191 protein-coding genes, 7 tRNA genes and 3 riboswitches (2 of these 201 cut by a window edge) are annotated in these 230,686 nt (G+C 42.6%); of the genes, 137 read left to right on the plus strand and 61 right to left on the minus strand.

The window, feature by feature from the left end; translation table 11 throughout:
• Positions 1 to 660, plus strand: the 3' portion of a protein-coding gene (locus NSQ11_RS01960; protein WP_241511721.1) for an acetylxylan esterase. The gene continues 303 nt to the left of window position 1, outside the view; the window shows 660 of its 963 coding nt (coding positions 304–963); its start codon lies off the left edge, out of view; it ends in the stop codon at positions 658 to 660.
• Between the two features lie 70 nt (positions 661 to 730).
• Here the strand turns inward: NSQ11_RS01960 and NSQ11_RS01965 are convergent, their stop codons facing one another.
• Positions 731 to 1,045 carry a hypothetical protein gene (locus NSQ11_RS01965; RefSeq protein WP_008342068.1) on the minus strand — a complete coding sequence of 105 codons (315 nt, stop codon included), beginning with the start codon at positions 1,043 to 1,045 and terminating at the stop codon, positions 731 to 733.
• Positions 1,046 to 1,105: 60 nt separating this feature from the next.
• Between NSQ11_RS01965 and NSQ11_RS01970 the strand changes: the two genes are divergently transcribed.
• The 5 genes from NSQ11_RS01970 (at position 1,106) to NSQ11_RS01990 (ending at position 7,345) form a co-directional block, all read left to right on the plus strand.
• Entirely contained in the window at positions 1,106 to 1,909 is an 804-nt protein-coding gene (locus tag NSQ11_RS01970; RefSeq protein WP_099496294.1) for a nucleotidyltransferase domain-containing protein, read from the plus strand.
• A gap of 161 nt (positions 1,910 to 2,070) precedes the next feature.
• Positions 2,071 to 2,988, plus strand: coding sequence for a proline dehydrogenase (locus tag NSQ11_RS01975; RefSeq protein WP_007498256.1), 918 nt, complete (start codon positions 2,071 to 2,073; stop codon positions 2,986 to 2,988).
• Positions 2,989 to 3,011: 23 nt separating this feature from the next.
• Positions 3,012 to 4,559: an L-glutamate gamma-semialdehyde dehydrogenase gene (gene pruA, locus NSQ11_RS01980; protein WP_007498254.1), complete on the plus strand. Its 1,548-nt coding sequence runs from the start codon at positions 3,012 to 3,014 to the stop codon at positions 4,557 to 4,559.
• Positions 4,560 to 4,684: 125 nt separating this feature from the next.
• The gene (locus NSQ11_RS01985; RefSeq protein ID WP_008342058.1) at positions 4,685 to 5,917 is read left to right on the plus strand and encodes a helix-turn-helix domain-containing protein; all 1,233 of its coding nucleotides are present in this window, start codon (positions 4,685 to 4,687) and stop codon (positions 5,915 to 5,917) included.
• 129 nt (positions 5,918 to 6,046) lie between these two features.
• Entirely contained in the window at positions 6,047 to 7,345 is a 1,299-nt protein-coding gene (locus NSQ11_RS01990; RefSeq protein WP_008342056.1) for an arsenic transporter, read from the plus strand.
• A gap of 31 nt (positions 7,346 to 7,376) precedes the next feature.
• Here NSQ11_RS01990 and NSQ11_RS01995 read toward each other — a convergent pair whose 3' ends face one another.
• Positions 7,377 to 8,054: an amino acid ABC transporter permease gene (locus NSQ11_RS01995; protein WP_008347854.1), complete on the minus strand. Its 678-nt coding sequence runs from the start codon at positions 8,052 to 8,054 to the stop codon at positions 7,377 to 7,379.
• Between the two features lie 12 nt (positions 8,055 to 8,066).
• Complete coding sequence (locus tag NSQ11_RS02000) at positions 8,067 to 8,939, minus strand: transporter substrate-binding domain-containing protein (protein ID WP_046527173.1); 873 nt, start codon at positions 8,937 to 8,939, stop codon at positions 8,067 to 8,069.
• A gap of 181 nt (positions 8,940 to 9,120) precedes the next feature.
• On the opposite strand from NSQ11_RS02000, the gene NSQ11_RS02005 reads away from it, so the two are divergent.
• Positions 9,121 to 9,450, plus strand: coding sequence for a YckD family protein (locus NSQ11_RS02005; protein ID WP_007498247.1), 330 nt, complete (start codon positions 9,121 to 9,123; stop codon positions 9,448 to 9,450).
• 46 nt (positions 9,451 to 9,496) lie between these two features.
• On the opposite strand, the gene NSQ11_RS02010 is transcribed toward NSQ11_RS02005, so the two are convergent.
• Positions 9,497 to 10,261: an MBL fold metallo-hydrolase gene (locus NSQ11_RS02010; RefSeq protein WP_342501227.1), complete on the minus strand. Its 765-nt coding sequence runs from the start codon at positions 10,259 to 10,261 to the stop codon at positions 9,497 to 9,499.
• Positions 10,262 to 10,376: 115 nt separating this feature from the next.
• Here NSQ11_RS02010 and NSQ11_RS02015 point away from each other — a divergent pair, with 115 nt between their 5' ends.
• Together NSQ11_RS02015 and NSQ11_RS02020 are read left to right on the plus strand one after the other, a co-directional pair.
• On the plus strand, positions 10,377 to 10,796 hold the full coding sequence (locus tag NSQ11_RS02015) for an Lrp/AsnC family transcriptional regulator (RefSeq protein ID WP_008347846.1): 420 nt from the start codon (positions 10,377 to 10,379) through the stop codon (positions 10,794 to 10,796).
• Between the two features lie 24 nt (positions 10,797 to 10,820).
• Positions 10,821 to 11,627 carry an AAC(3) family N-acetyltransferase gene (locus tag NSQ11_RS02020; protein ID WP_156061337.1) on the plus strand — a complete coding sequence of 269 codons (807 nt, stop codon included), beginning with the start codon at positions 10,821 to 10,823 and terminating at the stop codon, positions 11,625 to 11,627.
• 1 nt (position 11,628) lies between these two features.
• On the opposite strand, the gene comJ is transcribed toward NSQ11_RS02020, so the two are convergent.
• The 3 genes from comJ to NSQ11_RS02035 form a co-directional block, all read right to left on the minus strand.
• Entirely contained in the window at positions 11,629 to 12,015 is a 387-nt protein-coding gene (gene comJ, locus NSQ11_RS02025; protein WP_060832066.1) for a competence protein ComJ, read from the minus strand.
• A 136-nt stretch (positions 12,016 to 12,151) separates the two neighbouring features.
• Positions 12,152 to 13,849 (minus strand): methyl-accepting chemotaxis protein, encoded by a 1,698-nt coding sequence (locus tag NSQ11_RS02030; RefSeq protein ID WP_035703163.1) that lies wholly within the window; start codon positions 13,847 to 13,849, stop codon positions 12,152 to 12,154.
• A gap of 126 nt (positions 13,850 to 13,975) precedes the next feature.
• The gene (locus NSQ11_RS02035) at positions 13,976 to 14,404 is read right to left on the minus strand and encodes a NucA/NucB deoxyribonuclease domain-containing protein (protein WP_007498233.1); all 429 of its coding nucleotides are present in this window, start codon (positions 14,402 to 14,404) and stop codon (positions 13,976 to 13,978) included.
• 366 nt (positions 14,405 to 14,770) lie between these two features.
• On the opposite strand from NSQ11_RS02035, the gene NSQ11_RS02040 reads away from it, so the two are divergent.
• From NSQ11_RS02040 to NSQ11_RS02095, 12 genes are all read left to right on the plus strand, one after another.
• Positions 14,771 to 16,840, plus strand: a complete 2,070-nt coding sequence (locus NSQ11_RS02040; protein ID WP_050826929.1) for a hydantoinase/oxoprolinase family protein — start codon at positions 14,771 to 14,773, stop codon at positions 16,838 to 16,840.
• On the plus strand, positions 16,830 to 18,815 hold the full coding sequence (locus NSQ11_RS02045; protein ID WP_335358124.1) for a hydantoinase B/oxoprolinase family protein: 1,986 nt from the start codon (positions 16,830 to 16,832) through the stop codon (positions 18,813 to 18,815). The genes NSQ11_RS02040 and NSQ11_RS02045 overlap by 11 nt, the downstream gene beginning before the upstream one ends.
• Positions 18,812 to 19,897 (plus strand): ABC transporter substrate-binding protein, encoded by a 1,086-nt coding sequence (locus NSQ11_RS02050; protein ID WP_017358546.1) that lies wholly within the window; start codon positions 18,812 to 18,814, stop codon positions 19,895 to 19,897. The genes NSQ11_RS02045 and NSQ11_RS02050 overlap by 4 nt, the downstream gene beginning before the upstream one ends.
• An 8-nt stretch (positions 19,898 to 19,905) precedes the next feature.
• Positions 19,906 to 20,997, plus strand: coding sequence for an ABC transporter ATP-binding protein (locus NSQ11_RS02055; RefSeq protein WP_046342606.1), 1,092 nt, complete (start codon positions 19,906 to 19,908; stop codon positions 20,995 to 20,997).
• The gene (locus NSQ11_RS02060; RefSeq protein ID WP_008347830.1) at positions 20,997 to 21,866 is read left to right on the plus strand and encodes an ABC transporter permease; all 870 of its coding nucleotides are present in this window, start codon (positions 20,997 to 20,999) and stop codon (positions 21,864 to 21,866) included. The genes NSQ11_RS02055 and NSQ11_RS02060 overlap by 1 nt, the downstream gene beginning before the upstream one ends.
• The gene (locus NSQ11_RS02065) at positions 21,859 to 22,662 is read left to right on the plus strand and encodes an ABC transporter permease (protein WP_007498221.1); all 804 of its coding nucleotides are present in this window, start codon (positions 21,859 to 21,861) and stop codon (positions 22,660 to 22,662) included. Before NSQ11_RS02060 ends, NSQ11_RS02065 begins: the two co-directional genes overlap by 8 nt.
• Before the next feature lie 368 nt (positions 22,663 to 23,030).
• A riboswitch (cyclic di-GMP riboswitch) is annotated at positions 23,031 to 23,124 on the plus strand.
• 147 nt (positions 23,125 to 23,271) lie between these two features.
• Complete coding sequence (locus NSQ11_RS02070) at positions 23,272 to 33,987, plus strand: amino acid adenylation domain-containing protein (protein WP_342501228.1); 10,716 nt, start codon at positions 23,272 to 23,274, stop codon at positions 33,985 to 33,987.
• 19 nt (positions 33,988 to 34,006) lie between these two features.
• Positions 34,007 to 44,701 carry an amino acid adenylation domain-containing protein gene (locus tag NSQ11_RS02075; RefSeq protein WP_342501229.1) on the plus strand — a complete coding sequence of 3,565 codons (10,695 nt, stop codon included), beginning with the start codon at positions 34,007 to 34,009 and terminating at the stop codon, positions 44,699 to 44,701.
• A 45-nt stretch (positions 44,702 to 44,746) separates the two neighbouring features.
• Positions 44,747 to 48,580 carry a non-ribosomal peptide synthetase gene (locus NSQ11_RS02080; RefSeq protein WP_181891216.1) on the plus strand — a complete coding sequence of 1,278 codons (3,834 nt, stop codon included), beginning with the start codon at positions 44,747 to 44,749 and terminating at the stop codon, positions 48,578 to 48,580.
• Between the two features lie 62 nt (positions 48,581 to 48,642).
• A complete protein-coding gene (locus NSQ11_RS02085) occupies positions 48,643 to 58,785 on the plus strand; it encodes an amino acid adenylation domain-containing protein (protein ID WP_342501230.1) in 10,143 nt (3,380 codons plus the stop codon).
• A 13-nt stretch (positions 58,786 to 58,798) separates the two neighbouring features.
• A complete protein-coding gene (locus NSQ11_RS02090; RefSeq protein ID WP_342501231.1) occupies positions 58,799 to 66,997 on the plus strand; it encodes an amino acid adenylation domain-containing protein in 8,199 nt (2,732 codons plus the stop codon).
• Between the two features lie 6 nt (positions 66,998 to 67,003).
• Positions 67,004 to 67,744, plus strand: a complete 741-nt coding sequence (locus tag NSQ11_RS02095; protein WP_342501232.1) for an alpha/beta fold hydrolase — start codon at positions 67,004 to 67,006, stop codon at positions 67,742 to 67,744.
• Positions 67,745 to 67,823: 79 nt separating this feature from the next.
• On the opposite strand, the gene NSQ11_RS02100 is transcribed toward NSQ11_RS02095, so the two are convergent.
• The 3 genes from NSQ11_RS02100 to NSQ11_RS02110 form a co-directional block, all read right to left on the minus strand.
• On the minus strand, positions 67,824 to 68,516 hold the full coding sequence (locus tag NSQ11_RS02100) for an ABC transporter ATP-binding protein (RefSeq protein WP_007498206.1): 693 nt from the start codon (positions 68,514 to 68,516) through the stop codon (positions 67,824 to 67,826).
• An 8-nt stretch (positions 68,517 to 68,524) separates the two neighbouring features.
• Positions 68,525 to 69,859 (minus strand): hypothetical protein, encoded by a 1,335-nt coding sequence (locus tag NSQ11_RS02105; RefSeq protein ID WP_234884869.1) that lies wholly within the window; start codon positions 69,857 to 69,859, stop codon positions 68,525 to 68,527.
• A gap of 193 nt (positions 69,860 to 70,052) precedes the next feature.
• Positions 70,053 to 70,979 carry a DMT family transporter gene (locus tag NSQ11_RS02110; RefSeq protein WP_342501233.1) on the minus strand — a complete coding sequence of 309 codons (927 nt, stop codon included), beginning with the start codon at positions 70,977 to 70,979 and terminating at the stop codon, positions 70,053 to 70,055.
• Between the two features lie 130 nt (positions 70,980 to 71,109).
• Here NSQ11_RS02110 and NSQ11_RS02115 point away from each other — a divergent pair, with 130 nt between their 5' ends.
• On the plus strand, positions 71,110 to 72,447 hold the full coding sequence (locus NSQ11_RS02115) for a PLP-dependent aminotransferase family protein (RefSeq protein ID WP_144740471.1): 1,338 nt from the start codon (positions 71,110 to 71,112) through the stop codon (positions 72,445 to 72,447).
• On the opposite strand, the gene NSQ11_RS02120 is transcribed toward NSQ11_RS02115, so the two are convergent.
• Positions 72,434 to 73,135: a 4'-phosphopantetheinyl transferase superfamily protein gene (locus NSQ11_RS02120; RefSeq protein WP_129548088.1), complete on the minus strand. Its 702-nt coding sequence runs from the start codon at positions 73,133 to 73,135 to the stop codon at positions 72,434 to 72,436. The two genes, NSQ11_RS02115 and NSQ11_RS02120, sit on opposite strands and share 14 nt — an antisense overlap.
• Before the next feature lie 143 nt (positions 73,136 to 73,278).
• On the opposite strand from NSQ11_RS02120, the gene NSQ11_RS02125 reads away from it, so the two are divergent.
• Complete coding sequence (locus NSQ11_RS02125) at positions 73,279 to 74,139, plus strand: effector binding domain-containing protein (RefSeq protein ID WP_050826941.1); 861 nt, start codon at positions 73,279 to 73,281, stop codon at positions 74,137 to 74,139.
• A gap of 25 nt (positions 74,140 to 74,164) precedes the next feature.
• Here the strand turns inward: NSQ11_RS02125 and NSQ11_RS02130 are convergent, their stop codons facing one another.
• Together NSQ11_RS02130 and NSQ11_RS02135 are read right to left on the minus strand one after the other, a co-directional pair.
• Positions 74,165 to 74,755: a hypothetical protein gene (locus tag NSQ11_RS02130; RefSeq protein WP_144740468.1), complete on the minus strand. Its 591-nt coding sequence runs from the start codon at positions 74,753 to 74,755 to the stop codon at positions 74,165 to 74,167.
• 85 nt (positions 74,756 to 74,840) lie between these two features.
• Positions 74,841 to 75,485: a YitT family protein gene (locus NSQ11_RS02135; RefSeq protein WP_007498187.1), complete on the minus strand. Its 645-nt coding sequence runs from the start codon at positions 75,483 to 75,485 to the stop codon at positions 74,841 to 74,843.
• Between the two features lie 546 nt (positions 75,486 to 76,031).
• Here NSQ11_RS02135 and NSQ11_RS02140 point away from each other — a divergent pair.
• The 3 genes from NSQ11_RS02140 (at position 76,032) to NSQ11_RS02150 (ending at position 81,035) form a co-directional block, all read left to right on the plus strand.
• Positions 76,032 to 80,078, plus strand: a complete 4,047-nt coding sequence (locus NSQ11_RS02140) for an isopeptide-forming domain-containing fimbrial protein (protein ID WP_342501234.1) — start codon at positions 76,032 to 76,034, stop codon at positions 80,076 to 80,078.
• Positions 80,079 to 80,084: 6 nt separating this feature from the next.
• Entirely contained in the window at positions 80,085 to 80,645 is a 561-nt protein-coding gene (locus NSQ11_RS02145) for a class D sortase (RefSeq protein WP_035390478.1), read from the plus strand.
• A gap of 105 nt (positions 80,646 to 80,750) precedes the next feature.
• Positions 80,751 to 81,035 carry an AbrB/MazE/SpoVT family DNA-binding domain-containing protein gene (locus tag NSQ11_RS02150; RefSeq protein WP_144610440.1) on the plus strand — a complete coding sequence of 95 codons (285 nt, stop codon included), beginning with the start codon at positions 80,751 to 80,753 and terminating at the stop codon, positions 81,033 to 81,035.
• 38 nt (positions 81,036 to 81,073) lie between these two features.
• Here NSQ11_RS02150 and NSQ11_RS02155 read toward each other — a convergent pair whose 3' ends face one another.
• Genes NSQ11_RS02155 through tcyA form a run of 3 tightly spaced genes read right to left on the minus strand, consistent with a single transcriptional unit; the run spans position 81,074 to position 83,324 of the window.
• Complete coding sequence (locus NSQ11_RS02155; protein ID WP_007498183.1) at positions 81,074 to 81,817, minus strand: amino acid ABC transporter ATP-binding protein; 744 nt, start codon at positions 81,815 to 81,817, stop codon at positions 81,074 to 81,076.
• 12 nt (positions 81,818 to 81,829) lie between these two features.
• Positions 81,830 to 82,522, minus strand: a complete 693-nt coding sequence (locus tag NSQ11_RS02160) for an amino acid ABC transporter permease (RefSeq protein WP_008347286.1) — start codon at positions 82,520 to 82,522, stop codon at positions 81,830 to 81,832.
• Positions 82,509 to 83,324, minus strand: coding sequence for a cystine ABC transporter substrate-binding lipoprotein TcyA (gene tcyA / locus NSQ11_RS02165; RefSeq protein WP_007498178.1), 816 nt, complete (start codon positions 83,322 to 83,324; stop codon positions 82,509 to 82,511). Before tcyA ends, NSQ11_RS02160 begins: the two co-directional genes overlap by 14 nt.
• 361 nt (positions 83,325 to 83,685) lie before the next feature.
• Between tcyA and NSQ11_RS02170 the strand changes: the two genes are divergently transcribed.
• Both NSQ11_RS02170 and NSQ11_RS02175 read left to right on the plus strand, forming a co-directional pair.
• Entirely contained in the window at positions 83,686 to 84,306 is a 621-nt protein-coding gene (locus tag NSQ11_RS02170) for a dienelactone hydrolase family protein (RefSeq protein WP_046342642.1), read from the plus strand.
• A 330-nt stretch (positions 84,307 to 84,636) separates the two neighbouring features.
• Positions 84,637 to 86,028: an amino acid permease gene (locus tag NSQ11_RS02175; protein WP_046344933.1), complete on the plus strand. Its 1,392-nt coding sequence runs from the start codon at positions 84,637 to 84,639 to the stop codon at positions 86,026 to 86,028.
• A gap of 44 nt (positions 86,029 to 86,072) precedes the next feature.
• On the opposite strand, the gene NSQ11_RS02180 is transcribed toward NSQ11_RS02175, so the two are convergent.
• A complete protein-coding gene (locus tag NSQ11_RS02180; protein WP_017358530.1) occupies positions 86,073 to 87,566 on the minus strand; it encodes a peptide MFS transporter in 1,494 nt (497 codons plus the stop codon).
• Positions 87,567 to 87,829: 263 nt separating this feature from the next.
• Here NSQ11_RS02180 and NSQ11_RS02185 point away from each other — a divergent pair, with 263 nt between their 5' ends.
• The 10 genes from NSQ11_RS02185 (at position 87,830) to NSQ11_RS02230 (ending at position 98,971) form a co-directional block, all read left to right on the plus strand.
• Positions 87,830 to 89,614 (plus strand): right-handed parallel beta-helix repeat-containing protein, encoded by a 1,785-nt coding sequence (locus NSQ11_RS02185; protein ID WP_342501235.1) that lies wholly within the window; start codon positions 87,830 to 87,832, stop codon positions 89,612 to 89,614.
• A gap of 198 nt (positions 89,615 to 89,812) precedes the next feature.
• The gene (locus NSQ11_RS02190) at positions 89,813 to 91,138 is read left to right on the plus strand and encodes an LLM class flavin-dependent oxidoreductase (protein WP_056703538.1); all 1,326 of its coding nucleotides are present in this window, start codon (positions 89,813 to 89,815) and stop codon (positions 91,136 to 91,138) included.
• A gap of 17 nt (positions 91,139 to 91,155) precedes the next feature.
• Positions 91,156 to 91,659, plus strand: a complete 504-nt coding sequence (locus NSQ11_RS02195; protein ID WP_045035007.1) for a GNAT family N-acetyltransferase — start codon at positions 91,156 to 91,158, stop codon at positions 91,657 to 91,659.
• Between the two features lie 22 nt (positions 91,660 to 91,681).
• On the plus strand, positions 91,682 to 92,476 hold the full coding sequence (locus tag NSQ11_RS02200; protein ID WP_008347268.1) for an amino acid ABC transporter substrate-binding protein: 795 nt from the start codon (positions 91,682 to 91,684) through the stop codon (positions 92,474 to 92,476).
• A gap of 24 nt (positions 92,477 to 92,500) precedes the next feature.
• On the plus strand, positions 92,501 to 93,175 hold the full coding sequence (locus tag NSQ11_RS02205) for an amino acid ABC transporter permease (RefSeq protein ID WP_007498163.1): 675 nt from the start codon (positions 92,501 to 92,503) through the stop codon (positions 93,173 to 93,175).
• Between the two features lie 12 nt (positions 93,176 to 93,187).
• On the plus strand, positions 93,188 to 93,934 hold the full coding sequence (locus NSQ11_RS02210) for an amino acid ABC transporter ATP-binding protein (RefSeq protein ID WP_007498162.1): 747 nt from the start codon (positions 93,188 to 93,190) through the stop codon (positions 93,932 to 93,934).
• Positions 93,935 to 93,967: 33 nt separating this feature from the next.
• On the plus strand, positions 93,968 to 95,125 hold the full coding sequence (locus NSQ11_RS02215) for an amidohydrolase (protein WP_060780763.1): 1,158 nt from the start codon (positions 93,968 to 93,970) through the stop codon (positions 95,123 to 95,125).
• Positions 95,116 to 96,450 carry an MmgE/PrpD family protein gene (locus tag NSQ11_RS02220; protein ID WP_342501236.1) on the plus strand — a complete coding sequence of 445 codons (1,335 nt, stop codon included), beginning with the start codon at positions 95,116 to 95,118 and terminating at the stop codon, positions 96,448 to 96,450. Before NSQ11_RS02215 ends, NSQ11_RS02220 begins: the two co-directional genes overlap by 10 nt.
• 408 nt (positions 96,451 to 96,858) lie before the next feature.
• On the plus strand, positions 96,859 to 97,554 hold the full coding sequence (locus NSQ11_RS02225) for a response regulator transcription factor (RefSeq protein ID WP_017358523.1): 696 nt from the start codon (positions 96,859 to 96,861) through the stop codon (positions 97,552 to 97,554).
• Positions 97,544 to 98,971 (plus strand): HAMP domain-containing sensor histidine kinase, encoded by a 1,428-nt coding sequence (locus NSQ11_RS02230; protein WP_007498154.1) that lies wholly within the window; start codon positions 97,544 to 97,546, stop codon positions 98,969 to 98,971. Before NSQ11_RS02225 ends, NSQ11_RS02230 begins: the two co-directional genes overlap by 11 nt.
• Before the next feature lie 187 nt (positions 98,972 to 99,158).
• On the opposite strand, the gene NSQ11_RS02235 is transcribed toward NSQ11_RS02230, so the two are convergent.
• From NSQ11_RS02235 to NSQ11_RS02255, 5 genes are all read right to left on the minus strand, one after another.
• Positions 99,159 to 100,004 carry a GAF domain-containing protein gene (locus NSQ11_RS02235; protein WP_007498153.1) on the minus strand — a complete coding sequence of 282 codons (846 nt, stop codon included), beginning with the start codon at positions 100,002 to 100,004 and terminating at the stop codon, positions 99,159 to 99,161.
• Positions 100,005 to 100,156: 152 nt separating this feature from the next.
• Entirely contained in the window at positions 100,157 to 101,533 is a 1,377-nt protein-coding gene (locus NSQ11_RS02240; protein WP_212357584.1) for an aspartate kinase, read from the minus strand.
• A 174-nt stretch (positions 101,534 to 101,707) separates the two neighbouring features.
• Positions 101,708 to 103,141 carry an MDR family MFS transporter gene (locus tag NSQ11_RS02245; protein WP_342501237.1) on the minus strand — a complete coding sequence of 478 codons (1,434 nt, stop codon included), beginning with the start codon at positions 103,139 to 103,141 and terminating at the stop codon, positions 101,708 to 101,710.
• A gap of 16 nt (positions 103,142 to 103,157) precedes the next feature.
• A complete protein-coding gene (locus NSQ11_RS02250; RefSeq protein ID WP_224559208.1) occupies positions 103,158 to 104,024 on the minus strand; it encodes a TetR/AcrR family transcriptional regulator in 867 nt (288 codons plus the stop codon).
• Positions 104,025 to 104,162: 138 nt separating this feature from the next.
• On the minus strand, positions 104,163 to 104,537 hold the full coding sequence (locus tag NSQ11_RS02255; protein WP_019743157.1) for a hypothetical protein: 375 nt from the start codon (positions 104,535 to 104,537) through the stop codon (positions 104,163 to 104,165).
• A 123-nt stretch (positions 104,538 to 104,660) separates the two neighbouring features.
• On the opposite strand from NSQ11_RS02255, the gene NSQ11_RS02260 reads away from it, so the two are divergent.
• A complete protein-coding gene (locus NSQ11_RS02260; RefSeq protein ID WP_007498144.1) occupies positions 104,661 to 104,972 on the plus strand; it encodes a metalloregulator ArsR/SmtB family transcription factor in 312 nt (103 codons plus the stop codon).
• Between the two features lie 81 nt (positions 104,973 to 105,053).
• Here the strand turns inward: NSQ11_RS02260 and NSQ11_RS02265 are convergent, their stop codons facing one another.
• Positions 105,054 to 105,605, minus strand: coding sequence for a DUF4865 family protein (locus tag NSQ11_RS02265; RefSeq protein ID WP_050826950.1), 552 nt, complete (start codon positions 105,603 to 105,605; stop codon positions 105,054 to 105,056).
• 99 nt (positions 105,606 to 105,704) lie between these two features.
• Here NSQ11_RS02265 and NSQ11_RS02270 point away from each other — a divergent pair, with 99 nt between their 5' ends.
• Positions 105,705 to 106,436 (plus strand): LysR family transcriptional regulator, encoded by a 732-nt coding sequence (locus tag NSQ11_RS02270; protein ID WP_050826951.1) that lies wholly within the window; start codon positions 105,705 to 105,707, stop codon positions 106,434 to 106,436.
• A gap of 66 nt (positions 106,437 to 106,502) precedes the next feature.
• Here the strand turns inward: NSQ11_RS02270 and NSQ11_RS02275 are convergent, their stop codons facing one another.
• Positions 106,503 to 107,927 carry a PLP-dependent aminotransferase family protein gene (locus NSQ11_RS02275; protein WP_050826952.1) on the minus strand — a complete coding sequence of 475 codons (1,425 nt, stop codon included), beginning with the start codon at positions 107,925 to 107,927 and terminating at the stop codon, positions 106,503 to 106,505.
• A gap of 108 nt (positions 107,928 to 108,035) precedes the next feature.
• Between NSQ11_RS02275 and gabT the strand changes: the two genes are divergently transcribed.
• From gabT to NSQ11_RS02290, 3 genes are read left to right on the plus strand one after another with little or no spacing between them, the layout of a single operon-like run.
• Entirely contained in the window at positions 108,036 to 109,352 is a 1,317-nt protein-coding gene (gabT, locus tag NSQ11_RS02280) for a 4-aminobutyrate--2-oxoglutarate transaminase (protein ID WP_035390451.1), read from the plus strand.
• A gap of 21 nt (positions 109,353 to 109,373) precedes the next feature.
• Positions 109,374 to 110,762: an APC family permease gene (locus tag NSQ11_RS02285; protein WP_017358512.1), complete on the plus strand. Its 1,389-nt coding sequence runs from the start codon at positions 109,374 to 109,376 to the stop codon at positions 110,760 to 110,762.
• Positions 110,737 to 112,131, plus strand: coding sequence for an NAD-dependent succinate-semialdehyde dehydrogenase (locus NSQ11_RS02290; protein WP_007498133.1), 1,395 nt, complete (start codon positions 110,737 to 110,739; stop codon positions 112,129 to 112,131). The genes NSQ11_RS02285 and NSQ11_RS02290 overlap by 26 nt, the downstream gene beginning before the upstream one ends.
• A 248-nt stretch (positions 112,132 to 112,379) precedes the next feature.
• Here NSQ11_RS02290 and NSQ11_RS02295 read toward each other — a convergent pair whose 3' ends face one another.
• The 3 genes from NSQ11_RS02295 to NSQ11_RS02305 form a co-directional block, all read right to left on the minus strand.
• Positions 112,380 to 112,976 (minus strand): NAD(P)H-dependent oxidoreductase, encoded by a 597-nt coding sequence (locus NSQ11_RS02295; protein WP_007498130.1) that lies wholly within the window; start codon positions 112,974 to 112,976, stop codon positions 112,380 to 112,382.
• A 130-nt stretch (positions 112,977 to 113,106) separates the two neighbouring features.
• Positions 113,107 to 113,721, minus strand: a complete 615-nt coding sequence (locus NSQ11_RS02300) for a DUF1775 domain-containing protein (protein WP_342501238.1) — start codon at positions 113,719 to 113,721, stop codon at positions 113,107 to 113,109.
• Between the two features lie 16 nt (positions 113,722 to 113,737).
• Positions 113,738 to 115,372, minus strand: coding sequence for a copper resistance protein CopC (locus NSQ11_RS02305; RefSeq protein ID WP_025206754.1), 1,635 nt, complete (start codon positions 115,370 to 115,372; stop codon positions 113,738 to 113,740).
• Positions 115,373 to 115,877: 505 nt separating this feature from the next.
• Here NSQ11_RS02305 and NSQ11_RS02310 point away from each other — a divergent pair.
• From NSQ11_RS02310 to NSQ11_RS02325, 4 genes are all read left to right on the plus strand, one after another.
• The gene (locus NSQ11_RS02310; protein ID WP_007498124.1) at positions 115,878 to 117,320 is read left to right on the plus strand and encodes a PTS mannitol transporter subunit IICB; all 1,443 of its coding nucleotides are present in this window, start codon (positions 115,878 to 115,880) and stop codon (positions 117,318 to 117,320) included.
• 95 nt (positions 117,321 to 117,415) lie between these two features.
• Entirely contained in the window at positions 117,416 to 117,850 is a 435-nt protein-coding gene (locus NSQ11_RS02315) for a PTS sugar transporter subunit IIA (RefSeq protein ID WP_019743148.1), read from the plus strand.
• Position 117,851: 1 nt separating this feature from the next.
• Complete coding sequence (locus NSQ11_RS02320) at positions 117,852 to 118,973, plus strand: mannitol-1-phosphate 5-dehydrogenase (RefSeq protein WP_342501239.1); 1,122 nt, start codon at positions 117,852 to 117,854, stop codon at positions 118,971 to 118,973.
• Positions 118,974 to 119,070: 97 nt separating this feature from the next.
• A complete protein-coding gene (locus NSQ11_RS02325) occupies positions 119,071 to 120,819 on the plus strand; it encodes a methyl-accepting chemotaxis protein (protein WP_116307430.1) in 1,749 nt (582 codons plus the stop codon).
• A 45-nt stretch (positions 120,820 to 120,864) separates the two neighbouring features.
• On the opposite strand, the gene NSQ11_RS02330 is transcribed toward NSQ11_RS02325, so the two are convergent.
• The 3 genes from NSQ11_RS02330 to NSQ11_RS02340 are packed head-to-tail and all read right to left on the minus strand — an operon-like array spanning position 120,865 to position 123,146.
• Positions 120,865 to 121,731 carry an RnfABCDGE type electron transport complex subunit D gene (locus tag NSQ11_RS02330; protein ID WP_212047404.1) on the minus strand — a complete coding sequence of 289 codons (867 nt, stop codon included), beginning with the start codon at positions 121,729 to 121,731 and terminating at the stop codon, positions 120,865 to 120,867.
• A complete protein-coding gene (locus tag NSQ11_RS02335; RefSeq protein ID WP_342501240.1) occupies positions 121,689 to 122,666 on the minus strand; it encodes an FAD:protein FMN transferase in 978 nt (325 codons plus the stop codon). Before NSQ11_RS02335 ends, NSQ11_RS02330 begins: the two co-directional genes overlap by 43 nt.
• Before the next feature lie 15 nt (positions 122,667 to 122,681).
• Complete coding sequence (locus NSQ11_RS02340) at positions 122,682 to 123,146, minus strand: FMN-binding protein (protein WP_007498114.1); 465 nt, start codon at positions 123,144 to 123,146, stop codon at positions 122,682 to 122,684.
• A 350-nt stretch (positions 123,147 to 123,496) separates the two neighbouring features.
• Between NSQ11_RS02340 and NSQ11_RS02345 the strand changes: the two genes are divergently transcribed.
• Positions 123,497 to 123,889, plus strand: coding sequence for a RidA family protein (locus NSQ11_RS02345; protein WP_007498112.1), 393 nt, complete (start codon positions 123,497 to 123,499; stop codon positions 123,887 to 123,889).
• Between the two features lie 243 nt (positions 123,890 to 124,132).
• On the opposite strand, the gene NSQ11_RS02350 is transcribed toward NSQ11_RS02345, so the two are convergent.
• Genes NSQ11_RS02350 through NSQ11_RS02360 form a run of 3 tightly spaced genes read right to left on the minus strand, consistent with a single transcriptional unit; the run spans position 124,133 to position 125,103 of the window.
• Positions 124,133 to 124,375 carry a DUF2651 family protein gene (locus tag NSQ11_RS02350; protein ID WP_046342672.1) on the minus strand — a complete coding sequence of 81 codons (243 nt, stop codon included), beginning with the start codon at positions 124,373 to 124,375 and terminating at the stop codon, positions 124,133 to 124,135.
• 31 nt (positions 124,376 to 124,406) lie between these two features.
• Entirely contained in the window at positions 124,407 to 124,700 is a 294-nt protein-coding gene (locus NSQ11_RS02355) for a DUF5316 family protein (RefSeq protein WP_046342674.1), read from the minus strand.
• Positions 124,701 to 124,725: 25 nt separating this feature from the next.
• Positions 124,726 to 125,103: a VOC family protein gene (locus NSQ11_RS02360; RefSeq protein ID WP_008347199.1), complete on the minus strand. Its 378-nt coding sequence runs from the start codon at positions 125,101 to 125,103 to the stop codon at positions 124,726 to 124,728.
• Between the two features lie 184 nt (positions 125,104 to 125,287).
• Between NSQ11_RS02360 and NSQ11_RS02365 the strand changes: the two genes are divergently transcribed.
• The 8 genes from NSQ11_RS02365 to NSQ11_RS02400 all read left to right on the plus strand — a co-directional run bounded on the left by NSQ11_RS02365 (position 125,288) and on the right by NSQ11_RS02400 (position 131,962).
• On the plus strand, positions 125,288 to 125,554 hold the full coding sequence (locus tag NSQ11_RS02365) for an excalibur calcium-binding domain-containing protein (RefSeq protein WP_017366629.1): 267 nt from the start codon (positions 125,288 to 125,290) through the stop codon (positions 125,552 to 125,554).
• Between the two features lie 127 nt (positions 125,555 to 125,681).
• On the plus strand, positions 125,682 to 126,437 hold the full coding sequence (locus tag NSQ11_RS02370; protein WP_041508273.1) for a Cof-type HAD-IIB family hydrolase: 756 nt from the start codon (positions 125,682 to 125,684) through the stop codon (positions 126,435 to 126,437).
• A 173-nt stretch (positions 126,438 to 126,610) separates the two neighbouring features.
• Positions 126,611 to 127,369: a 5-oxoprolinase subunit PxpA gene (locus tag NSQ11_RS02375; protein WP_342501241.1), complete on the plus strand. Its 759-nt coding sequence runs from the start codon at positions 126,611 to 126,613 to the stop codon at positions 127,367 to 127,369.
• A 24-nt stretch (positions 127,370 to 127,393) separates the two neighbouring features.
• On the plus strand, positions 127,394 to 128,611 hold the full coding sequence (locus NSQ11_RS02380; protein ID WP_008347191.1) for an NRAMP family divalent metal transporter: 1,218 nt from the start codon (positions 127,394 to 127,396) through the stop codon (positions 128,609 to 128,611).
• A 4-nt stretch (positions 128,612 to 128,615) separates the two neighbouring features.
• On the plus strand, positions 128,616 to 129,407 hold the full coding sequence (locus NSQ11_RS02385) for a putative hydro-lyase (RefSeq protein WP_342501242.1): 792 nt from the start codon (positions 128,616 to 128,618) through the stop codon (positions 129,405 to 129,407).
• 19 nt (positions 129,408 to 129,426) lie between these two features.
• On the plus strand, positions 129,427 to 130,173 hold the full coding sequence (pxpB, locus tag NSQ11_RS02390) for a 5-oxoprolinase subunit PxpB (RefSeq protein ID WP_052320902.1): 747 nt from the start codon (positions 129,427 to 129,429) through the stop codon (positions 130,171 to 130,173).
• Positions 130,170 to 131,174, plus strand: coding sequence for a biotin-dependent carboxyltransferase family protein (locus NSQ11_RS02395; RefSeq protein ID WP_052320901.1), 1,005 nt, complete (start codon positions 130,170 to 130,172; stop codon positions 131,172 to 131,174). Before pxpB ends, NSQ11_RS02395 begins: the two co-directional genes overlap by 4 nt.
• A 14-nt stretch (positions 131,175 to 131,188) precedes the next feature.
• Complete coding sequence (locus NSQ11_RS02400) at positions 131,189 to 131,962, plus strand: IclR family transcriptional regulator (protein ID WP_007498093.1); 774 nt, start codon at positions 131,189 to 131,191, stop codon at positions 131,960 to 131,962.
• Positions 131,963 to 131,996: 34 nt separating this feature from the next.
• Here the strand turns inward: NSQ11_RS02400 and NSQ11_RS02405 are convergent, their stop codons facing one another.
• Positions 131,997 to 132,632 (minus strand): FMN-dependent NADH-azoreductase, encoded by a 636-nt coding sequence (locus NSQ11_RS02405; RefSeq protein ID WP_024720223.1) that lies wholly within the window; start codon positions 132,630 to 132,632, stop codon positions 131,997 to 131,999.
• A 414-nt stretch (positions 132,633 to 133,046) separates the two neighbouring features.
• On the opposite strand from NSQ11_RS02405, the gene NSQ11_RS02410 reads away from it, so the two are divergent.
• From NSQ11_RS02410 to NSQ11_RS02420, 3 genes are all read left to right on the plus strand, one after another.
• Positions 133,047 to 133,679 (plus strand): GDSL-type esterase/lipase family protein, encoded by a 633-nt coding sequence (locus NSQ11_RS02410; protein ID WP_342501243.1) that lies wholly within the window; start codon positions 133,047 to 133,049, stop codon positions 133,677 to 133,679.
• Positions 133,680 to 133,765: 86 nt separating this feature from the next.
• The gene (locus NSQ11_RS02415) at positions 133,766 to 134,848 is read left to right on the plus strand and encodes a C45 family peptidase (protein WP_342501244.1); all 1,083 of its coding nucleotides are present in this window, start codon (positions 133,766 to 133,768) and stop codon (positions 134,846 to 134,848) included.
• 121 nt (positions 134,849 to 134,969) lie between these two features.
• Positions 134,970 to 137,057, plus strand: a complete 2,088-nt coding sequence (locus NSQ11_RS02420) for a BglG family transcription antiterminator (protein ID WP_046342687.1) — start codon at positions 134,970 to 134,972, stop codon at positions 137,055 to 137,057.
• A gap of 16 nt (positions 137,058 to 137,073) precedes the next feature.
• On the opposite strand, the gene NSQ11_RS02425 is transcribed toward NSQ11_RS02420, so the two are convergent.
• Positions 137,074 to 137,685 carry a class I SAM-dependent methyltransferase gene (locus NSQ11_RS02425; protein WP_017358489.1) on the minus strand — a complete coding sequence of 204 codons (612 nt, stop codon included), beginning with the start codon at positions 137,683 to 137,685 and terminating at the stop codon, positions 137,074 to 137,076.
• A 155-nt stretch (positions 137,686 to 137,840) separates the two neighbouring features.
• Between NSQ11_RS02425 and NSQ11_RS02430 the strand changes: the two genes are divergently transcribed.
• Both NSQ11_RS02430 and NSQ11_RS02435 read left to right on the plus strand, forming a co-directional pair.
• Positions 137,841 to 138,710: an SDR family oxidoreductase gene (locus tag NSQ11_RS02430; RefSeq protein ID WP_146271696.1), complete on the plus strand. Its 870-nt coding sequence runs from the start codon at positions 137,841 to 137,843 to the stop codon at positions 138,708 to 138,710.
• 294 nt (positions 138,711 to 139,004) lie between these two features.
• Positions 139,005 to 139,427 carry a pyridoxamine 5'-phosphate oxidase family protein gene (locus tag NSQ11_RS02435; protein WP_008347166.1) on the plus strand — a complete coding sequence of 141 codons (423 nt, stop codon included), beginning with the start codon at positions 139,005 to 139,007 and terminating at the stop codon, positions 139,425 to 139,427.
• 564 nt (positions 139,428 to 139,991) lie between these two features.
• On the opposite strand, the gene NSQ11_RS02440 is transcribed toward NSQ11_RS02435, so the two are convergent.
• Together NSQ11_RS02440 and NSQ11_RS02445 are read right to left on the minus strand one after the other, a co-directional pair.
• Positions 139,992 to 140,174, minus strand: coding sequence for a hypothetical protein (locus tag NSQ11_RS02440; protein ID WP_041091160.1), 183 nt, complete (start codon positions 140,172 to 140,174; stop codon positions 139,992 to 139,994).
• A gap of 13 nt (positions 140,175 to 140,187) precedes the next feature.
• Positions 140,188 to 140,406, minus strand: a complete 219-nt coding sequence (locus NSQ11_RS02445; protein ID WP_024720228.1) for a hypothetical protein — start codon at positions 140,404 to 140,406, stop codon at positions 140,188 to 140,190.
• Between the two features lie 160 nt (positions 140,407 to 140,566).
• Here NSQ11_RS02445 and NSQ11_RS02450 point away from each other — a divergent pair, with 160 nt between their 5' ends.
• Positions 140,567 to 142,816 carry a hypothetical protein gene (locus NSQ11_RS02450; protein ID WP_342501245.1) on the plus strand — a complete coding sequence of 750 codons (2,250 nt, stop codon included), beginning with the start codon at positions 140,567 to 140,569 and terminating at the stop codon, positions 142,814 to 142,816.
• Between the two features lie 58 nt (positions 142,817 to 142,874).
• Here NSQ11_RS02450 and NSQ11_RS02455 read toward each other — a convergent pair whose 3' ends face one another.
• Both NSQ11_RS02455 and NSQ11_RS02460 read right to left on the minus strand, forming a co-directional pair.
• The gene (locus tag NSQ11_RS02455; RefSeq protein ID WP_008347156.1) at positions 142,875 to 143,171 is read right to left on the minus strand and encodes a DUF3817 domain-containing protein; all 297 of its coding nucleotides are present in this window, start codon (positions 143,169 to 143,171) and stop codon (positions 142,875 to 142,877) included.
• Positions 143,172 to 143,306: 135 nt separating this feature from the next.
• Positions 143,307 to 144,005 carry a hypothetical protein gene (locus tag NSQ11_RS02460; RefSeq protein WP_216099594.1) on the minus strand — a complete coding sequence of 233 codons (699 nt, stop codon included), beginning with the start codon at positions 144,003 to 144,005 and terminating at the stop codon, positions 143,307 to 143,309.
• Positions 144,006 to 144,609: 604 nt separating this feature from the next.
• Here NSQ11_RS02460 and NSQ11_RS02465 point away from each other — a divergent pair.
• From NSQ11_RS02465 to NSQ11_RS02515, 11 genes are all read left to right on the plus strand, one after another.
• Entirely contained in the window at positions 144,610 to 146,796 is a 2,187-nt protein-coding gene (locus NSQ11_RS02465; RefSeq protein ID WP_017358419.1) for a DNA topoisomerase III, read from the plus strand.
• Between the two features lie 197 nt (positions 146,797 to 146,993).
• A complete protein-coding gene (locus tag NSQ11_RS02470; protein WP_017358418.1) occupies positions 146,994 to 148,076 on the plus strand; it encodes a glycosyl hydrolase family 8 in 1,083 nt (360 codons plus the stop codon).
• Positions 148,057 to 148,908, plus strand: a complete 852-nt coding sequence (locus tag NSQ11_RS02475; protein WP_017358417.1) for a GGDEF domain-containing protein — start codon at positions 148,057 to 148,059, stop codon at positions 148,906 to 148,908. Before NSQ11_RS02470 ends, NSQ11_RS02475 begins: the two co-directional genes overlap by 20 nt.
• Positions 148,898 to 150,616 (plus strand): DUF2334 domain-containing protein, encoded by a 1,719-nt coding sequence (locus NSQ11_RS02480; RefSeq protein WP_017358416.1) that lies wholly within the window; start codon positions 148,898 to 148,900, stop codon positions 150,614 to 150,616. The genes NSQ11_RS02475 and NSQ11_RS02480 overlap by 11 nt, the downstream gene beginning before the upstream one ends.
• Entirely contained in the window at positions 150,609 to 151,877 is a 1,269-nt protein-coding gene (locus NSQ11_RS02485) for a glycosyltransferase family 2 protein (RefSeq protein WP_048001267.1), read from the plus strand. Before NSQ11_RS02480 ends, NSQ11_RS02485 begins: the two co-directional genes overlap by 8 nt.
• A 4-nt stretch (positions 151,878 to 151,881) precedes the next feature.
• A complete protein-coding gene (locus NSQ11_RS02490; RefSeq protein ID WP_342501246.1) occupies positions 151,882 to 153,963 on the plus strand; it encodes a cellulose biosynthesis cyclic di-GMP-binding regulatory protein BcsB in 2,082 nt (693 codons plus the stop codon).
• A gap of 66 nt (positions 153,964 to 154,029) precedes the next feature.
• Positions 154,030 to 154,177: riboswitch (cyclic di-AMP (ydaO/yuaA leader) on the plus strand.
• 112 nt (positions 154,178 to 154,289) lie between these two features.
• Entirely contained in the window at positions 154,290 to 156,116 is a 1,827-nt protein-coding gene (locus NSQ11_RS02495; RefSeq protein ID WP_048001265.1) for an APC family permease, read from the plus strand.
• 70 nt (positions 156,117 to 156,186) lie between these two features.
• The gene (locus NSQ11_RS02500) at positions 156,187 to 157,908 is read left to right on the plus strand and encodes a pyruvate oxidase (protein ID WP_076822725.1); all 1,722 of its coding nucleotides are present in this window, start codon (positions 156,187 to 156,189) and stop codon (positions 157,906 to 157,908) included.
• Positions 157,909 to 158,103: 195 nt separating this feature from the next.
• The gene (locus NSQ11_RS02505) at positions 158,104 to 159,774 is read left to right on the plus strand and encodes a T7SS effector LXG polymorphic toxin (RefSeq protein ID WP_342501356.1); all 1,671 of its coding nucleotides are present in this window, start codon (positions 158,104 to 158,106) and stop codon (positions 159,772 to 159,774) included.
• 14 nt (positions 159,775 to 159,788) lie between these two features.
• Entirely contained in the window at positions 159,789 to 160,100 is a 312-nt protein-coding gene (locus NSQ11_RS02510; protein WP_072368456.1) for a hypothetical protein, read from the plus strand.
• 71 nt (positions 160,101 to 160,171) lie between these two features.
• Positions 160,172 to 160,393 carry a hypothetical protein gene (locus NSQ11_RS02515; RefSeq protein ID WP_072368455.1) on the plus strand — a complete coding sequence of 74 codons (222 nt, stop codon included), beginning with the start codon at positions 160,172 to 160,174 and terminating at the stop codon, positions 160,391 to 160,393.
• Between the two features lie 39 nt (positions 160,394 to 160,432).
• Here the strand turns inward: NSQ11_RS02515 and NSQ11_RS02520 are convergent, their stop codons facing one another.
• The 4 genes from NSQ11_RS02520 to NSQ11_RS02535 form a co-directional block, all read right to left on the minus strand.
• Positions 160,433 to 160,696: a hypothetical protein gene (locus tag NSQ11_RS02520; protein ID WP_008346966.1), complete on the minus strand. Its 264-nt coding sequence runs from the start codon at positions 160,694 to 160,696 to the stop codon at positions 160,433 to 160,435.
• A gap of 99 nt (positions 160,697 to 160,795) precedes the next feature.
• Entirely contained in the window at positions 160,796 to 161,365 is a 570-nt protein-coding gene (locus tag NSQ11_RS02525; RefSeq protein WP_008346964.1) for a GNAT family protein, read from the minus strand.
• 67 nt (positions 161,366 to 161,432) lie between these two features.
• Positions 161,433 to 162,710, minus strand: coding sequence for an Nramp family divalent metal transporter (locus tag NSQ11_RS02530; RefSeq protein ID WP_072368454.1), 1,278 nt, complete (start codon positions 162,708 to 162,710; stop codon positions 161,433 to 161,435).
• 229 nt (positions 162,711 to 162,939) lie between these two features.
• Complete coding sequence (locus tag NSQ11_RS02535; RefSeq protein WP_003214275.1) at positions 162,940 to 163,200, minus strand: GlsB/YeaQ/YmgE family stress response membrane protein; 261 nt, start codon at positions 163,198 to 163,200, stop codon at positions 162,940 to 162,942.
• Between the two features lie 163 nt (positions 163,201 to 163,363).
• Between NSQ11_RS02535 and NSQ11_RS02540 the strand changes: the two genes are divergently transcribed.
• Positions 163,364 to 164,194, plus strand: a complete 831-nt coding sequence (locus tag NSQ11_RS02540; RefSeq protein ID WP_052320361.1) for an EcsC family protein — start codon at positions 163,364 to 163,366, stop codon at positions 164,192 to 164,194.
• Between the two features lie 26 nt (positions 164,195 to 164,220).
• On the opposite strand, the gene NSQ11_RS02545 is transcribed toward NSQ11_RS02540, so the two are convergent.
• Positions 164,221 to 165,318 (minus strand): TRAP transporter substrate-binding protein, encoded by a 1,098-nt coding sequence (locus NSQ11_RS02545; protein ID WP_048002364.1) that lies wholly within the window; start codon positions 165,316 to 165,318, stop codon positions 164,221 to 164,223.
• Between the two features lie 82 nt (positions 165,319 to 165,400).
• On the opposite strand from NSQ11_RS02545, the gene NSQ11_RS02550 reads away from it, so the two are divergent.
• The 8 genes from NSQ11_RS02550 (at position 165,401) to NSQ11_RS02585 (ending at position 174,077) form a co-directional block, all read left to right on the plus strand.
• A complete protein-coding gene (locus tag NSQ11_RS02550) occupies positions 165,401 to 167,005 on the plus strand; it encodes a sensor histidine kinase (RefSeq protein ID WP_162837050.1) in 1,605 nt (534 codons plus the stop codon).
• Positions 167,002 to 167,685: a response regulator gene (locus NSQ11_RS02555; RefSeq protein WP_017366653.1), complete on the plus strand. Its 684-nt coding sequence runs from the start codon at positions 167,002 to 167,004 to the stop codon at positions 167,683 to 167,685. Before NSQ11_RS02550 ends, NSQ11_RS02555 begins: the two co-directional genes overlap by 4 nt.
• Positions 167,686 to 167,809: 124 nt before the next feature.
• Positions 167,810 to 169,078 carry a C4-dicarboxylate transporter DctP gene (gene dctP / locus NSQ11_RS02560; protein ID WP_007496516.1) on the plus strand — a complete coding sequence of 423 codons (1,269 nt, stop codon included), beginning with the start codon at positions 167,810 to 167,812 and terminating at the stop codon, positions 169,076 to 169,078.
• Positions 169,079 to 169,287: 209 nt separating this feature from the next.
• The gene (locus NSQ11_RS02565) at positions 169,288 to 170,310 is read left to right on the plus strand and encodes an AI-2E family transporter (protein WP_007496515.1); all 1,023 of its coding nucleotides are present in this window, start codon (positions 169,288 to 169,290) and stop codon (positions 170,308 to 170,310) included.
• Positions 170,311 to 170,373: 63 nt separating this feature from the next.
• Positions 170,374 to 170,507, plus strand: a riboswitch (cyclic di-AMP (ydaO/yuaA leader).
• A gap of 77 nt (positions 170,508 to 170,584) precedes the next feature.
• Positions 170,585 to 171,826, plus strand: coding sequence for a dicarboxylate/amino acid:cation symporter (locus tag NSQ11_RS02570; protein WP_164999017.1), 1,242 nt, complete (start codon positions 170,585 to 170,587; stop codon positions 171,824 to 171,826).
• Between the two features lie 126 nt (positions 171,827 to 171,952).
• Positions 171,953 to 172,879 (plus strand): ABC transporter ATP-binding protein, encoded by a 927-nt coding sequence (locus tag NSQ11_RS02575; protein WP_250027022.1) that lies wholly within the window; start codon positions 171,953 to 171,955, stop codon positions 172,877 to 172,879.
• Positions 172,857 to 173,624 carry an ABC transporter permease gene (locus tag NSQ11_RS02580; RefSeq protein WP_342501247.1) on the plus strand — a complete coding sequence of 256 codons (768 nt, stop codon included), beginning with the start codon at positions 172,857 to 172,859 and terminating at the stop codon, positions 173,622 to 173,624. Before NSQ11_RS02575 ends, NSQ11_RS02580 begins: the two co-directional genes overlap by 23 nt.
• Before the next feature lie 117 nt (positions 173,625 to 173,741).
• Positions 173,742 to 174,077: a hypothetical protein gene (locus NSQ11_RS02585; protein ID WP_017366657.1), complete on the plus strand. Its 336-nt coding sequence runs from the start codon at positions 173,742 to 173,744 to the stop codon at positions 174,075 to 174,077.
• Between the two features lie 98 nt (positions 174,078 to 174,175).
• Here the strand turns inward: NSQ11_RS02585 and fbpB are convergent, their stop codons facing one another.
• The gene (gene fbpB / locus NSQ11_RS02590) at positions 174,176 to 174,325 is read right to left on the minus strand and encodes a Fur-regulated basic protein FbpB (RefSeq protein ID WP_017366658.1); all 150 of its coding nucleotides are present in this window, start codon (positions 174,323 to 174,325) and stop codon (positions 174,176 to 174,178) included.
• Between the two features lie 340 nt (positions 174,326 to 174,665).
• Positions 174,666 to 174,986, minus strand: a complete 321-nt coding sequence (locus tag NSQ11_RS02595) for a thioredoxin family protein (RefSeq protein WP_008346934.1) — start codon at positions 174,984 to 174,986, stop codon at positions 174,666 to 174,668.
• Positions 174,987 to 175,179: 193 nt separating this feature from the next.
• Here NSQ11_RS02595 and NSQ11_RS02600 point away from each other — a divergent pair, with 193 nt between their 5' ends.
• The 7 genes from NSQ11_RS02600 to NSQ11_RS02630 all read left to right on the plus strand — a co-directional run bounded on the left by NSQ11_RS02600 (position 175,180) and on the right by NSQ11_RS02630 (position 182,625).
• The gene (locus NSQ11_RS02600) at positions 175,180 to 176,262 is read left to right on the plus strand and encodes a D-alanine--D-alanine ligase (RefSeq protein ID WP_007496503.1); all 1,083 of its coding nucleotides are present in this window, start codon (positions 175,180 to 175,182) and stop codon (positions 176,260 to 176,262) included.
• 81 nt (positions 176,263 to 176,343) lie between these two features.
• Positions 176,344 to 177,708, plus strand: a complete 1,365-nt coding sequence (gene murF / locus NSQ11_RS02605; protein WP_342501248.1) for a UDP-N-acetylmuramoyl-tripeptide--D-alanyl-D-alanine ligase — start codon at positions 176,344 to 176,346, stop codon at positions 177,706 to 177,708.
• Between the two features lie 26 nt (positions 177,709 to 177,734).
• The gene (locus NSQ11_RS02610) at positions 177,735 to 178,433 is read left to right on the plus strand and encodes an alpha/beta fold hydrolase (RefSeq protein WP_017366660.1); all 699 of its coding nucleotides are present in this window, start codon (positions 177,735 to 177,737) and stop codon (positions 178,431 to 178,433) included.
• A 120-nt stretch (positions 178,434 to 178,553) separates the two neighbouring features.
• Positions 178,554 to 178,892 (plus strand): hypothetical protein, encoded by a 339-nt coding sequence (locus NSQ11_RS02615; protein ID WP_017366661.1) that lies wholly within the window; start codon positions 178,554 to 178,556, stop codon positions 178,890 to 178,892.
• A gap of 166 nt (positions 178,893 to 179,058) precedes the next feature.
• Positions 179,059 to 180,549, plus strand: a complete 1,491-nt coding sequence (locus NSQ11_RS02620; RefSeq protein WP_017358400.1) for a DEAD/DEAH box helicase — start codon at positions 179,059 to 179,061, stop codon at positions 180,547 to 180,549.
• Positions 180,550 to 180,659: 110 nt separating this feature from the next.
• Positions 180,660 to 181,139, plus strand: coding sequence for a PH domain-containing protein (locus tag NSQ11_RS02625; RefSeq protein ID WP_008346922.1), 480 nt, complete (start codon positions 180,660 to 180,662; stop codon positions 181,137 to 181,139).
• Positions 181,129 to 182,625 carry a PH domain-containing protein gene (locus NSQ11_RS02630; RefSeq protein WP_342501249.1) on the plus strand — a complete coding sequence of 499 codons (1,497 nt, stop codon included), beginning with the start codon at positions 181,129 to 181,131 and terminating at the stop codon, positions 182,623 to 182,625. Before NSQ11_RS02625 ends, NSQ11_RS02630 begins: the two co-directional genes overlap by 11 nt.
• Before the next feature lie 55 nt (positions 182,626 to 182,680).
• On the opposite strand, the gene NSQ11_RS02635 is transcribed toward NSQ11_RS02630, so the two are convergent.
• Positions 182,681 to 183,286, minus strand: coding sequence for a rhomboid family intramembrane serine protease (locus tag NSQ11_RS02635; protein WP_007496491.1), 606 nt, complete (start codon positions 183,284 to 183,286; stop codon positions 182,681 to 182,683).
• Positions 183,287 to 183,380: 94 nt separating this feature from the next.
• Between NSQ11_RS02635 and acpS the strand changes: the two genes are divergently transcribed.
• From acpS to NSQ11_RS02705, 14 genes are all read left to right on the plus strand, one after another.
• Positions 183,381 to 183,746, plus strand: coding sequence for a holo-ACP synthase (acpS, locus tag NSQ11_RS02640; RefSeq protein WP_017358398.1), 366 nt, complete (start codon positions 183,381 to 183,383; stop codon positions 183,744 to 183,746).
• A gap of 160 nt (positions 183,747 to 183,906) precedes the next feature.
• Positions 183,907 to 184,923, plus strand: coding sequence for an outer membrane lipoprotein-sorting protein (locus NSQ11_RS02645; RefSeq protein ID WP_007496489.1), 1,017 nt, complete (start codon positions 183,907 to 183,909; stop codon positions 184,921 to 184,923).
• A 135-nt stretch (positions 184,924 to 185,058) separates the two neighbouring features.
• Positions 185,059 to 186,240: an alanine racemase gene (gene alr / locus NSQ11_RS02650; RefSeq protein ID WP_342501250.1), complete on the plus strand. Its 1,182-nt coding sequence runs from the start codon at positions 185,059 to 185,061 to the stop codon at positions 186,238 to 186,240.
• Between the two features lie 293 nt (positions 186,241 to 186,533).
• Entirely contained in the window at positions 186,534 to 186,815 is a 282-nt protein-coding gene (locus tag NSQ11_RS02655) for a hypothetical protein (RefSeq protein WP_003214273.1), read from the plus strand.
• A gap of 4 nt (positions 186,816 to 186,819) precedes the next feature.
• Positions 186,820 to 187,170, plus strand: a complete 351-nt coding sequence (gene ndoA, locus NSQ11_RS02660; protein WP_003214169.1) for a type II toxin-antitoxin system endoribonuclease NdoA — start codon at positions 186,820 to 186,822, stop codon at positions 187,168 to 187,170.
• A gap of 114 nt (positions 187,171 to 187,284) precedes the next feature.
• A complete protein-coding gene (locus NSQ11_RS02665; RefSeq protein ID WP_007496484.1) occupies positions 187,285 to 188,115 on the plus strand; it encodes an RsbT co-antagonist protein RsbRA in 831 nt (276 codons plus the stop codon).
• Between the two features lie 4 nt (positions 188,116 to 188,119).
• Positions 188,120 to 188,488, plus strand: a complete 369-nt coding sequence (gene rsbS / locus NSQ11_RS02670) for an RsbT antagonist protein RsbS (RefSeq protein ID WP_003214235.1) — start codon at positions 188,120 to 188,122, stop codon at positions 188,486 to 188,488.
• Between the two features lie 2 nt (positions 188,489 to 188,490).
• Positions 188,491 to 188,892: an anti-sigma regulatory factor gene (locus tag NSQ11_RS02675; protein ID WP_003214085.1), complete on the plus strand. Its 402-nt coding sequence runs from the start codon at positions 188,491 to 188,493 to the stop codon at positions 188,890 to 188,892.
• Between the two features lie 10 nt (positions 188,893 to 188,902).
• Complete coding sequence (locus NSQ11_RS02680; RefSeq protein ID WP_008346904.1) at positions 188,903 to 189,910, plus strand: PP2C family protein-serine/threonine phosphatase; 1,008 nt, start codon at positions 188,903 to 188,905, stop codon at positions 189,908 to 189,910.
• 59 nt (positions 189,911 to 189,969) lie between these two features.
• Positions 189,970 to 190,299, plus strand: a complete 330-nt coding sequence (locus NSQ11_RS02685) for an anti-sigma factor antagonist (RefSeq protein WP_008346902.1) — start codon at positions 189,970 to 189,972, stop codon at positions 190,297 to 190,299.
• Positions 190,296 to 190,784, plus strand: a complete 489-nt coding sequence (gene rsbW / locus NSQ11_RS02690; RefSeq protein WP_007496471.1) for an anti-sigma B factor RsbW — start codon at positions 190,296 to 190,298, stop codon at positions 190,782 to 190,784. Before NSQ11_RS02685 ends, rsbW begins: the two co-directional genes overlap by 4 nt.
• Positions 190,750 to 191,538, plus strand: coding sequence for an RNA polymerase sigma factor SigB (gene sigB, locus NSQ11_RS02695; protein ID WP_025206796.1), 789 nt, complete (start codon positions 190,750 to 190,752; stop codon positions 191,536 to 191,538). The genes rsbW and sigB overlap by 35 nt, the downstream gene beginning before the upstream one ends.
• Positions 191,538 to 192,137, plus strand: coding sequence for a PP2C family serine/threonine-protein phosphatase (locus NSQ11_RS02700; RefSeq protein WP_008346897.1), 600 nt, complete (start codon positions 191,538 to 191,540; stop codon positions 192,135 to 192,137). The genes sigB and NSQ11_RS02700 overlap by 1 nt, the downstream gene beginning before the upstream one ends.
• 76 nt (positions 192,138 to 192,213) lie before the next feature.
• Positions 192,214 to 194,373 (plus strand): Tex family protein, encoded by a 2,160-nt coding sequence (locus tag NSQ11_RS02705; RefSeq protein ID WP_342501251.1) that lies wholly within the window; start codon positions 192,214 to 192,216, stop codon positions 194,371 to 194,373.
• Positions 194,374 to 194,392: 19 nt separating this feature from the next.
• Here the strand turns inward: NSQ11_RS02705 and cmpA are convergent, their stop codons facing one another.
• Entirely contained in the window at positions 194,393 to 194,527 is a 135-nt protein-coding gene (gene cmpA / locus NSQ11_RS02710; protein WP_008346893.1) for a cortex morphogenetic protein CmpA, read from the minus strand.
• 99 nt (positions 194,528 to 194,626) lie between these two features.
• Between cmpA and NSQ11_RS02715 the strand changes: the two genes are divergently transcribed.
• The 15 genes from NSQ11_RS02715 to NSQ11_RS02785 all read left to right on the plus strand — a co-directional run bounded on the left by NSQ11_RS02715 (position 194,627) and on the right by NSQ11_RS02785 (position 204,143).
• Entirely contained in the window at positions 194,627 to 195,100 is a 474-nt protein-coding gene (locus NSQ11_RS02715; RefSeq protein WP_048001249.1) for a SprT family protein, read from the plus strand.
• 193 nt (positions 195,101 to 195,293) lie between these two features.
• The gene (locus tag NSQ11_RS02720; RefSeq protein WP_048001248.1) at positions 195,294 to 196,271 is read left to right on the plus strand and encodes a thiamine pyrophosphate-dependent dehydrogenase E1 component subunit alpha; all 978 of its coding nucleotides are present in this window, start codon (positions 195,294 to 195,296) and stop codon (positions 196,269 to 196,271) included.
• Positions 196,272 to 196,291: 20 nt separating this feature from the next.
• On the plus strand, positions 196,292 to 197,329 hold the full coding sequence (locus NSQ11_RS02725) for an alpha-ketoacid dehydrogenase subunit beta (protein ID WP_048001247.1): 1,038 nt from the start codon (positions 196,292 to 196,294) through the stop codon (positions 197,327 to 197,329).
• Between the two features lie 17 nt (positions 197,330 to 197,346).
• Entirely contained in the window at positions 197,347 to 198,477 is a 1,131-nt protein-coding gene (locus NSQ11_RS02730) for a dihydrolipoamide acetyltransferase family protein (protein WP_048001246.1), read from the plus strand.
• An 18-nt stretch (positions 198,478 to 198,495) separates the two neighbouring features.
• Positions 198,496 to 199,875 (plus strand): dihydrolipoyl dehydrogenase, encoded by a 1,380-nt coding sequence (lpdA, locus tag NSQ11_RS02735; RefSeq protein WP_048001245.1) that lies wholly within the window; start codon positions 198,496 to 198,498, stop codon positions 199,873 to 199,875.
• A gap of 108 nt (positions 199,876 to 199,983) precedes the next feature.
• Positions 199,984 to 201,831 (plus strand): sigma-54-dependent Fis family transcriptional regulator, encoded by a 1,848-nt coding sequence (locus NSQ11_RS02740; RefSeq protein ID WP_048001244.1) that lies wholly within the window; start codon positions 199,984 to 199,986, stop codon positions 201,829 to 201,831.
• A gap of 209 nt (positions 201,832 to 202,040) precedes the next feature.
• A tRNA-Asn gene (locus tag NSQ11_RS02745) sits at positions 202,041 to 202,115 on the plus strand.
• A gap of 4 nt (positions 202,116 to 202,119) precedes the next feature.
• Positions 202,120 to 202,210, plus strand: a tRNA-Ser gene (locus tag NSQ11_RS02750).
• A 9-nt stretch (positions 202,211 to 202,219) separates the two neighbouring features.
• Positions 202,220 to 202,291, plus strand: a tRNA-Glu gene (locus tag NSQ11_RS02755).
• 24 nt (positions 202,292 to 202,315) lie between these two features.
• Positions 202,316 to 202,390, plus strand: a tRNA-Gln gene (locus tag NSQ11_RS02760).
• A 31-nt stretch (positions 202,391 to 202,421) separates the two neighbouring features.
• Positions 202,422 to 202,497, plus strand: a tRNA-Lys gene (locus NSQ11_RS02765).
• Between the two features lie 7 nt (positions 202,498 to 202,504).
• Positions 202,505 to 202,587: transfer RNA gene (locus NSQ11_RS02770), tRNA-Leu, on the plus strand.
• A gap of 48 nt (positions 202,588 to 202,635) precedes the next feature.
• Positions 202,636 to 202,719: transfer RNA gene (locus NSQ11_RS02775), tRNA-Leu, on the plus strand.
• A gap of 157 nt (positions 202,720 to 202,876) precedes the next feature.
• Complete coding sequence (locus NSQ11_RS02780) at positions 202,877 to 203,671, plus strand: alpha/beta hydrolase (RefSeq protein ID WP_048001243.1); 795 nt, start codon at positions 202,877 to 202,879, stop codon at positions 203,669 to 203,671.
• 268 nt (positions 203,672 to 203,939) lie between these two features.
• Positions 203,940 to 204,143 carry a cold-shock protein gene (locus NSQ11_RS02785; protein ID WP_003214229.1) on the plus strand — a complete coding sequence of 68 codons (204 nt, stop codon included), beginning with the start codon at positions 203,940 to 203,942 and terminating at the stop codon, positions 204,141 to 204,143.
• A gap of 258 nt (positions 204,144 to 204,401) precedes the next feature.
• On the opposite strand, the gene NSQ11_RS02790 is transcribed toward NSQ11_RS02785, so the two are convergent.
• Entirely contained in the window at positions 204,402 to 204,863 is a 462-nt protein-coding gene (locus tag NSQ11_RS02790) for a CarD family transcriptional regulator (RefSeq protein WP_048001242.1), read from the minus strand.
• Between the two features lie 250 nt (positions 204,864 to 205,113).
• Positions 205,114 to 206,163: an NAD(P)-dependent alcohol dehydrogenase gene (locus NSQ11_RS02795; RefSeq protein ID WP_048001241.1), complete on the minus strand. Its 1,050-nt coding sequence runs from the start codon at positions 206,161 to 206,163 to the stop codon at positions 205,114 to 205,116.
• 223 nt (positions 206,164 to 206,386) lie between these two features.
• On the opposite strand from NSQ11_RS02795, the gene NSQ11_RS02800 reads away from it, so the two are divergent.
• A complete protein-coding gene (locus NSQ11_RS02800; RefSeq protein ID WP_017358457.1) occupies positions 206,387 to 206,788 on the plus strand; it encodes a MerR family transcriptional regulator in 402 nt (133 codons plus the stop codon).
• Positions 206,789 to 206,830: 42 nt separating this feature from the next.
• On the opposite strand, the gene NSQ11_RS02805 is transcribed toward NSQ11_RS02800, so the two are convergent.
• Both NSQ11_RS02805 and NSQ11_RS02810 read right to left on the minus strand, forming a co-directional pair.
• Positions 206,831 to 207,562: a glycoside hydrolase family 16 protein gene (locus NSQ11_RS02805; RefSeq protein ID WP_017358456.1), complete on the minus strand. Its 732-nt coding sequence runs from the start codon at positions 207,560 to 207,562 to the stop codon at positions 206,831 to 206,833.
• 244 nt (positions 207,563 to 207,806) lie between these two features.
• The gene (locus NSQ11_RS02810) at positions 207,807 to 208,517 is read right to left on the minus strand and encodes an alpha/beta fold hydrolase (RefSeq protein ID WP_017358455.1); all 711 of its coding nucleotides are present in this window, start codon (positions 208,515 to 208,517) and stop codon (positions 207,807 to 207,809) included.
• Positions 208,518 to 208,731: 214 nt separating this feature from the next.
• Between NSQ11_RS02810 and NSQ11_RS02815 the strand changes: the two genes are divergently transcribed.
• From NSQ11_RS02815 to NSQ11_RS02835, 5 genes are all read left to right on the plus strand, one after another.
• Complete coding sequence (locus tag NSQ11_RS02815; protein WP_017358454.1) at positions 208,732 to 209,310, plus strand: TetR/AcrR family transcriptional regulator; 579 nt, start codon at positions 208,732 to 208,734, stop codon at positions 209,308 to 209,310.
• Between the two features lie 72 nt (positions 209,311 to 209,382).
• The gene (locus NSQ11_RS02820) at positions 209,383 to 210,822 is read left to right on the plus strand and encodes a DHA2 family efflux MFS transporter permease subunit (RefSeq protein WP_008346741.1); all 1,440 of its coding nucleotides are present in this window, start codon (positions 209,383 to 209,385) and stop codon (positions 210,820 to 210,822) included.
• 189 nt (positions 210,823 to 211,011) lie between these two features.
• Positions 211,012 to 211,905 (plus strand): alpha/beta hydrolase, encoded by an 894-nt coding sequence (locus tag NSQ11_RS02825; protein ID WP_048001240.1) that lies wholly within the window; start codon positions 211,012 to 211,014, stop codon positions 211,903 to 211,905.
• A 149-nt stretch (positions 211,906 to 212,054) separates the two neighbouring features.
• Entirely contained in the window at positions 212,055 to 212,432 is a 378-nt protein-coding gene (locus NSQ11_RS02830; RefSeq protein ID WP_048001239.1) for an MmcQ/YjbR family DNA-binding protein, read from the plus strand.
• A gap of 111 nt (positions 212,433 to 212,543) precedes the next feature.
• Positions 212,544 to 213,305: an SDR family NAD(P)-dependent oxidoreductase gene (locus tag NSQ11_RS02835; RefSeq protein ID WP_048001238.1), complete on the plus strand. Its 762-nt coding sequence runs from the start codon at positions 212,544 to 212,546 to the stop codon at positions 213,303 to 213,305.
• Between the two features lie 120 nt (positions 213,306 to 213,425).
• Here NSQ11_RS02835 and NSQ11_RS02840 read toward each other — a convergent pair whose 3' ends face one another.
• A complete protein-coding gene (locus tag NSQ11_RS02840) occupies positions 213,426 to 213,998 on the minus strand; it encodes a UPF0715 family protein (RefSeq protein WP_048001237.1) in 573 nt (190 codons plus the stop codon).
• Between the two features lie 25 nt (positions 213,999 to 214,023).
• Here NSQ11_RS02840 and NSQ11_RS02845 point away from each other — a divergent pair, with 25 nt between their 5' ends.
• Positions 214,024 to 215,172 carry a type II asparaginase gene (locus NSQ11_RS02845; protein ID WP_046527098.1) on the plus strand — a complete coding sequence of 383 codons (1,149 nt, stop codon included), beginning with the start codon at positions 214,024 to 214,026 and terminating at the stop codon, positions 215,170 to 215,172.
• A 34-nt stretch (positions 215,173 to 215,206) separates the two neighbouring features.
• Here NSQ11_RS02845 and NSQ11_RS02850 read toward each other — a convergent pair whose 3' ends face one another.
• Both NSQ11_RS02850 and NSQ11_RS02855 read right to left on the minus strand, forming a co-directional pair.
• Complete coding sequence (locus NSQ11_RS02850; protein WP_052320377.1) at positions 215,207 to 216,100, minus strand: alpha/beta hydrolase; 894 nt, start codon at positions 216,098 to 216,100, stop codon at positions 215,207 to 215,209.
• A 56-nt stretch (positions 216,101 to 216,156) separates the two neighbouring features.
• Positions 216,157 to 216,609 carry a MarR family transcriptional regulator gene (locus tag NSQ11_RS02855; protein ID WP_007496431.1) on the minus strand — a complete coding sequence of 151 codons (453 nt, stop codon included), beginning with the start codon at positions 216,607 to 216,609 and terminating at the stop codon, positions 216,157 to 216,159.
• 321 nt (positions 216,610 to 216,930) lie between these two features.
• Here NSQ11_RS02855 and NSQ11_RS02860 point away from each other — a divergent pair, with 321 nt between their 5' ends.
• The 6 genes from NSQ11_RS02860 (at position 216,931) to NSQ11_RS02885 (ending at position 224,206) form a co-directional block, all read left to right on the plus strand.
• Complete coding sequence (locus tag NSQ11_RS02860; RefSeq protein ID WP_017358446.1) at positions 216,931 to 217,536, plus strand: TetR/AcrR family transcriptional regulator; 606 nt, start codon at positions 216,931 to 216,933, stop codon at positions 217,534 to 217,536.
• 31 nt (positions 217,537 to 217,567) lie between these two features.
• Positions 217,568 to 218,764: an MFS transporter gene (locus NSQ11_RS02865; protein WP_017358445.1), complete on the plus strand. Its 1,197-nt coding sequence runs from the start codon at positions 217,568 to 217,570 to the stop codon at positions 218,762 to 218,764.
• Positions 218,765 to 218,904: 140 nt separating this feature from the next.
• Positions 218,905 to 219,936 carry an acyltransferase family protein gene (locus NSQ11_RS02870; protein ID WP_017358444.1) on the plus strand — a complete coding sequence of 344 codons (1,032 nt, stop codon included), beginning with the start codon at positions 218,905 to 218,907 and terminating at the stop codon, positions 219,934 to 219,936.
• Positions 219,937 to 220,085: 149 nt separating this feature from the next.
• Positions 220,086 to 222,263, plus strand: a complete 2,178-nt coding sequence (locus NSQ11_RS02875; protein WP_342501252.1) for an MMPL family transporter — start codon at positions 220,086 to 220,088, stop codon at positions 222,261 to 222,263.
• Positions 222,264 to 222,365: 102 nt separating this feature from the next.
• Positions 222,366 to 223,550 (plus strand): sensor histidine kinase, encoded by a 1,185-nt coding sequence (locus NSQ11_RS02880; protein ID WP_342501253.1) that lies wholly within the window; start codon positions 222,366 to 222,368, stop codon positions 223,548 to 223,550.
• A 5-nt stretch (positions 223,551 to 223,555) separates the two neighbouring features.
• The gene (locus NSQ11_RS02885; RefSeq protein WP_342501254.1) at positions 223,556 to 224,206 is read left to right on the plus strand and encodes a response regulator transcription factor; all 651 of its coding nucleotides are present in this window, start codon (positions 223,556 to 223,558) and stop codon (positions 224,204 to 224,206) included.
• A 59-nt stretch (positions 224,207 to 224,265) separates the two neighbouring features.
• Here NSQ11_RS02885 and NSQ11_RS02890 read toward each other — a convergent pair whose 3' ends face one another.
• Together NSQ11_RS02890 and NSQ11_RS02895 are read right to left on the minus strand one after the other, a co-directional pair.
• Positions 224,266 to 224,682 (minus strand): hypothetical protein, encoded by a 417-nt coding sequence (locus NSQ11_RS02890; RefSeq protein ID WP_035390341.1) that lies wholly within the window; start codon positions 224,680 to 224,682, stop codon positions 224,266 to 224,268.
• Positions 224,679 to 225,119: a LytTR family transcriptional regulator DNA-binding domain-containing protein gene (locus NSQ11_RS02895; RefSeq protein ID WP_144741138.1), complete on the minus strand. Its 441-nt coding sequence runs from the start codon at positions 225,117 to 225,119 to the stop codon at positions 224,679 to 224,681. The genes NSQ11_RS02890 and NSQ11_RS02895 overlap by 4 nt, the downstream gene beginning before the upstream one ends.
• A 161-nt stretch (positions 225,120 to 225,280) precedes the next feature.
• On the opposite strand from NSQ11_RS02895, the gene NSQ11_RS02900 reads away from it, so the two are divergent.
• On the plus strand, positions 225,281 to 226,069 hold the full coding sequence (locus NSQ11_RS02900; protein ID WP_129548115.1) for a GNAT family N-acetyltransferase: 789 nt from the start codon (positions 225,281 to 225,283) through the stop codon (positions 226,067 to 226,069).
• Here the strand turns inward: NSQ11_RS02900 and NSQ11_RS02905 are convergent.
• Positions 226,061 to 226,534, minus strand: a complete 474-nt coding sequence (locus tag NSQ11_RS02905) for a GNAT family N-acetyltransferase (RefSeq protein WP_008346715.1) — start codon at positions 226,532 to 226,534, stop codon at positions 226,061 to 226,063. The two genes, NSQ11_RS02900 and NSQ11_RS02905, sit on opposite strands and share 9 nt — an antisense overlap.
• Before the next feature lie 51 nt (positions 226,535 to 226,585).
• On the opposite strand from NSQ11_RS02905, the gene NSQ11_RS02910 reads away from it, so the two are divergent.
• Positions 226,586 to 226,855 (plus strand): YesK-like family protein, encoded by a 270-nt coding sequence (locus NSQ11_RS02910; RefSeq protein ID WP_017366688.1) that lies wholly within the window; start codon positions 226,586 to 226,588, stop codon positions 226,853 to 226,855.
• A 12-nt stretch (positions 226,856 to 226,867) separates the two neighbouring features.
• On the opposite strand, the gene NSQ11_RS02915 is transcribed toward NSQ11_RS02910, so the two are convergent.
• The 3 genes from NSQ11_RS02915 to NSQ11_RS02925 all read right to left on the minus strand — a co-directional run bounded on the left by NSQ11_RS02915 (position 226,868) and on the right by NSQ11_RS02925 (position 228,476).
• Complete coding sequence (locus NSQ11_RS02915; RefSeq protein WP_008346711.1) at positions 226,868 to 227,392, minus strand: GNAT family protein; 525 nt, start codon at positions 227,390 to 227,392, stop codon at positions 226,868 to 226,870.
• Positions 227,389 to 227,784, minus strand: a complete 396-nt coding sequence (locus NSQ11_RS02920) for a VOC family protein (protein WP_342501255.1) — start codon at positions 227,782 to 227,784, stop codon at positions 227,389 to 227,391. Before NSQ11_RS02920 ends, NSQ11_RS02915 begins: the two co-directional genes overlap by 4 nt.
• A 68-nt stretch (positions 227,785 to 227,852) precedes the next feature.
• Complete coding sequence (locus NSQ11_RS02925; protein WP_048001231.1) at positions 227,853 to 228,476, minus strand: GNAT family N-acetyltransferase; 624 nt, start codon at positions 228,474 to 228,476, stop codon at positions 227,853 to 227,855.
• A gap of 150 nt (positions 228,477 to 228,626) precedes the next feature.
• On the opposite strand from NSQ11_RS02925, the gene NSQ11_RS02930 reads away from it, so the two are divergent.
• The 4 genes from NSQ11_RS02930 to NSQ11_RS02945 all read left to right on the plus strand — a co-directional run.
• Positions 228,627 to 229,178, plus strand: coding sequence for a TetR/AcrR family transcriptional regulator (locus NSQ11_RS02930; protein ID WP_035704289.1), 552 nt, complete (start codon positions 228,627 to 228,629; stop codon positions 229,176 to 229,178).
• A gap of 79 nt (positions 229,179 to 229,257) precedes the next feature.
• Positions 229,258 to 229,797, plus strand: a complete 540-nt coding sequence (locus tag NSQ11_RS02935; RefSeq protein WP_080934014.1) for a dihydrofolate reductase family protein — start codon at positions 229,258 to 229,260, stop codon at positions 229,795 to 229,797.
• A gap of 108 nt (positions 229,798 to 229,905) precedes the next feature.
• Positions 229,906 to 230,379 carry a MarR family transcriptional regulator gene (locus NSQ11_RS02940; protein ID WP_048002344.1) on the plus strand — a complete coding sequence of 158 codons (474 nt, stop codon included), beginning with the start codon at positions 229,906 to 229,908 and terminating at the stop codon, positions 230,377 to 230,379.
• Positions 230,363 to 230,686, plus strand: the 5' portion of a protein-coding gene (locus NSQ11_RS02945) for a nitroreductase family protein (RefSeq protein ID WP_008346699.1). The gene runs 300 nt beyond the window's last position; the window shows 324 of its 624 coding nt (coding positions 1–324); the start codon lies at positions 230,363 to 230,365; its stop codon lies off the right edge, out of view. Before NSQ11_RS02940 ends, NSQ11_RS02945 begins: the two co-directional genes overlap by 17 nt.

The raw sequence follows: 230,686 nt of genomic DNA on the forward strand, positions 1-230,686 counted from the left end.
ATCGTCAACTGGGCGCTGCATGGCTATGCGACGTTTGGAATGCTTGTCCGTGGTCAAGGTGGCAGTGAAGACACATCAGTGACGCCAGGCGGGCATGCATTAGGGTGGATGACAAAAGGCATTTTATCGAAGGATACGTACTATTATCGAGGCGTTTATCTAGATGCTGTTCGTGCACTCGAAGTCATTCAGTCTTTCCCCGAAGTAGATGAACACCGTATCGGCGTGATCGGTGGAAGTCAGGGGGGTGCGTTAGCGATTGCGGCCGCAGCCCTTTCAGATATTCCAAAAGTCGTTGTGGCAGACTATCCTTACTTATCAAATTTTGAGCGTGCGGTTGATGTTGCCTTGGAGCAGCCTTATTTAGAAATCAATTCATACTTTCGCAGAAACAGTGATCCTGAAGCTGAAGAAAAGGGATTTGAGACATTAAGTTACTTTGATTTAATCAATTTAGCCGGCTGGGTGAAACAGCCAACATTGATGGCGATCGGTCTGATTGATCAAGTGACACCGCCATCCACCGTGTTTGCGGCATACAATCATTTAGAAACAGATAAAGAGCTGAAAGTGTACCGATATTTTGGGCACGAGTTTATTCCTGCTTTTCAAACAGAGAAGCTGTCCTTTTTACAAAAGCATTTGCTTCTATCAACATAAGAGCATGACAAAGAGCTAAAATGACATTCATTTTAGCTCTTTGTCTTTTTCAGCTATTGGAGCGATCAGCTTAATAACTGGTGTTCTGTCTTGTTTTTTCATCAGGTACTAATGCTGTAACGATCAGGGCAAGGGCTGTGATGATGTGAAGGATGAATCCGAGAATCGGAATCCATGCAAGGCAGGATGTGACAATTCCAATGATACTTCCGATCATTGGTCCCTGGTCTCGCTTCGATAAGACGAGTGTGATAATATGCAGAATAAGCATGACCATGAGCGGTGAATAGCCATTGCTGATAACGAATAGACCTCCGATCACAGGGATAGCAAGGCAAGCTTCAAAAATCCCAGTGATCCATTTCATAATGCGAGATATAGACATCAGATCCAACTCCTTTTTCATATATGTCTTATTCGTATTTTCCCAAAAGGTGAAGAAGTCATGCAGAATTCTATAGAAAGAGTTGATGGACACTTGAGAGAAAGAATTAAGGAAGAGCTGAAAATCATCGAAGAAACGTATGACGTCAAGATTTGTCTCGCCGTTGAATCGGGCAGCAGGGCATGGGGATTTCCTTCAACTGACAGTGATTATGATGTTCGCTTTTTATACGTTCCCCGGAAAGAATGGTATTGGGCGATGGAAGAGCATCGTGATGTCATTGAACGACCAATTGATGACATGCTTGATATAAGCGGCTGGGAGCTGCGAAAGGCGTTGCGTTTATTCAATAAATCGAATCCATCCATTATGGAATGGCTGTCTTCTGACATCATTTATGCTGAATCCTTCTCTCTAGCCAAGCAGCTAAGAGAATTAAAGGATCGAGCGTTTTACCCTGCGGCTTTGATGTATCATTACCTCAATATGGCGAAGCGGAATGAAAGCCGGCATTTACGAGGAGAGCAGGTGCGAATCAAGAAGTATTTCTATGTGCTTCGTCCGCTGCTTGCCTGCCAGTGGATTGAACGTTACCGGACGGTTCCACCCATGGACTTTCATGAATTACTCAAGGAGCTAGTGGAGGAAGGCCCGCTGTTAGCAGAAATTCACGAACTGCTCAAACGTAAAATGGACGGAGAAGAAATGGATTTAGAGGACCGCCTTGTACATGTCCATCCATTTATCGACAAAGAGCTGGCTCGTTTTGATGAATTGGTGAAAAGCTACAATCAGCCGAAGGACAATCTCACTGAAGAATTAAATAAGCTTTTGCAGTCTACCCTTGATGAGGTGTGGGCGTAAGCGTGAAAGAGCCAGCCGGTTAGCGGCAGGCTCTTTTTTATCTCTTATTGTGATAAAACCACAAAAAAAGTCAGAATTTTTGTCATCTTCAAATATTGTAGCGGACAGCTCATGAGCCTTACAATAAAGACATAGCTTACAAAGAGTGGGAGGTGCCCTTTATGGAGTCGGTCACAAGAAATTTCTTCTTGTTTTTGTCAAAAAGCAGTCTCTTGAACCATATTGCTCGTAATTGGGGAAGTGCTGTTGCATCAAAGAAAATCATCGGTGGGAAGGATTTTGAGAGCGCTATCCCTGTCATCAAACGATTAAACGATCAAGGTATGGCCGTAACGGTTGATCACCTTGGTGAGTTTGTCACAAAGGCAGAGATTGCAAATGAGCGGACGAATGAGTGTATTCAAACCATTCAGCGAATTGCAGAGGCGGGACTCAATTCCCACGTCTCACTTAAAATGACATCGCTTGGCTTAGATATTGACGATGACCTTGTGTATCGCAATATGAAAAGCATTTTAGATACGGCAGAGAAACACCGTATTATGGTGACAATTGATATGGAGGATGAACAGCGCTGTCAAAAAACGCTGGACATTTTTAAAGAAATGAAATCTCAATATGAGTATGTCAGTACGGTTTTGCAGGCGTATTTGTACAGAACAGAACAAGATCTTGATGACCTAAATGAGTTGCAGCCATTTTTAAGACTTGTAAAGGGTGCCTATAAGGAATCCGCCGAAGTGGCGTATCCAAACAAAAAAGACGTCGATCAGAATTACAAAAAGCTGATCGAAAAGCAGTTACTCTCAGGGAATTATACAGCCATTGCGACACATGACGATCAAATGATCGAATTTACGAAACATATTGTGAAAAAACACAATATACAGACAGATCAGTTCGAATTTCAAATGCTGTATGGCATGAGATCAGAAACACAGCAAGCACTCGTGAAGGAAGGTTATCAAATGAGGGTCTACACCCCGTATGGACGAGAGTGGTATGGCTACTACATGAGACGCCTTGCAGAACGACCGGCAAACATTGCATTTGCTTTAAAAGGGATGACGAGAAAATAATTTGAAACGGGAGCGTGACAAAGATGACAACACCTTACAAGCATGAACCATTCACGGATTTTAGCCAGGAAGAAAATCGCCAAGCGTTTGAACAAGCATTAGCCAAAGTAACAGAATCGCTTGGGCAAACCTACCCGCTTGTGATTAATGGAGAAAGAATCGAAACAACAGACAAGATTGTCTCGATCAATCCAGCGAAGAAGGAAGAAGTCGTGGGTACCGTATCAAAAGCTGGGAAAGAAGAGGCAGAGCAAGCGATTCAAGCTGCGGCAAAAGCGTTTGAAACATGGCGCTACACGTCTCCAGAAGAAAGAGCCGGCGTCTTATTCCGCGCTGCGGCAAGCATTCGCCGTAAAAAGCATGAGTATTCAGCCCTTCTCGTAAAAGAAGCAGGGAAGCCTTGGAATGAAGCGGATGCAGATACAGCAGAAGCCATTGACTTCCTAGAGTATTATGCCCGTCAAATGCTAGAGCTTGCGAAAGGCAAACCGGTGAACAGCCGCGAAGGGGAACGCAATCAATATGTGTACACACCAACTGGCGTGACGCTTGTCATTCCACCATGGAACTTCTTGTTTGCGATCATGGCAGGAACAACAGTAGCGCCAATCGTCACTGGGAATACAGTTGTTTTAAAACCAGCAAGTGCGACGCCTGTCATTGCTGCCCGCTTTGTAGAAGAACTGGAGCAAGCAGGTCTTCCGAAAGGTGTTGTCAACTTCGTGCCAGGTAGCGGAGCAGAAGTTGGAGATTACTTAGTAGATCATCCGAAAACAAGCCTTATTACATTCACTGGATCAAGAGAAGTGGGCACACGTATTTTTGAACGTGCGGCAAAAGTACAGCCAGGACAACAGCATTTAAAGCGTGTCATTGCTGAAATGGGCGGTAAAGATACCGTGGTTGTAGATGAGGATGCAGATGTTGAATTAGCGGCTAACGCCATTTTCACATCAGCCTTCGGTTTTTCAGGTCAGAAATGTTCAGCTGGATCTCGTGCTGTCGTCCACGAGAAGCTGTATGACCAAGTCGTTGAGCGAGTGAAAGAAATCACAGAAACGAAAACAACAGCGAATCCGTTATCAGCTGATGTGTACATGGGACCTGTCATTGATCAAGCTTCCTTTGACAAGATCACGGAATATATCGAGATTGGCAAGCAAGAAGGCCGTCTAGTCACTGGCGGAACAAGTGATGATTCAGAAGGGTACTTCATTCATCCAACCGTGTTTGCAGATCTAGAGCCAACATCTCGTTTAATGCAAGAAGAAATCTTTGGACCTGTCCTAGCTTTCTCAAAAGTCTCAAGCTTTGATGAGGCGCTTGAAGTAGCCAACAACACAGAATACGGGTTAACCGGTGCGGTCATTACAAATAATCGTGATCACATCAACCGTGCGAAGCAGGAGTTCCATGTCGGGAACCTTTACTTTAACCGTAACTGTACGGGAGCGATTGTGGGATACCACCCATTTGGCGGCTTTAAAATGTCAGGAACTGATTCAAAAGCAGGCGGTCCAGATTACCTTGCTCTGCACATGCAGGCCAAAACGATCAGCGAAATGTTTTAATATGGAAAAGCATGAACTCGTGCAGGCGAGTTCATGCTTTTTTTACCTGTCTACGACTTGTTTCTATACAAATCTGACTGGAAAGAAGTATGATAAATGTATCACTTAATCAGGGAGCAATCGGGATGGAAGAGATATTAGAAAAGCTTCATACATTTTTTGATGTCGATAAATTAATTGCATTTATTAGTGGTTATTTAAAAAAACCAGTCATTTTAGAAAGTACTGAATGTCAGCTGCTTGCTTATAATTCTTACAGCATCCAGCAGTTCGACCCAGTCAATCAGCAAACCATTTTCTCAAAGGAATGTCCGGGAGCTGTGGTGGATTGGTTAAAAAAAACAGGGGTCATTGAGCAGCTATATACAGATTCAAATCCTTTTTATGTGAATGGTCATGAGGAGCTCGGGTTTAATCGACGAGTAGCTGTGAGCGCCAAGCACAAACAAGAGGTTGTCGGCTTTATTTGGGTGCAGGACATTGAAGATTCTCTCTCTCAAGAGGAGCTGCAATTTTTACACGAGGCATCGTTTCAAGTTGGAAAAGTCATTTATAAAAATAAGAAACAGTTGGAGAAAAAAGAAGGCAAGATTGAAGAGTTCTTCAAAAAGGTCATGGATGATCATTTTTATACAGAAGAAGAGCTGAAATGGGAAGCTGAGAATTTAAGCATACCACTGCCAGCTGTCTTTACTGTGATGGTTGTTCATGCCGCCGATAACAAAAGTGAGACGGCAGAAGATGTGAAGGATATGATTAGAACCTATTTACAGCTAGAAGACAAGGTCAATCATGTCTACTCTGTGCAAGCAGACATCGTCGTGATATTAGGCAGTTTGTCAGATCGCCACTCACCAAAAGCGACCGCTGCGGATGTCGTCGCCCATCTTCAATCGAAAACGCATACACACCCATCTCCTTTATATATTGGGATGGGAAGAGAATATCGAGATGTCATGAAAATGAGCACAAGTCGATTTGAAGCGATAGAAGTCGTGAAAGCAGTGAAGATTGTCGGCGGACAGGAATTGATTCCATACGATTACGAGCATTTGGGGGTCTTCCGGTTCTTAGACTCGATTTACAGCCATCAAAAAAAGAAAAACGACTTTAATCCAGATTTGTTACGCCTAAAGGAAAAAGACCGTGACAGTCAAACATCATTTTTAAAAACCTTAGAGGTCTACTTATTGAATAATTGCAAGCTAAAACCAGCTGCAGAGCAGTTATTTATTCATCAAAATACACTAAACTATCGAATGAAACAAATTTTTGAAATGACGTCTATCGATTTAAGTCATTTTAGCCAGCGATGTGAGTTATTTATTGAATTGATGCTGATGAAAAAAGATCAATAGGCGTGGACTCCGCAGGTGCAAAGGCTGACCTGCGGATTTTCATGCGAGATGATAAAATGGCATACAATTGCCTTATTTCGTTGTATGATAGATAAAGATTTTATAAGGAAAGCGAAAGGAGGGCCACCTTTGGGATCAGTCACCTTGGCCATTTTGATTTTCATCATGACCCTCGTCCTTGTCATTTGGCAGCCAGGACGTTTAACCATTGGATGGTCAGCGTGCGGGGGAGCGATTCTTGCTCTTGCTTTTGGGGTCGTTCATTTGGGCGATGTATGGGAAGTTACCCAAATTGTCTGGAACGCCACCTTTGCATTTATTGGAATTATCATCATTTCATTGATTTTAGATGAGATTGGTTTTTTTGAATGGGCGGCACTTCATATGGCAAAAGCCGCAAGAGGGAACGGGGTCCGCATGTTTATTTATTTAACATTGCTCGGCGCTGTGGTAGCAGCTTTTTTTGCCAACGATGGAGCAGCACTTATCTTAACCCCGATCGTTTTATCTGTGGTCAGAGCGCTGAAGCTGGATGAGCGTATGATCCTGCCATTTGTCATGGCAAGCGGCTTTATTGCAGATACGACCTCTTTGCCATTTGTCATTAGTAACTTGGTCAATATCGTATCAGCCGATTATTTTCATATTGGCTTTCTTGAATATACAGCAAACATGTTCGTCCCAAACCTTGTATCGCTTGGCGCTAGTATGCTTGTGTTGTATGTGTTTTACCGGAAACTCATCCCGAAAACGTACGATGTTTCGCAGGCGAAGGAACCAGCTTCGGCCATTCGTGATCTGCGCATGTTCCGGTTATCTTGGTATGTGTTAGGGTGCTTGCTTGTTGGATATTTTGCTGGCGAATTGGCAGGCATTCCGGTGTCAATCATTGTAGGAGGCATTGCCATTGCTTTCTTATGGCTGGCGAAACGGAGTCCACAAGTGGCGACAAAACGAGTCGTCAAAGAAGCACCGTGGTCGATTGTGTTTTTCTCTATCGGCATGTATGTCGTGGTGTATGGGCTGAAAAATGTCGGCCTGACAGAAATTTTAGCGGCATGGATTGAACAGGGGGCGTCACACGGTTTACTTGCGGGAACGATGTTTATGGGGGTTCTGGCAGCCGTGTTATCCTCTGTCATGAACAACCTCCCAACCGTTTTAATTGATGCGATTGCCATCGGTCACACAGATACAGCAGGTGTGATGAGAGATGCACTGATTTATGCCAACGTCATCGGCTCAAACCTTGGTCCGAAAATGACCCCAATCGGTTCATTGGCGACATTGCTGTGGCTTCATGTCTTGAAGAAAAAAGGTGTGCATATTTCTTGGGGGGCATACATGAAAGCTGGAATCATTCTAACCATACCGACGCTGATCATCACGTTATTGGGGTTGTATGTGTGGTTATGGTTGATACATTAAAAAGCAGATCCACCGGATCTGCTTTTTGTTGTTATAGATATTTTGCATAGCGTTTTTCCAAAAAGTCTTGGAGCAATGAGACCACACTGCATATGCCCCAGTAAATCAAGGCAACCAATATATACATGGTCATATAATCGAATTCTCTTCCGCCCACAATTTTTGCTTGCTGGAAGAGTTCGGGCACAGTAATCATTGCTGCTAGTGAGGAAGCTTTGATTAAATCAAGCATGACGTTGGTCAGGGGCGGCAGTGCAATGCGCACGGATTGAGGCAAAATGACTCCGCGCATCGTTTGCCAATAGCTGAGACCAAGTGATTTGGCGGCTTCCACTTGACCACTAGGAACAGAGGAGAGAGCCGCCCGGTTAATTTCGGCAATGTATGCAGCACTATTGAAGCTGAATCCAATAATAGCAGCAGTGACAGCTGTAAATTCAATGCCGATGTAAGGGAATCCGAAATAAAGGATAAACAAAATGACCAGAATGGGAACCCCACGCATGAATGAAATATACAGCCGTGCAGGCAGCCGAAGGAACCATGTATTTGCCATTCGAGCAAGGGCAATAAAAAAGCCTAGAATCGTACCAAAAAACATGCTCACAAAAGAAATGAGCAGCGTCAGCCAGATGCCTTTCATGACAAATGGAAATGACGCTTTTGCCAGTGCAGGATTAAAGATATATTCTAAATGAATATCTCCCACGGCTGCGGCTCCTTATTTAGAAATGTCGACATCTTCGACATCAACATCAATTTTCTTTGAGACGTCAGCATGATTAAAGAATTTCTCTGAAATCTTTTTCATGGTTCCATCTTTTTTCATCTCTTTTAATACACGATTTAATTCTTTTTGAAGCTCTGTATTGTCTTTTTTCATCACAAACCCTTGTTCATTCGGCATGTATTTTAAGTCTGGATGGATCGTAATATTTAGCTTAGGGAATGCAGCAAGCGCCAGTGTTTGCAAGTAGTAGTCATTTAAAATGACATCTGTACGGCCGTTTGCAACATCCTTTAAATATTGCTCGTTTGTGGCATTATCATAGATGACTTCTTTTGCACCATACTTACGGGCAACATCCATATAAATAGTCGTTGCAGCACCTGCTGCTTTCTTTCCTTTTAAATCCTTTAGCGTTTTAATACCTGACAGATCATCTTTTCTGACGATAGCGGTTCCATATGAGTATTTATAAGGTGTTGAAAAGGCGAACTTATCTTTCCTGTCATCTGTGATGTCGATATCGTTTGCAGCGGCATCCACCTGACCTGAATTAATGGCACTGAGCATACCGTCATAACCCATTTCTTTAAATTCTACTTTTACGTCAAGGCGCTTAAATGCTTCTTTGACGACTTCCACTTCATAGCCAGTCAATTGATCCTTGCCGTTCGATGTATCATGGTAAGACGTAGGATACAAAGTGCCTGAAGTAGCGACCACGATTTTCCCTTTCTTTTGAATCTGATCCCACTTTGATTCTCCAGACTGAGGTGAGCCTGATTGATTGCAAGCAGACATGACAAGCATGAGAGCAGACACAACAAGCAGCACCCATATAGGTTTTCTATGATAAAAACGACTCATTTAAGAATCCTCCTCTATTTTTTATACAAAACAAAACATAGCACGCTTTTTCAGTTAGGACAACGTTTTCAGATGAAAAGCGAAAAAGTAAGAATATTATGTGCAATTTGACGGTGTGAATAATGTATAAAAAAGGAAAGGATGCGCAAATTAAAATCGAATAAAGGAGGGAACGACAGAGATGAAAAAAACAAGTGGTTTGATCATACTAACGATGGTGATATTATTTGGTTTTCAAGTGAATACGGCTCATGGAGAAACACCACAAATGGAAAAGCGCCCCGTCACGCATCAAGTAAAATTAACGACAGAGCAACAAAAACAAATTGAAGTACTTGAACAGCAAATTTTGTCTAAACGAAAAGAAGTGATCGAAAAATACGTTCAGTATGGTGTGTTAACGAAGGAACAAGGTACGCACATCACAAAACGAATGGATGAACATTACAATCACTTAAAAAATAACGGGTTTGTTCCATTACTAAAAAAACCACAGCACCATCGACCATAAGTTCAAGAAAACCGGCAGCAAGGTGCCGGTTTTTATTGTTTATGTGTTAAAAGGTCAGCGTCTCACCATCTTGAGGGACAAAAATGGCCTGATCTGCATGATTCTCTTGAATGTAAGATTTTAATGCGGCTCTTGTTAATAAACAATGATTCACGGCTTCAAGGTGACAGGCGATGATTTGAGCTTGTGGTTGAGTATGGTGAATGTCTACAATCTCTTCCTTTGTCATCGTAATTGGATCTCCCTCTAAAAATTGGGCAGCCCCACTATTGACCACAATAATATCTGGCTGGCATGTATTCACAACCTCTTTCGTCTCATCACACCAAATGGTATCTCCTGCAATATAAAGAGTAGGCTCATCAGGATGAGAGAAAACAAAACCGCTCACTTGTCCCATCCGTTTAGCGGTTTCTCCTGTCCCGTGCTGCCCGCCAGTTCGTTTGATATGAACACCGCAAACATCCATTTCATCTTCAATGCATGTAACATGCTGAAATCCAGCTTCTTTTACTTCCGTGCGATCTTTCTCTGATTGAGTATAGATCGGCAAAGTTTGAGCTATTCTCTTTTTTGCCTCGTCGTCAAAGTGATCTACATGTAAATGAGTGAGCAGGACAGCATCAGGCTGTAATATCTTGTCCAAATCAATGTTTGCAGGCAGCTCAACAATTGGATTGTTTACATGTTGATTGGCAGTATGCGGGAACGGTGGATAGGTTCCTTTTGCTGCTAAAAAGGGATCGATTAAAAATGTTGACGGACCATATTGAAGGTATAAAGTAGCATTACGAATGAGTGTTATTTTCATTAGAAGGCCTCCTTTTTTTCTTATTAAGTTTACAGTATATTAAAAGAGCCTCATGTGACAGAGGATCATTAAAGTCTTTCAGCGGAACGACTTGATTTTTGAAAGAGGTGAGCTAATGCTAGACAAAACAGATATGGATATATTAAAAGAACTCTCAAAGAATAGCCGATTGACGATGAAAGCACTTGGTGAAAAAGTCCATTTAACCGGTCAAGCTGCTAAAAATAGAGTTTTAAAGCTTGAAGAAGAGGGGATTATTGAAGCCTATACCATTTCAATTAACTGGCGGACACAGCAGAACATCCAAACATTTTTGCAGCTCTTTACCCGAAGTTATGATCATGAACCGCTTTTATCGTTTCTCCATCAAAAGGAAGAAATCAAAAACCTGTTTAAAATAAGTGGAGAGGGCTGTTATATGGCTGAAGGACATTTCTCCAGTCATGATGAGCTTGATCAATTTTTAACGGAGCTAACAAAGCATGCAAATTATAAATTGTCTATCGCTGTGAAACGTCTCACTCATCAAGAATAGATGAGGCGCAGGAGGAAATAACCGATGAAAAGATTAATTGAACATCAGGCTGAACCGATCACAAAGGAAAGAATCAAAGCGGATTTGGTTCAACTTGGTGTAAGGAAGGGCATGATCTTATGTGTCCACTCATCCTTGTCATCTATTGGCTGGGTGAATGGAGGAGCTATAGCCGTTATACAAGCTATGATGGATATTTTAACAGATGAAGGAACACTGATTATGCCGGCACAAACATTAGAGCTGTCTGATCCTGCTGATTGGATCAATCCGCCTGTTCCTTATTCTTGGTGGAAACCGATCAAAGACACGATGCCTGCATTTGATCCGGCGTACACAGCTCCAACAGCAATGGGAAAGGTAGCGGAGACCTTTTGGAAATACCCAGGCGTAGAAAGAAGCAATCATCCTCATTTCTCATTCACCGCCTGGGGGAAAAGGAAAGATGAATTGTTGAAACACCATGCGCTTCCTTATGGTTTAGGAGAAAATTCACCTCTTGGACGTATGTACGATCTTGATGCAAAAGTGCTGCTAATTGGCACGTCATTCGAGAGTGTGACAGCTTTTCACTTAGCTGAATATCGAATCTCACAGCAAGACCTCATGACACGAGGGGCCCCCATTTTAGAGAATGGTTGGAGGGTGTGGAAAGAGTATCAAGATATCATCACAAGAGAAGAACTATTTGAACAGATTGGTCGTGACTTTTTACAATCAGAATGTAGTTATAACCACAGTCAAATCGGGCTAGCCAATTCGTATTTATTGCCGATGAGAGAATCAGTCGATTTTGCAGAAAAATGGCTTGAGCAGTACGACCAGGCGTGATCTAAACAGTCTGAAAATCAAAATAATAGAGATCTTGATCAGGGTGCTCAGATATATAGCAGGTGAGTTGATAGTCTCCTTTTGGAATGGAGAAAGACAGTATCTGTGCCATGACGCTTGTCAGATAAACATGATCACTTGAATGAGTAAATGGCACTGTGATGACTCTATCAACGGATGATGGAGGCTCATGGCTGTTTAATGTCACGATAATAGAAGCCTTTCCGTTATTGATGCCTTCAAAAGAAATACCTCGATCCCCAGTTGCGAATCCTTGAAGAATATCGTCATCTGTCCAATCAATCACAGGTGGCGTCGTGCTTCCAGTGTATACGGTGATTTGGTGATAGGAGATAGATAGGGGATACGTTTGATTTAAATCATTCATATAGATAACTCCTTTATTCATAAAATTTGTCCAGCTGGCGATCATGTTGAAAAGTGAATGTTTGAAAGTATGATAATTGAAGAGAATGTTAGGCAGCAAGACGATTGTCGCCGTCTTGCGCTACTGTATGAGGGATCTAGATGTGAAATTGCGAAACCATTTCTTTTAGGTCTCCTGCTAAATGGGCAAGAGCCTCTGATGAAGCTGTTACTTCTTCCATTGCTGCAAATTGTTCTTCTGTTAAACCTGCTACTTGTTGTGAATGTTCACTCGTCAGTTTAACGCCTTCTGTGATAGAGGCAAAGGTCTGCTTCGCATCATTTGTATAAGCTGCGATTTTTTGGGATGCATCCGATAAATGTTGAATGCCATCTGCCATTTCCTTCATTGACTGCTGAATGTCAATAAATGAATCCTCTGTATGAGAAATAAGAACAGCCCCTTGAGCCGCTTCCTCTCGTACTCGTTTAATGGCACTCGTCGAATGATTCATCTCTTTTTGTATTTCGGAAATGAGATGTGAAATCATGTTGGATGAGGTTTGCGATTCTTCTGCGAGCTTCCTCACTTCGTCTGCCACAACGGCAAAACCTTTTCCGTGTTCACCTGCGCGTGCTGCCTCAATGGCCGCATTAAGAGCAAGTAGATTAGTTTGGTTAGCGATATCTGTAATCACTTTGGAAATCTGATCAATCTCGGCTGAACGTGTTTCTAGCGCTTGAATTGCTGTACCGTTCTCTTCAATTGATTTTGCAATAGATGTCATTTGTGAATTGACTTCACCGATATTTTGTACACCTTTTTGGGCCATTTCTTGTGCGGACTGGCTTCTTGTTGCCATTTGTCCCGCATTTTCAGTGATGTTTACTAGCTCGTTAGATACTTGTCTCATCGTGTGCTCACTAGCTGTCATTTGGGCTGATTGCTGTTCAGACGATTGAGCGACTTCTTGAATGGTATGGGTAATCTTCTCTGATGCTGCACTCGTTTCTTCTGCGCTAGCTGACAGCTCCTCAGAAGAGGTGGCTACTAATTCAGATGTTTTGATCACATTTAAAATGGTTTGATTTAATTTCTCACGCATCTTATTAAAGTGACCTGCCAGCTCAGAAAGTTCATCGCCTGTGTGATCTGTCACGTTGATGGTTAAATTTCCTTCGCCTGCACTCTTAATAGCAGATGCCATATGTTTAAGACGTGTCTGAATCCGCTTTGTGAAAATAGAAATAATGATAACAGAAACAATTAAACTTAACAGTAGAACCGTGACAAATTGAATAAAGAAAGACTGAAGCATTTGTGAAATCATGCTTTGATTTGCACCGGTATAGAAAATACCAATCGTTTCCCCTGTATCATTTTTGATGGGCATATAAGCCGTTTGGTAGTCTTTCCCGGCAACATTGGCTGTTCCGTAATAATTCTCGCCTTTATCCAAAACAGCGGCCTTTACTTCAGGTGAGACTTCGGTTCCTACAGCTCGTTTCCCGTTTAACATGACATTTGTGGCAACACGGGTATTTCCTTGGAAAATCGTGATTGTATCACCAGTATATTCGGCTAATTGATCAACCAATGTGTCATGGTTATTGATTTGAGTATTTCCTTTGTAAAGCTTGCCATCTTTTATCTGCCACGAGCCAGCAACCTTTTCAGTTAGGTAAGCGTATCCTAGCTTTAGATCGCCTTTTGCTTTTTCGGTGGCCATTTGCTTAATGTTCTCTGTCATTTCGCGGTTCACTACATAACCAACCACTGCTGAAAATACGATGAGGACACTTAAAAAGATCAGCATTATTTTGGCGCCAAGCCTCAGTTTTCCTTTTTTCTTCATGCTTTTTACTCCTTTAGGTATAAGGTAGGGTATCCCTCCTTAAAGATTATCGGCATGAAAAAAATGTTTGATATACGTGAATGCACTTACACAGAAATTTTTGTTATGAAAAAAGGAAAGATCGTGCTACTCGATAATAAATTGGATTCTTGTGCCATCAGGATCATCTGATAATTGATGACTTACCCAAGAGCCTGCCCCCCTATTATCCGAAGGACGTACATATTTGACAGAAGCCCCTGCTCCACCTTCTTTACACATCGCCATTGGCCATTCATCACGATCATAACCACGCTTTGTTGGAATGCCATGAAGTGATTTGTCTCTTTGCTCATCACTATTTTTTCGATCAATGGTGCAAATGGAAGAATGACCTTCGTCAATAGCTTCTTCTATGTGCTTCGCGGTTTCTGGATATCGATCTGATGGAAAGTGAATGGTTTTGTCATAAGAAGAGTTTGTCGTCTCTTGTTTATGTTGCCCTAGTTGGACATAGCCTGTCGCTATACCAATGACAATCAATAAAAGCAAGAGAATGGTTTTAAGAAGTTTCATAGATGCTAGCTCTCTTTCTCTTTAGCGTATTTTGTAAACAGAAGTATAGCAGAATTACTTACCAATTTCTCCTCGTTTTGAAAAAACGTCTTTTAAAGTTCGAAAAACGTTTTTTACCTGTTTATGCTCTTTTCCTCGTTGTACAAACTCATAAAAATTTAATTTTGCTGCTCAAAAAACATATATGCTGATGCAAAATGGCTTTATGATTGGTTTTTAGGCTAATTTCAAGATTTTAACACACAGAAATTTCAAAAAAATAAAATTGACTAGACCGATATGCTTTAATAATATGGAGTCAAATATCAAAAAATGTCGTAATTTATCAAAATATGATTCCAATTACATTGCAGGAGGGAAGTACAAATGGCGGATGTCTCTTATCGGCTCGGAATAGACATAGGTGGAACATTTACTGATTTATCGCTGATGAATGAAGCGACAGGGGAGCTGACTGAACTCAAGACACCTACAGTGACAGATGACCCAGCTCAAGGAATTATCAATGGGCTGAAACTTCTAAAAGAAAGAGGTGTCGATTTATCCAAAATACAATATCTCGTACACGGGATGACAATCGGTCTTAATACATTATTGCAGAGAAAGGGAGCAGATTTAGCCCTTTTTGTAACGGAAGGTTTTCAAGACATTTTGTCATTACAGCGTTTACGTCTACCCATTCCTTATGACTTCAATTCTCAATTGCCAGAACCATTGATACCACGAAAACATGTATATCCAATCTCTGAAAGGCTCATACACGATGGTTCGATCAAAAAACCTCTCCAACTGCAGCAATTAGATGATGCTGTCCAGCAGGTCATGTCTAAAAAACTAGCAGGCATTGTCATTTCTTTTTTACATAGCTATCAGAATCCAGTTCATGAATTACAGGCAAAAGCCTATATTCATCATCATTACCCACAATTAGAAGTCCTGACGTCTTCTGAATTATGGCCACAAATGAGGGAATATGAGCGGACAGTGATGTCTGTTGTCAATTTGTACATTCAACCAAAGGTCAAACAATATTTACAAACATTGAAAAGCCGCTTGAAAGAAGAAGGTGTACCAATTTCTCCATACATTACCCAATCAAATGGTGGTTTAATGGATGCAGAAAGTGCAGCTACTTCACCCGTTAAAACACTTTTTTCTGGCCCGGCAGCTGGTGTAATTGGTGCAGCAAGAATTGCAACTTCTGCAAATGAACCCAATTTAATTACGTTTGATGTTGGTGGCACAAGTGCAGATATCTCGATCATTCAAAATGGGCAGCCTACAATGGCTCAATCGAATCAGCTTTCAGGATTTCCGATCATTCTTCCATCTGTTGCAATGTATTCGATAGGGGCTGGCGGAGGTTCTGTTGCATGGCTTGATCAAGGCGGGCTTCTTAAAGCAGGACCGGAATCAGTTGGCTCGCAGCCTGGACCTGCTTCGTATGGAAGGGGAAAAAAAGCTGCTTTAACCGATGCATTTCTCATATGCGGTTACCTCAATCAAGAACGGTTTGCCGGAGGACATTTACAATTGCAGCGGTCTGCAGCGGAAATAGCCTTTCAGCCAATTGCTGATCAGCTTCATAAAACGGTCGAACAGGCGGCTGACCAGTTGATTCAAGTGGCTGTTGCCAATATGTACACAGAACTAAGCAATGTCATGGAGCAGCAAGGGTTTGATCCTAGAGATTTTAGTTTGTTGGCATTTGGCGGGGCAGGACCTGTTGTCGCGAATTTCCTTGCGAGAGAAATTCATGCGAAAAATGTGGTCGTCCCTCCAAGTCCAGGAACATTATGTGCGCTAGGTGCACTTACAGCCGATTTTATCCATGATGCTGTGTTGTCTAAGAAAATCTGCTTACAAGACTATACGATGGACGAATTAAAACAAGATTATGAAATGCTTTCACGCAAAGCAACGGATTGGTTCAGCCAGCAAAACATTCAACATATCAAACAAACGTCCATTTTGTTATTAGCAGATGCCCGCTATCAAGGGCAGGCATTTGAGATTGAATTGCCATTATCGGTGGATTGGCTAAAGCAGGAACAAGACGTCTATCACCTGATTGAAGCTTTCCACAACCTGCATGAGCGTCAATATGGCCATAGAGATGATCAGGCGAACATTGAATTTACTCATTTGCGAGTTCGGGTTATAGGTGAAACACCTCCACTGCCTTTCTCTCCTGTTGATGAAAGCAGCGGACAGCCTTTAATACCACAATCATACAGACGAATCTTTATAGAAGAAAAAGAGTACGAAGCATCTGTTTACAATCGGAGTAATTTGTCATTAGGTGCTGTTGTGAAAGGACCTGCCATCATTGAGCAAGATGATACGACAACATTGATTTTGCCAAAATGGGCAGGCAGCATAGACCATTCAGGAAACTTGGTGATTTCAAGGGAGGCGGCTTTACATGGGAACTGATCCAGCAAAGCTTGAGATGATGAGGAGTTATTTTAATGCGATTGCATCAGGCATGGGACATGTCATTGAGCGGACATCCTTTACAACATTCGTAAAAGAATCGGCGGATTTTGCCACAGCATTAGCCACGCCTTCTGGAGATTTCTTTGTTTACCCAAAAACAGTCGGTGTCACGATCTTTTTAGGGCTGAGTCTCAAAAAAGCGATTGAAGAAAGCGGACCGATGCAGCCGGGTGACATTATCATCACAAATGATCCTTATACGACAGACGGTTTAGCGACTCATTTGCCAGATGTTCATATCATCAAACCTATTTTTATAGAAGATGAAATTGTCAGTTATGCCTGGTCTTTTGTTCATGTAAGTGATGTGGGAGGTCTTGTCCCTTCAAGCATTTCTCCAACTGCAACAGATGTTCATCAGGAAGGATTAAGAATTCCGCCAGTGAAAATCTATGAAGGTGGAAAAGAGAATCAGGTTGTTCGTACCTTTTTAAGAGCTAATAGCCGAGCGAGTCATTTAAATGATGGCGATATTAATGCGATGATTGCCGCTGTTAATACAGCAGAAATCAGACTAAAAGAAATGATCGAGAAATTTGGAAAAAACGAAGTGAAGCAAGGAATGATTGATCTGCTGAAGCAAGCAGAGGATCGCGCAGGAAAAGTCATTGAAGCCATCCCTGATGGAACGAGTGAATTCGCTGATTACTTGGATGATGATATGATTTCGGACGTGCCGATCCGATTAAAGATCAAGCTGACGGTCAAAGGGAAACAGCTGACACTGGACTTCTCTGAGTGTGATCCGCAAGTTAAGACAGCTTTTAATCTTGTCACCAATGGTCAAAAGCATTCCTTCTTATATCAAGGATTGATTAATTACATTATTAGTAAAGATCCTTTTATTCCGATTAATGGTGGGATTACGTATCCGATAGACGTGATTTCACCTAAAGGAACGCTTGTCCATCCAGAATATCCGGCTTCTGTCGGTATTCGGCATTCCATTACAATGAGACTGTATAATGTCGTACTAGGTGCTATTGGTAAGCTGTTGCCTGAAGCAGTGCCGGCGGCAGGTGCAGGTCAATCCGCTATCGTCGTTCTCTCTGTTCCTGATGATCATACAGGAGGCAGAAAAATGTCTGTGGTCGAACCGTTAGGCGGAGGCGGCGGTGCTCAAAAAGGGACTGATGGAGTCGATGGAATTGATCATTCGTCAGGCTTTTTAAAAAATACACCTATCGAGAGCTTGGAACAGCATATTGATATTCATGTACACCGATATGAACTGCTACCGAACACAGGTGGAGCAGGGGAACATAGAGGGGGACATGCGATTGGTTTAGAATTTGAAATGATCAAGCCAGAATCGATGGTGACGGCACGAGGAATGGAACGAATGAAGTTTCAACCTTGGGGGTTAATGGGCGGACGTGCAGGAGCAATTGGTGAGGTGAAATTGACCAAACCAAGTGGGGAGACACAAAACCAGCCGAAAATTGATGTCATGCGTCTTGAAAAAGGCGATATTGTTCAATTGGTTTCACCAAGTGGAGGAGGATGGGGGAATCCATTTTCTAGAACGAAAGAAAAAGTCCTTCATGAAGTGGAAGCAGGGCTATTAAGTGAAGAAAGAGCACTTCAGCAATATGGCGTCAAAGTCTATCGAGATCATAACGAATGGAAAATTGATGACGAACAGACGAGCAGGCTTCGTGAAAAGATGAATAATGCTGATGCTGTCGCTTGGGATTTTGGAGAGCAAAGAGCAGCTTATGAGAAAGTGTGGACGGACGAAGCCAGCAGTGAGCTTGCTGTGCAGCTTCGTTCAAACCCAGCAAATGAGCGTACGCACTATAAACATGCGGTTCATTCTCATTTTAGTCATAGACAGGAACCGTTAACAAAGATGGATATTATTCAAGCACTTCGTCAGTTGAATCAACAAAAAGGGGGAAATGAATCATGAAAAGAAGAGTAATCGCCATATTTGCAGGTGTCCTATCCGTCATGTTACTGCTGTCTGCATGCGGTGGAAATGGGCAGGACCAAAGTAAACAGCAGCAGACTGTGATCGTTGGTGTCTACGGAGGGGATTGGGAAAAGAATATTAAGCCAATCCTCGAAAAGTTTGAAAAGGATACAGGCATTAAAGTACAAACGGTCTCTGGGGCAGATTCTGAATGGTTTACAAAATTAAAAGCATCTAATGGTAAAAATCCACCGTATGATTTGCTTATTTTACAGCCTGATACGATTCAAAGAGGTATTGCGGCAAACGTTCTTGCGCCTATTGATGAAGATCAAGCACCGAATGTGAAAAAGCTATATCGTTCTGTTCAAAAGAAACTCACTGTTGATGGAAAACAATATGCAGCAGGCTTTAGTATGGGACAGCTTGGAATTGCTTATAGAAAAGATCTTGTCAAACAGGAGCCAAACAGCTGGACAGATTTATGGAGCGATCAGCTGAAAGGGAAAGTGGCGATTTCTTCCCCAACTTATTCAGCGGGCTTACAATTTTTCTCTGCACTTGTCCATGCTCAAGGAGGGACAGAATCAAATCCTAAGGATATTGATAAAGCATTTAAAAGCCTAGCACAATTAAAAGGGCGTGTAGCTGCTTTTCCTGATAACCCAGGGTCTATTCAAACGCTGTTAGAACGTGGTGACGTGACGGCAGTTCCATATTGGGATGGCCGAGCATTTGCACTTGAAGAAGAAGGGATGGATATTGGATTCTCATATCCGAAAGAAGGCGCTGTGGCAGCAGTTGCGAGCTGGGCGCTAACAAAGGGAAGTCAGCATGAGGAAGCGGCTTATAAGCTATTAAACTACCTTAGCGGGAAAGAAGCTCAAGAAGCCTTCTCAGAAAAATCTTACTATGGCATGTCGAATTCTGATGTGAAATACGGAGACAAAATTAAGGGAAAAGTGAAGGTTGGCGAAAATTATTATAGCAAGCTGACTTGGGTAGATTACGAAACAGCGACTTCAGAGCTCGGTCAATGGACAAATCGATGGAATGAAGTACTAGGCGGAGGAAAATAGGTGATCGCATGAGTGGAATCAATTTAGAACATATCAGCCAGCATTTTGGCGAGCAGATTGCTCTTGATGATGTCAGTCTTACGGTAAAAGAGGGAGAGTTTTTCTCCCTTCTTGGCCCTAGTGGCTGCGGAAAATCAACTTTACTCAATATCATTGGTGGTTTTTTAGAACCGACAAAAGGAGTCGTCTATATTGGTGATCAGGATGTGACGACTTTACCTCCTTATCAAAGGAAAACGGGGATGGTCTTTCAAAGCTATGCACTTTTCCCACATCTCACCGTCTTTGATAATGTTGCATATGGGTTGAAGGTTCAAAAGAAAAAGAAGGCGGAAATCAAGCAAAAGGTGATGGAGAGCTTGTCTCTTGTGCAATTAGAGTCATTTGCCAAACGTATGCCGCACCAATTAAGTGGTGGTCAGCAGCAACGGGTCGCCATTGCACGGGCACTTGCTATCCAGCCTGCCGTTCTTCTTCTGGATGAACCACTCAGTAACCTAGATGCAAAACTAAGAAAAAATATGCAGACGGAGCTGCGAAATATTCAACGGAATGTCGGGATTACGACTATTCTTGTGACGCATGATCAGGAGGAAGCCTTAAGTCTTTCCGACCGAATTGGGATATTAGGTGAGGGGAAAATTCAGCAGATTGGGACACCTTTAGAAGTATATCGTCAGCCAAATAATCGTTTTGTTGCTGAATTTATCGGACAGGTCAATCTATTTGAAGCGGAATATGATGAAGTTACTTCCACATACACTGTTCCACATTTCATTCAATCAAACGGGAAGCAAGTTCAGCTAAAAGTTGCCGCATTTAAAGAGAAGAGCGAGAAGCATTTACTCATGCTGCGTCCTGAGAGAATCAAGTTATCTTCTGGCGGGGAGGAAGTTCAGCCAAATCATGTCACAGGCGTGTTGGCAGATGTCAGTTATATTGGGCACTCTTTACGTTTGGTCGTTGGGCTTAATCAAGGTGAAATCATTGTCCATGCATCAGACGCAGCGTTTCCCGAGCTGCCTCAAGTTGGAGAAACTGTGCATATTCATTGGCAGCCTGAAGATATTGTGTTCTTAGATTCGAAGGTGCATGCGTGATGCGAATCAAAAAAAAGAATCAGCGCTTTCATTGGTTTATGCTGCTGCCAGCTTGTTTGTTTCTAGTTGTATTCCTTCTTGCTCCGCTTGTGATGATGTTTGTCCTCAGTTTTCGTGATGTGGATTCGATGATGAATACGTTACAATCCTATAGTTTGTCTCAATATTTACATGTATTTACGACAGATGCATATGTGAAAGCAATTGGAAGTACTGTGTGGGTGGCCTTACAGACAACGGTGATTTGTTTATTGATGGCATATCCAGCAGCTTATGTGCTAGTGAAAGCACCTCACCCAAGGTTGCGGGCTTTTTTCTATATCTTACTTGTATCGCCGCTTTTGACGAGTGTCGTCATTCGGACATTTGCATGGATCGTGCTTCTTTCGCAAAATGGCTTGATCAATGGCATGCTGATCGATTTACATCTGATTGAGAAACCGCTATCGATGCTGTGGAATATGAATGCGGTCATTATTGCTTATGTTCAAGTGATGCTGCCTTTTGCAGTGCTGCCTATTGCAACGAGCTTAACTGATATGGACCGTCACTTAAGACCGGCTTCTATGAGTCTTGGTGCTGGTCGTATTCGGACATTTTTTCATGTGACCTTGCCGCTTACGATTCCAGGCATGATCACCGGAGCAATTATTGTCTTCTCACTTGCAGCAGGAAGCTATATTACTCCTTTGCTAGTCGGCGGACGGATGCAACCGCTCTTGCCACTGTCCATTTATCAGCAGGTCATGCAGGTGTATAATTTGCCTCTTGCCGCTGCGATGTCCTTTACTTTATTGATTTGTGTGCTAGCGGTCGTCAGTCTATTAAGCTATTTATTGAAGCGTTGGGAGGCGAGGATGCATGCGTAAAAAATCAATAGGTGACCGTTTGCTTTCGGTTCTGATATGGACCGCAGGCTCACTCGTTTATCTCTTTTTAACCGTACCTGTTCTTGTCATTGTTCTTTCTGCTTTTAGTCCGAATGCTTTTCCTGAATTCCCGCCGACTTCGTTTTCTGTTCGCTGGTTTCATGAGGTCGTGTCGAATCCAGAATGGATGGAATCTTTGCGTATCAGCGTGATTCTGTTATTGATTGTGACGCCGCTTACTGTTCTTTTAGGAACGATGGCTTCTTATGCTTTAGCAAGGCTTTCCTTTAAGGGAAAGGAAGCTGTTCAAGCCTTTATTTTGTCACCTCTTATGATTCCTCAGGTGGTATTAGGGATTGCGATGCTGTATTTGTTTACGGCTATGGGTTTTACAGGGTCTTTGTGGGCATTAGTCATTGGGCATGTCATCATTGGTTTTCCTTATGTGGTACGAACCGTGGGTGTCAGTGTTTCAAATCTTGATCCACGTCTTGAGCTAGCTTCCATGAATCTTGGTGCAGGGCCCATACGTACTTTCTTTCGTGTGACACTGCCCTTGATCAAGCCTGGTATTATCGCAGGTGGGGTGTTTTCTGCTGTGACATCATTTGGTGAAATCTCGATTAGTTTGTTCGTTTCTTCACCTCAAACCATTACGATTCCCGTGAGGACGTTTAATTACATTGAGCAAACTTTTGATCCGAGTGTCAATGCGATATCTGTCATATTTATTATCATTTCTATCATTGCGTTGCTCATTATTGAGAAAACGATTGGTCTGTCTAAGGTGATGTAAATATAATGAAGAAACAAGGAGCTGTCATTTGAAATGACAGCTCTTTTTGTATTGTTTTTTATGGTAAAAATATTCAAAGTTTTATGGAATGTAGTTCTTAAGGTTTAAGAAAATGCGAGGCGTGATAGGAGACCTCTCTCCTACATTTTCGGTCATATTTGAAAAATTTAAGGAAAAACATGAAATTTTTGCGGTAATTGGTCATTTATTTTCGGTGGAACGCAACTATTATTAGTTATTTTCGGTAAATATCGTAAATTATGATGTGATCCCTTCGGCATAACGCATGAATCTTTACACCCATTTTTCGGTGAAAAAAACAATAATTTCATATAAAGTGGACGTAAATAGAAAATATCTAAAAGAAAAGAAGAAAAAGGCAAATCTATGGAAACATAGAGACGCAAAGCCATGTCCTAAGGTAAAAGTTTCTTTTTTTACTATGGTCGGCAGGTTACCGAATCAAAATGGGAGTCCCTCCGTTTTATTCGGGGTGGGCTCCTTTTCTGTTATTCCGTCTATTTTAATGAAATAGACTTGGTTCTTTTGATATAGAGGGTGCAGGGTATCACATTTGGTGGAGAAAACATAGAAGAGCGGAGGATAAGAATGAGTACAGTTTATTACCCCTTAACACATGCGCAAAAGCGAGTATTCTACACGGAAAGATTTTATCCAGGCACAAGTATTTCTAATTTGGGTGGGTTTGCCAAGTTAAGATCGGTATCAGGTCTAAATCCTTCTTTGATCGTTGATGTGCTTCAAGCGTACATTCGTGAAACTGATTCTCTTCGTTTAAGGCTGGTGTATCAACATGAGCAGGAGGAGCCCGTTCAATATATCAAGCCATATGAAAAACAGCCGATTCGTTTGGTGAAAGGATGGAGTGAAAAGGAAGTCAGGGCGTGGGCGAACGAGGAGATTCGAGAGCCGATGGAACTGATTGACCGTTCCTTAATCGAATTTACGGTCTTTCAAATCAGTGATCAAGAGTGCTGGCTGTTCTGTAAAGCACATCATATTGTGGCTGATGGTATTTCAATTATCTTGATGGGAAACCGAATCATTGATCTATACCATGACATGCTGCAGGGGGCAGACATCTCCCCAATTGAAGACATTTCCTTCGTTGATCACATCATGAGTGAGCAAACGTATGAATCTTCTAAACGTTTTCAGAAAGACCAAGCTTTTTGGAACGAGCAATTTGCCAATATTCCAGATTTCGCTTCTTTAACACCGCATAAAGGTTACGAGATGAGTTTACATGCGGAGAGATTTTCAGGGGATATTCCAGATGCTTTAAAGGAGAAGCTTCGCGTTTTTTGTGAAGAAGAGAAAGTCAGTATGCTTTCTATGTTTATGTCCGCTGTCTATATTTACTTGCACCGATTTAGCGGCATGGAGGATGTGGTCCTTGGAACCTTTATGGGCAATCGGACAAATGCAAAGGAAAAAAAGATGATTGGGATGTTTGTGTCGACCATTCCGATGCGCGCATCTGTGCAAGGATCCCTCACGTTTCTTGATTTCGTGAAGCAGGTCATGGCGGATCAGATGAAGATCTTGCGTCATCAAAAATATCCTTACAATGTGCTCATGAATGATTTAAGGGAAAGAGATGGATTTACAGGACGCCTGTTTGATATTTCTTTAGAGTATCAGGTCATGCAGTGGCAGAAAAAAGAGAATCTTTCGTTCATTACGGAGCCGATTTTTAGTGGAAGCGGAATGAATGATATATCGATTCATGTGAAAGACCGCTGGGATACAGATACATTGACCATTGATTTGGATTACCGTACAGATCTATTTAGTGAAGACGATATGAGTAAGCTGTTTGATCGATTGATGATTTTGCTGGAGGCGGCAGTCTCTCAGCCAGATCAGCTGATTGGGGCTCTCTCTTTACTGCCAGCAGATGAACAAAAGCAGCTGCTTCAATTATCTAAGGGAGAAGCATTTGATTTACCAGGAGCGAAACCAGTTCACCACTTATTTGATGAGGTAGCTAAAACATATTCAGAACGGGCAGCTGTGGTAGCGGAAAATGGAACGTTCACTTATGGAGAGCTGTATCAAAAAGCGGACAAACTGGCACGGTTTTTACAGATGAAAGGTGTCTCGCGTGATGTACCAGTTGCCGTTTTAATGGAACGGACGGCAGATGCGATTGTTGCCATTTTTGGGATATTAAAAGCTGGCGGTGCATATGTACCGATCGATCCGGCATTACCTGAGGAACGCATTCAATTTATTGTAGAAGATTCTGGTGCTTCTATCGTTTTAACAGAAGAATCGTTTGTTCAGCGATATTCATCCATTGCGGAAAAAATGGTTGTCCAGCAGCATATGGAATTAGAAGATCGTCCGCTGCCTGAGCTGATCGATCAGACGACATCACAGGATTTGGCTTATCTCATTTATACATCGGGTACGACTGGAAAGCCGAAGGGAGTGATGATCGAGCATCTTCAGCTGCATCATTTGGTTCATGCCCTGCATCACGAAGTGTATGAGGGGGCAAATCAGCTTCAAGTGGCGCTTCTTGCACCATTCCATTTCGATGCATCTGTTAAACAAATCTTTGCTGCTCTTTTATTTGGACATACGCTTCATATTGTGCCAAGGGAAATGACACGAAACGGTGTACAGCTAGCGGCTTATTACAAAGAACATCAAATTGAAGCAACAGATGGAACGCCAGCACATGTGCAGCTTTTACTTGCAACGGAATTGGATGGGCTTGCACTGACTCACATGCTGATTGGGGGAGAAGCACTCCCTGCGAAAGCAGCGCAGGCGCTGATTGAAGCTGTGCGTGTCAGCCAGCCCGATTTTGCCTTGTGGAATGTGTATGGTCCGACAGAAACGTGTGTGGATGCGACAGTTCACCGTCTAGATCTCAGTGAGCTGCAGAAGTCACCAGAACAGCGCTATGTGTCAATTGGAAAGCCACTGGGCCATCACCGGATTTATATTTTAAATGAACATGAACAACTACAGGTGCAGGGAGCTGTGGGAGAACTATGCATTGCGGGAATAGGAGTGGGACGGGGCTATGTGAATCAGCCTGAATTAACGGAGAAGGCATTCAGACGAGATCCATTTTTCTCTGAAGACCGGATGTATCGCACAGGTGATGTAGTGAGATGGCTTCCAGACGGCACAATTGATTACCTTGGAAGAATAGATGACCAAGTAAAAATAAGAGGTTACCGCATCGAAACGGGTGAAATTGAGGCAGTCATGGAGCAGGTAGACGGAGTCGATCAGGCTGTCGTGCTTGTCGTGGATGAACCGGACGGTGGAAAGGCTTTAAGTGCTTACTATCAAGCACGACAAGAATTTCTTTCCGTGGACACCCTGCAAGCCGCTATCAAACATCAGCTGCCAGCTTATATGATGCCGCTTTATTTCAAGCAGCTTGAGGCATTTCCACTGACAGTTAGCGGGAAAGTTGACCGGCGTGCGCTTGCTGCATTAAAAGGAGACAAGGCTGTCAGTGCTGTTTATGTAGCGCCTAGAAACGATGTAGAAACGAAGCTTGTTCGTTTGTGGGAAGACGTCCTTCATCAAGAGAACATAGGTGTGTACGACTCATTCTTTGACATAGGCGGACATTCACTCAAAGCGATGAAAGTTCTTACACTCGTTCAGCGGGCTTTTCAAGTGGAGGTCCCTTTATCGGTTTTATTTGAACAGCAAACAATTGCAGCACTTGCTGTTTATATTGAACAAGCGGAAAAGTCTTCACAAGTGGTCATACCGAAAGCACCGACTGCCGCCGATTATCCATTGTCACCGGCGCAGCAGCGTGTTTATATGGTGACTCAGTTGGAGCAGAGCATCGCCTATCATATGCCTGCCGTTGTGAAATTAAGAGGAACGCTGCAACGAGAGAAGTTGGAGGGAGCTTTTGAAAAACTGATCGCACGTCATGATATGCTACGCACTTCTTTTCATACAGTCAAAGGAGTCCCTCGTCAGCGGGTAGCTTCATCCGTTCCATTTCAAATAGAACAGGTGACAGGCAGCACGATGGAAGAGAACATGCGTCAATTTGTCCGACCTTTTTATCTTGAGCAGGCTCCGCTTTTGCGTGTTGGGCTACAGTCTTTACATGATCAGGAGCATCTTCTCTATTTCGATATGCATCATCTGATTTCAGATGGTCTTTCAATTGATTTAATGCTGCGTGAGCTGTCTAACGCATATGAGGGATCAGTGAAAGCGCCATTGAAGCTTCAATATCAAGATTATGCTGTTTGGCAAGAACAACAGGCAGAGCAAGGCGGTCAAATAGATGAAGCATTCTGGCTGAAAGAATTTTCAGGAGATATCCCTGCTTTGCAGCTGCTAACTGATTATCAGCGTCCGGCTGTCCAGTCTTTCGCTGGAGATCGCGTTCTCAGGAACATCGATGAGACGTTAACAGGCCGTTTGCAGGAGCTTGCAGCGAATCATCATACGACGCTGTATACCGTGTTGCTTTCTGCTTACTATACATTGCTTGCGAAATACACAGGTCAAAAGGAGTTTGTGGTGGGGACGCCAACAGCAGGCCGGGTGCATGCAGATTTGAATGACATGATCGGCATGTTTGTCCAAACACTTGCTTTACGTTCAGAGGTAGATCCGAACGGTTCAATGACACAGTTGATTGAGCAAGTAAAGGAAAAGACGATGAGGGCGTTTGAGCATCAGCAATATCCATTCGAGCGGCTGCTTGAAAAGCTAAATGTGCAAAGAGATTTTAGCCGCCATCCATTATTTGATACGATCTTTACTCTAACGCCAGATCATTCAACAGCCCAGCATATTGGAGGGATGAAAGTCGAAGTCGAGGAAACCAATTTCCATATTGCAAAGTTTGATCTCACACTTCAAGCGACGGAGTCAAGTCATGGTCTTTCCTTTGTTCTCGATTACAGTACGGCGTTATTTAAACGAAGTACAGCCGAGCAGATGCTCAAGCATTATGTTTATCTTCTGGAGCAGATGGTTGAAGTGCCGGAGCAAGCGATTCAATCATACCGCTTACTGTCTGAACAAGAGGCAGCGGCTCAATTGAAGATGTGGAACCCGTTACCTACGCCTTATCCTGTGGAAGAAACCATTGTGACGCAATTTGAATCACAAGTACAGCAGCATGGTCACCAGCCTGCTTTGCAATATAAAGATGAGGTTCTTTCTTATCAAGAGCTGAATCGCAGAGTGAACCAGCTGGCTCATTATTTACACGAACATGGTTTTGAAAAAGGGATGAAAGCGGCTTTATTCTTTGAACGTTCTAATGAGATGGTGCTGTCCGTTTTAGCTGTGCTAAAGGCTGGCGGTGTCTATGTGCCAATTGATCCTGACTTCCCTGATGAACGTATCAAGCACTTTTTGACAGATAGTGGTGCACAGTTTGTCCTGACCCATCAGGTGCTGCGTCATCGTTCTGTGCTTACTGCGTTTGAAGGGAAAATCATAGAAATAGAAGATCAAGCCGTTGATCAGCAGTCAGAGAGCAATCCAATTGTATGTGTTTCGCCTTTGGACTTGGCGAATTTAACCTATACATCTGGTACGACAGGCAAACCTAAAGGGAACATGGTGACGCACCGGAACATTTTGAGAACAGTGAAGCAGTCGAATTATCTCACCATTCATCATGAAGACACGGTGATGAGCATTTCAAACTATGTATTTGATGCATTTATGTTTGATGTGTTTGGTGCTTTATTGAACGGAGCGAAACTCATTGTTTTGCCAAAGGATCACATTTTAAATATGAATGAGCTTTCTGGCGCGATTGAGAAGGAAAAAGTCAGTATTTTAATGATCACGACCGCTCTATTTCACTTACTGATTGATATGAAAAAAGGCAGCCTAAAAAACGTCAGAAAAGTGCTGTTTGGCGGGGAACGTGCTTCTGTGCCGCATGTTGTGGCAGCCCTTGAAACGGTTGGAGAAGACAAACTTATTCATATGTATGGACCTTCTGAAAGCACAATTTTCACAACGTATTATCCGGTGAATCACATTGAAGAACAAGCACTGTCGATTCCGATCGGAAAGCCGGTGAGTCAAACGGCTGTTTATATTGTCGATGAGTTTGGACATGTGCAGCCGCCGGGAGTAGCTGGAGAGCTTTGTGTCGCAGGTGACGGACTGGTCAAGGGGTATTATCACCAGCCAGAACTAACGAGCGAAAAGTTTGTTGAAAATCCTTTCCGATCTGGTGAAGTCATGTACAAAACGGGCGATCTCGCACGATGGCTGTCAAATGGAGATATTGAATTCATTGGGCGAATCGATCATCAAGTCAAGATTCGAGGTCAGCGTATCGAGCTTGGCGAAATTGAACACCAGCTATTGCAGCATCCGCAAGTGAAGGAAGCCGTTGTCATTGCGTTATCAAATGATACATTGTGTGCATATTTCACAGCAGAAGGTGCTGTTCCGCTGTCGGATTTACGTGAGCAAGCAGGACGAGAACTCCCTGTTTATATGATGCCAGCTTTCTTCATGCAATTAGACGAGCTGCCACTAACGGGGAATGGCAAGGTAGATAGACGAGCATTACCGGTACCTGATGTAAGTGAGCAGGCTTCAAATGAATACGTCCCTCCTCAATCAGATACAGAGCGTATATTGGCACACATTTGGGAGGAAGTTCTTGAAGTTCCGAAAATCGGCAGACGTGATCATTTCTTTGAATGCGGTGGTCATTCACTGCGCGGCATGAAAATGCTGAACAGGCTCTATGAAGAGATGCATGTGGAATGTACTTTGAAAACATTATTTGAATCACCCACTTTAGAGGCGTTTGCCCTTGCGGTGGATCAAACAGATCGAACTGAAATCAGGCGAGTGGAAAAAGCGGAAGAAGCGGCTTTTTATCCTGTGACATCTGCTCAGAAAAGATTGTTTGTTCTGCAAAAAATGACAGATGCCGAGCAGAGCTATCATATGCCAGCTGCTTTAAAGCTTGAAGGTGTATTTGATGAAAAACGATTTAAAAAAGCCATTGACCAGCTTGTTCATCGTCATGAAGCATTCCGTACGAGCTTTGACTTCGTTCAGGGTGAACCTGTTCAGCGAATTGAAACGAATGTTTCTGTGAACATTGAAAACATCGAAGGGGAAGGCCGAGACATTCAGCAATTAATGAATGATTTTATCCGTCCATTTGATATAGAAAAAGCGCCGCTGCTTAGAGTGGGGCTTGTGTCTGAATCGGAGAGTGTTCATTATTTGTTGATTGATATGCACCACATCATTTCAGATGGTGCGTCTGTCGGTATTTTAATTGATGAGCTATCGATCTTGTATCGAGGAGACGAACTTGATGAATTGCCTATTCAATATAAGGACTATGCGGTTTGGTCAAACAGTGAAGAATCTCTTGTGAAAAAAGCGGAAGAAGCGGCGTTTTGGTTGGCACAATTACAAGGAGAACTGCCTGTTTTGGCGCTGCCTGAGGATCTTCCGAGACCAAAGGTTCAGACGTTTGAAGGGGACCGCGTCGAATTCTCTATAGACGGTGCGCTTAAAGCGCAATTGGATGAGTTGGTTAGATCACTCAACAGTACAACGTATACAGTGCTGCTTGCTTGCTACAGTACACTTTTAAGCAAGCTTTCGAGACAAGAAGACATCATGATCGGTTCTCCAGTGGTGGGCAGAACTCATCCTGATATTCAATCAGTCATCGGCATGTTTGTGAATACGCTGGCACTCAGAACAAAACCAGAAGGACATCAGACATTTTCTCAATTTGCGTCAACAGTTCATGAGCTTGTGTTAGCGGCAAATGAACATCAACTTTACCCATTTGAAGAATTGGTGGACCAAGTGCAAACGGTTCGCGACACAAGCCGCCATCCAATCTTTGATGTGGTGTTCTCGATGGAAAATGCAGATATTCGTGACTTGTCGATGGATGGACTTCACATTGTTCCACAATCATTCAATGAGAATATAGCCAAATTTGACTTAACCTTAACTGGAAACGAATCTGACGATCAAATCGAGCTTGTGTTTGATTTTAATTCTTCTATCTTTGAACGGTCGTCGATTGAGAAGTGGAAGGAGTATTTCCTTTACTTGATCGAACAAATGGTGTCAGCACCAGATCAATTATTAGATCAGATGCAATTATTATCACCAGCGCAACAGCAAAAACTGCTTGATGAATGGTCAGGCCCTATCCTAAATGTCCCGACAGATCAAACGGTTCATGCATTGATTGAGGCGAAGTCGCAGGAAGTATCTCATCAAAAAGCCGCTGCCTTCTGCGGCACAAGCTGGACGTATGAAGAACTGAACAACCGGGCGAATACAGTCGCCGCAAGACTCATTTCCAGCGGCACAAAACCGGGAGACCGCATCGGCATTCTCACGCGTCCATCGCTCGAGATGACAGCCGCTGTTCTCGGTGTGCTCAAGGCAGGTGCGGCATTCGTGCCGATTGATGCCGATTATCCAGCGCAGCGCATTGCCTACATGTTGGAAGATTGCGGGGCAGAGGTCCTTCTGATTCAGAAAGAGCTCACTGCACCACCTTCTTTCACAGGTCATACCCTCTTCATAGAAGAGGCGGTAGAAGGAGAAGCGCACGAGATTCAGGTTCCTGTCAAACCAACGGATCTCGCCTATATGATTTACACATCTGGAACGACTGGACAGCCGAAGGGTGTCATGGTCGAGCACCAGTCCCTTGTCAATCTCGCCTACTGGCACAATGATGCCTTCCAGGTGACGAAACAAGACCGAACCGCCAAATATGCCGGCTTTGGCTTTGATGCCTCCATTTGGGAGATGTTCCCGACGTGGATCGCCGGCGCAGAGCTCCATATCATCGACGAAGCGATTCGCCTCGATATGATCAAGCTCAATACGTATTTCAATGACGAAGGCATTACCATTGCGTTCCTGCCAACACAGCTATGTGAGCAGTTTATGTCGATGGACAATCATTCTCTCCGTTACTTACTGACAGGCGGGGACAAGCTGAAACAGGTGAAGCCCGTTCCATACAAACTCGTCAATAACTACGGCCCAACAGAAAATACGGTCGTGGCGACAAGCGGGATCATTGATCCAGATCAAGGCACGCTTCCTATCGGAACAGCGATTGCCAATACTCGTTTTTACATTATGGGTTCGTTATATGACCTCTCGCCGCAAGGCGTACCGGGTGAACTTGTGATTGCGGGGAAAGGACTGGCAAGAGGCTATTGGAATCTACCAGAGGAAACGGACAAACGGTTTGTCCCAGATCCGTTTTATCGTGGAGAGCGCATGTACCGTACAGGCGACTTGGTGAAATGGACAGAGGATGGCGAGCTGATCTATCTCGGTAGAAAAGACCATCAAGTGAGCATCCGCGGATTCCGTATTGAGCTGTCAGAAATTGAAGCGCAGCTCCTTGCGCTGGATTCAGTCCAAGAAGCCGTCGTGACAACGGTCAAAGACGCAAGTGATCAAGACGCTCTTGTCGCTTACGTCATCACAGATAACGAAACGGGCACTTTGAAAGAAAGCCTAAAGCGCACCTTACCTGAATATATGGTGCCATCATGGATCATCAAGCTAGACCAACTGCCGATGACGGCAAATGGCAAAGTCGATCTCAAAGCACTGCCAGCACCTGATGTGGATGCGAATCAAACAGCATACGAAGCGCCAAGAGATGAAGTGGAAACACTGCTTTGCGGCATTTGGGAAGATGTACTTGGCGTCAGCCAAGTTGGTATTCACGACCACTTTTTCTTCCTTGGCGGAGATTCGATTAAAGGCATCCAAATGGCAAGCAGACTCACGCAAGAGGGCTGGAGGCTCGATATGAAGCTGCTTTTCCAATACCCAACGATTGCGGAGCTTCGCCCATATATCGAAGAAGCGGACCTTCTCACAGCCGATCAGTCAGCTGTCGAAGGAGAGGTTATTTTAACACCGATACAGCGTTGGTTCTTTGAACGGAACTTCAGCAGCCAGCATCATTGGAATCAGTCCGTTATGCTCCATGCGGCAAATGGTTTGGATGAAGCGCTTGTCAAGCAAGTGCTCGAGCAGATGATGACCCATCATGATGCTTTGCGATTGGTTTATCCGATAGAAGAAGGACGCATCATCCAGCGTCATCGTGGAGTAGACGAAAACGATGTAGCGGTGGACGTGATAGAAGTACAAGGAGAACGATCACAGCAAATCGAGCAGGTAGAAAAGCTGGCAAATGAAGTGCAGGCGAGTATTTCTTTAACAGAGGGACCATTAGTCAAACCTGCGATTTTCCGTACGGATCATGGAGATCACTTATTGCTCGTTGTACATCATCTTGTCATTGATGGTGTGTCATGGCGTATTTTCCTTGAAGACTTCATGGCTCTTTATGAGCAGGCGAAGCGTGGGGAAGAGCTGACCCTTCCTGAAAAAACACATTCATTCCAAGCATATGCCCAGAAGTTGACGGAATATGCAGTGTCAGATGAGCTGCTGGCAGAAAGGGACTATTGGAAAAAGGTACTTGGGCATTTAACTGCACCTCTGCAAAAGGATCATGTTACAGAGGATCAAAGAATGCTGCATACAAAAACCATTCGCTTTACGCTGTCTGAGGAAGAAACACGCAGTCTACTGACAGAAGTACATGAGGCGTACCATACGGAAATCAATGACATTTTGCTAACCGCTTTAGGATTGACCCTGAAAGAGTGGACAGGAGAAGACAGACACTTAATTCACCTTGAAGGACATGGAAGGGAAGACATCCTTCCGGCGGTCAATGTGTCGCGGACCATCGGCTGGTTTACGAGCATGTATCCTGTGCTACTTGATTTGTCGCATGCGGAGGATCTTTCGTATCAAATCAAGCTTTTGAAAGAAGAGCTCAGACACATTCCGAACAAGGGAATCGGCTATGGCGTTTTAAAATACTTAACGCCTGACAAAATGAAGGACGGTATCGCATTTGATGTCACGCCAGATATCAGCTTTAACTATCTTGGTCAGTTTGATGAACAGATTGGCGGGGGTGAACTAAGTCGATCCACTTGGCAGGCAGGTCAATCATTAAGTCCAGAATCAGAGAAACCTCATGCATTAGATATTGTTGGTTTCGTAGAACAGGGCTTGTTCCATATGACGATTTCCTATCACCAGCTTGAATTCGAAGAGCAAACGATGGAACAGTTTAAGGACCTTTTAGAAAAGAACGTGAAGGCACTCATCTCACATTGTGTATCACAAGATGAAGCGCAAATTACACCTAGTGATGTAGGAGACGATGACCTGACCATGGATGAACTTGAAAAGCTAATGGATATATTTTAAGCAAACGAAGAGGTGGACTATGAGCAAACAGAAGATTCAAAAGGTATATCCTTTAACACCAATGCAAGAAGGCATGTTATATCATGCCATGCTAGACCCTAATTCGTCCTCTTATTTCACACAGCTGGAGCTTGGAATAAGAGGGGAGTTTGATCTCGATCTTTTTGAAAAAAGTCTCAATGAGCTCATCGGCACATATGACATTCTCCGTACAGCCTTTGTCTATCAGCAATTACAGAAGCCTCGTCAGGTTGTACTGGCAGAGCGCAATCTAGATGTGTATAGAGAGAATCTATCTCACCTGAATCATCAGGAACAGCAAAAGGTACTAGATCAATATAAAAAGCAAGTGAGAAAGCAAGGCTTCCATTTAACGAATGATTTGTTATTGAAGGTCGCTGTTTTTCAACTGAATGAAACAAACTGGCATCTCATTTGGAGCAACCATCACATCATTATGGATGGTTGGTCCATGGGAGTTTTGATGAAAAAATTGTTTCATTACTACGAATCTTATCGGAACGGCAAAACGCCGGATCGCTCACAAGGAAAACCTTATGCAGATTATATCCAGTGGCTTGGCAAGCAAAATCAACAAGCAGCGGAAGGCTATTGGAAGGATCGCTTAGACGGTGCGATTCAGCATCAAGGGCTTTTGCAACAGAAAGAAGCGAACGGGCAATATGACCATCAGGAATGGACGTTCACATGGGATGCTGAAATGGTCAGCAGCATTCAAGAGATCGCAAGGAATTGCCAAGTGACAGCACCAAATCTATTCCAGGCTGTTTGGTCGGTTCTTTTAGGCACTTACCATGCGGCAAATGATGTCACTTTCGGAACAGTCGTGTCTGGCAGGCCGCCAAGTGTGGCTGGTATTGAACAGATGGCAGGGCTTTTTATCAATACAATACCGGTCAGGGTAGAAATGAATCACGAAGACACCTTCAAACAGCTGTTTCAAAAAGTTCAGCAGCATGCGCTGGAAGCGGAAAACTATGATTTTATGCCGCTTTATGACATTCAGCAACAGACAGCTGCAGGAGGACAACTCTTCGATCACTTGGTCGGGTTTGAGAACTATCCTTTAGATCAAGAGCTATCTGGTGACACCATGTCGGAACGTCTAGGGTTTTCCATTGATGTAAAAGACGGATTTGAACAAACGAATTTCGATCTAAATGTCCTCGTATATCCAGGTGAAACATGGACATTGAAAATCAAATACAATGCGGTGGCTTTTGAAGAAGAGGTCATTGAAAAAATATCGAAACACCTGACCAACCTCATGAAGCAGATCATCGAAAATCCGGAAGTTCGCCTTCATGACGTGACGTGTATCACTGAAGAAGAAAAACAGCAGATTGAAGCATGGAACAAGACAGAACGAGATTATCCAAAGCATCTGTCTATTCCTGAGCTTCTGAAAGAACGCATTCAAACGCAGCCAGACCATCTGGCGTTAGTCGAAGGAGAGCGGGCATTCACCTATGAAGAACTCGGCCAAGAAATCCATCGTGTTGCGGGACATTTGATTGATAGCGGAGTGAAACAAGAAGATGCCGTCGCAGTGTATATGAATCGATCTGCTGAAGCAGTGATCGCCATTTTAGCGGTTCTTCAAGCAGGGGCTGCTTATGTACCAATTGATCCAGCCCAGCCAGAGGATAGAATCCGCTTTATGCTTGAAGACAGCGGCGCATCCGTTTTGCTCTATGCGGACAGCCAGCCGCCAGTTCATGAAAGCATCCAAGCCGTTCATGTGTCGGATATATCGAATCATTCCAACGGACCATTCGAAGTCGAGACCTCTCCTTCGCAATTGGCGTATATCATGTACACGTCGGGGTCAACCGGCCAGCCAAAAGGTGTTCAAATTGAGCATCAACATATTGTCAGATTGGCATGTTCACAGGAGACACTGGGCTTGAACAAGTCGGATCGTATGGCACATACAGGAGCAGTCAGCTTTGATGCCATTACTTTTGAAATTTTCACCACACTGCTGAACGGTGCAACGCTTTATCCTGTTGACCGTGACACGTTATTGGACATCAACCGGTTTGAACGCTTTATCCAAACGAATCAAATCTCGGCGCTCTTTTTAACGACAGGTTTGTTTAATCAACTCGCTCAGCAGCGACCGCATATGTTTAAGGGACTGTCCAAATTGATCACAGGCGGTGATGTGATCAATGTGAAAAGTGCAGAGCTTGTGAAGAAACATCATCCATCACTTGTTTTACTGAATGCGTATGGCCCAACAGAAAACACCACCATCTCGACCATTTATGAGGTGAGAGGGGATGAAACGGGCACGATTCCAATTGGTCAGCCGATCAATCATTCGTCCGCTTACATTTTAGATGACAATCAAAGACTTCAGCCAATTGGTGCGCCAGGAGAGCTGTATGTTGGCGGAGACGGTGTCTCAAGAGGATATCTCCATCGTCCAGAATTAACAAAGCAAGTATTTATCGCTGATCCTTTCAAGGCAGAAGGGCGTTTATATCGAACAGGAGATTTGGCTAGGTACGGTTCAAATGGTCAAATCGAATTCCTCGGACGGACAGATGATCAAGTGAAAATCCGTGGTTTCCGTATTGAGCTAGGTGAAATTGAAACGATTCTTCAACAAGAGGCGGGGATCGATGAGGCGGTTGTGCTCATCCATGCGTCTCCTTCAGAAGAAAAAGAAATGACCGCTTACTATACGGGAACGATCAGAGAAGAAGAGGTGCGGGCTTTATTTCATCAAGCACTGCCAGCATATATGGTACCTCATCACGTCATGAAGCTAGATGCTTTCCCGCTTACAGCAAACGGAAAGGTCGATCGAAAAGCTTTACCAACGCCTGACGAAGCTCATCGTGAAGAAGTCAGGATCATTCCGCCTGAAACTGAGACGGAAAAGGCGCTTGCTCAAATTTGGGAGGAACTGCTTGGGAAAGCGGTGGGAATAGATGAGCATTTCTTCATGACTGGCGGACATTCACTCAAAGCAATGATGATGTCAGCCAAAATCCAAGAAGTGTTCCAAAAGGAAGTTCCGATTCAAGTGATATTCGAAAAGCCAACGGTTCGATCGCTTGCGTCATACATTGACCAGGACGGTCAAGAAGAACAAGGACATCCGATCTTACCCGCAGCGAAGGCGGAGGACTATCCAGTGTCACCAGCTCAGCGGCGCTTATACATTTTACAAACACTTGAACCTAAGAGTACGAACTATCATATTCCGATCGTCTTAACGCTTGAAGGTACGCTCGATCATCAGCGGCTCACCTCAGCATTTGATGAATTGATTCAAACGCATGAAATCTTAAGAACGAGTTTTCATATGAAAGGCGAGAACATCGTCCAAAGGGTACATGAAAGAGCGGCATTTGACCTCCCTGTCCATGATGTAAAGGAAGAAGAGGCCGAGGCATTTCTTGCTGAACGTCAGGCGCCGTTTGATTTGACAGCCGCTCCCCTCCTGCGGGCACAGTTGCTCAAAGTGAGTCATGATCGTCATCTATTAGTCTTGGAAGCACATCACCTCATTACAGATGGCAGCTCCATGAAGACGTTCATTCAGGATTTGGCGAAAGCCTATGATGGAGAGGCACTTGCAGAAAGAGCCATTCATTATAAAGATTACGCTGTCTGGCAGTTAAGTGAAGAAGAAACAGAGAAACAGCGTGCGCATGAAGCGTATTGGCTGAAGCAATACGAAGGAGATGTACCGGTTTTAGATTTGCCGACAGACTACCCACGTCCAGTGGAACGTGATTTTTCTGGAGAACGGGTGATGTTTGGCTGTGATCAAGCGACAACTCAGCGTATTCATGAGCTGCTCAAGAAAACAGATACGACGCTGTACATGTTCTTGTTATCTGCATTTCAAGTGCTGCTCGCTTCCTACAGCGGACAGGAAGATATCATTGTCGGATCTCCTGTTGCGGGGCGAACACATCCAGATATTCAGGACATGCCGGGGATGTTCATCAATACCATTGCGATGCGCGGGAAACCGGAACAAACAAAGTCATTTTTACAGCTGCTTGAAGAAATAAAAGAAACGAGTGTAGATGCTTTTGCACATCAAAGCTATCCGCTCGAAGAGTTAATCGCGCGTCTGCCGCTTGATCGTGATACAACCCGAAGCCCGCTCTTTAGTGTTTCGTTTAATATGCAGAACATGGATGTTCCTGCACTAAAGCTCGGCGATCTGAACATTTCGCCTTATGCGATGCAGCACCGATCCGTCAAATTTGATCTGTCTCTAGAAGCATTTGAACGTGAGGGAGAAATAAAACTAAGCCTAGACTATGCAACGGCATTATTTAAAGAGGAAACCATCCGCCGGTTCGGAACACATCTTCTTGCGATTATTCGTGAGGCGGTCCAGCATCCGAATGAACGAATTGGCTTGTTCAATCTCTTGGATCAGCATGAGCAAATGGAGCGGCTGGAGAAAAGGGATGGAGAACAAACAGGTCAACATGAGCCGTACCATGTGCAATTTTCACGTCAAGCCATGGAAACGCCTGATGCCATTGCGGTGATGGATGGTGAAAGGAAGCTGACCTACCGTGAACTGGATCGCATGTCCAATGCTCTTTGCAGTGAGCTGAAGATGCAAGGCGTAGAGAAAGAAAGCACAGTCGCACTTATTCTTGATCGCTCTGTCTATGTCATTGTCTCGATGCTAGGTGTAATGAAAGCGGGCGGTGCATTTGTACCAATTGATCCAGCTTTTCCTGCGGAACGTATTCGTTACACATTAAAAGATTCAGGGGCAAAAGTCATTGTGGCTAATGAGTCTCTTGGCGATTCGTATCAGCATCTCAAGTCGATTCAGGTCGTACATGTGGAGAAAGCCGTCCAACGAAACGATTCTCTAGACCTCCCGGACGTATCGGTTGATCAACTGGCTTATGTGATTTACACATCTGGAACAACAGGGAAGCCAAAGGGTGTACAGCTCACGCATCGTAATCTATCACACTACGTCAATTGGTTGATACATGAAGTGACTTTACAAGAATGCGATCGAACGGCACTCCTGTCTTCTTATGCATACGACCTTGGTTACACAAGCATTTTCCCGGTTCTAAAAGCAGGCGGGACACTCTATATTCCTCGTGAAGACGTGTATACAGACCCTGTACGTCTCATGCGTTTTATTGATGAACAAGAGCTGACTTATATCAAAATGACACCATCCTTATTTCATATGATGGCAGATTCAAAGGGTTATACATTTGACGCTTTACGGCTTGTGGTATTGGGAGGAGAATCGATTGTCTCTGAAGATGTTGAGACATTTATGAAGCAGCATCCATGCGTCGCAGTGATGAACCATTACGGTCCGACAGAAACAACGATTGGTACAGTGAGCAAGCTAATGACACCGCATGAGCTGGACGCTTTAAAGGAGCGTTCTATCATCGGAAAGCCTATTGCTCATACAAGAGCGCTCGTATGCAATCGCGAGCAGCGCCTTGTCCCTTATGGCGCACCGGGTGAGCTCTACATTTCAGGTGATGGTGTTTCAAAAGGTTATTTGAATCAGCCTGAATTAACAGCAGAGCGTTTTCTTGAAAATCCTTATTTCCCTCAAGAGCGGATGTATCGGACTGGAGATTTGGTCAGACAGCATGCAAATGGGGAGATTGAATTCCTTGGAAGAGTAGACGATCAAGTGAAAATTCGCGGTTATCGAATTGAGAAACAAGAAATTGAGCATGCCGCACGTGCCCTTTCAACCATTCAAAAAGTGTATGTCAAAGTGATCAACACATCTCGTTTACCGGAGCTGGCGTTATATTATACAGCACCTGATCACATTGGAACGCTGACATTTAGAGAAAAGCTTTCAGAGACACTGCCGGATTACATGATTCCTACTTATTTTGTCAAAGTGGATCATATGCCGCTGACGCAAAACGGAAAAGTAGATGCAAAATCTCTGCCGCTTCCTCATGAGGCACATATGAACCGCACGGCACACGCAGCACCAGAAACGGCGCTTGAGCAGACGCTTTGTGATATTTGGTCAGATGTTCTTGGAATGGAGGAAGTTGGCATTGATGACCATTTCTTTGAATTAGGCGGGCATTCTCTGAAAGGCATGGTGCTCATTTCGAACATGCAAGCCAAACTGAATCAGCATGTACCACTCAAGGTTCTTTTTGAAAAGCCAACGATACGGGCGATAGCTGCCTATTTGGAAGAAGCTGATGCTTCGCTCGTCACATCCATTCAGCCAGCGGAAAAGCAAGATTTCTATCCAGTCTCTTCCGCACAAAAGCGAATGTACGTATTACAGCAGTTGCATCCAGAATCCGTCACCTACCATATGCCAGCCGTTTTCATGATGGAAGGAAACCTTGATCTGAAGCAGCTAGAAGGAGCGATTCAAGCTTTAATTGATAGACATGAGTCATTGCGGACAGCCTTTGTTGAAATTGACGGCAGTCCCGTCCAAAAAATCTATCGCCGTGTGCCGTTTACGTTACAGATGGTTGAAGTAGAAAGCGATCAGGTACAATCCGTCGTAGACAACTTCATGACACCATTCTCATTACATCAAGCACCTCTAATGAGGGCAAAAGTGGCAAAGTTGTCTGATGATAAATATGTGTTCATGATGGATATGCACCATATCATCGCAGATGGGGTGACACGCAGTCTGCTCATTCAAGAATTAGCGGAGTTGTATGAGCATAAGACGTTACTGCCAGTTCAGTTGCACTACAAGGATTATGCGGTATGGCAGCAAGAAGAAGAGCAGCAAGCAGCACTTGAAAAACAGCGGCAGTATTGGCTGGAGCAATATGCACAGCCGCCAGAAGACTTAGCACTTCCGCTTGATTTTCCTCGGCCTAGTGTGCAGTCATTTGCAGGAGACCGGGTGGATAGATGGCTGTCTGCTGAAAAGGCGCAGCATATCAAAGCGCTCATGGCTGAAAAAAATGTGAGTTTGAACATGGTGATGCAAACGGCCTTTGCCATTCTCCTTCATAAATTGACTGGGCAGCATGACATCGTCATAGGGGCTGTAACGGCTGGACGTACACATGCGTCAATCGAACGGATTCCGGGCATGTTTGTGAATACACTGGCCCTTCGACATGACGTTCAGTTAGAAGAAACTGCAGAGCATCTGCTAGAAAAAATAAAAGATCACAATCTATCAGCTTATGAACATCAAGGATTCCCGTTTGAGGATTTGGTCGCGCAGTTAGACCTTCCGAAAGACACGAGCCGCAACCCGTTGTTTAGTGTCATGATGACAACGGATGAGCGTGATCTGACGTTACCGAATTTGAACGGACTTACGCTTTCACACAAACAGCAAGAAGCCGTTCAGGCAAAGTTTGATTTAACGCTCGGCATCTTTGAGGAACAAGATCAAGTGGGCTTGCGCTTTGAATATGCAGAGGCACTATTTAAAAAGAGTACCATTCAGCGATGGAGTCAATATTTTGAGCGGATCATAGACGAAATGATCGCGAAATTGAATCAGCCGATCTCAACCATCTCCATCTTAACCAAAGAAGAAGAGCGACATCTGCTTGATGAATGGTCAGGCCCTATCCTAAATGTCCCGACAGATCAAACGGTTCATGCATTGATTGAGGCGAGGTCACAAGAAGTACCTGATCAAAAAGCTGCAACTTTCTGCGGCACAAGCTGGACGTATGAAGAACTGAACAACCGGGCGAATACAGTCGCCGCAAGACTCATTTCCACCGGCACAAAACCGGGAGACCGCATCGGCATTCTCACGCGTCCATCGCTCGAGATGACAGCCGCTGTTCTCGGAGTTCTCAAGGCAGGTGCGGCATTTGTGCCGATTGATGCCGATTATCCAGCACAGCGCATTGCCTACATGCTGGAAGACTGCCGGGCAGAGGTCCTTCTGATTCAGAAAGAGCTCACTGCACCACGTTCTTTCACAGGTCATACCCTCTTCATAGAAGAGGCAGTAGAAGGAGAAGCACACGAGATTCAGGTTCCTATCAAACCAACGGATCTCGCTTATATGATTTACACATCTGGAACGACTGGACAGCCGAAGGGTGTCATGGTCGAGCACCAGTCCCTTGTCAATCTGGCTTACTGGCACAATGATGCCTTCCAGGTGACGAAACAAGACCGAACCGCCAAATATGCCGGCTTTGGCTTTGATGCCTCCATTTGGGAGATGTTCCCGACGTGGATCGCCGGCGCAGAGCTCCATATCATCGACGAAGCGATTCGCCTCGATATGATCAAGCTCAATTCGTATTTTAATCACGAAGGTATCACCATTGCGTTCCTGCCAACACAGCTATGTGAGCAGTTTATGTCGATGGACAATCATTCTCTCCGTTACTTACTGACAGGCGGGGACAAGCTGAAACAGGTGAAGCCCGTTCCATACAAACTCGTCAATAACTACGGCCCAACAGAAAATACGGTCGTGGCGACAAGCGGGATCATTGATCCAGATCAAGGCACGCTTCCTATCGGAACAGCGATTGCCAATACTCGTTTTTACATTATGGGTTCGTTATATGACCTCTCGCCGCAAGGCGTACCGGGTGAACTTGTGATTGCGGGGAAAGGACTGGCAAGAGGCTACTGGAATCTCCCAGAGGAAACGGACAAACGGTTTGTCCCAGATCCGTTTTATCCTGGAGAGCGCATGTACCGTACAGGCGACTTGGTGAAATGGACAGAGGATGGCGAGCTGATCTACCTCGGCAGAAAAGACCATCAAGTGAGCATCCGCGGATTCCGTATTGAGCTGTCAGAAATTGAAGCGCAGCTCCTTGCGCTGGATTCAGTCCAAGAAGCCGTCGTGACAACGGTCAAAGACGCAAGTGATCAAGACGCTCTTGTCGCTTACGCCATCACAGATGAAGAAACGGGCACTTTGAAAGAAAGCTTAAAGCGCACCTTGCCAGAATATATGGTGCCATCATGGATCATCGAGCTAGACCAGCTGCCGATGACGGCAAATGGCAAAGTGGATCTCAAAGCACTGCCAGCACCTGATGTGGAAGCGAATCAAACAGCATACGAAGCGCCAAGAGATGAAGTGGAAGCACTGCTTTGCGGCATTTGGGAAGATGTGCTTGGCGTCAGCCAAGTCGGTATTCACGACCATTTCTTCTTCCTTGGCGGAGATTCGATTAAAGGCATCCAAATGGCAAGCAGACTCACGCAAGAAGGCTGGAAGCTCGATATGAAACTGCTTTTCCAATACCCAACGATTGCGGAGCTTCGCCCATATATCGAAGAAGCGGACCTTCTCACAGCTGATCAGTCAGCTGTGGAAGGAGAGGTCATTTTAACACCGATTCAGCGCTGGTTCTTTGAACGGAACTTTGATCACCAGCACCACTGGAATCTCTCAATGATGCTTCATGCACCAAAAGGGTTTGACTTGGCTGTCACAGAACAAGTTCTGCAAAAACTGCTCTCACATCATGATGCACTGCGCATGGTGTTCAGACAGGAGCATGATGACATGCTGCAATACAATCAGCGGGAGCTGACAGAACCATTTTCAATTATTTCTTGTGATGTTTCAAAAGCGCAAGATGTGAAACAGGCGATTTCCACATACGCCAATGAGTATCAGCGTCAACTGAATCTTGAAAAAGGTCCGTTGATGAAAGTGATTTGTTTCCATACAGAAAACGGTGATCACTTACTCATGATCACACATCATCTAGTGATTGACGGCGTTTCATGCCGGATTTTACTAGAAGACTTTATGTCTCTTTATCATCAGGCAGAAAAAGGAGAAACGATGGTTCTGCCGCCAAAAACGCACTCTTTCAAAGAATGGGCAGAAGCGATTGAACGATATGCGCAGTCACAGCTGCTAAAAAACCAGAAGGAGTATTGGGCAGCGATTGAAAATAGACCGTTTACGACTTTACCTGTTGACCATGAAGTAAAAGAAAGAAAAGTCGCGGATACGAAAGCGGTCAAAATGCAGCTGACAGAAGCAGAAACCGAGCATCTGTTAACGAATATCCATCTTCCGTACACAACAGAAATGAATGATATTCTTCTATGTGCGCTTGGGCTGGCCGTTCAGGAATGGACAGGTCAATCTCATGTACATGTACAGCTTGAAGGTCATGGAAGAGAGGACATTTTATCAGGATTAGATATATCCCGCACAGTTGGCTGGTTTACGAGCATGTATCCAGTCGTTCTTGAAGCGAAACCGAATCAGACCATTGCAGACGCTATCAAAGGAACGAAAGAGATGCTACGGCGTGTACCGAATAAAGGGATTGGTTACGGTATTTTAAGATACATGACACCATCCGAACCGTCAGTCAAACACGTGCAGCCTGAAATCAGCTTGAACTATCTTGGGCAGATTGATCAGGAAGTGACGACAGAACTCTTTGGGCCCTCAACCTATGATATGGGCCGTCAAGCAAGCCCTGAATCTGAAGCTGTTTATAAGCTGAACCTCAGCGGTCTTGTTCAGCACAATCAATTCATTCTGTCGTGCTCATATTGTGCAAGTGAATATGAAGAACAAACGATACAGCAGTTCATCGCATTGTTGAAGGAGAAGATCAGATCCATCATCACCCATTGCTTAGCGCATCAAGAGCGAGAATTTACACCAAGTGACTTCTCGGCTGCAGACCTTGAAATGGATGAAATGGACGATATCTTTGACATGCTTGAGGAGAAATTGACCTAACACCACTAGATCAGTCATGAAAAAGGGGAAGGAGGAATGAAATAGATGAGTCAATTTAAAAGGGATCAAGTTCAAGATATGTACTATCTGTCACCGATGCAAGAAGGAATGCTGTTTCATACCCTCCATCATCAAGAAAAAGGCTTTTATGTAGAACAAATGGATATGAACGTGAAGGGCACACTTCGGCATGATTTGCTTGAGAAAAGCATGAATATCATTGTGGAACGGTACGATATTTTTCGTACCGTGTTCCTCCACGAAAAAGTGAAGCGTCCTGTCCAAGTTGTATTAAAAAATCGACCTTTCCAGCTTGATGTTGTGGACATACAGGATCTTTCTGAAAGTGAACAGCTTGAACGTATTGATCGTTTTAAACAAAAGGATCAGCTGAGAGGATTTGATCTCTCGAAGGATCTGCTCATGCGGGCCTCTGTTTTTCAAACGGGTCCTTCAAGCTATCGCTGGATATGGAGCTATCACCATATCCTTCTAGATGGCTGGTGTTTTGGCCTAGTTGTGCAGGAATTGTTTGCGATTTATCATGCACTTTTGCATGACATCCCTTATAGGCTGGAGCCAGTCAAGCCATATAAAGAATATATTCAATGGCTGGAAAAACAAGATAAACAAGCCTCACTTGAATATTGGACGCAATCTTTGGCTGGTTTTGAGGGGCAGTCGACTTTTAAAGAACAGCGAAAGCAAACAAATGAGCATGAATTAGGCGAAATCGAATGGGCCATGAGTAAAGAAGAAACTGCTGCTTTATCAGAGTTAGCCTTGCAGCAGAATGCCACGTTAAGCAGTGCGCTTCAATCGGCTTGGTCCATTTTACTAAGCAGGTATCAGCGCTCAAACGATGTGTTGTTTGGAACGGTTGTGTCAGGACGTCCGGCAGATTTAGCTGGTGTGGACCGGATGGTGGGGTTGTTCATCAATGTCATTCCAAGACGAATTCAGCTGACAGACCAAATGACGTTCCGTTCTCTATTATCAGAGACGCAGCAGCAGTCTTTAGCGGCTGAACCGCACCAATATATCCCGATTTATGATATTCAGGCTAAGGCAGGTCAGCAGCAGCTCATTGATCATATTGTGGTGTTTGAGAATGTCCCTGCTGCAAAGAAAGACGAGCAGGAGTCACTGCTTGGCTTTACAGTAGAAGACATGAATGTCTATGAGAAATCGAACTATGATCTCAATTTACTGGCGTCGCCCGGGGAACAATTGCAGCTGAAGCTGGCCTTTAATCAGCGTGCATTTGATCCTGCATTTGTCCATAAATTAAAGGATCAGCTGACCCTTTTGATCAAAGGGGCCATCAAACATCCAGATCAGTTAGTTCATATACTGACACTTGTGACAAAGCAGGAAAAACAGCGAATGTTAGAGGAATGGAATGCACCTGAGCTGGAGCATGATCAGCTTTATTTGACAAAGTGGTTTGAGCATAATGTCCGAAAACAGCCGAATGCAGTGGCATTATCAGCAGGTGATCACACGATGACATATGCGGAGCTGAACGAACAAGCCAATCGACTGGCAAGGCATTTGCAAAAAAATGGGGTGGGTCATCAAACGGTGACCGCCATTTTAGCAGAGCGGACACCTGAACTCATTGTCAGTTTACTCGCTGTCTTAAAAGCAGGTGCCACCTATGTGTCGATTGATCCAGATTATCCAGAAAGCCGTATCCAATATATGCTGAGAGACAGCGGAGCGACGCATCTTCTGACTCATTCATCCTTTATCAGTCAGACGAGGTCACTCGCATTTGATGGCACGTATCTTTTTGCAGATGATCAAGAAATTTTACTGATGAGCTCAGAGAATCTGCCACTTGAAGCTGGTTTAGATGATACGGCATACATCATGTATACATCTGGAACAACCGGACAGCCAAAAGGCATCATGACGACCCATTCCAATATTGCCCGGGTGGTCAAAAATACGAATTATTTAACCATTTTAGAAACAGATACATTGCTGTCGTTATCAAATAGCGTATTTGATGGCTTTACATTTGATGTATATGGTGCGCTTTTAAACGGAGCAAAGCTTGTCCTGCCGCAAAAAGAAACCATTTTAGATATGGGGAAGCTCACTGAGTTGATAAAAGGAGAGCATATTTCTGTCATGTTTGTTCCAACCGCTTTATTCCATCTTCTCGTTGATGAAGGAACAGACTGGATGCGCGGTGTGCGTAAGGTGCTGTTTGGGGGAGAGAGGGCATCGGTTCAGCATGTGAGAAAAGCCTTTGATGTGATGGGAAAAGGCAGATTGTTGAATGTATACGGACCAACCGAATCAACGGTTTTTGCCACATATTATCCGATAGATGAAGCGATCCCTTTAGAGGCACGTTCTATTCCAATTGGGAAGCCGCTCAACCAGACGGGCGCTTATATATTGAGTGAGCACAGACAGCTTCAGCCGATTGGAATGGTTGGAGAGCTTTGTCTGAGCGGCAAAGGACTGGCAAAAGGGTATTTGAATCGTCCTGATCTGACAAAACAAGTCTTTATCGCCCATCCATTCGCTGCGGGTGAGCGCCTGTATCGCACGGGGGATTTAGCTTACTTTCGAGAAGACGGTCTGATTGAGTATGCAGGCAGAGTTGATGATCAGGTAAAAATTCGAGGACACCGAATTGAACTGACAGAAATTGAAGCCAACCTTCTCATGCACCCAGGTGTAAAACAAGCTGTACTCCTAGCGGATCATGATGAAACCAATCATACAAGGCTGCTTGCCTATATCACGTGTGATGATGCATGGAAAGGCAAACTCGATGACATCAAATCAGGGCTGAAAGAGCGTCTTCCAGCTTATATGCTGCCTCATGAGCTGATTGAACTGGAGAACCTCCCACTTACGCCAAACGGGAAGGTTGATAAACGCCAGCTACCAAAACCAGAGGCACCGCAAGGAAACCGCCGTGTGAAACTGCCCGCAAATGAAGTGGAACAAAAGCTGCTGGTAATGTGGCGGGAAGTACTTGAACGAGAGGATATTAGCACAGATGACCATTTCTTTGAGCTTGGCGGACATTCTTTAAAAGCAATGTCTCTTTTGTCCAAAGTATCAAAAGAGTTTGAGGTTCAGGTGCCGATCCATTTGTTGTTTGAGACCCCGACGATTGAAGCGCTTAGTCGTTATATTCAGCATCAGGACGGGGAAACCGCTGGCTATCTTGTATTCAATGAATCTCAAACATCAACAGTCTTTGCTCTTCCGCCATTACCAGGCTACGGCTTTATCTATCAGGAAGCAGCAAAAACGCTTGATGATGTTCGGCTAGTCGCCTTTGATTTTATTGAAACGAATAACCGAATGGCGCAGTACGTTCAGCATATTCAGTACCTTCAGCCAAAAGGGCCGCTGACGTTGATGGGGTACTCAGGCGGATGTTACCTCGCCTTTGAGCTTGTTCAAGCGCTTGAACAAGTAGGGCGGACAGTCGAGAAGGTCATCATGATCGATTCCTATAAGAAAATTGGAGAAAGTGATTTAGAAGGACGATCCATTGATGATGATATTGAAGCGATTGTTCATCAAACGGAACAAAGCGAACTTGCTCAAGGGGAGATCGTTCAAGAAGCGCTTGCCCAAAAGACGCGCGCCTACTATGAAACGTTTGTTAAGGGGGTGAATCAAGGCAAAATACAGGCAGATATTACGTTCATCCAATCTGAAGAACAAATAGCGATCCCGGACTGGATGGAAGAGTGGACACAGGCAACGGCCGGATCTTTTACCCAATACCAAGGCTATGGCCGGCATGCTGATATGTTCAAACAGAAAGAATGTGCAGCTCAAAATGCAAAGCTGATCAAACATATTGTCAATCAAACAAATAGAGAACGAGTCTTGTAAACTTTAGATTAGGCAGGATGCAGCCTTGCAGTCCTGCCTAACAAAAAAGGAAAGGAACTCATATGAAACCATCAACCATTAACCAAACGAGTAGACATGAATCAATGGATGCGATTTTACAAGATGTAAAGACAACCATTTTACAAACCAACGAAATCGAACGCTTCGCTGTTTTTTCACGTGAAAAAACCATTCGACCGCGGCCGTATCACCTCTCTCATTTATTTCTCGACAAGCACATTGAGCAGGAGGCCGCAGCGGAAGCGATACAGACGCAAAAGGCTGTACCTGCTTTGGCCGATATGCCGCCCGCTCTTTCCTATGGAGGGGATCTCGACGTCACACAAGGCGCACAGACCTTACAGGAAGTCTTAACAGAGGCTGCAAAAACGACAAATGGGCTTACGTATATCGTGAATAGCAAGAACGAACTCACACAATCTTATGCGCAGTTACAAGGGGACGCCGAGAGGGTTCTGACTGGTTTAAGGGCACTGGGGCTTAAGGCAGGCGATCCTGTTTTCTTTCAATTCTCATCGAATCATGCCATGGTCACTGCCTTTTGGGCATGTGTATTAGGCGGATTTGTTCCAACGCTTGTGTCGGCTGCCCCAACCTATCGGGAGATGAATGCTGCAGTGAAGAAGCTTCATCACGCTTGGAAGCTGCTCGAGCATCCGCTCATCCTAACAGATGACTCACTGATCGAGGAGGTGCAAGGGTTAGCCTTACTGTGGCATACAGACCAATTACGTGTCGCAGCAGTTGAGCCGATGCTGACATTAGAAAGAGATACAGCCGCTCATCCTGCCGCGCCGGATGATTCCGTCTTCTTTATCTTAACGTCTGGAAGTACAGGGATGCCAAAGTGTGTAGAGCATTCCCATAGAAGTGTGCTGGCGAACGTCAAAGGAACAGTGGCAGCAAATCAATTTACACAAGAGGATGTCTCATTAGACTGGATGCCTTTAGATCATATTGGTGGCATCGTGATGTTCCACCTTGTCAATGTGTACACAGGCTGCGAGCAGATTCGGGCAAGAACGGATGACTTTATCGCTCAGCCGTTGCGGTGGCTTGACTGGATGGATCGCTACCGTGCAACGAAGACGTGGGCACCTAACTTTGCATTTGCGATGATCAATGATTATGAGAAAGAGATTTCATCAGGGTCTTGGGATCTGTCGGCGGTGACCTGCATGATCAATGGGGCAGAGGCGGTCGTTCCAAAAACCATCCACCGATTTCTACATTTGCTTGCTCCGCACGGCTTAAAGGGAGATGTGATCAGACCGGCTTTCGGCATGTCTGAAATCTCATCAGCGGTTGTGTTTTCCTTTGCGATTGAGCGTGGAGATGAAAACAGCGGGGTTCTGACCTTTGAGGAAACGTCGCTGACAGAGCAGCTAAGACCAGCAGAAGCACGTGAGACAGGAACCGTCAGCTTTACAGAGTTGGGCAAACCGATTCCAGGTATCACGATACGCATCGTCAATCATCAGCATGAGCTTCTTCCAGAAGATCATATTGGCCGTGTGCAAATAAAAGGTCCAACCACCATGAAGGGCTATTACCGGAATGACGAAGCGAATCAAGAAGTATTTCAAGCGGATGGCTGGTTTCACACGGGTGATTTAGGTTTCCTGCACGAAGGAAGGCTGACACTAACCGGTAGAGAAAAAGACATGATTATCATCAACGGGAAAAACTATCACAACTATGAAATTGAAGCCATAGCAGAGGAAGTACCGGGAGTAGAAACGAGCTTTGTGGCTGCTTGTTCTGTCCGAATGGAGGCTTCTGCATCCGATGAACTGATTCTCTTTTTTACACCGAAGCTGTATGAGCCGGCTTATATTATGAGGGCAAGTCAACACATTAAATCCCATATTGCAACAAAAATGGGCTTGTCTGCATCTCGCATCATCCCTGTCCAGAAGCATGCATTTCCCAAAACAAGCTCTGGAAAAATAGAAAGGGCACAGCTCAAGACAAGATGGCAAGAAGGCGAATTTGATGAAATGATCATGGAAATGGACATGAGACTTGAAAATGAACATACCTTGCCTGATTGGAGTTATCAAAAGAAATGGATACCTTCTCCACTTGATGCAGCTGACAAGCAGATCATAGGGGACGTTGTGATCTTTGCAGATCCATTAGGACTGGCAGATCAATTGAAATCTTTTGCAAACAGTGAACAAACATACATTACGGTTGAACCGGGTCAAGCGTTCAAACAACTCACACACACTCACTTCATCATCCACCCGAATCGGCCGTCTGACTACGAACAACTCTTTGAGACGCTCCGTTCGTATGGCGTTTCGGTGAAACACATCATTCACCTTTGGAACTATACAAACCAAGAAGACAAGCTTTATGTGGCCAAGGCGAAACAAGCGCAGAAAACGGGCAGCATGAGTGCATTATTTTTAACAAAAGCCATTTCCGTCTATGAGGAGCAGGTGGCCATCACTTTTGTCTCAGCCCATGCGATGAATGTGCCGGAGGATCAAATCCACTATGTAGAAAAAGCAACGACAGTAGGACTGATGACAGCAATTCAGCATGAATGGCCGTTTATCAAGGTTCAATGTCTTGATTTTTCTCTAGCAGAATCGGTATCTAGTCATTCCCATGCAATGGCGATGATGGCAGAACTTACACATGACCAAGACTGTCATGTTGTTGCTTATCGTCAAGGTGTTCGTTATATTCCCTTTTTAGCACCTCTTCATTTGGAAAAGGAACAGAAAAGGGAAGAGCCGCCATTTGAATCATCTGGGCTTTATGTCATAACAGGCGGGCTAGGCGGAATTGGCCGTTTAGTCAGTGAACACCTACTGACATCTTATCAAGCACATCTCGTGTTGCTTGGAAGAAAAGAGAGAGAGGCGCTTTCTAGTGACCAGCAAGAGACATTGGCTTTCCTAGAGAAGCGGGCAAAAGTGCATGGCGGCACGGTTCTTTATGAGAAAGCGGATATCACAGCTGAAAAAGAGGTGGAAGCAATCATCTCTAGACATGAGGTCGCCGGAAATCGAAGGCTGGATGGCATCATTCATTTCGCAGGTATTATTCAAGAAGAACTGCTTGCTGATATGACATCTGTGTCTCTGAATGACATGTACGAAGCGAAGGTATATGGAACGATTGCGCTTCATGAAGCTGCCTCCAAACGCAGGAATGTTTTATTTCTTTCCAGCTCGTCAGCCCGAACGCTAAAGGGCGGTATGACTGTCGGCGCCTATTGCGCTGCCAATGAGTTCGTGGAACAGTTTGCTCATTATCAGAAGCTGACATCTACAGTGAAGCCATATTGCTTTAGTTTCAGCATGTGGGACGAGATTGGCATGAGTGAAGGCTCCATGATAAAAGGCATGTTAAAAGAAAGAGGTTATCTTCCAATTTCAAAGCAGGCAGGCTTCCAAACGATGCTCGCATGTCTGATGACAGATGCTCCGCTCATTTATACGGGATTGGATCGATCGAAGAAAGAGATTCACGAGATGGTCCATGCGGGTGCGAAGATGCAAACAGAGCAGACCTTTTACGTCTTTTTCCAAACTGATCAAACAAAGGCGGTGGAAGAGCGGCTGTATCAATCGATTCATACGTGTTTACAGTCCCGTCTATCTGGTGAATATGCCGTGCATTTGTTTCCTGAGGAATATTGGAAAGAAACAGAAGATGGATCGCCAGACGAGGCATATTTTCATGAATTAATAGAGGAAAGCGGAATGGATTCAGACAACAGAGCACCTCACACAGAAACGGAGAAACTGCTCGCACACATTTGGTCAGAGTTGCTCGATGTCTCGGATGTCAGCTGCGGCGATCATTTCTTTTTACTAGGAGGTCATTCGCTGAAGGCGACGCAAATGCTGTCTGCGGTTAGACAAAAAACAGGGTTTGACGTGCCACTTGCTGTGTTGTTTGAACATACGAGACTCGGAGAATTAGCGGATTGGATCGATTCAAATGCCAAAGCAGATGAAGTGATTCCGATGAGAAAAATGGAGAAGGGTCAGGACATTCCGATGTCTTATGCCCAGCAAAGACAGTGGTTCCTCTATCAATTAGAGCCGGATTTGCCATTATACAATAATACGATTTCGTTTCGGATGAATGGGCCTTTAGATATCAAGGTGCTTCAGGAAAGTCTGCATCATATGGTGGAAAGACATGAATCGCTCAGAACGTCCTTTACGATGAGCGGGGATGAACCGATACAGGTCATTCATGAACAGATGGCCCTTCCAGAGCTTGAGGTGATGGACCTTTCAGGCATAGCGTCACAGGAAGAGAAAGAACAAAAAGCGGCTGAATGGGCGAAAGAAGAGGCATCCACACCTTTTCAATTAGAACACGAAGCGCTCTTTCGAGTAAAGCTGATTCGACTTTCACCCGCAGAGCATATCTTGCTGATGTCCATTCACCACATCGTGTCAGATGGCTGGTCGATCGGCATTGTTGCAAGAGAATTATCCGAGTGGTATACAGCGGCGATCGAAGGGCGGGAGCCTCACTTGCCGGCACTGCCAATTCAATATGCGGATTACGCACTGTGGCAGAAGGAGTATTTGACAGGAGAACCACTAGGTAAGCAGCTTGCCTATTGGAAGGAGCAATTTGCGGCACCTGTTGAAGATTTGGTATTGCCGTATGATCATCCGCGGCCGGCCGTTCAATCCTACAAAGGGAAGACGAAAACATATCAGCTGTCGAAGTCACTGTCTAAAAAGATTGAGGCGCTATCCAAGAAAACAGACAGCACACTGTATATGACCTTGCTGTCGGCTTTCTCTACTCTATTACATCGATTGTCTTCACAGGACGAGTTTGTCATTGGCTCGGTCATTGCTGGGAGAAATCGAACGGAAATGGAGCATTTAATCGGATTTTTCGTGAATACATTGGCGCTTCGGATCGACCATAGCGGGAATCCAGCCTTTACGGAATTATTAGAGCGAGTGAAGGAGACAACCGTCGGTGCTTATGCACATCAGGATGTGCCGTTTGAGATGGTGGTCGATGAATTGAATATTGTCCGTGATGCCAGTAAGCAGCCGCTGTTTCAGGTCATGTTTGTTCTGCAAAACTTACCGCTTGAAGCATCTCCAATGGGGGAGGCGACGTCGGTTTTAGCCATTGAAGATAATGATACAGCGAAATTTGATCTCTCTCTGTTTGTGTTTGAAGGAGCTGAAGGGCTTCAGTTAAAGCTTGAGTATCATGCGGATTTATTTTCTGATGACACGATGGATCGATTCCTTGCATACTACGAGCACCTGCTTGAAGGAATTTGTGAAAATCCAGCGCAGCCGATCAGACAAGTGAATTTCCTGCCAGAGAAAGAAAAGCATCAATTGCTCTATGAATGGAGCGGAAAGACTGATCAACCAAAAGGTCCGCTACTCATGACGGAACGATTTGAAGCGCAAGTGAAAAAGACACCTCATGCAGTGGCGCTCGAGTTCCAGGGAGATGAGTGGACGTACCAAGAGTTACATGAGAAAGTCGATCGTCTAGCAGCCTATTTGCAGCAGCGAGGCGTGACGCCGCATGAACCAGTTGGACTGCTCATCGACAGATCGCCTGAAATGATTCTTGGGGTGCTGGCCATTGTGAAAGCAGGCGGGGCTTATGTGCCAATTGATCCTGAATATCCAGATGCCCGCATTGACTATATGCTGAGAGATACAGGGATTCAGCTTTTACTGACAAAAAATGAATGGCTGAAAAAAGTATCCATCCATCAAACGGAACTTATTTGTCTTGATCAAGGGTATGAAGAATTTTTACCAGAAGCAGAGGTCATGCCCGCTGCACTAAGACCTGATGGACTTGCTTATATCAATTACACATCGGGGTCAACTGGACAGCCAAAAGGAGTACTGATCCCGCATCAAGCGGTCGTCCGGCTTGTGTGTGAAACAGACTATGTCACCCTTAATGAACAAACGCGCATTTTACAAATCGCCAGCTTCTCTTTTGATGCTTTTACGTATGAAATATGGGGAGCCCTTTTAAACGGGGGAAGGCTCATACTGACGGATCGAAATACCATTTTATCAATGGATACATTAGCGGAAGCACTAAAAACTTATCAGATTACAACAGGGTTCCTGACTGTGCCGCTGTTCAACCGTTTAACAGAAGAGCATCCAGAAGCTTTATCTGGACTTCATGCATTATTGATCGGCGGAGATGCCTTATCAGCCGCTCATATCCGAAAAGCACTACCATATTTGCCTGAAGGGCTTTTAAATGGTTATGGACCAACAGAGAATACAACATTCTCCTGTGTGCATCACATTCGGGCACTGGAAGAAGATCAGGCGACGGTCCCGATTGGACAGCCTATTGCTTATTCACAAGCTTATGTATTAGATGACCAAATGCAGCCAGTTCCGCAAGGCGTCATCGGCGAAATTTATGTTGGCGGCACAGGGCTAGCACTTGGTTACCTTGGAGATGAAGAAAAAACAGCATCATCATTTATCCCGCATCCTTTCCAAGAAGGAGCGCGTTTATATAAAACAGGCGATATGGGCCGCTGGCTGTCAAATGGCATCATTGACTGTCTTGGAAGAATCGATCATCAAGTGAAAATTCGTGGACACCGCGTGGAATGCGGAGAAATTGAAGCCGCTATGCTGACATTTGATGACATCACAGAATGTGCCGTTATCCCGCATCAGCACGAGAGTGGTCATAAGCGATTGATCGGTTATTTTGTCCAAAAAGGCGGCATGACCACGCAAGACATTCGCCATAACTTAAAAGACATTCTGCCAGATTATATGGTGCCAAGCCTATTAATAGAGCTGGATGAATTACCGCTCACGCCAAATGGCAAGGTAGACCAAAAGCGTCTTCCACCGCCAGAGTGGAGACAAGAAGAAGTAGAAACAGCCATTGACAAAGCAGCTACTGAGGAAGAACGTGTGTTAGAAAAAGTGTGGTCTCAGCTGCTAGGCGTTCCTTCTATTGGCGTCCATGATAACTACTTTGAGCTTGGCGGAGATTCCATTATTGTCATACAAATGGTGGCACGCTTAGCACAGGAAGGCTACGTCATCCAGCCGAGAGATGTATTTGAAAAACAGACCATCTCACAACTCGCACAAGCGATGAGAAAGTCAGAGGTCTCTACGGTCTATGATCAATCACCTGTGACAGGAGAGGTTCGTCTTCTCCCGATTCAATCTTGGTTCTTTGAGCAATCGATGACCAATCAAGATTATTGGAATCTCTCGGCGCATATTGAAATGAAGCGATCTGTTCCACATGAACAGTTAACACAGGTTCTTTCAAAACTGGTCGATCATCACGATATGCTGAGAGCTATATATACAAAAGAGGCAGATGGCACATGGATTCAAACCATTCGTGAGCCTGGTGTCACACCTTGTGTCACATTCTTTGATGTGACAGATGTGTCTCAAGAGGAAGCACGGGAACAAATCCGCTTGGAGACAAATGCCTGTCAAGGAACATTGTCATTAGAGCGTGGAGAAGTGATCAAAGCGATTCTTTTTCATACAGGTGAAGACACGTCTGAGCTCTTTATTGCTGCACACCATCTCGTCATGGATGGCATATCATGGCGCATGATACAAGAAGATGTACTAAATGGATTGAAACAGCTTGCTACGGGGCAGGACATCATATTTGCGAAAAAAACCGCCTCCTATAAGCAGTGGGCAGATGCCTTATACGAATATGCACAAACAGATCAATTACAAGCGCAGGCCTCTTTTTGGCAAAAAATCAAGGATCAAGAGGAAGAAGGTTCTCCTTTCCAACTGCCTGCGCTTTCTAATATAGAAGAACATGCAGAGATCCTGTCGGTTCAGCTCACAAAGGAACAAACAGATATGTTACTTAGACAGGCCTCACAAGCATACCGAACAGAGATTAACGATTTACTGTTAGCAGGACTCACGCAAGCCATTGGAAAGCCAATGCTCATCACGTTAGAAGGGCATGGACGCGAGGATTTATTTGAACAGATGGATTTGTCACGGACAGTCGGCTGGTTTACAAGCTCTTATCCTATTTTTATTCCTTTTATACAAACCGATGTTGCAAGACAAATCAAAGACGTCAAAGAAACCTTACGAGCTGTGCCGCAAAAGGGAATCGGCTATGGTTTGCTTCAATACATGACAGAACCTCGTTTACTCAAAACGGTAACGCCGCAGATGAGCTTTAATTACCTCGGTCAGTTAGATCAGGCAGATGGCGAAGCCAAGCTGTATATAGCAGACGAACGAAATGGACATGTTCACGATCCGAAAGCAGAAAGACAGCATTTGATCGATGTGTATGGATATGTGACAGATGGCCAGTTGCAGATGAACTTTATGATCAATCGTGAACTGCTGCAAGATCAAGAGGTGCGGTTGTTACCTGAGCGTTTTAAAGAAAAGATGGAGATCATCTTGACGCATTGTGTTGAAGCGAGCGGCGGCTTTACACCATCTGATTTTCCGATGGTTCAGCTCACGCAAAAGCAAATAGATGAACTTCCAGACAATGTAGTCGATGTGTATCCGCTGTCTCCAATGCAGCAAGGAATGCTGTTTCATGCACTGCTAGATCAAGCCTCACAAGCTTATTTTGGTCAGGTGCATATGACGCTCCAAGGCTTAACAAACGGCGATGCCTATGAACAAGCTTGGAATCTTCTTGTAGAACGTCATTCGATTTTGAGAACAAAATTCGCTTGGGAAGGGCTGAAGGAGCCTGTTCAGTTCATTCAATCAGAAGGAAGCATCCATCTCACTCAGCACGATGTGCGCCACCTGAGTGACGAGGAGCAAGAAGAGACAATCGAACACTTTTTAGTATCTGATCGTTCAAAGGATTTCAATTTAGACCATATAGATGAACCGCTGATTCGGATTGCTTTATTCCGTTGTGATGAGGAAAGATGCACGTTTGTCTTTAGTTTTCATCACATTTTAATCGATGGATGGAGTTTGTTCAGCTTTATTCAGGAATCCTTTGCGCTTTATCGCTCTCTTGTGGACGAACGAGAGATCAGTCTTTCTACAGTCCGTCCATATAAAGATTTTATCGAATGGCTGCAAAAGCAGGATCAAGAGAAGGCGCAAGAATTCTGGCAGCGTTATATGTCAGGCGTAGAGGAAGCGACACCGCTTCCAGGAGACGGCGAAGAACATGCTTCAGACCAAGAAGCAAGCATGGCGCAGTCCAGCGTCAAATTGACGCCAGAGAAGCAACTGAAGCTGGAGAAGATGACAGGCAAGCAGAAGGTCACGTTGAGCACACTGATTCAATCAGCGTGGGGACTGCTCTTGCACCTTCATTCAGGCGCAGAGGATGTCATATTTGGGGTGACCGTATCTGGCCGGCCAGCCGACTTACCAGAAGTGGAAAGCATGACAGGGCTCTTTATTAACACATTGCCGCTTCGTCTTTCGATCCATTCGGACTGGACGATTGCGCGATTGCTCGCCTATACACAGGAAACCGTTTTTCAGATGAGAGAATACGAGTATACTGTACTGCCAGATATTCAGCAGATGACGGAAATTCCAAATGGAGAGGCATTGTTTCACAGCATTGTCGTGTTTGAAAACTATCCGATTGAGTCCATTGAGCCGTATGGCGTACGCATTTTAGACATCGCCAGTCATGAAGAAACAAATTATGACTTAACCCTTGTCGCAGTGCCGGGAGATACACTGGAGCTTCGGATCACATACAACTTACATCAATATACAGAAAAGCAAATACAAACGCTGATGCAACAGCTGATTCACACACTTGAAGCCATGACAGAACAAGTGGATACGCCGCTATCTTCCTTCACAATTGTGACAAATGAGGAAAAAGAGCGGATGATCAGTGATTGGGCGAAAAACGCACATGTCAGCGTGCTATACCCAGACCAAGAAGAAATATATGCAGGCGTACATGATTCTACCTATGAAACGGAAATATATGTCCTGAATGAAGAACATCAGCTCATGCCGGTTGGATTTCCTGGAGATATTTTTATCGGCGCAAAAGAGATCAAAGCACTTTTTGGAGAGCTAGCCGATTGGATGGAGGCGCATAAAATTCCGCATCCATTCAAACATCAAACAGGCGAATACCTTTATCCGACAGGGGATGTCGGCGTTTGGACAGAAGAAAGCAAGATTCAGATTTTGGATTGGATGTAGGAGGAGAAGAAGAATGCTAGTTAGTAGACGAAAAGGAAATGCAGCAAATCATATTGTCAGGATCAATGGAAAACGAATCGATCTCAAAGCATTAGAGAAAGTCTTCATGCTTCACTTTCCACTAAAGGAATGTGCGCTCATCCCGAAGAAAAATCAAGAAGGAGGCCTATCGCTTGTGCTTTTTGCACAAGCGAAGGACCCTTCGTTGACAAGAGAGGATTTGATGAGAGGCCCGCTTCATCCTGATGAAGTGCCAGCCGCGCTCGTCCTCGTCCCTTCCTTGCCGCGAAAAGAAAGTGGAGCGGTCGATACCGAGGCGCTGCTTGCCATTGATGTACTAGATGAAGAGGAACGAAGAAAGATAGAAGAGCGCACGAAAGCCATAGATGGAGTAGAGGAAGCAGCTGTTTTGATAGAGAGTCAGACAGAAAAACAAACACCCTATCATTTAGATGACCTCTTCCCGGATAGACAGCGTACAAATGGAAACGAATCGTTTTCAAAAGATGAAGTCAGCCAAACCATACAATCCTCCGTACAAGAAAAACCACCAGCTCTTGTTTATGGAGGTGATGTGATTAGAAAACCAGGTACACCAGTCACATTGACAGAGGTACTGATCCGAGCCGCCTTTATGTCAACAAATCGCGGAGTCACGTATCTCAAAGAAGGCGGTCATGAGGTGATCCAGACTTACCCGGAATTGCTCACAGGAGCGGAACGTGTCCTATCTGGATTAAGGGCAGCCGGACTTTCAAACGGCGATCAAGTGCTGCTTCAATTGAAAGATCATCAAGATTTTATCACGGTATTCTGGGGCTGTATTCTCGGTGGAATCATTCCAACCCCAGTCTCTGTACCGCCTGTGTATGATGAAATGAATCAAGGTGTGAACAAGCTCAAGGGCGTGTTTCAGCTGCAAAATGAGCCATTCATTATTACAAACGAAGCGAGTGCTGAGGACATTGCAGGACTGCGTGAAACATTTGAATCAAAAGCGATTCCGATTTTAACAATCGAAACATTACTTGCCTGTGATCCAGATGAACAGCATTATGAGCCAGAGCCGGATGAGCCTGTGCTTCAGCTGCTGTCCTCAGGAAGTACGGGTGTGCCAAAGTGTATCCGGCACAACCATCAAAGCATTTTATCTAGAATCATTTCCTTTGAGCAGGCAAATGGTTTCACGCATGAGGATGTATCCATGAACTGGATGCCGCTTGATCATGTAGGGGGCATTGTCATGTTTCATGTACATGATGTGTACCTCGGCTGCCAGCAAATTAGTCCATCCATTGATCAATTTATCGAACGGCCGATGGTGTGGCTGGATTGGGTAGAAAGATACGGTGTCACAAGGACGTGGGCGCCAAACTTTGCCTTTGCGATGATGAATGAATATGAAGACGACATTCGCAAAGGGAGCTGGGATCTCTCCACCTTGACCTATATCATGAACGCCGCCGAAGCAGTTGTTCCTAAAGTGACGCAGCGTTTCATGCACATCATGGGTGCGCATGGATTAAGCCGCCATGCGATGGTGCCGGCTTATGGCATGTCAGAAACATCATCAGCCATTGTCCAGTCAAAAGAATTCATGCGTCATGATGATCAGGGTGGACAACTGACCATTGATCAGACCTCATTAACAAGTGAGATTCAATATGTGACGCACGATCATCCGCACAAGATGACCTTTACAGAAGTTGGTGCACCCATCCCTTCTGTATGGATTCGGATTGTAGACGAGCATCACCATGTGCTGCCAGAAGATCAAGTCGGCCGCTTGCAGGTGAAGAGTCCAACGATTATGATGGGCTACTATCAAAATGAGGAAGCGAATGAAGAAGTATTTGCGGAAAACGGCTGGTTTCATACAGGAGATTTAGGATTTATTCATGAAGGGCGCCTAGTCCTCACAGGACGGGAAAAGGATATCATCGTCATCAACGGAGCGAACTATTTGAATTACGAAATTGAAGCCGTTGTGGAAGAAGTTGAGGGGGTTGAAGTCACCTTTGCCGCTGCGTACGGCATTTACAATCCCGAATCAAGTAATGACACACTCGCCGTCTTTTTTGTCACGGAGAAGGATTCGATAGAGGATCAAATCACAATGATTCAGCAGATTAGAGAGAGCATCATTCGCAAAATGGGAATCGAACCTGACCATATCATTCCGGTGAAAAAAGACCAATTTCCGAAAACAGAAAGCGGAAAAATCCAACGTGCTCAACTAGGTGCGGCACTGAAAGATGGGGTGTTTCATGACATTGAACGTGCACTTGATCTTGCTTCGGAAAATGAACAAACCCTCCCAGATTGGTTCTTTAAACGTATTTGGGTAAAAGAGAATATCGGTCCATCTCAGCCGGTATCCACTGATCATGTACTCGTATTTGAGGATGAAAAAGGGCTTTATCCATCGCTTTATGCCCAATTTGAACAAATGAACCTGCCTTATGTTTCTGTGAAAAAGGGTTATGAATTTTTACGCCTGTCAAAAGGGATGTATCAGATGAACCCTCGAATCAAAGGGGATTACGTCAGGCTTGTGGCGGCGCTTGAAGCCGATGAATTAAAAATTGACCGTATGCTTCACTTGTGGAATGTGTCAGACAAGGAGATGATTGCGAGCCCTGCGCAGTTCAAAGAACTGAATGCAAGCACCAGCCAATCCATTTTGTATTTGTATCAAGCATTGAGACAAGAAAATAAAGAGCCGATGCGTCTCGTTGTTGTCACAAAAGGTGGTCAATTGGTGAAACCGCAAGATGAGCTTCATGTGGAGAAAACGTCTCTTGCCGGATTATTAAAAACCATCCCGCAAGAATGGGAAGGGGCAGAAGTGTCTCACCTTGATATTGAAGCGGAGAATGTGGAACAGGATGCCAAGCATATTGCGGACGAACTAGGTGCGATTCATTTGAAAGCAGAAGTGTCTTACCGGCATGGCCAGCGCCTCGTACCAAAGCTGGAAAAAGTGAATATGATGACGGCACCTCAGACAGAAGGGTTTTTAGAATATGAAGGCTTGTACTTGCTGACTGGCGGGCTTGGCGGTATTGGATTTGAACTGTCTAAGCAAATGCTCCAATTTGGCTTGAAGCTCGTGTTAATTGGACGGACATCCCTTGAAGAAGACAGAGAAAAAGAGGCGTCATTCTCACAACTTAAAGATCTGGGAGACGTCCTTTATGTACAAGCCGATGTGACGAATTTATGTGACGTCGAGCAGGCGATTTATGAAGCAGAAAAGCATTTCGGACAGTCGATCCGAGGAGCGCTTCATTTAGCCGGTGCTGGCAATGTATCTGAGCACTTTCAGCATGTGGATACGTACACATTGGCTCATACAACAGAAGAAGATTTCGTCAAAGAACTTTCAGGGAAGGCAGATGGCGCTTGGGTGCTGCAAGAAGCCTTCAAGCATGACCCGTCAGTTCCACTCGTCTTTTTTGGATCAGTGAATGGCTATTTTGGCGGCACAACATTTGGTGCATATTCTGCGGCAAACAGCTTTTTAGATGGACTCGCACATGCCCTTACCTATCATGAGGGAAGAAGAGCGATTTCCTTGAATTTCAGCATGTGGGATAATCTTGGTTTGTCTAAGGGGCATACTGGGGCCGCGCTAACCGTTCGCAAGGGCTTTCAATTTATTGGAAAAAAACAAGGACTCCATTCATTATGTCTAGGTGTTCTGCTGAATGAAGCGCATCTATTTATCGGCCTAGATGGGGCGAATCAAGAAATCGCTGAACATCTTCAACCAGCACCAATACCATTTTTTGAAAAGAAACTGTACTATACGGTGCAATCAGGCAAAGAAGTGGATGCTGACAAGATCACAGACATCATAGAGGGGAACTGGGACATCAGGCAAGTGGAAGATATACCGAAAAAACAAGATGGCTCTATTGATCACGAAGCCCTCAAACAGTTCCATCACAAACACGCACAGCCGTTTGAAAAGCAATTGCCAGAAACGAAGACAGAGCAGGTGCTTGCGGCCATATGGGAGGATATTTTAGAAGTCGATCGTGTGTACAAAGAGGATCAATTCTTTGACCTTGGTGGACATTCATTAAAGGCCACTCAAACGATTTCTCGTATTAATCATGAGTTTTCAATAAAGGCACCGCTAAAAATCTTATTTGAAAGCAAGAATCTGGCACACTTGGCACAAATGGTCGATGACATCAATGGAGCACCAGCCATTCAGGAAGCCAGCATTCCAAAGCTGGAAAAACGAACAAGCTATGAGCTGTCACATGCTCAAAAGCGAATTTGGTTCTTATCTACATTAGAAAAGAGCCATCATTACAATATATTAGGTGCTTGGAAACTGATGGGCCAAGTACACATCCAAACGTTAACAAAGGCGATCGGTCTCTTAACAAAACGTCATGAAGCACTTCGCGCAACATTTCAAACCATTGGCGGCAAGCCGGTTCAAGTCATCCGTGAAGATCTTCCGCCATCAGTAACCGTTGCGAATTTCTCATTATTTAATGAAAAAACAAGAGCGAGAAGATTGGAACAGCTGATTCAGCAAGAGGCGAACCGCATCTATGACTTAGAACGGGGACCGCTTGCACAGTGGACAATTGTTGATATGGGGAAAGAGGAATATTACTTGCTTTGTGCGCAGCATCATATCATTTCCGATGCATGGTCGCTCAGCCTGCTTATTCAAGAATTAGAAGTCGTGTATGGTGCGCTATTATCAGAGAAAACGCCTGAGCTACCTGTACTTGAGATTGAATGGACCGATTATGTTCATTGGGAGAATGAGCAATTAAAGAACCACCATGAGGCTCAGAGCTATTGGCTAGAAACGTTACAAGGAGAGTTGCCGGTATTAGAGCTCCCGTTTGACCGTCCTCGTCCGCCGGTTCAAACATTTAATGGGGCTACAGAGCAAATCGTGATAGATGAACCGCTTGTTCGTCGTTTACATGCCTTGTCGAGGCAGCAAGGGACAACACTATTTATGACGATGTTGTCAGCCTATTATGTCCTGCTTCACAAGTTGTCTGGACAAACAGATGTCATTGTTGGATCGCCGATCGCTGGGCGTGATGTCGAACAATCAGAGAAGCTCGTCGGCATGTTTGTCAATACATTGGCGCTGAGACAGGACGTTTCAACAGCCGATACCTTTACCGATTTACTGGCAAAGGTGAAAGAAATGACGTTAAAAGCTTTTGAGCATCAGCATTATCCATTCGACAAGCTTGTGGATGACCTTTCAATGGATAGAGACCTAAGTCGTTCACCGATCTTCCAAGTCGCCATGGGGTATGTCACTGATTCGCTGGATATCAACCTAAAAGGACTGACATCGGAACAAGTGATGGTCCATCATACCGTCTCTAAATTTGATCTCACCTTGCATGTATTTGAGCAGGAGGACAAGCTGTCTATCCATGTGGAATATAATACGGATTTATTTGAGCAAGAAACGATCCACCGTATGATGAATTATTATCTCAATTTGTTAGATGGCATGACGGCTCAGCCTGAACGGACATTCGCTGACTTTTGCGTCATGGACAAAACAGAACAGAATGCCATGATCATAGGGAAAAATCAAACTGACACGCCTTATCCAAAGCGTACGCTGCAAGAATTATTTGAAGAACAAGTGCAGCGTGATCCGTACCGGATTGCTGTATCTTATATGGAAGAGCATATGACGTATCAAGATTTAGACGAGAAGGCGACAAATCTGGCTGCCTATTTACAGTCAAAGGGCGTTGGACCCGGTTCACTTGTCCCGATGCTGTTTGATCGTTCGTTTGACATGATGGTCTCAGTTCTAGGGATCGTCAAGTCGGGTGCTGCTTATGTACCGATGTCACCTGAGTATCCAGATGCCCGCATCGGTCTGATCGTTCGCGATACACAAAGCGATATCATTTTAACCCAGTCGCATCTGATCAATCGTTTAGACGATCTGAGCGGCACAAAGATTGAAATGGACAAGCCGTTACCAGAAACAGGCGCAGTGTATCAAAGGGAAAAATCGATTGTAGGAGAAGACCAGCTTGCCTATGTGAACTACACTTCAGGTTCAACAGGCACACCAAAAGGCGTGATGCTTCCTCATGCAGGAGTGGTCCGCTTAGTGAAAGAAACAAACTATATTGAGCTTGGTTCAGAAGATAAAATGCTTCAGCTGTCTAATTATGCATTTGATGCCTTTACCTTTGAATTATGGGGAATGCTGCTAAGTGGCGGTCAGCTGGTTCTGATCCCGAAATATGCTGCTCTGAATATGGACGAATTAACTCGTTTAATCAAAACGCATCAAGTCACAGCCAACTGTTTGCCAACTGCATTATTCAACCGGCTGATTGAGCATGATCCAAAAAGTGTGGCTGGATACCGTACATTACTCGTTGGCGGAGAAGCCATGTCTAGTGAGCATGCACGAAAGGCATTGCCACATATGAAGGGTGTGCTGATCAATGCTTACGGTCCAACAGAAAACACAACATTAGCGACCACTTATCAAGTCACACACGTACCGGAGGATGCAAGATCAGTGCCAATCGGTGTGCCAGTCGCCAACTCAACGGTTGTCATACTTGATGATCATCTCAATCCAGTACCAACAGGCGTCAAAGGAGAAATCTATATCGGCGGAACAGGGCTGGCAAAAGGATATTTGCATGACCCAGAGCGTACGAAGGAGCGGTTTATTGACAATCCATTCCCGGCATTAAAAGGGGACAAACTGTATCGTTCCGGTGACCTAGGGAAATGGCGGTCTGATGGCAGTATTGAATACCTTGGCCGAAAAGACAACTTGGTCAAAATTAGAGGCTACCGAATTGAATGTGGAGAAATTGAGACAGCCCTGCTCAAACACCCACAAGTAAAAGAATGTACCGTCATTGCTAAAACGTACGGCAGCTCAAAACGGCTGGCAGCCTACCTTGTCACAGATGGGGGAGAGCCTGTTCTCGGATGGAAAGCATTTTTACAGGAAAGCCTGCCAGGCTATATGATTCCAAGTTACTTTATCGTACTTGACGCAATTCCCGTCACAACGAATGGGAAGGTCGATCAAAAAGCTTTGCCGGAGCCGACAGACGCAGTCTCTTCCTCACATGAAGACGATCAACCGGTAACAGAAACACAGCAGCTGATTGTGACAGCTTTCAGTGAAGTGCTTGGTGTCAAACGAGTAGGAATTCATGATTCATTCTTTGATTTAGGCGGAGATTCGATTATGAGTATTCAAGCCGTTGCCAAATTAAAAGAAAAAGGTGTCCGTGTTGATCCGAAATGGATTTTCATGCACCCAGCGCCAGCACAGTTAGCGGCATATTTGGATACAGTGCCAGAAACAGGCGAGTCTGTCGAAAGAGCGCCGAAAGACTATGTGATCGAGTTGAAAAAAGGGGATCCGGCTGAACCGAGAATTTTCTTTGCACCGCCTGCTGGTGGAACGGTGATGGGGTATATCGATGTGGCCAAGCTCATGACACATGAAGGAGCTGTTTACGCCTTGCAGTCTCCAGGCTTGTATGAGGATGAAGAACCACAATTCCTTCATTATACAGAGCTTGTCACCATTTTTATTGAAGCCATTGAAACATTCTATCGACCAGGCATTGATTATTTGGCAGGGCATTCCATGGGCGGACATCTTGCTTACGGAATGAATCAGAGACTCTGTCATGCAGGAAAAGCGCCAAAAGGATTGATCATTTTAGATACGGTTCCGGTATTAAGAGATGAGGCAGATCAAGCGCTTCATGCCGATATGAACGAAGAAGAAGTGAAAATGCTCGCCCTCGTCCTAGGTATGGGGAACCTCGTCGGCATCAAACCAGAAGCATTACAAGGGTTCAGCTTCCAAGAAGTGAAGCAGAAAATCCTCAAAGAAGCAGAAAAGGATGAAGTCGTTCATCAATTTATGAATGATCACTATTTAGATAAATACTTGCAAATGCAGACTCATAATACCATCATGTCACAAGCCATTGAATTAGAAAAAGACCCATTCTCTGTGCCGTTTTATATTATACAAAGCAGCGATCACGCCACAGATTTCCAGAAGAAATTTGCCGATTGGGAAGCTTACACGAGAGAAACGTGCTCGTATTATCAAATAAAAGGCGACCATGTGACCATGATGAAAAGACCGCAGGCAGATCAACTTGCGCAGATTCTTGAAACGATCGTAAAGGGGTAAGGACGTATGAACCAATTATTTAAAACCTTTGAAAAAAAATCAGATCTCATTCAGCTTATTTGTTTTCCTTTTGCAGGCGGATATTCCGCCTCTTACCGTCCGCTCTTTGAACAGCTGAAGGACATGGCCGAAGTGACAGCAGCAGAGCCTCCGGGTCATGGAACGAACCTCATGCCGCTTGAAACAAGCATTGACCGGCTGGCTGAATTGTATAAAGAAGGGCTGACAGGCAAATTAAACCGTCCATTTATTTTGTTCGGACATTCCATGGGCGGGCTTGTGGTGTACAGGCTGACTCAGCTGCTAGAAAGGGAAGGCATCGATCCGGCAGCGGTTGTCATTTCTGCCATTCAGCCACCGCAAACAAAAAGACAAATATTGACCCATTTATCGAATGAAGCATTTGTTCAGCATATCGCTGAAATGGGCGGGATTCCAAAAGAATTGTTAGAGAACAAGCCAATGATGGATTACTTTACACCATCCTTACGTGCCGACTATCAAGCATTAGAATCCTTCCAGCATACAGACAAAACAATCATCGAATCACCCGTTTATTTATTGAACGGAAAGCAAGATAAGAAATGCATGGAAGACGCAGCCGGCTGGCTAACATGGGCAAACGCCATCGAACGCACTGATTTCGAAGGAGGCCACATGTATATCAACACACACCTCGAGCAGTTCGCAGAACATATGAGGCATGTCATTGAGCAGACAACAAAAAGGCAATTCATCAGCCAATAAAAGAAAACAACGGCCCCGTCAAACGAGGGCCGTTGTTTTCTATAGCTGAATACCATTTTAAACGTAGAGAAACTGCTATTTAGGATAACATTTCAAAGAATCTTTTTTCAAGCTGACCTTCATCAAATGTTTCTTCGGAAGGTTTTTTTTCTGAATGAACGATTTGTCCTTCATTTATAAAAAGGATCTCGTCACATAAGTTAGCGGCAAATTGAAGGATGTGCGTAGAAAGAATGATCGTTTTATTTTGAGCCTTAAATTCTCTTAGATGTCTTTTCATAAGAGTCATATTTGCTGGGTCTAGACCGGTAAATGGTTCATCTAATAAGATTATAGCTGGATTGTGTAAGGTGGTTAATATAAAAGAAATCCTCTGCCTCATCCCTCGGGATAGAGAAGAAGAGCGAATATGGGCTTGTTTTTCAAGCCCATATTTTTCTAATAAATGTTGAATCTGTTTTTTATTTAACGGTTGTTCAACTAACATGGATTGATATTTAATCAATTCGAAGCATGTTAAGTTTTCAAAAAGTGTTGGATCATCTTCCATGTAACCGACAGTTGAAAAACCATTTTCTATATCTTTTTGTATGATTAATTCACCTTTATCTGGTGAGATCAACCCCGCGATTATTTCAAGAATGGTTGTTTTTCCAGCGCCATTTTTGCCTAATAATCCAACAATTGAGCCTTGATGAAAATGTAATTCATGAATTGATATTTTGAAGTTGGACTCTGTATATTCCTTGATTAGATCATGAATTGAAAGCATACAATCCCTCACTCGAATAATGTTTTAACTGATTTGCAGTTTTTGTTAATCGTTTTATCCCAAAATAAAAACATGATGACGATGATGATCACTGTACAAACAATCATGATCGTATTTGCCGCAATAAAAGAGGCTAGGTTATATGAGGACATAACGGATAAGCCTAAAATGAAACTGAAGCAAAGGTTTAATGTTAATTTGCTCAGTGTGCTAGGAACTTGATACACATACTCCCATTTAAAATAAGGAAATAGAACAGTAGAACCAACTGTGCATACGCCTATTAAAACGCTACTAACTAACAAAGTAAATATCACATAAAAGGGGTGATCTACATTTATTGTAAAAGTAGAAAAGATAGTATATACAGTACAAAAAAACATATGTAATAGAACGGATAATATCAACTTAGAGTTTATTTTGTTCTTTATAAAGTGAGGTAACCTATGTTTTAAAGGAATAATGGGACCATCAACATCAAAAGAGACATAAGATTGAAGGGCGTTAGAAATAAAAATCATAGGGAACATAACACTAAAAATAAACAAAAAATCATTTTCTATATTCATTGTTTCGATTTGGTTTGTATGAACACCATACAGAATGAGAGTTAATAGACCACCAGATATTGTTAATATAAATAGTAAAACCGACCATTGTATTGGAGGGTTTCTCAAAAGAAGGGTGATTTCAAAAAATAAAATATGATTGAAAGATCTTGATGTTGTGTTTTGATGATGTCTATCCTTCTCCTCTGAATGGAAGATAGGCGAATATCTAATGTTCTTTTTCCAATTGATTAATAAAATAAGACTAGTAAGAAAGATCAAAGCAGCAAGCGTAAGCACCAATTGGTTAGAAAAAGGAATAGAAAATAATTCGAATTTAAAAACAAAAAACATCCAAGCAGCAATGACCCCAGTGGTGATGTATTGAATCATGGGTGTGATTGAAAAGACTCTAGGTCTAGTAAGAAGTAATAATAAGTTCAATCTAAGTAAATATCCGAATAATAACGAGCTAATGCCTAAGGCTCCAAGAATAAAAGAATGATGCAAAGCATGTGTGTTTAAAGTCATGCAGAAAGAACCTAAAAAAAAGCATATAAAACCAATCATGACACCGAAAAATTTACTCATATCTTTCCCGAAAATATATTGATCCATATTCAATTTCAGGATGGACATCTGTTTTTTATCTGAAGAAAATAAGATTCGCATAAGACTTTTATCAAGGTGAATCGTTGTTAAAAAAATGAAAAATGAGATGTAGATGATTGATACGTTTTTGATAAAAAATGCAAGCAGTCCACCTAGGAAGAGTGGTGCTAGTATGTAGTTCATCGCAAATAACACATATAAATAAGGTCTGTTACGTTGATAGCCTCTTAACTCGTTGAGGATCAATATCTTTGTAAATACTATAAATATATGCACTCATAACACGTCCATTTTAGTTTGTATAATAAGGAGAGGTTCTCTCTCCTTATTATACAAAAAAACACAAGACAATAAATGGTTTTGATGTTAGTTTTGTCTAGTTCTTCTGTGTTGAATTCCCCTTCCTCACCACATTCCCGCCAATCACTCCGCCAATGACGAGGACAGCCCCGATGAGGTGAACCATATCAATCGTTTCATGTAAAATAAGCACGCCAGCGGAAATGGTAATGAAAGCAGAAAGATTGTTAAAGATACTCACCTTTGCTGCTTCAAGGTGGGAAAGAGCATAGTTTGATAAATACGCTGTGAGCAGTGATGAGAGAATGCCTAAAAAGAGCATAGACCATACAAAGGATGGCTGCGTAAACGGACTGAAAAACTGCGGTAGTGTAGCATGTACCGAGTGCCGAATGAGAGCAGCAGCATTAAAGAAAACAAATCCAAAGAAGGTCATCATGAAAGTCAGTTCAATGGCATGGAACCGCCGTGTCATCACCCTGGCAAATACGCTATAGGCACTGGATGATAAGGCTGAAAGTAAGATCAGCACATAACCAATGAGATGAGAATGTTTCACATCAATTCCCTTCACCACAAAGAGGAGCATCACCCCGGACACAGAAAGAATGGTAAACAGCACCTGGATCGAGGTAGGACGTTCCTTTAAACACCATGCTGCAAGCACCATTGTCAAAATAGGGATGGTCGCCTGAATAATGCCGGCCTCTGATGAAGAGGTAAACATCAGCCCCCACACTTGAAATGCAAAAAACAACACAGGATAAAGCAAGGAAAATGGCACAATGTAAATGAGATCACGCCATTGAATGGAAAAACGATACTTTTTTCGCAAAAATGGAAATAACAAAAGAGCCGCTGCGAAAGAAACAGTAAATCGGTGTCCCAATACATCAATTGGATTCGCTGATGCTAAGGCTACTTTGACAAACAAGAATGAAAAACCAATAATACAGGCGTATGCGATCGAAGCAGCATACGCTTTTTGTTTTGACATATCCATCTGAATTCTCCTTACACGAGCATGCATGCTTCAGTTGAATCGACCGGTTCTGTCTTTTTATCGTAAACGGATCAAGTAAAGTGTACAATAAGAGTTATTGATATCTGTACCGGTACAAGGAGGTAGTACTGTGAGGAAATATGATCAGCTTGTGTTGAATATAAAAAACAAAATCGAGAGCGGTGAATACAATGCTGGAATGAAAATTCCATCCATTCGTCACTTAGCGGCTCAATATGCTGTGAGCAAAAGCACTGTCATAAAAGCACTAGACACATTAGAGCGTGAACACTTGCTGTACTCTGTAGAAAGAAGTGGCTATTTTGTCGTGAAAACCAATCAGTCAGCCGTTAAGAAGGGCAGCACATGGATTGATTTTGCTTCCTCTGCGCCTGATCCCATTGTGTTTCCGTATGTCGATTTTCAGCACTGCATCAATCAAGCGATTGATCTGTATCAAAATGATTTATTTATCTATGGCACCACCAATGGATTACCATCTTTACTGCCAATCATTTCAAAGCGTTTAACGGATTATCAAGTGTTTGCCTCTCCAGAACAGATCGTCATGACTTCTGGTATTCAGCTGGCCTTATCGATTTTAAGCACCATCCCGTTTCCGAATGGAAAACAGACCATATTGGTCGAACAGCCAGGATATCACCTATTCCTCCAATACTTAGAGAAAAACCAACTGCCTGTCCGGGGGATTCAGCGGACGGAAAAAGGACTCGATCTTCAGGAATTGGAGCGTATCTTCAGAGAGGAGGATATTCGCTTTTTCTATACGATGCCAAGGTTTCAAAACCCGCTTGGAACGAGTCTGTCGAAACAAGAAAAAATAGCGATTGCAGCCCTTGCCGAAGCATATGATGTCTACATCGTTGAAGACGATTATTTGGCTGATTTAGAATTCGATACAAAAAGAGACCCGATCTATTCATATGATCGGGCGGGGAAGGTCATTTATTTAAAAAGCTTCTCAAAAATCATTTTTCCGGGGCTTAGAACAGGTGCTGTCGTCTTACCAAACGAGCTGATTGGCCCCTTTAGTGAACATAAACGGCTGATTGATATCGACAGCTCGATGCTCTCGCAAGCTGCTTTAGAAATTTATTTGAAAAGCGGGATGTTTGAGCGTCATAGAGAAAGGATGCAGGCGACCTATAGAGCTCGATCCAAACAACTTGTGGCCTGTTTGAAAAATGATCAAGGTGCTTATGAGCTGGGAGAAGAGGAGCCAGCTACCCATACCCACGTTCGTGTCGACCGGTCCATTCCGATGAATCAGCTCATTCAGCAGCTAAAAAAGGCTTCTGTGATGGTTCAGCCGATCGACCGCCATTTCATTTCTACTTATCATAAGGAGCCTATACTTCAGCTGAACATTTGGCATGTAAAAGAAGAGGAAATCGCACGAGGCGTCGATTTGCTAAAGTCATCACTTCAACAAATCACACGTTATTAAGGCGTGACAGCATGTTCTCACAAGTGAGTATCTCGACGTGCTCAGCCGCAGCGGGTTTTCTTGTACAAACCGCCATTTGGTAGGCAGGATCAAGTGAATATGTTTGGACAACGCAAGGGGCTTCGTGATCAGGTAATCTCAAAGTAGCCTGTCCATCCTCTGACAAGCGAGCGGTAAAGGATGAAAGACCATAGGATATTCCCTTCCCTGTCAGCTTGATAAAAGCCTCCTTCATGGACCATAAATGAAAGAAATAGGCTTCCTGCTGGTCTGTCGGCTGTGAGAGTAAATCTTGATATTCGTCAGCTGAAAAAAATCGTTTGGCAATGGCTAAATCAATCGGTTTAATCTCTTCAATATCAATGCCAACAGGCGCATCATCTACTGCGCCCACGACCCAATCACCAGAGTGAGAAAGATTAAAATGAAAAGAAGGAATTTGCCGGACAACAGGCTTTCCATTCCCTTCTGTTTCAAAAATGATCTGTTCCATAGGCAGTGCGTACATCTCATGAATGATGTGACGAATCAGTACCTCACCTAAAAGCGTTCTTCTTGCATCGATCAAAAAACGAAAGCGCTCAGCGGCGGCGCGTTTTTCAAGTGACACAAAAGGCTTCAGCTGTTCTATTTGGTTTCGTGCATTTTTATCATCTAAAGGTTGTAATTGAATAGCGAAAATCTTCATAACGGACCTCGATTTTTTACATTTATTGTACCATTGGATGAACACATGCAAAAGAGAAACAGACATCCTGTTCAATGAAAGCACAAAATGACAGGAAGGTGCGGGCGGTTCTCGATATAGTGGAAAAGGAAGGAGAGGGAAAAATGATTCACTTGATCATGGATAGTATCAATTATATGGAAGAGAGGCTGGATCAGCCTTTGCAGATCGAAGAAGTGGCAGAGGCCGCCTGTATGTCTAAATTTCATTATCAGCGGCTATTCCATATGCTGACGGGAATTGCAGTAGCAGAATATATTCGCAAAAGACGATTAACCCTTGCGGCAGAAGAATTCATGACCAAGCAAGTGAAAGTCATTGATGCGGCGGTGAAGTATGGCTATGAAACCCCAGAGTCGTTTGCGAAAGCCTTCAAGCGGCATCATGGATATACACCGGCAGCAGTGAAAACAGGCGAGTATACAGTGAAAGCCTACCCCCGTCTCTCCTTCGAACTTCAAATAAAAGGAGTCGAACCGATGCATTATCGAATTGTGGAAAAGGATTCATTTTCAATCATAGGCAGAAGACTAAAGACAACAACAAAGAATAGCCAAAACAAACAGGATATTCCCGCCTTTTGGAAGCGTGTCAATCAAGAAGGATGGACGGATTCACTGGCTCATGCAGCTGGAGAACTCGGATATATCGGTGTATGTGCGCATTTTGATGAAACGCTTGAAACATTTGACTATATCATTGGGATTGAGCAAGGTGAGGAACAACCAGATTCGACCATGACAGTCGAGCAGATTCCGGCCAGTACGTGGGCTGTATTTCAGGCAAAGGGGCCTGTCGAAACCGCTGTGCATTCAACATGGACACGTATTTTCACAGAATGGTTTCCTGCCTCAGGATATGAGCATGCTGGGGGAATGGAGATGGAAACGTACCCTTTAGATGGAGAGATACATTCTCCAGATCATGTGACATTGATTTGGATTCCAATCCGTAAACAATCATAAAAAAGGCAGCGTATCTCGCTGCTTTTTATCCTTGTGTGAGGACATGAACACCGTTTGGATCAATCGTATTCATCCCAGAAGAATCCATCATCTTCACTTCAAGTAAAGAGAGACGTTCTCCCTTTTTCCAATGAATAGGTTGTGTCAAACCGTCCAGCAACTGATCGACCGCAGGTGTATGAGTCAAATCAGGTACTGCGATCGTCATCTCGGCAATTGCTTCTTCACCAGTTTCAATCACATCTGTCCGCCGCTGCAATTCAAGCCTTAAGCGCATCGGTGTAGAAAGAAACGTTCTTCGCTCCCCAGTCTGGATTGCCCAGTTTCTCTTTTGCGCTTGTACCAGCAGCTGATCATATTCATCATCAGTCACTAGAAAGCCGATGTGATCAAAAAGGACTTTTTTACTATAACCAAATGTGATATTGATCTGTCCCTTTCTCATCTCAATGATTCGGAAAGAGGGCTTCTTCTCTCTAAAATCATCCCATGTCTGCGGAGGGGGAAAGGAACCTTCCTTTGCGAAACGCCCCTTTACTTCAAAGCCTAATGAGGTGTACGCCTTCTCTGTCTCCTCAACAAATGGTGTCCAGTAATGATAATGGAAAAGCTGCATCAGAGGATCATCTCCTGTTTTAAGAATATTGCGTCTATTTAGTTTAGCACAAAACAAGCCATTCATTTAGTAGAATGGCTTGTTCTTATCGGGTAAGGGTCTGAACAGGTTTCTCCGCTGTTTTTGTAATGAGCAGTTGCAAGAGCCGTGTCGATTGTGGCAATGAAAAGCGAAGGACGAGTCCGGTAAAGATGGCCGTCAGAATCGTTCCAATGCCAATCGGGCCGCCGAGCATCCATGCAAATAGGAGCACGGTTAACTCAATACCATTTCGAACCCACTGCACGTTCAGCCCCGTTTTTGCTGAGATGAGCAACATTAATGAATCCCTTGGCCCAGCGCCAAGGTTGGCTGAGACATAAATGCCAACGCCATACCCAGACACAATCACGCCCGTAATAAACACATATAAAGCAGGTAAATACCCATGTGGTGCAGGTAATACTGCATTAAAGAAATCAATAAACACGCCGATCAGCACCATATTGAGCAGGGCGCCGATCTTTGGAAAAGATTTCGTGAAAACAGATGTCAGTGTCACAATCAGTGCACCAATAATGATCGACCATTGTCCAATGGTTAAACCAAAATGCTGAAACAGTCCATAATGAAAAGCGTCCCACGGCCCAATGCCAAGGATCTTTCCCTTCACTGTCAGCGATAGTCCAAAAGCAAGTACAATCAATCCAACAAAATAAAAAAACCAACGTAAAAGATGTTCCCGCTTCAAAAGCTTTCCCTTCTTTCTTAAACACTCGATTTCAATCGTAACATACTCGCACGCCCCTTTAAATGGCTTTGCTTAATTGTAATCGCTTACTCGATAAAAAGAATTTTTTCCATAAAAAGAGCAGAAAACATCAAATTTTGGAGCAAGACTTTTGAATTGTTTTTTTTAACAAAGCGAACCAATAATTACCAATTTTTATGAAAATAAGAAAAAAATTCAATATAAAATGACAAAAAAACAACCTTTATACAATTAAAGAATATTCAAGATAAAATAGAATAGATTGTATGTAAATTGCGTCGTTAGGCCTGTTTTTATTGATAGATAAAATATTTGATACACGATAAAAAAACTTGTTTTATTGGAAAAAACATAGATGGATCAGATGTCGAAAGCTTTATATGACCAAAGGGCTATTTTTGTCGAAAATAGTCTTTTGGTCATGTTGAGGGTTCTGAAATGTTACTGATATTCTTTACCAAAGTGTGGGAGGTGAACTGGTACATACCATTATGATGTAAAGCAGGGAAAAGGGGATGTCAAAAAATGAACATATTAAAAAGAACGAGTCAATTATTTCTTATATTGGTGCTAATCGCTGGGAATTTATTAACGGTCTCACCACCTGTTACAAAAGCTGCTGGAACAGTGGTCGTGAACAATACGGATTCCTATATGATTGGGACTAGGCCACTAGTTCTTCAGCAACTCGATGGAAATGATCCAACAAATGTTAAAGCTAGTGTAGAGGTGAAAGGAATCGATATAGGCGCAGTGAATGGTGTTGCTGTTAGTGATCGAGAAAATGTAGTGTATGCAACTGCAAATGGCACTAGCCTTACTCTATATAAAATAAATGCGACATCAGGGCAAGCACAAGTCGTAACGAAACTACCTGAAGGCGCTACTAATGCCGTTGTGCATCAAGATAAATATATTTATTCTTATTTTTCTAATGGTGATTCTTTCCTTGGAACGTACGATTTAGTTACGGGTCAAAAAACGTCCAAAAAAATCGTCGGTTATGACGCTGGCTCTGGCATTGGTGGTGACATTGGCGGAGATCTTGTAGTCGATAAGGATGGCTATCTTTGGTTTGCATCTAATAACAGTGGAGCCGTTGCGCAAATGAATCCTGAAACAGCTGAAGTCATTCGTGTCATTCCGATTACAAATGCGGATGGTAAAACGATTGACGGAGGCGTGCGGGGAATTAGCTTCTTGCCAAATGGGCAGATGCTATTACAGTCAGGATTAAATGAATCCATTGGTCATTCCACTCTTTTTACACTTGATGCGAAAACATTAAGTACAACATATATGGGCACTGCAGGTGATTCATTATCTTACGACTTAGCTTCAAGGGTGAAGCCTGAATTCGATCCATATCCCCCTAACCTTGAATCAGAAAAATCGGTTGCTTTACAGAAAAAAGCAGAAGGCAACACAGATGAAAAGCATCCAGAAGTAGGCGACACTTTGCTTTATACAATTAGAGCAAAAAATACGGTGCAATTCGGCATTCTTAAAAATCTGATCATATCAGATAACCTTCCGAGCAGCTTAACCTATGTTTCTGGTTCTCTTAAGGTAGATGGCACAAGCGTAACAGATGCAAAGGATCAAGACAAAGGTGACTTTACAAACGGTACTGTGACAGGTCAAATAGGTGATGTGAAAGACACCGATTGGCACACCGTGACATTTGAAGCGAAAGTAGCAAAAGGGCAAGCGGGTAAAGATATTCAAAATACAGCGAATGTCAAAGGGGAAAATACACCGCCAGACAATCCAACAACAAACATAGAAATTTATCCTCGTGATCCAAAGCTTGAATCAGAAAAATCAGCAGTCTTACAGAAAAAAGCAGATGGGAATACAGATGAGAAGCACCCAGAAGTAGGGGACACATTGCTGTATACCATTCAAGCCCGTAACGCTGTTGAAGATAGTGTAATAGAAGACCTTGTGATTTCTGACAAGTTACCTCAAGGATTATCTTATGTACCAAATTCTCTACAGGTAGATGGGAATCCAGTCACAGATGCAAAAGATGGCGACAACGGTGATATGACAGATGGAACTGTCACTGGAACGCTCGGTGAAGTGAAAGATACGAAATGGCATACCGTGACGTTTGAAGTCACAGTTGAAAAAGGCCAGGCAGGCAAAGATATTCAAAATACAGCGAGTGTCACAACCGGCAACACACCGCCAGACGAGCCGACAACGAATATAGAAATCTATCCTCGTGACCCGAAGCTGACTTCTGAAAAATCAGCCGTCTTGCAGAAAAAAGCAGATGGCAATACAGATGAGAAGCATCCAGAGGTCGGTGATACACTTCTTTATACGATTAAAACAAAGAATACGATAGAAGATAGTCTCGTTGAAAATTTAGTGATCTCAGACGAACTGCCGGAAGGATTAGCGTATGTGTCGGATTCACTTCAAGTGGATGGAGAGGCAGTCACTGACGCAAAGGATGACGATAACGGAGACTTCACAGATGGTACCATTTCAGGACAATTTGGTGACGTTCAAGATACAGATTGGCATACCGTGACATTTGAAGTGACGGTTGAAAAAGGTCAATCTGGCAAAGACATTCAAAATACAGCGAGTGTCACAGGTGAAAACACACCACCAGACGATCCGACAACAAAAACAGAAATCTATCCTCGTGATCCAAAGCTTGAATCAGAAAAATCAGCCGTCTTACAGAAAAAAGCAGAAGGTAACAAAGATGAGAAGCATCCAGAAGTAGGAGATACCCTGCTTTATACAATTAAAACAAAGAACACGATAGAAGACAGCCTTGTGGAAAATCTAGTGATCTCAGATCAATTACCAAAAGGGCTGACGTATGTCGCTGGGTCTCTTGAAATTGATGGAGAATCTGTCACAGATGTGAAAGACGACGATAGCGGAGACTACACAGATGGAAAGGTCACAGGTTATTTTGGTGATGTGAAGGACACGGACTGGCATACCGTGACGTTTGAAGTCACAGTTGAAAAGGGACAGGCTGGTCAAGATATTCAAAACACTGCCGAAGTAACAGGTGAAAACACACCGCCAGATGATCCAACAACGAATACAGAAATTTATCCTCGTGAACCAAAACTAGCATCAGAAAAGACAGCGAGCATTCAGAAAAAAGCAGAAGGGAACACAGATGAAAAAACACCACAGGTAGGCGATACCCTTCTGTATACGATCAAAACAAAGAACCTTGAAGAGGACAGCATCGTCGAAAATCTCGTGATTTCAGATCAACTACCAGAAGGTCTTGAATACGTCGAAGGATCATTAAAAGTAGATGACCAAGCCGTCACAGATGCAAAAGATGACGACAACGGAGACTACACAGAAGGCACAGTGACCGGAGAATTTGGTGATATCAAAGATACAGACTGGCATACCGTGACGTTTAAAGCGAAAGTCGCTAAAGGCCAATCAGGTAAAAGCATTCAAAACACAGCGAAAGTAACAGGCGAAAACACGCCACCAGATGAGCCGACAACGGAAACAAACATTGATCCAAGAGATCCAAAGCTTGAATCAGAAAAAACATCTGAGATCTCTCAAAAAGCAGAAGGCAATACAAATGAAAAACAAGTTCAGGTAGGCGACACTCTCCTTTACACGATCAAAACAAAAAATAGTGTAGAAGACAGTGTCATCAAAGATTTAGTCATCGCAGATCAACTGCCAAAAGGTCTTGAATACGTCGAAGGGTCATTAAAAGTAGATGGACAAGCTGTCACAGACGCAAAAGATAATGACAACGGAGACTACACAAAAGGCACAGTGACCGGTCAATTTGGTGATATCAAAGACACGGACTGGCATACGGTGACGTTTGAAGCGAAGGTCGCTAAAGGCCAAGCGGATAAAACCATTCAAAACACAGCAAAAGTAACAGGCGAAAACACGCCGCCAGATGAGCCAACAACCGAAACAAACATTGATCCAAGAGATCCAAAGCTTGAATCAGAAAAAACATCTGAGATTGCTCAAAAAGCAGAAGGCAATACAAATGAAAAAGAAGTACAAGTAGGCGACACTCTCCTTTACACCATCAAAACAAAAAATAGTGTAGAAGACAGTGTCATCAAAGATTTAGTCATCGCAGATCAACTACCAAAAGGTCTTGAATACGTCGAAGGATCATTAAAAGTAGATGACCAAGCCGTCACAGATGCAAAAGATGACGACAACGGAGACTACACAAAAGGCACAGTCACCGGACAATTTGGTGATATCAAAGACACGGACTGGCATACGGTGACTTTTGAAGCGAAGGTTGCGAAAGGATCTGAAGGTAAAACCATTCAAAATATCGCAGTTGTGAAGGGTGATAATGTTGACGAACCAGACAAACCTGAAAACTCAACAACGGTAGTACCGCCGCATGTGCCAGAGGTGCCAGCAAATCCAGAGCAGCCTTCTCATTCAGAACCGGATACACCTGGTCATCATCTTCCGAACACTGCAACAGAGATGTACAACCTTTTACTAGCAGGATTTGCACTTGTACTAATAGGTGCATCCCTTATTGTATGGAAAAGAAGAAAAAGAAACGGATAATCGTCCATGTTTCAAAAAATCATCTCAGCTCTATTGATTACAGCAGGTATTTGTCTTGTGATTGTAGGATATACGAGAATCGTTGATGGACAAAGACAAGTAGATCAATCATTCCAGTCTGCGCAAGCAGCCATCCAGCAAAAGGGGAAAATGGATTCCTCTTTTGTGCCGGAGGCTGGTGAAACCATTGGGCTCTTGCACATTCCAAAGTTAAACGCTGAGTTACCAATTGTAGAAGGAACAGCGGCGGAGGATTTGGCAAAGGGAGTGGGTCATTATCACGAGAGCTATTTTCCTAACGAACAGGGACAAATCGTTTTATCTGGGCATCGTGATACTGTGTTTAGACGAACAGGAGAACTTGTGAAAGGGGATCAACTTGTCATAGAGCTTTCATACGGACGATTCACCTATGAAATTGAGAAAACAAAGATTGTGAAAAAAGATGATCAAAGTATTATTACACTACAACAGGAAAAGGAAGAACTTGTGCTCACTACATGTTATCCTTTTTCTTTCATTGGTCCTGCTCCAAACAGATATATTATATATGGGAAGCGTGTTTAGCCACTGAATCAGCCTGCAACTTATCCTTTCCCTAACCGATTGGAGCGCTTCATTCCAAGAAAAAGAGGGAATTGCCTATATCTAGAGATGCAGGAGGGGGTCAATTTGTTAAATCAAGACTATGTAAGATCTATAGATAACGTTGGAAGAATTGTCCTGCCGACAGATATAAGAAAACGGTTGAAAATTCACCCACAAGATTTTATTGAAATCTATCAAGAAGAAAGTCACATTGTGATAAAGCCTTATTGGCAGGATAAGCCTTGTATCGTTACAGGGCAAGTCACCTGTTCCAATAAGGCGTTGTCAGGCGGAGTAGTTGTCAGCCCAGAGGGAGCGAGACTGCTCCTGCAAGATTTACTAGCGCTGCGGCTGCAAAAAGAGATATAAAAAAGGCTGTTCTCACATGATGAGAACAGCCTTTTTGATCACACTGGATTCAAAATCCGGTTTAAGAATTGTTTTGTTCGTTCTTCCTTTGGTCGTTTGAAGATTTCTTCCGGAGGACCTTGTTCGACGATGACGCCGCCATCAATAAAAATCACTTCGTCCGCCACTTCTTGGGCAAACTTGATTTCATGTGTGACAACCGCCATCGTCCAGCCTTCTTTCGCTAAATCCTTCATGACCTTTAAGACTTCCCCGACAAGCTCAGGATCAAGCGCAGAGGTTGGTTCATCAAAAAGCATAAGCTCTGGCTGAATGGCAAGTGCACGGGCAATGCCGACACGCTGCTTTTGACCGCCTGACAGCTGGAAGGGATACAAATCTTTTTTATCCTCAAGTCCTACCTTTTGCAGAAGCTGAATCGCTTCTTTTCGCACCGCTTCTTTCGGACGGCGCTGGACTTGGACTGGACCTTCCATCACATTCTCAAGAACAGTGCGATGTGGGAACAGATGATAATCTTGAAACACCATGCCTGACTTCCGGCGAAGCTTGAGCAAATCAGCTTGTTTATTTTTTTTAGAAAAATCAATCGAGAAATCATCGAAGGTAAAGGAGCCGGCATTTGGAATTTCAAGTGCATTTAAACAGCGAAGCATCGTTGTTTTTCCTGAACCTGATGGACCAAGAATCGCCACAACCTGCCCTTTGTTGATCGTAAAATCAATCGACTTTAAAATCTCATTTTCACCAAAGGATTTGTTTAAGCCTTTGACTGTTAGCATGTCGTTCCCTCCTTACCTTGCGACATATCGATCAAGTCGTTTTTCAATTTGGTGTTGAACGAGCGATAGAATGAAGCAGAATACCCAATAGATCAGGGCTGCTTCCATATAAATAAATAAAATTTGATCCAAGTTCGCCGCAGCAATTTCTTGTGATTTACGGAACATCTCTGCCACGAGGATTTGGGAGGCAAGCGATGTATCTTTCACCAAACTGATGAATGAATTAGACAGCGGCGGAATCGATACACGCACTGCCTGCGGTAAAATCACGCGGACGAGCGTTTTGCGATGGGTCATCCCAATCGAATATCCCGCTTCCCATTGTCCTTTTGGAACAGATAGGACGGATGCACGAATAATTTCCGAAGCATACGCACCTACGTTTAAAGAAAAAGCGATGATAGCACTTGGATATGGATCAAGTGTGATATTAAATGTCGGAAAGAAATAGAAAATAATAAACAATTGCACAAAAAGCGGCGTTCCGCGAACAGCCGACACATAGATAGAAAAAATCCATCTGAGCGCTTTGATTTTAGACATTCTAGCAAGAGCTGTCACAAGCGCAATAAAAAGACCAATGATAAAAGCAATGATGGCGAGGGGAATTGTATAATAAATTCCCTGCATCACCATTGGCCAAAAAGATTGCTGAAGAAGATCCCACGGAATGACGACTCCGAGGATATTATTTTGTAACATCTTCACCAAACCATTTCTTAGAAATCTTAGCGAGTGTACCATCTTTCTTCATTTCTTTTAGTGCGCCATTCACTTTGTCAACGACTTCGCCGCTGCCTTTTCTGAAGGCAAAATACGTTTCTTGTGGATCTCCTGTTTCAAATGCAACTTTTAGGTTTTTGTTACCGCTTGTTTTCAAGTAATTCAAGACAGCCAATTTGTCATTGAACGTCAAATCAGCACGCCCTTGCTGAATCAATTGAATGGATTGTGCAAGACCTTCAACCCCTTCAATTTTAGCGCCAGCATCTGTAGCTAATTTGTTATAGTTACTTGTTAATGATTGTGCTGCTTTTTTGCCTTTCACATCAGAAAGTTTCTTGATGTCATTGTTATCTGATTTTGTCACAACAATGGCTTGAGATGTTGTGTATTTATCAGAGAAATCATATTGATTTTCACGTCCAGTTTTACCAACTTGGTTCGCTACCACATCAAAACGTTTTGAATTCAGACCAGCAAACATGCTGTCCCATTGTGTTTCTTTGAATTCTGGTTTTAAGTCAAGACGTTTTGCGACTTCTGTGATGACCTCGACATCATAGCCAGTTAATTTATCTGTCTTTTTGTCATGGAAGGTGAAAGGAGCATATGTACCTTCTGTACCGATGGTTAATACGCCTTTATCCTGAATGGACTTCCAAAGGTCACCTGATTCCTTAGACCCAGATTGTTTATTTGCGCTGTCGTTTGCAGCTGATCCACATGCTGTGATCAATGCAACACAAGCGCCTAAAATAATGGCAAAGAACATTTTTTTCATTTTATTCCCCACTTTTCTTGTTGGTATTTACAACATATGATCTTACAGAGAAGCAACCTAAAAGTAAAGCATTTGAAACTAGCTTGAGCGAATCTCACCAACTTTATGCCTTGAACTGGTTGAACGGATAAACGATAGAACTATACCCAAAACAAAAGGTGGATAAAACCAAACGCATTCTCAAACGATGATGAAGAGAGTTCGATTGATGAGAATGTGAGATAGACTACTTAATGGTAAAATATGCTATGATTTTCACATCGAAAGAAGTTTATGTGGGTGTTGATCAGTCGACTTAAATGACTTTCTAAAGTACAAGATCCTCCAGTGAACAAACGGAATAAAAGGGAAGTGTGATCATTTGCATACATCGAAACAAAAACCTGTCATGATTTTAGTACACGAAATATACGGAATAAATGATCATATGAAGAGTATGATCGATCATTTTGACAAAGCTGGTTTTGAGGTTTATTGTCCTCATTTATTAGGACAGGCTAAACACTTCCCTTATGCCAGTGAGAATGAGGCATATGACTACTTTATGAATAAAGTTGGTTTTGATGAATCGGTAAAGATCGTATTGAATGTGGCAAAAGAGTTAAAAACGAAAAATGCAGAGAGAGACATATGTCTGATAGGTTTTAGTGTGGGGGCAACAATTGCTTGGCAATGCAGCCAATATGATCAGTTGTTTACCGGAGTCATTGGATTTTATGGTTCAAGGATAAGAGATTTTCTCGATATGAAGCCTGCCTGCAATACGTTGTTATTTTTCTCGGAAGTTGAAGCATCTTTTAACCCACGGGAGGTTGCGAATGTTTTGGAGAAAAAGGAAAAGCTTTGCGTGAAAATAGTAAAGGGGCAGCATGGGTTCGCCAATCCAGATTCTACGACTTTTCACGCTGAATCTAAAAATCGCTGCTTTCAAGAAATCGATGGTTTTATCAAAGAGTGTCTACAAAAGAAAAATGACTCATGACTGTTTGAAATGAGACTCGAATAGAGGGAAATGAAACCAGTGTGTCATGTAAGTTTGCATGCTGGTTTTTTCGTACAATTCTGTTGGATATTAGGCATCCTATCAAATGATCAAAATCACCGTATAGTTGTGCGAACATTACTAAAATAAAGACTTTGTAACAGTGACGATAGAAGGAAGCATATTTATTATAAAAGATGTATAATTAGTAGGTTGTTTTGAAAATGGAATAATCACATGGAGACATGTTTTGATAACAGAACATCTTAGAAGAAGGAGGGCATCATTGTGGATGTTGGACAAAATCAGCCCGAACAATTGAAAAGGGCGATGACCTCCCGCCATTTATTTATGATTTCTCTTGGCGGTGTCATTGGGACAGGCTTTTTCCTTGGAACAGGCTATACGATTGGACAAGCAGGGCCAGTTGGAGCTGTTCTTTCCTATATTGTGGGCGGATTGATTATGTATTTAACCATGCTGTGTCTTGGAGAGCTCTCAGTCGCGCTTCCTGTGTCGGGGTCTTTTCATACGTATGCGACGAAATTTATGAGTCCTGCAGCAGGATTTGCTGTTGGCTGGATTTATTGGCTTGGCTGGGCAGCCACTGTGGCGCTGGAATTTTTATCAGCAGGGCAGCTGATGAGACGCTGGCTTCCACAAGTGGATGTGTGGATTTGGTGTCTCATATTTGGGCTGTGTTTGTTCTTATTAAATGCCAGGTCAGCGAAAGCGTTCGGGGAGTCGGAGTTTTTCTTTTCAACCATTAAGATTGTTGCCATCTTACTATTTATTGGCGTAGGCGGAGCGGCGATGTTTGGTTTTATTCAAACGACGAGCGGGGAACCAGCTCCTTACTTTAGTCATTTTGTGAGTGACGGTCTGTTTCCGAATGGCTTGCTCGCAGTAGTCGTCACGATGATCACGGTGAATTTTTCGTTTCAAGGAACGGAGCTGATCGGGATTGCGGCAGGAGAAAGTGAAAATCCAGAGAAAACCGTGCCTCGCTCGATTCATCAGACGGTTTGGCGCACACTTGTTTTTTTCGTTTTATCTATTTTTGTCTTAGCGGGCATGGTGCCTTGGAAAGAAGCGAGTGTGCTGCAAAGCCCATTTGTCACTGTGTTTGAGAGAACGGGCATTCCATATGCGGCAGATATCATGAACTTTGTCATTATCATTGCTTTATTATCTGTGGCGAACTCTGGCCTATATGCCTCTACGAGAATGCTGTACTCTTTGTCGAAGGAAGGAATGGCAGGGAAGGCGTTTAGACGAGTCAATCAGCGGGGCATCCCGATGAATGCCTTACTGCTCACTTTCCTGTTTACAGGTATTTCGTTATTATCAGGATTCTTTGCAGAGAAAACCGTTTTTGCTTGGATCGTGTCTATTGCAGGCATGAGCGCCCAAACCGGCTGGATTACGATTACATTATCACAGCTGCTTTTCCGCAGAAGATATTTGAAAGCAGGCGGAAAGCTGGAAAACCTAAAATTTAAAACCCCTCTTTATCCGGTACTGCCGATCATTGCGATCACGCTGAATTCGATTGTGCTAATCAGTCTTGCCTTTGATGCGGAGCAGCGGATTGGGCTGTATGTCGGCGTACCGCTCATGATCATTGGATATGTTGTCTATCACCGCTATGTGAAAAAACATCAGGTGAAAAGTGAACCGCTCCAGCTGCAAATCCACGGAGATGATGAGATTCGGTTTTAATTCAAAAAAAGAAGCCTTCCCATTTGGGAGGCTTCTTTTTCAATTTAATGCACGCCTTTCATCGCTTTCTTAATCACCGGTGTAAGCAGAAGCATGACACCACATAAAATGATGGCGAGCATGCCGATGATCCCGAAATAGACGGTTTCTGGCACTTTATCAAACAGCTTGACCACTTGTGCATTGATCGCCTGTGCCATTGCATTTGAAAGGAACCAAAGGCTCATCGTTTGCGCTGAGAAGGCAGCAGGTGCCAGTTTTGTTGTGGCTGACAGCCCAACTGGTGATAAGCAAAGCTCTCCGATGACGACAAGGAAGAAGCTTAGAACGAGCCATAGTGGGCTTACAAGTGTATGTGGTCCAGACATGTAGGCAGGAATGATCATGATGATAAAGGATAATCCTGCGAACAGAAGGCCAAGTGAGAATTTAATCGGGGTAGACGGCTGTTTCTTACCGAGTCTGACCCATAACCAAGCAAATACTGGTGACAGGAGCACAATAAAGATTGGGTTCAATGATTGGAACCAAGAAGAGGCTAATGTCATGCCAAGGAAATTCAAGTTTGTTCGCTGATCTGCATATGTCGCTAAAATATTTGAGCCTTGTTCTTGAATGGCCCAGAACATCACCGCAGCTAGGAACAATGGAATATAAGCGAGTACCCTCGACTGCTCCACTGCACTCGTTTTTTTACTAAAATACATCACAATAAAATAAACAATTGGAATCAGCACACCAAGGACACTGACAAACCAAGTGAATAGATTAATCGTGAGCGCTCCTGTTTGAATACCGATGACAGCAAAAACAGCAAGTACAATCACGATCAATGTACCGAAAATTTTGAAGTTCTTGCGTTCAGTAGCTGATAGTGGATTTGTGACATAAGTGCCGGCAAGTCCAAGATTCGGCTTTTTCGTGATGACAAACGTAATAAGTCCAACAAGCATACCAACGGCAGCGAGTGAGAAACCAAGGTGGAAATTCACTTTTTGACCGAGTGTTCCGACAATTAATGGGGCGATAAAACCACCCATATTGATCCCCATATAGAAAATACTGAATCCAGAATCCCTGCGAGGGTCTGTTTTTGTATACAGGTCACCGACTATGTTTGATACGTTCGGCTTTAGGAGGCCTGTCCCGATAATAATCAGCCCCATACTAATAAAGAGCGCTGTTGCTCCGCTAGGCAGTGCCAAAATGACATGACCAAGCATAATGAAAACCCCGCCATAAAAGACCGTACTGGACGAACCAAATACCCGGTCGGCGAGCCATCCGCCAATAATGCCTGACATATAGACAAGCGCACCATAGACAGACATGATCGAATTAGCGGTTGTCTGGTCGAAACCAAGACCGCCTTTTGTCACCTCTGTGTACATATAATAAATAAGCAGTGCACGCATGCCATAATAAGAAAAACGCTCCCAAAATTCAGTGAAAAACAGTGTGTAAAGCCCTTTAGGATGTCCAAAAAACCCTTTTTGAGGAACACTTTTAACAATTTTATCGTGGTCAATTGTAGACATGGCATAGATCCTTTCTTAAAAAAAGAGATATGAGAAAAATGATATTCTTGTATAGTTCTTGTGTCAATATAAAACTATTCTAAAACAGGAAAATGTTAGTTCAATAGGCGTAAAGACTCAAAAAGATGAAAAATTCGCTCAAGTAAAAATCATCGGAAAGTTATTTCGGAAGAATTTATATAAAATTTGAAATATCGTACAAGCAAACCTTTCCCACATGCATAGGATGACAAGAGGACATGTGTAAAAAGGAGGGGTTTTCATTGGGGGATGTAAATAAATCTGATCTGAAGAAACCCGTTGTCAATGTAATAGACTTTGGCGTGATTGCTGACGGGAAAACGGACTGTACAGCGAAACTGAACGAATGCCTGGAATGGACAAAAGCACAGGGCTACTCCCACGTCTGGTTGCCGAGTGGAACGTATCTAATAGATGCGGTGTACAGGGGGGATCAATTTTTTCCTTTTCGTAATGCCGGCATACGAGTGCCAAGTCATATTTGTATTGAGATGGCATCAGATGCCGTTATCAAAGTGAAACCAAATGATTCGTGGGGATATGCAGCCTTCTATATTGGAGAGGTAGAGCAAGTGACCATTCGGGGCGGGCGGATTGAAGGCGACCGTGATGAGCATGTGTACAAGGCACTCCCGCCAGAAAGAAAAACACATGAATGGGGCTTCGGTGTGTGTATTGAAGGTGCTTCCCATGTGAATATCGATCGTGTTCAAATCAACAATTGTACGGGAGACGGCATCATTGTCAGTCCGCACGGTTTATTGACCCATATCGAATCGTACTCGCCTGCTTCGTCTATTCATATTTCTGGCTGCACCATCACTGACTCAAGGCGAAACAATATTTCTATTACAGGCTGTGATGGTGTCATTGTGGAAGACTGTTTGCTTGAAAGGGCAGGGGTAAACGGGGTCGATCCAAAAATGGGCATTGATATTGAAGGATACGGGGAAAATGCGACCAACTTGGAGGAACCGCTGAATATTCAAATTCGAAACAACATAGTCAGAGGCGGCGCAGCCAGCTCTATCTATAATTTCAATGGCTATGGTGTGATCATTGAAGGCAATCAAACGGACAGCAGTATCTCCTATGGCTTCGCCACTGAAATGATCATTGCGAATAATTTGATTCGTGCAGTGGGTGGGGGCGTGACAAAAGCAGGGATTACGAGCTTAGGCGTGCCGCTTGATCAATCGGAAAACAATGTGATCATTATTGGCAATATGATTGAAGGGTTTGAAAAGGGGATTGATGTGAGGGGAGACAGCGTGCACATCACAGGTAATAAAATCAGTCTTTTTGAAGATGCGGCTGTGTCTGTCTATATGGCCAATCGTATTTTAATAGAAGGAAATCATATTGAGTCAGGGACAAACACACGGCTTAGAAGTGCATCGCTGCGTATTTATCAATCAGACAGCATTGTCTTTTCAAACAATACCGTCTACTCTGTCATCGATGCGGCGATGGTCAGAGGAACGAATATTCTCATTCAGCATAATCAATTCAAGGAATTCAGCCGAGGGATATGGGTGCAGGAGGGAGAAGCAGGGATCAACGGCAATCACTTTATTCAAGAAGGACATTCACAGCTCGCATCTTCGTATACGATCAGCGTGACAGGAGCTGCAAAGGCTTTCATATGGCAGAATCGTTTTAAGCACTATCAAAACTATGCCGTCTACAGCAATACGACCGCTCCTTTAGAGATTAAAGACAATTCCTTTGAAGAAACGTCCTTATACGTGGTGATGTATATTAAAAATGGCTCACCCCAAATTGGAGATAACCGCTTTTATTTAAATCGTTGGATCGGACAGCCAACAGCCGTTTTTCTTGATGAGGTTGTCTCAGCACGTGTGCTGCGGAATAACATCATTAATCTCTCTCCTCAAAAAGCGATTGCCGTCCGCACCGTATCTTCCACTCATTCGGTGATTGCCCATAACGTACTAGAGCGCAGTCAATTGATGACGCACTCCACGGACCGGCTCATCGGAAATATTGAAATCGATCCGCCGTAAACGCCTGTAAATCCCTTTTTTTGGAGGTTCAGAAGGCGGTTGACAATCATGTAAAAAGGGCATATAGTAATAATTATTTTTCATTTTTCACAACATTTGCCCTTTTTTTATGGATAAAACCGATTAATTCAATCAGAAAAATGTATCTTGTAAAATAATCACTTGATACAAGGAAGATATAGAAAGGATGAAGAACAAGTGTCACAGCCGAAACGGAAGCTCAAGCTAGGCGTATTCATCGCAGGAACTGGACATCATGTCGCCTCTTGGAGACATCCGAAAGCAGTACCAGACGCAGCCATGAATCTTGATTACTTTAAACAATTAGCGAAAAAGGCCGAGGAAGGGAAGCTGGATTTGCTCTTTTTAGCCGACAGCTTATCAATTAATCATACATCTCATCCAAATGTATTAACGAGATTTGAACCGCTCACCCTGCTTTCTTCGATTGCAGAGTCTACCTCAACAATTGGTTTAGCAGCAACAGCATCAACTACATACAGTGAGCCATTCCATATTGCGAGACAGTTTGCCTCACTCGATCATTTATCAGGCGGACGAGCAGCATGGAATGTGGTCACGTCTTCTATTGAAGAAACAGCGAAAAATTTTAGCGGAGAAGAGCATTTAGCGCACCACAAACGATACGAGCGAGCTGAAGAATTCGTCGATGTCGTCAAAGGTCTGTGGGATTCTTGGGAAGAGGACGCACTTATCAGAAACCAAGAAACAGGAGAATTCTTTGAGTCTAGTAAGCTTCATGAGCTGCAGCACAAAGGTGAATTCTTCTCCGTACGGGGTCCGCTTAACGTATCACGCACCCCTCAAGGACAGCCGGTGATCATTCAAGCAGGGTCTTCTGAAGATGGTCAAAAGCTTGCGGCTAAAACGGCTGAGCTCATTTTCACGGCACAAAACGATCTCGACAAAGCGAAGGAATTTTACCAAAGCTTGAAGGGAAAAGTAGAGGCTGCTGGACGAGCGAGAGAAGATGTCAGCATCATGCCGGGCATCTTCCCAATCATTGCCGATACAGTAGAAGAGGCAAAAGCGAAGTATGAAGAATTACAAGAGCTGATTGTTCCAGAGGTCGGCCTTAGCATTTTACAAAACTACTTAGGGGGTATTGATCTTTCGCAGTATCCACTAGACGGACCGCTTCCAGAGATTGATCCAAGCGCGTCAAATGCCGTGAAAAGCCGCTTTGACCTTGTGATGAATATGGCGAGAAAGGACAACCTGACTATTCGCCAGCTTTACCAATCTGTTGCAGGGTCCCGTGGGCACCATATCTTCATTGGAACACCAGAGCAACTAGCAGATGTGATGGAGACATGGCTCGTTGAGGAAGCAGCCGACGGTTTTAACGTGATGCCGCCATTATTGCCAGAAGGACTTGATGCCTTCGTAGATCGCGTCGTTCCGATCCTTCAGGAAAGAGGCCTGTTCAAAACAGAATACACAGGACAAACTTTACGAGAAAATCTCGGATTAAAACAGCCAAAAAATCACTACACGACATAAAGGTGAGGTGACTAACGTTGGGATATACGTTTCGTCTGGCAACTGAGGATGATATAGAAGCGTTGCTTGAACTGACAACAAGAGCCTATGAACCGATTCGTGAGCTCGGCATCCAGTTCCAAGCAGCACATGCAGATGTCGCCCTCGTTCAGAAAAATGTACAAAAGAACCTTTGCTATGTAATGGAAGAAAACGGAGAGCTTCTCTCCACCTTATCACTCCGTATGCCTTGGGGAGAACAGCCAGGACCATTCGGCGTTCCGCATATATGGTGGTTTGCTTCAGAACCAGCGGCAAAAAAAGGCACAGGCTCAGCCTTGCTTGAGTGGGTTGAAACGGAAGTGCTAAGGGACACACTAAAGGTACCATATGTCTCTCTCGGTACAGCTGATAAGCATCCGTGGCTCATGGACATGTATGAGCGTAAAGGCTATGTCAGAGCAGGTGAAAAGGATTTAGGCAAAGGTCATATCACCATTTATTTTAAAAAACAATTACGATCAGATATTACACAACCATAAGAGGAAAGAAGGGTGTACGAACATGAAAAACAAAAAGTGGCTAGTTGTTTTATTTGCGGCAATGCTTGCGGTGTTAGCAGCATGCGGCGGGGGTAATCAGAGTGAAGGCAAAGACGAGAAAGTGCTTAAAGTGGGCGCTACAGGCCAAAGCTATCCATTTGCTTATAAAGAAAACGGCAAACTAGTAGGATTTGATGTCGAAGTCACAGAAGCGATTGCGAAAAAACTAGGCTACAAACTAGACTGGCAGCTGAGTGAATTCAGCGGACTGATGGGCCAGCTGACATCTGGTAAGCTGGATACCGTATCAAACCAAGTTGCGATTACAGATGAGCGTAAACAAACGTTCAACTTTACAGATACGTATGCATACGCAGGAACACAAATCATTGTCAAGAAGGACAACAAGGACATTAAAGGACTTGACGACTTAAAAGGAAAAACGGTGGCGGCTGTTCTTGGCTCAAACCATGCCAAAAACCTAGAGAGCAAAGACCCAGACAAGAAAATCAACATCAAAACATATGAAACACAAGACGGTGTCTTAAATGAAGTTGCAAATGGCCGTGTAGATGCTTACGTCAACGGACGCAGTGTCTTGTTAGCTCAAATTGAAAAAACAGGACTTCCACTCAAAATCGTCGGCAACCCAATCGTATATGAAGAAGTCGGCTACCCATTTGCCAAAGATGAAAAGCACGACAAGCTAAGAGAAGAATTCAATAAAGCGATCAAAGAATTAAGAGAAGACGGAACACTGAAGAAATTGTCTGAGAAATATTTCAAAGACGATGTCACAGTGCCGATTAAAAAATAACAACAGCGGCGGTGAAAAGCAGACATGAATCACATTGATTGGCAGTATATGGTGACGGTTTTTCCAACCTTGATTCAATACTTGCCGATAACGATCTTCATGGCGATTGTCTCCATGGTATTTGCCATTATCATTGGTGTGGTATTCGCGCTTATAACGAAAAACCGGATACCTGTCTTATACCAATTTGCCAAGCTGTATATTTCTTTTTTCAGAGCGGTTCCAACTTTGGTTCAGCTCTTTCTCATTTATTTTGGTCTTCCGCAGCTATTCCCTGCGATGACCTCAATGGATGCCTTAACAGCGGTCATTATCGGTTTAAGTATTAAAAACTCAGCGTACTTAGCAGAAATTTTTAGAGCGGCTCTTAATTCAGTGGATGAAGGGCAGCTTGAGGCCTGTTTATCTGTCGGCATGACAAGATGGCAGTCTTACGTCAGAATTATTTTCCCGCAGGCCGTCAGAAATGCCATTCCAGCGACGGGGAATACCTTTATTGGTCTTTTAAAAGAAACATCGCTTGCCTTTACCATTGGGGTGGCAGAAATGTTTGCGCAAGGGAAAATGATTGCATCGGCCAACTATAAGTACTTTGAAACGTATTTAGCGGTTGGCATTGTGTATTGGGTGCTCACCATCATTTATAGTTTCCTGCAAGACCTATTTGAACGAAAAATCAGCAAACCTTACCGGAATTAAGGAGGTGTGGACATGATCAAGCTCACCAATTTGAAAAAATCATTCGGCGACCTTGTCGTCTTAGACGGAATTAATCTTGACGTGCAAAAAGGGCAGGTTGTGGCCATTATCGGACCTTCTGGCTCCGGTAAATCAACATTGCTGCGCTGTCTAAATCTATTAGAAACGCCAGATGAAGGTACGATTGAAATTGGCGATGCGAAGCTGAATGCGTCTAAATATACACGTAAAGAAGCCCATCACCTGCGTCAGCAAACGGCCATGGTGTTTCAAAACTATAATTTATTCAAAAACAAAACAGCCCTGCAAAACATTACAGAGTCACTGCTTGTGACGAAAAAAATGACCAAACAGCAGGCAAATGAAATCGGTATGAAGCTATTGAAACAAGTAGGGCTCGAACAAAAAGCGGACAGCTACCCGGTCACACTATCCGGCGGTCAGCAGCAGCGGATTGGCATTGCCCGTGCGTTAGCGGTCGATCCACATGCGATTCTGCTGGATGAACCAACGTCAGCACTAGATCCAGAGCTTGTTTCAGGTGTGCTTCAAGTGATTAAATCCATTGCCATTCAAGAAACGACGATGATCATCGTGACACATGAAATGGCGTTTGCAAGAGAAGTAGCAGATCATGTGATTTTTATGGCAGATGGTCATATCATTGAGCAGGGAACGCCAACCGAACTATTTGACGAAACGAAGAATGAACGAACAAAACGATTTATTCAAAAAGAAGCAGCGGCTGAAGAAGCATAAGCTGCTTTTTACTCTTTAGAGGGGTGAGTATCAGTGAAATCATTAGGAAATCAAGCTTTAAACAAACGTTTAATTAACATACGCCGAGCGCTTCATGAGCATCCAGAGCTGGCATTTGAAGAATATGAAACGACAAAAAAACTACGAGGCTGGTTAGAAGAGGAAGGGATCACTGTACTCGATTTTCCAGATCTTCAAACAGGGGTCGTTTGTGAAATCAAAGGAGAACAAGAGGGACCAACGATTGCTCTGAGAGCCGATATTGACGCACTTCCAATTGAAGAAGCATCTGGCGAACCATTTTCTTCAAAGATACAAGGAAAAATGCATGCATGCGGTCATGATTTCCATACCGCTTCGATTTTTGGTGCGGCCGTCCTATTAAACGAACGGAAACATGAGCTCAAGGGAACAGTGCGCATTTTGTTCCAGCCGGCTGAGGAAGTGGCGCAAGGAGCGAAACACGTCATAGAGGCAGGCGTCTTAAATGGAGTGGATGCGATATTTGGTATGCACAATAAACCTAACCTGCCAGTTGGCACCATCGGGATAAGAGAAAAAGCATTAATGGCGAGCGTCGATCGCTTTGAAATTGACATTCAAGGAACGGGTGGTCATGCTGGAATTCCAAATCACACAATTGATCCGATTGCCATCAGCGGTCAGATCACAAGCGCCCTACAGCAAATTGTCAGCCGCCGCATTAGTTCTTTGCATCATGCGGTTGTCAGCATCACACGTATTCAAGGTGGCACATCATGGAATGTGATACCTGATCGCGTCGAGATGGAAGGGACCGTTCGGACGTTTGAACCTGAAGTGAGAGCGATGATTCCAGATCTCATGAAACAAATCGTGAGCGGTATCGCAGAAGGGTTTGGCGCAAAGGCAGATGTGAAATGGCATCCGTATTTGCCTTCTGTGATGAATGACGAGCGTTTGACAAAGGTTGTGGAAGAAACGGCAGGAGCGCTTGATCTCGCAGTAGTAGAGGCAGAGCAGTCACCAGGCGGAGAAGACTTTGCCCTTTACCAAGAACGCATTCCAGGCTTTTTTGTCTGGATGGGGACAAGCGGTACCGAGGAATGGCATCACCCTGCCTTTACGTTAAATGAAGAGGCAATCCCAGTCGCTGCTGCTTTCTTCTCCGAGCTTGCGGTTCGGGCGTTGGAGTCAAGAACATGGAACTAACGAAACAGCTCGCAGAGGAAGTGCTCTCTGCTGATCCGTTGCAAGATCAACAGGCCATTCAAATGGCTCGAAACGGTTTGTTAGACGCTGCGGCAGCAGCGCTTGCTGCAAAAGAGGATGAAGGGATTCAGAAGCTCATGGCGCTCGTGGAACAAGAAGGCGGCGCGGCTCAAATTCCCGTCATTGGACAAGGGAAGAAGGTCAGCCGCCAAGCAGCAGCCATGCTAAATGGCTACTTGATTCACGCCCTTGATTATGATGATGTGCATTCAGATGTGAGAGGACATCCAAGTGCGGTGATCATTCCGGCCTTGCTTTCCCAGCTGACAGACGGTGAGGCATATGGTGATCGATTTTTAGCAGCCTACATTACTGGCGTCGAAGTGATGGCAAGGCTAGGTGAATCCATCGGTAAGTCGCATTATGAGCGGGGCTGGCATAATACCGGAACGCTCGGAGCCATTGCAGCGGTCTGTGCGATTGGTTATTTGAAACAAGTTTCACAGAAAGAGCTGGCGAAAGCGATCGGCTTTGCTGGTGCGCAATCAGCTGGAATGCGAAAGCAGTTTGGGACTGATATGAAACCATTACAAGCTGGACTCGCCGCTCAAACCGCCGTATGGTCCATGGGTTTAGCTTGCTCAGGTTTTGGCGGGAGTGAATCGCTTCTAGATGGGGAGCTGGGCTTCTTTTCTCTCTATGGGGATCAGAAACTGGCGGAAAGACGTCTGCTAGAGGACTATGGCACTGCGTGGCGTATCGTGTCGCCAGGTCTATGGTTTAAAGTGTATCCGTTCTGTTCAGCGGCGCATCATGCAGCCGATGCGATCGAGTCATTAGTACAAGAACACTCTTCCTTACAGGAGAAGATCGTACAGGTCGACGTCATGTTTCCGCCTGGCGGAGATGCCGCACTCACGGAGCGGACACCTTTGACGGGAGAAGAGGGACGATTTAGTGTCGAGTATGTCATCGCACTAGCGGTGTTTGGACAACCTTTATCATTGGATGCTTTTACGAAAAAAGCCATTTCACCAGAGCTGCGGACATGGATGAAGCGGGTGAATAGAGTATATGATCAAACGATAGAACCCCATCCAGACGCAGTGCCAAAAGGACGTTTTACGATTGTAAAGCTCAACTTATCTGACGGCACCACCATCAGCAAACGAGTCGATATTCCTCGGGGAGCACCAGGCTGTGCGTTATCGACAGAAGATATCATACAAAAGCTAAGCAGCGTCACCAGCACATCACAGGCAAAGCAGCTTTTACAGGCGGTTGAAGAGGGGAATGACGCTGCTTACTTGCAACTGCTGGCATGACAAGGAAAAGGGCTCATCAATCAGATGAGCTCAGCGTGTAGACAAACCCTCGCATTCGCCCGCAGTCCTGCGTGCTGGTGCTCACGAATGTCAAATTCGCTCCGCGCCAGTACTCGTCCTTCCTAGACTGCAAAGGTTTTCTATCACGCTGAAAAGAAGACAAAGGGCTAAAATCAAGTTCATTTTAGCCCTTTGTCAACAATTTGGGCTCATCAATAAGATGGGCTTTTTTTCATAACAAAAATCAATGAGGTTCACCTCGACACCCAGCTCCATCAAAAAGTATGAATAAAAGATGACCAAAGCATGATAAGTTCATGAAATCGTATCAATCCAATTGAGATTTGAGAAGGAACATGTAAAATAAAGCTACATAAAGAAAAACAAAGGCAACAGCGGAGGCTGATGATGAAAATATTAATGATTGAAGATAACCAGAGTGTTTGTACAATGACGGATATGTTTTTTCAACGAGAAGGATTTCAAGCGGAATTCGTCCATGATGGATTAGAAGGATTGAATCGATTTAAGCAAGAGGAGGATTGGGATCTGCTCATCTTAGATGTCATGCTTCCTTCAATGGATGGTCTGACCATTTGTCAAAAAGTACGCCAGATCAGTGATGTTCCGATTATTATGCTGACAGCAAAGGAAACGGAATCTGATCAGGTGCTGGGATTCGATCTTGGGGCAGATGATTATGTGACAAAACCCTTTAGTCCGCTCACCTTAATGGCAAGAATCAAAGCAGTGAAACGACGTTTTGCTCAAACAACATCTACTCAAGAAGGAGCGAAAGAGGGTGAACGGCTAGAGACCGAACATTTTCAGTTAGATAAAAAAACGAGAGAAGTGTTTCTAGAGGGGAAACGGATCGAAAATTTAACACCAAAGGAATACGATTTGCTGTGCTTTTTTATACAGCATCCTCGGCAAGTATTTTCACGAGAACAATTGCTTGAGCAAATTTGGGGATACCAATTTTATGGTGATGAACGAACGGTTGATGTTCATATTAAACGATTGCGCCAAAAAATCGGAGACGGGCCTAAGCCCTTTCTGTATACGGTATGGGGCGTAGGGTATAAGTTCGATGAAGATTAAATATTTTTACCAGTTGCTGATTAGTCACCTTGGGTTATTGCTCATTGCCATCATTATTATCAGCACCTTGATGTCTCATTTTGTGAAAGATATTGCTTATCAAAATAGGGTAGACGAAATGAGTTCGTATGGGAATGAAATTTTGGAGAATTTTAAACAATTGTCGAAAGCCGAGATGAACTTCCGTTTGCGTCCATTTGAAGACATTCTCTCGACGAGACAAATCCGTTTTTTCGTCTTTGATGAAAAAGGGACTGTGCTATCTCAGCAGCAAGAGATGCCGCCGCATGAAGCGTTACTCACAAAAGATTTGTGGGCCAAGCTCGCAAAAGGAGAAGAAATTATTGTCAAGCGAAGTGATTCACGCCGGCTTGATCAAGAAGCATCACTTGTGGCACTTCCTGTCATGGAAGACGGAAAGCTGAAGGGCGGGGTGGTGCTCATAGCTCCTATTCAAGGAGCAGAAGAGCTGATTGCTCAAATGAATCGGTATTTATATATCATCGTGTTTGTGGCATTGACGATTACCTTTATTCTCAGTCTGTTTCTGTCGAAGTTCCATGTGAATCGTATCAAAAAACTGAGAGAGGCAACTGAGAAAATTGCGCATGGTGACTACAACATTCATCTTGAAAACAAACACCTTGATGAAATTGGTACACTAGGTGAGGATTTTAATATGATGGCCAATCGTCTTCAACGGTCAAGAGAGGAAATTGACCGGCTCGAAAAGCGTAGGCGACAATTCATCGCAGATGTGTCTCACGAATTGAAAACACCGCTGACGACCATTCGAGGGTTGGTCGAATGGCTGAATACTGCGGATGTACCGGCAGAAGAGAAAGAGAAATGCTATGCGCTCATCACTGATGAGACAAAACGAATGCTGCGTCTCGTCAATGAAAATATGGATTATGAGAAAATCAGGTCGAATCAAATCACCCTTCAAAAATTTCACTATCCACTCATTGATACGTTTGAAGTGATTAAGGAGCAGCTGAGCCGAATGGCTGAAGAGAAAAACAATCAGCTCATGGTAGAGGTTCACCCTGAACAAAAGGTATACGCAGATTATGACCGGCTCATTCAAATTCTCGTCAACATCACAAAGAACGCCATTCAATTTACAGAAGGCGGCCGCATTTCTTTGAGAGGGAAAGAAGAGAATGGGGAAACGATCATTGAAGTAGAAGACACGGGAATCGGCATTGCACCTGAAGAAGTCAAACACATTTGGGAACGTTTTTATAAAGCGGATATTTCGAGAACGAATACACCATATGGAGAATACGGACTTGGCCTGTCGATTGTCAAGCAGCTTGTGGACTTGCATGACGGACAGATTGATTTAAAAAGCGAAAAACATAAGGGAACAACATTTATCATTCGTTTACCGCTACCACAAGAAAAGGGCTAAACTCCGTTTAGCCTCAGCGTGTAGACAAACCCTCGCATTCGGTGTCAGTCCTGCGTGCCGGTGCTCACGAATGTGAAATTCGCTCCGCGCCGGTACTCGTCTTTCCTAGGGCTGCAAAGGTTTTCTATCACGCTGAAAAGAAGAAAAAGGGCTAAACTCGGTTTAGCCCTTTTTGGTGTATCATCACTTATTCTGTTTTGGAGAACGTTAGGCCGATATGAGCAAGTGCCTGCGGTAAATCCTTACGAATGGTGATGTCTTTAAATGAAATATTCGATTGAATCGCATTTAGCGCAAGGTCTTGCTTTATTCCTGTTAAAACAGCTGAAATGCCTAAAAGTCTTAACGTTTGCGCATAGCTGACCAAGTATTGAATGCTTTGTTCATTGAGTCGTTTTGTCCCTGAAACATCAATGACCAAATGAGAGAGCGACAGCCTGTAGCTTTCCTGTAAAATGGTTTCTAAAATATGCTGCGCACGTGTCTCTTCGATATCACCAAGAAGAGGGAGCACGGCGACACCGTCAACAACAGGTACGATCGGTACAGATAATTGCTGAATCTGCCGATTGGCCTGGTCGAGTTCTAAGACGTAACTCAACAAAGATGCCATCGTTTCAAACATATGAACATGCTCTTCTGTAAATTGCTGCGGCCTTAGATCAAGTCCACAAATGGTTCCATAGTTCGTACCATCAGTAAAATCGATGGGAACCCCAATAAATGAGCCACCTTGCAGCTGTTTCGTGACGTCTAAGTTTTTTGAACGCTCGTCCAAGCGGATATCAGGGATCAACAGCGTATCGCGATGATCGACCGCCAGCTTGCAAAATGTCTTCTCGTAAGGATTTTCTTCCCCTTCTTCAAGAAGCTGCTCGTCATGATTTAGCACCTTCACAATCTGATTGGTGTTTTGATCATTTTTAGCAATAAACAGTGTATTCACATGAATGAATTGACTCATCATGTTTAAAATACTTGTAGAAGCATCATGAAAATTGCGAAACTGTTTTAATAGTTGTTGACGAGGCATGGATTAGGACTCCTTGTAGCTCCGATCAATGGCCGGAACAATAGTTGATTTGTCTCTATCATACAAAATCAAACGAGAAATAGATATACTTTAATGCGCAAATCGTGCGAGATCAAAAAGACTGCCGATCCGGAGATCTGACAGTCTGCTGATTAAATGGAGACAGGCACCGTGGACATAGAGAAAAATTCCTCATATAAGGCTTGAACGGCTTCTTTTTCTTGAGCCGCTTTGACGCCAAACATCATGCTCACCTCTGAAGAGCCTTGGTTGATCATTTCAATATTCACTTTGGCTTTTGACAGCGCTTTTGCCGCTCTTGCTGTTGTACCAACATTATGACGCATCGCTTCTCCTACGACCATAATAAGCGAGAGGTTCCGCTCTAGAACCACTTCATCTGCATCAAGTACAAGCTTTAATCGGTCTAAAAGCTCTTGTTCAATCTGCTGCTCCTCCAGCTGATCCTGTCTTAAAATAATGGTCATATCATCAATGCCAGAAGGCACGTGTTCATACGTAAGGCCATATTCCTCTAACGTTTGCAACACCTTACGTCCAAAGCCCACTTCTCGGTTCATCAAATACTTGGAGATATAAATACTGCAAAATCCATTGTCTGATGCGATTCCCACAACAGGGCCATTCGTATGATCCCGTTGATTTACAATTCTCGTGCCTTTGGCCGTTGGATTATTGGTGTTCTTAATCTGAACAGGAATGCCTGCCCGAAAGGCTGGAATAAGTGCTTCATCATGAAATACAGAAAAACCCGCATAGGACAATTCACGCATTTCACGGTACGTCAGCTCTGTGATTTCCTTTGGTTCATGAACGATTGTTGGATTGACGGCGTAGACTGCATCCACATCCGTAAAGTTTTCATACACATCTGCCTTCAGTCCATTTGCCAAAATGGAACCGGTAATGTCTGATCCACTGCGGGAAAAAGTGACGATATCACCCGCTAGACTAAAACCGAAAAAGCCAGGGAACACAATGATGCCAGAGCGTTCTCTTAATTTGTACAAATGATCATACGATTCTGGAAGGACTTGCGCTTGACCAGGCTCGTCGCTGACAAATAGACCGGCTTCTTTTGGATTCACATAGTGCGCTTCGACGCCTTGATGCTGAAAGTAGGCTGCAATCAGCTTTGCGTTATTATCTTCACCGCTTGCTTTAATCGCATCAAGATAACGCTCAGGATGAGAAGAATCAGCCTGTAATAACGTGTTTACATCTTGCCGGATGGTGTCAATAATGTCATGACCTAACCCCAGCTCATCCGCAATCGATGCATATCGCTCGATGACAGCTTCTTGTAAATCGTGTGCTTCACCTAAACGTAAATATTGTTCACCGCAGCTAATTAATAGATCGGTGACCTTCGTATCCGTTGAATGCCGTTTTCCTGGTGCGGAAACAACGACTGCTTTTCGAGCTGGATCTGCTGTGACAATGTCAAATACCTTTTGCAGCTGCTTGCCAGAAGCAAGAGAACTGCCACCAAATTTAACGACCTTCAATGCATACATCTCCTATAGTAAAAATTTTCTCACAAATTGAATAGTTTCTATTATCAACTCTTTTCTTCAAATTATCAAGGTTTTTCTTCTCTATATGAACAAATGTGTTTTCTGAGAGGACGATGTATGTAAATATATGAAAAAAGAGCCGGCGATATGCCGAGCTCTTTGTCTTTATGAAGAAGAGGACGAAGAAGATAACTCCTGCTTCATCACTTTGTTTTTACGTTTTTCTTTTAAGAAGAATGAAAGGACGAGTCCAATGACCGCAATAGCACCAGACACGATAAATGACGTATTCATGCCATGAACGGCTGACTTCATTGGATCGGATAATGCTGCATTGGCAGCAGAGCTGCTCATAATGGAGACAAGCACAGCCGTCCCGATAGAGCCGCCCATTTGTCTCATCGTATTATTCATTGCTGTCCCGTGCGGAATCAAATGCGGTGGTAAAGAGTTAATACCGGCTGTTGTCAGCGGCATCATGATCATCCCAACCCCGATTAAGCGAAGTGTGTAGGCCACTGTAATGAGGGCAATCGATGAATTAAGGTTCAGCATCATAAATGGCAGGGAAGTGACAGCTAATATCGTAAACCCGCCTAGAGCCAGCCCTTTACCGCCTACTTTGTCAAAAATTCGTCCGATAATCGGTGATAGGAATCCCATAAAGAGAGCCCCTGGCAATAAGATCAGCCCTGTATCAAGGGCAGATAACCCTCTGACATTCTGCGTATAGAGCGGCAGAATCGTCTCTGTTCCAATCAGCAAAGCAAAGACGAACATACCGAGGAAGGTCGTTAAGCTAAAAATCGCAAACTTAAAGACGCCAAACTCAAGCATCGGTCTTTTCAAATTCGACTGACGCAGGATAAAGAAGAACAAGCTCACAGCGCCGACAATGAGTGAAATCAGAACGGTCGCACTCGTCCAGCCATACGTTCCGACACTTGAAAATCCGTACAGCAGTCCGCCAAATCCGAAGGAAGACAGGATCACCGATAAGACATCGATACGAGTGTCTCTTTGCTGTGTGACATTTTTCATTAAGAAGAAAGCAAGAATGAGATCAATAATACCGATTGGAAGAACAATATAGAATAAGAACTTCCAGCTAAAGGAATCGACAATCCAGCCGCCAAGTGTTGGTCCAAGCGCCGGTGCGAATGAAATCACTAGTCCGACCATACCCATGGCTTGCCCGCGTTTTTCTTTTGGGAAAATGGTTAAAAAGATCGTTTGCATGAGCGGCATCAAAATCCCTGCGCCAGCTGCCTGGACGATACGTGCTGCAAGTAGCACCGGAAAATTCGTGGCGAACGAAGCAAGAATGGTACCTGCTGTAAAAATGCTAAGAGCCGTTAAGACTAAAGAACGGCTTGAAAATTTCTCAATTAAAAAGGCCGTAATTGGGATGAGAATCCCGTTTGTCAGCATAAAGGCTGTGGTCAGCCATTGGCCTTTACTGACATCAATATTGAACTCTTCCATGATATGCGGGATCGCTGGAATGAGAAGCGTTTGGTTTAAGATCGCAACGAACGCCCCAACGAGGAAAATCCCAACAATCACAGACCGGTTATACGATGTTGTTGATTGGTTCATATTATCCCTTCTTTATCTATAAAATAATGCTTTTCAGCTGTGACACGTTTTGAGATAAAACGCTGTGTTTGCCTAAATAATCAAGCAATGAGCTGATTAAAAAGGTTCTCGGTTGGTCCTTTGACAGTTCTTGACTCAGCAGTTCAAACGCAGAGAGGAGATCGTCCTTTTCTTCTCCGTTTGATAGTGTGTGAAGCTCTTGTTTCATCTTTGTTAAGTACGAGATGACAAGCTTTTCTTCATCATATTCTTCCTGTGTGGAAAGCAAATAAGAGTCCATCAGCTGATCTGTTAGCACAGGCTCAATGGAGCAAGGCTTTATTGATACACGGTCCATCACACCGATGATCATTTCGGCGGCATTTTCTAATTGGATGTTCTTGTGCTCAATCGCCAACATCAAGATGAATTCTCTCATTAATCCGTTGAGGACAATCACAAGATCCCACACATAAGGCGCAACAGATTCACCATATGTGCTTAAAATGATGTCTCTGTGCCGCTGCATGATAATGGAGCGTGTCTCACGTAAATGCTTAATGACGATGGGCGAATGCTGTGAAAAAGCTTCAAAGGACAGCATATTCAAAAATTTATGATTCTCTTTAAACTCTTCAAGCTCAAGCTTAATTTTTTTTGTGAATTTTTCCTTTTTGGACAGCGTCGTTTCGGAATGAATGATCTGAGAAATCTCTCTCATTTTGCGCTGATTGTATTTAATCAGTTCCAATAGAAGAGCTTCCTTTGAATCAAACAGTTTATAAATAGACGCTTTTGATATTTTGCAGGCATCAGCAATTGACTGCATGGAGACACTCATATAGCCTTTTTGAGAAAATAATTTCTTCGATACCCGCAAAATCTCTTCTTGCTTTTCGTTCATCTTCATAAGTCCTTTCCGAATCGGCAAAACCATATGGTCACAATGGAAACCGAGTGGTCACTTTTGCTATGATAACAAAACCAATGGCACATGACAAGAAAATGAACTTAAAAAAATACCTGCCCCAATGACAGGTATTTATCCTTCCGCATGTGCGGCATATATGTGGATTTGTCCGTTACGTTCGATGATCAAAAGGTCTTTCCGCTCCTTGACAGAGTAAATAGGTGTTCCTTTTTTCAACCGAGAAGCTGTTCCATGTTCAAAATGTTTGGCAGCTGTTTTCTGAATGACACCTACTTGCTGGTGTTTTGTTACATTTAATGATTTTGTCCAATCTATGTTTGTTTCATAGATCGTTTCTTCCCATTGAAATAAATCTGCCTGTGGATCGAGAGTTAATAACTCTTCTGCACTAGGTGGTTTTGACTCAAATTGCTGAACAGATTGGCAGGCGCATAAGCTCGTTGCCAATAAGAGCATGAATAAGCAAGTCCATATTGTCCGTGTCAAATAAGGTTCTTCCCTTCAAAATAGTGTCTATGAGTCATAGTCGTTTCCATAGGTTGTCGCGTTACAATGTCATAGGCGAGTAACGAGATTGTATGTTAGAACAAAATACGATACATTTATCGTATGAATAATCCAAATCATCCAACCCAAGAAAACATGAGACTCATTTCTGTGCTGCAAGCATTGGCTGACCCTGTTCGGCTGGAGATTGTCCGCTGCTTAGCAGAAGCGGGTGAGAGGACATGTGGTACGTATCATATGAACATTGCCAAATCCACGCTGTCGCATCACTTTAAAGTACTAAGAGAAGCAGGCATCGTGAAAGTGAGAATTGACGGGAAGCACCGTTACTACTCTCTCAGAAAGGACGACATTGATACCGCTTTTCCAGGCCTCTTGTCATCCGTATTAGCTGTAGACAAGGAGCGGTGGTAAGAGAATCTTGCATCAACAAATGACAAATCCCCAAGGCATTGTAACCTTGGGGATTTGTGATGCGTCTCGTGTAAAACGGAATTAGGCCATTGAATGATCCATAGACAGATGGACAATGTCATAAATGTGAATCTGCTGCTCTATATTCTCTGGTAATGAGTCCAGAAAAGAATATTTGACGCATTTCCATTTATCGGGGTTATATACGATGACTTCACCCTTATTATTGTTAAAATGGGAAAAGAGATGGGCGATATCTAGATTTTCAAGGCAATCAGTAGGATGAATCGTCACATACTCTTCAAGAACGAATGTGCTACGATGAAAATCATCTGTTAAATGAACGGAATATGTGATGCCAATATTGATTTGTTTCCAGCCAAAAGAACGTAAAATATGATCAAATGACCCCTTAAACACAAAATCCGTCATGCCCTCAGATTGTTTCCAAATATACAATGGGCAATAGCCATTGTGTAAACTTCTATGTTTGTCTTTTTCAGTGATCAAATAAGCTTTAAATAATAAATCCTGATATCCATCTGTTTTCCATCCATTGTTTCGTACTCTTTTTCTAATGATATTCATATCATAATCCGCAGGCAGATCCACATGATATTGCATGGCATGCATAGAAACACTCCCTTTCAATAGCCATCATAATCGACTTCAAACCAGTTGAATAATACATATTTGTGTTATTGTTATCACAAAAAGTGATAGGTGATCATGATGAATATAAATGATTTGATTATTTTTATAGAGGTGTATCAAAAAGAATCGATTAATCAAGCGGCTAAAGCTTTAGGGTATGCGCAATCCAATATTTCTCAAAGAATCAAAGCGCTTGAAACTTTATATGATGCAACATTTTTTATCCGGCATCATCATGGAATCAGTTCAACAGGACAGGGGGATTTATTTTATCAATACGCTCAAAAAATCGTAAAAGAAACGAAGGACATTCAACAAAAATTGACTTCAAAGAAAAAGACCGTTTTATGCTCTGAACTTCTATTTAACGTTTTATATGAGCAGCATGTTTTAGAGGATATTCAAGCCACTGATTTTATCATTGCTTCATCAAGTACGATCAACAAAAAGTTAACAGAGGATGTGTATGATCAAATTATTTCTTTTAATCAAATGGAAAAAGCGGAATATCAATTAAAAGAGGTAAAGAGCTTGGCATTGAACGTATATGGAAAATCCAAAGAGATATACGATGATGATGTTTCATTGGTCGTGAATCGTGATCAGCTTTGCCCATTAAGACATGAGGCCAGACGTATGCTGGGTGATCGAACCCTATTTGAGTTAGATTCGTTTGAAGGAATGATCAAAATCGTTGAACAGGGAGATGGTATTGCGTTACTGCCAACCAACTTGAAAAGCCTTCAAACACTCGTGAAATTGCTAGAAAAAAATATTCACATCAACTATTACGTTTATGAAAGAATGTGATCGTAACACTCCTCTGTCGGTTTAGTCCCGTCAAAGGAGCGCCACGATTCATCTACATGAGCTGTTTCATTTCCCATAAATCGAGTCATACAGGCGTCTCACCGCTGGCTTAATATCCTCTGGCCGCATATGAGAGAAACCGAGGACGAGTGGGACAAAGCCTTCTTTGTGACCAGGCACATGCTCATCAAGGGTAAAACGGTCCATCCCGTACATTTTCAGCTTTCGGTCTTTGGCACGTTGTAAAATCTCATGCTGCGTCCGATCTGAGCGGAATTCTGCGATAAAATGCAGCCCTGCATTTTCCCCGATAATTCGTACGTTGTCACGAAAGACAGTGTCAAGCTCCCCAATGAGCTGTTTTCGTTTTTCCTCATATAGCCCATTCATTCTTTTAATATGCCGCTGATAGGCGCCATCTTTTATAAAATAAAGAAGGGTGTATTGTGTAAAAAGATTGGCCGTTTGAATAAAAAAGTGCTGTTCTTCTTTATAGCGTCTTAATAAATGCTGCGGCAGCACCATGTAGCTGATCCTCAAGCCGGGCAGCAAAGATTTCGAAAAGGTCCCCATATAAATGACTTTGTCATAGCGATCAAGGCTTTGTAGCGCCGGTATGCTGTCTGTGCCGTACTTAAATTCACTGTCATAATCGTCCTCAATGATATAGCGGTCTGGCTGATCAGCTGCCCAGTTTAATAGCTGTATCCGCCTAGAAATCGGCATGATCACCCCTGTTGGGAACTGATGAGAAGGCGTAATGATCAACACATTTGGCTCTTTCTTCTGGATATCGCTCATCCGCACCCCTTTTTGATCAATGCCAATCGTTTCAATCCGGTGATGATTGTTTTTCAGCATTTGATACAGTCTGCGGTAGCCGGGGTTTTCTAATCCATATATTTGATCAGCTGGAAGGATGCTAGATAACGAATGAATGAGCGACTGTGTACCTGCACTTAAAATGAGCTGTTCAGGGTAGCATTTGACCCCTCGTGCAAGTCCAATCAGCCGGGCAATCGTTTCCCGCAGCTCATAGACGCCTTGTGGGTGCGGCAGCTCACCAAAGGCGTCTTGGTGGAGATGAATCGCTTTTTGCTCACTTTTCAGCCAGCTTTTAAAAGGAAAATTGGCTGTATCAACAGAAATATGTGAAAAGGAATACCAGTCATCTCGCTCAATCGGATTTTCCTTTAAATCTGCTGGAAGGGAAGAGGGTTTCAGTTGACCTGATTCATGAAATGTTTCCAGTGATTCCACAAAAAAGCCTTTCCGTTCAACTGAATATAAATATCCCTCGGCAAGCAGCTGCTGATAGGCGCCATTCACTGAATTGACGCTGACGTTTAAAGTATCTGCTAACTCTCGTTTAGATGGTAATTGATCGTGTGGTTGCAGGTTACGGTTTAAAATTTCCTCTTTAATTTTTGTATAAATTTGATGATAAATAAATCCGTTTTCCCCTGTTTGATCTAGTTGAATTGTCAGCATCTCGTCATTCCATCCTCTCTGGTACCATGAAAAAAATGATATTGGTACTTTCTATCATACCAAAAAATATTCAGAATAATAAAAAAGACATAAAGGGGATGGATGACAATGAGTCAAACGACAACAAACCGTTTTTCAACAGAGGAATGGCAGGGGAAAAGAGATCAATACGTCGCAAGAGGCGTAAGTAATGGCAACCGTCATCTTGCAGCGAAAGGGAAGGGAGCCGAGCTTTTCGATATCGACGGCAATCGTTTTATCGATTTTGCAGGGGCCATCGGTACATTAAATGTAGGACACTCTCATCCAAAGGTTGTGGAAGCAGTCAAAGCGCAGGCAGACAGCCTGATTCACCCAGGATTTAATGTCATGATGTACGAATCCTATATCGAATTAGCAGAAAAGCTATGCCACCTTACACCAGGCGACCATGACAAAAAAGCCATTTTCTTAAATTCAGGTGCAGAAGCGGTTGAGAACGCAGTGAAAATTGCCCGTAAATATACGAAAAGACAAGCGGTTGTCTCATTTACAAGAGGGTTCCACGGAAGAACGAATATGACGATGAGCATGACAAGCAAGGTCAAGCCTTATAAATTTGGATTCGGCCCATTTGCATCAGAGGTCTATCAAGCGCCGTATCCTTATTACTATCAAAAACCTGAAGGATTAAGCGATGCAGCCTACGACGAATACATCATTGATCAGTTCAATCAATTCTTTGTCGCAACCGTTGCACCAGAAACGGTCGCTTGTGTGGTGATGGAGCCAGTCCAAGGGGAGGGCGGATTCATTGTACCATCGAAGCGTTTTGTCCAGCACGTCGCTTCATTCTGTCAGCAGCATGGAATCGTATTCGTGGCAGATGAAATCCAAACAGGATTTGCAAGAACAGGGAAATATTTTGCGATTGAGCACTACGATGTGGTGCCAGACTTAATTACTGTGTCAAAATCACTTGCAGCTGGCCTGCCGCTGAGCGGTGTTGTTGGCAGAAAAGAATTACTTGATGCAGCGGACCCAGGGGAGCTAGGAGGAACGTATGCTGGCAGTCCATTAGGCTGTGTGGCAGCTTTGGCTGTACTTGATATTATTGAAACAGAACAACTGAATGAACGATCTGAATACATTGGACAAGTCATTGAGGACAAAGCGAATGAGTGGAGAAGTAAGTACTCATTCATCGGGGAAGTCCGGCGATTAGGGGCAATGGCGGCCATTGAAATTGTGGAAGATCAAACAACGCGTACACCAGATAAGAAGACAGCCGCAGCGATTGCAGCCTATGCAAACAAGCACGGACTACTCTTATTAACGGCAGGGATCAATGGGAATATTATTCGCTTTTTAACACCACTTGTCATCACAGATGAGCTGCTGCAAGAAGGACTAGGGATTATCGAAGACGCCTTCACAGCACGCTAAACAACAAAGGGGGATGGTTGTATGCAAAAACAACAAATGGCTAAAACCATGTCGCAGTCAGACGTACTGTTTTTATCCATTGGTGCAATGCTTGGCTGGGGCTGGGTTGTACTTTCGGGAGATTGGATTTTAACAGCTGGATTTTTAGGAAGTGTGATTGCCTTTGTCATAGGGGGCATTCTCGTCATTTTTATTGGGCTAACGTATGCAGAGCTTTCCTCTGCGATTCCAGAAACAGGCGGAGGACTCGTCTTTGTCCAGCGGGCATTTGGGATCAAATCAGCGTTTGTCTCCGCATGGGGCGTATTGTTCGGTTATGTGTCCGTGATTACGTTTGAAGCTGTCGCACTTCCGACAGTCATTGACTATGTCATTCCAACACAGCATGTTGGTTTCCTATGGAATATAGGAGGATGGGATGTTTACTTTACATGGGTATTGATTGGATCTGGCGGTGCACTGTTTTTAACAGCTCTGAACTACATTGGCGCAAAGCCTGCTGCCATTTTTCAATCGGTGTTCACAGTGGCCATTATCCTGACAGGTTTTCTTCTATTAGGCGGAGCTACATTTAATGGAGATTTTGCAAACCTTGAGCCGATGTTTCAGGGCGGGGTTGGCGGTCTGATGGCTGTGTTAGTGATGATTCCCTTTTTATTCGTTGGGTTTGATGTCATCCCGCAGGTAGCGGCGGAGATTAACGCACCTAAGAAGATCATCGGGAGAATTTTGATTATCTCCATTGTGAGTGCGGTTGTATTTTATCTGCTCATTGTCTTTGGAGTAGCGGCAGGATTGTCAAAAGGTCAGCTTGAGGCTTCATCACTGGCAACAGCAGATGCCATGGTACAGCTTCTTGGTCATCAGGCGTTTGGGACTGTGCTTGTCATTGGTGGTGTAGCAGGCATTGTGACGAGCTGGAATGCATTTATCATTGGTGCAAGCCGTATCCTCTATGCAATGGCGGAAAGAGGCATGATTTCCAAATGGTTTGCGTATATTCATCCGAAGTATAAAACACCGACAAATGCCATTTTGTTCTTAGGTGCACTTGCATTTTTTGCACCATTACTAGGCCGACCTGCCCTCGTGTGGATTGTTAATGCAGGCGGTGTGGGCATCATCGTTGGGTATTTGATTGTGTCCATTGCCTTTATGAGACTTCGCAAGACAGAACCTGAGCTTGAGCGACCATACCGCATTAAATATTGGCGGACGACCGGCGTTTTAGCCATTGGACTGAGTTTCCTTTTTCTTTCATTTTATTTTCCAGGGATGCCGGCCTCCTTATCATGGCCAGCTGAATGGATTTTGCTTTTAGGTTGGGCACTCATTGGGTATATACTATATGTAATGAATCCAAGAACGAAGGAGAAGGTAGAGCATGACAAACGAACTCAAAGTGTATAATCCTGCAACCGGAGAAGAAATTGCCTCAGTTGCTCAGCATACAAAAGAACAGATTGAAGATGCGATCACTCGCTCACACAAAGCATTCAAAACATGGGCAAAAACGTCGGCCCATGAACGTGCAAATATCATTCGCAAATGGTTTGATCTCATGATCGAGCATAAAGAAAGACTTGCAAAAATCATCACAGAAGAAAACGGGAAGCCGTATCAAGAAGCATTAGGGGAAATCGTCTATGCCGCTGGATATATTGAGTGGTACGCAGAGGAAGCAAAGCGGATTTACGGTAGAACGATCCCATCTCATACGACAAACAAACGCCTATTTGTCACAAAACAGCCAGTCGGTCCTGTTGCGGCGATTACACCATGGAATTTCCCTGCGGCGATGATTACAAGAAAGGCAGCACCAGCGCTTGCGGCGGGCTGTACGTTTATCGTGAAACCTGCTGAAGACACGCCGCTTACGGCCATTGAGCTTGTCAAATTAGGCCATGAAGCCGGAATTCCAGAGGATGCCTTACAATGGGTGATTGGAGATGGAAAAGAAGTGGGGGAAATCTTCACAGATAGTCCATTGATCCGCAAGATCACATTTACTGGCTCAACACCAGTTGGAAAACATCTCATCAAAAACAGTGCGAGCACAGTGAAACACGTTTCTATGGAACTTGGCGGTCATGCCCCGCTGATCGTAGATAAGGACGCCAACCTTGAATTGGCTGTGAAACAAGCAGTGGCATCTAAATTCCGTAATGCAGGCCAGACGTGTGTTTGTGCCAATCGCTTAATCGTCCATGAAGAAATTCATGAAGCATTTGCGCAAAGCTTCAGCAAAGAAGTGGAAAAGCTGAAAGTAGGAAATGGGTTTGAGGAAGGCACGTCCATCGGACCGATTATCAATAAGCGAGGCTTCGATAAAATTGTCGACCAAATTCAAGATGCCGTGGATAAAGGGGCGAAAGTTCTTGTCGGCGGCGATACACATTTTGACGATGAGAAGTCGTATTATTTTGTTCAGCCGACGGTGCTAACTCATGTCGACCCTTCAATGAACATTATGCATGAAGAGACGTTTGGTCCAGTTGCACCCATTACGACATTTAGCACATTAGATGAAGCCATTGAATTAGCAAATGATACACCTTTTGGACTTGCGGCTTATTTCTTTACAGAGAATTACCGCAATGGTCTCTATATATCTGAGAATCTAGATTACGGGATTATTGGCTGGAATGACGGGGGACCATCCGCTGTGCAGGCACCTTTCGGCGGTATGAAAGAGAGCGGTATTGGTCGTGAAGGCGGCATCGAAGGCATCGAGCCTTATTTAGAAACGAAGTATGTGTCAATTGGTTTAGACGAATAACATGTGAAAAAGACTGTCCGAGAAGTCTCGGCAGTCTCAGCGTGTAGGCAAACCCTCGCATTCTTTGTCAGTCCTGCGTGCTGGTGCTCACGAATGTCAAATTCGCTCCGCTCCAGTACTCGTCCTTCCTAGGGCTGCAAAGGTTTTCTATCACGCTGAAAAGGAAGACAAAGGGCTAAAATCAAGTTCATTTTAGCCCTTTGTCAACAATCTGTGACTGTCCGAGAAGCCTCGGCAGTTTTTTTATGTTAAACAGCCGGTGGGAAAAGTTGATCCACCGTTTCTTTTGTTTCTTTGAGAATCTCGTGGATGTCGTCTGCAGATGCTTGTTCCATGCTGCTGAATAAGAGCCGTTCGACTGGCTGAACGCCGATCAGATCGAAGGCGGCTGTATCTGTCGTCATGTGATGGCTGGGGGTGATGATCATATTTGAATCAAGAAAGGTCCTCGGTGCATCATGCGTATTAATAATGACCCCTTTTTTGTCTCTAAGCAGATTTTTCACCACTCCGTTTTCATTGATCTCATACGCAAACCCCTCTGAAAAAACGCGCTCCACATAACCCTTTAGCATCGCCGGCAAGCCTGTCCACCATATTGGAAAGATAAACGTGAGGACATCAGCTTGTTGAATCAGCTTCTGCTCTCTTTGAACCGGTACCGGCACATGTCCGTTTCTCATGGCAACCTTTTCTGCTGTTGTCAGCTCTGGCGGAAAGCCAATGCTATACACATCACGAACCGTCACATCATGACCATTGTTCAAAAGAGTGCTTACAACAAGATCTAATAGGGTTTGATTTAAGCTTTGCTGGGGATGAGCAAATATGATTAGATGGTTCATCTCATAGCCTCCTAGGTGGTCATGTGTCTCATTATGGCATGCACGAGTATCCTATTCAATCCTATATTGGAAATGATAGGTTGGGAAAATAAAAAGCGACCGCTTGAAAAAACGATCGCTCATGTAAGGTTTATTTCTTTCTAAATGCAAGTCCAAGTGCAATTAATGCCACAACTAAGGCTGCAATGGACAGACCAAGAACAAGTGGTGAAGAAGAAGAAGAGGCTGTTTCAGATGCCTTTTCTTCTTTTGGTTTTTCTTGACCATGTGAATCCGTTACGGTATTAGACGCAACAATGTTTGTGATCGAATGAGGCTTATCAGCGTCCTTGTCGCCAGTCCATTCAACTACTGTTCCATCCTTATAATATTGATACGCATCCCATGCCGCTTCGCCGGCTTTTTCAGGGTTTTTTGCGACAAACACGAATTGCTGGAACTGGCCAGCAAGGACACCATCGCCAGTTGCTTCCCAAGTGACTCTTGTGACTTTTCCGTTTTTCTCTTCAGTTGTTGTTTTCCAGCCAGGCACTGGCTCGTATTGCTGGAATTCTACGCCTTTAGGCATCATGATGACAACCTTTGTTGTCGGACTGTCGCTTTCAGAAGGTACTTTTAACGTATAGGTTTCCCAAGCATTCGTTGCAGATGTATCAGGTTTGACTGTCACGTGTGCACTCACAGGAATCGCCAGTAAAAATGAAGCGAGAAGCATTGGTAATAAAGCTTTAACGTATTTTTTCATATGATATGAACTCCTTTTAGTTTCTTCTAATGAATGTCGTATCGATGTTGTCAAAAGAACCAGTTAATGCATGAATCTCAATTTTCCAAGTGCCTTTTTCATTTAGTAAGAGGTTTTCAGCCGAGAAGTGTCCATTCTTTAATCGTTTCAGCTGAAATTCGTTAGGCGTTTCATCACCGAACAAGGAGACTTTGTGGATCTTAGCTGTCACTGATTGAATGTCTGTGATCGTTTGTCCATCCTTCTTCGTAAATGCCACCTCGAACGTGTTTTTACCAGGAGCATTCGGGGTAATGCTCAAAGACACAAGGTCACGATGCTCCACCTGATTGGCTCCAAAGAATGGCTCTGGTGCAGGCGGCGGAGGGCTTGGGATATTGGTGAATACGGCTGTTAATAGTAAAATAGCGATCCCAATAATCCACTCTGCTCGTAAAGATACGTTTCGTTTCTGCTTCTTTTCCCATCTCAGCATCAAATAATGGACGAGCCCAAGTAGACCCATGATGATAAATAAACCAAGTTTGATTAAGAAGGTGCGTCCATAGGCTGATTGGAAAAGGGCATCAAATGATTGCAGAATAAAAATCGCATTCACAAACCCAGAAAACACAATCAGTCCAACTGAGAGCAGTGCCCACGGATGAAAAGCTGTCAGGGTGCTGCGTATGAGCGGCTGATCTTCATTCGGCAGTTTCTTCATCAAAAGAAGGACAATGGCTGTTAAGCCGCCGACCCAAATAGATGCAGAAATGAGATGAATGAAGTCAAGTGACGTTGTCAGTATTTTATTATCTGTTGCGGCTGGATGACCGATTTGTGCTTTTAGCCATAGGAGCACAGTGAAAATGAGCAGTGGAAACAGCCATACCCGGAAGGAAGTGAAGTTTCCTTTTTTCATCGCCACAATCGTCCAGATCGACAGTAGAACAAATGACGCCATTAGCATCATCCACAGACTCCCGCCCGAAGTCGACGCAATGGTTTCTTGTAAAAGTGATGGTTGAAATGCCCCTAAAAAGGACACGTCTGCCGCTGACTTAGTTTGAATCGGCAGCTGGAACAAGAGTGCTCCGCCCATCATGATCAATGAAACAGTTAAGAGTCGCTTCATTCGCCGAGCTAAAACGTCGGTTATGGCCGCTTTAAACCATAGAAGCCCAAATAAAATGGTTCCAAGAAATAAGCTAAATGACGTATACAGAAAGGCTTTGTCAATGGTTGAAGCCATATCGATGGATTCACTTGATTGTCCTTGATCTAATTGATCAAATCCTCCATCCGCTTTTCCGATACTAAACGGAATCATGCCAGACACAGAGTGCCCATCGGCTGATACCGCATTCCACTGAATGGTGTAAATGCCTTTTGGTAAATTCTTTTTTAAAGCTGCTTCCATGATCTTTTGCTCTTTGATGACCGTATCTCCTTGATCCACACGATCCCCTTTTGCATTGAACACCTTAATGGCATGAAATCCACTTTCGATCCCTTCACTAAAGGTGATCGAGACTGCAGGAGGCTGCTGATCCAGCTCTTCATTTGCTACTGGATTTGAGCTCACCACATATGCATGAGCAAATGCTTCTTTTGGCATGAAAAAGGAGAACATGAAGATGAGCAGCAGAAGCCACTTCCGATATTTCAACAATGTGAATAACCGCCTTTCTACCTATGAAAATGTCTCATGTATCAGAAAGAAAGCGGCAGTAAACTGTGAGTCACAGAAAAACCGCTCTTTCTATTGTACCGCCCACTCTAAAAGGTAAACGAAACAAATAGCAAGATGGTTCACTTTTTCTGTGTCATGTCTTGTCTGCGCAGACGTTTCTTGAATGTTTGATCAATATAAGCCTATTCGATTTAAGTAGAGGAAACAAGAAGTGACCATTTGAAAGTTGTGAAATTCCAATGAATTTTGCGCCAAAACAACAGTAGATTCAACTTTTACCCCGCTATCATCTATGGTATGCCGAGAAGTGTCACATCATTTTTCAATTTTGTCACACACTAAGTGACAAAGTGACATTTAGTTTCAATTGAAGGGAAAGTGAAAGCGTTTTACGATAGGTATAAGGGCTTCACTGACTCTTGTTCTTATATCTTTTGACCTATAAAGCCCGAAATAAAGGGAGAGAAGAAAGGGGTTTTCACAGATGCAGGAAAAAAGCGGATTCCGCGTGAAAGTACAGCGCTTTGGAAGCTATTTAAGCGGCATGATTATGCCGAATATTGGTGCATTTATTGCATGGGGACTCATTACAGCTTTGTTCATTCCAAGTGGTTATCTTCCGAATGAGCAATTAGCTACACTCGTTGGACCGATGATTAACTACTTACTGCCGCTCTTAATTGGTTACACAGGCGGTAAACTCGTCTATGACCATCGAGGCGGAGTGCTCGGTGCTACAGCTACGATTGGGGTCATTGTTGGCTCAGACATTCCAATGTTTTTAGGTGCCATGATCATGGGGCCGCTGGGCGGTTATCTTATTAAGAAAATCGACCAGCTGTTTAAAGACCGAATCAAATCTGGCTTTGAAATGCTTGTGAATAACTTTACGGCAGGTATCCTCGGTGCCATTCTTGTTGCCATTGCATTCTATGCTATCGGCCCAGTGGTACTAGGTCTGAATAAAGCCCTTGCGGCAGGTGTAGATATCATTGTCAATGCTCATTTACTACCGCTGGCAAGTATCTTCATTGAACCTGCAAAAGTATTATTCTTAAACAACGCGATTAACCAAGGTATTTTAGGTCCGTTAGGGGTCGAGCAAGCAGCGAAGACAGGGCAATCTGTTCTGTTCTTGCTTGAAACAAACCCAGGGCCAGGCTTAGGTGTTCTTCTTGCGTATATGTTCTTTGGAAGAGGAAATGCGAAACAGTCTGCACCAGGTGCCATTGTCATTCAGTTCTTAGGAGGAATCCATGAAATTTACTTCCCGTACATCTTAATGAAACCAAAACTCATTTTGGCTGTCATTGCAGGGGGAGCAAGTGGTGTCCTGACGTTCACATTATTAAATGCAGGATTAAAAGCTGTGCCGTCACCAGGAAGTATTATTGCGCTTATGCTGATGTCTCCAAAAGGCGGTCACCTTGCCGTTTTAGCAGGTGTTGTCGTAGCAGCTATCGTATCGTTCCTTGTCGCATCGGTCATTTTGAAAGCATCTAAAGAAGTTGACGAAGATTTAACAGCAGCAACAGAAAAGATGCAGGACATGAAAGGCAAGAAAAGTGCAGCAGCCGCTGCTCTTACGGCACAAAAAGAAGACGCTCAAGCAAACGAGCAAGCAGCATCTCCAAGTGATGTCAATCCAGATGACGTGAACAAAATCATCTTTGCCTGCGATGCAGGGATGGGTTCAAGTGCAATGGGTGCGTCCATTCTGAAAAACAAAGTGAAAAAGGCAGAGCTTGATATCGATGTGACAAACACTTCTATCAGCAACATCCCAGACGATGCGGATGTGGTCTTTACTCATAAAGATTTAACAGACAGAGCAAAGGCAAAGCTGCCAGGCGCTGTGCATATCTCAGTGGATAATTTCTTAAACAGCCCGAAATATGATGAGCTGATTGAGAAATTGAAAAAATAACATGACGAAACGGGTTGAGTCCAATTTTTCCTAATTGAACTCCCCGTTTTGGTTGTTTTCCTGATTTTTATTCTAAAAAAGGTGTGTGATCATGTATGAAACAAGTACTTTCTAAAGACAATATTTTTCTAAACGAACAAGCAGGTTCTAAAGAAGAAGCCATCAAAAAAGCAGGCGAAGTCCTCGTAGCAAACGGCTATGTCACAAGTGATTATGTCGACAAAATGTTTGAAAGAGAAGAGATTTCTTCTACATTTATGGGGAACGGCATTGCAATCCCTCATGGAACAGAGGATGCGAAAGCGGCTGTCCTTCATTCAGGGATTTCGATTATCCAAATTCCAGATGGTGTTGAATATGGTGAAGGAAATGTGGCGAAAGTCGTCTTTGGGATTGCTGGGAAAAACAACGAGCATCTTGATATTCTGTCTCAAATTGCGATTGTCTGTTCAGAAGAAGAAAATGTAGAACGGATCATTCATGCAAAGGATCAGGATGAACTGATCGCCATCTTTAACGAGGTGAACTAACATGAAGGCACTTCATTTTGGAGCAGGGAATATTGGCAGAGGGTTTATCGGATCTTTGTTAAAGGCATCAGGCTTTGAACTTGTCTTTACCGATGTGAATGAAGCGGTCATCAATGAGCTGAATGAAAGAGGAGAATACACGGTTGAACTCGCAGCACCAGGGCAGAAGCAAGAAATTGTCGGGCCCGTATCAGCGATCAATTCTTCGCAAAATCCAGCAGCATTAACAGAGGCGGTTGCCACAGCCAATTTGATTACAACAGCTGTTGGACCAGCCGTATTGAAGATCATTGCCTCATCGATTGCTGAAGGATTAAAACAAAAAAAGCCGGACCATATCATCAACATCGTGGCATGTGAAAATATGATTGGGGGAAGTGCTCATTTAAAAGAAGCGGTGTTCTCTCATTTAACAGCAGATGAGCAAGCAGCGATATCACAAACCGTTGGCTTTCCAAACGCTGCGGTTGACCGCATTGTTCCGATTCAGCACCATGAGGACATTCTCAAAGTGTCGGTTGAACCATTTTTCGAGTGGGTCATTGATGAGACGGGCTTTATTGGAGATGTTCCGCAAATTGACGGAGCGACCTTTGTCCAAGATTTGACGCCGTATATTGAACGGAAGCTTTTCACCGTCAATACAGGACATGCACTAGCGGCTTATGTCGGGTATCAGAAAGGCGTAAAAACCATTAAAGAAGCTGTTGATACACCAGACATTCGTCAAGTTGTCGAAGGTGCCCTTCATGAAACGGGCAGTTATTTAATTGACGCATATGGCTTCCGAAAAGAAGAACATGATGCGTATATTCAAAAAATCATCAAGCGATTTGAAAATGCGTTTATTTCCGATGAAGTGACTCGTGTCGCACGCTCTCCTCTTAGAAAGCTGGGAGCAGATGACCGTTTAATCGGTCCAGCGAAAAAGATCAAGCAGCCAGTGTACTTAATCAAAGGGATCGCTGCTGCTTTGGCTTACGACTTTGCAGAAGACGAAGAAGCGGTCCGCTTGCAGGCATTAAGGAAAGAAAAAGGCATTGAAGGTGTGCTTCAAGAGGTATGTGGACTCAAACCTGAAGACGATCTCTATCAAGACATCCTCAAAGAAACCGAGCGATAATCAAAAAATCCCTTTCTAACGTGAAAGGGATTTTTTCTATGACTTTTTTAATACTTTCCCCTGCATGACGATATATGTAGTAAGGGGGAATTAGAACATGAAAAAGAAAGCGTTTGCTTCAAGGAGTGTCTTTTTTCAATTGATGTCAGCCATTATCGTTATTACAATTTTAACAGGCGGACTTGTAGGAACAACGGGGTATTTTTTAGCGAAAAATGTCTTAATTGATGCAGGGAAAGCAGATTTAAAACACATCGTAAATGGAGCGATGGCCACTCTTGAACAATTGAACGACCGTGTGGAGAAAAAAGAACTGACGCTTGAACAGGCGCAGGAACAAGCCCGTATTTATTTGAACGGGCCTAAAAATGACGACGGCAAAGGGTATCAATTTCAAAAATCAGATTTTATCTATAAAAATAAAGGCTACCTTGTCGCATATGGAGCCGATTATTCATCACAGGTTCATCCGGTTAACGACATCGGCGTCATCCCAGATAACACGACAAATCGTCAAAAAATGGTCGCTGGCGCCACAGCAAAAGGCGAGGATGCACACTATATCACCTATATGGATAAAGACGATGCCACGGGGGAAGAAAAGCAAAAACTCGCTTATATGAACCAGTTTACACCGTGGAATTGGAGTATAGGAATCGCTGTATTTCAGGATGAATTTTATAAAGAACTAGAGCAGATGAAGCTCTATATTATTCTCATTACAGCAGGTGTCGCTCTTTTAAGTATGGGTGTCTTTTATTTGGCAGCCCGAGGAAAAGTGAGATTGCTTAAGCAAGTCACGGCTGCTTCAAAAGAAATTGCGGCAGGCAATCTTGAACGCACCAGCTTAAAAGAAACCTCGGATGAAATTGGGCAGTTGGCAAAAGGTTTTAATCATATGTCAGGAGAGCTTAGAGCACTTGTGAGCGGTTTGCAGGAAACGAGCAGCCAGCTCGTCGAATCTGCGACAGATCTATCCGCCATCTCTGAAGAAACATCCGCTAGCAGTGAAGAAATTGGCAGAGCGATTGGAGACATCTCAACAGGGACTCTTCATCAGGCATCAGACCTTGAGGTAGCCAATCAACAAATGACTCAGTTCAATCAATCCATTGAAAACGTCAAAGAAAAAAGCGACCAGATCAAACGAATTTCAGACCAGTCGAACCAATCTTCCCAGCAGGGTCAGCAAATTGTCCAGCAATTAAAACAATCAAATGAGCAATCCATTCAGGCATCTCAAGGCATTCGATCAGGGATTGAGCAGTTAAGTACAAAAGTACAAGATATTTCTCAAATCACAGATACCATTGAAAGCATTTCAAACGAAACGAACTTACTGGCACTGAATGCGAGCATTGAAGCAGCTCGTGCAGGAGAGCATGGCAAAGGATTCTCGGTTGTGGCGAGTGAAGTGCGGAATTTAGCTGAACAGACAAAGCAATCAGCTGTTCAAATACAGCAGATGATTCAAGGCATTAAAGAAGAAACGACGGCTACAGCTGGCATGATGTCCAAAACAATGGATCGTTTTGCCGAGCTTGATGAAGCGGTTCATGCAACAGAACAAGAATTCAATTCCATCTCTACATCGATTTCACAAACCATCGTTGAAACGAATGCGATGGCAAAAGAGCTGAATACATTACTGGAACAAAACGACCTCATCACAAAAGCGATGCATGGTGCAGCGCATATTTCTCAAGAAAATGCCGCAGCGATTGAAGAAATCACTGCATCTACAGACGAACAAGTCACCGCCATCTCCAATGTGGCGAAGGCAGCAGAAAGGCTCAATGAGCTAAGCATGCGATTGAATCAAGATATTGCACGTTATCGTTTATAAGGTATGGTCAAACGGACGTCGAAAAGTCGATGTCCGTTTTTTTATTTAGACGACTTTCGTCCGTGTTGCCCGTCGCTTTTGATTTGTTTGGTACGTTCGATAGGCTTTCCAAGCATTGGCACATAAAAGCCCTGTGAGTAAGTAGGATAAGCTGTTAAATAAATAGAAGTCCACACATGAAACGACAGCACAGAGGATACCAAAGATGATTTGATCACGATTCTTTGCTGGTGAAGTAGGTGGATCAGTCAACATAAAGAATGCAAGGAACAAGACGGCATTTAAGTAGGGCGTCATAAAAGCAGATGAAGCATCCGTTAAGCCAATGAATCCCAATATGAGGTGAATGAGTCCGTATGCGGCTAGAAAGGCGAAAACTTGCGGGAACTTTTGTACGCGGCTTGTCACCAAATAACCGCCGACCACCACAAGGAATAGGGTCCACCAAGGTAGAAGAGACATACCGCCCCACCAGCTTTGATTGGAAGAAAATAAAATGACTGAGAGCCATAAACCAAACGCAGCTGGATTCAAAATCGGCTTCTTTTGATAAGTGATGACATGCTTAGATAAAATGGCTACTGCGGCTGTGAAAGTAGATACAGCAAAAGAAGTGGCTGGACTGAGAACAATGCCAATAATCAGCCCTGTGAGCAGAGCTCCATCAGGGAATGTGTGTTTATTGTTTTTCCAAACCACTCTTGAGATAAAAGAGTCAAGAATTAGTGCTGTCCCGATGCTGGTGGCAACTGTAGTGAGACCACTAAGAAATCCAGTGTGCAGACTGCCGGCGGCTAGAAGAACCAAAAGAATGGCAATGACATACCGTTTCGGCGTCCGAATGTAGGTTTTTAGTGAAGGCGATGATTTCAAAAATGTTTGGTCTGTGGTTGGTGCTGGCTGTAATTCCATGATGGAACCTCCTTCATCTCCGGTGTTAGGGTCATATCAGCATCTTGATCCACCATCACGGCAGGTATTTCATGTTCGGCTAAAAAAGAATAACCTCCTTCTCTACCTAATAAAAAAGCAGCTGTAGAGAGACTATCTGCGAGCATACCGAGTGGTGCAATGACGGTACAGCTTAACAAACTTTGTTCAGACTGTTTCGTTTGAGGGAGAATCAAATGGTGCGTATGAGGATCATTACGGCTGATCCGTTCATAGCTTCCAGATGTACAAATCGCACAATTTGTGGTTTGCATGACCATGATATTGGTCTTTTTTTGAAGGGGATGCCGAATCCCAATTGACCACTCTTCTTGTTGTTCGTTAAACCCAGATACCAACACATCCCCGCCAGCATTCATCATAAAGCCCTCCCATGCTTCAAGCTCTTTTGCGGCAAGATCGCACGCAAATCCCTTTGCAATAGAACCGAAATCCAAAATCAACGGTTTGTTCAAATAAATCGTCCGATTCATCTCGTTTAACTGGACGTCACGGTAATGAACAGCTGTATGTGGTACGTCATCTGATGAAAAAGTTTGTCCTGTCGTGTACAACCGATCGAATCCTTTTTGTTCCATGACTTTCCCGATGGTTGGATCATACTTTCCATTTGTTAATTCAGCTAACTCTAGCGCATAGGCTGTTAAATCGAAAAGCATTTCACTGACTAATACCTCTTGCTTTGAACGATTGGCTAACTTCATGACTTCAGAATCAGAGCGGAAACGGCTAAAACGATGCTCGATATCGTAAAAAATGGAAAAGGCACGGTTGATGTCCTCTAAAACAGCCCGTCGATCTTCTTCATAGGCAACCACTTGAATATTGATAACAGTTCCCATAGCCAGCATGGATTTTTGAAAAGTAATGAGTTTTTGTTGTCCTAACCATTTCATCTTGGTGTCTCCTCTCTATGCCTTTGCCTGCTCTAAAGCCTGAGCAACAGCTGTTTCAAAATCTTGAGTACTTAATGTTGCGCCGCTCACCGTATCTACATCAGCACTTTGTCTGATGACCACTTCATTGGGTAATGATGAAATGGAGCTTTGCCCGTATCTAGTGTTATCACTCGTAATCTCGACAGAAGTGATATTTCCTTGTTTGATGGTAACAGATACACTAATAGAGCCAATCTCATTTGATCCAGTACCAGAGAAAGTACCATCCTTGAGTTCAGTTTCTGAAGTGGTATCTTCTGTTTGAGTGGCGGTAGTATCTGATGTGAGAGATGTATCGTTTGAAGAAGCGTCTGCTTGTGTATTTGATTGTGCTGTCTGAACGGCTTGCGCATGATGGGTAGTTGCATAACCAGTGATGTATAAGCTGCTAATGGCTGCGGTGCAAAGACTAATCATTTTCTTATTTATTTTTGCCATGATGTATCCTACCTCCTATTACGATCTACTATATAGAAGAAATTTGAACAAACCATGAACAAGAAAAGAACGATTTTAGATAATGGGTATGAAGAATCAAAATATTGCACGTTATCGTTTATCATTTATTTTTGACTGTGGTTCATTTATCAGGTAGGATGAAATAAATCTAAACCTTGCTCACGCAATCAAAAAGGGGTGTTTCGGCCATGAAAAAGAAAATATTGATGTTCTTACCTTGTGGCTACGGATACTCCACTGCTGTTTTCTTTTAGGATAGACAAAAATTGGTGAAGTCTGTCTACAGGAGGAAAAACACGCAGAAAAATCATAGTGAGTGAGGGATTTACATGGAAAAAATCACGAGAAAAAACCCAGAAAGTATGCCGAAACCCGTTGGCAACTACAGTCATATCACAAGGGTGCCAAAGGGTGCGGGGTTATTTGTGACATCAGGTCAAGTAGGGACAGGAGCAGATGGACAGATCCCATCAAGCTTAAACGACCAAGTCACCAATACGTTTGAAAATATAAAGAGAATCCTTGCATCAGAAGGATTGAATGAAGAACACGTCATCAAAGTCAATATTTGGGCAACAGAAGAAATTGATTGGGATCATCTATATCCACAGTGGGATGCAATCTTCAAAACGGCATATCCATCAATGACCGTTGCCTATGTGACTGCATTAGGGTGGCCAGAGCTGAAAATCGAAATAGAGCTATGGTGTGCGGATATTTAATCAAAAAAAGAACAGTGCAAACTGTTCTTTCAGCGAGTAGCCAAACCCTCGCATTCTTTGTCAGTCCTGCGTGCTGGTGCTCACGAATGTCAAATTCGCTCCGCTCCAGTACTCGTCCTTCCTAGACTGCAAAGGTTTTCTATCACGCTGAAAAGAAGACAAAGGGCTAAAATAAAGAATCATTTTAGCCCTTTGTCAACAATCTGAAAGAACAGTGCAAACTGTTCTTTTTTTGATGAGTATTTATGAAACAGCTTTGAATCGCTTTGTAATGAATGCACCGAGAAATGCACAGACTGTGTAGACGATGACCCAAATGAGAAAGGTTTTATTTCCACCAATAGAGGTGAACATCAGAATCACACTCGCTACCAGCACAATCAAGGTGGGAAACCAAATGTTCTTTAAAAACAATGTGCCGAAAATACCAATCAGCACAGAGATCATAGGTAAACCAAATACAACGAATAAGACAAAAACAGCCATGTTAATTACTCCTTTGAATCAAATCAACTATTTACATAAAAACATATAACAGTGCTGCACCCATATGCGGAAGGGCAAAGATGATGAAAAGAAAAGCCGTATCAAGACGAAACATCCGGTGTTCTTTTGTTTCAGAGTGATAGGCCGCTCGTGCCTCTTCCCCGTTGGTCCATGCACCCATAAGAAATCCAGATGCAACGAACGCAATAATAGAGATTCCACCACTGACGAATCCAATCCATTCATGGTGCTGTAATATGAGCGCCGCACTGCAAATCAACAGCATGGAGCAAACACCAACAAAAAAAGCATGTTTCTTTCTCATTACGCTTCACTCCTTCGGACAGCTATTAGGAGACCGCATCACATATTTCAATGAAATGTCCATCAGGATCAGACACATAACTGACCGTTTGTCCCCACGGCTTCTTAGCAGGTTCCTTGATGACAGGTACCCCTTTTTCCTTCAAGGACGCAATGGTTTCATTCACATCATCCACAACAAAGCCAATCTCAAACGTTTGTGATGAGCTGACTGCCTCTGGAACAGGTAGACCAAGTGCCTCTTTCACATCTTGGCGTGAATTAATTGATAGGGTGACTTCTCCTGTATCAAACTCAACATAGGATTCAACCCTCAATTTAATCGGGAAACCGAGGATATGATGGTAGAACTGAATACTTGCCTCAACATCGTTTACATATAGAATGGTATATTTCATTTTCATATGGAAAGCTCCTCTCTTCATATACGTGTCAAAACCGGAAAGGTTTCCCACTCATTTTAACATATAGGTCATAAGAATTATTAAATTCCAAAAAAACCAATATTTTCACCTCGATCGTCTTGAAAAACAAAATGTGGTGACATATGATAAAAATGTAAAATGAGAAAAAATAGGGGGAACTTACATGTTAAAAAAAATCATGGTCGCTGTCTTGTCTTTCGGTCTTTTACTTAGCTTTACACAAGTTGACACTCACACAGCGGATGCAAAGACAGTCAAGTACAAAAACTGCAAAGCACTCAACAAAGTATATAAAGGCGGCGTAGCAAAAAGCAAAAATACGAAAAACAAAGGTGGAAAAACGAAGTACAAGCCTTATGTATCAAAAGCACTTTACTTAAAAAATAAACACCTTGACCGTGATAAAGACGGCATCGCATGTGAACGTTAAGAAGAAGTAAAAAGACCTGTCACAAGGTCTTTTTTCTATGGGATCAAACTCGTCCCTTTGTGCCATCTTCATCTTTATATTAAAATAAAGATAGATTCAAAAAATGATACAAAGTGGGGTACTCAATTTGTCAACACAAGCTGATAAGAAAGACATCCGATTGATTGCCATTGATATGGATGGCACGCTGTTAAACAGTGAGCACGTCATTCCTGAGGAAAATAAACAAGCCATTAAAGAAGCAGAAGCCAAAGGGGTCCATGTGGTGATTAGCACAGGACGTACGCTGATGACATGCAAAGAGCTGGTCGAGCCGCTGAAACTCTCTTCTTATCTTGTCACAGCGAACGGAAGTGAAATTTGGGATTCAAACTTCCAGTTGATCGAACGGGAACTGCTGCATCCCGATCACGTTCAGATGATGTGGGATCTAAAAAACAGATACGAAACCGATTACTGGGCATCTACTGTGGATAAGGTGTGGAGGGGAGAATTCCCAGAACGCATTCATGACCACGAATGGTTGAAATTTGGTTTTGATATTCATGACGATGCTGTTCGTGAGGAAGTCCTCCATACATTGAAAACAAATGGACAGCTAGAAATCACGAATTCCAGTCCAACCAATATTGAAGTCAATGCAGCAGGCATTAACAAAGCGGCAGCTCTTGCAAAAGTAGCAGAACGCATTGGCTGCACAATGGACAACGTCATGTCACTTGGCGACAGTCTGAATGATATGGCGATGATTCAAGAAGCCGGATTAGGCATTGCAATGGGCAATGCACAAGAAGTTGTGAAAGAAGCCGCTGATTGGATTACGGCTCCTAATACAGAGCACGGGGTAGCAAAAGCCATCCAGCATTGGGTGCTGTCTAAATAAACGAGTAGAAAAAGTGAGAGGATATGACCTCTCACTTTTTTTGTTTTCTCCTAGTTCTATTGTTATATTTTCTGACAATTTCATGTGCAGTCTATCCAAAGTTGGTATAATCAATATAAATTCGAATATTCGGACTTTATATTCCGTAATTCGGAACGACAAGGAGGGGTCCTATGTATCAAGTGGATATTAACTGTGATTTGGGAGAAAGTTTTGGTCAATACACCATCGGTTCAGATGAACAAATTCTTGAATATGTTACCTCAGCCAATATTGCATGCGGTTTTCATGCGGGAGATCCAACTGTGATGAGAAAGACGGTTAAAATGGCACTGGATAAAGGGGTTCAAATTGGTGCACATCCAGGTCTGCAAGATTTAGTCGGTTTTGGCAGACGTCCAATCGCGATCTCAGCAGAGGAAGCCTATGATCTTGTGATCTATCAAATTGGTGCACTATCAGCCTTTCTGAAAGCAGAAGGCGGCATGATGCAGCACGTCAAACCACATGGCGCCCTTTACAACATGGCGGCTAAAAATACTGAATTATCTGAATCGATTGCGAAGGCTGTGTATGATATTGATCCTAACCTTGTGTTATTTGCGCTGTCAGGCAGTGAACTTGCGTTAGCAGGGGAAAGAATCGGTCTTCAAGTGGCACATGAAGTTTTTTCTGATCGGACGTATCAACCAGACGGGACACTGACATCACGCCGTGAACCTCATGCACTTATTGAAGAGGATGAAAGGGCAGTTCAGCAGGTCATCCGTATGGTAAGAGAGGGGAAAGTGCGGACAGTGCAAGGGGAAGATGTTCAGCTCAAAGCAGATACGGTGTGCATCCACGGGGATGGCAGTCACGCGCTTCAATTTGCAAAAACCATTACAGCGAAGCTAAAAGAAGCCACTATTCAACTCAAGGCCTTTCGATAAATCGTCATCAAAGGGGGAAACAGCATGAAAAGAGAGAAAGCCAAACAGATGAAAGCTCCAAAAGGGAACCGTTCTATGCTGATGGGCGCAGCCTTTTTAATGGCAACGTCCGCCATTGGACCGGGATTTTTAACACAAACAACGGTGTTCACACAGCAGCTCGCAGCTAGCTTTGGGTTTGTCATTTTGATTTCCATTTTGCTAGACATTTTTGCGCAAACAAATGTATGGCGTATCATTGCCGTCTCGGAAAAAAGAGGACAGGACATTGCCAATATGGTTCTGCCGGGTCTTGGATATGTGTTAGCCTGTTTGATTGTCATTGGGGGTCTTGCCTTTAATATTGGAAATATCGCCGGTGCGGGTCTCGGTTTTCAGGTCATATTCGGCGTCGATCCCCGCATAGGGGCTGGGGTCAGTGCAGTCATTGCCATTCTCATTTTTGTCATCAAAGAGGCAGGAAAAGCGATGGACCGATTCACACAAATCGCTGGTTTTGTCATGATTGGTCTGATGCTGTATGTGGCTATTTCCACAGCACCGCCAGTTGGAGAAGCGGTCATGAGAACTTTCGTGCCAGAGAAAATTGACATGTTATCAATTGTCACACTTGTCGGCGGAACAGTTGGCGGCTATATCGTTTTTGCTGGTGGTCATCGTCTGCTGGATGCTGGCATTAAGGGGAAGGATGCATTGCCACAAGTGACGAAAAGTTCCATTTTCGGTATTTTGATCACATCCGTGATGCGTGTGGCTTTATTTTTAGCCGTTCTAGGAGTTGTCTCAAAAGGCTTACAGATTGATCCATCGAACCCGCCTGCGTCTGTTTTTCAATTAGCATCTGGAAATGTGGGATATAAAATGTTTGGCATCATTATGTGGGCTGCCGCCATTACCTCAGTCATTGGAGCGGCATACACCTCCGTTTCCTTCTTTAAAACCTTCTCACCAAAAATCGAGAAAAATCAACGAGGCATTATCGTTGGATTCATTGCGCTCTCGACCATTTGTTTTATCACGATTGGAAGACCTGTGAACATATTGATTTTGGTTGGGGCCATCAATGCATTGATCTTGCCGCTTGCACTCGGAACATTGCTGATTGCTGCCTATAAAAAAGAAATTGTCGGTGATTATCGCCATCCATTCTTTTTGACAGCAACAGGTGCGTTTGTTGTTGTCATCATGGCAATCATGGGCGGATATACCATCATGAATGAAATTCCAAAACTATGGAGCTGATCACATGAAAGCATATCAAACCTATGAGCCGTCACAAATCAGGGAATTGATTCGTAAGCAGAAGATCACAGGCCCAACGGCTGGCTTTGCTGAGGGATTTGCGCAAGCCAACTTAATGATCGTCAAAAAAGAGCTAGCCTTCGATTTTCTTTTATTTTGTCAGCGGAATCCGGCTTCGTGCCCTTTGCTTGATGTGCTCGACCCAGGTGATCCAGTGCCAAGGCGTTCAGCACCTGATGCGGATATTCGAACGGATTTCCCTAAATATCGTATTTACAAAAAAGGGGTTCTTCAAGAAGAGGTAACAGATATTTCTTCCTATTGGGAGGATGATATGGTGGGCTTTCTCATCGGATGCAGCTTTACGTTTGAGCATGCACTGATGCTGAATGACATTCCTGTCCGCCATATTGAAGACGGTCATAATGTACCAATGTATCAAACGAACATTTCATGTGAAAGGGCAGGTGTATTCCATGGTCCGATGGTTGTCAGTATGAGGCCGATCCCAGCGCATCAAGTCACAAGAAGTGTTCAGGTGACGTCTAGATTCCCATCGGTACATGGGGGTCCTATCCATATAGGTGATCCAGCTGTGATTGGCATTGAACATGTAGATCAACCAGACTTTGGAGAACCATCTGTGATCAAAGAAGGGGAAGTTCCGGTGTTTTGGGCATGTGGTGTGACGCCGCAAGCCATCGTCATGCACACTAAGCCAGACATTGCGATCACCCATGCACCCGGTCATATGTTTATCACAGATGTAAGAGATCAAAAGCTCGGTGTCCTGTAGAAAGAGAGGTGTCATAAAAGTGGCATTTTCAACGATAAAAGATACGATCACGTTCCACCCGCTAGGAGACGCAGCCATTGTCATCCAAGCCGGGACTGACATAAGTGAAGACATTCATGAGCGTGTGAAGCAGCTGTTTTCATGTGTTGAACAGCATCCATTTGAAGGATATGTGGAAGCTGTTCAAGCTTTTACAAACGTGACCGTCTTTTATGAGCCCTATACGGTCTATCAATCTGCTCAGCTTAAGCAACGTGCGATCTCTCCGTATGAATGGGTCAAAGACTATATTGAAAACCTCCTTGAAGACAACTGGCAGGAGGGGAATCAAGCAAAGCGCCGGATCATCGACATTCCTGTATGTTATGGAGGAGAGCTCGGTCCTGACTTAGAAGAAGTCGCCCGTATCAATGATTTGACGCCTGAAGAAGTTGTACGCATTCACACATCTGGGACGTATCTTGTCTATATGATTGGGTTTGCTCCTGGGTTCCCGTTTTTAGGCGGACTTTCTGAAAAAATTGCAGCTCCGCGTAGAGAAACACCAAGAATGTCGATTCCAAAAGGATCTGTGGGTATTGCGGGGAAGCAGACAGGGGTTTATCCGATATCTACACCCGGAGGCTGGCAGCTCATTGGACAAACCCCTTTGTCCTTATTTCGGCCGAATGCTGAGAGACCTAGTCTACTAAAGGCAGGGGACGAGGTTCGATTTGTTCAACTGTCTGAAAAGGAATTTTTCAGCATGAAGGAGGAAGGTCGTTGAGTATGCATGTCATCAAGCCAGGAATGTTCACCACCATTCAAGATAAAGGGAGAATAGGCTATCAGAAGTACGGTGTGTTAACGAGCGGTGGCATGGACCCGCTCTCGCTCCGAATCGCCAACATCCTCACCGGGAATCAAGAAAACGAAGCGGTGCTGGAAATCACATTAATGGGGCCCGGTCCAGTGTTGACATGTCAGAAGGATCAGCTGATCGCCGTGACCGGTGCTGATGTGGAGGTTGAGATTGACGGGGAACAAGTGCCTCTATGGAAACCGCTCTTCATTCGAGCAGGAAGCACGATCACCTTTGGCCCTTGTAAGAGGGGATGCCGCTCCTACCTCGCTGTAGCCGGTGGATTTGATGTTGAGCCGGTGATGAAAAGTAAAAGTACGTACGTCAGAGCGAAGATAGGCGGGGTTGAAGGGCGTCCGCTAGAAAAAGGAGACGTCCTGCCGATTGGAGAACCGTCATCATTGGCGAAGAGCCTCGTTCACATGTTAAAAAGCAAAGGGGAACGTGCGCCAGACTGGACAGTCAATCATGCGCATTTTTTGCCTCTCGGGAAATCACCAGTCATTCGAGTGCTGGCAGGCAGACATCTATCTCATTTTCAGGAAGAATCGCAGCAGGCTTTTTTCGAACGGTCTTATCAGGTCACTCCCCAATCTGATCGTATGGGATGCAGATTGAAAGGGGAACCGATTCGTTTAAAGCAAAAGCTTGAATTGATTTCAGAAGCGGTTGCTTTTGGCTCTATTCAAATTCCTCCTGACGGCCAGCCGATTATTCTGCTCGCAGATCGCCAGACGACAGGTGGATATCCCCGTATTGGTGAGGTGGCAACAGTCGATTTGCCGCTCATTGCGCAGGCGATGCCTGGAGCGAATCTCACGTTTCAACAAATTGACCGCCAAGAAGCAGAGCAAGCCTTATTCACACAAGAAGCAGAGATGAAGGACCTGACGGCAAGATTAAAACTCGAAGCATTTTCGTTTTAGAAAAGGTGAGAAACATGCAGAACACAAATAAAACCGTTGTGAAATCAATGGAGATATTACGGCTTTTTATCACACACGAACAATTAACGTTAAATGACATGATTGAGCTCTCGAGCATGCCCAAAACATCTGTACACCGAATGGCCAACTCGTTAGCCGATATGGGATTATTAGAAAAGCATCCTTCAGGTGTTTACCGATTAGGATTGATGTTCCTTGAATACGGTCAGCTTGTCGCCGATCGCCTCGATATCCGTAGAATTGCAAGGCCCTTTATGGAAAACTTGCGTGATGAGGTAGGTGAGGCTGTTCAGCTCATTATTCGTGAAGGAGATGAAGCCATTTATGTGGAGAAAATGGAAGGAACGCAGCCTGTCCGGCTCTATACCGCTGTCGGAAGAAGATCCCCATTATATGCGGGAGCTTGTGCGAGAAGTATTCTTTCCTTTTTGCCAGAGGAAGAGAGACTTGCCTATATTGATTCGGTAGAGCTCGGGAAAATCGGGATCGGAACCATTACCGATAAAGATGTCCTGCGAAACATGATCGAAGAATCAAACAGGCGCGGATATACGTTAAGCTATTCAGAGCTTGAAAACTATACTGCGGCTATTGGAGCGCCCATTTTCAATCATCACGGAGAAGTGGCAGCAGGCATTAGTATTGCAGGGTTTGAGGCAGGCTATCAAAAGGAACGGCTTCCTTATTTAATTGAGCAGGTCAAAAAAGCGGCCAGCGGCATTTCAAAAGAATTAGGTTTTGCATCTGAACAAATAAAAAGCCAATGACCGTTAAGATCATTGGCTTTTTTCGTGTTCATGATTAGAAAGTTTTACCTAAAGCTTTTGCACGTTCGATCGCATCTGCTTTAATTTGTTCTGCTTTTGCAGGCTCAGCATTGTGACCTTCAACAATAAGACCTTCGAAAGAAGGAATACCGAAGAAGTTTGCAATTGTTCCAAGGTAACGGTGACCTGCTTCTAGTTCAGCAGCAGGACCTTCAGTGTAGTATCCGCCACGTGCTTGGATGTGTAGCGCTTTTTTGTCTGTTAGTAATCCAACAGGACCTTGCTCAGTGTATTTGAATGTTTTACCAGCTACAGCAACAGAGTCGATGTATGCTTTAAGAACTGGTGGGAATGAGAAGTTCCAAAGTGGTGAAACAAATACGTATTTGTCAGCAGAAACGAATTGATCGCTTAATTCGTTTAGGCGAGCAACTTTCGCTTGCTCTTCAGCTGAAAGTGTATCGAAGCCAGCACCAGATTGAAGCTTGCCCCATCCAGCGAATACATCTGCATCAATGTGAGGAATGTTTTCTTTGTACAAATCGATATGTACAACCTCGTCACTTGGATTTGCTTCCTTATAAGATTCGATAAATGCTTTAGCAGTAGCCATACTGTAAGAAACTGTTTCATCATGCGGATGTGCAGTGATGTATAAAACTTTTGCCATGTTCATTCAATCCTTCCTGTTTCAATGATTTTTTTAGCGTATCCCAAAGATACACTGAATATGTGGCATCTTTAATCATATTGGAATGCTATGAAAAAGATGTAACAAGCACAGTTACATAAAAACTGATATTTTCATTGTAATCACTATATAGTTTGAAGTCAAGGTATAAAGTCTTGAAATCAAGATAAAAAGTTTGTAAATTTTTCTGAAACGCTTCAAAGCTGCGATTTAAGCAAAAAAACCCTACTCCCATTGAACAAAAAATGGATCGATATCGCAAGTAAAGTGTTTGTAAATGCGCTCATCCTGCGTCTTTGAAAAAAAGGTGGATGCCTTTAAGCCATATGCTACAAGCATTTGTTCTTCTTTTTCGTATATATAAGAGAAGGCAGGAGAGAGTGAGGGATAAGAGTGGGACGATCCTATGTTGCGATTGGAGATTCCTTAACGGTTGGGGTGGGGGCACGTTTATTTGGCGGCGGTTTTACGGAGCGATATGCGGCGAAGCTTGAAAAGAAGCTGCATATACCGGTGAAACTGTCCGTATTTGCGAAATCAGGGTTAACAACGGAAGAGATCTTGCAGCTTTTTCGGCGGTCTGATGTAAGACGGGCGATGGCTCATGCTGACATCATCACCATCACAGGCTGCGGGAATGATCTTGTTCAAGCTGTTCTGCAGTATGAAAAAGGTGAAGATGAAAAGACACTGCTGCAAGCGTCTATGCATTGTCAGGCGAATTTTAGCAAAATGGTTCAAGAAATCGCTCTGATAAAAAGAGGTCAGCATCATCCATACTGCGTATATTTATTGAATTTATATAATCCTTTTCCTGAGATTCCGATCGCAGAGAGATGGCTGAAGCAATACAACCATCACCTTCGCCAGCTTGCTGCGAATCCACATGTAGAAGTGGTGGATATTTACGGTGTATTTGAAGGTCATCAAAGCGCATACTTATCGATTGATCAATTTCATCCGAACCACAAAGGATATGAAGCAATGGCAGAAGCGCTGTTTCAACAATCCGCTAAGCAACTGTGATCCCGCGGGATTGCAGTTTTTTTCATTCTTTTAAATGAAGGGCTGTTTCGATATGATAAAAGAAACAAGACAAAAGAGGTGGATGCATGCAGGAGATGAGTGCGTATTTTCATGAATTGAAAGGAACAGCTTATGAGGTAGGAAAGCAGCAGGCTATTTGGCTGAAGGAGCGCCCTTTGCTTAAGAAACAATACATTCAAACAGAACCGTTATCAAAAGAGGCTGTGAAGGAAACAAAGCAGCTGATTCGACCGTTTCTTCCTCAGTTAGAGGAAGAACTCACGGGATTTTGTGATGAAATGCAAATAGATGAAAGCAATTTGACCTTTTTCTATTCTTCGCATCTGCAGCCAGGCTGTTCCCATTGTGTGATGCAGGGAAATGAGGCTGCCAATCAACAAACGGTGATGCTGCGCAACTATGATTTTTCTCCGCTGTTTGATGATATGCGTCTTGTATCTACACATGTGAAGGGCTCAGCAGTCCATACAGGCTCATCATTAATCTTATTTGGCAGATCTGATGGGATGAATGAGCATGGTCTATCGGTCACATTTTCTGCATGCGGTCCGCCTATTGGCAACGAACCAGGCTTAAAGCCGCCGGCTGTTGCTGGCTTGCAAGTATATCATGTCATTCGTGCTGTGCTAGAGTCCTGTAAAATGGTGGAGGATGCCGTCCGTTTGGTACAGGAAATGCCCGTCGCGTCAAATGTTCACCTAATGCTTGCCGACCGGCAGGGAGAGGCGGCTGTGATTGAAATGATTGATGGGCAAAAAAAGGTGAGAAGGCCGGAGCGTGGATTTATTGCGGCTACGAACCATCCGCTTGCTGATCACACGGCAAAAGGGTTGACGAAACATCATTCTGTTGTCAGGTACGACATGTTAATTCAAGCTTTAGAAGAACAGCCGTCAAGCGAGTCTCTTACGGAACTATTTCAGGCAGAATACCCTGCTGGTCTGACTGTGCACAATTATGAAGAGCTGTTTGGGACGATGCGAACCGTCATGTTTCGGCCGGAGGAAGGGACGATGGAGTATTGCTTTGGCTCTCCCGTCTATAATCCTACCTATTCATTAAAGGTCGGGGGCGCACTGCCATTTCGTGAACAAACGATTCAATTTCATCAAAAGGATTATGGACCTTCCTTTTGGAGAAACGTGTGAGTCTTTCATTTTGTCACAGCCTGTGTGCCAAATTTAGATCAACTTCAGGTTGCATCGATCAGTGAAAGCGTTTTATATTAAAGTGTGACAATAGACCTATTTAAGCAGAAGGAGGCATTTCATGTACATAACGGCACGAGAACAGAAAGTGATCAAATATATGATTCAGCAAAATCGTTATGTCACCATTCGTGAGATCGCCGATTCTGTTCAAGTAAGTACAAGAACCATTCATAGAGAACTTAAATCCATTAAACCTATTTTAAAGAATTACAACCTATCACTTGATAAACAGCCGGGGAAGGGCTTGAAGGCGGTCGGTGAACAGGAAGACAAACAGCGGCTTCTGTCTCATATTTCAAATGAAGATCAAATTGAATATAGTTCTGATGAACGGAAGCTCTTAATCCTGTGTGCCCTGCTTGAAGCAAAAGAACCGGTGAAATTATATACACTTGCAGCCGACTTGCAGGTTACAAATGCGACCATCAGCTACGACTTAGATGAACTGACGGACTGGATCGCTCCCTACGGTTTACTGCTTATCCGCAAGCGTGGGTACGGCATTGAATTAAAAGGGCCTGAGGAAGCCAAACGAAAAATTGTCGGGAACCTGATCGTTGACCGTCTCGACATTCAATTATTTCTCGAAACGATTGAGATGAATATTAAACATCGAACGAAAGCGACTGAAAAGGTGTTTGGGGTAGTCAGTCGAGGACAGCTGCTCAAGGTAGAAAGGCTGCTCTTTCATTTGAAAAACAGACTCTCTCTCTCGTTGTCAGATAGTGCCTATATTGCACTTGTCGTTCACTTAACCTATGCCATTGAACGCATTCAAATCGGTGAAACCATTCGGATGGAAGAGGAAGAATTGCTTGAATTAAAGCGGACGAAGGAATTTGAATCTTCACTTAGAATCGCACGAGCATTAGAACGCATGTTTAATGTAGAGATTCCTGAAGCTGAAGTTGGATACATGACCATCCATTTGCGCAGTGCAAATCGAAGCTTTACGGCAGAATACCGCATTGATGAGATTGAGTTAGATATCGCGCTGAGAACGAAAAAACTCATTGACTTTATTTCTCATAAAACAGGCTATCATTTAAATGAAAACGATTCATTGTATGAGGGACTCGTGTCTCATCTTGAACCAGCTATGAACCGATTAAAAGAAAAGATGCGGATTTACAATCCGCTCACACAACAAATAAAAAAAGACTACTTCTTGCTGTTCATGGCGATTGAAGAAGGTGTGGAGCGCTTCTTTCCTGAGATCGAATTTCCAGAGGATGAAATTGCCTTTATCGTGCTTCATTTTGGTTCGGTGCTTGAAATTAAAAAAGAAGAAACCAAGATTCATGCATTGGTCGTTTGCTCAAGCGGCATCGGTTCGTCCAAAATGCTCGCATCACGATTGAAAAAAGAATTGCCTGAGATCGCCAAATTCGATCTATCTTCCTTAATGGAGTTAAAGGAAATCGACGCTGCGAGCTATGACATGATCGTATCAACCGTTCCGATCCCATATGAGCATATTGATTACATTATGGTCAGCCCGCTCTTAAACGAGGATGACGCAGTGCGGGTCAAGTCACATATTAAACGAAAAATTCCTTATCTGATTGAGAAAAAAAGAGCACAGGAATCTGCAAAAGAATCGGTGGAGGAAACGGTTGATATGATAGGGATGGCAGAGCAAATCACGAATTATATGTCAGTGATTCGCAGCATCTTGTCCCATTTTACAATCGAAAAAAAGAAGACGACGGAGCAGCATGAGTCAACAATGAGAGCGCTGATGCGTCAGGTTGAAAGTCAAGGCTATTTAGAACGTGCAGACGAAGTGACAGCCGGTTTACTTGAGCGTGAGCAGCAAGGTGGTTTAGGCATTCCGGGAACTGAGTTTGCTCTTTTTCACTTAAAGCATGATCTCATTAAGAAACCGGTCTTTCATATCTATGATCTTGATGAGGCATATGAGATCAAAAGCATGGATGGCGGGCAACAGCTCATGTCCAGAATGCTCCTCATGCTGGCGCCGCTAGAGCTTGGCAAAGAAGGGTCTGAAATGTTTAGCCTGATCAGTTCATCCATCATTGAAAGCGAAGAAAGCATGGCGCTTTATGGACAAGGAACAAAGGAAGAGATTGAACAGAAATTACATCAACTTTTTTATCAATTTGTCAAAGAGGCAAAATGGTAAGAAAAAAGCCGAGAGCTTATTCGCTTCTCGGCTTTTTTGCTGTGACACAGACAGCGAGGGTGGGACGAATCTCTTCATATTCAACAGAAAACTGATCAAATCCAGCAAATTCTAAGTCATTGAGGATGCTTTCGCCCATTTCTTTTGTCCGATTGGCGTCTGCTCCTTTTTCTCTTGGCTGCATCACAATGACGAGTTTTCCGCCAGGTTTCAAGGTGTGATAAAGGTTGAGTGCGCCAGCCTTTGGGTCATCCCAAATCGTATAATTGTTAACAGAGAGTACTTTGTCATACTGATCCGCCGGCAGGCGTGTTTTTTCAATTTTCCCGACATACAGCCGGACCTGCTTCTCTTTGGATCGTTTCTTTATACGCGAATGCGCCTGTTCCTTCATAGTTGAAGAAGCATCTAGTCCATCAATGTGAAGATCGTCATAATGCTTGAGCATATGTTTGATGCTATAGCCGGGGCCGTAGCCTATTTCCAAAATGTTTTCACCATCTGATAAATCTAAATGCTGGATCGCCCATTGATTCAGTGCCTTATTTTCATTTGCCATAATAAAACCTGCGATGCTTCCGAGCCAGCCTTTTGGTCTGCTAAAGGTTTTAGAAATGGTTGATAGCATGTGAGAACGCTCCTTTTTTATGTTTATGTAACCGATTTTTCCCATCCTGAAACCTGTCAGTTTTCAAAACGCATTGATGACGCATAGGGATGTTTGAGTAAAAAAATGAAGTGGTAATGAAAGGATACATCAACAAATCAAGGAGGAGCTTACACATGGATTTACGTGAATACTTAACAAATGGCATTCCGCGCCAAACGCAGGATCAGCAGCCGGGCAGTGAAAGAGAAATGAATCCTGCGCCGATCTATGAGAATGAATCGTATAAAGGGTCTGGTAAGCTAAAAGGAAAAGTAGCGCTGATTACAGGTGGAGACAGCGGAATTGGACGTGCCGTTTCTGTTGCGTATGCCAAAGAAGGAGCTCATGTCGCGATCGTATACTTAAATGAACATGAGGATGCAGAAGATACGCAAAAACGTGTAGAACAGGAGGGCGTTAAATGTTTAACGATTGCAGGGGATGTCGGGGACGAAGCCTTTTGCGAGAAAGCGGTAGAAAAGACAGTTGAAGCCTTTGGGAAGCTGGACATATTAGTCAATAATGCGGCCGAACAGCATCCGAAAGAACGTATTCAAGATATTTCTAGTGAACAGCTTCACCAAACCTTTAGAACCAATTTCTATTCTTATTTTTATTTTACGAAGAAGGCACTCGATTACTTAAAACCGGGAAGTTCCATTATTAATACAACATCTATTAACCCGTATCGAGGCAACAAAGTGCTCATTGATTATACGGCGACAAAAGGGGCCATCAACGGCTTTACTCGTTCTATGGCACAGTCGCTTGTGAAAGATGGTATTCGGGTAAACGGTGTAGCGCCCGGCCCAATTTGGACGCCGCTCATTCCATCTACATTTGATGAAGACAGTGTCGAAAGCTTCGGGGCCGAGACGCCAATGGGAAGACCAGGACAGCCTGTGGAGCATGTAGGCTGCTATGTACTGCTTGCTTCGGACGAATCGTCTTATATGACGGGACAGACACTTCACGTCAACGGCGGTTCCTTTATGAATACATGATCAATAAACACGCCGCCCAGCTTTGATTGGGCGGTGTATTTAGTATTTCTTCCGATTCTTCTGTACAGATGAGACAGACCATATGATAATGCCCACAACAACCGCTGCAATAACAAGTGAACTCAAATGGAACATCGTTTCATGATGCATGTTCAACTTCCCCTTTCAATGTGTCCGTTTTTTATAGCATCAGCTAGAAGATGTCTTTTTATGAAAAACACATTTCTTTGTTTAATGAATGGATTGTCGTGGAAACCTAAGAGTACGGATGACATTTTGAAGGAGTGAAGATACATGTCACAAGAAGAGTTAAAGCAAAAGGTAATGAACTTATTAGACGAACAAAAAGTTGGAACATTGGCGACTGTTGAACAAGATAAGCCGCATACCCGCTATATGACTTTTTTTCATGAAGGGCTGACATTATATACACCAACAAGCAAAGAAACACATAAAGCTGATGAGATTGAAAAAAATCCGAATGTTCATATTCTCATTGGTTATTCAGGTGAAGGATTTGGGGACACATATGCAGAAATTGCAGGTAAAGCCACATTAACTGATGATCCAGAACTGATCGACCGCCTTTGGTCTGATGAGATGGAGAAATGGTTTAAAGGAAAAGATGATCCAAACCTAGTGATCCTTAAGATTGACCCAACCTCCATTCGTTATATGAACGAAGGAAACCGGACACCAGCAGAATTATCACTTTAACACTTGCGTAAGTTGGGGGAACGTGTTATAGTTTTATATTAAGTGTTGAAATAGCAAATAAATAAAGAAAGTAAACTTTCTTTTTTCTATGACATAATGAGAAGCAATAGAGCTTCTACTTGATAAGAACGAGACGCTGTCAAAGCGAACAAACTTATTCTTTTCCTTCTGCAACCGCCCCCTATAAAAGCGGAAGAATGGAAAAAAGACGTTTTGATTTACAATTCACACTGGCACGGCTTCGGAGCCGTAAGGACGAATGAGAGGTAGGGCTTTCGTTGTCTTGTTATCCAGAACTTCCATGGCGTTTACTTTCAAACGTAGGTTCACTCGGAACACATATGACACACTGATATGATCGAATCTTAATTCATACACTCCGTGACGGAGATTAAACATTGATTATTTATTTGCATGAAAAGAGTAAGAAACGGGCTGCCATCTATTTGGCAGCCTTTTTAGGTTAAAAGCGGATACCATCCGCATGACATCCCCTTCAAAAAGATTCGCCGTCAACAATAGAACAACGAACACTCATCGACAGAAAGAGGAAATGCTTCATCATCACTCCCTTCGCCCTTTCTTCTGATACCTCCAAATCCGGCCAATAAAAAAGAACATCACCGTAAACAAAATAGAGAAGATCAACATGTCCAGCAGTGTCACGCCTCTATCTGGATGCACAACCCCAAACCAAACCCATTGAAGAACAAAAGAGATAGCAAAATAAAAGATGGATTCTTTCATGAAATTCTCCTTTTCACTTGTTTTTTTGACTGTTTAGCCACACCATCCAGATGAAAAAGGAACAAATGGCGCATGCGAGCAAAGTGACAGGCGGCAAGGTGTACCAGCTAGTCAGCCCCTTTACAAAGCACATATAAAAAAAGAAAATGGTAATAGATACGAGCACCCCTTGCTTGAACCAACGGGGAACACGCAGCCAAGCCGCTAGAATGATCGATGATAGCTTATCCATTGAGATAACATCCTTTTTTTGAATCTGATTGGATTTTATCGTAAACAATCAAATATGTAAAATATGGATTTAGAAAGTTGGAATGGTATTCTTCTAGCATGAAACATTCTCGCTGCACTGACGTATAAGAAAAAGGAACTCCATGAAAGGAAGCGATCAAGTGAAAAGAATACCAGTGATTTTCCTCAGGTATATTGTCTTCTTTATTCCAGCAATCATTCTTAGTATTTTGGTGTGGAACCATTACCAAGATGATTTATCCGCAGGGAAAGCGACGCAATATGACGTCAAACAAATATTTACATTCGATGAAGGGAAACGAGTGGTGAGTGCTGTATCAAAAAACCAGCAGCTCCATTTTGCAATGTATGATCCTCAATCAGGAAAAAGAATCAGTGAATGGATAACGGAAAGCGATACGTTTAATGAAATGCTGCCATCTATTCAAGGGAACCATCTCTTACTTGCTTTAAAAAATAAAGACGATCAGCTGTTGATCGAAAAACTGTCTCCAAGCGGAGCAAAGAAAGAACTCGTCAAGCAAAACTTACAGATTCCCTCATTTTTAAAAACGAATACATATCAATGGAATGGACGTCTCGTGTTTACAGGAGAAATGGAAGGCGCTGCTGCGGTCCTCGGTGAGCTAAAGAATGGTCAGTTTCATGTCCACAATCTCAGCGAGCTGAAGCTGCCAGCAAGACCTGTTTCCATCGATGTCGTCATGAATTCTTTTAGAGGGCAGACCCCATTCCCTATGTTTGAATTGACTTTGAAAAATGACCAGAAGGCGTATGTCAGCGGAATCTCAAACGAGAAGCATCAGCTTGGGGTCTATGTCTCCAAAAGTGCAGAACCGTTTAGCCTCATTGAAGATAAAGTCGTGCAGCAACTGAAAAAAACGATCGGATCATCACAAAACGTTGCTGTCGCTGTCGAATCCAACTATCCAAAAAGACCAAGGAAAGTGGATGCAGAGGGAAGGCTTGGGGAAGTCGTCCCAACACCAAAACCGATGTACCAAACCTTTATCTACCAGCTGAATGAAGAAGAAGTTCTTCTTTTAGGCTCTACAGCAAAGGACGAAGCACAAGGCAAGCTAACTGGTTATATTTATAATCATCGCACGAATAAGGCGACGTCTGCCAGCAAGCTGTCTCAGTCGTTGTCATATGAAACTTTACAAAAAGAAGATCTCTCTTTTCATAAAAATGTGAAGAGCAATTGGCTCTATTATTCACTTGGCAACCAATTAACGGGGGCATTTGAGGCGAAAAGCAAACAGCTAAAGGAATTTCCTTTGCAAAAGGTCATCTCAATCGAAAATGCCAGTCCAGCCCACCAAACGTCTGTTGACACCTTTATGCAATATGTCATGAAGGGCGGACCACTTATTCTCAACTGGGCGATATGGCTCTTTATCCCACTGTTGTTATTTGTGCTAGCGATCTTCCTGCCACCGATTTTGAGGCTTGTGAGAAAGAACAAGATAAAAGACAGTGTCACATTAGAAGCCAATATTGTATCAGTCAAAGAAACGGGTACCTACATCAACGAACAGCCGCTGGTCAACATGCAGCTTCAATTTCAATATGATGGGAAAAATATCGAAAAGGCGGTTAAAACGGTTGTATCCTATACTCAGATACCGCAACCGGGTCAGCGTATCGCCATTCTCTACAATCCGAAAAAGAAAAAAGCGATGCTCTTAAAAGAAGGTGACTTCTCGCAGCCAAGCGAGCCAAAATTCATCAAAGGCGCTATTTTAAGAAACATAGAATCATATGGAACCGTAGGACGAGGCACCGTCTTATCACTTACATTTGAAGCAGATCAGAAAAGGTATACCATTCCGATGATTCAAGCCGCTGGTTTTGAGTTTAGAACAGGAGAAAAAGCTGATCTCGTTGACATCAGCGGTCAGCTCAAAATGGCAGCCTATGGTCATGAAGTGCGGAATCGTTCGGGGAAAGACGTGACATTGACAGGAACGATCCAACGGGTGAAGCAATATCCAGTCACAATTCATGATCAGAAGCCTATTATGCTGGATGTGACGGTTTCTAGCGGAGATCAATCCATCACAAAAACGGTCAGTCAATTCATCCCTGATCATATGGAGGTCGCGCCAGGAACTCAAATCACGATGCAGACAAAACAAGAAGAGCTGGATAAAGAAATCAGTCTTATGCAAGAGAAACAAGGAAGTGCAAAAGTGACCCATGTCACATTTTCCGGTGTCATCGGCAACCAGCCGTTAGCGATCATTCAGATTGAGAGAGAAGGCGTGATGTATGAAGTGAAACAGCCAATCGATCCGATCACTAGCGTCTTGCCAGGTGATGAATTATGGGTGGCATATCACGAAATGACACGTCAAGCAGCCATTGTGAAATATGCATCGATTTAAAAAATACGTCAGCGTGTAGAAAAAGGGCTAAAACGAATGTCGTTTTAGCCCTTTTTGATTAAGCTTTTGTATCATACTGGCGAAGCACCTTGTCATAGGCGAAGTTGCCGAAAGGAATGAATGCCGCAAAGAATCCGGCGATGGACCATTTCAAATGCCAGCGAACTTTAAAGGTCACATATGCCAAAATGAGCATATAGATCACAAACAATGCGCCATGAAGAGAGCCCACAATGGTGACCGCCATCGGAATATCCGCAAAATATTTTAGAGGCATGGCAATTAAAAGAAGGGTTAAAAGAGACATACCCTCAATAAAACCCGCCTGTCTCAGACGGCTGATACTTGTATGCATATACAAATCCTCCTGTATAAAAGCTAGTTTCTCATCTTCTAATATAAACGAAAGATCGCCTGAACATGCGATAATCTACGAAAAATTCAAAATATGTTCATGTTATTTTTAAAAAATGTCTTTTTTATACTTAATTTATTCAGAATTTTTCTTCTTTAAAGTGTTTAAGTCATTATGCATTTTCCATAGATTTTTATCGCCATTGTAGTAAAAATATTTTTTTGATATGAAGTGTTCGTTTTTATAAGAAAGATTTAATAACATGGATTTTTCTAAGATATCTGCAGAAACTTTTTTTGTTTGTTTTAACCTAAGGTCGAGTAAAAAAGATGTAATTAAAATTCCCACTACATAAGGTGCAAAAAAAATAGTACCAACATTTATAATATTTGCTTTGGAGAAATTACTTAAATATGTTTTAAAGTTAGAGAAATTATTCTGAATCTCTGCGATATCAATATCCTTGTAGTATTCCCAATTTTTAAGTTCGTTTAAAGAAATTGATGTAAAACTTGTACTCACAAAGAAAAATATGGCTAATGAGCTTAATGTTAAAGTGATATTGCTTATTTTAAAAGCAGTACTTAATTGCTCAAGTTGATATGCTGGATGGATAATTACAGTTATGCATAAAAATACAGTTGAGTAGATAGATAGTGTTATAAACTCGTATGAGTGGCTTTCAATTACATAGGAAAGACTAATTAAAGTTTTTAGCGAAAATACGTTATAAAGTTGTACAAAAAATTCTTGTCTAATATTACCAGATTCTATTGGTAAAAAACTCAAAAGTAAAGATATCATAGATATAAAAGAGGCAATAATTAAAAACAATGTGAATAATCCTAAAAATGTTACACTAATAATACAACAGAATCTGAAAATATAACTATTTTTACTTATTGCAAGTCCACTAAAAAATAAACATATAATAAAGCATAAGAAAGAAATTGTATGAAAATTGCTGAAATAATGATATCCGAGATATTTAAATGTTATAAATCCTAAAATCAAAGTCAATATAGAAATGTATATATAGGTTTTCCCTCTAGCTACACGATCTGATTTAAACCCTGGTTCACTAATGTCTATATTTTTTAAATTCTTGAATGAATTAATTATACTCACTATTTTTAATATCCATGTAAAAGGGATTAGTAGTATAGAGATAAGTAATAAATATTCATTTTCAGAAAATAATATCATAGTAATAATAAAATAGAGGAGAGATGTCGAGCAGAGATCAAAAAAAGATACGTTGTGTATGTAATTATTAATTATTTTCATAAATTACTCCTAATTTGTAAAATAATTTAATTAAATATAACATTGCCAGAATTTATTTTCTAGAAGATCATTGAATTTTTTAGCCATTAGAACCGCATCTCCACGTCTGCTATAATAAAAGGATGGATAGAAGAAAGAGATGTGAAATCTAGTGTCAAAAACAGTTGTATTAGCAGAGAAACCTTCAGTAGGACGTGACCTTGCACGTGTGCTGAAGTGTCATAAAAAAGGAAATGGTTTCTTAGAAGGAGATCAATACATTGTCACGTGGGCGCTTGGTCACTTGGTGACACTGGCTGATCCAGAAGGCTACGGGAAAGAATTTCAATCCTGGCGTCTAGAGGATTTACCAATTATTCCAGAACCACTCAAGCTTGTCGTGATGAAAAAGACAGGGAAACAGTTTCAAGCGGTTAAAGCGCAGCTGGCGAGAAAAGATGTAAAAGACATTGTCATCGCAACAGATGCTGGACGTGAAGGGGAGCTTGTGGCAAGGTGGATTCTTGAAAAAGCACATGTGAAAAAGCCTCTAAAACGTCTATGGATTTCGTCTGTTACAGACAAAGCCATTCAAGAAGGGTTCAAACGATTAAAAGACGGCAGAGAGTATGATAACCTGTATCGCTCGGCGGTTGCGCGTGCAGAGGCCGACTGGATTGTAGGGATCAACGCAACAAGAGCGCTGACAACGAAGTTCAATGCGCAGTTATCCTGTGGACGTGTGCAAACGCCAACGATTGCTATGATCGCCAAGCGAGAGGAAGACATTCAGCAATTCCAGCCGAAGCTGTTCTTTGGGCTGACTGCACAAGTAGATGGACTGACGCTGACTTGGCAGGATGCAAAGACAAAACAAAACCGTACATTCCAAGAGGATGTAGTGAAGGAGCGCTTGGCAGCCTGTAAAGGAAAACCTGCAGTGATTGATGCACTGAAAAAAACAGCGAAAAAATCCTTTGCTCCAGGATTGTATGACCTGACAGAATTGCAGCGTGATGCCCATAAACGCTACGGTTTTTCAGCAAAAGAAACACTGTCTACACTTCAGCGCCTGTATGAGCAGCATAAGCTCGTCACATATCCTCGTACAGATTCACGTTTTATTTCGGCAGATATCGTTCCCACATTAAAAGATCGACTCAAAGGAATGAACGTTAGACCTTACGCGCAGCATGTGAATCGTATTTTACAATCAGGCATTAAAGCACATAAAGGTTTTGTCAACGATGCCAAAGTGTCAGATCACCATGCGATCATTCCAACCGAGGAAGAGCTGTATCCAGGTGCATTAAGTGATAAAGAGCGTAAATTATATGACCTGATTGCCAAGCGATTCCTCGCTGTACTGATGACCCCTTTTGAATATGAGGAAACAACAGTGATCGCCAAGATCGGCAGTGAGACATTCACAGCGAAAGGAAAAATTGTGCAATCAGCCGGTTGGAAAGCCGTGTACGATGATTCCTATGAAGACGAGGAATCAGCCGAAGCAGATCAGCACTTGCCGGCATTAACAGAGAGGCAGTCACTTGACGTACGCCAATTAAAAGAGACAAAAGGCGAAACGAAACCTCCTGCTCGTTTTAACGAAGCGACCCTTTTATCTGCCATGGAGAACCCGTCTGCATTTATGGAGAACAAGGAAAAAGACTTAGTGAAAACCCTTGGTGAAACGGGTGGATTGGGGACAGTGGCAACTCGAGCTGATATCATTGAGAAACTGTTTAACAGCTTCTTAATTGAGAAAAAAGGCAAAGACATCTTCATCACATCGAAAGGGAAGCAGCTGCTTTCTTTAGTACCTGAAGATTTAAAGTCACCTGCGTTAACAGCGGAATGGGAACAAAAGCTTTCTAAAATTGCGAAAGGCCAATTGAAAGCTTCTCAATTCATGAGTGAAATGAAGTCATATGCAAAACAAGCCGTATCTGAAATCAAACAAACGAACCAAACCTTTAAGCATGACAACATGACAGGCACACATTGCCCTGACTGCGGAAAACTCATGTTAAAAGTGAACGGGAAAAACGGCACCATGCTTGTTTGTCAGGATAGAGAATGCGGACATCGAAAAAATGTGGCAAAGAAAACAAATGCACGCTGCCCGAACTGTCATAAAAAGCTTGAGCTGCGCGGGGAAGGCGATGGCAAAATATTTGCCTGTGTTTGTGGTCATAGAGAGAAACTGTCTGTTTTCGAAAAACGCAAATCACAATCCAATCAAAAACGAGCCAGTAAGCACGATGTGTCTAAATATATGAAGAAACAAAAGAAAGTGGAAGAACCAATCAATAACGCACTTGCAGAACAATTGAAGAAACTAAAATTAGATCAATAGTTGTGTAAAAACCCATGTGAATTCGCATGGGTTTTTTGTTTATTCGAGTATTTTGGCATGTTGTTTTTCTGTAAATGGGAATATGTAAGCGAAAAGACTCGTAATTTGGTATAAAATATTTATTTTCATTTAAACAGAAACGCTCTATAATAAATCGTTAGATGCTTAGAGAGAACAAGGATTGAAAGGGGACACGAATGGATACACCCATACATCGTACAGCTATCGCTATACTCATTGTCATTCTACTAGGCGGATGTACCTGGAAACAGCAGCAACATACAGCTCAACCAGAACCTGCAAAGCCAGTATTGTCAGGAGAGTACTTTATGACTCACCACTTAATGACAGACCAAGGCATGATTCGGACCTCGCTTGCGGAGCAGCCTACTTACTTATCAGAATCGCTCGGACTTTGGATGGATTATCTTGTTAGAAAAAAAGATCAAACATCTTTTGATCAACAGGTAGACGTCCTGCGCACTCAATTCTTACTGGAACATGATCTTCTTAGCTGGCAAATCGAATCTCATCAAAAAAGCAAAGTCAATGCTTTAGTTGATGACTTACGTGTAGTAACAGCACTTCAAAAAGCAGATCAATTGTGGCAGAAGTCAGTGTATCAAACCACAGCCAAAAAAATCGCAAAAGCGTTAAAAGACAAAAACATGTTCAAGGGTATGTTGACCGACTACTATGATGCATCGACAAAGCAAACTTCACACACAATCACACTTTCATATCTTGACCCAAAAGCAATCAAAGAACTAGTATCCCTCCACCTATTCACAGAACAAATGATGAACAACCAATTGGCTATTCTAAAAAATGCACCGAGACAAAAAGGATTTTTTCCAAAATCCTATGACATAGCGAAGAAAGTCTACTCATTTGATCAGGAAATCAACTTGATCGACCAGCTTTATACGGCTCTTTATGCCGAACGTGCACAGGTTGATACAAAAGTCATCATGAAATGGCTGAAAACCAACTTCCAAAAGGAAGGAAAACTGTATGGACGATATAAACTGAGCACATTACAGCCAGCAGTGACGTATGAATCGCCTTCAGTCTATGCACTGGTGATCTTCTATGCACTCAAACAAGGAGAAGATGATTTTGCAAAAGACGTCTATCACCGAATGAAAGAGCTGCAAATCCAAGATCCTCTCAAGCCTTATTACGGAGGCTATATGAACGAAAAAGATACACACTCATTTGATAATTTATTGCCTCTAATTGCAGAAAGGGAGCTTCTAAATGAAAAGGTTATTCAGTAACACCTATCGCACGTATTATACGGTGCTCCTCACGTTTGCGGGACTCATTTTATTTATGGGCTACTTGAATGGACGTGATGCGGAGAGTGTCATGATCATCACACTCACATTTGTCGTGATAGGATGCGGCATTTTATTTGGTATTTTGCCAGCATTGGTTTTTACTTTGTTGATTTTGTTCTTTATAGGAAGCGGGATGTTCTTTACAGAGCTTGGTCACACAAATTCCCTCTTTTCTCATCAAACCTTGCAAGATGTCGTGATATGGGGCGTGGCGCTTCTCTTTTTTGCTATTTCTGCTGGAAACGTACATGAGCGAATAAAAACGATGCGTCACACCATTGACCAACAAAAGAGGGCCATCAAACAATTTGTAGCGATTGACTCAACCACAGGATTTGACAATGCAGAGCGGATGAGACTCGAGTTGTCTGAGGAAATGAAACGAGCAGAACGATACAAACAGCCATTCGTCTTTATCCTTCTTCATATGCACTACTCAGCTGAATTCAAAACATTATATGGAGAAAAAGAAATGCAGCATCTTTTCCAGCAACTCAGTATGAAGATACGCGAAAGTGTGAGAGAAACGGATAAGAAATTTCGATTATCCGAAGAACGAATCGGGCTGCTGCTCACTCACACACCTGCAGAAAACGTCTCGATCGTTCTTGAAAAGCTAAAGGATAAACTGCAAACGCATGTCCTGCTAAATGGTCGTGAAGTGACCTTAACCTTTCATGTCTGTCATTTAACAAGCAGCTCGGACTATCGGACACCAGAGCAATTTTTAGAAGAACTAGAAAACGAGATGATGATGAATGAACTTTAATGTTTTGACGAAATGTTGTTTGTTAATCGTTCTTTTCTCTATGCTTTCGATCAAAGACAATTCATCAGCCGGTGCACTTGAGAAAGAGTCCAGGACCCTCATCGTCTATTCCACACAATCGGGTGAGGCAACGCCAACTGTTCATATGCTTGATGTACTTGTGGGGCATTTTTCCACACGAACAACCATTTTATCTGATGAACAAATCACTGAAAAGAACCTCAATAACTTTCAGCAAGTTATCTATATAGGTGAAGAAAAGAAAACGTTGAAAGCACAAACCGTACGTCTCATAAACGAATCAAAACGCTTAATTGCAATAGGACACAATGCGGAACAGCTTCGCCCATTCTCCAAGCTTACTTTTCACAAACAAGATCACATCAGTCAAATCAAAGATACTGATGATCAAGAATACCGTCAGCTAGAGAGAGGAATCACAGCTCAGACGGTTCAAGGGACAGATCTGCAACGTACATTCTTATTGAAGAAAAATCAAGCTGAGCAGCCATTTGTGATTCAAACAAAAGAAGGTGCGGCATATATCGGAATGCTAAATATCCTTCAGCACGACAAGCTGCTTGCAGAGGTGCTTGAAAGTCTTCTCCTGCCGGCTTCTAGTCAGACGAAGACAAAGTACTTACAAATTGGGGAGATTAACCCCGTCACGGATGAGAAGAAGTTACTTGAACTTGGACGATACGTAACAGCTCGCCATATCCCTTTTCTGCTGGCGGTGACCCCTATATGGATTGATCCAGCAACAGGGGATGAAGTGACGCTCAGTGACCGGCCTAAACTTGTCCACGTGTTAACACAATTGCAAAGCAATGGAGCTAGTGTCGTTCTTCATGGGTTTAGCCGTACGTATCGAACGGAGGAGTCGGGGAAAGGCTTTGAATTCTGGGATGTAAAGTACGATCAGCCCGTTACGTCAAATGAACCAGAGAAAGCTGATCAACAGCTGAACAAAAGCTTTTTTCCAAATGAAAAAGATTTTAATGCGTATATCAAATCCAATCAACATCAAGAAGCCATCTATACAGAAGAAAAGCTGACAAAAGGCATTGAACTGCTCGCGCAGCAGGGGTTATATCCGCTTGCATTTGAAGTGCCAAATGACGCCATTTCCCTGCAAGGCTATGAAGTGATTTCCCGCCATATGTCCAGTCTATTTGGACAGGTGCAGCTCTCAGACCGTACATGGAAATCAAGTAGTGAATCACCATTTTTGTCGACACCCGCCATGCTTCATGGCATGACTTTATATCCTGAACAGTCTATAGATACAGCGTCTGACCAAGAAGGTGCAAACATACTGACAGAGCAAACAATTCAATCCATGCAGCATATCCAATCCGCCGCCATTGGGCTGTCCTATGATGTGGAAGCGGGGATAGATGGGCTGCAAGATGTAATCACACAAATGGATGCGATCCCTTCTAGTGAATGGCTAGATTTAAAGAAAACAAAACAGACTGTTCAAACTCAGAATGTCCAGATCAAAACAGCAGGAAATGGTCATATTCAAATAGAGCAATCCAATATAGCTGAACCAAAAACACACAAACGAAGCGGGATGGAAAATATGCTTCGAATACTCACAATGGTGGTTCTGCTCTTTATTGTGGCATTTGCTTTTTACACATTGTATTTAAGGCTGACGATGAAAAAACGGATCTTTAAGGAGAGAAAATCAGGTGGCTGATATCTTATTTTACCTATCATTAATACTGATTTGGATCATGCTCCTATATCATATGTTTCTGATGCAGGGAGGCTTTCAGCACTATTTAACTTACGAAAAAGTGCTGCCTAAATGGACGAAACAAGGGAAAGATCTGCCGACCGTCAGCATTCTCATTCCAGCACATAATGAAGAAGTGGTCATTCGGCAGACGCTAAAAGCCATGGTCCAGTTATCCTATCCCAAACACCTTCTTGAAATCATTGTGATTAATGACAATTCCTCTGATTGTACAGGGGAGATTGTGCAATCATTTAGTGAGCAATACGATCATGTCCATATGATTGAAACAAAGCCGCCATTTGCAGGGAAGGGGAAATCTACTGCACTGAATGAAGGCTTGAAGGCTTCGACAGGAGACGTTATTTGTGTATACGATGCAGATAATATGCCTGAAAAGAAAGCCGTCTACCATTTGGTTCTTGGATTATTGAATGATTCTAAAGCAGGTGCTGTTGTCGGGAAATTCAGGGTCATCAATGCAGCCAAAAACCTCCTGACAAAATTCATTAACATAGAAACGATCTGCTTCCAGTGGATGGCGCAAGGCGGGAGATGGAAATGGTTTGGCATTGCGACAATACCAGGCACCAACTTTGCGATCCGTCGGCACATTTTAGAAGAGCTTGGCGGCTGGGATGTCCATGCACTAGCTGAAGACACTGAATTAACGATTCGTGTGTATAACCTGGGCTATGTGATTCGGTTCTTTCCTGCTGCGATTACATGGGAACAAGAGCCTGAAACATGGAAAGTCTGGTGGCGGCAACGAACACGCTGGGCTAGAGGCAACCAATATGTTGTGCTCAAATTTTTAAGACAGTTTATGAAATTAAAACGAAAACGAATGATTTTCGATTTATTTTATTTTTTCTTTACGTATTTCTTATTTTTCTTTGGTGTACTGCTCTCCAATGGCATTTTTATCTTAAACTTATTCGTTGATCTTCACTTATCTGTGGGAGCTGTGGCACTCATCCTATGGGGGTTAGCCTTCTTCCTCTTTTTAACAGAAGTGATGATTTCGTTAAGCATAGAGAAAACAGAGCTGACCAAACAAAATATTCTCATTGTCGTTCTCATGTACTTTACCTATTCCCAAGTATGGATTGCGCTTGTTGTGTACTCCTTATGTGTAGAGGCGAAAAGTCGATTATTGAAACAAGAAGTGAAATGGTACAAAACCGAGCGTTACAATCAACAACAAAAGAAAAGCGGGTGACATATTGAAATCGTTAAAATGGTTGATTTATATATTAGGATTATCCTTAGCGATCCAGCCTTTTTTCATGGCAGGTCAAGCAATGGCGCAATCCAACCGAGTTCAAGTCAAAGATGATTGGGTTCAATCTTCAAAAGAAAGCAAAACAAAAACGCAGCATCTATCAGAAGACGTAGTGACCTTATATGGACAAGAAGACCGCACTGAATTTACCTATCAAGTGGATCAGGAAAAAACAGAGTCAAGCACATTGACGTTAAATATAGAGGCTTCACCATTATTGATTTCACCTTCCTCATTCACTGTTATGATTGATGGAGAGATCGAAAAGACCATCCCTGTATCAGGGAAAAACCAGAAGAAGTCGATTCAAATCAAGTTGAACAAATCACAATTGAAAAAAGGTACTCACCGCATTCAGGTCACATTTTATGGTGTTTTAAAAGAAGGCGTGTGTATCAACCAAGAGACACCTGCCAATTGGCTAAAAGTGTATCCTGAAAGTGAACTTACATTCAAAGGAATCAAGACGAAAGATTTCACATTAGATAGCTTTCCATCACCTTTTATTCAAACAGGTGATCAGAAAGAACAGACAGACATTGTCATTCCTAATTCACCGGATGCAGCTGAATTAGAAGCAGCCATCAAAGTATACCGTACGTTGAAAAACAAAGATCTCCAAAAGGAGATCAAACTTATCCAAGAAAAGGACATCAAGCAAGTGGCTCACCCAACGATTGCTGTGGGAGCTATAGGAAGCTGGGATGGACGGATGAAAACGATTGAACAAGCTGCAGGAATTAAAACGAAAAGCAGTCATCTTACGTTAGCGATGAGAACTTTGACAGCAAAGAAAACAGAACAGCCCATTCTATTTGTGACAGCGGAAAAGCCTGTGACAATCGCTGGAAAAATCAATGTTCTAACTCAGTCAGAATTAACGGATCAACTGACTGGAACAGACCTAGTGCTTCAAAAGGCTGCAGCTCAAACGTCTAAACCATCTCACAAGATTCGTTTGAAAGATTTTGGCGGAGATGATGTCACGGTTGGGACCAACAAGACGGCATCCGACCACTACTATTATCCTAAAGCGCTACTGGCTAACCAAAAATCAGGTGCAAAGCTCAATCTTTCATTCAAAAAATCTGATACAGCAGCAAGCAAAACAGAACGGTTAACTGTTATGATCAATGACGAACCGCACGACGTACCATTAACAAAACTAGGCAACAAAGATGCGAATGGATTCTATCATGTCTCGATTCCAGTAGATTCAAAGATACTTCAAAAAAATGAATATATTGATTTGCAATTTGTCACAAGTGGTTTTAAAAACATGGAATCCTGCAGACATACGGATGAAGAAGGCTGGATATTCATTGACAAAAATAGCTCTTTACAAATACCAGAAGGAACAACGAGTGAAAAGCCAGATTTAGCCGCATGGCCGCTCCCGTTCACTTCGAAAAATACATTGATCATCATACCAGATCAAATCAAACGTGAAACAATCAATCAAATGGCCATGGTGACGGAATCTTTTAGTCAGCCAGAAGTGGCTCAATATCATTTAATGAAAGCTTCTCAAGTGACAAATGAACAATTGAAAAATCACCCTCTCATTTTTATCGGAGGTATTCAGACGTTCTCTCTTCTGAAAGAAAAAGCAGCCGATCTCATTGTTCCGGTGAAAAAGGATCAGTATGATGTATCTTCTTTCGGCATGATCAACGAAACAACGGCTCGAATTGTATGGACGCAGCCATCTGTTTGGAATAAAGAACAGACAATGACAGTCTTTTCAGGAATGACTGCAACTGAAGCTAACGTGTCAAATGAAGTCATGCAATTTCTTCAAACAAATACAGAAAAAGCAACAGTTGCAATAGAGAGTAAAAACAAAGGTGTGTTTACTAATCATCAATCCGTCAGTAGCACATCGAGCAGTATGAAAACAAGTGAAAAACAAAGTAGCGGCGAGTCTTGGATTTACTTTGCGTGTATCGCTGCACTCATCCTTTTTGTGCTTGTGATGATTGTCTATTTCGTACGAAAAAACCGTAAAAAGACTGAGTTCTAAACGATCAAAAGACCTTGAAAAAATCTCTTTACTTTGGTGTCAAACGGGAGTATGATCTCTTTTATAAAAGACCAATCGCTGAATCATTTCGATGAGCGGGGGAACCAATTGTGGTGGTATAAAACACCACGTGGGGTGAATCCTTTTAAGGTAGGGCAAAATCTCATGCGCCCGAATCCGTCAGCTAACCTCGTAAGCGTTAAAGAGAGCAAAGACCAACCTGTGATCTAAACAATAGGCACAGGGGCATTCTATTGCCTCTGTGTCTTTTTGGCGATCCAAATTTTGTAACTTAAATCGTTTGACACTAAAGGAGCGGGCAACACATGTACAGTTTGATGAAGCGTATTTTAATTGGTAAACCATTAAAATCACAGGCAGCAGGAGAACAAAAACTATCAAAAATCAAAGCTTTGGCATTATTGTCATCAGACGCATTGTCGTCAGTCGCATACGGTACAGAACAAATCTTGATTGTTCTATCAGTTGTTAGTGCGGCAGCGTTTTGGTACTCACTCCCGATTGCAGGTTGTGTATTAATTCTTTTAATGGCGTTGATTCTATCTTACCGCCAGATTATTTATGCTTATCCAGAAGGCGGCGGGGCGTATGTCGTCTCCAGCAGAAACTTAGGTGAAAAACCAGGGCTGGTTGCTGGTGGATCATTACTCGTCGATTACATTTTAACCGTAGCAGTGAGCATTTCTGCTGGGACCGATGCGATCACATCGGCTTTTCCAGCTCTATATCCATATCATGTCATGATCTCAATCGTATTAGTCCTATTGATTATGGTGTTAAACCTTCGTGGACTGACAGAGTCGGCATCTATTTTGGCTTATCCTGTGTACCTATTTGTCTTTTCATTGCTCATTTTAATTGGGGTGGGCGGATTTAAACTATTAACTGGGCAAGTGCCGCCAGCACCTGAACATACAGCATTTGGCACACATGTATCAGGCATCACGTTATTTCTTTTATTAAAGGCATTTTCGTCTGGCTGTTCTGCTTTAACTGGTGTTGAAGCGATTTCTAATACAATTCCATCCTTTAAAAAACCAGCTGCACAAAATGCAGCGAGAACTTTATTGATGATGGGGGGATTACTGGCCGTTCTATTTGTAGGAGTGACATTGCTTGCGTTTGGTTTTGGCATCTCGCCAAAGCCAGAAGAAACGGTTGTGTCACAGATTGCATCAGACACATTTGGACGGACATTTTTCTACTATGTCATTCAAGCTGTCACAGCTTTAATTTTAATATTAGCGGCAAACACAGGTTTTTCAGCTTTTCCATTATTGGCTGTCAACTTAGCAAAAGATAAATATATGCCGCGCATGTTTACAGTGAGAGGAGATCGGCTCGGTTATTCCAATGGTATTATCTTTTTAGGCGTAGCTTCTATGCTGCTCATTTGGCTATTTGATGGGAAAACGGAACACCTCATTCCACTTTATGCTGTCGGTGTGTTTATTCCATTTACCTTGTCTCAGACAGGTATGTGTGTAAAGTGGATTCGTGAAAAACCACAGGGATGGAAAGTGAAAATGCCTATCAATATCGTAGGAGCACTTATTTCATTTACGGTTTTCATGATTCTCATTTTGACCAAGTTCCATCTTGTATGGCCAGTATTTGTTTTCATGCCAATTGTTCTATTTATTTTTTATTCTATTAAGAAACATTATCTGTCTGTTGGAGAACAATTACGTTTATTGAATGAAACCGAGCCTGTCGAAATCAAAGGAAATGTGGTCATCGTCCCAATAGCAGGTGTCACACGTGTCGTCGAACAATCTGTGCAATATGCAAAATCCTTATCAGACCAGGTCATAGCGGTTCATGTATCGTTTGATAAAGAGAAAGACAAGAAAATTGAAGCTGATTGGGAAAAGCTGAATAGTGATGTGCGTCTGGTGATTTTACATTCGTCTTATCGAAGTCTCATTCACCCGCTTGATAAATTTCTTGAAACGATTGAAGCGAAAGCAAATGCACATCAATATAGAGTGATGGTGCTCGTCCCTCAATTTATTCCGAAAAAAAGATGGCACACCATTTTGCATAATCAATCTGCTTTCTTATTAAGATTCCGTTTATTATGGAAACGGGATATTGTTGTCGCCACTCTTCCATATCACTTTAAAAAGTAACAAGAGCAAGTTGAAACGTTTGATCAAAAGGGTGCGGTGGTATGGAGTAAGAAAAAAGGAGTTTTCTCACATGCCGCAAAGAACCGCAGGAAAAGAAGTAACAGCGCTACTGGAAGAGTGGGGCGTGAAACATATTTATGGAATGCCCGGCGACAGTATTAACGAATTAATCGAAGAACTAAGGCATGAATCAAGCAAAATTCAATTTATACAAACAAGACATGAAGAAGTGGCAGCACTTTCAGCAGCAGCTGATGCGAAACTAACAGGCAAACTTGGAGTTTGTTTATCAATTGCTGGGCCAGGTGCTGTCCACTTATTAAATGGACTATACGATGCAAAAGCGGACGGTGCACCTGTATTAGCGATAGCAGGGCAGGTTGCCTCAACTGAAGTAGGTAGAGATGCATTTCAAGAAATCAAATTAGAGCGGATGTTTGACGATGTTGCTGTCTTTAATCAGCAAGTACAAACAGCAGAAGCTCTGCCTGACTTATTGAATCAAGCCATCAAAGCTGCATATACCCATAAAGGGGTGGCGGTTCTCACTGTCTCAGATGATTTATTTTCTCAGAAAATTAAGCGGAGTCCCGTTTATACATCACCTCTTTATGTAGAGGGAGATGTGCGGCCGAAGAAAGATCAACTGCTAAAGGCTGCTCAACTTATTAACAATGCGAAGAAGCCAGTCATCTTAGCAGGAAAAGGATTAAGAAATGCAAAAGAAGAACTTCTTTCGTTTGCAGAAAAGGCAGCTGCACCGATCGTCATTACACTTCCTGCAAAAGGTGTTGTTCCAGACAGGCATGCATACTTTTTAGGGAACCTAGGTCAGATCGGGACGAAGCCTGCATATGAAGCGATGGAAGAGTGCGATTTATTAATCATGCTTGGAACCTCCTTCCCATATAGGGATTACTTACCGGAAGACACACCTGCCATTCAATTGGATATCAAACCGGATCAGATCGGTAAAAGATATCCGGTAGAAGTGGGGATTGTAAGTGACAGTAAGACTGGTCTTCATGAACTAACCTCTTATATTGAATATAAAGAGCAGCGCGGTTTCCTTGAAGCTTGCACAGAGCATATGATGAAGTGGCGAGAAGAAATGGATAAGGAAAAATCTATTGCCACATCACCGCTTAAACCGCAGCAAGTCATCGCTAGATTAGAAGAAGCGGTCGATGATGATGCCATACTTTCAGTTGATGTTGGTAATGTGACGGTATGGATGGCACGTCATTTCGAAATGAAACAGCAGGATTTCATTATTTCCAGCTGGCTTGCCACAATGGGCTGTGGTTTACCTGGCGCAATATCAGCTAAATTAAACGAACCAAACCGCCAAGCTATTGCTGTCTGTGGTGACGGAGGCTTCACAATGGTGATGCAAGATTTTGTAACGGCGGTAAAATATAAACTGCCAATTGTCGTTGTGATCTTAAACAACAACAACCTTGGTATGATTGAATATGAACAACAGGTAAAAGGCAACATCAACTATGGTATAGAGCTGGAAAATATTGATTTTGCAAAATTTGCAGAAGCATGCGGTGGTAAAGGAATCTCGGTGTCATCACATGAAGAACTAGCACCAGCCTTTGATCAAGCACTTCAATCTGATAAACCTGTGATCATTGATGTTGCGGTGACCAATGAACCACCGTTACCTGGTAAAATCACGTACACACAAGCAGCAGGCTTTAGTAAATATTTATTGAAAAAATTCTTTGAAAAAGGTGAGCTGGATATCCCTCCACTCAAGAAAAGCCTTAAACGCTTTTTCTAAACAGCAGGTAGTCGGTCTTCCAATTAGGGAGACTGACTTTTTTTGTTGAATGGGTAAAATCATTTCAATTGTCACTTGTTTTCTGCTGTATAAAAATATAAAGACTGCATTTTTTGAAACTTAAAGCCTATTTTTCCAATTCGGTGAGAAAGGTAAAATAGACTTTATGATCAATAATGGAGGGAGTGGCTTAATCTGGGCAAGATACTTGATGCAAAAGCACTAACCAGTGCCATGGATACAAGGGCAAAACACTATCAGGAACTCCGTGAACAAATGATAGATTTAAAAAAGGCACTTCAAGGTGTTGCCAATCTCGGTGACGACTTCACTGGAAAAGGTGCCGATAACATTAAAAGCTTCTACAAAGAGCTCGCAGGAAATGTGGACATGTTCATCAGCTTCATTGATAAGCAAAAAGCCTTTCATGAAGGTGTTTCTGGAACGCTTGATGATACAAACTTTGGCGGCGATACCTTTGTAGAAGAACACTTTTTAGACAACGCTGTACATATGGGAATCAAAAATGCCAAAAGTATTGTAAAGGATCAAAAAAACGCTCTCAAAACCATTTTTCAAGACATAGATGACCTCATTTCACTAGAAGTATTTGATAGCCAAACTTTTGATGAAAAAATAGAAGATGCGGAAGACGAGCGAAAAAAGACAGTGAAAGACCTAAGAGAGCTTGATCAAAATCTAAAAGATGAATATGCTTTGTCAGAGACGGAGCAGCAAGCTACAATGGCATTGTACGCAGAAATGATCAATGCCACAAATGACGGAAAATCCATTTCGCCTATGAATTTTGACAAGAAAGCATTTCAAGATAGTGAAATCTACAAGGCAAAAAGCGATATTGAGAAGCAAACTTCTGAATATCTAAAAATCAAAAAAGATCAAGAAGAAGCCCGCAAGATCGCAAAGGAACAGGAAGCGCTCGCCAACCGTCCGTGGTATGAAAAAGCTCTTGATTACGGTGGGAATATCGTTAATGAGCTGACAGGCGTGAACGATGCAAAACGTGCCGCAACAGGTGTCGATCCGATCACAGGTGAAGAACTTACAGCAGGCCAACGAGTCGCCGCAGGCGGCATGGCAGCAGCAGGATATATCCCAATCGTCGGTTGGGCAGGACGCATTTTCAAAGGCGGTAAAGCCGTTTATAAAACGACTCAAGCCGCGTCAGCCGCAGTCAGAGCAGTCGACATCTATAAGACGTCACAAAAGTCCTTTGATGCTTTAAAAACATCGCAAAAAGGCTTATACGGTCTTACTGCGACCAACGGCTTCAGCGAAGCGATTACGGGTCGTGACATGTTTGGAAATAAAGTCTCGAAAGAACAGCAGGAAGCGAGTATGAATGCGGCTCTGGGGATGCTTTTGCCGTTTGGGGCGAAAGGGTTTCATGGGAAGATGGGGATTAAAAAAACAAGTGGTTTAAGTAAAATACCTGAAAATAGCATTAAACATTCTAATAAAGGAGATTTCACAACAAACCCTAAAACAGGGGATATTTCAAAAATGAAGGGTGGAGGACACGGACAACACAATATAAAATTCTTACAAGAAAATAATATAGAATATAATATAAATAAAGTATATGAGAACGGTGTTAGGATAGGGAATGTGCCTGGTCATAAGGTGAAAGCAAAACGAACAGGTTCTAACCAATCTTGGTTCCCAGAAAACTGGACAGAATCTGATATTGCGGCAGCGGGTGCCAAAATTGTTGAGTCACCTGATTTTTCTAAAGTGGAAAATGGAGTGGCTATCTTTGGTGAATATAAAGGAGTAAGAGTTGGAGTTATTAAAACCAATGGAGAAGTAGGAACTATTTTTCCGGATGCTACAAAACAACCTTAATGTGGAGGATCAACATGGACATTGAAAATACATTAAATAGAGTATTAGATAAAAGAAAAAAATTAGATTTAAATGATGATTACGGTATACAGAAGAGTTGGGATGAAATAATAGAAATTCTCGGAGAAAACGAAGAGAGAACGTTGGAATATTTAGAACGTTGCAGTAAAGAAGATTTATATTGGATAAGTGAAGTGTTTGAAGACATATCAGAAGTTTTACAAAGTAAGGAATTAATTAAATGTTTGCGTAGGTTGGATAAAAAATATCCTGAATTAGAGATGAAACAAGATATTGATCTAGCAGAAAGCTATATTGAAGATTAAATTTTATGATCTATTTAACTAATAATAATATGTTAATCTAATCCAATCACCACATAAAAGGAGAATCAGCCATGTTATGGATTTTCACACAAAACCAGCAAAGTCTGGTCCACGTCAATGAAGTCACAGTACAGGGTAAAAAAATTGAAGGGATCATGGGAAATGATTCTTGGACAAAAACTCTCGGCAAGTATGACTCAAGCGATCGAGCAGCAGAGATTCTGCAAGACATTGTGAAGACGGTTGAAGAAAATCAAGGTGCATCTATTACATACCGAATGCCTCAGCAGTAAAAAAGAAACCACCTTTCCATAGCGAAAAGGTGGTTTTGTTTATGAGGGTGTTTTGGTAAAGGCTAAAAATAACGGGATGCCTGTGCCGACAAGTGTAGTGGCGAATAGGAACATACCGCAAATGAATAGAAAATGACTGGCTGAAAAGACGAGTGCCAGAATAAGAAATACGATGCTGAGTCCTGCCATGCTATATGATGGGACAAAGCGGCGTTTGTATGTGGCTTTCTTTGTTAGGAATGAGAAGAAAATGCCAAATAATAAAGGGACAATCCATAAGTAAAATAAAATAATAAGAGACATACATCATACCTCGATTTTTTCCTTCTATTTTATCAGATGCCAATCACAACGGATACTACAAAGCTTCACTTTGTAAAATAGTTCATGCAATCGACACAATTAAGTGGGCTGATTGATCGAATTTGTTTTTTGTTTCATATATTCAGGCTGTAAAAGTGCGTACACACAGTGATCGGCAAAGTGGTCGCCCAGCCATTCACATTGTCTTAATATGCCTTCAAGTGAAAAAGATAAACGCTCTGCGATGCGTCTGCTTTTTTGATTATCAACAGCGGCCCTTATTTCAATGCGGTGCAGACCGCACTCTTCAAATAAATAGTGAATGACCGCTTTGCATGCTTTTGTCATGATGCCTTTTCCTTGATAGCCTTCCCCGAGCCAATAGCCAATGGAAACCGTCCGATTAATCCAATGAATTTGGTGGGTGCCAATGATACCAACGAGTTCTCCATGTGACCAGATTCCAGCCTGAAAACCATTGTTTTGCAAAGCTTGCTGCATGGCACCTTGAATAAACGCCATGCTGTCTTCTTCTGTCTGCGTCGAATCGACCCATAGCATCCATTCACGTAAGTGCTCTCTTGAGCGTTGGATGAGCAGATACAGACTTCTCGCGTCTCTTGGTTCAAGTAGCCGCATGGATAGATCTTGATCCTGATAAAAAAACATGTGATCACATCCTTTCAAGGGAAATTCTACCACAACCCGATATAAAAGACAGCATGATCACTGTCTTTTACATAAACGTATCCACAATTAAAAACAGATTAAGTGCGACAACAAGAGCTGCTATCACCCAAGATATTCCTGTCACCCAGCGAGCATTCGTCAAATCGCCCATAATTCGTTTTTTACTTGTAAACAAAATGAGCGGAATTAAAGCAAACGCAATGCCAAAGGATAAGACCACTTGACTCATCACAAGCGCAGATGTCGGATTGACCCCAGATGCAATGATCGCAATAGGGGGAATGATGGTAATAAGCCGGCGGACATACAGCGGAATTCGGTACTGAATAAAACCTTGCATGATAATATCGCCTGACAGTGTACCGACAGAAGAACTGGAAAGTCCGGCTACAAGCAGACCTACACCAAATAAGATCGCTGATACAGGACCTGCGAGAGTGCCAAAATGCTGAAATGCTACATCTAAATCCTCAACAAAAAGACCATTTTTAAAAAATAAAGCAGCTGCTACAATCAACATGCTGGCATTGATGGCGCCAGCAACGATCATCGCAATGAGGATGTCTAAAAACTCAAAACGAAAAATCAGCTTTTTCTCTTTTTCCGTTCTGCCGACGACTCTTCTTTGCGTTAAGGCTGAATGGAGATAGATCGCATGCGGCATCACCGTAGCGCCTAAAATACCAGCGGCAAGCAGTACGCTGTCTGTCCCTTCAAACCTTGGAATGAACAGTCCACCGGCGACACTTGCAAGATCAGGTTTAGCCACAAAGGTTTGTACAGCGAAAGCAATCACGACAACAAACAGCATGCCGGTAATTCCTGCTTCTAACGCTCGATAACCTCGTCTTTGGAGCTCTAAAATGGCAAAAGAACCGATCGCTGCAATAATCGATGCTTCAAGCAGCGGGATACGAAAGAGTAAGTATAAACCAAGGGCAGCCCCGATAAATTCGGCTAAATCTGTGGCGATAATGACGAGCTCGCCCTGAATCCATAAACCAATCGAGACTGGTTTTGGAAACTCTTCTCGAGCAATTTCAGGTAAATTTTTCCCTGTTGCGATTCCAAGCTTTGCAGACAAAGACTGGATGAGTAAGGCCATGAGATTGGATATGAGAATGACCCATAACAGAAGATAGCCATATTTCGAGCCAGCCGCAATGTTGGTCGCAAAGTTTCCTGGATCAATATAGGCAATGGCTGCGATAAAAGCAGGCCCGAGAAAAGGAAGGAGCCTTCTAAAACCCTTCACCTTTCCTTCAAGTGCACGCTCCGCTGCCACTGACATGTGGGCTTGTGCCTCGATGTATTTGTTTGTCATATGTCATCACCTAGATTCTACAAAGTTTTGCTTTGGCACAAAAAGTTTCCTCGATGCAATTTTTAATCATCATATGCCCATCTTCATGAAAAGTCAACTATCTGAACTAATAGGTTTGTTTATCATATGTAAGTGAAAAAAATAGATACCTTGTCAATCAAAACATAAAAAACACCGCCTCTTATCTTAGGCGGTGCATCCTCTGCTTCCTCTTCTTTTCTATCGTTTTTTAAGAAACCCTTGATCCAACGCTGCGGAAGATCAGGCTTAAAATAATGACAAAAATGGCTGCTCCTAAGATCGCTGGAATGATCGCAAATCCTGCCAGACTAGGACCCCACGTTCCAAGTAATCCATGACCAATCCAAGCACCTGCAAGCCCGGCAATCATTGAACCGATCCAGCCTCCTGGTACACTGCCTCCAGCGAGTGCACTCCCAATGAGACCAATGACAATCGCCACAACTAATGAAATCAGAAATCCTAACATGTTGATCACTCCTCTTTTGTTTGTTTATTGTTTACTAAGCAATAACCGTTTTAAAAGAGATTAAAACCTTTCGGAACCACTTCAATGTTCGATACGTATGATGGACAAGGATTGTGTATAATAACAGACATATACTTGAACGGCATCTAAGGAGGCAAATCGCATGGAGGAAAGAGAGTGGTTAAAAGCACAATTAAAAGAGATTGAAAAGTGGGAGAAAGACCAGCAAAAGGTATGGTTTTGGGAGAAACTTAGCCGGCTTCCATTTCAAATGCTGGACAAGCTGACCCCTGCCTTTATTCAAAAAAAAATCGGTGTGTTATTAGATGAGATGGGGCACTATATTCAATCAGGCGGTGTCTATTTGACGTCAGAGAAAGGCATTATTCATCAATTTCAAAAGAAATGTGCCGATGAATCGATTTCGCGTATTGAAGATATTGAGGCGGCTCCGATCGAGGTCATGGATGCCATTAGTGATCAGATGGGGAAAAACCGAACAAACCTCGCCACTGTGCAAGGTGCGACGACAGGTGTCGGAGGTATGTTTACATTAGCGGCAGATATTCCGGCTGTCCTCGGTCTCTCTTTAAAAACATTACAGGATATCGCCGTCACCTATGGCTATGATCCGAAAAATAAAGAAGAACGAGTCTTTATCATTAAATGTTTACAGTTGAATTCTGCTGACGTTGTTGGGAAAAAATCAATATTAAAAGAGCTGAAGAGCTATCATGCATCAGAAGGGAAGCACGAAAACATGATCTCTCAAATTCAAGGATGGCGTGAGGTCGTATATAACTATCGTGATTCGTTTGGCTGGAAGAAGCTGTTTCAACTTGTCCCAATTGCGGGGATTTTGTTTGGTGCAGCGTCCAACCGCTCACAGTTAAAAGGAATTGCCGAAACAGGCATCATGCAATATCGAAAGCGCAGAATATTATCAAGATTAGAGGAGCTCGCTCAGCAAGAACAGCGTGACTCCGGCGCATAAAAAAATCCCTCTCTCAAAGGGATTTTTTATTTGGCCTCAGCATCTTCTTCAAACGCTTGAATCGGAGAATATTCATAGCGTGCCCGGAGCTCGCGGATTTGTTTGATCAAGGTGGAACCGATGATCCTTTCTGCTTCATCATACAAAGGATCGAGCGCTTTCATCCATTTTTGCCGCTCTGCTGGTGTTAATTCGTGTATGGCAATTGGAGATTCGCGTTTAATTTCCTCCAGTTGATCCTTGTTCATTTGTTCGGCATGTTTTTCGTTCCATGCCGTTGTTTCTTCCATCGCTTCGAGTAAAATTCGCTTCGTCTCAGGTGTTTGACGATCAAAAAAGGATTGATCTGTTAAGACGACATACCCTAAATACCCGTGATTACTGATCGTCATATAGTCTTGTATATGATAGAATTTTTTTGAATAAATATTTGAAATTGTATTTTCTTCACCGTCCACTTTTTTTGTTTCTAGCAGCTGAAACGTTGAATTAAACGATTCCTGATAGGGTTTTGCGCCAAGTAACTCGAATTGTTTTTCAATCATGTCACTTTGCATAATACGGAGAGATTGCTTTTTTAAATCACTAGGCTGCTTGATTGGGCCTTTATTCGAAGTGATTTGCTTAAAGCCATTTGTCCAGTAGGCCATTCCCTTTAGTCCATCTTTTTGCAGTGTGCCGAACAGTCTCTGTCCAATCGCACCATGTAACCCTTCTTGGACAGCATCGTAGTTAGAAAAGGCAAAGGGCAGATCAAGTGCCAGCCATTCAGGGGACAGCATGCCGAGCTTTGACGTAGACGGAGCAATAAATTGAACTTGATTCTCTTTTAGTGCATTAATTTCTTCGATATCAGAATAAAGACTCCCGTTTGAAAAGATTTGAATGCTGATCTTGCCGTCGGATTTTTCATGAACAAGCTCAGCAAATTTCTTTGCAGCCAGCCCTTTTGGGGTATTATCTGCGACAACATGGCTGAATTTGAACACAAGCTGATCCTTCAGCCCAGTCTGTTCATCGTCGAAGGTCGTCGCTGATTTAGGCATCATATGATAAAAACCAAAGTATAAAGCGGTTACAAAACCGATGATGAGCAATAGCGTATAGGCGAGTAAATTCTTCATGCGTCAGATCCCCCTTATGTCAAGGATACTTGACAGAGGAAGAATTCGTAAAGATACAGGTGAAAAAATGATGAGAAATCGACTGAAATTACAACAATTATCTATTAGATGGAAGCTCACCATCCTCACATATTTCGTTGTCATTTTTGCCCTTTTAATCGGAGGAATTGTTCTGGTCGGGGGAATTCAGCAAACAGAGGAACGAGAACTTCGAAAAAGGCTCATGAACACGGCAAGAACAGTAGCTGAGATGAATGAGGTAAAGCAGGCATTGGATGATCAGACAAAGGAGCGTGCGCGGTTACAGCATGCCATTGAAGAGATTCGGATTATCCAAGATGCTGACTACATTGTTGTCATGGATATGGATCACGTGCGATTGACACATCCAGTAAAAACGAGGATTGGCCAGCGCTCTGAGGGGACAGATGAAGAACCTGCCTTTGCAGAGCATATCTATTTCTCAGAAGCACAGGGAGAGCTTGGCACAGCCATTAGAGCTTTTTATCCAGTAAAGGATGAAAAATTTAACCAAACAGGGGTTGTACTAGTCGGAAGAACATTGCCGAGTATGGCAGATATATTAGGAGAAATGAAGCAGGATATCCTCATGATCCTTCTGCTCACACTCAGCTTCGGGCTTGTCGGTTCATTTTTGCTCGCCCGTCATATTAAACAGCAAATGTTTAAGCTAGAGCCGCATGAGATTGTCAGAATGCTAGAGGAACGCACCGCTACCTTTCATTCCATTAATGAAGGGGTCATTGCCATTGATAACCAGCACATGATCACCATTTTTAATGAAAAAGCAAAGCAAATTTTCAGCGTGACAGGTGATGTAGTGGGCCGAAATATTTGGGATGTGCTGTCAGATACAAGGCTTCCAGAAATCATTGACCGCGCAGAACCCGTCTACAATGAAGAAATTCATATGAGCGGAAAGCGGATCATGAGCAGCCGAATTCCAATTGTGATGAAAAAGAAAATCATCGGAGCGGTTGCGATTTTTCAGGACCGGACAGAGGCGGCCAAATTGGCGGAGGAATTAACCGGGGTGAAGAACTTCGTTGATGGCCTGCGGGTGCAAAATCATGAACATATGAATAAGCTTCATACAATTGCGGGATTAATTCAGCTGGGGAAAGCCGATCAAGCGCTCGATTTAGCGTTTCAAACGACCGAAGAACAGGAGCATGTGACGGACTTTCTCCACCGTGTAATACAGCATGATGCAGTTGCAGGTTTATTGATGAGCAAGATAAGAAGGGGCAAGGAGCTAGGCATAAAGGTTGAAGTAGATGAAAATAGCAGTCTGCGCGATTTCCCAGAGCGGCTGGATCAGCATGATATGACGAAGCTACTTGGCAACCTGATCGAGAATGCCTTTGCCGCGTATGATACTGTAGAAAGAGACACAAAACTCATTTCTATTAGTATTGATCAAACAGAGGATGTCCTCGCGATCTTAATTGAAGATTATGGTTCTGGAATAGAAGAGGACATGATTCCTCATATTTTCGACAAAGGCTTTACTCACGGTAAAGAAGGCGGAACAGGCTACGGACTGTATATTGTAAAAACGATTATCGACAAAGGAATGGGAAATGTAGAAGTCACATCAAGCATCGGCATTGGTACCACCTTCTCAATCGAATTCCCAATGACAATAGAGGAGAGAGACAGATGACTCAGATTAAGGTGCTATTAATTGAAGATGACCCGATGGTGCAAGAAGTCAATAGAGAGTTCATTAAGAGTGTCCCTGGCTTTCAAGTTGCGGCTGTAGCAGGAAATGGCGAGCAGGGCATCCAGCTCATCAAAGACATTCGCCCAGATCTTGTGGTGCTCGATGTGTATATGCCTAAAAAAGATGGCGTCAAAACACTGCAAGACATCAGAAAGCAAAAGATGCAGGTGGATGTGATTGTGATTTCGGCAGCAAAGGACAAAGAGACGATCGGCACCATGCTTCAAAATGGTGCCCGAGATTATATCATTAAGCCATTTAAGTTCGAACGGATGAAAGAATCTCTTGAAAGCTATAAAGCGTTCAAATCAAAAATTCGTACCGCAGCAGAATTTTCTCAAGAGATGCTCGATGATATCATACGAAAGCCTGCAGTTAAGCAGGAAGAGACATGGCTTCCTAAGGGGCTGAATGTGCATACGATGAATGAAATTAAAGCCTATATGCGTCTGCAAGAAGGAGCGCAGTCTGCAGAGGAAGTTGCCAATGCACTTGGGATTGCACGTGTCACAGCACGCCGTTATTTAGACTTCCTTGTAAAAGAAGGCGAGCTGAAATTAGATATGCAATATGGCGGGGTCGGACGCCCTGTGAACAAATATATCGTACATTCTGACTAAGAGACCAAAAAGACCAAAATGTACGATATGTCCATAAGCTTCACAGCCTATGATGAAATCGCTATCATTTACCTACAGATAACAGTTAAGCGTTTACATCAAAGGGTGAGGGAGTTGATTTTTTATGAAGAGGCTATTGAAGAACCTGACATTTCAGGTCATTGCAGCTGTCATTATCGGGATTATTGTTGGGATGGTTTGGCCAAACGTCGGGAAAGAAATGAAGCCGCTTGGTGACACATTTATTAATGCAGTGAAAATGGTCATTGCACCCATTATTTTCTTAACCATTGTTCTTGGAATTGCCAAGATGGGGGACATGAAAAAGGTTGGAAAAGTTGGGGGAAAAGCTTTTATCTATTTTGAAGTTGTGACGACGCTTGCGCTTGTCATCGGACTGTTTGTGGTCAATATCATGAAGCCGGGAGCAGGTCTTGACTATAGTAAGCTTGAAAAAGGGGATGTCTCGCAATATACCCAAAATGGAGGACAGGGTATCGACTGGATGGAGTTTGTCACACACATTGTGCCATCTAACATGGTAGATGCCTTTGCAAAGGGAGATATTTTACAGGTCTTATTCTTCTCTATTTTATTCGGTGTTGCGCTCGCTGCACTTGGCGAGAAGGGGAAAGGCATCATCGAATGGCTTGATAAGCTGTCGCTTGTCTTCTTTAAAATCATTGGTTACATTATGCGTGCCGCGCCATTAGGGGCATTTGGAGCAATGGCTTATACAATCGGACACTTCGGTTTAGCTTCAATTAAACCACTGGCTAGTCTAATGCTTTCCGTTTATATGACGATGTTCCTGTTTATTTTCGTCGTGCTGAACATCATTTGTAAAATGTATGGCTTCAGCCTGTTCGGTTACCTCCGTTTTATCAAAGATGAAATTTTAATTGTTCTTGGCACAAGTTCTTCAGAATCTGTCCTGCCAAGAATGATGGATAAAATGGAACGCTACGGGTGCTCTAAGTCGGTTGTTGGACTTGTCATCCCGACAGGCTATTCCTTTAATTTAGATGGAACCTCAATCTACTTGTCCATGGCCGTGGTCTTCTTAGCGCAAGTGTTTGGGGTGGACCTATCCATCGGACAGCAAATCACGATTATCCTTGTTCTGATGCTCACATCAAAAGGAGCAGCTGGAGTCACAGGAAGCGGATTTATCGTGCTAGCTTCTACACTTGCTGCACTTCAGGTTATCCCGCTAGAAGGTCTTGCACTGCTATTAGGGGTCGACCGTTTCATGAGTGAAGGAAGAGCGATTACGAACCTGATTGGAAATGGAATTGCTACAATTGTTGTAGCGAAAAGTGAAGGGGAATTTGACGAAGCGAAGAGTAAAACAGCGCTTCAGGAAATGCGAAATATCAAGCAGGCTGTTTAGTATAAAAACAACCAAAAACCGAAACCTTATGTCTACATGGGGTTCGGTTTTTTCTTGTGTAAAAAAAGAAAAAACATAAAAGCTTGATTAATTTAGGACGAATCGTAAGACCTCATTGACCTTTTGTTATATAATTTACAGAAAGATCCGATATAATGAATATGAGATCCAACGAAAAATAGACTTTAGTCCTGGCAGGTGTGTAACGTATGGCGGCATTTTTTAAATTGTTCGAAAAACCTGGTGTCAAGAGGTTTTCAGTATTTGTAGTATTAGCCACAGCATTATATCTATTAAGAGGAATGATGAATTTAATCCTCCTGACCTTCATTTTCACTTTTTTAATGAACCGGTTAGAAGAGGTCATAAGAGGCTTTTTAAATCGCTTCCTGAAAATAGGACAGAAATCAGTCATCACCATTTTGTACATCCTTCTAGCTGGTGGATTGACGTTTGGCGGCTTTGTGTTTGTGCCCATCATTGCTAAACAGGTGGAACAGTTATTTCATTTAGGGAAAAAGATTGCAGATCATCCACAAGATTTACCCTTCTTTGACGTCGTCACCAATGTGTTCGGAGATTTCAAAATATCTTCTTTCTTCGAGAAAGGGTTTAATTTCCTCTATACATACTTAACAGATTTCAGCACGTTCAGTATCCAGGTCATTATGTCCTTAATATTAAGCATGTTCTTCCTGTTCGAAAAGGAACGCCTCATTCAATTCATGAATAAGTTCAAAACGAGTAAAATCTCCGTGTTCTATCATGAAATTGCCTTCTTTGGACGTAAGTTTTCCAGAACATTTGGTAAGGTACTTGAAGCACAGTTCATCATTGCAACAGTTAACTGTGTCTTAACGACAATTGCGCTTGGCATTATGGGCTTTCCGCAATTATTTGGATTAGCGGTCATGGTCTTCTTGTTAGGTTTAATTCCGGTAGCGGGTGTGGTCATCTCCCTCGTTCCACTCAGCATCATTGCGTATACACTTGGAGGCGGAATGTACGTCCTATATATTGTGCTGGTGATCGTGATCATCCATGCCATTGAAGCCTACTTCTTAAATCCGAAGCTCATGTCAGCTAAAACAGAGCTCCCTATTTTCTTCACGTTTATTGTCCTGATCTTTTCTGAACACTATATTGGCATTTGGGGACTGATTATCGGCATCCCAATCTTTGTGTTTATCTTAGATATCTTGGAGGTCACGAATAAGGAAGAAAGTAATTAAAAAGTTCATATGAACCTGTTTACAATTTTCTAAAAATAAGGTATAAATAGTATGAAAATATCATATTACCACACGCTTAATCCTTCTAAAGGAATGGGGGACCCAAGTTTTTGGGGTGAATTTTTCTTATTTAAGAAAAAAGGACATCTCTTCGTCCTAACCCGTCAGCTAACCTCATCAGCGTGAAGAGAGTAGACAGTGGTACACGTATGGACACGCAGGCCCACGAGAAGACTCTCTCGTGGGCCTTTTTGACGAGGAAGGGGAGATTTTATTGAAGCTTGCGACGAAAATTATTATTGCTTTAATTGTAGGTGCAATCACAGGACTACTGCTCAACATTTTTGCTCCAAATGTATTCAAAGTGTTAGACCCTTATCTATTTACACCTCTAGGTCAAATCTTCTTAAACCTGATTAAAATGTTAGTTGTACCGATTGTCTTCTTTTCGATCACACTTGGTGTAGCAGGCCTTGGCGATCCGAAAAAACTTGGCAGAATCGGCGTAAAAACCATTACTTACTTTCTACTCACTACGACTTTTGCCATCATTATTGGCATTTCATTGGCCTTACTTATTAAGCCAGGCGCATTTGGCAATTTTGATACGAAAGCGGCAGAATACTCCGCTGAGGAAGCCCCATCAATGGCAGACACACTACTCAATATTATTCCAACCAATCCAGTCCAATCTCTAGTTGAAGGAAATATGCTTCAAATTATCGTCTTCTGTGTATTTTTAGGTCTTGGCATTGCCTTGCTCGGTAAAAAAACAGAAGGTTTGCTGAAGCTGTTTGAACAAGGAAATGAATTAATGATGTATCTTGTCGGTGTTGTGATGAAATTCGCACCGTACGGGACATTCGGTTTGATCGCAACGGCGATTGGCAGTCAGGGGCTCGATGCCATGAAAGCGATGGGACTTTACTTCTCAGTCGTCTTAATTGCGCTGATCTTGCATTTCTTCCTGACCTATGGGTCAACCGTTGCCCTATTAGCTAAACGAAATCCAATGGCATTCTTCAAAGCATTTTCTCCAGCGATGGTTGTGGCATTTAGTACATCAAGCAGTAACGCAGTACTGCCAGTATCAATGGAAACAGCTCAAAAGCGTTTGAAGGTGCCAGAACCTATTTCAAGCTTTGTGCAGCCGCTAGGTGCGACCATTAATATGGATGGTACAGCGATCATGCAAGGGGTTGCGACTATTTTTATCGCACAAGTGTATGGAGTTGAATTAACCCTTGTTCAAATGCTGACAGTTGTCTTAACAGCAGTACTAGCAAGTATTGGCACAGCAGGTGTCCCAGGGGTAGGGCTCATCATGCTAGCCATGGTTTTAAATTCCGTGAATCTTCCTGTTGAGGGCATTGCGCTGATCCTTGGCATAGACCGCTTATTAGACATGGCAAGAACCGTGGTCAATATTACAGGTGACGCAGCATGTGCGGTGATTGTTTCTGAAACCGAAAAGAAACATGAGAAGGAAGCACCAACACCTAATTTATCACTTTAACAACAAGAAGGGCTGACTGGATCAGCCCTTTTTTTCGTGGAACGGCTTGTCTAGCGTGATATACTTTTTACAGGATGAGCGGCCGTAACTGCCGCCATAGGTTTTACATTAGAAGGAGGAACCACTTTGCAGTCTGCTGTTTTACACATAGAGAACGTCGATAAACAAATTGGCCGGCATCAAATTTTGCAACATATTTCGATGGACATTAGGCAAGGGGAAATTGTCGGTTTACTTGGACCAAATGGGTCTGGAAAAACGACCTTGATTCGATTGATCGTTGGCTTGATGAAAAAAAACAACGGCCGGATCATCATAAATGGATATTCTCAAGATGATGATCATCAAAAGGCGATGTCATCTGTTGGGGCGATCATAGAAAATCCGGAATTTTATTCATATTTAACAGGTTTTGAAAACCTTGAGCTGTATGCGTCTATGCATGATGGAGTTTCAGAAGAGCGCATTCTTGAAGTGGTAAAAAGAGTTCGTCTGGAGCACGCCATTCACCAGAAGGTCAAAACGTATTCACTAGGGATGAAACAAAGGCTCGGGATTGCACAAGCCATTTTGCATAAGCCCAATTTGCTCATTTTAGATGAACCAACAAATGGGCTTGATCCCGCAGGAATGAAGGAGTTTCGAGAGCACTTGCAACTGCTTGTACAAGAAGAAGGTGTCTCTGTGTTATTTGCTACACATCTTTTGCATGAAGTAGAAGAGCTTTGTGACCGTATGATCATCATCCAAAAAGGACAGATCAAAGCCAATACAAACCTTCGCGACATGGAAGGGAAAGAGCAGGTACTGATGAATATTCAGCCAGTAGAAAAGGCAGTTTCATGGCTAGATACGCAAGGATATACATATGAACAAAGGGATCAGCATGTGCTGGTTCAACTGAATAAAGACCGTGTGCCGGAGCTGAATAAACAGCTTGTCTTAGCAGAATTTGATGTACTTGAAATGACGCCTCAAAAACAATCAATTGAAGAGGCCTTTATGAAATGGACGGAAGGTGGGACGGTAGATGCTTCAACTCATCAAGAATGAACATAAAAAAATCACGAGACAAAAGATCACATTCATTGCACTTGGACTGATTGTTGTCTTTCAATTGACGATGGCTCTAGCATTGAAACGAGTCATTTCCGGGCTTGGCGGGCAAGGTACAGTCGCGAACTATTTTGCTTATTCCACGAATGTTGTGTTTATTTTACAAGTGTTCGCTGTCGTGATTGGCGCCACATTGATCTCAACAGAGTTTCAAAAAAGAACCATCAAGTTCTTGTTGATCCGGCCGAAGACAAGGCTTCATATTTTCTTGGCAAAATACATCACTCTTGTGCTGATGGTCCTTTACCTGTTTGTTTTTTATTATGTGTTCGCTTTTCTTTTTGGCCTTATTTTCTTTGGTACTGATTTTGATGAAAGCACTGGGCGATTATTTCTGCACACATTTGCTGTGATTGGATCACAGTGGGTGGAAGTGGTCATGATGGCAAGCTTTGCTTTTCTGTGCTCAAGTTTGTTTAGAAACAGTCTGATTGCACTTGTGACTTCATTTTTCGTCTTATACGCGGCGAAATCATTAGTGTCGATCATGTCTCTGTTAGAAAATCAGTGGGGGAAGATTCTACTTTTCGCTAATACGGACTTCACACAATACAGTTTTCAAGGTCCGCCGCTCTTTCAGGGCATGAGCCCTCTTTTTTCGCTATTCATTGTAGGGGCACATTTCGTTTTCTTTGTTGGTGCTGCTTGGCTCCTTTTTTGGAAGCGTGATGTAAATGTGTAAAAATTGTGTCAAATAACAAGAAAAATTCGTGACATCTTTGTGAAAACGAGTCTGTATTTCACGATAACCGGCTGATTTTGTCTTATAATAAGACAGAGTCATGGAGGTGGCACTATCGTGAAAAATTTTATTACGGCTTTACCTATTTTGTTGCTGTTGTCGTTTTCGTTTGTGTCTTTTGCCTTCCAGTTTGATCATCTTGTTTATTTCAGACTAGCGCTAGGGATCTTTTCATTAGCGGGTCTTTTCTTTCTGTATACACTTAAAAGAAACATGAAATGGTTCATGGTCTATTTATATGCGAGCTGGATCGTTCTTGCTGCCGTTACGACATTTGAAGAACCCGTGTTTTCACAATTCTTCTTCGGTGGTTTAACGATGACAATGGGTTATCTAACATATATGCTCATCTATTTAGGAATGAAACAAGACCGTGTAGCGAAATCACATTAAAACAAAAGCCGATAAAATCGAAGAATAGATTTTATCGGCTTTTTCTTTTCTTCAGGCAAATAAAAAAGCAGCCATCTATTTGACTGCTCTTCTTGTGTTTATGATTCACGTCCAGCAGCGGCAAGCTGCTTCTGGTGCTTTTTGTCGATGGTTGCGTATATACTTTCCATCATCTTAGGGTCTCGCATGATCGCTTCCTTGTTTTCTTCAATCAATTGCTGATACGTTTTGATTTTCTTCTTAGACATGTAACTCAACGCTCCTTTGGTAGAATGGATTCTATAAGATTTCACACAGATGAAATTGATAATCATTTTCAATTAGCAACTCCATTATACAAAGCAGAATGTCATAAGTAAAGATTCAATTCAGAAAATTCACGTAACCGACATATTCCCATCCATATCGACGATGAATTCTTTCCCAGGAAATAATCCGCTGTCAAACCTTGTCATGAAATCAGATCAAACATTCCCTGCCGATGTTGAAACGTTTTAGCCGCACATCTCGTCTTATGAAGAGATTTGATTTAAAAGGATATAAAAAAAGACACCAGCATGAGTTGGCTGATGTCTCCATTCAAATGAGTTATGAAACGTGTTCTTGAAGAAACTCTGTTACTTCTTCAGGTGATTTAGCGTTGGCACTGTGTAAATGACCTGTTTTTTCGCCATTTTTGAAAATTAACAGGCTAGGAATTCCCATGACCTGATACGTTTCCGCTAACTCAGGAAAGTCGTCTTTGTTTATTTCAAACCATTCATTCTGAGCATAAGCCTCTAAGATGTCTGGAATGAACATGTCCATTCTAGTGCAATCAGGGCACCATGTCGCAAAGAATTTAACGATGACCTCTTTGTCTGATTGAATGATTTCGTTGAATTGTTCAGTGCTTGTAATTTTTTTCAATTTGTCACAACTCCTTTTCAATGTCATTTTGTCATTTTAATATAAAATAAAGGCGAATGACATACAAATGCTCGGGGGGGCGCTTACAATCTTTACAAATCATTTCAATTCCGTAACAACAAAAATTAATTAGAGCATTTTTGCTTGAAAGTGATAAGATAGTAAAGATGAATTTTAGTGGGGGGAGTATCCATTGAAAATAAGTTTAGGATTGGTTTACGGCGGAAAGTCAGCCGAACATAATGTATCACTGCAAACAGCCCTTGCAGTTACAAAAGCACTTAACACTGAGAAGTTCGATATACATCCAATTTATATTACAGAAGAGGGCGAATGGCTAAGAGGAGAAAAACTCACTGAACCAGTATCAAACGTCAAAATGCTTCAATTTGAACAAAATGCAAAGACGTTTTTACCAACTTCTTTAAATGAAAGCATGTTTCCACAGCCTGCAGCAGCTGATGAAAAGATTGATGTTGTCTTTCCATTGCTACATGGGCCAAATGGTGAAGATGGGACCATGCAAGGGTTACTTGAACTATTGAATATCCCGTATGTTGGTAACGGCGTTCTCGCGTCTGCTGCGGGTATGGATAAAGTCATGATGAAAGATGTGTTTGCTCAAGCTGGACTTGCGCAGGCAAAGCACCTTTCCTTCAATAAAAAGGATTATGAGAAAGCCATATCAGACAGTCTAGAACAGGTAGAAGCAGTTCTCGGGTATCCTTGTTTTGTGAAACCTGCCAACATGGGATCAAGTGTCGGAATTAGTAAATGCCGCAGCAAAGAAGAGCTGCAAACAGCATTTGATTTGGCTTTCCAATATGATCGTCGTGTTGTTGTGGAAGAAGGCGTTGTAGGACGAGAAATTGAAATTGGTGTATTAGGAAATGACGAGCCGAAATGCTCAGTTGTTGGTGAAATTGCACCTAAAACAGATTTTTATGACTACAAAGCAAAATATGAAGATGGCGATACAGATTTGATCATTCCTGCGAGTGTGTCAGAGGAAGAGTACAAGACGATTCATGATATGGCGATTAAGGCATTTAAAGCCATTGATGGATCTGGCCTCGTACGTGCAGATTTCTTCCTAACAGAAGAAGGCGAAGTGCTGATCAATGAAGTGAATACAATGCCAGGGTTCACACCTTTTAGTATGTTCCCGCTGCTTTGGAAACATACTGGTGTAGAGTATCCTGAGCTGATTGAGAAGCTGGTGTCACTTGCAATTGAGCGCCATCAAGAAAAACAAACCATTAAAACCACTTTTTAATGTAAGAAGCAAGCAGACACTATCCTACAGGTAGTGTCTCTTTTCCTTCAAACGTGAAATGAGAAAGAGAGGCGAAAAAACATGATCAAACGTACAGTGAAACAAGTCGCCCAAATGGCTGGTGGCACATTATCGAATGAAGCTTTTGGCGAAGAACAGATACACGGAGTGACAACAGATACACGAAAAGTATCAAAAGGCGCACTATTTATCCCGCTTATCGGGGAACATTTTAACGGTCACACTTTTGCTTCAAAAGCAGTGGAGCTTGGAGCGGCAGCGGTTCTTTGGAATGAAACAGAAGCGATCCCACCATCCGGTGTACCTGTCATTCTTGTAGAGGATACTCTGACAGCACTCCAACAGCTTGCGAAATCATACTTAAAAGAGGAAAACCCTCGAGTTGTCGGTATTACTGGAAGTAATGGCAAAACAACGACGAAAGACATGATCCATTCTGTCCTACAAACGACATACAGAGTCCATAAAACAGATGGCAACTTTAATAATCATATTGGACTTCCACTGACCATCCTTGCAATGCCAGAAAAAACAGAGATTGCTGTATTAGAGATGGGCATGAGTGCAAAAGGAGAAATCGAATTTTTATCTAATCTCGCTGAACCTGATGCAGCTGTCATCACCAATATTGGAGAATCTCATATGCAGGATCTAGGATCAAGAGAAGCCATTGCAGATGCAAAATGTGAGATCACAAAAGGGTTAAAAGAGGATGGGACTTTTTATTATTTAGGAGACGAGCCTTTACTCCGCCAAAGAGCAAATGCCCTTGCACGTAGCGTGAAAACATTTGGGGAATCAGAGGACTGTGATATCAAGGTGATTCACATCCACCAACTCGCTGAAGGCACTGAATTTCAAGTGGAGGGATATGCTCAAGGGTTTCTCATTCCTGTATTAGGGAAACACAATGTAAAGAATGCTCTTGCAGCTATTGCAATCGGCCAGCATTTCGGTCTGAATGAAAGGCAAATTGCCCAAGGGCTAATGCAAACGAAATTGACAGGCATGCGTTTAGAACTGTTTAAAACAGATAAGGGCATCACGGTTATCAACGATGCGTATAATGCGAGTCCTACGTCGATGAAGGCAGCGATTGATCTTGTAGGAGATATGGATGGCTTTGCTAACCGCATACTCGTTCTCGGAGATATGCTGGAGATGGGCAGTGAAGAAGAAACCTATCATTTTGAAGTAGGGGAGTACATCAAGCCTGAGTTTATTGATCATGTTTTAACGTTTGGCCGTCTTGGCGCATTCATTGCTGAAGGAGCAAAGAAAGCATTTGGAGACGACCGTGTATCTTCTTATATGGACAAAGAAGAACTGAAGAAAAAACTAGCGGATGTGGCAGGACCTGACGATGTCGTTCTGGTCAAAGCTTCCCGTGGCATGAGATTGGAAGACGTGATTACTGCACTATAAATCAGATCGGCAAAGAAGGTGACAGGGTGATTGGCTGTCTATGTATACACGGTTTTACTGGTGCCCCGTATGAAGTAGAGCCGCTTGCGGAATATTTAAAGCAGACGACAGATTGGACGGTACAATCTGTCACGCTTCCGGGGCATGGGGAGGAACTTCAGCTCAAAGGCATTCTCTATCAGGAGTGGATTGCCACCGCTGAATTAGAACTCTTATCCCTTTACCGAACATGTGACACCATTTATTTGGTCGGCTTTTCTATGGGCGGGATGATTGCCTCATATTTAGCAGCGAAGTATCCAGTGGCCCGTCTTGTTCTGTTAAGTGCTGCTGCTAAATATGTTAACCCAAAACAAATGATTCAAGACACAAGGCAGATGGTGAAGGAATCCTTGTCTGGTTTGATTGATACGAACCCATTGTATGATCGATATCGTCATAAGCTGAAGAGTACACCGCTATCAGCTGCTGTAGAATTTATGAAATTGGTGAAGCAAACGAAAGGTTCTCTTGAAAAGCTTCATCTACCTGTCTTGATCGTTCAAGGTGAAAGCGATGGGATCGTCCCCGCTTCTAGTGCAGAATTCATTTATCATAAAATCCCGTCCCGTCAGAAAGAAATGTTCTATTTACCGGATTGTAAACATCACGTTTGTCATGAGCCTTGTGCACAGCAATTGTTTGAGAAAGTCGAACAATTTCTAAAAAAACAATTTAATCTATAGAAAAGCTAAAATGTGGCTAAACTAATATAAATTGAATCCCACTTGTTAAAATTTGCATCATTTTTGTCGAATGAGTGACAGGCCTATGTTACAATAGGTAAGAAAAGGTGGTCGATTCGGTTGTTTCAATATGACGGAAAAACCTTTGTCCCGCAGTCTAATTCGAGCAATGGGGAAGTATCGGAAGGAACCATATTTCAATATCGTCAGGACGGGAATATTTTAACGGGCACATATCAAGGCGGCAGTATTCAATCTGGCGTACTTGTAGGAACTGTGAATAAAGACGGAGCACTTCATTTTAGATATCATCATGTAAGTAAGGATGGCAGCATGAGAAGCGGTTCATGTCATTCCACCCCTAAGCAGCTGGATAACGGGAAAATCCAACTGTTTGAAAAGTGGAAATGGATGGACGGAGATCAAAGTGAAGGTGAATCAGTCATTGTCGAGCAGTAGATATATCCATTTCTGTCTTGTTGAAAAACAAATAGTGTAATGGTAAGATATAAGGTAGGGTAATTCGGGCTTTGTATATAATGGACCTGTCCTTTCATACAAAGGGCAGTTTTTAATGATCATTCACGAGATTACTGAAACAGCAATTAGAAGGAGTTTGAATAAATTGACTATAACGTTTCAAGATTTTCAATTAAGCGAAAGTCTCATGAAAGCTATTAACCGCATGGGATTTGAAGAAGCAACACCGATTCAAGCAGAAACGATTCCTCTCGGTCTTCAGAATAAAGATGTCATCGGACAAGCACAAACAGGAACAGGAAAAACTGCAGCATTTGGTATTCCTCTTGTAGAAAAAATCGATCCAGCGTCTCCTAACATCCAAGCGATCATCATTGCGCCAACAAGAGAATTAGCGATTCAAGTATCTGAAGAGCTATACAAAATCGGCCAAGACAAGCGTGCGCGCGTACTTCCAATTTACGGTGGACAAGATATCGGCCGTCAAATCCGTTCGCTCAAGAAAAATCCTCATATCATTGTAGGAACTCCAGGACGTTTACTTGATCACATTAATCGTCGCACAATGCGTCTTCAAAATGTTGAAACAGTCGTGCTTGATGAAGCAGACGAAATGCTCAACATGGGTTTCATCGAAGACATTGAAGCGATCCTTTCAAATGTACCAAGTGAACACCAAACACTTTTATTCTCTGCGACAATGCCTGCACCAATTAAGCGTATTGCAGAGCGTTTCATGACAAACCCAGAACATGTAAAAGTAAAAGCGAAAGAAATGACTGTATCTAACATCCAGCAGTTCTACTTGGATATTCACGAGCGTAAGAAGTTCGATACATTGACTCGTCTTCTTGACATTCAATCACCAGAGCTTTCAATTGTTTTCGGCCGTACAAAGCGCCGCGTTGACGAATTGACTGAAGCATTAAACCTTAGAGGTTATACAGCTGAAGGAATTCATGGTGACTTGACTCAGGCGAAACGTATGGTTGCGCTTCGTAAATTTAAAGAAGGTTCAATCGATGTGCTTGTCGCAACAGACGTTGCAGCACGTGGACTTGATATCTCAGGTGTTACACATGTGTATAACTTCGACGTACCACAAGATCCAGAAAGCTATGTACACCGTATTGGACGTACAGGCCGTGCTGGACGTACAGGTATGGCGATGACATTCATCACACCACGTGAAAAAGATATGCTTCGTGCGATTGAGCAAACGACTAAGCGTAAAATGGATCGTATGAAAGAACCAACTCTAGACGAGGCAATTGAAGGACAACAACAAGTCACAGTTGACCGTCTACGCACAATCATTAGTGAAAACAACTTGAACTTCTACATGACAGCAGCTGCTGAATTGTTAGAAGATCATGATTCTGTTACAGTGGTTGCGGCTGCCATCAAAATGATGACAAAAGAGCCGGATGCAACGCCTGTTCGTTTGACAGATGAAGCACCAATGATTTCAAAACGCAATCGTAACAACCGCAGCTCTTCTAAACGCAGAGACGGCGGCGGTGGTGGCGGCTATCGCGGAAAAAGCCGTTCATCTTACGGTGATAAAAAGCGTTCTTCAAATGACCGCAATCGTTCTTCTAACGATCGTCGTCAAAAGAAATCTTATAACAACTAATTCAAAAGCGAATCCTTTGCAGGGTTCGCTTTTTTTAACAGTCCTAATGAAACTTTTTAGGCTTTCTTTCGTAATATATTGATAGAAAAGTAAGAGAATGGGGGAAGAATGTGAGAAAACAGCCGCAACGTCAAATCAGCTTAAATGGATTAAAAGTATGGCGTCTTCAAAATGGAATTATCTCATTGATTTTCTTATTCATCATCATTGGGGTATTTGTAGCTAGTTATTATTTTCAATGGCCATATTGGATTGGAGCCATCCTCATCGGTTTGTGGATTTTACAGGTCATCTTCGGAATCTGGCTCATACCGAAAATCCGCCATCACATCTGGCGCTATGAAGTATTTGAGAACGAAATTGAAATACAGCACGGATTGATTCGTGTCACACGTGTCATTGTGCCAATGGTACGTGTTCAGCATGTGGATACATCTCAAGGGCCGCTTTTAAGGCGCTACCGGTTGGCATCTGTTCAAATTTCTACGGCTGCGACAGTGCATGATATTCCGGCACTGGAATTAGAAGAGGCAGATGAGCTTCGCGATTACATATCTCGATTAGCAAGGGTGACGGAAGATGATGTCTGAACCAAAACGTGTACATCCAATCTCGATGTTCATTGATTTTATATCAGATGCCGTATCCATGATCAAAAACTTCATTATCCCTTTTTTCGTGCTTATTTTTGTGAACTCGAATTCAAGTATTCGTTTTTATGCGTTCATTATTCTTGGGGTGCTTCTTTTATGGAAAGCTGTTTCAACCGTTTTAGCATGGAGACGATTCACCTACCGAATGGAAGACGATGAATTTCGAGTAGAATCAGGTGTCATCACCAAAAAGAAAAAGTATATCTCGTTAGAACGAATTCAAACGGTGAATACAAGTGAAGGCATCTTCCAGCGTATTTTCGGTTTGGTTCGGGTGCAAATCGAAACGGCAGGCGGGACGGATGGACCTGAAGTGAGCCTGACGGCCATTACAAAAGCAGAAGCTGAACAATTAAAGCAATCGATTTTCAACCGGAAGAAAAGCTTGCAACAAGAAGAAATGAATGACGAAAATTTAGATCTCCCTGATCCTCTGACAGCGCAACAGCCTGTAGAAAAAGAAATCAGTGTTTCCTACCGAATGGGTATACCTGAGTTGCTTTTGGCTGCGACCACTTCAAGCGGAATCGGCGTCATTATTTCTGGGTGTCTCGCCATTTACACACAAATAGATGAAATTCTGCCTTTGGACGGATTCCTCAAACGGTTTTCTTTTTTAAGTCATGCGAGTGTTGAGATTTATGCGATTCTCATATTTATTGCCGTATTGATTGCTTGGATTCTTAGTGTTGGGGTAACAGCCCTTCAATATGCGAATTTTACCGCAAAACGAAAAGGGAAAGACATCATCATCACAAGAGGACTCATCGAAAGGCATCAAATGACCATTCCGCTTGCGAGAATTCAAGCAGTGAAAATCAAAGAAAATATTCTGCGTGAACCATTTGGTTTTGCGACGGTCATGCTTGTCAGCGCAGGAGGTTCCATTACAGAAAAAGAGACCTCTTCTGTCTTTTTTCCACTCATACGGAAGAAAAAAATCAATGAATTGTTAACGCAATTTACAGATCAATATCTGCTGGCACCAGAAAGTGATTTGAAAAAAGTGCCGAAGCGTTCACTGAAACGTTATCTGATATCTTACGGATTTGTTCCATTACTTGTAGGTATAATCCTTTCTGTACGTTTTCCACCATGGGGGTATTTGGCGCTGATTCCATTACCATTTGCCTTGTTCTTTGGGTATTTAGCCTATAAACAATCAGGATATGTGATCAAAGATCAACTAATTCAATTAACGACAAGAGGTATCGGCAAGACCACCGGAATTGTTTTAAGAAAACGAATGCAAAACTATACGATGACCCAATCCTATTTTCAAAAGAAAGGGCGGGTGGCAAGTATTCACACCTTTGTGAAGTCCTCTGCCTTGCTTGATTCCTTTGGTGTGCATCACCTTGAAGAGGAAGATGCTGAACGTGTATGCGATTGGTATTCCTATGAAACGAATCAATCAACTTAAACAAAAAATGTCGATCAGCTCCCGTTAAACGGAGTGATCGACATTTTTTATGAGCTTAATAGCGTCGTTTTTTTGAATGGAAGAATAGAGTGATCGGTGCTAGGATCATGCCGCCTATCAATCCAAATAAGTGGGCCATGATGTTGATGTTCGAGTTGACGAACGTCATAATAACAGAGACGCCGAGAATCGTTAAGATCACCTGAGAATTACCACGGTCCATCATATGCGGTTTAAATAGGACAAGATAAAGATAGACGCCAAATAAACCAAATATCGCACCAGAAGCCCCGACATGTACGTACTCTAAAGGCTCCACCCAATAGGTTCCGAGATTGCCAATGAATCCAGCACCCAGATAAATCACAAGAAATCGAACCTTTCCAAGCAAATACTCAAGTGCTGGAGCGAATAGGAAGAGCGACATGGAATTGAACAGAATATGTGTCAGACTTCCGTGAAGAAAAATAGGCGTTAAAAGCCGCCACCATTCTCCTGCTGCAACACCATAATTAAAACCAACGAGATGGTCCTGCCCAAGCTGGATCATTGGAATAGGGATCGCAAATAAAAGCCATAGGCCGATTTGCAAAGCAAGGATCGCTGTTACGATTGGATACGATCTAATAAATTGTTGAAAGCTCTCCGTTCGAATAAACATAACAAACCCCTTTTGACTAGATAATGGTAAGTTTATAGTAACACGTTTATGAAGCGAACATCCAAATTAGTACGAGTATCATAGGAGGTACCTCATGATTAAAGGAATCGGTATGGATATTGTAGAGATCGGCCGGCTGTCACGAGTTCTTAGCAGGCAGCCCCGTTTACCAGAACGAATTTTGACTTTACGTGAACAGGAAGTCTTTCACACACTAAGTGAAAAGAGACAGCTGGAGTTTCTGGCAGGGCGTTTTGCGGCGAAAGAAGCATTCGCAAAAGCATACGGTACGGGAATTGGTCAGTATATAAGCTTTCACGACATCGAGATACAAAAAGATGCGAACGGAAAACCCCTCATCAAAAGTGAGAAAACAAAAGAAGACTACGTTCATGTATCCATTACACACACAAAAGAATATGCTGCAGCACAAGTTTTAATTGAAAGGTTGTCAAGCTAGTCTGCATATTGTTTGTCCCCCCTTCATATATTGGGTAGTGCGATAAGGAAGGGCGAGTTGCTAACAGGCTTTGATGGTTCGCGGTACGCAGTTAACTCTTGAGGCGTACTGTTAAAGTCAAACAAGCGGTTTCTTCCTTTTAACACAATTAACGAAGGGGTTGAAAAGGGTGAGAAAAAGCTTTGTTTTGCTTGTAACGGGGATCCTTTTTGTATTGATTCTCTCCGCATGCGGTCAAAAATCTCAACAAGATATCGTTGGAGATTTAAACAAAAAGGCAGAGGAAATGACATCATACAAAGCCAAAGCAAAAATGACCATTGAGACAGGAAATGATCCGCAGGAATACCATGTGGAAATTTGGTACAAGAAGCCGGAGCTTTACCGTGTCTATTTAGAAAATCCGAAGAAGGATCAGAGTCAAGTCATTTTAAGAAATGGCAATGGTGTATTTGTGCTGACACCTTCATTAAACAAAAGCTTCCGCTTCCATAGTGATTGGCCGAACAACAGCAGTCAGGTGTATTTATTTGAATCACTTGTGAAAGACATTAAAAATGACAGTGCAGCTCAGTTCAAAGCAAAAGAGTCGAAGTACGTTTTTGAAACAAAAACCAACTATCAGCACAACCAAATGCTGCCGACCCAAGAGATTACCTTTCATAAAAAAACAATGGCGCCTGCTAGTGTGAAAGTACTGGATAGCGATAAAAAGCCAATGGTGAAAGTAGAATTCTCTCACTTTGAATTCAACAAATCCTTTGACAAAGACGCCTTTGATGAGAAGAAAAATATGACACTTTCTCAAATGGATGTTGCCACAAGCGCAGATCCATCTGACAGCTTTGCTGTGAAAACGCCTGTGGATATGCCAGAGGGCGTGAAGAAAATGGAAGAGAAAGAAATGACAACAGATGCTGGAAAGCGGTATGTGATGACGTATGGCGGAAAGAAATCCTTCACGCTCATTCAGGAAAAAGCGCGGGTAGCAGAAGCGTCTACGCCTGTGACGATGAATGGCGAGCCAGTCGATCTTGGCATGACAGTGGGTGTTCTGACAGACAAATCTCTTTCTTGGACATCTGATGGAGTTGACTACTTGATTTCTTCAAGTGATTTATCGAAGGAAGAGCTCTTGATGGTTGCAAAGAGTGTAGAGGGCCAGTCAGCTAAATAAATACCTCAGGCGAGAGCCTTAGAAATGAAAGATCAGCCCTATACAAGGGCTGATCTTCTTTGATTTGTTTCACTTTATTCCTGATTTTTAGTATCATATGAGGGGATTGAATCATTCAATAGGGAAGTGTGACGGATGGACACAAACGCCTTTTATAGAGACACATGGGCAGAAATTAATTTATCAGCAATTAAGCATAATGTTTCACATATGAAAGATCATATCGGTCAAAATGTTCAACTAATGGCTGTGGTGAAAGCCAATGCATATGGACATGGAGATATAGAAGTGACAAGAGCTGCTCTCAAAGCAGGAGCAGACGTATTAGCCGTCGCCTTTTTAGATGAGGCCATTTCTTTAAGAAATAAAGGCATCAAAGCCCCGATTCTTGTGCTCGGCGCAGTACCGTCAGAGTATGTCAAAGTCGCCGTTAGATACAACGTTATCATGACCGCTTACTCGATCGATTGGCTGAGAGAAGTCGTCAAAGTGATGAAAGGGCAGATGGGACAACCCATTCGTTTCCACTTGAAAATCGACAGCGGCATGAATCGGTTAGGTGTGAAAACAATCGAGCAGGTGAGCGAAGTAAAAGAGCTTGTCCACGATCATTCTTTTTTACAGCTGGAAGGCGTATTTACTCACTTTGCCACAGCGGATGAAAAAGATGAAAACTACTTCGGTATGCAGGTTGATACGTTTAAAACATTGCTTCAACCGCTTCATACGGACAAACTGCTCATTCATTGCGCCAACAGTGCAGCAGGTCTAAGGTTTAAAGACACTTTATTCAATATGGTTCGTTTTGGCATCAGTATGTACGGGCTGTCGCCGTCGGAAGAAATCAAAGATGAATTGCCGTTTCAACTGGAAGAAGCATTATCTCTTCATACAAAACTTGCACATGTAAAGCCCATTCAAAAGGGTGAGAGCGTGAGCTATGGTGCAACTTATACAGCGAATCAAGATACATGGATTGGTACGATTCCAATCGGGTATGCAGACGGCTGGATCAGGAAGCTTGCCGGAACAGAAGTGCTCGTTGGCGGAAAACGCCGAAAGATTGCTGGACGGGTGTGTATGGATCAATTCATGGTTGATTTGAAAAAGGATATTCCGGCAGGGGAGCCAGTCGTGCTCATCGGCACACAAGGCGAAGACAGGATATCTGTCGATGAAATAGCCAAACGGCTTGAAACCATTAACTACGAAATCACTTGTTCTGTTGGCTACCGCGTCCCAAGAGTCTATATAGAGGACGGCGAAAGGGTTCATGTACGTAATCCGCTGCTTCAAGGCGGGCCAAGCTTTTTATAAACAGCATCCACGGGAACGATGTTCAAACTGACATCGTTCTCTTTTATTCTACAAAGGCATCATAAACATTCTCCCTTTTTTAGAGATTTTGGAAATACCGTATGATTTTCGGAAAAAAGCGTATAATGGGAAAGAGGAACTCCATTATCATCTTGATTTACGGGTGGCGAGCCGCTTCATGTTCTAATAAGAAATCATGAAAAAACAGCTTTGCTTGTGCATTGAATAATGGTATGATTAGTCTTGGAATGGATCGAAACGGTATCCGTAAGTTTTGTGGAGGTGTATGTTTTTTGTCTGAATCCAGCGCAACAAATGAAATGAAGATTCGACTGCCGGAGGCTTTAATGTCTGAGATCGAACGAGTAGCAGAGCAGGATAAGGTAACAAGAAATGAATTGATCTACCGAGCGACAAAAACGTATATTCGTGAACGTAATATTCGACAAAATCGTGAATCGATGAGACGCGGCTACATGGAGATGGCGAAAATTAATCTGAATATCTCTTCAGAGGCACAATACGCAGAATTTGAGGCTGAGAATACAGTTGAGCGATTAGTCAGCGGGGGTTAAACATTTGATTGTTAAACGCGGTGATGTTTACTTTGCTGATTTATCTCCTGTTGTTGGCTCCGAGCAGGGCGGGGTTCGCCCGGTATTGGTGATTCAAAATGACATTGGAAATCGCTTCAGCCCGACTGCTATCGTTGCAGCCATAACAGCCCAAATACAAAAAGCGAAATTACCGACTCACGTCGAAATTAATGCAAAGCGCTACGGCTTTGAACGAGATTCTGTCATTCTTTTGGAACAGATTCGTACGATCGATAAACAAAGATTGACAGATAAAATCACACATCTTGATGATGAGATGATGGAGAAGGTTGATGAAGCCTTACAAGTTAGTTTGGCTCTTATTGATTTTTAATATGGTGATACTTGGTTGCTCTACTGGGAGCAACTTTTTTTGTGTTCAATTTTTTTTAACGTTATAATGAAGAAAGACTAGAGAAGAGCTTTAAATGTAAGTAGGGGGTAAAACATGTCGAATCATATCGTGTTAGCTTTTGCAAGAAAGCACCAAAAGGAATTAGAAAAAGAGTGGACGGACATTTTAAAACGACTCGGAGAAAAAGAAACGGACATGATGCTGAACGACAAAATGTATGAAACCATCTGTTCGGAATATGTTCAACTCATCATTACATCTCTTTCAGAGGGGGATCATGAGGATTTTGAAGAAAAAGTGCAAAATTTTGCTTTAAAAATTGTTCAAATGGGTATATCACTTAAGTTACTGGCAAACGGTCTAACAGAAATCCGTACACATTTATATGAAAAAATGAACGATGACAAAGATACAACACAAGAAAGTCATGACCTCATCTGGCAAATCGATCGATTCATCACACCCATCCATAATGAGATCTTAAACCAGTATTCCATCTCATGGGAAAAAACCGTCAGCCTTCAAAAAATTGCGCTGCAGGAACTTTCTGCCCCGCTAATCCCTGTATTTGAGCACATCACCGTCATGCCACTTGTTGGAACAATTGATACAGATCGTGCGAAAAAAATTATGGAGAACCTGCTTAATGGTGTCGTCAAACATCGCTCACAGGTCGTCTTGATTGATATCACGGGTGTACCTGTCGTGGACACAATGGTGGCCCACCATATCATTCAAGCGTCAGAGGCTGTGAGATTAGTAGGAGCGAAGTGTTTACTTGTCGGTATTCGCCCAGAAATAGCCCAAACGATCGTTAACCTTGGAATTGATTTATCTCAGGTTACAACAAAGAATACCCTTCAAAAAGGAATTCAAACTGCTTTGGAAATGACAAATCGAAAAATTGTTTCATTGGAGGGATAACCAATTGAGAAATCACCCGAAGATTCCAATCTTAAAATTATATAATTGTCTTCTGATTTCAATACAGTGGGAGCTTGATGATCAAACAGCTCTTCACTTTCAAGAAGACTTGCTGAATAAAATTCATGAAACAGGAGCAAACGGTGTGGTCATTGACTTAACATCCGTCGATATGATTGATTCATTTATCGCCAAGGTATTAGGTGATGTGATCACCATGTCCAAGCTCATGGGGGCAAAAGTTGTATTAACAGGAATACAACCGGCAGTCGCTGTGACGCTTATTGAACTTGGCATTTCACTGGAAGAAATTCAGACAGCACTAGATCTTGAACAAGGGCTTGAGACACTGAAGCGGGAATTGGGGGAATAGATATGAAAGACCAATCCTGTGTAAAAATATTGACGGAATGGGACATAGTCGCAGCAAGACAATTGGGGCGCAATGTTGCAAAAGAACTTGGTTTTGGAACAGTTGACCAAGCAAGAATTACGACGGCCATTTCAGAATTAGCTCGTAACATCTATTTATACGCTGGTAAAGGTCAGATTTGTATAGAAGAAGTAATGGAGCGCGGAAAGCGTGGACTCAAAGTCATCGCAGCCGATGAGGGTCCTGGCATTATGGATATACGTAAAGTAATGGAAGACGGATTTTCTACATCAGGCGGACTCGGAGCAGGCTTGCCGGGCGTCAGAAGACTGATGGATGAATTTAAATTAGATTCCGCACCAGAACAAGGAACTGAGATACAAGCTGTCAAGTGGCTTCGCTAGGAGGGAAACCATGGATTTTAAGGAGGTAATGGAGCAGCGGTATCATCAGCTGCTCAGTCGTTATATCAGTGATTTAACTGAAACATCGCTTTATCAAGCTCAAAAATTTAGCCGTAAAACCATTGAGCATCAAATACCTCCTGAAGAAATAGTGAGTGTTCACCGAAAAGTGATTCAGGAGCTTTACCCTGATTTGCCGGAAGATGTCTTTCATTCACTAGACTTCTTAATTGAAGTCATGATTGGATACGGACTTGCCTACCAGGAGCATTTAACACTAAGAGGCATCCAGCAAGAAATTAAGTCGGAAATTGAAATTGCTGCAAATGTTCAGCAAACCCTTCTGGAAACGAAAATTCCAGAAGGAGACACATTTGATATCGGAGCCATCAGTGTGCCGGCAAAACAGATGAGTGGGGATTATTACCATTTCGTAACAGATCACGATACAATCAATATCGCGATTGCAGACGTCATTGGGAAAGGCATTCCAGCTGCGCTCTGTATGTCGATGATTAAGTATGCGATGGATTCCTTGCCAGAGTCAGGCAGCGGTCCAACGAAAGTGCTCAAAACCCTTAATCGTGTGGTCGAGCAAAACGTAGACCCAAGCATGTTTATCACCATGTTTTATGGCAGCTATAATAAAGAAACACATGAATTTAAGTACGCATCGGCTGGACATGAGCCGGGCTTTTTCTATTGCAAAAAAGAGAATCAATTTTACGATTTAGATGCAAAAGGTCTTGTCCTTGGAATCGCACCAGACTTTGATTACAGGGAGTATGAGCAGCATTTGGACGTAGGAGATATGGTGATCTTATTTTCAGATGGGGTCACCGAATCCAAGTCAGAGGACGGCTTCTTAGAGCGCGAAGATATCAAAGCGCTCATAGCAGAGCATCTTTCCTATTCAGCACAGGAAATGGTCGACGCTATCTATGCAAGCTTACTCAAATTACAAGATTTTCAGCTTCACGATGACTTTACTTTACTTGTCCTTAAAAGAAAGGTTTAGAAAGTGAATATGCGGGTATATAAAACTTTAGGAAACAAGAATTTCGAGGTGAATGCATAATGAATATGTCTGTAAAAGAGCATCAAATAGATCATAAGACGAAAATTAGTGTCAGCGGAGAAATCGATGTGTACTCTGCTCCTGAGCTGAGAGAAACCCTTATGCCCAAAGCAGAGAAAGGAGAGCATCTTGACATTTGTCTGAAAGATGTTACTTACATGGATAGTACAGGTTTAGGTGTGTTTGTTGGGCTGTTCAAAGCGGCTCAAAAAGCAGGAGGATCATTAAAGCTTGAGAACTTGTCGGATCGGCTTGTCAGATTGTTTGAAATCACTGGACTAAAGGACATCATTGACATTTCTGCAAAGTCAGAGGGTGGGGTACAATGAACGAATCAGTAGATCTAATCGAGATGAAAATACCGGCGAAACCAGAATACGTAGGCATCATTCGTCTGACTCTTTCAGGCGTTGCAAGCCGAATGGGCTATGCCTACGAAGAGATTGAGGACTTGAAAATTGCCGTCAGTGAGGCATGTACTAATGCAGTTCAGCATGCCTATAAAGGTGCAGATGGCGAAGATGGAGAGGTAGCGGTTCGCTTTCTTGTCTATGAAGATCGTCTAGAAATCATTGTCGCTGATAAAGGCGGTAGCTTTGACTTTAAGCAAAAGCAGGAAGACCTAGGGCCGTACACATCTGCTCATACGGTGGATCAATTGGCAGAAGGAGGTCTTGGTTTATACTTAATGCAAACATTGATGGATGAAGTCGAGGTGCAAGCAAACTCCGGAGTTACCGTGGCGATGACAAAGTTTTTAAACAGGGAGCGAGTTGACCATGACACAACCATCCAAAACTATGAAACTAACTAAAGATGAAGTGGATCGCCTCATTCAAAGCTATCAATCCAACCATGACGAGCAGGCGCAGCTAACACTAGTTGAGTGTTATACAAATCTTGTGGATATGCTCGCGAAGAAATACTCCAAAGGAAAAAGCTTTCATGAGGATTTAAGACAAGTTGGAATGATTGGTCTACTCGGCGCAATTAAGCGTTATGATCCACTTGTCGGTAAATCATTTGAGGCATTTGCCATTCCAACCATTATCGGGGAAATCAAACGCTTTTTACGTGATAAAACATGGAGTGTCCATGTACCAAGACGAATTAAAGAGCTTGGACCAAGAATCAAGATGGCAGTTGATCACCTGACAACGGAAACGCAAAAGTCACCTAAAGTACAAGAAATCGCAGAATATCTAGATGTAACAGAAGAAGAAGTTCTTGAAACAATGGAGATGGGCAAAAGCTATCAAGCGCTGTCTGTTGACCAAGGCGTAGAGGCTGATTCTGAAGGAAGCACTGTGACGATTTTAGACGTCGTCGGCTCACAAGAAGAAGGGTACGAACGTGTAAACCAAAAAATGATGCTTGAAAGTGTGCTTCACGTTCTGACAGATAGAGAAAAAGAAATTATCAATCTCACGTATTTGCAAAATAAAAGCCAGAAAGAAACAGGCGATTTACTCGGCATATCTCAAATGCATGTATCAAGGCTGCAGCGGAAGGCAGTTAAAAAGCTACGAGATGCATTGTCAGAAGATGCGTCTATGGAGCTAGGGTAATGAAGCAGATCGAACAGCATGAGCATGTAAACGCCATTATCTATCAATCGAACAAAGAAGGAAAATCATGCTGCGGGGACAGTTTTTTTATTAAAGCAGATGATGAAGAACTAATTTGTGCTGTAGCAGACGGATTAGGCAGCGGCCAGTTCGCCAATGAATCATCTTCTTTAGTCAGCGAAATTGTCGAAGAATATGGACATGAGGATGTAACAACCCTCATTGATAGATGCAATCAGGCCATGAAAAATAAACGTGGGGCCACTGTAGCCATATTAAAGGTGAATTTTTCCCAGCAGCAGTTTACCTATTGTTCGGTTGGCAATATTCGATTTATCTTGAATGCACCTTCTGGCGACTATATTTATCCACTTCCGACATCAGGATATCTATCAGGTAAACCTAGAAAATACAAAACATACACCTATTCCTACGAAAAAGGATCGACATTCATTATGTATTCCGACGGACTGAATGTGCCAAACATGCGAATGTGTTTAAAGCATAGCCATTCAGTTGCAGACATCGCCAAACAACTTGAAACATACACACAAGACAAGAAAGACGATCTCACCTATGTACTTGGTCAGCTTACATGAAATAGCTGACCTTTTTTCTGTTTTGCCGGTTTTTTTGATACACTAAAAGAGAAGACACAGTGAGAGGATGCAAAGTATGAAGACATCTGACTTTTTATTGAAACAAATTGCGACAGAATTAAAGCTTTCAACAAAACAAATTGGAAGTGTGATCCAGCTATTAGAGGATGGCAATACCGTCCCGTTTATTGCACGTTACCGGAAAGAACAGACAGGCTCGCTAGACGAGGTGCAAATTCAAACCATTTCGGAACGCTATACATATATCCAAAATGTGACGAATCGAAAAGAAGAAGTGATTCGCTTAATCGCTGAACAAGACAAATTAACAGATGAATTAAAACAGAAGATCGAACAGGCGCATAAGCTGCAAGAGGTCGAAGATTTATATCGACCATTTAAACAAAAGCGTAAAACAAAGGCAAATGTAGCCAAAGCAAAAGGACTTGAGCCGCTGGCGGAGTATTTACTGCAGCTGCCAAACGATGAGATCAAAAAGAAAGCATCGGCTTTTATTAATGAAGAAAAAGAAGTCACAACCGCAGAAGAAGCACTAGAGGGCGCCCAGCACATCATTGCTGAACAGCTTGCGGATGATCCTGATATGCGGAAATGGATTCGCAGTGAGACGTACCAAAAGGGAAGTCTTGTCACATCAGGAAAAGACGTTGAAAACGACGAGAAAAACGTCTATGAAATGTATTACGACTATCAAGAGCCGATTAAAAAAATTGTGCCTCATCGTGTACTTGCGGTCAACCGAGGCGAGAAAGAAGGGATTTTGAAAGCAGCCATCGAACCACCTGCTGAAAATATTCGTTTCTACCTCGATAAACAAGTCTTAAAAGGCAAGCAAACGACGGCGAGACCTTACATTGAAGCGGCCATTGATGATGCATATAAACGCCTGATTCAGCCATCAATCGAACGAGAAATACGAAAAGAGCTGACAGAAAAAGCAGAGGAACAAGCCATTCATATTTTCGCTGAAAACTTAAGAAAGCTCCTGCTTCAACCGCCGATGAAAGGGAAACGTGTACTTGGGGTGGACCCTGCGTTTCGTACAGGCTGTAAATTAGCCGTCGTGGATGATACAGGAAAAGTCCATCATATTGGCGTCATTTATCCGCATCCGCCTGTACAGAAAAAAGCGGAAGCCAAACAAAAAGTGAAAGAAATCATTCAATCATCCAACATTGAAGTCATTGCGATCGGAAACGGAACAGCCTCAAGAGAGACCGAACAATTCATCGCAGACTTGATCCAAGAGCTGGACCAGCCAGTTTCATATTTGATCGTGAATGAAGCAGGGGCAAGTGTATACTCTGCATCTGCGCTGGCAAGAGAAGAGTTTCCAGACTTGCAAGTGGAAGAAAGAAGTGCCATTTCCATCGCCAGAAGGTTGCAGGACCCATTAGCAGAGCTTGTCAAAATAGATCCAAAATCTGTCGGTGTGGGACAATACCAGCACGATGTGAGTCAAAAGCAATTAAACAGCTCGTTAACCTTCGTGGTGGAGACGGTCGTCAACCAAGTCGGTGTGAACGTTAATACAGCTTCACAAGCACTGCTGCAATATGTGTCAGGTCTTTCAAAAGCCGTCGCAGGGAACATTGTCAAGCGTCGCGAAGAGATTGGGAGATTCACAAGCAGAAAAGAGCTGAAGGATATCCCAAGGCTTGGTGCAAAGACTTATGAGCAGTGTATCGGCTTCCTGCGCATCACAGATGGACAAGATCCACTTGACCGCACGGGTATTCACCCTGAAAGCTATAAAGAAACAAAACAGTTCTTACGCATGATTAAGATGACGCCAGACGATCTTGGAACAGAACAGTTAAAAGAGAAAATTGCAGGGGTGAAGCTGGACGAAGCAGCAGAACAGCTTGAAATTGGCTCAATCACTCTTCAAGATATCATTGATCAGCTCACAAGACCTGAGCGTGATCCGCGCGATGAAGTACCAAAGCCGCTTTTAAAAACAGATGTATTGAAATTAGAAGACTTGAAGCAAGGGATGGAGCTACAAGGAACGGTGAGGAACGTCGTAGACTTCGGCGCATTCGTTGATATTGGCGTCAAGCAGGATGGACTTGTCCACATTTCCAAGCTAAGCAATCGATTTGTGAAACATCCGCTCGACGTGGTATCAGTTGGTGACATTGTGACCGTATGGGTAGACTCCGTTGACCAGGCAAAAGGCCGGGTCGCTCTATCGATGCTAAAACCAGAGTAAACAAAAAACGAGGCGCACCTTAGGATGGGGTGTGCCTTGATGTGACTGAATGTTTTTTTCTATAGAAGTACCAGCATTGATTGAGTAATTTGATTTGATAATGATTTTTCTCATAAAATGCTTTCTGCATCTGATTTTTCAGCCAGTTGGGCATCGCCCATTCCTCCTTTGATCAAAACAGTGGGTGTACCTTCAATGTATGCAAAGGGGAAATTGTCCCGTTCGAGGTTTTTATAGAAAGGAACGATCTTGATTGAACGAAAGAGAGTTACAGCAGTTAACAGAAGACATTTCAGAGCAGTTCTTTGGTAAGGCGTTTCGCCATCAGGCTGTTTTTAATCCACGTCTTAAAACGACAGGCGGGCGATATTTACTTGGAACACACAATATCGAATTGAACCGCCGATACCTAGAAGAACATGGACGAGAAGAATTAATCGGGATCATCAAGCATGAGCTGTGTCATTATCATCTGCATCTTGAGGGAAAAGGCTATCAGCATCGTGACCGTTCCTTTAAAGAGTTATTAAAACAAGTAGGAGCCCCGCGTTTTTGTACAGCGCTAAAGACCGTACAAAATAAACGACGTGGACAGAAGCGACAAGAATATGTTTGCACAGGATGCGGTCAGTATTTTATGAGGAAAAGGCGAGTTGATACCTCTCGTTATGTGTGCGGCGTCTGCAAAGGAAAATTAAAATGGCAGCGTACAATCGGTTCAGAGTGATATGCATTCCTTTATGGGATGCTTTTTTTTGTGAGATGAAGTAGACATATTGAGACAAATAGAGACGCGAGTCTCATTTTGTCTCTTTTTTGATCGATGGGAATCGCTCAAATCCTAAGCTTTCAAGCGCCATGATGTTGGCACGCTTTTTGCTTGTATAGAAGTGCAAGCAAAAAAGATAGGAGGTTTTATCATGGAAAAGGCACTTACAAAAGAAAAAGCCGTTTGGATGTATCAAAAAATGCAGGAAATTCGCCAATTTGAAGATCAAGTACACATGCTTTTTACAAAAGGGATCTTGCCAGGTTTTGTCCATCTTTATGCTGGTGAAGAAGCTGTAGCTGTAGGAGTCTGTGCTCATCTGAATGAACAAGACAGTATTACAAGTACACACCGCGGCCACGGTCATTGTATCGCCAAGGGCTGTGATCTAAAAGGAATGATGGCAGAAATCTATGGAAAAGCCACAGGTCTTTGTAAAGGTAAAGGTGGATCTATGCACATTGCAGATTTTGATAAAGGAATGCTTGGTGCCAACGGAATTGTTGGAGGCGGCTTTCCACTTGCGTGCGGGGCAGCACTCACGGCTAAATATAAAAAGAAAGATAATGTAAGCGTTTGCTTTTTTGGGGATGGTGCTAACAATCAAGGGACTTTTCACGAAGGAATCAATCTCGCCGCCATCTGGAAACTGCCAGTCATTTTCATCGCAGAAAACAATGGGTACGGGGAAGCGACGCCATTTTCGTATGCTTCAAGCTGCAAATCAATTGTGGATCGAGCGGCCGGTTATGACATTCCTGGGATTCAAGTAGACGGAAAAGATGTGACAGCCGTTTATCAAGCAGCAGAACAAGCGATAGAACGAGCAAAAAATGGAGAAGGTCCGACATTGATTGAATGCATGACATATCGAAATTATGGTCATTTTGAAGGAGACGCTCAGCGCTACAAAACCAATCAAGAAAAAACCGAACATCAAGAAGAGAAAGATGCCATCACTCTTTTTAAAAATGAATTATTAAAGCAGCAGCTGCTAACAGATCAAGAAATATCAAGTATTGAAGCGTCTGTAGCAGAAGCGATAGAGGAAGCCGTGAGATTTAGTGAAGAAAGTGAATATCCAGATCATACTGAATTGCTAACTGATGTGTATGTTTCGTATCAATAAATCTGAAAGGAGAGAGGGAAATGACAAGAGAAATCAGCATGTCTAGTGCTTTGAATGAAGCGATTAAACTGGCAATGAGAAGAGACGAAGATGTCATTTTAATGGGGGAAGATGTTGCGGGAGGTGCTCATGTAGATCACTTACAGGATGATGAAGCATGGGGCGGTGTTCTTGGTGTAACAAAAGGGATTGTTCAGGAATTTGGGCGTGAACGTGTCCTTGATACACCGATTAGTGAAGCTGGCTATATAGGTGCGGCCATGGCAGCTGCTTCAACAGGATTAAGACCAATTGCGGAGCTTATGTTTAATGATTTTATCGGTACTTGTTTGGACCAAGTGCTGAATCAAGGCGCAAAATTTCGATACATGTTTGGTGGAAAAGCAGAGGTGCCTATCACGATTAGAACGACACATGGGGCGGGTTTTAGAGCAGCTGCCCAGCATTCACAAAGTTTGTATGCGCTATTTACAAGCATCCCTGGTTTGAAAGTAGTTGTACCTTCTTCACCATATGATGCCAAAGGGCTGCTGCTGGCAGCCATCGAGGATCAGGACCCTGTCATCTTTTTTGAAGACAAGACGCTTTACAATATCACAGGAGATGTGCCGGAGAGGTATTACACATTGCCGCTTGGTCAAGCAGATGTGAAGAGGGAAGGTTCTGATGTAACCATCTTTGCGGTGGGCAAACAAGTGCATACAGCACTCGAAGCGGCAGAGCAATTGTCTGCTCAAGGTATTGAAGCGGAAGTGATTGATCCAAGAAGCTTGTCGCCGCTCGATGAGGAGGCCATTCTGACTTCAGTAGAAAAAACAAATCGACTTGTCATTGTCGATGAAGCAAATCCAAGGTGCGGAATTGCCGCAGATATCTCTTCTTTGATTGCAGATAAAGGATTTGATTTACTGGACGCACCAATCAAAAAAGTGACGGCTCCTCATACACCGGTGCCATTTTCACCACCTCTTGAAGATATATATTTGCCAACACCTGATAAAGTTGTGAACACCGTATTAGAGATGATTGGCAGGAGTCATGACAAGATCTTGAACTAAAGAAAGGAGAGAGGGAGATGGCTGTCGAAGTTGTGATGCCTAAATTGGGCATGTCGATGAAAGAAGGAACGGTATCTGTCTGGAATAAAGAGGTCGGTGAGGCCGTAAATAAAGGAGAAAGCATTGCAAGCATCAACTCCGAAAAAATTGAAATGGAGATTGAATCACCTGCTGAAGGAACCATTTTGGATATAAAAGTGCCTGAGGGAGAAGGTGTACCGCCCGGCACGGTCATCTGCTATATCGGTGAAGGAAATGAACAGGTGGAGAGAAAGAAAGAAAAAGAAATCCAGTCAAAACCAAAGAAAGAGAGAAAAAAAATCTCCCCTGTTGCCCGTAAAATGGCGAATAGCGCAAACCTAGACATTGATACGCTGGTGGGGACAGGACCAGGTGGAAGAATTACGAAAGAGGATGTGCTTCGTGCACTTCCTGAACGGAAAGAGAAGAAACAAAACGAGACAGTGCAACAGCCTATTAACATGATGCGGAAAACAATTGCCTCAAGAATGATGGAAAGCCTGCAAACAAGTGCACAATTAACCATTACGATCAAAGCGGACGTGACAAAACTGACAAACTTACAACAACAGCTGAATGAAACAGCCATCGCACGTTACGAGACAAAGTTGACCATCACCGATTTTGTAGCCAAAGCAGCGATCCTATCGTTGTTAGAACATCCTGCGATGAACAGTCAATATCATAACGGAGTTGTCGAAACCTTTGAGAATGTTCATCTTGGGATTGCTGCTGCGTTAGATAACGGATTGGCTGTACCTGTCATTCGGCATGCGGAGCGGCTAACGCTGATAGAGCTGGCGAAGGGCATTAAATTGTATGGTGAAAAAGCACGTGAAGGAAAGCTTCTACATGACGAAATCAAAGGTTCTACCTTTACCATCACCAATCTTGGAGCGTATGGTGTAGAGCATTTCACACCAATTTTGAATCCGCCGGAAGCGGGGATCCTTGGTGTCGGAACAATGTATGACACCCCTGTTTATCGAGAGGATGAATTGTGCAAAGGGACCATCCTACCACTCAGTCTTACGTTTGATCACCGCGTGCTGGACGGGGCGCCTGCCTCTGCATTTTTATCAACGGTCAAAGCACACTTAGAAGAACCAATATCCATTCTTTTATAGAAAGAAGGTGAATGTACCATGACACTGGTCATTATAGGAGGCGGACCAGCAGGTTATGTGGCGGCCATAACAGCCGCCCGTTTTGGCAGGGAGGTTGTGTTAATTGATCAAGGGCAGCTGGGAGGTACCTGCCTCAATGAAGGCTGTATCCCGACCAAAGCACTTTTGCAAAGCGCCGATATGTATGAGTATGTGAAATCGGCTGGACATTTTGGAATTGAGCTTCCAGAACATGAGCCTATCATTCAATGGAATGCTGTCCAAAAGCGGAAACAGTCTGTCGTCAAGCAGCTCACTGATGGTGTTCGTTACTTGATGAATAAAAACAAAATTACCGTGGTAAATGGGAAGGCTTCATTTCTATCAGCACATGAGCTATTCATAGAAAGTGAAGGGAAGTCTGAAATCATTCAAGCAAAACAAATCATTATTGCAACAGGGGCTGTGCCTGCGGCTTTACCGTTTGCACCTTTTGATGGCGAATGGATCATTCACAGCAAGGACGCCATGTCACTTTCTTCGATCCCAGATTCACTTTGTATCATTGGGGGCGGGGTGATTGGCTGTGAGTTTGCGAGCATCTTTAGCAGAATGGGATCAAAGGTTGTCATGGTTGAACGGGCAGTGCACATTTTACCAGAAGAAGATCGTGATACAGCACAATGTCTTCACGAGCAGCTCGAAGAAACGGGTGTAAACATTTTGACGTCCGCCGCAGTCAAACAGCTTGATTCCTCTTCAAGAAAAGTAGTGGTGGAGAATAATCAAGGAGAACGTTGTGACATCCAGTCGGATCTTTGCTTAGTGGCGATTGGCAGAACTCCGCAACTTGGAGAGTTGAATCTTGATCAGATTGGAATTGAATTTGATAGAAACGGAATCTACGTCAATGAACATATGCAAACCAATCTCCCGCATATTTATGCGTGCGGTGATGTGACAGGTGGTGTCCAGCTTGCTCATACTGCCTTTCATGAAGGGACGGTTGCGGCTTCCCATGCATCAGGTGAACATCTAAAGGTCAATGAACAAGTGATTCCGAGGTGCATCTACACCTCTCCAGAAATCGCGAGTGTTGGTTTAAATGAAGAGAGTGCTAGAAAACAATATGAGGAGATTCGGATAGGTACATGTGCATTTTCTGCAAATGGAAAAGCATTAATCTTAAATCAACCAGCCGGTCACGTAAAGGTCATTGTAGAGCCGCAATATCAAGAAATATTAGGCGTTTCAATCATTGGACCGAATGCAACAGAAATGATTGGACAAGCGGCGGTGATGATGCATGCAGAGTTGACCGCTGATACATTAGAGCAGTTTATTGCGGCACATCCGACACTTTCAGAGGCAATACACGAAGCCGTTCTGCAAACCATTGGAAGAGCGGTGCACTGCTGAAAGAGACTCCTTTTCTATCCAATTGACTTCTTGGGTTAGCCAATTGTAATTGAAAGCGCTTTTATGTTTATCTATAATGAATAAAAAGCCCCCAGAGGAGAGGATGGAATGAATCCGACGCCTTGTTATTTAAATACGTGGAAACGTTTTGTTCGTGAAGGTTTGCTTGATCAGTCTCGTCTGAATAAGAGAGTGGCAGAATCATGGCACAGGTGTAAACAGGCAAATGTGAATCCGTATTTAGGTAAAGGACAGTCGTTGTTAGAAAAGGAACGATTCAGTGCCCAAAAAAAGAAATATTCATTATTCCTAAATGCGGCTCTTCCTTACTTAAATAAAATCAATCAGCAATTAAAAGATTCTGATATGCTGGCCTTACTCATCGATGCAGATGGTTATGTGCTAAGTCTGACAGGAAGCGAAAGAACGATGGTGGAAGCCAGAAGAATTAATTTTATGGAGGGTTCACGCTGGACTGAAACAGATGTAGGGACAAATGCGATCGGAACGGCACTCGTCATCGGAGAAGCGGTGACGATCAACGGAACGGAGCATTTTTCTATCGCCTCTCATCATTGGAGTTGTTCAGCTGCTCCAATTCACGATGCGGACGGTACAATCATAGGGGTGATTGACATCTCCTGTATGACGGATAACAAGCACCCTTTTATGCTTGGAATGGCTTCAACGGTTGCTTATGCCATAGAGAGAGAAATTCAAGTCCAGCAAAAAAGGAGAGAGCTGGAGCTGATCACTCATTGTCTCCAGCAGGTGGAAGCAGATGAACCGTATGTGGTCTGTAATGAAAAAAAGCAAATTGTGTCTGCCAGCAGGTCGATTAGAGATCGATTTTCAGACTGGCATGGAATGGATGTTGAGCGGCTTAAGGATCATCCATTTGTTATCCGGGGAAAGCAGATCATTCAATCAGAGCAAGACGGGAAGGTGCTAGGCATATCCCTTTCTCTTGAAGAAGCAGCGAAAAGCAGCATGACCGTTTCTTTTGCTCAATTTCCCGGGGAATCAGGAACAAGTAAGGTATTTCAACAGACGCTTAGTGAGATGAAGAGAGCGGCACAAACAGATGCTCATGTGTATATTTGGGGAGAAACAGGGACAGGGAAGGAACTCGCCGCTAGAGCCATTCACTCCGCCAGTGAAAGGCATAAAGGGCCGTTCATTGCTGTTAATTGCGGAGCCATTCCTGAAAGCCTGTTAGAAAGTGAGCTGTTTGGCTATGCTGAAGGTGCTTTTACAGGAGCAAAACGTCACGGAGCTAAAGGGAAATTTGAACAAGCCCATAAAGGAACACTCTTTCTAGATGAAATAGGCGAAATCCCATATGCGATGCAAGTAGCGCTTCTTAGGGTGTTAGAAGAAAGGGCAGTCGTACCGCTCGGCGGGACACACGAAATCCCTTTGGATATTCGAATCATTACAGCGACTCACCGTAATATGAACGAACTGCTGAAGGAAGGAAAAATACGAGAAGACTTGTATTACCGTCTTCATGTCTATCCGATCAATATCCCGCCGCTTAGAGAAAGAAAAGAAGACATTCATGATTTGTATCGTTATTACCAAAAGAAGCATCACTGGAATGCAGCGTTTCCTGAATCATTTTTTCAGAAATTGCAGAAGTATCACTGGCCAGGGAATATACGAGAGCTTTTTAACCTGTTTGAACATCTAAGGGTCCTCTTTCCGAAAGGTGGATGGATTGGTGAATCGCAATATGCTTCAGTATTAGAGGCGATTGATCAGAAAAAACAGAAGCTGCATCCAGCAGAGCAACCGGAGACTTCAAAAGAACTCACATTCAGGGAACGCATTCAAAAGCAAACAGTGATAGACGCACTGCATAAAACAAAAGGTCATGTGTCAGAAGCAGCGAGGTTAGCAGGAGTGCCAAGAAGTACTTTTTATAAGTGGATGCGAAAGTTTCATTTGTCTTAATCTCATGTGGAAGGCTGCATCAAGGCCCTTGGTCTACGTGGAGGTCGGGGGCTTTCTGCCAAGTTAAACAAATGGCATGGAAAAAGGCTTGACTGTTATATTAGTATATGTTAAATTATAAAAGCCGTCGCTAATGAGACAGGAATGAAACACTTAAAAATTCTTGACACATTTTTCTGGCATAGATATAATGAAACATGTCTCATTATTCCGCAGTAGCTCAGTGGTAGAGCTATCGGCTGTTAACCGATCGGTCGTAGGTTCGAGTCCTACCTGCGGAGCCATAATGGAGAAGTACTCAAGTGGCTGAAGAGGCGCCCCTGCTAAGGGTGTAGGTCGCGTAAGCGGCGCGAGGGTTCAAATCCCTCCTTCTCCGCCATTATCATATGGCCCGTTGGTCAAGCGGTTAAGACACCGCCCTTTCACGGCGGTAACACGGGTTCGAATCCCGTACGGGTCATGTTTTCTTTTTATGTTGATTCGTTGGGCTATAGCCAAGCGGTAAGGCAACGGACTTTGACTCCGTCATGCGTTGGTTCGAATCCAGCTAGCCCAGCCATTTTTTATATATGTTTTTCTGCATAGCAGATGAGCCATTAGCTCAGTTGGTAGAGCATCTGACTTTTAATCAGAGGGTCGAAGGTTCGAGTCCTTCATGGCTCACCATTGTCACGCGGGTGTGGCGGAATTGGCAGACGCGCTAGACTTAGGATCTAGTGTCTTTATGACGTGGGGGTTCAAGTCCCTTCACCCGCATTGTTTTTTCAAACAGTGCACTTATGAATATATGAGCACATCATACACGCGGTCGTGGCGGAATGGCAGACGCGCTAGGTTGAGGGCCTAGTGGGTGAATAACCCGTGGAGGTTCAAGTCCTCTCGGCCGCATCTAAGAAACCAAAGGTTTTAGACCTTTGGTTTTTTATGTTTTCGAAGTGATAGAACCATTATCTATGGCAGTTTACGATAATATCAAGTTCAGTGAACCGAAGAATATTACTCAAATTGTGATAAAATTTTGAAGGTTAGGAAAGGAGGAAAATACATGTCAATTTACCATAAAGTCATTGGAGAGGGATTTCCGATCGTGATATTGCATGGTTGGACACTTGACCATCAAGTGATGTTACATGCATTGGAACCGGTATTTGAAAAACAAAGCGGTTGGAAAAGAATATACATAGACTTACCGGGGATGGGACGTTCCAAGCCGCATCCATCTATTCAGAACTCAGATGATATGTTAGAAGCGGTATTGCGTCTTTTGGACGAGATGATCCCTGATGAACAGTTCATTGTTTGTGGTTATTCGTATGGAGGGTACATAGCTAGAGGTATTGTTCATTCACGCCGGGAAACCGTTCGTGGATTACTGCTTGTGGCCCCAATGACTATACCTGTATTCGATAAAAGAGTCGTGCCAGAGAAGACCGTTCTAAAAAGTGACAGTCACTTAATTTCACAACTGTCTTCAGAAGAGGCGGATGAATTTTGCTCCATGGCCGTTGTGCAAGGAAAGATGGAATGGGAAAGATTCCGCGATGAAATTTACCTTCCTTCTAAACAAACAAATCATGAATTCATCAACAATATTCTTCAAAATGGATATGGCTTTACTTTCGATATTCCTTCTGAATTTCAGTATCCTACGCTCATTATCACAGGACGTCAAGACCATGTCGTCGGATATCACGATGCGTGGCGGCTGATCGAAGACTATCCAAGGGCCACTTTTGCAGTGCTTGATATGGCTGGCCACAACCTGCAGATTGAACAACCCGATGTGTTTCATTCATTAGTACATAACTGGTTAAATAGACTTGAGCCGGAAAATGTGTAGTATTTATCAATAAGAGTTTACTGGAGTGAGACGGAACTAGATTATTCTTTTTACCATCAAGCCACCTCTCTTATTTGAGTCACTATATCATGTGTGATATGCTTTTAAATCAACAAATTGCAATTATTTCCGATTCATGCTATAATAAAAAGTAATTATTTTTGTTCGGCGTAAAGGATAGTATGAAGATTGACTTTTCGTCTTGAGGGTACTTTGGGCAAGGATAGTATAATACATTGTGTGGTAAACGCACGAGGAGGCAACAATCATGGAACAAGGTACAGTAAAATGGTTTAACGCAGAAAAAGGTTTTGGATTTATCGAACGTGAAGAAGGCGACGATGTATTCGTACATTTCTCAGCTATCCAAGGTGACGGATTCAAATCTTTAGACGAAGGTCAAAAAGTAACATTTGACGTAGAGCAAGGTTCTCGTGGAGCTCAAGCTGCTAACGTTCAAAAAACTGCTTAATCTTCCTTTTTCAAAACAGGTTCTCTACAGAGGGCCTGTTTTTTTGCATGAAAAAACCCTACTTAGCGTACAAGTAGGGAGATGGTGCAAGGTATTCGTAAAAAATTTCATGCTTCAAAGGTTAGTAACAGTATATCATATTAGATTTACAAAATGCGGAATTTCCCTAAATAATTTCTTTTTCTTTACTGGTCGAAGATAGGGGGATTTGTTCGTAGAGAAAATGTATTCAAAAAATGGGGAAGCAGGTAGACAATATTAGCAGAAACTCTTGATTTGTTTTTCAGTGATTCCTTTGATGACTTCTAGCTCACTAAGCAAATAACCATGAGCATCGTCAAGCATTTTCTTTTCGCTTGCATTCAGTTTTTTTTCTTTCTTCATTCGCATGAGATCACGTACCACTTCAGCGCCTTCTAGTATGTGGCCCGTTTTTATTTTGTCTGTGTTGATTTTATATCTCTCTTTCCATGGCAATAACTTATCTGATGTTCCATTTTGGAAAGTGTGTATGATGTTCTTTAAGGCAAGTATATCTGTAACTGGTCTTATTCTTGACCTTGACATCTTCCTTGTAGGAATCATCACTTTCATATGGCTAACGGCCATTTTAATGACATAATACTGTTGTTTTTCATCAGAGAATTCTTTTTCTTCTATGGCTTCAATTATACCTGCTCCGTGCATTGGATAAACAATGTTATCACCAATTTGAAACATATCATCCGCCTCCATATCATGTATCTACTTTAAGGGTATCACACTTAGAGGTAAAATAATCAAATTTTTAATAATAACATGTTTATTTATTTTTTGTCAATAAATTTTGTTCTGAAAAAGAGAGGTTTTTTCATGTGAATTTCGGATGGTTTTTGATCATATCCTCAAGAATCCTTGCTACAAGAAAAACAGAATATCCATCATTAAAAAAAGACCAGCCATTGAGCTGGTCTTTCCAAATAGAATCCGATCATAATGTTGAAATATCAATCACAAACCGATAACGCACATCACTATTGAGCACACGTTCATATGCTTCATCGACTTGATTTGCGTTGATCACTTCAATTTGTGGTGCGATCTTGTGGGCAGCTGCGAAATCGAGCATTTCTTGTGTTTCTTGGATGCCGCCAACGAGTGAGCCGGCGATGCTGCGACGTCCCGTAATTAATGAAAACACATGGAAGTTGTCTGGCTTTGGTGGTGCACCGACGTTTACTAATGTTCCATCAACACGAAGTAAGGACAAATAGGCATCCACGTTGATATTGGCAGAGACGGTATTGAGAATGAGATCATATTGACCGGCTAGTGTCTTAAACGTATCAGGGTCACTTGTAGCAAAATAGTCACTTGCACCAAATGATAGTGCCTCTTCTTTTTTATTCAAAGAGCGGCTTAATACAGTCACTTCAGCGCCAAGTGCGCGTGCAAATTGAATGGCGACATGACCTAGACCGCCCATTCCGACAATCGCCACTTTTTTGCCAGGCCCAGCCTTCCAGTGTTTTAACGGAGAATACGTTGTGATGCCGGCACAGAGAAGAGGACTGGCGACATCGAGGGAAAGCTGGTCAGGAATATTGACAACAAATCGTTCTGTCACAACAATTTTCTGACTGTAGCCGCCGTAAGTTGGTTCTCCATCATAATCCAGGTTATTATAAGTTTGAACGACTCCTTTCTTGCAATATTGTTCATCTCCATTTTGGCAATATTCACATGTACCGCAAGAATCGACAAAACAACCGACGCCTACACGATCACCAATGTTGAATTTCGTGACAGCATCCCCAACAGCTGAAACAACTCCAGTAATCTCATGACCCGGAACCATTGGGAAAATACCGCCGCCCCATTCATCAAAGGCACTGTGGATATCTGAATGACAGATCCCGCTAAACTGAATATCAATTAAAATATCATGTGGACGAAGGGCTCTTCGTTCAATGGTTGTCCGTTCAAAGTTTGCTTTTGCATGGGAAACACTTAAAACGTTTGATTGGTGCGTCTGACACATTCTTGATCATCCTTTCAAAAGTAAGATTCGGTCCTTCCTCTATACTGTACGTCTTAAAGTGAACTTTAAGTCAACATAGAACCCTCTGATCGCCTCAATTCAGGCTTTAGCATCAACCTTGAATCAAGATTTGAGCCAAAAGTATCTTGTCTTCTCGATTAAAATGGAGATGATGGGAAAAGGGAGATCGTCAAGTAAGAGAAAGAAGAGAAGGGTGAAAATAATGAAAATAGCACAAGCCGCCAAGCAGCTCGATTTATCTACTGCTACGCTCAGGTATTATGAGAATATAGGTTTAATTAGACCGATCAGGCGTGATGAAAATGGTGTTCGTGAATATACAGAAGAAGATATTCAGTGGATAGAATTTATTAAATGTATGAGAAATGCGGGTCTGTCAATTGATGCTCTTAGAGAATATACGGCTTTATTTATCGAGGGAGAGGATCGTACATTGTCCTCAAGGAAGAGTATTTTGGTCAATGAGAGAGAAAGACTCGTAGACAAACAAAAGGAAATCGAAGAAACGATTAAACGGTTAGATTACAAGATCGAAAGTTATGAAGATATTATCCACAGTTATGAACAAAAACTAGTTCATCAATTAAAAACGAGCTCTATTTAAATGAAGAAAAACCTGTGACTTGTCACAGGTTTTGTGATGTGGTTATCTTTTTGTGTAACGCACCCAATTGTAATGAGCGTAAAGTGGGGTAACACCGTTGTAGGAGCCGAGCCATTCATCGACACCTGCACCATTCCATAAGTTCATCATAATCTTTCCCGGTGTTTGAGGGATTTGAGTAGTAGCCGTGTGTTTTAATTGACCGTCCACATACCATTTAATTGAGTTAGGCTGCCAGTCGAACGCATATGTGTGATAAGAGTTTGCTGCATCAAAACCAAGGTTGACGATCTTTTCATGATTTCCGACACCATTGGTATAGTAGTTAAACTGAACCTTTGTCGTATCTTTTCCTAGAAATTCGATGTCGATTTCATCCCAAGGCGTACCATCAGTCGGTCCCGTATAAGTAAAGAACGAAGACACGATCCCAACATTTTTTGCTGGTTTCATGCTGACTTCATAAAGCCCATAGCCATATGTTTGAGTGGAACGATTTTCCCCGCAGTCAAACTTATTATAGGAAGGACTTGTGAGCGATAACCGCATTTCCCCTAACGACGTCATGGAGACATTGTTTGCACGCCACGTACAGTTAAACATGTTTCCATTAGAGTACCCATCAGCTTTTTGCCATAACCCGGTATTGTAATTGTTAAAGGGTTCATAGAATGATCCACCAGTTTGTGCCGAGGCACCAGCTGTAAATGTGGACAAGCTCAAGCATAACCCAGCGACAAGCAGCATCAGCATCCGTTTTACACGATAAGACATATAAGCATTCTCCTCTCCTTTTTGGAAGCGCTTTCTTAATTGATCATACATGATTCTTGTAAAATGGAAAATCGGTCTAATTTCTGATATTAAGCAGTTGAGTTTGATAGAATCTTCTCTTATTTCATGGGAATTGAGGTATCAATAGAAAAGGATCAAAAACGCCAGTAGTGATGATTGGGTTTTTCATCCTTTACATATGTTTTCTCTTTTTCATCTCAAAATATTTATCTCTTGCTGTTTACTATCTTTCTGTAACTGCAATATCTAATAAACAGTCCACAAGCTCTTTTTTTCTAGAATAGAAAGGGAAATGATCGGCATCAAGGGTATAGATGCGCTCAAAAGGTTTAGTGGCATACATTTGTCTTTGCAAGTCAACCGGAATGGAGCGATCATTTGTTGTTTCAATATAGACACTGGGCACTCTTCCAAATCTTTCATTGGTTAATGAAACTTGATCTTCAAAAGGCTGAACAGGCTGTGGACGTATCTTCTTTTTAAACAATTGCAGATCTTCCTCCGAACTTTCGTTGAGCATATCCTCCGCAATGAATTCTTCCATTAATGTGATGGTCTGATTCTTTTCGTCAAACGTTGCTTTAGGACCGCCTGATGCGATATCACTAATAGCTTGTCCGTTTTCAGGAACAAATGCACAGACATATACTAGTTTTTTGATCTTGTCTGGAATGTTCTCAGCTACTTGTGAGATCACCATCCCGCTCATACTGTGTCCAACTAAAATGACGGGTTCGTCTATTTTTTCAATCGTTGTGACGACTTTGTTTACATAGCTCTCTAATGATACGTCCTGTGGAGGCGTGGCGTCTTCGCCACTGCCAGGTAAATCAATTGCTATCACTGTATGACCTTTCTGTTGAAGAGAAGGTTTTATTTGGTCCCAGCACCAGCTTCCTTGGAATGCACCATGAACGAATAGGAATGTATTCAATCCAATCACCTCTATCACTTTTTGTAACCATTATAGTTACAACAGGTGGATCAGTCAAATGATAGTAAAAATCGCAAAAAAAGAATGATTGACAAAGCGGACAGTTGTCCGTAAGATAATACCGGGACAATTGTCCTAAATGAAACCTAAAGAGCCTTGAATCAAAACATACAAATAGATGTGATGTGGATGAAGCTAGAGAAGGTGAGGTAGCATGGAAAAGGATATTGGAAAGGAAATTGAAGAGGTCGCTTTCTCTTTGTTTCAAGAGTTTGGTGTAGAGAATGTCAGCATGCATAAAATCGCAAAAACAGCTGGTGTTGGTCAAGGAACCCTTTACCGCCGCTATGCAAATAAAAGTGATTTGTGTCTCTCTATTCTTGGTGAGAGATTTGAACAGCTGATCCCTGCTTTGCATCTTTACTTAAATAAAATCAGTGATCAGCCGGTTCAAGATCGTTTGCAATATGTTCTCGAGGAGATCCATCTCATCGTTGGTCATCACTTAGACTGGATCCGGATGCTGACGATCTCTGGAAATTTAGAGCAGACAAGTAAAGTATATGATTGTCATTACAGTCAATCACTCAAACAAATCATTCGTGATTTGCTTGAGGAAGCGAAAATAAAAGGAGAAGCGAACATACAAGATATTGAGTTGACGACATTATGTATGTCCTCTCCAATGACGCCTGAACTCATGTTTTATATTCATGAATCCGGCTACTCAATCGAAAAAATTGCACAATTCGCTGCGGAAAAACAAATTTTATCTGTTTTTCAACGACAATGAAGTGGCTCATTTCTGACTAGCCTGACTTCCTAAGATTGCTTAATATTGAAAAAGAAAAGGAGCCAACTTAATATGAACAAACAGCAAACAGCAGCTTCCGACATTCGAACGCTGCCCATTATTATTTCATTTATCACAGCTGGATTTATTGGACTGTTTAGTGAAACGGCACTCAACATGGCGCTGAGAAGTTTAACATTAGACTTTGGTATTGAAGCAACGACTGCTCAGTGGCTTACAACCGGCTATTTATTAACACTAGGGATTCTTGTTCCAATTTCAGGCCTCATTCTTCAATGGTTTACAACAAGACAGCTTTTCATTACCTCACTGGTCTTTTCGATCATCGGTACATTTATTGCGGCCGTTGCACCTGTCTTCAGTATTTTAATGGTGGCACGTGTGGTGCAGGCAGTAGGAACAGCCTTGCTTCTTCCATTGATGTTTAATACGATTTTGGTTATCATTCCGCCTCATAAAAGAGGTAGATCAATGGGGATTATCGGTCTTGTCATTATGTTTGCCCCAGCAGTTGGTCCAACGGTCTCTGGTCTCATTCTTAAATCGTTAACATGGCATTGGATTTTTTGGATTTCGCTTCCGTTATTAGTTGCTGCACTCGTATTTGGGTATATTTTTATGCAAAATATTACGGAACCCACAAGACCGAAAATCGACATTTTATCGATTGTGCTATCAACCATCGGTTTCGGTGGAATTGTGTATGGCTTTAGCAGTGCCGGTGAAGGCGGCGGCTGGAGCAGTATGCATGTGATTGTGGCGATTGTTGTAGGTGTCATTGGCATTCTTGTGTTCTCCCTAAGACAGTTAAACATGAAAGAACCGATGTTGAATTTAAGCCCATTTAAATATCCAATGTTTGTGATCGGGTTACTTCTGATCTTAGTGTGTATGATGGTGATGCTGTCTGCTATGATGATTTTGCCATTATATCTGCAAACGTCCTTGGCACTGTCTACATTTACAGCAGGTTTAATGCTATTACCAGGTGGAATTATCAATGGACTGCTATCGCCAATCATGGGTGGGCTTTTTGATAAATTTGGACCGAAGTGGCTTGTCATCCCAGGCCTTGTCATCGTTGCAGCGACCATGTTTGGCTTCACGAACTTAAGTGTGAATACGTCCATCGGTTATATCGTGACGCTTCATATTACGTTAATGATAGGAATTGCGATGATCATGATGCCTGCCCAAACAAATGGATTGAATCAGCTGCCGCCAGAGCTATATCCGCACGGTACAGCGATTATGAATACATTGCAGCAAGTATCAGGAGCGATTGGGACTGCAGTTGGTATCTCGATCCTTTCATCAGGAGCTCGCAGCTTTATGGAAAATGTGGCTGATCCCGCAAATCCAGTCAATCAGCTGCTCGCCTTTACAAATGGCGTCCAGCATGCCTTTATCTTTGCTGTCATTATGACAGTGATTGGCTTGGTGATTGCTTTCTTTATTAAACGAGTGAAAGTAGAACAACAAGTATCATAATATATGAAAAGCACTGAGGACTTAGCGCCGCAGTGCTTTTTTTATTTATTCATAGGGGGAATGTTTGTTTCAAAGGAGCTGAAAATGGGGAGATAGATAAAAAGCAACGACTCTCTGACGACATTGAAGGAAAAGGCGAAATTCGTAACGAATGGATAGAGATAAAAGAATAAGATAGGAGCTGAGATCATGAACTTAGACGAACAAATCAAAATGGCTGAGTCATTACGTCAACCAGCTGAAGATTCATTAGCTGGCCAATCAGAACTAAAGCCAGTCCACCCTCCTGAAGTGAACAAAATGGAATATGATATCTCAACGGGTGCTGGTGAAACAAAGGTGTGGGTATTTAAACCTGTGAAAACATTGAAACAACCCCTTCCTGTTTTCGTGAATTTGCATGGGGGCGGTTTTATCCTTGGAAGTGCTGAAATGGATAATCATTGGTGTCCGGTCATAGCAGATCGTGCGGAGTGTATCGTCGTCAATGTGGAGTATCAGCTGGCACCGGAGCACCCTTTCCCGGCCGCTCTTCATGAATGCTACGATGTGATGAAATGGTTATATGAACATCCTGAAGAACTACAAATAGACCCAAATCGATTAGCCATTGGCGGACATAGTGCAGGTGGGAATTTGGCAACAGCGGTTTGTTTGCTTGATATCCAAAAAGGGAACAAACTTCCGATTGTCTATCAAGTGCTTGATTATCCGCCGCTTGATTTGGCTACTGATCCAGCACAAAAGCCAGCGTTTGAAGAAGCAATTCCAGTGGAAATGGCGAGACTGTTTAATGCCTTCTACCTGCAAGGTCAAGATCCGCACAATCCGCTCGTTTCTCCAGTCTTTGCAGAGAGAGAAGTGTTAGCACAAATGCCCCCAGCTCTTGTTATCACAGCTGAGAAGGATTCACTAGCTGAAGAAGCTGAGCATTATGCGGACAAGTTAAAAGAAGCAGGGGTAGATGTCACATACAAACAATTTAAAGGAGTCCCTCATGCGTTCACTCATGCCGGAGACTTAGAGATAGCTGAAGAGGCTTGGCATCTGATGAGCGATCAGCTTAAGAAGGCGTTTGAATAAGAAATATTCGGATATCAGTAAAAAGCACAGACTTTTTTTCTGTGCTTTTTTTGTGTTCTTGCTGACGTCTTGAAAAGAAGTGTAGATACAACAATCGCAGTAGTCGATATAATAGTAAGATAGAAGACATCTAAAAAGGAGCTAATAGAATGAAAAAAGAGACACTACAGGCATTTTGTCTTTCTTTACAAGGAGCAACCCACGACTATCAACCTGAGTGGCAGGCAGATCGTTATCATATAGGTGGAAAGATGTTCGCCATGATGGGGGGAGACGTCGATCGCAAGCCAGTTATCACTTTAAAATGTGATCCGCAACGTGCTGAAGAATTAAGAGAAATGCATGAAGGAATTATTCCCGGCTATTACATGAATAAGACGCATTGGAATTCTATTTATCTTGATGCAGATATTCCATCTTCATTTGTCGAAGAGCTAATTGAACATTCCTATCAACTGGTTTTTCACAAATTAACAAAAAAAGCTCAGCAGGCTATCCTCCAACATAATTCAAAAGAAACCGATTAAATGCTGAACGTTCAGTTGTTCATGTCTCTTTGAATCTCTTCAAAATTGACTAGAGTCACATGCTCTCGCTATACTTTAAACAGCTAGAAGATACGAATAGGGGGATATACAATGGGCTATACAGTCATTACAGGGGCAAGTTCAGGTATTGGATATGAAACGGCTTTGGTCTTTGCAGCAAGAGGAAAAAATCTGATCTTAGCTGCACGCCGGCTTGATAAACTCCAAGAACTGAAAGAAAAGATTCTAGAAACATATCCCGATATTCAAGTGAAAGTCCAGTCTGTTGATTTAACAGACAGAGAGCAAGTGTATTCTTTCTATGAGTCATTAGCTGGTGATGAGCTGGATACGTTCATTAATAATGCTGGGTTTGGCCATTTTGGTTCAATAGGAGAGCAGGATGTGAAAAAAATCGGGGACATGCTTCATCTCAATATTGAAGCGTTAACAATTTTATCCACTCTGTATGTCCGTGATTATGAGCAAAAAGAGGGGACGCAGCTAATCAATATCTCTTCAAGAGCGGGTTATACCGTCGTCGGAAATGCTGTCACTTATTCAGCAACGAAATTTTATGTGAGCGCCTTTACAGAAGGGCTGGCCCTAGAATTGAAAGAAAAAGGAGCCAAATTACAGGCAAAAGTATTAGCGCCTGCTGCGACAGAGTCGGAATTTGCAAAGCGTTCATTAGATGTCGATCAATTCGAATATGAAGGCACTATCAAGAAATATCACACATCAAAAGAAATGGCAGCGTGCTTGCTTGAACTTTACGACAGTTCAAAAACAGTTGGTATCGTTGATGGGAAGACATTTGATTTTGAATTGAAGGACCCCATTTTTTCACACGCTGGCACAAGCATGAAATAAAAAGTTCCAATCACTGAGGATAGATTCTCTTAGTGATCAGCAGGTCACCGAGCTGAAAGATGTCTTGGATAATGTGGAGCACTGTCAACACATACTAGAATAGATAAAAACACCTACACATTAGGTGTTTTTTTTATGCATTCTTTGATGAATGAAAGAATCGCAGGTCCAGTAGATGAGACTGCTGACAATTATGATCGGGAGGGATGTTGAGCTCTCAATTCCATCCATAACAAAAAGCATGACAATCATTGCTATCAGTAAGTAAGCCGCTAAATAAAGAGGATGAAAAGCCTTGGGCTGTAAAGAAAACAACAACTGTAAAGGTACCGCAAAGATGAAATAATAAACAAAAAAGATGGGAGTGTAAAACATCATAAACGCAGGCTCGCCCTGAATCGGTGGATATAAACATACGAACAAGCTGAGTAAAATGGAACTGAAGAATAGTGTGAGTAGGATTTTGTAAAATGGTTGAACGGAACGCACTGTATGTACTCCTTTTTTGTAAGATTTCCTATATTTTATCATAAATGGGTCGAGAACAATTTCTGAAGTCAATTTAGGTATTAAGATATAAATAAATTTTGATAATAGTGTCCTTTTTCCTTTATTTGGTTCTGTGACTTTCACCTCATGCTGATGAATGAAGGAATGGTATAAAGTAAACCCTATAGACAGATAATTATTCATCACATTTAAGAAAAGAGATGATCTTATGAACGTAACAAAATGGTTTGGTGCTGCCCTTCTTACTGTTTCACTATTGGTGACCGCAGCTTGTGCGAACGATAGCACTCAAGAGAATAATCAAAGTAATCAAGAAAGCACTACCAGTGAAACAAAAGAAAAAAACACGGCTGTTGAGACAGGGAACAAGTCTTTATCCAATATTAAGGTGCTGGCAACAGGCGGAACGATTGCCGGTAGTTCAGACAGTAATACAGATACGACTGGATATAAATCTGGTGCACTTGGAATCGATAAAGTCATTGCTTCCGTACCACAGCTGAAGGATATTGCAAATGTCACGGGTGAGCAAGTAGCGAACGTCGGCAGTGAAAATGTGGATAACGCTCTGCTTTTAAAATTAGCGAAACGAGTCAATCAGCTTTTAAATGATGATCAAGTGGATGGCATTGTGGTGACACATGGTACAGATACATTAGAAGAAACGGCCTATTTTTTACATTTGGTTGTAAAAAGTGATAAGCCAGTGGTGGTTGTGGGTTCCATGAGGCCAGCATCTGCCATTAGTGCGGATGGCCCGCTTAACTTGTATCATGCAGTGAAAATTGCTTCGACAAAAGAAGCCAAAGGCAAAGGTGTAATGGTGACATTAAATGACCGAATTGCCTCTGCTCGCTTTATTACGAAGACAAATACCACCACAACCGATTCGTTCAAGTCTCTTGAGCAAGGGTACATTGGAGAAGTGGCGGGTGAAGTTGTCTCTTTTTATAACGAACCGACAAGAAAACATACAACTGACAGTGAATTCGATATTTCAAAGCTAAAAGAACTGCCGCAAGTGGATATCTTATACGGCTATCAAAATGATCAAAAGTATGTGTATGATGCTGCGGTTAAAGAAGGAGCGAAGGGCATTGTCGTTGCCGCCGCAGGAAATGGAACGATGTCAACAGAAGCGATCAATGGGGCAACAGATGCTGTGAAAAAAGACGTGGTGATTGTGAGGTCAAGCCGTGCAGGAAATGGCATTGTCACACATGAAAAAATGGATGATGAACATCATTTTGTCTCATCGGATTCATTAAATCCACAAAAAGCACGCATTCTACTCATGCTGGCTCTGACGAAAACAAAAGATCCAGATAAAATTCAATCCTATTACGAGCAGTATTAAAAAGAAAAAGACCCGACGTATCATTGGGTCTTTTTTATATGTGTACCTGATGTTCAGCCCGTTTTTTTAAAGAGAGTAAAATGTCTCTCCAAACATCATCTATATCAGTCAGAAAATGTCCTGCTTGCTCGATATAGTGCGTTTTGGCGTTTGGAATGTTGGGAGCCATTCTTTCTATCTCTGCAAAAGGGGCCATCTGATCCTCTTTTCCATGCCAGACATCCACAGGGATTTGTATATCTTTCATATCGAATTTCCATGACCGTGAGAGTAAATCTGGTTCATGAATACATTCATCAACCGATTGACGAGTAGCTTCGTATAAATGCCGCATCATCAGCTCCAGTTGCTCATCGGTTTGAAGAAATTGCCGATCCGATGGATGTAAATGTTTGTTCCCTTTTTTCGTTAGTTTCTTGAATTTCTCTGGTTTCTTTTCAATTAGTTTTTTTTGAGCGCGATAACTTGCCTTTAAGAGCCAAGGCATTCTTTTACTGAGGAAAAAGGCAATCTTGTTCTCCTTTAGCATACTTTTAGGCGGTTTACCATCCTGAAATGGGGTGGTACTTGAGACGAGAGCAGCTGAAAGAATGCGGTCTGGCAATTGATAGGCACAACCAGCAGCGAATGCCCCGCCTCCAGAGACACCAATCACTGAAAAATGGGAGATGTCAAGATGATCGGCCACTTCCTGTACGTCTTTTGCCCAGTCTAAAATAGTGCGGTTCGGTTGCGGATCAGATAAACCAAAACCAGGTCTGTCTAAAGAAATAAGACGAATGCCAAGCTCTTTTGAGATTGGATCATCATCTAAAAACATCACTCTCGATCCAGGTGTCCCATGAAAAAAGAATACTGGGAATCCTTCAAGATCACCGTATTGAGACAAACCAATATGACGTCCATCTTGCAAATGAATCCTGTCCATTTGATCATCCCTTTCATCGTTTATCTAACTTACATATTCATGCATGAAACGCCGGGTTAAGGCGTTTCTTTCGCAATTTGATAGATTTTTTCGTAAAGCGATAATAATGTTTTTAGATCTTCTTTTGAAAGCTGGGCATAGTATTTTTGAATAAGATGCAGCTGAATTTTTTCAATATCTTTATGATAGTCATGGCCCTTTTGAGCAAAATCAACAATGATTTCTCTACGGTTATGTGGATTAATCTCTCTTTTCACATATCCAAGCTGTTCAAGCTTTGATATGAGCTGGCTAGCGGCACTAGATGAAATGGAGAAATAATCAGCCAGTTCATTGATTGTTCTCGTCTTCGACCGCAGCAATTCAAGGGTCAGTTCTTGTTTGCTTGTTAAATCTGCATACTCATTTTTTAAGAATCGTTGATACTCTTCTACATAGATAGAACCTAGTGCGTTTGAGTACTCAATGATTTTTTTGCTGTAATGAATGATATCCTCATCCAATGACATCACCTCTTTTCTCCTATATTATATGCGATCTTAATATTTAAGTGAAGTTAAATGTTAAGGAAAATTAAATAAAAAGAGAATAGACTTGATGAGAAAATGACCTCTATCTCCACTTTTCATCAACAATGGACAAAGAATACTTCCTGTTTGGTGATGGCAAAAATGATCGTTTTGTTTGTTTTCACTTAGATTTACTCCTTTGGAAGTCGGGACTTTTTCATTGAATTATGGGCGATCTCCATTTATAATAAAAAAATAAACCAACTGGTCGGTTTTATTTGTCCGTGTGAAGAAAAGCAAGGTAGAAGGGATTGTTCATAGATGACAAGTGCACAGAGCGGGGCTGGAAAAAGTGAAAAGACGAAGCAGAAAATTGTCACCGCTTCACGTGATTTATTTGCGAAAAAAGGATATTCGGAAACATCCGTGCGAGATATTCTAGAGGCGGCTGAGATTAGTAAAGGCAACCTCTATCATCATTTTAAAGGAAAAGAGTTTTTGTTCCTTCATATTATGGAAGAGGATCATCGATTCATGATGGAGACGTGGCATGAAGAGAAACAAACGCTGCACCGGGCCATTGATAAGCTCGCAGGGTTTGCAGAGCTACTTAGTCAAATGGGGATTAACTATCCTTTAATGAGAGCAAGTGAAGAATTCTGTGCCAGTGCATTTACATCAGATGAAGTCATGGAGCGGCTGAACAAGATTGATGTAGACTTTGATGATGTGATGAGAGACATCCTGCTTGAAGGAAACGAAGATGGCAGCTGGTCGATTCAGCATGTTGAATCAAAAGTGAAAATATTACTTTCTGTATTCTATGGATTAGACGTGTTATATAAAAATGACACGATGCAGCAGAAAAAGGAATTACAAAAAGAGGCGATCTCATTGTTTATTCACGGAATCAACCATCATGAGTAACAAGTGAGTCAGTAAAGGGGAAACAAACATCATGCAAAAACCGATTCGTGAGCAAAAAGCCGTACTTGTTATTTTATTAAGTAATATATTTATTGCGTTTTTAGGTATCGGTCTGATTATACCTGTCATGCCGCTCTTTATGAATGTCATGCATTTAACGGGCAGTACGATGGGATATCTTGTGGCGGCGTTTGCCGTTGCACAGCTTATCGCATCACCTATTGCGGGAAGATGGGTAGACCGATACGGAAGAAAGATCATGATTGTGTCAGGCCTTTTTCTATTTGCGTTATCAGAACTCGTTTTTGGCTTAGGAACACACGTATATGTTCTGTATTTTGCAAGGGTTCTTGGCGGTATTAGTGCAGCATTTATCATGCCGGCTGTCACCGCTTATGTCGCCGATATCACGACTGTTCAAGAAAGATCAAAGGCAATGGGGTATGTATCCGCTGCTATTAGTACCGGATTTATCATCGGCCCAGGAATTGGCGGATTTATTGCAGAATATGGCGTTCGCCTGCCGTTTTTCTTTGCAGCAGGGATTGCATTTATTGCTGTGATTTCATCTATGTTTATGCTGAAGGAACCATTAACAAAAGAAGAGCGAGAGAAACAAATGGATCAAGTGAAAGAATCGACCTTCTTTAAAGACTTGAAAAAATCGATTCATCCAAGCTATCTCATTGCTTTCATCATTGTCTTTGTGCTGGCGTTTGGACTATCTGCATATGAAACGGTCTTTAGCTTGTTTACAAATCACAAGTTTGGATTTGGTCCGAAGGATATTGCGATTATCATTACCGTCAGTTCAATTGTAGCCGTCATCATCCAAGTCCTCGTGTTTGGTAAAATGGTGAATGCGCTTGGGGAGAAACGAGTTATTCAACTATGCTTGATTGTTGGAGCAGTTCTCGCTTTTGTTTCTACAGTCGTGTCAGGCTTTATGGTTGTGCTGATCGTGACGTGTGTGATTTTCCTTGCGTTCGATTTATTGCGCCCTGCACTCACGACCTTCTTATCAAAAATCGCTGGCAATCAGCAAGGATTTGTCGCAGGGATGAACTCTACCTACACAAGTCTTGGTACGATTTTTGGCCCGGCACTTGGCGGTATTTTATTCGATCAAAATATTCATTTCCCATTCCTGTTTGCAGGTGTTGTCTTATTTCTTGGATTAGGCTTAACCCTTATTTGGAAGGGGAAGGCGACGGTTGAATCTGATTAGATGAGGGGCTCTAACTAGGGCTCTTTTTTTTGTTCCTTTTGGATAGATGATTGAAAAATAATCACAAGGTCCCTGTTGATAAGGTGTTATACATGTTAATCTAATACATGTTTTACCAAAATGCAGGAGGAGGATGTTCAATGCAAATTAAAGAGATTTTTTATATTCGGTGTATCTCGTGTTTGAGTGTTGTGTTCATTCATGCAATAGCCATTTTATCTAGCCCCCATTCATCATCTATTCTTGTAGCACTACTCATGTTCAGTACCCCGAGTTTTATTTTCATTTCTGAGTTTTTATTGGCTCATGCTTATCCGAATGGTACCCCTAAAGGATTTATGTGGAAGAGGGTGAAAGCCATCTTTTTCCCATTTGCTTTTATTGGGATTGTCGATGGTTTCTTGCATTCGGCATCGTTAAATGGAGGGGCAGTTGACTTTTTTAAAAGAGCTTCAGCAAATGTCTTATTAGGGAATTATATTGGTTATTTTGTTCTGATTATTTTTCAATTTTACTTTTTGCACATGTTTTTCCACAAAATGGCTAAGCGTACCTCAGCCAAATGGGTATTGCCGATCTCCTTTATCATCACAGTTGGTTATTTAAGTGTCATGAACCTCGTCAAAATCCCACAACCTCAATTACCTAATCCAATGTTCGGCTTAGAATGGATTCCATTTCCAGGGTGGTTGTTCTATTTTTGTTTAGCCTATTATTGTGGAGCGAATTATCAGCAGTTTATCACAAGACTTCATCGTTTTAAGTATGCCGTGTATGGACTTGTTTTGATTTCAGCAGCGACCCTTCTAAGTAATTCATATGTAGGTTTTTTCGAGTCTTCTTCTAAGAGACCAGACGTTGTTCTTTATACAGTCAGTATTGTCTTCTTATGTTTTCTCTTGTTTTCTAAAGTGAAAAGCGTTCCACCTTTCGTAGCTGTCATTAGTCAATATTCATTCACCATCTATTTGCTTCACGGGTATTTTCTAGGTATCTCTGTGTTACTATGGGGACAATTAAAAGATTATCCATTCTTTGTAGGGACAATCATCATATCAGCACTTGCAATTGCAGGACCTATCCTATTGTCACGGATAGCAAATCATTATAGATATGGCTATATGTTTGTCGGTAAAATCAACAGAACGAGGCGAAAAACAGTCGCTTCATAAACGTTTTAAAGGGGATCTTAAGAAGATGCCCTTTTTTTGTTGCCTAAAAGTACAATGCTTCTTGCCCGAAAGTACAATTTCAATCGACCATCTCATTGCTTAGAATAAAAAGATGAAGTTCACGAAGTTGAAGAAAAAGGAGTAAGTGAATGGCAAAATTTTTATATCATTTAGGAAAAAGTGCTTTTTCTAAGCCGAAACGGATGATTATCGGTTGGTTACTTGTTTTAGTAGCTGTTGTGGCGGCAACAATAGGGACAGGTGTTTCATTTAATGGCGATATGTCGATTCCAGGAACAAAGTCAGAAAAGGCAATGGATCTCTTGGAGAAAAAGTTCCCAGCAGGTGATGATGGCGGGACGATTCGTCTGATCTTTAAAGCACCTAAGGGTGAAACATTAGAAACAAAAAAAGTAAGAAACAAATTGAACGAAACGATCAAAGAAGTCAAAAAGGATAAAGCAGTCAAGCAAGTGACGGATTTATATCAGACATTTGCTATTAGTAAGGATGAGAAAATAGGGTATGCGGATATTACATACCGGGTAAAGGCGGATGAGGTAAAAACATCCTCAAAAGAGAAAGTATTAGATAGTATTAAGATTTCAAGAAAAGCTGGCATCCAAACAGAATTAGGCGGCTCCGTCACATTCTCAGAAATTGAGGTAGGCGGGATTTCGGAAGTCATAGGTATTGTCATGGCCTTCTTTATTTTAGCCTTTACCTTCGCTTCACTATTGATTGCAGGACTACCGATCTTGACGGCTGTCATTGGGTTAATAATCGGCGTGATGGTCATATTAATTACCTCAAATTTTGTTGAGATGTCTGCATTTAGTCTTACATTAGCTGTGATGATTGGACTTGCAGTAGGAATTGATTATGCATTATTTATCATTTCTCGTTATCGACAGTTATTAGCAGAGGGTTACGAATTGAAAGAAGCAGCTGCTAGAGCTGTTGCTACAGCAGGCAGCGCTGTATTGTTTGCAGGTGTTACCGTCGTAATTGCACTATGCGGACTTGTATTAGTCGGTATACCATTTTTAGGCGTTATGGGTCTTGTAGCTGCATTCATGGTACTATCAGTTATGCTTGTGTCTCTCACAATTGTTCCTGCCATACTAGGGATTCTTGGTGATAAAGTAAGCCCTTCAAGAAAGAATAAATGGTTCTCTAAATTACAATTTCAACAAAAAGAAGAAGCTACAGCTTGGGGAAGGTTTATCAAGAAGTATCCAGGTAAGATCATCCTAGGTGTCATTGTATTGACTGGTCTACTCAGTTGGCCAGCACTTCATATGGAGTTGGGTCTTCCTGATAACGGCATGAAGGGGAAGGAAACAACTGAACGTAAGGGCTATGACCTGTTAGCAGAAGGATTTGGTAAAGGGTTTAATGGGCCACTGGTTGTTATCATTGATGCCTCCCATGCAAATAACGCAATGAAATCTATTGAGAAAACAACAAAAGTATTAGAGAAGATGGATGGCATCAAACAAATGGCACCGCCTGTTCCTAATCCATCGGGTAAGTACGCCATGCTGACCATCTTACCGAAAAGCGGTCCGGAAGATAAGGCGACAAAGCAATTAGTCAAAGATATACGAAACGAATCCAGTCAGACTGCTGCAAAGTATGATGCGAAATTACTTGTTACTGGTTCTACGGCAGTTAATATCGATATTTCAGATAGACTCAGTGAAGCGTTACCGAAATTTGCAGGAGTCATTATTGGATTTGCTTTGATTTTGATGATTCTTGTGTTTAGGTCATTCCTTGTTCCATTAAAAGCGGTTTTAGGATTCCTTATGACATTGACCGCTACACTAGGTTTTTCAGTCTTTGTTTTACAGGATGGACACCTTGCGCCATTGTTTGGAATACCAGCAAATGGCCCATTGTTAAACTTTATGCCTGTACTAGTGACAGGAATATTATTTGGTCTTGCAATGGATTATGAGGTCTTTTTAGTCAGTCGAATGAGAGAAGATTTCCTTCAATCAGGTGATGCGAAAAAGTCCGTTGTATCAGGTTTGAAGCATAGTGGAAGAGTAGTGACTGCCGCAGGCTTAATCATGATCCTCGTCTTTGCTAGTTTTATCTTTGCAGATGACTTGATTATCAAAACAATGGGGTTAACGTTGGCATTCGGCGTTCTGTTTGATGCATTTGTCATAAGAATGACTTTTATCCCAGCATGTATGATGCTAATCGGACGAGCTGCTTGGTACTTACCCAAATGGTTTGAAAGCTGGCTTCCACGTATAGACATTGAAGGTGAGTCTATTTCTCAGAAGGATGAGAAAGAAGAGAAGGTGATTTAGTCACTGATAGTCTTACATGGTATGATTGATGATACCGCCATTACCTCGATAAAGGGTGGGCGGTATTTTTTGAGTGAATATGAGGCTCGGATGGTGATATTTATGGCGAAACGACGGGTAGACCCTTTTAATGAAATGATCTATTCGCGCATTCCAACATTATTATGGGTCATTCTTGTTTATATTGCAGCAATGATATTTCAGTTTATAACCACCCCATTAGCACTTTCTAGCCTGTTTTTTTCTGCACTTATTGCCATACATCTGATTCTGCATTGGTGGTCATTTTACTGGTTTCAGCAGAATCCATGGGTATATTTTCTGATTCAAGGAATAGTGATTCTACTTTGTGTTTCAGTCATGCAGGCGGCTTCCCCTGTGATCTTAATTGGTCTGTTACCGGTACTAATAGCGCAAAGTATTGGGGTATATTATCATACATTGAAGGTGATTTTGACAGGGCTTAGTTTTTATGTTCTTTTTTTTCTTGCCCTTATTTTGGTCAATGATACAGATGATTTGACCGTATATATTCCTATTTTGTTTTTGATTCTGATTGTAGTCATCGCATACTCCATTTTATTTTTTAGACAAGTCAAAGCTAGAATTCGTACACAAACATTTTTAAAGGAACTTGAATTGGCCCATCAACAAGTGGAAGAGCTGACACTTGCAAATGAGCGTCAAAGAATGGCGAGAGATTTACATGATACCCTTGCACAAGGGCTGGCAGGTATTATTATGCAATTAGAAGCGGTCCATGCCCATTTAGAGAATCAGAATGTTGAGCGTGCTCAAAGCATTATTAAAGGTTCAATGAGCCATGCGCGGACGACATTAGGTGAGGCGAGATTGGTCATTGACGACCTCCGAACATACAGCCAGGATCAATATGACTTAGCTGATTCTGTGAAAGATGAAGTGAATCGGTTTATGACGGCGACGAATATTACAGTTCATACAAAAGTGGCTGTCTCTTATCAAGTGTCCCCTTTCCTCATCGAACATACCGTATACATTGTCAGTGAATGTTTGACGAATATTGCCAAGCATGCCAAAGCAAGTAAGGTCGAATTGATGATGAAGCAAAAAGATGATCACATCTCCTTGCAAATCACAGACAATGGAGTGGGTTTTGATGAGAAAAAACAAGAATCCACTTCTGGGCATTACGGTCTAATTGGTATGTCAGAACGTGCCCGACTGCTTGATGCACAGCTACACTTGAAAAGTGAAAAAAATGAAGGTACACAAGTGACAGTAACCATACCTTTGAAAAAGGAGTAAAAACAATGTCTTATCAAATTGTGATTGTCGATGATCATTTTGTTGTTAGAGAAGGATTAAAATTAATTCTTGAGACAGATCAACGATTTGATGTTGTTGGTGAAGCAGAGGATGGAGCAAAGGGTTTAGATATCTTGAAAGAGAAGACTCCAGACCTTGTACTACTTGACCTCAACATGCCTAACATGAGTGGGCTTGAGATGTTAAAAGAGATGCAGTCTCTTCAATTAAAAGTACCGGTCCTGATTCTCACTACCTATAACGAAGAGAAATTAATGATTGAAGGGCTGCAACTTGGAGCAAAGGGCTATCTTTTAAAGGATGCCAGCAGAGAAAATTTATTTTATACAATTGAAGCAGCTATCAGAGGGGATATTCTTCTTCAAGCAAACGTCGCTGCTAAAGTATTTGAATCAACAGAGCATCAAGTGACTCCGACCCATTTGAAAAAAGAAATAAACATGCTGACTGAAAAAGAGATGCTTGTCTTGCAAGCAGTGGCTAGAGGATATCGAAGTAAGGAAATTGCATTTGATATGGGGATTTCCGAGAGAACTGTCAAAGCTCATTTAACAAATATTTATCAAAAGCTGGAGGTCACTTCAAGAGCGGAAGCAATTAAAGCAGCAGTGGAATTAGGGGTGATTCATTTTTAGAGAGAATGAGTTAGCAGCAGAATAATAGAAAAGAGACCTTTCAAATAAGGTCTCTTTTTTTAAGGCTGCGGCTTCAGGTGATTCAGTGCCTGCGCCAGTTTTTGATTTTGTTGTTTTTTGTAAAATAGAAAGGCGATGATATGACCTACTAATGTGAGAAAGGCTATACCGATAAAATAAGGCATGATCCATTCGAGCAGTGTAGTCGAATATAAAGCGACGGCTCCTACTTGAAACCCTAAATTGACGACAGTGGAGATGAGAATGTTGATGGGTGCTGGAAAGGTAAAGTAGTTCCATAGTAAAGGATACATGACCCCAAAGACGATGCCTGCCAAAGTCCCGATGGCAATGATGTGCCACACGTAATGAAAAGGGATAGAGGATGACCATTGAGTGATGGACAGGATGAGTGTCAGCCATACGATAGAGACAAAAGCTGTTTGCATAAATTGATGTTTTAGTTCCTTGATCATTTGAATCGCTCCTTTATATATTTGGCGTAATGACGACTGACGGTGTAGCTGTTTTTCGAGATGGTTTCGACCTCTAAGCGAGCGTACGTACCAGCGACAAAGCTGCCGACTTGCGCTAAATTGAGAATGACTGCATTGTTGATACGATAGAAATGTTCACGCTCTAACGACTTCAGATCCTTCAGCCGTTTACTGAGAAAATACGTCGTACCTTGAGTCGTGATCACCTTTGACAGATGTCCAAGCGCAGAGATCGCTTCAATTTGTTCTAATGGTAAAAGAGACTGCCGATCATTTTTTGGATCTTTGACCGTTAGAGATGTACTAGTCTCCAGCATTGATGTTATCTTTTGTAAACGCTCTTGATTATGTGGATGGCTGATGACGTCTACTTCCGTCACATCCTTTTCTTGATTCCAGAAAAAACGAAATTTCATTCATAAACCTCCTCTCACAATGAGCATAGCAATAGATGAAAGCGAATGCGATTGAATGTTGCTTTGATGCAGAAGAATTCTTTTTGTTGCAAAGATTCACCGCGTGTCTGCGGCTTTCCTTTATAATGAAAAGATACTCGTTCGTGAATGGAGGAATGATGTTGTATCTTGTAGATCAACAAAGGACAGAAGCGGTAAAAGAGGAAATTCGGCGGATTGATCCTGCCTATCCAGTGTTCGTAGATGCGATACTCGATGGGGTGATACAAGGAGATTTATATGTGGATCACCGAGATCACCCGTGTGTCTATTTTGTAGGGACAACAACCGGCATTTATTATGTCGCAGGCAGGACAGAAGCAGCACTTTCATTATGTTCAACGTTCATTGTGGATGTTTATAAAAAGCAGAAAAGAGAGAACAGACGGTTCACTTTGTTTTCAGCAAATCCAGCATCAGATGAGATGATGAAAAAATGCTTCGGTTCCCAACTGAATGAAATGCAAAGACATGCGTATTCTTATGACTTGACCTCTCCTGATCTGATTGTGCCTGATCAAGATGAAATGATCAAACGCACGAATGAACAAGTCATTGCCGCAAGCAAAGTATTCCCATCCAGCTATTATGAAGCATATTGGGGAGGAGTAGATCACTTTTTATCTAATGGCGTCGGAGTTGCCATCTTAAACGGTGAAGACGTGGTCAGTGAATGTATCTCTATTTTTTCAAGTGAAAAACGAGTGGAAATCGATATTTGGACAGATGAAGCCTGCCGTGGAAAAGGGTTGGCTTTGTTAGCAGCTCAGCAAATGATCAGCATCTGTGTTGAAAAAGGGAAGACACCGCATTGGGATTGCGATGTCCATCACGCAACCTCGGCCAAATTGGCAGAGAAGCTAGGTTTTCAGTGGACAAAGACGTATCGCTTATTTTATGCCTCACGCTGAAAAGGTTTTGAGATACCAAGCATCCATGGCAGAATGCTCTGAGCCTTCAATCGGTGCAGGAAGAAGAGAAAAGTCATACCGTTGATAAAGGCCAGTAGCAGCTGTTAATTCACTGCGGGTTTCTAAATAACAAGCATCGTAGTATGTAGCAGCATATTGGAGGGCCGTATCCATCAGTTTCTTGCCCGCACCTTTGCCTTGTGCTTTTGGGCTTAAATAAAGCTTTTGCAGCTCACAAATGCCATCTGTGAAAGGGGCAATGCCAACGCCACCAACAATTTCACCATGTTCTTCGGCAATCCAATAGGCTGCATGAGTCAATGATTGATAGTATTCGAAAAGCTGATCAAGGTGTGGGTCTGTGTAGGCTGTACCTTCAATCGCAAGATTCGCTGATTCTAATGACTGGCGGATAATGGCCGCGATAAAAGGATTGTCCTGCTTTTGAATCGGTCTAATATTCATTGTAAAAACCTCCGTTGTCATAGGATAAAAAAGAAAAGGAGTGGATGCGATATGTTCTGGCTGCAAACCGCTATTTTTACTGTCATTGTGCTCTGTCTCTCGTGGTGGGCAGGAAAAAGACGTAGGCATCGCCATGCCAGGCTGATTGTCCCGATATGTATCACTATGTTTGGATTGCTCTTATTGATCGGCAGTTTCTTCATTGGCAGATGGGAAGGGATGGCGCTCAGCATATCAAGCGTCTCTATCGTTCTCTCTTCTATCATTTGTTTGATCATCGTTACAGGGCTTCATTTGTTAAAAAAAGATGACCCTTCGTAGGCTGGGACATCTTTATGATTTGATTCTATCGTATTCCTCACGAAGGATTCCCATCATGATGACATCCGAATAAGCACCGTTGAAATAGAGCGCTTGACGTCTTTTTCCTTCATATTGAAATCCGGCTTTCTCATAGCTTCGAAAGGCTCGTGGGTTATGGGAAAAAACTTCAAGCTCAAGCCGATTGAGTTCTAACGTCTCAAAGGCAAATGTTTGAACCATCCGAACAGCCTCAGTGCCATATCCTTTGTGAAAATGCTCTGGACCATGTAGCGCAATGCGGAAACTTGCCGTATGGTTTATCGGATCAATATCCACAATCGCCGCATCCCCGATCATTTCTTTCGTGTCTAGCAGACAAATAGCAAAGTCTCGTCTACTGTCATCCTGCAGAAAACGGGTATAGGCTGAACGAATTTCTTCTAGTGTGAACGTTTTGCGTGTGCCAGTCATATAAAGTGTTTCTGCATGCTGGCATCCTCTATGAATACCAGGATAATCTTTTTCTTCAATCGGTCTCAAAAATAATCGAGTCATGATGGATCAGCCTCCTCTATATATCGGGAGATTTCAATTAAGTTCATATCAGGATCACGGATATAAATGGATTCAATCGGACCTAATGCACCAGAACGTCTGACCGGACCTTCTTCAATTGGAACAACCTGCTTTCTAAGATGAAGCAATAAACTGTCTATATCTAAATCGGTGATAAAACACAAGTCAGCAGATCCAGGATGGGGATGAGCAGCTTTTGGTTCAAATTCATGACCCGCTTCATGAAGGTTGATCTTTTGTAAGCCAAAACGAAGGGCTTTACGGCCTTCTCCAAAAGTTTCTTCCTTCATTCCTAATACGTTTGTATAAAAGCGAATGGTTTCCTCCATATGTTGTACAGTCAACACGATATGATCAAGTCGTCGTATCATCAGTCTCTCCTCCAAGTATGATCATTGTTTGAACTGCTTCTATTATATCATCCCTTGAAGAAGATACCTTATTTGATCACGGTTTTATAACTCCAGCTTTCTAGGGACATGTTTTCTCCGTGCAGTACTCTCTCATCAAACTCCGTCCACCCATTTTTTCGATAGAAATGACGATTGGCCTCGTTGTGTGTAATCAGTGTGAACAGTCCGCCGCCTTGCCGGGCGATAAAGGGGAAAAGACATTGCTTTAGCATACGGCTTCCAAGTTTTTTTCCTTGTTGGTCTTTTGCAACGACAAGAGCTTCTAAATACCAGTAAGGTTTCTTTAAGGAAGAACACGCTTTTTTTGCCTCCTTTAACATACGGAACACATGCTGAATCGCCGATATGCCACCAGTAAAGAGTAGCTTTAACCCACCAGATAACACATAATCCATGAGTCCTGGTTCAGGAAGACGGGGATGTTTTAACAGGGCGGCAGACACAATTTTCTCGTTCTCAACCCCGACCAAACAGATTTGATGCTGAAAATATACCTTTGTATTGATCAAATGCAACTGACGGGCGAAAGCAGAACGATTGGTCACCTTTTCGCATAATAAATCAAAAAATGAATAGTTCTGAAATGAATCATCTAACAACGCTGCCACTTGAGGCAGTTCATCCTCTCTAGCAAGTCTGAATTGAAACATATGATGGTCCTCCTTTTTTTGAACAGATATAGATTATTGAACATGTGTACATTATAATAAGAGGAAAATAAACCGAACATCGGCAATGAATGATCTCTTGTTCATAAATAGACAGGTATAGCCAGATTGTTCAAAAATGGAGGGTGTTTGATGAAGGACAGACGAACAATCAAAACCAAAAAGGCGATACGGGAAAGCTTTCTTGAGCTTTTAAAGGAAAAAGATGTTCAACAAATTACAGTATCAGAGCTATCTAGAAGAGCGGATTTAGGAAGAGGGACCTTTTATTTGCACTACCAAGATGTATTTGATTTGCATGAACAGCTTGAGAAGGAACTATTTAATCAGCTTGGCGGACTATACGATGAATCGTTTCCAAGCCAGGACCCGCTTGATATGCTGTCCTTTTTAAACAAAACAACTGAGTATTTAAAAGAAAAACAATTCATGATGACGTTATTTGTCAAACCGAATAGCCCAACGACGAATCAATTTAAAGCGTTTTTTAAAGAAAAAATCATGAAAGAGTGGCAACTTGATCAGCGTCAGATTACGGAACGTGAACAGATTGAGGCTTCATTTGTTGTGTCTGGTGTTGTTGGTGTACTGGAGGAATGGATTCATGAAGGGATGACAGTCGAAGCGGGGCAGCTTGCGCACATCTTGTACAAGCTTCTTATGAAGGTAGAACAGGAATCGTAAGAAACGAATGGATCATATATCATTTTTCTATTCATTCTGTTAAAATGGGAATATACGTTCTTATTTGAGGCGGGGAGTGGTGAGATTGAAAAGGAAATTACTATTTTATGGGGCAATGAGCATTGATGGATATTTAGCAAGGGATGATCACCGTTTAGATTGGCTCATAGGCACAGAGGGCGAAGAGGATACGAGATATGAGGAATTTTATGCAACAGTCGATACGCTGATCATGGGACGGAACACATACGAACAGGTTCTCAAACTTTCACCTGATGAGTTTCCTTATGAAGACAAGACGTGTTATATCGTTTCTCGCACTTTACAAGACAGTCATACAGGAACCCACATCGTTCGTGAAGATGTTCTCTCGTTTATCAAAAATTTAAAAAATGAAAAAGGCCAGCATATCTGGATAGTAGGAGGCGGGGAACTGCTTCAAGCATTATTAAAAGAAAAATTAGTCGATGAGCTGTATCTCCAAATCGCACCTGTCATGATTGGAAAAGGAATCCCTCTTTTCCCTCCAACTGAACAGGAATCTAGATTTTCATTACAACAAGTGAATCAATACAAACAAATTGCTGAAATGCATTTTGTGTTAAAAGAAGACCACTAAGTCACAGGGGTCTTTTTTTAATCAAACAAACACGTTGACAAGAAAATATCCTAGTGTTAGGATAAATTTATCCTAGTTTTAGGATTTATTGAAAAAGGAGTAGTTGCCATGGTGCAGCAAGATCAAGAATTAGACTTAAGGCTTTTCCGAGTGTGGATGAAAGCCTATCATGCCCTTTTTGCAAATATCCAAAAAGACATTGAACGTTATGATATCGGATTTGAAAACTTTCAAATTCTTGAATTACTGTATAGTAAGGGACCACATCCCGTTCAAAAAATTAGTGAGATTTTATCCATTCCAAGTGGGAGCATCACCTATGTGGTCAACAAATTAGAAAAACAAGAATTAGTCAAAAGACAATGTGCACCTTCTGATAAACGTGTATTCCATGTATTACTGACAGATAAAGGGAAGCAGCTATTTGACGATATTTTTCCAAAACATACAGATGTCATATCACAAAATCTGTCCTTTATCGAAACAGAGGAAAAAGAGCAGCTCATCGAATGGTTGAAAAAAATTGGTTTAGGTGCAAAACAACTTCACGAAAAGGGGAAACAAGATGACACGCAGTTTTGATACATTGGTACGTGAAAGACGATCAGCATCAAATTTTTTGCCGAATATCTCGATTTCGAGAGAAGAGCTTAATAGTATCTTTGAAGAAGTGAAGCTGGCACCTTCAGCCTTTAATTTACAGCATACGCAATATGTCGTCGTCCAATCAGAAGCGCTTAAAGAGCAAGTAAGAGATGCTGCATTTGGACAATATAAGGTGCATTCCGCTTCAGCAGCGATCATTGTGCTCGGCGATCCGAAAGCTTATGAGCAAGCAGGAAACATTTATGAAGGCCTAAAAATGCTCGGCATCTTAAATGCGCAACAA

Origin of the sequence: Bacillus sp. FSL W7-1582, assembly GCF_038593325.1 — a bacterium.
GTDB classification, from domain to species: Bacteria; Bacillota; Bacilli; order Bacillales; family Bacillaceae; genus Bacillus; species Bacillus altitudinis.

Coding starts and splice junctions, on each gene's coding strand:
- NSQ11_RS01965 (WP_008342068.1), bottom strand. CDS start 1,045: ATGTCTATATCTCGCATTATGAAATGGATCACTGGGATTTTTGAAGCT.
- NSQ11_RS01970 (WP_099496294.1), top strand. CDS start 1,106: ATGCAGAATTCTATAGAAAGAGTTGATGGACACTTGAGAGAAAGAATT.
- NSQ11_RS01975 (WP_007498256.1), top strand. CDS start 2,071: ATGGAGTCGGTCACAAGAAATTTCTTCTTGTTTTTGTCAAAAAGCAGT.
- pruA (WP_007498254.1), top strand. CDS start 3,012: ATGACAACACCTTACAAGCATGAACCATTCACGGATTTTAGCCAGGAA.
- NSQ11_RS01985 (WP_008342058.1), top strand. CDS start 4,685: ATGGAAGAGATATTAGAAAAGCTTCATACATTTTTTGATGTCGATAAA.
- NSQ11_RS02000 (WP_046527173.1), bottom strand. CDS start 8,939: ATGAGTCGTTTTTATCATAGAAAACCTATATGGGTGCTGCTTGTTGTG.
- NSQ11_RS02005 (WP_007498247.1), top strand. CDS start 9,121: ATGAAAAAAACAAGTGGTTTGATCATACTAACGATGGTGATATTATTT.
- NSQ11_RS02010 (WP_342501227.1), bottom strand. CDS start 10,261: ATGAAAATAACACTCATTCGTAATGCTACTTTATACCTTCAATATGGT.
- NSQ11_RS02015 (WP_008347846.1), top strand. CDS start 10,377: ATGCTAGACAAAACAGATATGGATATATTAAAAGAACTCTCAAAGAAT.
- NSQ11_RS02020 (WP_156061337.1), top strand. CDS start 10,821: ATGAAAAGATTAATTGAACATCAGGCTGAACCGATCACAAAGGAAAGA.
- comJ (WP_060832066.1), bottom strand. CDS start 12,015: ATGAATGATTTAAATCAAACGTATCCCCTATCTATCTCCTATCACCAA.
- NSQ11_RS02030 (WP_035703163.1), bottom strand. CDS start 13,849: ATGAAGAAAAAAGGAAAACTGAGGCTTGGCGCCAAAATAATGCTGATC.
- NSQ11_RS02035 (WP_007498233.1), bottom strand. CDS start 14,404: ATGAAACTTCTTAAAACCATTCTCTTGCTTTTATTGATTGTCATTGGT.
- NSQ11_RS02040 (WP_050826929.1), top strand. CDS start 14,771: ATGGCGGATGTCTCTTATCGGCTCGGAATAGACATAGGTGGAACATTT.
- NSQ11_RS02045 (WP_335358124.1), top strand. CDS start 16,830: ATGGGAACTGATCCAGCAAAGCTTGAGATGATGAGGAGTTATTTTAAT.
- NSQ11_RS02050 (WP_017358546.1), top strand. CDS start 18,812: ATGAAAAGAAGAGTAATCGCCATATTTGCAGGTGTCCTATCCGTCATG.
- NSQ11_RS02055 (WP_046342606.1), top strand. CDS start 19,906: ATGAGTGGAATCAATTTAGAACATATCAGCCAGCATTTTGGCGAGCAG.
- NSQ11_RS02060 (WP_008347830.1), top strand. CDS start 20,997: ATGCGAATCAAAAAAAAGAATCAGCGCTTTCATTGGTTTATGCTGCTG.
- NSQ11_RS02065 (WP_007498221.1), top strand. CDS start 21,859: ATGCGTAAAAAATCAATAGGTGACCGTTTGCTTTCGGTTCTGATATGG.
- NSQ11_RS02070 (WP_342501228.1), top strand. CDS start 23,272: ATGAGTACAGTTTATTACCCCTTAACACATGCGCAAAAGCGAGTATTC.
- NSQ11_RS02075 (WP_342501229.1), top strand. CDS start 34,007: ATGAGCAAACAGAAGATTCAAAAGGTATATCCTTTAACACCAATGCAA.
- NSQ11_RS02080 (WP_181891216.1), top strand. CDS start 44,747: ATGAGTCAATTTAAAAGGGATCAAGTTCAAGATATGTACTATCTGTCA.
- NSQ11_RS02085 (WP_342501230.1), top strand. CDS start 48,643: ATGAAACCATCAACCATTAACCAAACGAGTAGACATGAATCAATGGAT.
- NSQ11_RS02090 (WP_342501231.1), top strand. CDS start 58,799: ATGCTAGTTAGTAGACGAAAAGGAAATGCAGCAAATCATATTGTCAGG.
- NSQ11_RS02095 (WP_342501232.1), top strand. CDS start 67,004: ATGAACCAATTATTTAAAACCTTTGAAAAAAAATCAGATCTCATTCAG.
- NSQ11_RS02100 (WP_007498206.1), bottom strand. CDS start 68,516: ATGCTTTCAATTCATGATCTAATCAAGGAATATACAGAGTCCAACTTC.
- NSQ11_RS02105 (WP_234884869.1), bottom strand. CDS start 69,859: ATGAACTACATACTAGCACCACTCTTCCTAGGTGGACTGCTTGCATTT.
- NSQ11_RS02110 (WP_342501233.1), bottom strand. CDS start 70,979: ATGGATATGTCAAAACAAAAAGCGTATGCTGCTTCGATCGCATACGCC.
- NSQ11_RS02120 (WP_129548088.1), bottom strand. CDS start 73,135: ATGAAGATTTTCGCTATTCAATTACAACCTTTAGATGATAAAAATGCA.
- NSQ11_RS02125 (WP_050826941.1), top strand. CDS start 73,279: ATGATTCACTTGATCATGGATAGTATCAATTATATGGAAGAGAGGCTG.
- NSQ11_RS02130 (WP_144740468.1), bottom strand. CDS start 74,755: ATGCAGCTTTTCCATTATCATTACTGGACACCATTTGTTGAGGAGACA.
- NSQ11_RS02140 (WP_342501234.1), top strand. CDS start 76,032: ATGAACATATTAAAAAGAACGAGTCAATTATTTCTTATATTGGTGCTA.
- NSQ11_RS02145 (WP_035390478.1), top strand. CDS start 80,085: ATGTTTCAAAAAATCATCTCAGCTCTATTGATTACAGCAGGTATTTGT.
- NSQ11_RS02155 (WP_007498183.1), bottom strand. CDS start 81,817: ATGCTAACAGTCAAAGGCTTAAACAAATCCTTTGGTGAAAATGAGATT.
- NSQ11_RS02160 (WP_008347286.1), bottom strand. CDS start 82,522: ATGTTACAAAATAATATCCTCGGAGTCGTCATTCCGTGGGATCTTCTT.
- tcyA (WP_007498178.1), bottom strand. CDS start 83,324: ATGAAAAAAATGTTCTTTGCCATTATTTTAGGCGCTTGTGTTGCATTG.
- NSQ11_RS02175 (WP_046344933.1), top strand. CDS start 84,637: ATGACCTCCCGCCATTTATTTATGATTTCTCTTGGCGGTGTCATTGGG.
- NSQ11_RS02180 (WP_017358530.1), bottom strand. CDS start 87,566: ATGTCTACAATTGACCACGATAAAATTGTTAAAAGTGTTCCTCAAAAA.
- NSQ11_RS02200 (WP_008347268.1), top strand. CDS start 91,682: ATGAAAAACAAAAAGTGGCTAGTTGTTTTATTTGCGGCAATGCTTGCG.
- NSQ11_RS02205 (WP_007498163.1), top strand. CDS start 92,501: ATGAATCACATTGATTGGCAGTATATGGTGACGGTTTTTCCAACCTTG.
- NSQ11_RS02210 (WP_007498162.1), top strand. CDS start 93,188: ATGATCAAGCTCACCAATTTGAAAAAATCATTCGGCGACCTTGTCGTC.
- NSQ11_RS02220 (WP_342501236.1), top strand. CDS start 95,116: ATGGAACTAACGAAACAGCTCGCAGAGGAAGTGCTCTCTGCTGATCCG.
- NSQ11_RS02225 (WP_017358523.1), top strand. CDS start 96,859: ATGAAAATATTAATGATTGAAGATAACCAGAGTGTTTGTACAATGACG.
- NSQ11_RS02230 (WP_007498154.1), top strand. CDS start 97,544: ATGAAGATTAAATATTTTTACCAGTTGCTGATTAGTCACCTTGGGTTA.
- NSQ11_RS02235 (WP_007498153.1), bottom strand. CDS start 100,004: ATGCCTCGTCAACAACTATTAAAACAGTTTCGCAATTTTCATGATGCT.
- NSQ11_RS02245 (WP_342501237.1), bottom strand. CDS start 103,141: ATGAACCAATCAACAACATCGTATAACCGGTCTGTGATTGTTGGGATT.
- NSQ11_RS02250 (WP_224559208.1), bottom strand. CDS start 104,024: ATGAACGAAAAGCAAGAAGAGATTTTGCGGGTATCGAAGAAATTATTT.
- NSQ11_RS02260 (WP_007498144.1), top strand. CDS start 104,661: ATGAATAATCCAAATCATCCAACCCAAGAAAACATGAGACTCATTTCT.
- NSQ11_RS02265 (WP_050826950.1), bottom strand. CDS start 105,605: ATGCATGCCATGCAATATCATGTGGATCTGCCTGCGGATTATGATATG.
- NSQ11_RS02270 (WP_050826951.1), top strand. CDS start 105,705: ATGAATATAAATGATTTGATTATTTTTATAGAGGTGTATCAAAAAGAA.
- NSQ11_RS02275 (WP_050826952.1), bottom strand. CDS start 107,927: ATGCTGACAATTCAACTAGATCAAACAGGGGAAAACGGATTTATTTAT.
- gabT (WP_035390451.1), top strand. CDS start 108,036: ATGAGTCAAACGACAACAAACCGTTTTTCAACAGAGGAATGGCAGGGG.
- NSQ11_RS02285 (WP_017358512.1), top strand. CDS start 109,374: ATGCAAAAACAACAAATGGCTAAAACCATGTCGCAGTCAGACGTACTG.
- NSQ11_RS02290 (WP_007498133.1), top strand. CDS start 110,737: ATGACAAACGAACTCAAAGTGTATAATCCTGCAACCGGAGAAGAAATT.
- NSQ11_RS02295 (WP_007498130.1), bottom strand. CDS start 112,976: ATGAACCATCTAATCATATTTGCTCATCCCCAGCAAAGCTTAAATCAA.
- NSQ11_RS02300 (WP_342501238.1), bottom strand. CDS start 113,721: ATGAAAAAATACGTTAAAGCTTTATTACCAATGCTTCTCGCTTCATTT.
- NSQ11_RS02310 (WP_007498124.1), top strand. CDS start 115,878: ATGCAGGAAAAAAGCGGATTCCGCGTGAAAGTACAGCGCTTTGGAAGC.
- NSQ11_RS02315 (WP_019743148.1), top strand. CDS start 117,416: ATGAAACAAGTACTTTCTAAAGACAATATTTTTCTAAACGAACAAGCA.
- NSQ11_RS02320 (WP_342501239.1), top strand. CDS start 117,852: ATGAAGGCACTTCATTTTGGAGCAGGGAATATTGGCAGAGGGTTTATC.
- NSQ11_RS02325 (WP_116307430.1), top strand. CDS start 119,071: ATGAAAAAGAAAGCGTTTGCTTCAAGGAGTGTCTTTTTTCAATTGATG.
- NSQ11_RS02330 (WP_212047404.1), bottom strand. CDS start 121,731: ATGGAATTACAGCCAGCACCAACCACAGACCAAACATTTTTGAAATCA.
- NSQ11_RS02335 (WP_342501240.1), bottom strand. CDS start 122,666: ATGAAATGGTTAGGACAACAAAAACTCATTACTTTTCAAAAATCCATG.
- NSQ11_RS02340 (WP_007498114.1), bottom strand. CDS start 123,146: ATGGCAAAAATAAATAAGAAAATGATTAGTCTTTGCACCGCAGCCATT.
- NSQ11_RS02345 (WP_007498112.1), top strand. CDS start 123,497: ATGGAAAAAATCACGAGAAAAAACCCAGAAAGTATGCCGAAACCCGTT.
- NSQ11_RS02350 (WP_046342672.1), bottom strand. CDS start 124,375: ATGGCTGTTTTTGTCTTATTCGTTGTATTTGGTTTACCTATGATCTCT.
- NSQ11_RS02355 (WP_046342674.1), bottom strand. CDS start 124,700: ATGAGAAAGAAACATGCTTTTTTTGTTGGTGTTTGCTCCATGCTGTTG.
- NSQ11_RS02360 (WP_008347199.1), bottom strand. CDS start 125,103: ATGAAAATGAAATATACCATTCTATATGTAAACGATGTTGAGGCAAGT.
- NSQ11_RS02365 (WP_017366629.1), top strand. CDS start 125,288: ATGTTAAAAAAAATCATGGTCGCTGTCTTGTCTTTCGGTCTTTTACTT.
- NSQ11_RS02375 (WP_342501241.1), top strand. CDS start 126,611: ATGTATCAAGTGGATATTAACTGTGATTTGGGAGAAAGTTTTGGTCAA.
- NSQ11_RS02380 (WP_008347191.1), top strand. CDS start 127,394: ATGAAAAGAGAGAAAGCCAAACAGATGAAAGCTCCAAAAGGGAACCGT.
- NSQ11_RS02385 (WP_342501242.1), top strand. CDS start 128,616: ATGAAAGCATATCAAACCTATGAGCCGTCACAAATCAGGGAATTGATT.
- NSQ11_RS02400 (WP_007498093.1), top strand. CDS start 131,189: ATGCAGAACACAAATAAAACCGTTGTGAAATCAATGGAGATATTACGG.
- NSQ11_RS02405 (WP_024720223.1), bottom strand. CDS start 132,632: ATGGCAAAAGTTTTATACATCACTGCACATCCGCATGATGAAACAGTT.
- NSQ11_RS02415 (WP_342501244.1), top strand. CDS start 133,766: ATGCAGGAGATGAGTGCGTATTTTCATGAATTGAAAGGAACAGCTTAT.
- NSQ11_RS02420 (WP_046342687.1), top strand. CDS start 134,970: ATGTACATAACGGCACGAGAACAGAAAGTGATCAAATATATGATTCAG.
- NSQ11_RS02425 (WP_017358489.1), bottom strand. CDS start 137,685: ATGCTATCAACCATTTCTAAAACCTTTAGCAGACCAAAAGGCTGGCTC.
- NSQ11_RS02430 (WP_146271696.1), top strand. CDS start 137,841: ATGGATTTACGTGAATACTTAACAAATGGCATTCCGCGCCAAACGCAG.
- NSQ11_RS02435 (WP_008347166.1), top strand. CDS start 139,005: ATGTCACAAGAAGAGTTAAAGCAAAAGGTAATGAACTTATTAGACGAA.
- NSQ11_RS02440 (WP_041091160.1), bottom strand. CDS start 140,174: ATGAAAGAATCCATCTTTTATTTTGCTATCTCTTTTGTTCTTCAATGG.
- NSQ11_RS02445 (WP_024720228.1), bottom strand. CDS start 140,406: ATGGATAAGCTATCATCGATCATTCTAGCGGCTTGGCTGCGTGTTCCC.
- NSQ11_RS02455 (WP_008347156.1), bottom strand. CDS start 143,171: ATGCATACAAGTATCAGCCGTCTGAGACAGGCGGGTTTTATTGAGGGT.
- NSQ11_RS02470 (WP_017358418.1), top strand. CDS start 146,994: ATGGATACACCCATACATCGTACAGCTATCGCTATACTCATTGTCATT.
- NSQ11_RS02475 (WP_017358417.1), top strand. CDS start 148,057: ATGAAAAGGTTATTCAGTAACACCTATCGCACGTATTATACGGTGCTC.
- NSQ11_RS02480 (WP_017358416.1), top strand. CDS start 148,898: ATGAACTTTAATGTTTTGACGAAATGTTGTTTGTTAATCGTTCTTTTC.
- NSQ11_RS02495 (WP_048001265.1), top strand. CDS start 154,290: ATGTACAGTTTGATGAAGCGTATTTTAATTGGTAAACCATTAAAATCA.
- NSQ11_RS02500 (WP_076822725.1), top strand. CDS start 156,187: ATGCCGCAAAGAACCGCAGGAAAAGAAGTAACAGCGCTACTGGAAGAG.
- NSQ11_RS02510 (WP_072368456.1), top strand. CDS start 159,789: ATGGACATTGAAAATACATTAAATAGAGTATTAGATAAAAGAAAAAAA.
- NSQ11_RS02515 (WP_072368455.1), top strand. CDS start 160,172: ATGTTATGGATTTTCACACAAAACCAGCAAAGTCTGGTCCACGTCAAT.
- NSQ11_RS02520 (WP_008346966.1), bottom strand. CDS start 160,696: ATGTCTCTTATTATTTTATTTTACTTATGGATTGTCCCTTTATTATTT.
- NSQ11_RS02525 (WP_008346964.1), bottom strand. CDS start 161,365: ATGTTTTTTTATCAGGATCAAGATCTATCCATGCGGCTACTTGAACCA.
- NSQ11_RS02530 (WP_072368454.1), bottom strand. CDS start 162,710: ATGACAAACAAATACATCGAGGCACAAGCCCACATGTCAGTGGCAGCG.
- NSQ11_RS02535 (WP_003214275.1), bottom strand. CDS start 163,200: ATGTTAGGATTTCTGATTTCATTAGTTGTGGCGATTGTCATTGGTCTC.
- NSQ11_RS02540 (WP_052320361.1), top strand. CDS start 163,364: ATGGAGGAAAGAGAGTGGTTAAAAGCACAATTAAAAGAGATTGAAAAG.
- NSQ11_RS02545 (WP_048002364.1), bottom strand. CDS start 165,318: ATGAAGAATTTACTCGCCTATACGCTATTGCTCATCATCGGTTTTGTA.
- NSQ11_RS02555 (WP_017366653.1), top strand. CDS start 167,002: ATGACTCAGATTAAGGTGCTATTAATTGAAGATGACCCGATGGTGCAA.
- dctP (WP_007496516.1), top strand. CDS start 167,810: ATGAAGAGGCTATTGAAGAACCTGACATTTCAGGTCATTGCAGCTGTC.
- NSQ11_RS02565 (WP_007496515.1), top strand. CDS start 169,288: ATGGCGGCATTTTTTAAATTGTTCGAAAAACCTGGTGTCAAGAGGTTT.
- NSQ11_RS02580 (WP_342501247.1), top strand. CDS start 172,857: ATGCTTCAACTCATCAAGAATGAACATAAAAAAATCACGAGACAAAAG.
- fbpB (WP_017366658.1), bottom strand. CDS start 174,325: ATGTCTAAGAAGAAAATCAAAACGTATCAGCAATTGATTGAAGAAAAC.
- murF (WP_342501248.1), top strand. CDS start 176,344: ATGATCAAACGTACAGTGAAACAAGTCGCCCAAATGGCTGGTGGCACA.
- NSQ11_RS02630 (WP_342501249.1), top strand. CDS start 181,129: ATGATGTCTGAACCAAAACGTGTACATCCAATCTCGATGTTCATTGAT.
- NSQ11_RS02635 (WP_007496491.1), bottom strand. CDS start 183,286: ATGTTTATTCGAACGGAGAGCTTTCAACAATTTATTAGATCGTATCCA.
- acpS (WP_017358398.1), top strand. CDS start 183,381: ATGATTAAAGGAATCGGTATGGATATTGTAGAGATCGGCCGGCTGTCA.
- alr (WP_342501250.1), top strand. CDS start 185,059: ATGGACACAAACGCCTTTTATAGAGACACATGGGCAGAAATTAATTTA.
- NSQ11_RS02665 (WP_007496484.1), top strand. CDS start 187,285: ATGTCGAATCATATCGTGTTAGCTTTTGCAAGAAAGCACCAAAAGGAA.
- NSQ11_RS02675 (WP_003214085.1), top strand. CDS start 188,491: ATGAAAGACCAATCCTGTGTAAAAATATTGACGGAATGGGACATAGTC.
- NSQ11_RS02680 (WP_008346904.1), top strand. CDS start 188,903: ATGGATTTTAAGGAGGTAATGGAGCAGCGGTATCATCAGCTGCTCAGT.
- NSQ11_RS02685 (WP_008346902.1), top strand. CDS start 189,970: ATGAATATGTCTGTAAAAGAGCATCAAATAGATCATAAGACGAAAATT.
- rsbW (WP_007496471.1), top strand. CDS start 190,296: ATGAACGAATCAGTAGATCTAATCGAGATGAAAATACCGGCGAAACCA.
- sigB (WP_025206796.1), top strand. CDS start 190,750: ATGACACAACCATCCAAAACTATGAAACTAACTAAAGATGAAGTGGAT.
- NSQ11_RS02700 (WP_008346897.1), top strand. CDS start 191,538: ATGAAGCAGATCGAACAGCATGAGCATGTAAACGCCATTATCTATCAA.
- NSQ11_RS02705 (WP_342501251.1), top strand. CDS start 192,214: ATGAAGACATCTGACTTTTTATTGAAACAAATTGCGACAGAATTAAAG.
- cmpA (WP_008346893.1), bottom strand. CDS start 194,527: ATGCCCAACTGGCTGAAAAATCAGATGCAGAAAGCATTTTATGAGAAA.
- NSQ11_RS02720 (WP_048001248.1), top strand. CDS start 195,294: ATGGAAAAGGCACTTACAAAAGAAAAAGCCGTTTGGATGTATCAAAAA.
- NSQ11_RS02725 (WP_048001247.1), top strand. CDS start 196,292: ATGACAAGAGAAATCAGCATGTCTAGTGCTTTGAATGAAGCGATTAAA.
- NSQ11_RS02730 (WP_048001246.1), top strand. CDS start 197,347: ATGGCTGTCGAAGTTGTGATGCCTAAATTGGGCATGTCGATGAAAGAA.
- lpdA (WP_048001245.1), top strand. CDS start 198,496: ATGACACTGGTCATTATAGGAGGCGGACCAGCAGGTTATGTGGCGGCC.
- NSQ11_RS02740 (WP_048001244.1), top strand. CDS start 199,984: ATGAATCCGACGCCTTGTTATTTAAATACGTGGAAACGTTTTGTTCGT.
- NSQ11_RS02780 (WP_048001243.1), top strand. CDS start 202,877: ATGTCAATTTACCATAAAGTCATTGGAGAGGGATTTCCGATCGTGATA.
- NSQ11_RS02785 (WP_003214229.1), top strand. CDS start 203,940: ATGGAACAAGGTACAGTAAAATGGTTTAACGCAGAAAAAGGTTTTGGA.
- NSQ11_RS02790 (WP_048001242.1), bottom strand. CDS start 204,863: ATGTTTCAAATTGGTGATAACATTGTTTATCCAATGCACGGAGCAGGT.
- NSQ11_RS02795 (WP_048001241.1), bottom strand. CDS start 206,163: ATGTGTCAGACGCACCAATCAAACGTTTTAAGTGTTTCCCATGCAAAA.
- NSQ11_RS02800 (WP_017358457.1), top strand. CDS start 206,387: ATGAAAATAGCACAAGCCGCCAAGCAGCTCGATTTATCTACTGCTACG.
- NSQ11_RS02805 (WP_017358456.1), bottom strand. CDS start 207,562: ATGTCTTATCGTGTAAAACGGATGCTGATGCTGCTTGTCGCTGGGTTA.
- NSQ11_RS02815 (WP_017358454.1), top strand. CDS start 208,732: ATGGAAAAGGATATTGGAAAGGAAATTGAAGAGGTCGCTTTCTCTTTG.
- NSQ11_RS02820 (WP_008346741.1), top strand. CDS start 209,383: ATGAACAAACAGCAAACAGCAGCTTCCGACATTCGAACGCTGCCCATT.
- NSQ11_RS02825 (WP_048001240.1), top strand. CDS start 211,012: ATGAACTTAGACGAACAAATCAAAATGGCTGAGTCATTACGTCAACCA.
- NSQ11_RS02830 (WP_048001239.1), top strand. CDS start 212,055: ATGAAAAAAGAGACACTACAGGCATTTTGTCTTTCTTTACAAGGAGCA.
- NSQ11_RS02835 (WP_048001238.1), top strand. CDS start 212,544: ATGGGCTATACAGTCATTACAGGGGCAAGTTCAGGTATTGGATATGAA.
- NSQ11_RS02840 (WP_048001237.1), bottom strand. CDS start 213,998: ATGAATAATTATCTGTCTATAGGGTTTACTTTATACCATTCCTTCATT.
- NSQ11_RS02845 (WP_046527098.1), top strand. CDS start 214,024: ATGAACGTAACAAAATGGTTTGGTGCTGCCCTTCTTACTGTTTCACTA.
- NSQ11_RS02850 (WP_052320377.1), bottom strand. CDS start 216,100: ATGGACAGGATTCATTTGCAAGATGGACGTCATATTGGTTTGTCTCAA.
- NSQ11_RS02855 (WP_007496431.1), bottom strand. CDS start 216,609: ATGTCATTGGATGAGGATATCATTCATTACAGCAAAAAAATCATTGAG.
- NSQ11_RS02860 (WP_017358446.1), top strand. CDS start 216,931: ATGACAAGTGCACAGAGCGGGGCTGGAAAAAGTGAAAAGACGAAGCAG.
- NSQ11_RS02865 (WP_017358445.1), top strand. CDS start 217,568: ATGCAAAAACCGATTCGTGAGCAAAAAGCCGTACTTGTTATTTTATTA.
- NSQ11_RS02870 (WP_017358444.1), top strand. CDS start 218,905: ATGCAAATTAAAGAGATTTTTTATATTCGGTGTATCTCGTGTTTGAGT.
- NSQ11_RS02875 (WP_342501252.1), top strand. CDS start 220,086: ATGGCAAAATTTTTATATCATTTAGGAAAAAGTGCTTTTTCTAAGCCG.
- NSQ11_RS02880 (WP_342501253.1), top strand. CDS start 222,366: ATGGCGAAACGACGGGTAGACCCTTTTAATGAAATGATCTATTCGCGC.
- NSQ11_RS02885 (WP_342501254.1), top strand. CDS start 223,556: ATGTCTTATCAAATTGTGATTGTCGATGATCATTTTGTTGTTAGAGAA.
- NSQ11_RS02890 (WP_035390341.1), bottom strand. CDS start 224,682: ATGATCAAGGAACTAAAACATCAATTTATGCAAACAGCTTTTGTCTCT.
- NSQ11_RS02895 (WP_144741138.1), bottom strand. CDS start 225,119: ATGAAATTTCGTTTTTTCTGGAATCAAGAAAAGGATGTGACGGAAGTA.
- NSQ11_RS02905 (WP_008346715.1), bottom strand. CDS start 226,534: ATGAATATTAGACCGATTCAAAAGCAGGACAATCCTTTTATCGCGGCC.
- NSQ11_RS02910 (WP_017366688.1), top strand. CDS start 226,586: ATGTTCTGGCTGCAAACCGCTATTTTTACTGTCATTGTGCTCTGTCTC.
- NSQ11_RS02915 (WP_008346711.1), bottom strand. CDS start 227,392: ATGACTCGATTATTTTTGAGACCGATTGAAGAAAAAGATTATCCTGGT.
- NSQ11_RS02920 (WP_342501255.1), bottom strand. CDS start 227,784: ATGATACGACGACTTGATCATATCGTGTTGACTGTACAACATATGGAG.
- NSQ11_RS02925 (WP_048001231.1), bottom strand. CDS start 228,476: ATGTTTCAATTCAGACTTGCTAGAGAGGATGAACTGCCTCAAGTGGCA.
- NSQ11_RS02930 (WP_035704289.1), top strand. CDS start 228,627: ATGAAGGACAGACGAACAATCAAAACCAAAAAGGCGATACGGGAAAGC.
- NSQ11_RS02940 (WP_048002344.1), top strand. CDS start 229,906: ATGGTGCAGCAAGATCAAGAATTAGACTTAAGGCTTTTCCGAGTGTGG.